This window comes from Marinomonas sp. IMCC 4694 (genome assembly GCF_008122525.1).
Classification (GTDB): Bacteria; Pseudomonadota; Gammaproteobacteria; order Pseudomonadales; family Marinomonadaceae; genus Marinomonas.
On sequence record NZ_VSRV01000001.1, the window covers coordinates 1,730,143 to 1,960,828 of the forward strand.

Annotated in this window: 195 protein-coding genes, 12 tRNA genes, 3 rRNA genes, 1 other RNA gene and 7 pseudogenes (2 of these 218 running past the window's edge); 82 read left to right on the forward strand and 136 right to left on the reverse strand. The window is 44.8% G+C overall.

From position 1 onward, the window contains the following. The 4 genes in view from FXV75_RS07815 to FXV75_RS07830 are tightly spaced (at most 27 nt apart) and all read left to right on the forward strand, a layout consistent with a single transcriptional unit that may run on beyond the window. On the forward strand, positions 1-2,190 hold the 3' portion of the coding sequence (locus FXV75_RS07815) for an SbcC/MukB-like Walker B domain-containing protein (protein ID WP_148832289.1). It extends 1,227 nt beyond the left edge of the window; the window shows 2,190 of its 3,417 coding nt (coding positions 1,228-3,417); the start codon falls outside the window, past its left edge; the stop codon is at positions 2,188-2,190. A 20-nt stretch (positions 2,191-2,210) separates the two neighbouring features. Beyond that, the gene (locus tag FXV75_RS07820) at positions 2,211-2,513 is read left to right on the forward strand and encodes a BolA/IbaG family iron-sulfur metabolism protein (protein WP_148832291.1); all 303 of its coding nucleotides are present in this window, start codon (positions 2,211-2,213) and stop codon (positions 2,511-2,513) included. Positions 2,514-2,540: 27 nt separating this feature from the next. Continuing rightward, positions 2,541-2,843 (forward strand): STAS domain-containing protein, encoded by a 303-nt coding sequence (locus FXV75_RS07825; RefSeq protein WP_148832293.1) that lies wholly within the window; start codon positions 2,541-2,543, stop codon positions 2,841-2,843. 10 nt (positions 2,844-2,853) lie between these two features. Next, on the forward strand, positions 2,854-4,005 hold the full coding sequence (locus FXV75_RS07830; RefSeq protein WP_148832294.1) for a SpoIIE family protein phosphatase: 1,152 nt from the start codon (positions 2,854-2,856) through the stop codon (positions 4,003-4,005). 27 nt (positions 4,006-4,032) lie between these two features. Here the strand turns inward: FXV75_RS07830 and FXV75_RS07835 are convergent, their stop codons facing one another. After that, on the reverse strand, positions 4,033-4,668 hold the full coding sequence (locus FXV75_RS07835; protein ID WP_148832296.1) for a YecA family protein: 636 nt from the start codon (positions 4,666-4,668) through the stop codon (positions 4,033-4,035). 95 nt (positions 4,669-4,763) lie between these two features. Here FXV75_RS07835 and FXV75_RS07840 point away from each other — a divergent pair, with 95 nt between their 5' ends. From FXV75_RS07840 to FXV75_RS07855, 4 genes are all read left to right on the forward strand, one after another. Then, a complete protein-coding gene (locus FXV75_RS07840) occupies positions 4,764-6,530 on the forward strand; it encodes a RecQ family ATP-dependent DNA helicase (protein WP_148832298.1) in 1,767 nt (588 codons plus the stop codon). After that, a complete protein-coding gene (locus FXV75_RS07845) occupies positions 6,530-7,054 on the forward strand; it encodes a SprT-like domain-containing protein (RefSeq protein WP_148832300.1) in 525 nt (174 codons plus the stop codon). Before FXV75_RS07840 ends, FXV75_RS07845 begins: the two co-directional genes overlap by 1 nt. Positions 7,055-7,159: 105 nt before the next feature. After that, positions 7,160-7,999, forward strand: a complete 840-nt coding sequence (ttcA, locus tag FXV75_RS07850; protein ID WP_148832302.1) for a tRNA 2-thiocytidine(32) synthetase TtcA — start codon at positions 7,160-7,162, stop codon at positions 7,997-7,999. Positions 8,000-8,009: 10 nt separating this feature from the next. Next, complete coding sequence (locus FXV75_RS07855) at positions 8,010-8,573, forward strand: YfaZ family outer membrane protein (protein ID WP_148832303.1); 564 nt, start codon at positions 8,010-8,012, stop codon at positions 8,571-8,573. Positions 8,574-8,643: 70 nt separating this feature from the next. Here FXV75_RS07855 and FXV75_RS07860 read toward each other — a convergent pair whose 3' ends face one another. Genes FXV75_RS07860 through hemN form a run of 3 tightly spaced genes read right to left on the reverse strand, consistent with a single transcriptional unit; the run spans position 8,644 to position 11,362 of the window. Then, a complete protein-coding gene (locus FXV75_RS07860) occupies positions 8,644-9,186 on the reverse strand; it encodes an adenine phosphoribosyltransferase (protein ID WP_148832305.1) in 543 nt (180 codons plus the stop codon). A 24-nt stretch (positions 9,187-9,210) separates the two neighbouring features. Then, positions 9,211-9,972: a fumarate/nitrate reduction transcriptional regulator Fnr gene (gene fnr, locus FXV75_RS07865; protein WP_148832307.1), complete on the reverse strand. Its 762-nt coding sequence runs from the start codon at positions 9,970-9,972 to the stop codon at positions 9,211-9,213. 19 nt (positions 9,973-9,991) lie between these two features. Continuing rightward, positions 9,992-11,362: an oxygen-independent coproporphyrinogen III oxidase gene (hemN, locus tag FXV75_RS07870; protein WP_148832309.1), complete on the reverse strand. Its 1,371-nt coding sequence runs from the start codon at positions 11,360-11,362 to the stop codon at positions 9,992-9,994. A gap of 189 nt (positions 11,363-11,551) precedes the next feature. On the opposite strand from hemN, the gene FXV75_RS07875 reads away from it, so the two are divergent. Next, entirely contained in the window at positions 11,552-12,178 is a 627-nt protein-coding gene (locus FXV75_RS07875) for an alpha/beta family hydrolase (protein WP_187424866.1), read from the forward strand. Positions 12,179-12,195: 17 nt separating this feature from the next. After that, positions 12,196-12,429: a sulfurtransferase TusA gene (gene tusA / locus FXV75_RS07880; RefSeq protein WP_148832311.1), complete on the forward strand. Its 234-nt coding sequence runs from the start codon at positions 12,196-12,198 to the stop codon at positions 12,427-12,429. A gap of 57 nt (positions 12,430-12,486) precedes the next feature. Here tusA and FXV75_RS07885 read toward each other — a convergent pair whose 3' ends face one another. Further along, a complete protein-coding gene (locus FXV75_RS07885) occupies positions 12,487-13,080 on the reverse strand; it encodes a CBS domain-containing protein (protein WP_148832313.1) in 594 nt (197 codons plus the stop codon). A 40-nt stretch (positions 13,081-13,120) separates the two neighbouring features. Continuing rightward, a complete protein-coding gene (locus FXV75_RS07890) occupies positions 13,121-13,426 on the reverse strand; it encodes a hypothetical protein (RefSeq protein WP_148832316.1) in 306 nt (101 codons plus the stop codon). Between the two features lie 211 nt (positions 13,427-13,637). Here FXV75_RS07890 and adhP point away from each other — a divergent pair, with 211 nt between their 5' ends. Beyond that, positions 13,638-14,648, forward strand: a complete 1,011-nt coding sequence (gene adhP / locus FXV75_RS07895; RefSeq protein WP_148832318.1) for an alcohol dehydrogenase AdhP — start codon at positions 13,638-13,640, stop codon at positions 14,646-14,648. A gap of 63 nt (positions 14,649-14,711) precedes the next feature. Here adhP and FXV75_RS07900 read toward each other — a convergent pair whose 3' ends face one another. Then, positions 14,712-15,134 carry a MaoC family dehydratase gene (locus tag FXV75_RS07900; RefSeq protein WP_148832320.1) on the reverse strand — a complete coding sequence of 141 codons (423 nt, stop codon included), beginning with the start codon at positions 15,132-15,134 and terminating at the stop codon, positions 14,712-14,714. A 195-nt stretch (positions 15,135-15,329) separates the two neighbouring features. Between FXV75_RS07900 and sppA the strand changes: the two genes are divergently transcribed. The 6 genes from sppA (at position 15,330) to yjjG (ending at position 20,712) form a co-directional block, all read left to right on the forward strand. After that, positions 15,330-16,349 (forward strand): signal peptide peptidase SppA, encoded by a 1,020-nt coding sequence (sppA, locus tag FXV75_RS07905; protein WP_148832322.1) that lies wholly within the window; start codon positions 15,330-15,332, stop codon positions 16,347-16,349. A 157-nt stretch (positions 16,350-16,506) separates the two neighbouring features. Beyond that, positions 16,507-17,280, forward strand: a complete 774-nt coding sequence (locus FXV75_RS07910) for a hypothetical protein (RefSeq protein WP_148832324.1) — start codon at positions 16,507-16,509, stop codon at positions 17,278-17,280. Positions 17,281-17,330: 50 nt separating this feature from the next. Further along, the gene (gene prmB, locus FXV75_RS07915) at positions 17,331-18,245 is read left to right on the forward strand and encodes a 50S ribosomal protein L3 N(5)-glutamine methyltransferase (RefSeq protein WP_148832326.1); all 915 of its coding nucleotides are present in this window, start codon (positions 17,331-17,333) and stop codon (positions 18,243-18,245) included. A gap of 3 nt (positions 18,246-18,248) precedes the next feature. Continuing rightward, positions 18,249-19,346 (forward strand): chorismate synthase, encoded by a 1,098-nt coding sequence (gene aroC, locus FXV75_RS07920; RefSeq protein ID WP_148832328.1) that lies wholly within the window; start codon positions 18,249-18,251, stop codon positions 19,344-19,346. A 90-nt stretch (positions 19,347-19,436) separates the two neighbouring features. Further along, on the forward strand, positions 19,437-19,997 hold the full coding sequence (gene yjjX / locus FXV75_RS07925; protein ID WP_148832330.1) for an inosine/xanthosine triphosphatase: 561 nt from the start codon (positions 19,437-19,439) through the stop codon (positions 19,995-19,997). A gap of 31 nt (positions 19,998-20,028) precedes the next feature. Beyond that, on the forward strand, positions 20,029-20,712 hold the full coding sequence (yjjG, locus tag FXV75_RS07930) for a pyrimidine 5'-nucleotidase (protein ID WP_148832331.1): 684 nt from the start codon (positions 20,029-20,031) through the stop codon (positions 20,710-20,712). 193 nt (positions 20,713-20,905) lie between these two features. Here the strand turns inward: yjjG and FXV75_RS07935 are convergent, their stop codons facing one another. The 26 genes from FXV75_RS07935 to FXV75_RS08065 form a co-directional block, all read right to left on the reverse strand. Then, entirely contained in the window at positions 20,906-22,063 is a 1,158-nt protein-coding gene (locus FXV75_RS07935) for an MFS transporter (protein WP_148832334.1), read from the reverse strand. 333 nt (positions 22,064-22,396) lie between these two features. Further along, complete coding sequence (locus FXV75_RS07940) at positions 22,397-24,994, reverse strand: heavy metal translocating P-type ATPase (RefSeq protein WP_148832336.1); 2,598 nt, start codon at positions 24,992-24,994, stop codon at positions 22,397-22,399. A gap of 30 nt (positions 24,995-25,024) precedes the next feature. Beyond that, complete coding sequence (locus tag FXV75_RS07945; RefSeq protein ID WP_148832338.1) at positions 25,025-25,435, reverse strand: MerR family transcriptional regulator; 411 nt, start codon at positions 25,433-25,435, stop codon at positions 25,025-25,027. Between the two features lie 178 nt (positions 25,436-25,613). Then, a complete protein-coding gene (locus FXV75_RS07950) occupies positions 25,614-26,903 on the reverse strand; it encodes an NAD(P)/FAD-dependent oxidoreductase (protein ID WP_148832340.1) in 1,290 nt (429 codons plus the stop codon). A 75-nt stretch (positions 26,904-26,978) separates the two neighbouring features. Further along, positions 26,979-27,428 (reverse strand): YaiI/YqxD family protein, encoded by a 450-nt coding sequence (locus FXV75_RS07955; protein ID WP_148832342.1) that lies wholly within the window; start codon positions 27,426-27,428, stop codon positions 26,979-26,981. 132 nt (positions 27,429-27,560) lie between these two features. Further along, the gene (locus FXV75_RS07960; RefSeq protein WP_148832344.1) at positions 27,561-29,210 is read right to left on the reverse strand and encodes an electron transfer flavoprotein-ubiquinone oxidoreductase; all 1,650 of its coding nucleotides are present in this window, start codon (positions 29,208-29,210) and stop codon (positions 27,561-27,563) included. 48 nt (positions 29,211-29,258) lie between these two features. Further along, complete coding sequence (locus FXV75_RS07965; RefSeq protein ID WP_148832346.1) at positions 29,259-31,028, reverse strand: acyl-CoA dehydrogenase; 1,770 nt, start codon at positions 31,026-31,028, stop codon at positions 29,259-29,261. A gap of 144 nt (positions 31,029-31,172) precedes the next feature. Beyond that, positions 31,173-32,234 (reverse strand): AraC family transcriptional regulator, encoded by a 1,062-nt coding sequence (locus tag FXV75_RS07970; protein WP_148832348.1) that lies wholly within the window; start codon positions 32,232-32,234, stop codon positions 31,173-31,175. Positions 32,235-32,357: 123 nt separating this feature from the next. Then, the gene (locus FXV75_RS07975) at positions 32,358-32,714 is read right to left on the reverse strand and encodes a hypothetical protein (RefSeq protein WP_148832350.1); all 357 of its coding nucleotides are present in this window, start codon (positions 32,712-32,714) and stop codon (positions 32,358-32,360) included. Between the two features lie 61 nt (positions 32,715-32,775). Continuing rightward, positions 32,776-33,213 (reverse strand): cytochrome b562, encoded by a 438-nt coding sequence (locus FXV75_RS07980; RefSeq protein ID WP_148832352.1) that lies wholly within the window; start codon positions 33,211-33,213, stop codon positions 32,776-32,778. Positions 33,214-33,835: 622 nt separating this feature from the next. After that, positions 33,836-36,271: a Lon protease family protein gene (locus FXV75_RS07990; protein ID WP_148832354.1), complete on the reverse strand. Its 2,436-nt coding sequence runs from the start codon at positions 36,269-36,271 to the stop codon at positions 33,836-33,838. Further along, positions 36,271-37,092, reverse strand: a complete 822-nt coding sequence (locus FXV75_RS07995; protein ID WP_148832356.1) for a TatD family hydrolase — start codon at positions 37,090-37,092, stop codon at positions 36,271-36,273. Before FXV75_RS07995 ends, FXV75_RS07990 begins: the two co-directional genes overlap by 1 nt. 7 nt (positions 37,093-37,099) lie before the next feature. Next, a complete protein-coding gene (holB, locus tag FXV75_RS08000; protein ID WP_148832358.1) occupies positions 37,100-38,038 on the reverse strand; it encodes a DNA polymerase III subunit delta' in 939 nt (312 codons plus the stop codon). After that, a complete protein-coding gene (gene tmk / locus FXV75_RS08005) occupies positions 38,039-38,677 on the reverse strand; it encodes a dTMP kinase (protein ID WP_148832359.1) in 639 nt (212 codons plus the stop codon). A 9-nt stretch (positions 38,678-38,686) separates the two neighbouring features. Continuing rightward, on the reverse strand, positions 38,687-39,721 hold the full coding sequence (gene mltG / locus FXV75_RS08010) for an endolytic transglycosylase MltG (RefSeq protein ID WP_148832361.1): 1,035 nt from the start codon (positions 39,719-39,721) through the stop codon (positions 38,687-38,689). Continuing rightward, on the reverse strand, positions 39,708-40,535 hold the full coding sequence (gene pabC, locus FXV75_RS08015) for an aminodeoxychorismate lyase (RefSeq protein ID WP_148832363.1): 828 nt from the start codon (positions 40,533-40,535) through the stop codon (positions 39,708-39,710). The genes mltG and pabC overlap by 14 nt, the downstream gene beginning before the upstream one ends. 49 nt (positions 40,536-40,584) lie before the next feature. Then, positions 40,585-40,660, reverse strand: a tRNA-Glu gene (locus FXV75_RS08020). A gap of 15 nt (positions 40,661-40,675) precedes the next feature. Continuing rightward, positions 40,676-40,750 (reverse strand) — tRNA-Gly (locus tag FXV75_RS08025). Between the two features lie 69 nt (positions 40,751-40,819). Then, positions 40,820-40,895, reverse strand: a tRNA-Glu gene (locus FXV75_RS08030). 78 nt (positions 40,896-40,973) lie between these two features. Beyond that, positions 40,974-41,049: transfer RNA gene (locus FXV75_RS08035), tRNA-Glu, on the reverse strand. 72 nt (positions 41,050-41,121) lie between these two features. Beyond that, positions 41,122-41,196 (reverse strand) — tRNA-Gly (locus FXV75_RS08040). 80 nt (positions 41,197-41,276) lie between these two features. Next, positions 41,277-41,352: transfer RNA gene (locus FXV75_RS08045), tRNA-Glu, on the reverse strand. 71 nt (positions 41,353-41,423) lie between these two features. Next, a tRNA-Gly gene (locus FXV75_RS08050) sits at positions 41,424-41,498 on the reverse strand. A gap of 80 nt (positions 41,499-41,578) precedes the next feature. Next, positions 41,579-41,654: transfer RNA gene (locus tag FXV75_RS08055), tRNA-Glu, on the reverse strand. Positions 41,655-41,725: 71 nt separating this feature from the next. Further along, positions 41,726-41,800 (reverse strand) — tRNA-Gly (locus FXV75_RS08060). A gap of 56 nt (positions 41,801-41,856) precedes the next feature. Then, positions 41,857-41,932, reverse strand: a tRNA-Glu gene (locus FXV75_RS08065). Positions 41,933-42,063: 131 nt separating this feature from the next. Between FXV75_RS08065 and FXV75_RS08070 the strand changes: the two genes are divergently transcribed. The 3 genes from FXV75_RS08070 to htpX all read left to right on the forward strand — a co-directional run bounded on the left by FXV75_RS08070 (position 42,064) and on the right by htpX (position 44,982). Further along, on the forward strand, positions 42,064-42,633 hold the full coding sequence (locus FXV75_RS08070; protein ID WP_148832364.1) for a YajG family lipoprotein: 570 nt from the start codon (positions 42,064-42,066) through the stop codon (positions 42,631-42,633). A 186-nt stretch (positions 42,634-42,819) separates the two neighbouring features. Further along, positions 42,820-44,037 carry a pyridoxal phosphate-dependent aminotransferase gene (locus tag FXV75_RS08075; protein WP_316247107.1) on the forward strand — a complete coding sequence of 406 codons (1,218 nt, stop codon included), beginning with the start codon at positions 42,820-42,822 and terminating at the stop codon, positions 44,035-44,037. A 66-nt stretch (positions 44,038-44,103) separates the two neighbouring features. After that, on the forward strand, positions 44,104-44,982 hold the full coding sequence (gene htpX, locus FXV75_RS08080) for a protease HtpX (RefSeq protein WP_148832366.1): 879 nt from the start codon (positions 44,104-44,106) through the stop codon (positions 44,980-44,982). A 94-nt stretch (positions 44,983-45,076) separates the two neighbouring features. On the opposite strand, the gene FXV75_RS08085 is transcribed toward htpX, so the two are convergent. From FXV75_RS08085 to gcvT, 4 genes are all read right to left on the reverse strand, one after another. Beyond that, positions 45,077-45,799 (reverse strand): flagellar brake protein, encoded by a 723-nt coding sequence (locus FXV75_RS08085; protein WP_148832368.1) that lies wholly within the window; start codon positions 45,797-45,799, stop codon positions 45,077-45,079. A gap of 4 nt (positions 45,800-45,803) precedes the next feature. Continuing rightward, entirely contained in the window at positions 45,804-46,991 is a 1,188-nt protein-coding gene (locus tag FXV75_RS08090; RefSeq protein ID WP_148832370.1) for a 4-phosphoerythronate dehydrogenase, read from the reverse strand. Beyond that, positions 46,972-47,511, reverse strand: coding sequence for an elongation factor P hydroxylase (locus FXV75_RS08095; protein ID WP_148832372.1), 540 nt, complete (start codon positions 47,509-47,511; stop codon positions 46,972-46,974). The genes FXV75_RS08090 and FXV75_RS08095 overlap by 20 nt, the downstream gene beginning before the upstream one ends. Positions 47,512-47,648: 137 nt before the next feature. After that, positions 47,649-48,749: a glycine cleavage system aminomethyltransferase GcvT gene (gene gcvT, locus FXV75_RS08100; protein WP_148832374.1), complete on the reverse strand. Its 1,101-nt coding sequence runs from the start codon at positions 48,747-48,749 to the stop codon at positions 47,649-47,651. A gap of 368 nt (positions 48,750-49,117) precedes the next feature. Here gcvT and glyA point away from each other — a divergent pair, with 368 nt between their 5' ends. The 3 genes from glyA to gcvP all read left to right on the forward strand — a co-directional run bounded on the left by glyA (position 49,118) and on the right by gcvP (position 53,776). Next, complete coding sequence (glyA, locus tag FXV75_RS08105) at positions 49,118-50,395, forward strand: serine hydroxymethyltransferase (protein ID WP_148832376.1); 1,278 nt, start codon at positions 49,118-49,120, stop codon at positions 50,393-50,395. A 57-nt stretch (positions 50,396-50,452) separates the two neighbouring features. Continuing rightward, the gene (gcvH, locus tag FXV75_RS08110) at positions 50,453-50,836 is read left to right on the forward strand and encodes a glycine cleavage system protein GcvH (protein ID WP_148832377.1); all 384 of its coding nucleotides are present in this window, start codon (positions 50,453-50,455) and stop codon (positions 50,834-50,836) included. Between the two features lie 75 nt (positions 50,837-50,911). Further along, complete coding sequence (gene gcvP / locus FXV75_RS08115) at positions 50,912-53,776, forward strand: aminomethyl-transferring glycine dehydrogenase (protein WP_148832379.1); 2,865 nt, start codon at positions 50,912-50,914, stop codon at positions 53,774-53,776. A gap of 132 nt (positions 53,777-53,908) precedes the next feature. Here gcvP and FXV75_RS08120 read toward each other — a convergent pair whose 3' ends face one another. From FXV75_RS08120 to rluC, 6 genes and pseudogenes are all read right to left on the reverse strand, one after another. Continuing rightward, positions 53,909-54,679: a CLCA_X family protein gene (locus FXV75_RS08120; RefSeq protein ID WP_148832381.1), complete on the reverse strand. Its 771-nt coding sequence runs from the start codon at positions 54,677-54,679 to the stop codon at positions 53,909-53,911. Positions 54,680-54,847: 168 nt separating this feature from the next. Beyond that, positions 54,848-56,280 (reverse strand): annotated as a pseudogene (locus FXV75_RS08125) (DASS family sodium-coupled anion symporter). 27 nt (positions 56,281-56,307) lie between these two features. After that, positions 56,308-57,927, reverse strand: a complete 1,620-nt coding sequence (gene tnpC, locus FXV75_RS08130; RefSeq protein ID WP_222863104.1) for an IS66 family transposase — start codon at positions 57,925-57,927, stop codon at positions 56,308-56,310. Positions 57,928-57,953: 26 nt separating this feature from the next. Next, entirely contained in the window at positions 57,954-58,298 is a 345-nt protein-coding gene (gene tnpB, locus FXV75_RS08135; protein ID WP_148831032.1) for an IS66 family insertion sequence element accessory protein TnpB, read from the reverse strand. Beyond that, positions 58,298-58,582 (reverse strand): IS66 family insertion sequence element accessory protein TnpA, encoded by a 285-nt coding sequence (gene tnpA, locus FXV75_RS08140; protein WP_148831031.1) that lies wholly within the window; start codon positions 58,580-58,582, stop codon positions 58,298-58,300. The genes tnpB (FXV75_RS08135) and tnpA (FXV75_RS08140) overlap by 1 nt, the downstream gene beginning before the upstream one ends. A gap of 361 nt (positions 58,583-58,943) precedes the next feature. Next, entirely contained in the window at positions 58,944-59,921 is a 978-nt protein-coding gene (gene rluC / locus FXV75_RS08145) for a 23S rRNA pseudouridine(955/2504/2580) synthase RluC (RefSeq protein WP_148832383.1), read from the reverse strand. A gap of 456 nt (positions 59,922-60,377) precedes the next feature. Here rluC and rne point away from each other — a divergent pair, with 456 nt between their 5' ends. Beyond that, the gene (gene rne, locus FXV75_RS08150; protein ID WP_148832384.1) at positions 60,378-63,554 is read left to right on the forward strand and encodes a ribonuclease E; all 3,177 of its coding nucleotides are present in this window, start codon (positions 60,378-60,380) and stop codon (positions 63,552-63,554) included. A gap of 124 nt (positions 63,555-63,678) precedes the next feature. Next, on the forward strand, positions 63,679-65,331 hold the full coding sequence (locus tag FXV75_RS08155) for a SulP family inorganic anion transporter (protein WP_187424867.1): 1,653 nt from the start codon (positions 63,679-63,681) through the stop codon (positions 65,329-65,331). Between the two features lie 111 nt (positions 65,332-65,442). Here FXV75_RS08155 and aceF read toward each other — a convergent pair whose 3' ends face one another. Together aceF and aceE are read right to left on the reverse strand one after the other, a co-directional pair. Continuing rightward, on the reverse strand, positions 65,443-67,362 hold the full coding sequence (aceF, locus tag FXV75_RS08160) for a dihydrolipoyllysine-residue acetyltransferase (RefSeq protein WP_148832386.1): 1,920 nt from the start codon (positions 67,360-67,362) through the stop codon (positions 65,443-65,445). Between the two features lie 97 nt (positions 67,363-67,459). After that, positions 67,460-70,126, reverse strand: a complete 2,667-nt coding sequence (gene aceE, locus FXV75_RS08165; protein ID WP_148832388.1) for a pyruvate dehydrogenase (acetyl-transferring), homodimeric type — start codon at positions 70,124-70,126, stop codon at positions 67,460-67,462. Positions 70,127-71,088: 962 nt separating this feature from the next. Here aceE and nadC point away from each other — a divergent pair. From nadC to tnpC (FXV75_RS08240), 15 genes and pseudogenes are all read left to right on the forward strand, one after another. Continuing rightward, on the forward strand, positions 71,089-71,943 hold the full coding sequence (gene nadC / locus FXV75_RS08170; RefSeq protein ID WP_148832390.1) for a carboxylating nicotinate-nucleotide diphosphorylase: 855 nt from the start codon (positions 71,089-71,091) through the stop codon (positions 71,941-71,943). Further along, a complete protein-coding gene (locus tag FXV75_RS08175; RefSeq protein ID WP_148832392.1) occupies positions 71,940-73,127 on the forward strand; it encodes an acetate/propionate family kinase in 1,188 nt (395 codons plus the stop codon). The genes nadC and FXV75_RS08175 overlap by 4 nt, the downstream gene beginning before the upstream one ends. A 50-nt stretch (positions 73,128-73,177) precedes the next feature. Continuing rightward, complete coding sequence (gene pta, locus FXV75_RS08180) at positions 73,178-75,277, forward strand: phosphate acetyltransferase (RefSeq protein WP_148832394.1); 2,100 nt, start codon at positions 73,178-73,180, stop codon at positions 75,275-75,277. A 137-nt stretch (positions 75,278-75,414) separates the two neighbouring features. Beyond that, entirely contained in the window at positions 75,415-75,789 is a 375-nt protein-coding gene (locus tag FXV75_RS08185; protein WP_148832396.1) for a hypothetical protein, read from the forward strand. Positions 75,790-75,859: 70 nt separating this feature from the next. Continuing rightward, complete coding sequence (locus tag FXV75_RS08190; RefSeq protein ID WP_148832398.1) at positions 75,860-76,312, forward strand: pilin; 453 nt, start codon at positions 75,860-75,862, stop codon at positions 76,310-76,312. Continuing rightward, positions 76,309-77,259: a GspE/PulE family protein gene (locus FXV75_RS08195; RefSeq protein WP_148832400.1), complete on the forward strand. Its 951-nt coding sequence runs from the start codon at positions 76,309-76,311 to the stop codon at positions 77,257-77,259. Before FXV75_RS08190 ends, FXV75_RS08195 begins: the two co-directional genes overlap by 4 nt. After that, a complete protein-coding gene (locus FXV75_RS08200) occupies positions 77,246-78,310 on the forward strand; it encodes a type II secretion system F family protein (protein WP_148832401.1) in 1,065 nt (354 codons plus the stop codon). The genes FXV75_RS08195 and FXV75_RS08200 overlap by 14 nt, the downstream gene beginning before the upstream one ends. 48 nt (positions 78,311-78,358) lie before the next feature. Continuing rightward, positions 78,359-79,105, forward strand: a complete 747-nt coding sequence (locus FXV75_RS08205; RefSeq protein ID WP_187424868.1) for a prepilin peptidase — start codon at positions 78,359-78,361, stop codon at positions 79,103-79,105. Continuing rightward, positions 79,102-79,713, forward strand: coding sequence for a dephospho-CoA kinase (gene coaE / locus FXV75_RS08210; protein ID WP_148832405.1), 612 nt, complete (start codon positions 79,102-79,104; stop codon positions 79,711-79,713). The genes FXV75_RS08205 and coaE overlap by 4 nt, the downstream gene beginning before the upstream one ends. A 10-nt stretch (positions 79,714-79,723) precedes the next feature. Further along, positions 79,724-79,945 carry a DNA gyrase inhibitor YacG gene (locus tag FXV75_RS08215; protein WP_148832407.1) on the forward strand — a complete coding sequence of 74 codons (222 nt, stop codon included), beginning with the start codon at positions 79,724-79,726 and terminating at the stop codon, positions 79,943-79,945. A gap of 29 nt (positions 79,946-79,974) precedes the next feature. Beyond that, the gene (locus FXV75_RS08220) at positions 79,975-81,195 is read left to right on the forward strand and encodes a response regulator (protein ID WP_148832409.1); all 1,221 of its coding nucleotides are present in this window, start codon (positions 79,975-79,977) and stop codon (positions 81,193-81,195) included. Then, positions 81,188-81,868 (forward strand): sensor histidine kinase, encoded by a 681-nt coding sequence (locus tag FXV75_RS08225; RefSeq protein WP_148832411.1) that lies wholly within the window; start codon positions 81,188-81,190, stop codon positions 81,866-81,868. The genes FXV75_RS08220 and FXV75_RS08225 overlap by 8 nt, the downstream gene beginning before the upstream one ends. 220 nt (positions 81,869-82,088) lie before the next feature. Next, positions 82,089-82,394, forward strand: coding sequence for an IS66 family insertion sequence element accessory protein TnpA (tnpA, locus tag FXV75_RS08230; protein ID WP_148832413.1), 306 nt, complete (start codon positions 82,089-82,091; stop codon positions 82,392-82,394). Beyond that, positions 82,391-83,760 (forward strand): annotated as a pseudogene (tnpC, locus tag FXV75_RS16530) (IS66 family transposase). Before tnpA (FXV75_RS08230) ends, tnpC (FXV75_RS16530) begins: the two are co-directional and overlap by 4 nt. 49 nt (positions 83,761-83,809) lie before the next feature. Beyond that, positions 83,810-84,826 (forward strand): annotated as a pseudogene (gene tnpC, locus FXV75_RS08240) (IS66 family transposase); the annotation flags it as partial. A gap of 275 nt (positions 84,827-85,101) precedes the next feature. Here the strand turns inward: tnpC (FXV75_RS08240) and FXV75_RS08245 are convergent. The 4 genes from FXV75_RS08245 to FXV75_RS16700 all read right to left on the reverse strand — a co-directional run bounded on the left by FXV75_RS08245 (position 85,102) and on the right by FXV75_RS16700 (position 88,331). Then, positions 85,102-85,731, reverse strand: a complete 630-nt coding sequence (locus FXV75_RS08245; protein WP_148832417.1) for a GntR family transcriptional regulator — start codon at positions 85,729-85,731, stop codon at positions 85,102-85,104. Positions 85,732-85,734: 3 nt separating this feature from the next. Next, the gene (locus FXV75_RS08250) at positions 85,735-86,916 is read right to left on the reverse strand and encodes a benzoate/H(+) symporter BenE family transporter (protein WP_262368492.1); all 1,182 of its coding nucleotides are present in this window, start codon (positions 86,914-86,916) and stop codon (positions 85,735-85,737) included. Between the two features lie 89 nt (positions 86,917-87,005). Beyond that, on the reverse strand, positions 87,006-87,716 hold the full coding sequence (locus FXV75_RS08255; protein WP_148832419.1) for a ZIP family metal transporter: 711 nt from the start codon (positions 87,714-87,716) through the stop codon (positions 87,006-87,008). Between the two features lie 402 nt (positions 87,717-88,118). Continuing rightward, a complete protein-coding gene (locus FXV75_RS16700; protein ID WP_222863109.1) occupies positions 88,119-88,331 on the reverse strand; it encodes an ATP-binding protein in 213 nt (70 codons plus the stop codon). Positions 88,332-88,340: 9 nt separating this feature from the next. On the opposite strand from FXV75_RS16700, the pseudogene FXV75_RS08260 reads away from it, so the two are divergent. Further along, positions 88,341-89,446, forward strand: a pseudogene (locus FXV75_RS08260) (transposase). A 210-nt stretch (positions 89,447-89,656) separates the two neighbouring features. On the opposite strand, the pseudogene FXV75_RS16540 reads toward FXV75_RS08260, so the two are convergent. Together FXV75_RS16540 and FXV75_RS08270 are read right to left on the reverse strand one after the other, a co-directional pair. Next, positions 89,657-89,767, reverse strand: a pseudogene (locus FXV75_RS16540) (ATP-binding protein); the annotation flags it as partial. A 50-nt stretch (positions 89,768-89,817) separates the two neighbouring features. Continuing rightward, a pseudogene (locus tag FXV75_RS08270) lies at positions 89,818-90,219 on the reverse strand (ATP-binding protein); the annotation flags it as partial. A gap of 96 nt (positions 90,220-90,315) precedes the next feature. Between FXV75_RS08270 and tnpA (FXV75_RS16705) the strand changes: the two are divergent. Next, positions 90,316-90,663, forward strand: a complete 348-nt coding sequence (tnpA, locus tag FXV75_RS16705) for an IS66 family insertion sequence element accessory protein TnpA (protein WP_148832423.1) — start codon at positions 90,316-90,318, stop codon at positions 90,661-90,663. On the opposite strand, the pseudogene FXV75_RS16545 reads toward tnpA (FXV75_RS16705), so the two are convergent. After that, positions 90,545-91,610: pseudogene (locus FXV75_RS16545) on the reverse strand (integrase core domain-containing protein); the annotation flags it as partial. The gene tnpA (FXV75_RS16705) and the pseudogene FXV75_RS16545 sit on opposite strands and share 119 nt — an antisense overlap. Before the next feature lie 99 nt (positions 91,611-91,709). On the opposite strand from FXV75_RS16545, the gene FXV75_RS08290 reads away from it, so the two are divergent. Then, positions 91,710-92,504: an IS30 family transposase gene (locus FXV75_RS08290; RefSeq protein WP_262368493.1), complete on the forward strand. Its 795-nt coding sequence runs from the start codon at positions 91,710-91,712 to the stop codon at positions 92,502-92,504. Positions 92,505-92,695: 191 nt separating this feature from the next. Here FXV75_RS08290 and FXV75_RS08295 read toward each other — a convergent pair whose 3' ends face one another. The 9 genes from FXV75_RS08295 to FXV75_RS08335 form a co-directional block, all read right to left on the reverse strand. Beyond that, positions 92,696-93,088 carry a transposase gene (locus FXV75_RS08295; protein ID WP_148832429.1) on the reverse strand — a complete coding sequence of 131 codons (393 nt, stop codon included), beginning with the start codon at positions 93,086-93,088 and terminating at the stop codon, positions 92,696-92,698. Between the two features lie 145 nt (positions 93,089-93,233). Beyond that, positions 93,234-93,348 (reverse strand): 5S ribosomal RNA (gene rrf, locus FXV75_RS08300). Positions 93,349-93,531: 183 nt separating this feature from the next. Continuing rightward, positions 93,532-96,442: ribosomal RNA gene (locus FXV75_RS08305) — 23S ribosomal RNA — on the reverse strand. 324 nt (positions 96,443-96,766) lie between these two features. After that, a tRNA-Ala gene (locus FXV75_RS08310) sits at positions 96,767-96,842 on the reverse strand. Positions 96,843-96,903: 61 nt separating this feature from the next. Further along, a tRNA-Ile gene (locus FXV75_RS08315) sits at positions 96,904-96,980 on the reverse strand. 75 nt (positions 96,981-97,055) lie between these two features. Continuing rightward, a 16S ribosomal RNA gene (locus FXV75_RS08320) occupies positions 97,056-98,595 on the reverse strand. Together the 16S, 23S and 5S rRNA genes with 2 tRNA genes alongside form the textbook arrangement of a ribosomal RNA operon. Positions 98,596-98,935: 340 nt before the next feature. After that, entirely contained in the window at positions 98,936-100,453 is a 1,518-nt protein-coding gene (locus FXV75_RS08325; RefSeq protein WP_148832431.1) for a fumarate hydratase, read from the reverse strand. A 153-nt stretch (positions 100,454-100,606) separates the two neighbouring features. Then, complete coding sequence (locus FXV75_RS08330; RefSeq protein WP_148832433.1) at positions 100,607-102,196, reverse strand: DUF2786 domain-containing protein; 1,590 nt, start codon at positions 102,194-102,196, stop codon at positions 100,607-100,609. Positions 102,197-102,255: 59 nt separating this feature from the next. Then, the gene (locus FXV75_RS08335; RefSeq protein ID WP_148835298.1) at positions 102,256-102,699 is read right to left on the reverse strand and encodes an HIT domain-containing protein; all 444 of its coding nucleotides are present in this window, start codon (positions 102,697-102,699) and stop codon (positions 102,256-102,258) included. An 80-nt stretch (positions 102,700-102,779) separates the two neighbouring features. On the opposite strand from FXV75_RS08335, the gene FXV75_RS08340 reads away from it, so the two are divergent. The 4 genes from FXV75_RS08340 to wrbA all read left to right on the forward strand — a co-directional run bounded on the left by FXV75_RS08340 (position 102,780) and on the right by wrbA (position 106,473). Continuing rightward, a complete protein-coding gene (locus FXV75_RS08340; protein WP_148832435.1) occupies positions 102,780-103,649 on the forward strand; it encodes an SMP-30/gluconolactonase/LRE family protein in 870 nt (289 codons plus the stop codon). A gap of 72 nt (positions 103,650-103,721) precedes the next feature. Continuing rightward, positions 103,722-105,446, forward strand: coding sequence for a proline--tRNA ligase (locus FXV75_RS08345; protein WP_148832437.1), 1,725 nt, complete (start codon positions 103,722-103,724; stop codon positions 105,444-105,446). A 70-nt stretch (positions 105,447-105,516) separates the two neighbouring features. After that, complete coding sequence (arsC, locus tag FXV75_RS08350; protein WP_148832439.1) at positions 105,517-105,861, forward strand: arsenate reductase (glutaredoxin); 345 nt, start codon at positions 105,517-105,519, stop codon at positions 105,859-105,861. A gap of 9 nt (positions 105,862-105,870) precedes the next feature. Beyond that, the gene (gene wrbA, locus FXV75_RS08355) at positions 105,871-106,473 is read left to right on the forward strand and encodes an NAD(P)H:quinone oxidoreductase (RefSeq protein ID WP_148832441.1); all 603 of its coding nucleotides are present in this window, start codon (positions 105,871-105,873) and stop codon (positions 106,471-106,473) included. A gap of 101 nt (positions 106,474-106,574) precedes the next feature. Here wrbA and cysB read toward each other — a convergent pair whose 3' ends face one another. Then, positions 106,575-107,549, reverse strand: a complete 975-nt coding sequence (gene cysB, locus FXV75_RS08360; RefSeq protein ID WP_148832443.1) for an HTH-type transcriptional regulator CysB — start codon at positions 107,547-107,549, stop codon at positions 106,575-106,577. 107 nt (positions 107,550-107,656) lie between these two features. Between cysB and FXV75_RS08365 the strand changes: the two genes are divergently transcribed. Beyond that, positions 107,657-108,418, forward strand: coding sequence for a sulfite exporter TauE/SafE family protein (locus FXV75_RS08365; protein ID WP_148832445.1), 762 nt, complete (start codon positions 107,657-107,659; stop codon positions 108,416-108,418). 96 nt (positions 108,419-108,514) lie between these two features. After that, complete coding sequence (locus tag FXV75_RS08370) at positions 108,515-109,591, forward strand: 3-deoxy-7-phosphoheptulonate synthase (RefSeq protein ID WP_148832447.1); 1,077 nt, start codon at positions 108,515-108,517, stop codon at positions 109,589-109,591. Positions 109,592-109,701: 110 nt separating this feature from the next. Here FXV75_RS08370 and FXV75_RS08375 read toward each other — a convergent pair whose 3' ends face one another. The 12 genes from FXV75_RS08375 to FXV75_RS08435 all read right to left on the reverse strand — a co-directional run bounded on the left by FXV75_RS08375 (position 109,702) and on the right by FXV75_RS08435 (position 122,648). Continuing rightward, on the reverse strand, positions 109,702-110,877 hold the full coding sequence (locus FXV75_RS08375; RefSeq protein WP_222863113.1) for an O-succinylhomoserine sulfhydrylase: 1,176 nt from the start codon (positions 110,875-110,877) through the stop codon (positions 109,702-109,704). Between the two features lie 146 nt (positions 110,878-111,023). Then, complete coding sequence (gene purF, locus FXV75_RS08380; protein WP_148832451.1) at positions 111,024-112,532, reverse strand: amidophosphoribosyltransferase; 1,509 nt, start codon at positions 112,530-112,532, stop codon at positions 111,024-111,026. Positions 112,533-112,606: 74 nt separating this feature from the next. Next, positions 112,607-113,122, reverse strand: a complete 516-nt coding sequence (locus tag FXV75_RS08385; protein ID WP_262368495.1) for a CvpA family protein — start codon at positions 113,120-113,122, stop codon at positions 112,607-112,609. A gap of 118 nt (positions 113,123-113,240) precedes the next feature. Next, positions 113,241-113,798: an SPOR domain-containing protein gene (locus FXV75_RS08390; RefSeq protein WP_262368496.1), complete on the reverse strand. Its 558-nt coding sequence runs from the start codon at positions 113,796-113,798 to the stop codon at positions 113,241-113,243. A gap of 3 nt (positions 113,799-113,801) precedes the next feature. After that, a complete protein-coding gene (gene folC / locus FXV75_RS08395; RefSeq protein ID WP_148832454.1) occupies positions 113,802-115,058 on the reverse strand; it encodes a bifunctional tetrahydrofolate synthase/dihydrofolate synthase in 1,257 nt (418 codons plus the stop codon). Positions 115,059-115,062: 4 nt separating this feature from the next. After that, positions 115,063-115,932, reverse strand: a complete 870-nt coding sequence (accD, locus tag FXV75_RS08400; RefSeq protein WP_148832456.1) for an acetyl-CoA carboxylase, carboxyltransferase subunit beta — start codon at positions 115,930-115,932, stop codon at positions 115,063-115,065. 293 nt (positions 115,933-116,225) lie between these two features. Beyond that, positions 116,226-116,849: a phosphoribosylanthranilate isomerase gene (locus tag FXV75_RS08410; protein WP_148832458.1), complete on the reverse strand. Its 624-nt coding sequence runs from the start codon at positions 116,847-116,849 to the stop codon at positions 116,226-116,228. Then, positions 116,833-117,657, reverse strand: coding sequence for a tRNA pseudouridine(38-40) synthase TruA (gene truA / locus FXV75_RS08415; protein WP_148832460.1), 825 nt, complete (start codon positions 117,655-117,657; stop codon positions 116,833-116,835). Before truA ends, FXV75_RS08410 begins: the two co-directional genes overlap by 17 nt. After that, complete coding sequence (locus tag FXV75_RS08420; protein WP_148832462.1) at positions 117,650-119,821, reverse strand: FimV/HubP family polar landmark protein; 2,172 nt, start codon at positions 119,819-119,821, stop codon at positions 117,650-117,652. Before FXV75_RS08420 ends, truA begins: the two co-directional genes overlap by 8 nt. A 227-nt stretch (positions 119,822-120,048) precedes the next feature. Beyond that, complete coding sequence (gene groL / locus FXV75_RS08425; protein ID WP_148832464.1) at positions 120,049-121,692, reverse strand: chaperonin GroEL; 1,644 nt, start codon at positions 121,690-121,692, stop codon at positions 120,049-120,051. A 58-nt stretch (positions 121,693-121,750) separates the two neighbouring features. After that, positions 121,751-122,041, reverse strand: coding sequence for a co-chaperone GroES (locus tag FXV75_RS08430; protein ID WP_148832466.1), 291 nt, complete (start codon positions 122,039-122,041; stop codon positions 121,751-121,753). A 136-nt stretch (positions 122,042-122,177) separates the two neighbouring features. Beyond that, on the reverse strand, positions 122,178-122,648 hold the full coding sequence (locus FXV75_RS08435; RefSeq protein WP_148832468.1) for an FxsA family protein: 471 nt from the start codon (positions 122,646-122,648) through the stop codon (positions 122,178-122,180). A gap of 57 nt (positions 122,649-122,705) precedes the next feature. On the opposite strand from FXV75_RS08435, the gene FXV75_RS08440 reads away from it, so the two are divergent. Further along, positions 122,706-123,020, forward strand: coding sequence for an MGMT family protein (locus FXV75_RS08440; RefSeq protein ID WP_148832470.1), 315 nt, complete (start codon positions 122,706-122,708; stop codon positions 123,018-123,020). 24 nt (positions 123,021-123,044) lie between these two features. Here the strand turns inward: FXV75_RS08440 and FXV75_RS08445 are convergent, their stop codons facing one another. Continuing rightward, a complete protein-coding gene (locus FXV75_RS08445; protein WP_148832472.1) occupies positions 123,045-123,530 on the reverse strand; it encodes a YajQ family cyclic di-GMP-binding protein in 486 nt (161 codons plus the stop codon). An 83-nt stretch (positions 123,531-123,613) separates the two neighbouring features. Between FXV75_RS08445 and FXV75_RS08450 the strand changes: the two genes are divergently transcribed. Next, a complete protein-coding gene (locus FXV75_RS08450; protein ID WP_148832475.1) occupies positions 123,614-124,561 on the forward strand; it encodes a ketopantoate reductase family protein in 948 nt (315 codons plus the stop codon). A 33-nt stretch (positions 124,562-124,594) separates the two neighbouring features. Here FXV75_RS08450 and FXV75_RS08455 read toward each other — a convergent pair whose 3' ends face one another. Further along, positions 124,595-125,428, reverse strand: coding sequence for a S1 RNA-binding domain-containing protein (locus FXV75_RS08455; protein ID WP_148832478.1), 834 nt, complete (start codon positions 125,426-125,428; stop codon positions 124,595-124,597). Between the two features lie 71 nt (positions 125,429-125,499). Further along, complete coding sequence (locus tag FXV75_RS08460; protein ID WP_148832480.1) at positions 125,500-126,066, reverse strand: DUF1415 domain-containing protein; 567 nt, start codon at positions 126,064-126,066, stop codon at positions 125,500-125,502. Between the two features lie 179 nt (positions 126,067-126,245). Between FXV75_RS08460 and FXV75_RS08465 the strand changes: the two genes are divergently transcribed. Beyond that, positions 126,246-127,496 (forward strand): DEAD/DEAH box helicase, encoded by a 1,251-nt coding sequence (locus FXV75_RS08465; protein WP_148832482.1) that lies wholly within the window; start codon positions 126,246-126,248, stop codon positions 127,494-127,496. Between the two features lie 91 nt (positions 127,497-127,587). On the opposite strand, the gene ribA is transcribed toward FXV75_RS08465, so the two are convergent. After that, a complete protein-coding gene (gene ribA / locus FXV75_RS08470; RefSeq protein WP_148832484.1) occupies positions 127,588-128,202 on the reverse strand; it encodes a GTP cyclohydrolase II in 615 nt (204 codons plus the stop codon). A 127-nt stretch (positions 128,203-128,329) separates the two neighbouring features. Beyond that, positions 128,330-128,803 (reverse strand): Lrp/AsnC family transcriptional regulator, encoded by a 474-nt coding sequence (locus tag FXV75_RS08475; RefSeq protein ID WP_148832486.1) that lies wholly within the window; start codon positions 128,801-128,803, stop codon positions 128,330-128,332. A 192-nt stretch (positions 128,804-128,995) separates the two neighbouring features. Here FXV75_RS08475 and leuA point away from each other — a divergent pair, with 192 nt between their 5' ends. Then, on the forward strand, positions 128,996-130,654 hold the full coding sequence (gene leuA / locus FXV75_RS08480; protein ID WP_148832488.1) for a 2-isopropylmalate synthase: 1,659 nt from the start codon (positions 128,996-128,998) through the stop codon (positions 130,652-130,654). Between the two features lie 156 nt (positions 130,655-130,810). Here the strand turns inward: leuA and FXV75_RS08485 are convergent, their stop codons facing one another. The 15 genes from FXV75_RS08485 to FXV75_RS08555 form a co-directional block, all read right to left on the reverse strand. Further along, on the reverse strand, positions 130,811-131,731 hold the full coding sequence (locus FXV75_RS08485; RefSeq protein WP_148832490.1) for a diguanylate cyclase: 921 nt from the start codon (positions 131,729-131,731) through the stop codon (positions 130,811-130,813). Continuing rightward, positions 131,728-132,351: an Hpt domain-containing protein gene (locus FXV75_RS08490; RefSeq protein WP_148832492.1), complete on the reverse strand. Its 624-nt coding sequence runs from the start codon at positions 132,349-132,351 to the stop codon at positions 131,728-131,730. Before FXV75_RS08490 ends, FXV75_RS08485 begins: the two co-directional genes overlap by 4 nt. A 239-nt stretch (positions 132,352-132,590) precedes the next feature. After that, complete coding sequence (locus FXV75_RS08495; protein ID WP_148832494.1) at positions 132,591-132,779, reverse strand: PAS domain S-box protein; 189 nt, start codon at positions 132,777-132,779, stop codon at positions 132,591-132,593. Then, positions 132,769-132,963, reverse strand: coding sequence for a hypothetical protein (locus FXV75_RS08500; protein ID WP_148832496.1), 195 nt, complete (start codon positions 132,961-132,963; stop codon positions 132,769-132,771). Before FXV75_RS08500 ends, FXV75_RS08495 begins: the two co-directional genes overlap by 11 nt. A 336-nt stretch (positions 132,964-133,299) precedes the next feature. After that, complete coding sequence (locus FXV75_RS08505; protein ID WP_148832498.1) at positions 133,300-133,551, reverse strand: hypothetical protein; 252 nt, start codon at positions 133,549-133,551, stop codon at positions 133,300-133,302. A 392-nt stretch (positions 133,552-133,943) separates the two neighbouring features. Next, complete coding sequence (locus FXV75_RS08510) at positions 133,944-135,167, reverse strand: ABC transporter substrate-binding protein (RefSeq protein ID WP_024022689.1); 1,224 nt, start codon at positions 135,165-135,167, stop codon at positions 133,944-133,946. A 111-nt stretch (positions 135,168-135,278) separates the two neighbouring features. Next, positions 135,279-137,249 carry a beta-galactosidase gene (locus FXV75_RS08515; RefSeq protein ID WP_148832500.1) on the reverse strand — a complete coding sequence of 657 codons (1,971 nt, stop codon included), beginning with the start codon at positions 137,247-137,249 and terminating at the stop codon, positions 135,279-135,281. A gap of 3 nt (positions 137,250-137,252) precedes the next feature. Continuing rightward, the gene (locus FXV75_RS08520; protein ID WP_148832502.1) at positions 137,253-138,122 is read right to left on the reverse strand and encodes an SMP-30/gluconolactonase/LRE family protein; all 870 of its coding nucleotides are present in this window, start codon (positions 138,120-138,122) and stop codon (positions 137,253-137,255) included. A 26-nt stretch (positions 138,123-138,148) separates the two neighbouring features. After that, complete coding sequence (locus FXV75_RS08525) at positions 138,149-138,796, reverse strand: 2-dehydro-3-deoxy-6-phosphogalactonate aldolase (RefSeq protein ID WP_148832505.1); 648 nt, start codon at positions 138,794-138,796, stop codon at positions 138,149-138,151. A gap of 2 nt (positions 138,797-138,798) precedes the next feature. Next, entirely contained in the window at positions 138,799-139,773 is a 975-nt protein-coding gene (locus tag FXV75_RS08530) for a 2-dehydro-3-deoxygalactonokinase (protein ID WP_148832507.1), read from the reverse strand. Further along, positions 139,773-140,546, reverse strand: coding sequence for an SDR family NAD(P)-dependent oxidoreductase (locus tag FXV75_RS08535; RefSeq protein WP_148832509.1), 774 nt, complete (start codon positions 140,544-140,546; stop codon positions 139,773-139,775). The genes FXV75_RS08530 and FXV75_RS08535 overlap by 1 nt, the downstream gene beginning before the upstream one ends. Next, entirely contained in the window at positions 140,546-142,282 is a 1,737-nt protein-coding gene (locus tag FXV75_RS08540; RefSeq protein WP_148832510.1) for an IlvD/Edd family dehydratase, read from the reverse strand. The genes FXV75_RS08535 and FXV75_RS08540 overlap by 1 nt, the downstream gene beginning before the upstream one ends. Further along, positions 142,283-144,430, reverse strand: a complete 2,148-nt coding sequence (locus FXV75_RS08545; RefSeq protein ID WP_262368498.1) for an alpha-galactosidase — start codon at positions 144,428-144,430, stop codon at positions 142,283-142,285. A gap of 2 nt (positions 144,431-144,432) precedes the next feature. Further along, positions 144,433-145,284, reverse strand: coding sequence for a carbohydrate ABC transporter permease (locus tag FXV75_RS08550; RefSeq protein WP_148832512.1), 852 nt, complete (start codon positions 145,282-145,284; stop codon positions 144,433-144,435). Further along, entirely contained in the window at positions 145,284-146,159 is an 876-nt protein-coding gene (locus FXV75_RS08555; RefSeq protein ID WP_148832515.1) for a carbohydrate ABC transporter permease, read from the reverse strand. Before FXV75_RS08555 ends, FXV75_RS08550 begins: the two co-directional genes overlap by 1 nt. 183 nt (positions 146,160-146,342) lie before the next feature. On the opposite strand from FXV75_RS08555, the gene FXV75_RS08560 reads away from it, so the two are divergent. The 3 genes from FXV75_RS08560 (at position 146,343) to FXV75_RS08570 (ending at position 148,816) form a co-directional block, all read left to right on the forward strand. Further along, on the forward strand, positions 146,343-147,125 hold the full coding sequence (locus FXV75_RS08560) for an IclR family transcriptional regulator (RefSeq protein WP_148832517.1): 783 nt from the start codon (positions 146,343-146,345) through the stop codon (positions 147,123-147,125). A 16-nt stretch (positions 147,126-147,141) separates the two neighbouring features. Then, entirely contained in the window at positions 147,142-148,245 is a 1,104-nt protein-coding gene (locus FXV75_RS08565; protein ID WP_148832519.1) for an ABC transporter ATP-binding protein, read from the forward strand. A gap of 202 nt (positions 148,246-148,447) precedes the next feature. Continuing rightward, complete coding sequence (locus FXV75_RS08570) at positions 148,448-148,816, forward strand: methionine-R-sulfoxide reductase (protein WP_148832521.1); 369 nt, start codon at positions 148,448-148,450, stop codon at positions 148,814-148,816. Positions 148,817-149,284: 468 nt separating this feature from the next. Here FXV75_RS08570 and FXV75_RS08575 read toward each other — a convergent pair whose 3' ends face one another. The 7 genes from FXV75_RS08575 to ffs form a co-directional block, all read right to left on the reverse strand. Continuing rightward, positions 149,285-150,178, reverse strand: a complete 894-nt coding sequence (locus FXV75_RS08575) for a copper resistance D family protein (protein ID WP_148832523.1) — start codon at positions 150,176-150,178, stop codon at positions 149,285-149,287. Between the two features lie 81 nt (positions 150,179-150,259). Beyond that, entirely contained in the window at positions 150,260-150,607 is a 348-nt protein-coding gene (locus FXV75_RS08580; RefSeq protein WP_067014165.1) for a copper resistance protein CopC, read from the reverse strand. 130 nt (positions 150,608-150,737) lie between these two features. Further along, positions 150,738-153,857, reverse strand: coding sequence for an efflux RND transporter permease subunit (locus FXV75_RS08585; RefSeq protein ID WP_148832525.1), 3,120 nt, complete (start codon positions 153,855-153,857; stop codon positions 150,738-150,740). 9 nt (positions 153,858-153,866) lie between these two features. Then, the gene (locus tag FXV75_RS08590) at positions 153,867-155,420 is read right to left on the reverse strand and encodes an efflux RND transporter periplasmic adaptor subunit (RefSeq protein WP_148832527.1); all 1,554 of its coding nucleotides are present in this window, start codon (positions 155,418-155,420) and stop codon (positions 153,867-153,869) included. Continuing rightward, positions 155,417-156,796, reverse strand: coding sequence for a TolC family protein (locus tag FXV75_RS08595; RefSeq protein WP_148832529.1), 1,380 nt, complete (start codon positions 156,794-156,796; stop codon positions 155,417-155,419). The genes FXV75_RS08590 and FXV75_RS08595 overlap by 4 nt, the downstream gene beginning before the upstream one ends. 70 nt (positions 156,797-156,866) lie before the next feature. Then, positions 156,867-157,130: a hypothetical protein gene (locus FXV75_RS16425; protein WP_222863114.1), complete on the reverse strand. Its 264-nt coding sequence runs from the start codon at positions 157,128-157,130 to the stop codon at positions 156,867-156,869. Positions 157,131-157,876: 746 nt separating this feature from the next. After that, positions 157,877-157,973: signal recognition particle sRNA small type (gene ffs / locus FXV75_RS08605), an RNA gene on the reverse strand. A 206-nt stretch (positions 157,974-158,179) separates the two neighbouring features. On the opposite strand from ffs, the gene hisI reads away from it, so the two are divergent. The 6 genes from hisI to FXV75_RS08635 all read left to right on the forward strand — a co-directional run bounded on the left by hisI (position 158,180) and on the right by FXV75_RS08635 (position 164,277). Next, positions 158,180-158,596: a phosphoribosyl-AMP cyclohydrolase gene (hisI, locus tag FXV75_RS08610; RefSeq protein ID WP_148832533.1), complete on the forward strand. Its 417-nt coding sequence runs from the start codon at positions 158,180-158,182 to the stop codon at positions 158,594-158,596. Between the two features lie 75 nt (positions 158,597-158,671). Next, entirely contained in the window at positions 158,672-159,439 is a 768-nt protein-coding gene (locus tag FXV75_RS08615; RefSeq protein ID WP_148832535.1) for a class II glutamine amidotransferase, read from the forward strand. Positions 159,440-159,468: 29 nt separating this feature from the next. Beyond that, positions 159,469-160,743 carry a hypothetical protein gene (locus FXV75_RS08620; RefSeq protein ID WP_148832537.1) on the forward strand — a complete coding sequence of 425 codons (1,275 nt, stop codon included), beginning with the start codon at positions 159,469-159,471 and terminating at the stop codon, positions 160,741-160,743. Between the two features lie 229 nt (positions 160,744-160,972). Next, positions 160,973-161,158: a CPXCG motif-containing cysteine-rich protein gene (locus FXV75_RS08625; RefSeq protein WP_262368499.1), complete on the forward strand. Its 186-nt coding sequence runs from the start codon at positions 160,973-160,975 to the stop codon at positions 161,156-161,158. 27 nt (positions 161,159-161,185) lie between these two features. Next, on the forward strand, positions 161,186-163,069 hold the full coding sequence (locus FXV75_RS08630) for a GGDEF domain-containing protein (protein ID WP_148832542.1): 1,884 nt from the start codon (positions 161,186-161,188) through the stop codon (positions 163,067-163,069). A gap of 347 nt (positions 163,070-163,416) precedes the next feature. Continuing rightward, positions 163,417-164,277 (forward strand): NAD(P)-dependent oxidoreductase, encoded by an 861-nt coding sequence (locus FXV75_RS08635; RefSeq protein ID WP_148832544.1) that lies wholly within the window; start codon positions 163,417-163,419, stop codon positions 164,275-164,277. A 354-nt stretch (positions 164,278-164,631) separates the two neighbouring features. On the opposite strand, the gene hpf is transcribed toward FXV75_RS08635, so the two are convergent. From hpf to leuC, 5 genes are all read right to left on the reverse strand, one after another. Continuing rightward, complete coding sequence (gene hpf / locus FXV75_RS08640; protein WP_148832546.1) at positions 164,632-165,024, reverse strand: ribosome hibernation-promoting factor, HPF/YfiA family; 393 nt, start codon at positions 165,022-165,024, stop codon at positions 164,632-164,634. A gap of 358 nt (positions 165,025-165,382) precedes the next feature. Continuing rightward, entirely contained in the window at positions 165,383-166,501 is a 1,119-nt protein-coding gene (gene asd, locus FXV75_RS08645; RefSeq protein WP_148832548.1) for an aspartate-semialdehyde dehydrogenase, read from the reverse strand. Between the two features lie 122 nt (positions 166,502-166,623). Further along, positions 166,624-167,703 (reverse strand): 3-isopropylmalate dehydrogenase, encoded by a 1,080-nt coding sequence (leuB, locus tag FXV75_RS08650; protein WP_148832550.1) that lies wholly within the window; start codon positions 167,701-167,703, stop codon positions 166,624-166,626. Positions 167,704-167,755: 52 nt separating this feature from the next. Continuing rightward, entirely contained in the window at positions 167,756-168,406 is a 651-nt protein-coding gene (gene leuD, locus FXV75_RS08655; RefSeq protein WP_148832552.1) for a 3-isopropylmalate dehydratase small subunit, read from the reverse strand. 16 nt (positions 168,407-168,422) lie between these two features. Then, on the reverse strand, positions 168,423-169,850 hold the full coding sequence (gene leuC / locus FXV75_RS08660) for a 3-isopropylmalate dehydratase large subunit (RefSeq protein ID WP_148832554.1): 1,428 nt from the start codon (positions 169,848-169,850) through the stop codon (positions 168,423-168,425). 93 nt (positions 169,851-169,943) lie between these two features. Between leuC and FXV75_RS08665 the strand changes: the two genes are divergently transcribed. Then, on the forward strand, positions 169,944-170,825 hold the full coding sequence (locus tag FXV75_RS08665; protein ID WP_148832556.1) for a LysR family transcriptional regulator: 882 nt from the start codon (positions 169,944-169,946) through the stop codon (positions 170,823-170,825). A gap of 5 nt (positions 170,826-170,830) precedes the next feature. Here FXV75_RS08665 and FXV75_RS08670 read toward each other — a convergent pair whose 3' ends face one another. Next, complete coding sequence (locus FXV75_RS08670; protein WP_148832558.1) at positions 170,831-171,982, reverse strand: MFS transporter; 1,152 nt, start codon at positions 171,980-171,982, stop codon at positions 170,831-170,833. 191 nt (positions 171,983-172,173) lie between these two features. Here FXV75_RS08670 and FXV75_RS08675 point away from each other — a divergent pair, with 191 nt between their 5' ends. Next, positions 172,174-173,802, forward strand: coding sequence for an alpha-amylase family glycosyl hydrolase (locus FXV75_RS08675; protein ID WP_148832560.1), 1,629 nt, complete (start codon positions 172,174-172,176; stop codon positions 173,800-173,802). 60 nt (positions 173,803-173,862) lie between these two features. Here the strand turns inward: FXV75_RS08675 and FXV75_RS08680 are convergent, their stop codons facing one another. After that, on the reverse strand, positions 173,863-174,924 hold the full coding sequence (locus FXV75_RS08680) for an AI-2E family transporter (RefSeq protein ID WP_148832562.1): 1,062 nt from the start codon (positions 174,922-174,924) through the stop codon (positions 173,863-173,865). Positions 174,925-174,936: 12 nt separating this feature from the next. Continuing rightward, positions 174,937-175,182, reverse strand: coding sequence for a sulfurtransferase TusA family protein (locus FXV75_RS08685; protein ID WP_148832563.1), 246 nt, complete (start codon positions 175,180-175,182; stop codon positions 174,937-174,939). A gap of 35 nt (positions 175,183-175,217) precedes the next feature. Here FXV75_RS08685 and FXV75_RS08690 point away from each other — a divergent pair, with 35 nt between their 5' ends. The 4 genes from FXV75_RS08690 to FXV75_RS08705 all read left to right on the forward strand — a co-directional run bounded on the left by FXV75_RS08690 (position 175,218) and on the right by FXV75_RS08705 (position 178,885). Further along, positions 175,218-176,363 carry a M48 family metallopeptidase gene (locus tag FXV75_RS08690; RefSeq protein ID WP_148832565.1) on the forward strand — a complete coding sequence of 382 codons (1,146 nt, stop codon included), beginning with the start codon at positions 175,218-175,220 and terminating at the stop codon, positions 176,361-176,363. 34 nt (positions 176,364-176,397) lie between these two features. Continuing rightward, the gene (gene tnpB, locus FXV75_RS08695) at positions 176,398-176,760 is read left to right on the forward strand and encodes an IS66 family insertion sequence element accessory protein TnpB (RefSeq protein WP_148830796.1); all 363 of its coding nucleotides are present in this window, start codon (positions 176,398-176,400) and stop codon (positions 176,758-176,760) included. Positions 176,761-176,786: 26 nt separating this feature from the next. Further along, positions 176,787-178,364: an IS66 family transposase gene (tnpC, locus tag FXV75_RS08700; RefSeq protein ID WP_148830795.1), complete on the forward strand. Its 1,578-nt coding sequence runs from the start codon at positions 176,787-176,789 to the stop codon at positions 178,362-178,364. A gap of 155 nt (positions 178,365-178,519) precedes the next feature. After that, positions 178,520-178,885: a hypothetical protein gene (locus FXV75_RS08705; protein ID WP_148832567.1), complete on the forward strand. Its 366-nt coding sequence runs from the start codon at positions 178,520-178,522 to the stop codon at positions 178,883-178,885. Between the two features lie 126 nt (positions 178,886-179,011). On the opposite strand, the gene FXV75_RS08710 is transcribed toward FXV75_RS08705, so the two are convergent. Beyond that, entirely contained in the window at positions 179,012-179,284 is a 273-nt protein-coding gene (locus FXV75_RS08710) for a hypothetical protein (RefSeq protein WP_148832568.1), read from the reverse strand. A 338-nt stretch (positions 179,285-179,622) separates the two neighbouring features. On the opposite strand from FXV75_RS08710, the gene FXV75_RS08715 reads away from it, so the two are divergent. Further along, on the forward strand, positions 179,623-180,870 hold the full coding sequence (locus FXV75_RS08715; RefSeq protein ID WP_148832569.1) for a tyrosine-type recombinase/integrase: 1,248 nt from the start codon (positions 179,623-179,625) through the stop codon (positions 180,868-180,870). Between the two features lie 22 nt (positions 180,871-180,892). On the opposite strand, the gene FXV75_RS08720 is transcribed toward FXV75_RS08715, so the two are convergent. The 3 genes from FXV75_RS08720 to moaC are packed head-to-tail and all read right to left on the reverse strand — an operon-like array spanning position 180,893 to position 182,075. Next, positions 180,893-181,345, reverse strand: a complete 453-nt coding sequence (locus tag FXV75_RS08720) for a molybdenum cofactor biosynthesis protein MoaE (protein ID WP_148832572.1) — start codon at positions 181,343-181,345, stop codon at positions 180,893-180,895. Then, the gene (locus tag FXV75_RS08725) at positions 181,346-181,600 is read right to left on the reverse strand and encodes a MoaD/ThiS family protein (RefSeq protein ID WP_148832574.1); all 255 of its coding nucleotides are present in this window, start codon (positions 181,598-181,600) and stop codon (positions 181,346-181,348) included. Further along, entirely contained in the window at positions 181,593-182,075 is a 483-nt protein-coding gene (gene moaC, locus FXV75_RS08730) for a cyclic pyranopterin monophosphate synthase MoaC (RefSeq protein WP_148832576.1), read from the reverse strand. The genes FXV75_RS08725 and moaC overlap by 8 nt, the downstream gene beginning before the upstream one ends. Positions 182,076-182,237: 162 nt before the next feature. Between moaC and FXV75_RS08735 the strand changes: the two genes are divergently transcribed. Both FXV75_RS08735 and trmJ read left to right on the forward strand, forming a co-directional pair. Then, positions 182,238-183,524 carry a J domain-containing protein gene (locus FXV75_RS08735; RefSeq protein ID WP_148832579.1) on the forward strand — a complete coding sequence of 429 codons (1,287 nt, stop codon included), beginning with the start codon at positions 182,238-182,240 and terminating at the stop codon, positions 183,522-183,524. A 40-nt stretch (positions 183,525-183,564) separates the two neighbouring features. Further along, positions 183,565-184,347, forward strand: a complete 783-nt coding sequence (trmJ, locus tag FXV75_RS08740; RefSeq protein ID WP_148832581.1) for a tRNA (cytosine(32)/uridine(32)-2'-O)-methyltransferase TrmJ — start codon at positions 183,565-183,567, stop codon at positions 184,345-184,347. A 188-nt stretch (positions 184,348-184,535) separates the two neighbouring features. On the opposite strand, the gene yeiP is transcribed toward trmJ, so the two are convergent. Further along, positions 184,536-185,108 carry an elongation factor P-like protein YeiP gene (gene yeiP / locus FXV75_RS08745; protein ID WP_148832583.1) on the reverse strand — a complete coding sequence of 191 codons (573 nt, stop codon included), beginning with the start codon at positions 185,106-185,108 and terminating at the stop codon, positions 184,536-184,538. Between the two features lie 188 nt (positions 185,109-185,296). Next, positions 185,297-186,451: a carboxypeptidase family protein gene (locus FXV75_RS08750; RefSeq protein WP_148832585.1), complete on the reverse strand. Its 1,155-nt coding sequence runs from the start codon at positions 186,449-186,451 to the stop codon at positions 185,297-185,299. 37 nt (positions 186,452-186,488) lie between these two features. Here FXV75_RS08750 and FXV75_RS08755 point away from each other — a divergent pair, with 37 nt between their 5' ends. Both FXV75_RS08755 and FXV75_RS08760 read left to right on the forward strand, forming a co-directional pair. Then, on the forward strand, positions 186,489-187,004 hold the full coding sequence (locus FXV75_RS08755) for a hypothetical protein (protein WP_148832587.1): 516 nt from the start codon (positions 186,489-186,491) through the stop codon (positions 187,002-187,004). Between the two features lie 119 nt (positions 187,005-187,123). After that, complete coding sequence (locus FXV75_RS08760; protein ID WP_148832589.1) at positions 187,124-187,996, forward strand: lipase family protein; 873 nt, start codon at positions 187,124-187,126, stop codon at positions 187,994-187,996. On the opposite strand, the gene FXV75_RS08765 is transcribed toward FXV75_RS08760, so the two are convergent. Genes FXV75_RS08765 through FXV75_RS08780 form a run of 4 tightly spaced genes read right to left on the reverse strand, consistent with a single transcriptional unit; the run spans position 187,993 to position 194,978 of the window. Then, positions 187,993-190,713, reverse strand: a complete 2,721-nt coding sequence (locus FXV75_RS08765) for a hsp70 family protein (RefSeq protein WP_148832591.1) — start codon at positions 190,711-190,713, stop codon at positions 187,993-187,995. The two genes, FXV75_RS08760 and FXV75_RS08765, sit on opposite strands and share 4 nt — an antisense overlap. Before the next feature lie 2 nt (positions 190,714-190,715). Continuing rightward, complete coding sequence (locus FXV75_RS08770) at positions 190,716-192,461, reverse strand: Hsp70 family protein (protein WP_148832592.1); 1,746 nt, start codon at positions 192,459-192,461, stop codon at positions 190,716-190,718. Between the two features lie 3 nt (positions 192,462-192,464). Then, positions 192,465-193,058, reverse strand: a complete 594-nt coding sequence (locus tag FXV75_RS08775; protein ID WP_148832594.1) for a DUF2760 domain-containing protein — start codon at positions 193,056-193,058, stop codon at positions 192,465-192,467. A gap of 3 nt (positions 193,059-193,061) precedes the next feature. Then, positions 193,062-194,978 (reverse strand): ATP-binding cassette domain-containing protein, encoded by a 1,917-nt coding sequence (locus FXV75_RS08780; RefSeq protein WP_148832596.1) that lies wholly within the window; start codon positions 194,976-194,978, stop codon positions 193,062-193,064. 260 nt (positions 194,979-195,238) lie between these two features. On the opposite strand from FXV75_RS08780, the gene FXV75_RS08785 reads away from it, so the two are divergent. Beyond that, the gene (locus tag FXV75_RS08785; RefSeq protein ID WP_148832598.1) at positions 195,239-196,372 is read left to right on the forward strand and encodes an efflux RND transporter periplasmic adaptor subunit; all 1,134 of its coding nucleotides are present in this window, start codon (positions 195,239-195,241) and stop codon (positions 196,370-196,372) included. 12 nt (positions 196,373-196,384) lie between these two features. Then, positions 196,385-199,588 carry an efflux RND transporter permease subunit gene (locus FXV75_RS08790; RefSeq protein WP_262368504.1) on the forward strand — a complete coding sequence of 1,068 codons (3,204 nt, stop codon included), beginning with the start codon at positions 196,385-196,387 and terminating at the stop codon, positions 199,586-199,588. 102 nt (positions 199,589-199,690) lie between these two features. Here FXV75_RS08790 and nfuA read toward each other — a convergent pair whose 3' ends face one another. Continuing rightward, positions 199,691-200,272 carry a Fe-S biogenesis protein NfuA gene (nfuA, locus tag FXV75_RS08795; protein WP_148832601.1) on the reverse strand — a complete coding sequence of 194 codons (582 nt, stop codon included), beginning with the start codon at positions 200,270-200,272 and terminating at the stop codon, positions 199,691-199,693. Between the two features lie 249 nt (positions 200,273-200,521). Between nfuA and FXV75_RS08800 the strand changes: the two genes are divergently transcribed. The 5 genes from FXV75_RS08800 to fusA all read left to right on the forward strand — a co-directional run bounded on the left by FXV75_RS08800 (position 200,522) and on the right by fusA (position 206,907). Further along, the gene (locus FXV75_RS08800; RefSeq protein WP_148835304.1) at positions 200,522-202,183 is read left to right on the forward strand and encodes a nitrite/sulfite reductase; all 1,662 of its coding nucleotides are present in this window, start codon (positions 200,522-200,524) and stop codon (positions 202,181-202,183) included. After that, positions 202,167-202,643 carry a DUF934 domain-containing protein gene (locus tag FXV75_RS08805; protein WP_148832603.1) on the forward strand — a complete coding sequence of 159 codons (477 nt, stop codon included), beginning with the start codon at positions 202,167-202,169 and terminating at the stop codon, positions 202,641-202,643. The genes FXV75_RS08800 and FXV75_RS08805 overlap by 17 nt, the downstream gene beginning before the upstream one ends. Before the next feature lie 124 nt (positions 202,644-202,767). Continuing rightward, a complete protein-coding gene (locus tag FXV75_RS08810) occupies positions 202,768-203,436 on the forward strand; it encodes a TIGR04211 family SH3 domain-containing protein (protein ID WP_148832605.1) in 669 nt (222 codons plus the stop codon). Positions 203,437-203,457: 21 nt separating this feature from the next. Then, on the forward strand, positions 203,458-204,627 hold the full coding sequence (locus FXV75_RS08815) for a cation:proton antiporter (RefSeq protein ID WP_148832607.1): 1,170 nt from the start codon (positions 203,458-203,460) through the stop codon (positions 204,625-204,627). A 183-nt stretch (positions 204,628-204,810) separates the two neighbouring features. Next, the gene (gene fusA / locus FXV75_RS08820; protein WP_148832609.1) at positions 204,811-206,907 is read left to right on the forward strand and encodes an elongation factor G; all 2,097 of its coding nucleotides are present in this window, start codon (positions 204,811-204,813) and stop codon (positions 206,905-206,907) included. Positions 206,908-207,070: 163 nt separating this feature from the next. Here the strand turns inward: fusA and FXV75_RS08825 are convergent, their stop codons facing one another. The 12 genes from FXV75_RS08825 to sbcB all read right to left on the reverse strand — a co-directional run bounded on the left by FXV75_RS08825 (position 207,071) and on the right by sbcB (position 223,400). Continuing rightward, positions 207,071-208,123, reverse strand: a complete 1,053-nt coding sequence (locus FXV75_RS08825; RefSeq protein WP_148832611.1) for an aldo/keto reductase — start codon at positions 208,121-208,123, stop codon at positions 207,071-207,073. A gap of 103 nt (positions 208,124-208,226) precedes the next feature. Next, a complete protein-coding gene (locus FXV75_RS08830; protein WP_148832613.1) occupies positions 208,227-209,411 on the reverse strand; it encodes a cytochrome-c peroxidase in 1,185 nt (394 codons plus the stop codon). 24 nt (positions 209,412-209,435) lie between these two features. Next, the gene (gene minE, locus FXV75_RS08835) at positions 209,436-209,693 is read right to left on the reverse strand and encodes a cell division topological specificity factor MinE (protein WP_148832615.1); all 258 of its coding nucleotides are present in this window, start codon (positions 209,691-209,693) and stop codon (positions 209,436-209,438) included. A gap of 1 nt (position 209,694) precedes the next feature. Then, a complete protein-coding gene (gene minD / locus FXV75_RS08840; RefSeq protein WP_148832616.1) occupies positions 209,695-210,504 on the reverse strand; it encodes a septum site-determining protein MinD in 810 nt (269 codons plus the stop codon). A 60-nt stretch (positions 210,505-210,564) separates the two neighbouring features. After that, positions 210,565-211,290, reverse strand: coding sequence for a septum site-determining protein MinC (gene minC, locus FXV75_RS08845; protein ID WP_148832618.1), 726 nt, complete (start codon positions 211,288-211,290; stop codon positions 210,565-210,567). A gap of 286 nt (positions 211,291-211,576) precedes the next feature. Beyond that, on the reverse strand, positions 211,577-215,305 hold the full coding sequence (locus FXV75_RS08850; RefSeq protein WP_148832620.1) for an AAA family ATPase: 3,729 nt from the start codon (positions 215,303-215,305) through the stop codon (positions 211,577-211,579). After that, positions 215,302-216,567 carry an exonuclease subunit SbcD gene (sbcD, locus tag FXV75_RS08855; protein ID WP_148832622.1) on the reverse strand — a complete coding sequence of 422 codons (1,266 nt, stop codon included), beginning with the start codon at positions 216,565-216,567 and terminating at the stop codon, positions 215,302-215,304. The genes FXV75_RS08850 and sbcD overlap by 4 nt, the downstream gene beginning before the upstream one ends. Before the next feature lie 51 nt (positions 216,568-216,618). After that, on the reverse strand, positions 216,619-217,476 hold the full coding sequence (locus FXV75_RS08860) for a 2Fe-2S iron-sulfur cluster-binding protein (RefSeq protein ID WP_148832624.1): 858 nt from the start codon (positions 217,474-217,476) through the stop codon (positions 216,619-216,621). Between the two features lie 134 nt (positions 217,477-217,610). Then, the gene (gene pyrC / locus FXV75_RS08865; RefSeq protein WP_148832626.1) at positions 217,611-218,642 is read right to left on the reverse strand and encodes a dihydroorotase; all 1,032 of its coding nucleotides are present in this window, start codon (positions 218,640-218,642) and stop codon (positions 217,611-217,613) included. A gap of 205 nt (positions 218,643-218,847) precedes the next feature. Continuing rightward, complete coding sequence (locus FXV75_RS08870) at positions 218,848-220,740, reverse strand: DEAD/DEAH box helicase (RefSeq protein ID WP_148832629.1); 1,893 nt, start codon at positions 220,738-220,740, stop codon at positions 218,848-218,850. Positions 220,741-220,898: 158 nt separating this feature from the next. Beyond that, positions 220,899-221,936 carry an AI-2E family transporter gene (locus tag FXV75_RS08875; RefSeq protein WP_148832631.1) on the reverse strand — a complete coding sequence of 346 codons (1,038 nt, stop codon included), beginning with the start codon at positions 221,934-221,936 and terminating at the stop codon, positions 220,899-220,901. A 9-nt stretch (positions 221,937-221,945) separates the two neighbouring features. After that, the gene (sbcB, locus tag FXV75_RS08880) at positions 221,946-223,400 is read right to left on the reverse strand and encodes an exodeoxyribonuclease I (protein WP_148832633.1); all 1,455 of its coding nucleotides are present in this window, start codon (positions 223,398-223,400) and stop codon (positions 221,946-221,948) included. Between the two features lie 94 nt (positions 223,401-223,494). Here sbcB and FXV75_RS08885 point away from each other — a divergent pair, with 94 nt between their 5' ends. Next, positions 223,495-223,995, forward strand: a complete 501-nt coding sequence (locus tag FXV75_RS08885; protein ID WP_148832635.1) for a YchJ family protein — start codon at positions 223,495-223,497, stop codon at positions 223,993-223,995. Here the strand turns inward: FXV75_RS08885 and FXV75_RS08890 are convergent. From FXV75_RS08890 to FXV75_RS08900, 3 genes are read right to left on the reverse strand one after another with little or no spacing between them, the layout of a single operon-like run. After that, positions 223,988-225,031 carry an HD domain-containing phosphohydrolase gene (locus FXV75_RS08890; protein WP_148832637.1) on the reverse strand — a complete coding sequence of 348 codons (1,044 nt, stop codon included), beginning with the start codon at positions 225,029-225,031 and terminating at the stop codon, positions 223,988-223,990. The genes FXV75_RS08885 and FXV75_RS08890 overlap by 8 nt on opposite strands. Beyond that, the gene (locus FXV75_RS08895; protein ID WP_222863115.1) at positions 225,032-227,434 is read right to left on the reverse strand and encodes an ATP-binding protein; all 2,403 of its coding nucleotides are present in this window, start codon (positions 227,432-227,434) and stop codon (positions 225,032-225,034) included. Between the two features lie 20 nt (positions 227,435-227,454). Further along, positions 227,455-227,964, reverse strand: a complete 510-nt coding sequence (locus tag FXV75_RS08900) for a molybdopterin-dependent oxidoreductase (protein ID WP_148832642.1) — start codon at positions 227,962-227,964, stop codon at positions 227,455-227,457. A 300-nt stretch (positions 227,965-228,264) separates the two neighbouring features. Between FXV75_RS08900 and aroA the strand changes: the two genes are divergently transcribed. Then, positions 228,265-229,542, forward strand: coding sequence for a 3-phosphoshikimate 1-carboxyvinyltransferase (gene aroA / locus FXV75_RS08905; RefSeq protein WP_148832644.1), 1,278 nt, complete (start codon positions 228,265-228,267; stop codon positions 229,540-229,542). A 16-nt stretch (positions 229,543-229,558) separates the two neighbouring features. Here aroA and thiH read toward each other — a convergent pair whose 3' ends face one another. Continuing rightward, positions 229,559-230,686, reverse strand: partial view of a 2-iminoacetate synthase ThiH gene (gene thiH, locus FXV75_RS08910; RefSeq protein ID WP_148832646.1) — the 3' portion only. The gene runs 36 nt beyond the window's last position; 1,128 of the gene's 1,164 nt are visible here — the last part of the coding sequence; its start codon lies off the right edge, out of view; the stop codon is at positions 229,559-229,561.

Below are 230,686 nucleotides of genomic sequence, written 5' to 3' on the forward strand. Positions count from 1 at the left end.
GACGGTTTAATCTCTGAAACTGGACAGGTAGAAGGCAATTTAAAACCGCTCACACAAAGACTAGTGGCATTAAATGCATTACTGGACAAAGAGAAAGCGCAGGTGTTTGCACAGCGATCCCTTTTAAACCGTAACATTTTAAACTTAAAAGACGAATGTAAGCAGTTAGAGTCTGATGTGTCTTCGTTAAAAGGTGGCGTTAGTCCCTTATCACAAAACACCAAACGTCTCATCGCCTTGCTAAACGAAGCAAACATCACAGCAACACCATTAAGCCATCTTTCTGAGGTAACAGATAGGAAGTGGCAGGATGCCATAGAAGGGTATTTAGGCGCTCAACGTGAAGCCCTAATTGTTGAACCTGACGATGCAGAGGCGGCGATTCGTATCTTTCGTGCGCACAGGCGACAACTTATGGGATGTCGTGTTATTGACACGACTCAAACCCGACTCTGGTTAAACCGTGGTGATCAAAACTCCGCCTTACGCTTTATTCGGTGTAACAACGATCATGCGCAAGCCTATCTCAACCGTCGCCTTGGCGGCATTAAACCTGTTGAAACCGAACGAGAACTGTTGCGAGAAGACAGTGCCATGACCGCAGATGGCATGTTGAAGTTAGCAGGCACCATTTCTACCATTCGATTTGTCTCTCATATGATGGTGGGTATTAATACTGATGGGATGCGTGAATCTCGTGAAAAGCAGCTTGCCAACCTTAGTGCGGAACTAATGGACTTTTTAAAGGCAGATCAACGTCTTGAGCAAGCCGATTCCCTATTGGGCCGTGTGATGGCTAATAATCAGTTTGACGTTGATGTGATAGGAAATGCCAGTCATACACTGACTCGATTGACACAGGAATTAGAGTCTGTCGAAGCAGAAATTTCTCAGTTGCAACAGCATGATGATACGGAATTACAAGAGCGCATCGAAGCGCTTAAGTTGCGAATTGCTAATGTTGAGCTGGAGCAGAAAAAATTAGACCGCGAGCGTCAGCAAATTGCGGAACAATTTGGCGCTTTGAACACACAAAAAAGCCAGTTAAGTTCGGCATTAGCGGCACTTGACGAAGAGAGAAGTCGCTTGACGTCTAATGCAAAGTATAATGCTGAATTTGCGAGTGAACGTTACGCGTTGCTCGAAGGCAGTATGGTAAGTGGGGCGGCGATTTACAAAGAAGCCATCAGTCGAGCCGATAAAGCCAATGAAAAAGCACGTGGGTTTGACCAAAAAGTCCGTAAAGAAGTTGCTGATCATTACGGCAAATATCATCACGCAAATGTAGACGACGACATTCAATTAGATTATTTAGAATCCAAGTTTGAAGAGTTTGAGCACTATGTTATTCATCAGATCGATGTCTTAAGTGAGACCGAACTCGCCAAATACGCAAAACGTGCTGAACTTGCACGTAAAGAAGCCGAAGAGACGTTCCGATCAGACTATGTATCCAAGTTAAAAGATTCTCTTGATCAGGTTGCACACATAATAAGAGAGCTGAACCATAGCCTTAAACGTCGTCCTTTTAACCAGGAAATCTATCAATTTCGTTGCTACCCTAATGGAGACATGAAAGATATTTTAGACTTAGTAGAGCGCTTTAGTGCGCAGGATCACGCCAACGTTGGCGGATTATTTGATCCACATTTAAGTAACGACCCTGATCACGTGCGCGCTATTGCGTCGATTCAGGCACTTATCTCTGATAATGAAAAACACCAAGATTTGGCCGATTACCGTAAGTTCTACAATTTTGAAGTTGACATTCTCGATGCTGAAGGTAACAAGAAAACCACATTAAGTCAGCGGATTCAAACAGGGTCTGGTGGTGAGCATCAAATACCTTTTTATCTTGCGATTGCCGCGGCGTTATCTACGACGTATCGTTTGCATGAAACCACCGACGGTGAAATCGTTGGTGGATTTTCATTAGCAATGTTTGACGAAGCCTTTAACAAGATAGATATGATTAAAACATCCACTTGCATGGGTTTTATGAAAGACATTGGGTTACAAGTCATTGCGGCCGCGCCAGATGACAAGCGTGCTGTTATGGCTGCCAATATGGACACTATTATTAGCGTTTGGCGTGAAGGGGGGGCGGTTTCAATTGATGTTGCCTACCCAAAAGAGAAAGGACAAGTGTTATTAAATGGTCAAAGTGATACCGTTCTTACATCGCCTTAATTCTTAGATACGAGAAAAAAATGATACAAGAAAAAATAGATCAATGTCTAAAAGACTCAATGGATGTGCATTTTATGACACTGGAAAATGAAAGCAGTATGCACAATGTACCTGCGGGAAGCGAATCACACTTTAAGTTGATTTTAGCCAGCGACGCCTTTAAAGGAAAGCGATTAGTGCAGCGGCACCAGCTTGTGTATTCCATTTTGTCAGAGGAAATGAAACAGATTCATGCCTTGGCAATGCACCTGTATACACAAAAGGAATGGACTGAGCGCAACGAAATGGCGCCTTCCTCGCCGCAATGTCATGGGGGAGAGTAAGGTAAATAGCCTTGACTCAATACGATAATGAGCATAACAGTCACTTTAAAAGAAGATCAAGATACGGCTGTCATCGCCGTTGTCGGTAGCTTTGATTTTTCATTATTTAATGACTTTAGAGTCGCTTACAGCGATCTTTTGAAGTCTTATAGGTATTATGTTGTCGACATGACGATGGTGGAATATTTAGACAGCGCGGCACTGGGAATGTTGTTAAGTATGCGGAATTTCATCGCCTCTGACAGCCATATTCAACTCCGCGGAGCCAATGCGTTCATTAAAAATATTCTGATGATTTCTCGTTTTGATAAGCGTTTTGACATTCAATAAGGTCAATGAAATGAAATTATTATGCGTAGACAGTGAGTTCGTTTATCGCGAAATTATTACATTATGCGCAGTGAAAGTTGGTGTAGAAGTCAACACTGTCGCCAATTACGACGAGGCGGTGTCGGCGTTCATCAAGGATAAACCTGATATCGTTACCCTAGATGTGATTGTTAACGGTGGTAGCGGTTTTGAGCTGGTAAAAAAGCTCAAGTCATTGTGTGGAAATCGTTTTGTACCGATGATCTTTTTAGCGTCGCATACCACGGATGCGGTTATGGATACCTGTTTTCAATACGGTGCAGATGACTTCATTCCAAAACCTTTTAACGAAGTATTATTCAATATTCGATTAAAAACACACATGCGTCATATTGAACTAATGAAGGAGATGTATCGTAAAAATAAAGCGCTAACCTATTATCAGGACATGATAGAGCGTGAGCATGAAATGGCTCATCATGTGCTAGACCATATTCAGACTCGGAGCGAAGCCAATTCTCAATACGTGGCGATTACACGTTTGTCAGCGGCCAGTTTTAATGGGGATTTGGCATTAGTGAAAACACGATCCGACGGTGCGCGCTTGGTATTTGTTGGGGATTTCACGGGACACGGACTTCCAGCCTCGATCGGCGCACTGCCTGTGATGCAGGCTTTTTTTGATGCGGTCGATGATTTGCTGGATATTGATGAATTGGCAGAAAAAATCAATCGAATATTGATCGGCATTTTGCCCGATTACATGTTCTGTGCAGGTTACCTTATTTTGATAGTGCCAGGTGGAAAGATTTTATACTGGGGTGGAGGGATGCCAAATGCTCTAATCCGACGAATAGATGGTCACATTGATTATTTAGTCTCTCATCATATGCCATTGGGTATTCTTGGTATTGAGGAGTTTGAGGCAGATTTACAAAGCAACCAATTACAACTTGGCGATACGCTGGTGATTGTTTCTGACGGGGTATTGGAACTGAAGAACAGCGAAGACGACATGCTGGGCGACAACAAAGTGAAAGTCATGATTTCTCAGGTATATGCCAATGATGACCTATTGGCTGCTCAGCAATCTATAGAGCGTAGACTGTACGACTACCGTGGAGATTCAGTGCAACTTGACGACATCACTCTCGTTGCACTAAGAAGTACCTGTTCCAAATAGCCTAACGTTACTCGTTTCTGAGAAGCGTTACTTTTTCTTATTCTTATTCTTACTGCTTTGTTTTTTCGGTTGAGCCTTTGGAAAAGGTCTCTTCTCTGGCTCAGAACGTAATACCAAGAATAAATCCGTGACGACTTCTGGTATTTGAGCAATACAAGACTGGGTCAGCTTTTCACTCGAGCGAATGTCAACCACTTCTTCATCATCGAACAAGTCTGACGCCACCATGATAGGCAATAATAATTCAGCGACGACTTCTTCTTTTTCTGACTCAAACCAATGGCTCTCGGTCATAAAAACCCCTTCCATGAAGCCTGTCGCCCATTCCTGTAATTCACTTAACTCGTCTGGAGACTGAGCCATTTCCAATTCACATGGCACCATAAAGCCGTCTTCAGACTCCAGCTCTTGTTGTATGTCGACATAGAGGCGAGATAAATACTGTAGGATCTGTTTTTCTTGCTTGCCATTAAGAAACTGTGGGGGCGCTTCAAAAATAACGGGTAACCATTGTTCTTCGGCTATTTGAACAGGACAAATAGACAATGCCGTCAGAAACCCATGCGCCATGACAAAGTTCTGACATTCCTCATGAACCTGATCCGACTCCAAAAAAATTTCTAACGTCTCTAACTCAAGATCATCAAGAGGTTGATGTGCCATGTAAATGTTTCCCTAATGCAAATTAAGGTTCGATTCTAGCGAAAAGACAGTAAAAAATCGATGCACAAAAGCCTACGTTAAGAGATAATTCTAAAATGAATAAAAAGCTGCACACTCTTGCCCGCTTGGGCTACTCAGAATTCCGACCCTTACAAGAAAAAGCGATTGATGCGCTATGTGCTGGTCAAGATGTACTGCTTGCTGCGCCTACCGGCGGAGGTAAATCATTGGTATATCAAGCCGCCGGCCTTATAAGACAAGGCGTGGCGGTGGTTGTTAGTCCTTTGCTTTCACTCATGACGCAACAAGTGAATGAACTAAATGCTAAAGGCGTGCGCGCGCAGTTTTTAAACTCTACATTAAACCCTGGTGAGCAGGATGATTTAGTGTGGGCATTGCGACATCAACACATCGACTTATTGTATTTATCTCCTGAAAAGTTGGTTCAGCCTTCTGTCATCGGTTTTCTACACAATATGGATATCGCCTTGTTTGCGATCGATGAAGCTCATTGTATTTCGCAGTGGGGGGGCTTTTTTCGGCCAGAATACAGTCAGCTTGGTCAGCTCAAAGAAGCCTTTCCAAGCGTTCCTATTATCGCATTGACGGGAACCGTTGATAAGAGAACGGTTGAAACGATTCAGCAATCGTTGCACCTTAGCCACTGTCAGGTTTTACGCAGTAGCTTCGATCGAACTAACATTAATATTCAAATTGCCCAAAAAAGAAAAGCAAAGCAGCAGATACTGTATTTTTTGCATCATGAAGTTCCAGGTAAAACCGGCATTATTTATTGTCGTTCTCGAAAAAAAACAGAAGAGTTAACTGCATGGTTGTCTGATTTACAACTTCCAAGTTTATGTTACCACGCTGCTTTGTCTGACGAAGAGAAACGCAGAAACCATACCCTTTTTGTTGAACGGCAAGGTGCCATTATGGTCGCCACGACCGCGTACGGTATGGGCATTGATATTGCGCACGTCGGTTTTGTTATTCATGTTGATCTACCCAACAGCCCAGAGGCTTACTTTCAAGAAGTGGGACGAGCAGGTCGTGATGGGCAACCAGCGCATTCACTTTTGTTGTACGGCTTACAAGACATGCTACAAGCTCAGAAGCTGGTGGCGTCGCAACCCTTAGCCGTAGAACAAGAAACGCGCCACTTGAATAGCTTTTTTCGTATCTTAGAAAGTCGCGGCTGCCGACGTAAAAATTTATTATCGCATTTCGATGAAGACATTGCCCCGTGCCAATTCTGTGACCGATGCCTCTTTAGGCAAGCTGAACAAAATATGACAACCGCGAGTCAAAAACTTTTGTCTCTTGTTTACCATACCAAGGGCATTCAGCCCTTCGCATTGTTGATTCAGATATTATTAGGAAAAAAAACAAAAGCAGTGAGGGGAATCAATGCCGAATCATTGCCATTATTCGGTCAAGGCAAGGAGCTAAGTGAGACCCAATGGAAATCGGTTATTCGGCATTTGATAGCGTTTGATTACCTTAAAGTTGGCACATTTAGTGCATTTACTGTTGAGTTAACGGAAAAATCACGCGGTGTATTGCAAGGTAAAGTGCAGATTATTATTGCTAGTGAGCGCTACTACCCAACACTCAAGGTTGATCAATTGATAGAAAATAATGCACATTGGCACAAGGTGCTGGCTTGGAACTACGCGTTTGGCAAGCTAAATTTAAGTGAAACCCAACTTAGGCGTATTTGCCTGCATAAGCCAAAAACAATCGCATCATTAAGTCGTTTAACTGGGTTATCTAAAGAGGACATGGTGGATTATGCAGAGCCTCTACTAAACCTTATTCATGATGTGGATACTAAGGCGTCGTTCGGGGCATGTCTTTAATGGCGCAGACAAAGATTAACGAAGCCGACAGTGACGCTTTGGCGTTAATTTATCAAAAAATGGAAGTATGCTTTCGTTGTGCGGACACCTTTTTCGGTCATAAGTTTGCTCTTGCTACTTGCAACTTCAAACTGAAAGGAAAAGCGGCTGGTATGGCGTACTTACAAAAAAATGAGCTTCGCTTTAATCGTTTTATGTATGAACAAACCCCAACTGTGTTTTTAAACACGGTTATACCGCATGAAGTCGCACACCTTGTTGTGTTTCAAATTTACGGTCTTTCTGTAAAACCCCATGGAAAAGAGTGGCAGGCAGTGATGCTAAAAGTCTATGGCCTTAAACCTGATAGAACGCATACTTTTGAAGTGCCACCTCAAAAAAATGTATTTGGTTACCGATGCTCATGCAAAGAGCACCTTTTTTCGAAACACCGTCACACTAAAGCCAAGAAAGGCGTTGAATACATGTGTAAAAATTGTCGCAGCAGTTTGCAATTTACAGGCTATACGCATTCAGAAAGATAGCGCCATAAAAAGTTTTTTTGTGCACTTTTTTATTAGTCGCGGCATTTTTAATGCGATTTCTTTGCCCTTATAGTACTATGTTGTCGTTTTATTTATAGCGTATATATGATGGATTTATCTAACAACCCCAAAGAAAAACTGGAGCTTAACAAGCTCCAAAAACGCCTGCGAAGATTGACAGGCCAAGCCATTGCCGACTTCAACATGATTGAAGAGGGCGATAAGGTGATGGTGTGTTTATCGGGCGGCAAAGACTCTTATACTATGCTTGAAATTTTACGGAATTTACAAGCCAGTGCACCGATTAGTTTTAGTATTGTTGCGGTGAACTTAGACCAGAAACAGCCCAGTTTTCCTGAGCATATTTTACCCGCTTATTTAAAACAAGCAGGGGTCGACTTCCATATTTTAGAACGCGACACTTACAGTATCGTGAAAGAGATCGTTCCTGAAGGTAAAACCACTTGCGGGTTATGTTCTCGTCTTCGACGAGGGTCTCTGTATGGCTTCGCTGAACAAATTGGCGCGACAAAAATTGCACTTGGCCATCATCGAGATGACATTTTAGAAACCTTGTTTTTGAATATGTTTTTTGGCGGTAAGTTGAAGTCAATGCCACCTAAATTATTAAGTGACGATGGTAAGCATATTGTGATTCGTCCGTTGGCATATTGCAAGGAACAAGACATTGAAGCTTTTGCTGTTATGAAAGACTACCCCATCATTCCATGTAATCTTTGTGGTTCTCAAGAAAACCTACAGCGACAAGTAGTAAAAGACATGCTGCAAAAATGGGAAAAAGACTTTCCAGGTCGAACTGAGACCATGTTTTCAGCGATACAAAATGTCGTTTCTTCTCATTTGGCAGATACAACATTGTTTGACTTTAAAGGGTTAAAGCAAACGAAAGACGCTTTAGACCGACTAAATATTATTTCATTATAGGATAATAGATATGGATTTTATGTGTAAATCACTGCTTCTTACTGCGGGTATTTTTGGTGCCTCTTTGGTTCACGCTTCTAATGCTGGGGTCAGTCTGACGAATGATACCGTGAAAGGTAACATCAACTTAAATATGGGTAGCTTTGGTATCAACGCGGGCTTCACTCGTGATGATGATGCCAGCACTTCCACAGCGCATGTTGGTGTAACGGTGGAAGATGCCGATACGAGCGGACCGTTGCAAGTGGGCATTGGTGTACGGCTGTACGCTATAGACGCCGATTTAGAAAATCAAGATGATCTTGCGTTTGCTGTCGGTCTGGGTGGGTGGTATCGATACACTATTCCAGAAGCAAACCGTGTAAGCATATTTGGTTCTTTGTACTATTCACCTGAGGTGTTGTCGTTCTCAAATCTAGATCACATGTATACCTACGATATTCGCCTCGAATATATGACCATGCGCAATGCTCGAGCTTACGTGAGTTACGGTAGAACAGTGACCGTATATGACGATAATAGTCGTCGAGAGATCGATAAAGGCATCTCCATTGGCGCCAATGTAGAATTCTAGTCATACCTTTTATCGTAAAAAAAAGTGGCCAATTGGCCACTTTTTTATAAATAAGCATATTTAGACTGGGTTAATCGCTGTCGAACGCACACAAACTGAACACTGGTATTTCACTGTCTCTTAATTTTTGACTTCCCCCTAAATCAGGTAAGTCAATGATAGCAGCGACCTCTTTAATATTGGCACCCTGTTTAGTCAGTAATTTAATGGCTGCAAACAATGTCCCGCCCGTAGCGATTAAATCATCAAATAACAATACTTCATCGCCTACCTTTACTGCTCCTTCTTGTATTTCTAATTCCGCCTCACCGTATTCAAGAGCGTATTTTTGTGAAATGGTTTTACCAGGGAGCTTACCTTTTTTTCGCACTAAGATTAGGGGCTTTTGCAACTCGTAAGCTAGCACAGCCGCGATTAAAAAACCGCGAGCGTCTATGCAAGCAATATGTGAAATATCAGACGTTATGTACCTGTGTACATAAGCATCGACGACCATTCTCATTCCCTTAGGGTCGCTGAAAATGGGCGTAATATCTCGAAAACTGATGCCATTTTTTGGCCAATCTTCAATGGTTTGAATGAGTGATTTAACGTAAAAATCATCGTAGAGCATGGTGTTAGGGCCTTATTGTTACCATTAAATATTAGAGATTTTACCACAGTCACTTGCTACACCGACAAGTTTCTGCATTTCCTGAAAATCAACAATTTCTATTTCTTTGCCATCAACATGTATTAGATTGTTTTTTTGAAAACGAGTGATTACGCGACTTACTGTTTCAACGGCCAAACCAAGGTAGTTGCCAATTTCCCCACGAGACATAGACAGACGAAACGAGCTAGCTGAATAACCACGTTTTTTAAAGCGATTCGATAGGTTTAGTAGGAAAGAAGCGACTTTTTCATCCGCGTTCTTTTTACCTAATAACACCATCATCTGCTGATCATCTGATATTTTTCTACTCATCACTTTGAATATTTGACGCTTTAGTGACGGGATATGAGAAGACAATTCCTCCAAATGACTAAAAGGAATTTCGCAAACCGTTGTGGTTTCTAGAGCTTTTGCAGAAACGGGGTACGTATTAGAATCTATGCCGCTGAGCCCAACTAATTCACTCGGACAGTAAAATCCTGTAATTTGCTCTTCACCTAAAGAGGTAATATTAAAGGTTTTTAAAGTACCAGAACGAACGGCAAAAACAGAATTAAAGGCTTCACCCTGACGAAATAAAAAATCGCCTTTTTTTAACGGTTTTTTACGTTCGATTATTTGATCCAGTTTATTAATGTCCTCGTCTGCCAAAGCGATTGGCAAACAGAGTGCACTTAAGCTACAGCTCTGACATTGAGATGTGAGTGTACTGTTGAATCTTGACGGTGTGTGTGCCATCGACATATTGATCTCCCTGATTTATCTATATTACTTTCGAGTAGGTTGTTGAGTTGTTTAGATATTTATCAAAAATCATACAAATACAACGTATTAGCAATCTGCCTCGCTCAGTAACCGTCATCGTGGTCTGCATTCCACTGCGGTCAATATTTACCATCTCATCTTCCTCCATAGCGATCAAATTATCTACTTCTTCAGAGAAATAATCAAAAAAACTAATATTATATTTTGCTTCTAATTCCGTAATATTTAATTCACATCGAGAAATCAGCGTCATAATGATCTGATATCGTATTCTGTCGTCAACATTGCTGATATAGCCCTTAGAAATGGCCAGCTGGCCTTTTTCAATGCTATGGCGGTAGTCTTGTATGTCAGTGTGATTCTGAATGTACACGCCTTGTAAATCGCTGATAGCAGAAACTCCAAACGCAACAAGATCGGCACCAGCATGAGTACTATATCCTTGAAAGTTACGTTGTAGTTGGCCTTGTCGTTGCGCCTTTGCTAGCGCATCGCTAGGCTTAGCAAAGTGGTCCATGCCAATATAGTCATAGCCTGCACTTATTAGAAACTCGATGCTCATTTTAAGTAAATTTAGTTTCGTGCTGGATTCAGGTAAGCTGTCATCCGTAATGCGTTTTTGTGCTTTAAATCGCTCTGGCAAATGAGCGTAATTAAAAAGTGAGATACGATCAGGTGACAAAGCTACGACTTGAGCTAAGGTTCGCTGAAAGCCCTGCATTGACTGATAGGGTAACCCATATATGAGATCGAAATTGATCGAAGTAATACCCAGTTTTCTCGAGTAGTCCACCAGATCGGCAACCAACTCGTAGGATTGAACACGATGAATGGCTTTTTGTACTTTGTGGTCAAAATCTTGGACCCCAATGCTGATACGATTGATTCCCTTATTTGTTAACAACTCTAATTTTGCGCGAGTGATTTCCCTCGGGTCAATTTCAATGCTGTAGTCCTGGGATCCATCATTAATCAGCGTAAAATGCTGACCGATGTGATCGAATAACGTTTTAATTAATTCCTCTGTTAAAAACGTCGGTGTTCCACCACCAAAATGCAGCTGGGTTACGCCTCTAGTATGATCTAGCATCAGGCTACGAAGCCTCATTTCTTCTCCGAGCAACTCGACGTATTCAATTCCTTTATCATACTGTTTTGTGACAATTTTATTGCAAGCACAGTAGTAGCAAAGGTGCGCGCAAAATGGAATATGGAAGTAAAGACTAAGAGGCTTATCTGACGTTTCGAGCATTTTGTCAATGAGGGCGATTTTGCTGATGGAGGTGCTAAAATGTGGCGCTGTTGGGTAGGACGTATAGCGCGGCCCTGATAAATTGTACTTACTGATTAACCTTGTATCCCAAATCATAACGTGTTCCTATTAAAAATTCTAATGAGAATTTTACTCTTTCATGGACGCCGGCTTGCTGATTCATATCAAGGTTTCCGTGTGCGTTACCCTCTGCTCGTTACGATCCTTTGTTATCAATGTGACTTTGTTTGTGGTGTTGTCTTGTGTGCGAATCTGCTTTAATAGCGGTTTTGATTTGGACACACTATGAGAACAACGCCTTTATATTTGGCCCATGGTGCTGGCTCGGGCCATCAACATGACTTTTTAAAGCTGTTGTCACAAGCAATAGAGCTTACACGGCAACAGCCTGTTCATCCCATCACCTTTGCCTACATGAAAGAACAAGAACGTTCAGGAAAAAAACGCCCGCCACCCAGGTTTGATACGCTTATTTCCGAATTTACTGATGGAATAAGACACGAAAAGGCCTGTTTTGTGGCAGGCAAATCAATGGGGGGGCGAGTTGCTACGCAGCTATCGTCTCTCCCTATGGTTAAAGGGATTATTTGTATTGGTTTTCCCTTTTATCCTGTGGGGAAACCTGAAAATCACCGCCTTGCTTTTTTGAATAATCTCACCGTGCCTTGCTTAATTGTTCAAGGTACAAGGGATCGTTTAGGTTCACTTGAATGGGTTTCTCAGCAGTCCCTGCCTGAACTTGTCGATATGATTTGGTTAGATGGGGCGGATCATGATTTCAAAACATTAAAAAACCACAAGAAAAATCAGGTCGATATTATAAAAGACATATCAAATAAGGTAGTTGCATGGATAGAGGCTCATGCACTTCAAATAGGTGTTGATACGCCTTCAAATTTAACCACGGATTAATCTCAACAAGGAAAATTATGCACCACAATGCTTTACTCGATGCCACCGATTTACTTTGCCCTGAGCCGGTGATGATGCTGCACGTTGAAATGCGTAAAATTGCGGCCAAAGACGTGTTGAAAGTCATCGCTACAGATCCGTCTACAACGCGCGACATTCCAAAGTTTTGCCAATTTTTAGGGCATACATTGCTCAAACAACAACAAGATGAGGATGTGTACTGCTATTGGATTGAAAAAAAACAAGTTTAAAGCAAAAAAAAGCCCCTTATCTTAACGGATAGGGGCTGATCAATTGTACTGATTAAGCTAGGCTACGTGACGATCTTTGCTTTGATTTTTAGGTGTCAAAATGGCACTTTGATAAATGTTGGCAAAGCTTGAAAATGCCACATCAATGTCAAGTCGCAGTTGGCGAGCCACGTCATTAGAAGACACCAAGCCGCGGATGGCCTTGGTATCTTCGTCTATAACGAGCAAATGTTGTAACTTGTTGTTTCTCTGGCTAAATAAGAGTGATTCAATGTCAGAGTGTTTGAGTGAATTAAAGGATAACGCCAGCAGAGCCTCTTTCGTTCTCATTAAATCGGCCACCATCAATTCAGAACGCTTATCCCCCTCAGCAATGCGCTTAATGAAAACATCTTCGGATAAATCTTCAAGGCTAATAATGCCCACAAAATGATTGTCACCATCGACCACTATTTTCATTCTAACGTGCTCTTTACGCATTAATTGAACCAGCTCATCAGCACGAATATTAGCTTCAATGACTCGAGGGCCTGCTTTTTGAAAGTCAGTAAAAACAGACAAAGCAGAAGAATATAGATTTATGTTTTCGACCGTTGCAGGCCAAATAAGTGCATTAACATCTTTTGTAGACACATAAGTAAGCGTTTTCATGATAGATCCCCAGTAAAATAATTAAGATAAAATGGATGAATCAGATCATGTAGAAGGGGGGGGCTCGTGGATTAACACTGTTGATATGAGAGGCTGTCGCACAAAATCCGTCAGAAAGCTCAGCGACAACGTCGAGCGAACAAACCAAACCAGAAGAGGAAATAAGAAACAACAGCCCTTTATCTAAACCATTATCTTGGTCAGGAATACCAACATCATTGTAGGTTTGTTCAACCGTCGGCTCTAACCAACGAAATGGACTTACTTCGTGGCCACTGGCACGTTGAGAGACCGTCATTAGAGACGATGCAATCATAACCATGATCATAAGTAGTTGAATTTTCATAGGTAAACCTACCCCGTGTTTAGTGAATTAAATATAGGCTTGCTTACAAATAAATCACAGCTTTTTTTACAAAATGACGCATTTCTCCATGATTTGTCGATTTGCAGCACAATACAGATCGAACTGACGTGAGGTTGATCTATGTCGTCTTTATATTTTTCAATGTCAGTTATTCTATTGGTAGGTTCATTGTTTAAACAGGAGACAAAACATGAAAGCTGCCATTGCTACTGAGTTTGGGTCAATTCTAAAAATAGAAGAGGTCGCACAGCCACAGATAAAACCACATCAAATATTAGTGAAAATACACGCCTGCGGTGTGTGTCATACGGATTTACACGCATGCCACGGTGACTGGCCCGTTAAACCGAGTTTACCATTGATTCCTGGGCACGAAGGTGTTGGAGAAGTTGTTGAGGTTGGTGCTGCCGTCAAACATATCAAACTGGGTGATCGTGTAGGTATCCCGTGGTTATTTAGTGCTTGCGGGCACTGTGAATATTGCCTGAGTGGTGATGAAAATCTTTGTTTGTCGCAACAAAATGCAGGGTACTCGGTGAATGGAAGTTATGCAGAATATTGCGCGGCAGACGCAGACTACGTTGTTAAAGTCCCTGAAGGTTTGAACTTCCTTGAAGCGGCACCGTTATTTTGTGCTGGAGTCACCACGTATAAAGCATTAAAAGTGTCTACGGCAAAACCGGGGAATTGGGTTGCCATATTTGGTATTGGTGGACTGGGTCATTTGGCAGTTCAGTACGCGGTAGCAATGGGGTTTCGTGTTGTCGCTGTTGATACAGGTGAAGCAAAGCGCCAATTGGCGATGTCACTCGGGGCTGAGTTTTTCTTTGATTTTAAAATGGATAATGTTGTTGACCTTATTTTAGAAGGAACCGGTGGTGTGCATGCTAGTGTTTGCACGGCGGTTAGCAAAGCGGGCTTTAGACAAAGCTATGATGTGGTTAGACGTGGCGGTAAATGTGTTTTAGTGGGGCTGCCACCAGAAGACTTGCCATTACCTATTTTCAATACCGTTCTTAACGGTGTTAGCGTGGTTGGCTCGATTGTTGGCACAAGAAAAGACCTTGAAGAGTGCCTTGAGTTTGCTGCTAGAGGCAAGGTAAAAGCCATCATCGAAGAAAAAAAGCTGGATGACATCAACACGATTTTCGCCGATATGGAAAAAGGCGAAATAACAGGGCGGATCGTAATGTCTATGTAAGCCGTTATCTAAAAAGCGGAGCCCAGTTTTGGGGTGCCGCTTTTTTGTGTCCCTAATATCAGGTTATACTGCGGCTGGCAGCATAATAGTGGCTTCGCCAGTCACCACGACTTTCCCTTCGCATTCACATACCGTTTTAAGTGTAGCTCGGCGGCGGCGCGTATTAATGTCAGTGACTTTCACTGTGGTAACCACTTCTTGCCCAATAAACACCGGTGCCCGAAATTTAAGAGTTTGCTCCAAATAAATACAGCCCGGTCCAGGTAGGCGAGTGCCTATGGCGGCAGAAATAAAACCAGCGGTCAACATGCCATGAGCAATAGGTTTACCGAATGAAGTCGCGGCAGCGTATTCTGCGTCAAGGTGAACAGGGTTATTATCCCCTGTAATGTCAGCAAAAGCGTGAACGTCGGCTTCTGTAACGTATTTACGATATTCAATACTTTGATCGATTGAAAGCTGCTCTAATGTGTAACTCGTTGTCATTGCCAATCCTTATCTTGTCATTTTCGAATATGGTACACTCTCGACGCATTATTCTTAAGAATTATCTGCCACACAAAGACAACCTTTATTCAACATGCTGTCTTTTTGAGTAATGTCTGCCGGTTTCGTTAAGCTTGCGCCTTGCCTGCTTAGCATTGTAACGCTACGTTTCACATACTATTAAGGTCATCAAAAATGAGTTGGACAGAAGACGAAGATAAACAGGCGGCTCTTAATGATCTGAAAGCCGCACCACTTGAGACAACAGCGCCGGAAAGTGAAAAAAAGAGTGACCCAAACACGGCTATTTGGACACTTCTCGAAAAAACACTAAATGACAACCTTATCGAAAAACGTCGCGCTCGACGCTGGAAAATCTTTTTTCGTCTCTTCACTTTTTCAATCTTACTGACCGTGCTTGCAATTTGGCTAGTTAGAGACAATCTTCAAAGTGTCCATTTGGAGTCGGACACCGTTGCTATGATTCCTATGCGTGGGGTTATTGGCGCCAATGCGGAAATAGAATCTTCAGTGTTTGTAAGGCTACTGGATGACGCTTATCAGAATCGTCGCTTACAAGGCGTTGTAATTGAAATGAACAGCCCAGGAGGCAGCCCTGTGCATTCGGGTATTATTTATGACGCTATTCGCCACAAACAACAGAGTTATCCAGCGATTCCCATTATCGTTGTGGTAGAAGACATGGCGGCATCGGGTGGGTATTATATTGCCTCTGCGGCAACGGAGATCTACGCAGATAAAGCCAGTTTAGTGGGCTCTATTGGCGTGATATCGTCGGGTTTTGATGCAAGTAACTTGTTGGAAAAAATTGGCGTTGAGCGTCGGACTTTTACCGCTGGTCGTAATAAAGCATTCTTGGACCCTTTTAGTCCAATGACAGACGAAGCTAAAGCGAAATGGCAAGCGGTTTTAGATGAGACTCATCAACAATTTATTGATGCCGTAAAAGAGGGTCGTGGAAGTAAGTTGATCCAAACAGATGATGTCTTTTCAGGCATGGTGTTTACTGGTTCGCAAGCGGTCAAGATAGGCTTGGTTGATGGCTTATCCAGTGTTAACGCTATCTTAGATTCTCGCTTTCCTTCCGCTGACGTGGTGTATTTTCAGCCGACTCAAAACTCTTGGAAAGAACTGGCAAAAGAGTTTGGTGTTGAAATAGCGACCAAGGCGATTAACCGCACTCAATTACAGTAACACGCTATTGTTTTAACAAGCTCCTTCGGGGGCTTTTTTAATGCCTGTTTTTTGTCTAGTCCTTTATTGTCAGGCTTTTTAAAGCACACTTTCACATATAAGATATTTTTGATAAAATAAATACATAATTTATTTTATCAAAAATATGGAGTGCCTTGTGGCCCGTAAAGCAAACATAGCAAAAGAAGAAATTTATCAAGCCTGTTGGGAACTAATCGAAGCCAAACAGTTCCCCAACATTCCCCGACTCACAGAGCACTTCTTACAGAAAGATGGTCGCCGCTGCTCAAATACCACCTTTATGAATGCGATTGCCGAATGGGAGGAGCACTTCAAAGACCAGCAGCAGCATGAACTCAAAGAACTGGATGGCGTTTTGCTGCCAATATTTCATCGTTTCTCAAGAGAGGTTACTCAGAATTTAGGGCAATTGCTCGATGAAAAAGCACTAGACATTGAAGGGGCTCACCAACAAAAACAACACGCAACCAATGGAAGCTATCTTTCGCTATCTAGTGCACTGGTTGAGCTTCAAATGGCCTATGACCTGCTTCAGGGAGAACACATAAAAACAAATGCACACAATGCCGCTTTAGAACAACATCTCGAGTTAGAGCAACAACGCGCTGTAATGAATGCACAAAAAAACCAAGATGCCCTTAGTCAGATCCATGTATTGAGCAGCCAATTAAAAGAAGAACAAAGAAACAGCACAGAACTGCGCCTTAACCTTTCACAGAAAGAGGTAGACCTTGCCAAACAAGACAACAAAATAGCGTTTCTACAAGAAGAGCTGGCGATGATCAAAAGTGCACAAGAGCAAAAAACACGAAATGACGCATCGACGTGGCAAGCAATGCATAAAACGTTAGAGCAATTGGCAGCCTCACTTCAGGACACACAACACAAAGATAGAGCCGAGAAACAATAACCGCTATAATGCGCCCCATATTTTAAAGTGACGAAGATTAAGAAGAGACAATGAGCAACCAACAAACCGCTGTTCGAGATTTATCGACCATCAAAGACTTCATTCGCTGGACATTCAGTCGCTTTCAGCATGCCGATTTATTTTATGGTCACGGTACAGATAATGCTTGGGACGAAGCCGTTCAGTTGGTAATGGGAGCCTTGAAGTTACCACTTGATTTTGACCGCGATATGCTAGATTGCGCGCTCACTCACAATGAAAAAAAACGCCTACTCAGACTCATCCATACACGAATCACAAAACGTGAACCTTTGCCTTACCTATTAGGCGAAGCGTGGTTCATGGGCTTACCCTTTAAAGTGACAAAAGACACGCTTATACCGCGCTCTCCCATTCTTTCATTATTAGAAAATGAATTTACGCCTTGGCTGACTCGTTATCCTTTGCACATTTTAGACATGTGTACGGGGTCAGGTTGCTTAGGAATCGCAGCAGCGATGGTATTTGAAGATGCGCAGGTCGATCTTTCTGACATAAGCGACGCGGCTCTGGCCGTAGCCGAGCACAATATTCAGCGCCATCAAGTCGAAGATCGAGTGCAAGCGATACATTCCGATATGTTTAAGGCGTTGGCAGGCAAGCAATATGACTTAATTATTTGCAACCCGCCTTATGTAGACGCTCAAGATTTTAAAAATGCTCCGCCTGAATTTCATAATGAGCCTGAGCTGGCTTTAACCTCAGGGGAAGATGGATTAGATTTCACCCACGATTTTTTATCCCAAGTCGCGCTTTATTTACAAGATGACGGTATATTGGTTTACGAAGTCGGAAACACAGAAACCGCGCTGCAAGCCGCTTATCCAGACGTTCCCTTTATGTGGATCGAATTAGAGCAGGGTGGTAATGGCGTGTTTATCCTAACGAAAGAACAACTTAGCGACCTATTACAAGAGCGGAATTAGCCTATGTCTGGTAATACATTTGGAATACTTTTTAAAGTCACCACCTTTGGTGAAAGTCATGGTCTTGCCCTTGGAGCCATCGTAGATGGCTGTCCTCCTGGCATTGAAATTTGCGAAGCAGACTTACAACGTGATCTGGATTTACGTAAACCGGGCACGTCAAAACACACGACCCAGCGCCGTGAAGCCGATGAAGTTAAAATATTGTCGGGCGTGTTTGAAGGCAAAACCACCGGCACACCAATTGGTCTACAGATAGAGAATACCGATCAGCGTTCAAAGGATTATGGCAATATTGCCGATACTTTTCGCCCAGCGCACGCAGATTATACCTACGATCAAAAATACGGCTTTCGTGATTATAGAGGCGGAGGTCGCTCTTCTGCTCGTGAAACGGCCATGCGTGTAGCGGCTGGCGCCATTGCCAAAAAGTACCTAAAACAGCAATTTGGTATCGAAATACACGGTTTTTTGTCTCAACTAGGCCCGATTAAACTCGAAGCAAAAGATTTAAGCCAAGTATATGAAAACAGTTTTTTCAGCCCCGATCCTGAAGCCATTCCAGCACTTGAAGCCTACATGACGGCCTTGCGTCGTGAAGAGGATTCTGTCGGTGCTAAAATCACCGTGATTGCCAAAAATTTAATGCCAGGATTGGGCGAGCCTGTTTTTGATCGTTTAGATGCAGATATCGCCAAAGCCATGATGAGCATTAACGCGGTTAAAGGGGTAGAAATTGGTGATGGCTTTGCAGTCGTCGAGCAAAAAGGCAGCGAACATCGTGACGAAATGTCACCAGAGGGTTTTTTAAGCAATCACGCCGGTGGCGTACTAGGCGGTATTTCATCAGGTCAAGATATAGTTGTTCACATTGCTCTCAAACCTACGTCGAGTATTACAACGCCTGGTAAAAGCATCGATCGTGCCGGTAACGCAATAGAGGTCGTCACAAAAGGTCGCCATGATCCGTGTGTCGGCATTCGCGCGACACCCATCGCAGAAGCGATGTTAGCCTTGACGATTATGGATCACTTGCTCAGACATCGTGGACAAAATGCCGATGTTGTGTGTCCGACCCCCATCATAAACGCTCAGGCTTAACACTATTGGTCGACGCTTTAATCGTCGTTACACTAAGCCGCCATGGAGGAATCCGTAGCGGCTTTTTTCTTTGAAAGTCGGAGTAAAGCCATGCCTATCAATAACCAACAGGACGAAATACATCTCTGCGTTGGATCGATGAATCCCGTTAAAATTGCCGCTGCAAAACACGCTTTCGCATTAATGTTCCCTAAACATTCTATCCAATGTACGGCAAAGAACGCTTTATCGGGCGTGCCGGATCAACCCATGAGTGAATCAGAAACACGCCTTGGCGCACAAAATCGCGTGCGATTTTGCTCTGAACAAACGACGACGACATACATAGATTACTTTGTCGCCATGGAAGGAGGCGTTGATGTGTTCGAGGAAGGCCCGTGTACGTTTGCGTACGTCGCCATATTGAGCCAAACAGGTACATTGTTAACAGGGCGTTCTGCCAATTTGCCTTTACCGAAGAGCGTATATCCACGCTTGCAAGCGCATGAAGAACTCGGCAGCGTCATGGATGACATGTTCAACACAGACAATATAAAACAGAAGGGCGGTGCGATTGGTTTATTAACCAATCACGTCGCCACACGAGAAAGCATTTACATTCAAGCATTGGTTTTGGCATTAGCGCCGGCTTTGCACCCAGAACTTTATTAATAACCGTCCTAATCTTGTAGGAAATCACTTTATGACGTACCAATGGGTTCTTTTTGATGCAGACGAAACCTTATTTCATTTCGACAATTTCTCTGGCCTAAAACACCTGTTTGCGCAGTATGACGTGGTATTTGGACAGACCGAATTTGATCAATACCAATCCCTAAATAAGCCGCTTTGGGTGGCTTATCAAGAAGGAAAAATCACTGCGGAGCAACTGCAAACACGTCGATTTGAATATTGGAGCAACCGCCTTAATGTTGACGCTAAACGGTTAAATGAACAGTTTTTGGATGCAATGGCACAAATTTGTACGACTTTACCGGGCGCCGTCGAATTGGTTCAGTTTTTACACGATAAACACATAAAAATGGGCATCATCACCAATGGTTTTGCTCGGCTGCAACAGGTCCGATTAGAGCGAACGGGGTTTTTACCGTATTTTAGCCCTGTCGTTATCTCAGAATTAGTTGGCGTAGCTAAACCACACCCAAAGATCTTTGAAAAAGCCCGTGAACAAATGGGATATCCAGACAAGAAAGACATACTCATGGTAGGCGATACATTAGAATCCGACATCCGAGGTGGCAACGAGGCTGGCTTAGATACGTGCTGGCTTAACCATCATCGCAATCAGCACCAAACCTTAGACATAAAGCCAACGTACGAAATTCATTCGCTGTTTGAACTGCAGCAATTATTAACCAACAAATGATTTACTTAAGAGTAAAAGAGTATGTGTTATTATCCTTACTATTTCCGATAAATGTTATTATCGGAAATAGTGTAACAAGCACTTGTGTCAGCGTTTAAGCACATTCTCAATCAGTGTTATTAACGACAATCATCAAAAATGCATTAAGCGCAATGGTTTGTTCATTGCACTTAATGCATGTCTCTTTGTTCTCTTAAGTTGAGCGTTTCGCCATACGACGATTCATCCATACCATCATCAAACCGATAAAGGATAACAAAGCCGCCGCGGTAGGAATCCATTCAAAACCAAACCCTAAGCTAATAACCAAGCCTCCCAAAGCAGCGCCCACGGCATTCCCTAGATTAAAAGCGCCGATATTAATAGACGAGGCTAACCCTGGAGCTTCATCGGCTATTTTCATGACTTGCATCTGCAATGGTGGTCCGCTGCCAAAAATCACAACGCCCCACAATAAGATGCTAATGCCTGCCCCTATAACGGAGGTAGATGTAAACTGAAATAACACTAAAACCACTACTTGTAAGCCAAGGAAAACAAACAAAGCCAAATCAGGTGATTTATCGGTGACTTTACCGCTAATGTAGTTGCCAAGCGTAAAGCCAATGCCTGTCAACGCCAGCATGGTGGCAATCGCGTTATCAGAGGCTTGAGCCAAGGTTTGCATAATGGGTGCAATGTAAGTGTATAAGGTAAACATAGACCCTGCACACATCACCGTGGTGGCAAAAGCACGCAAGGCAGCCGGTTGCTTAATGGCATTGAGCTCATGCTTAACATTGGGTCTGATGGAGGTTGGCATCGTGGGTAAATTGCGGCGGATACCCCAAAAAGCAATCACGCCTAACAACGCCGTAACAGCAAAGGACAGGCGCCAATCAAACGTTTGCCCTAGCCAAGTCGTAATAGGCACCCCCACGATATTTGCTATGGTTAGCCCCAAGAAGATCGACGCCACGGCTGAACCTTTTTTATGTAATGGCGCTAAATTCATCGCCACCATGGCGCCGATTCCAAAAAAAGCGCCATGGGATAAACTGGTCACAACACGCGACAGCAAAAAGGTTTCATAGTTAATAGCAAGCGCCGACAACACATTTCCTACAATGAATATGACCATTAAGGCCAGCAAAGCGGTTTTTTGACTGTATTTGCTCAAATAAAGAGTAATAAATGGTGCGCCAATCATCACGCCTATCGCATAGGCACTAATGAGTAAACCTGCAGCAGGAATCGAGGCATCAACGCCCTCTGCGATCACGGGTAATAAACCCATTGGCATAAACTCGGTTGTACCTAACCCAAAAGTACCAAGAGCAATGGCAAAAATGCCCCATTGGTAAGCAAGCATAAACGCTCCATAAAATAACTAAAATAATCAAAAATGATGTGAGTAAAAATAAAAGAAGCCAAGCGCAACAGCGTTTGGCTTCATTAGGTGACTTTTTAAAGGCGTTAATTTTAAGTAGCTACTTAAAATTAACTCCTAGGGTGAGTATTTTACACCAGATACTGAGCGAATGCTTTTCGAAACACCCTTAGCTACTCTTTATTTCAATTTGAGAATATTTATTTAAAAGGTAACGTTTAAGATGTCTTGGTCTTTCTTGGCCACCAGAACCAGTAAACGACAAAAATGATGAGCAGCAATCCGATTACATTAACGAGTCCATTAGTCAGTATATTAATGAGCATTTTTAGACACCTCATGCTGAGTTTTAGTACGAGAAATTCGTAATAATCGCAGTCTATTGGCGTTACTCACCACAGTAACCGACGATAATGACATCGCCGCACCAGCCACAACAGGGCTGAGTAACCAGCCAGTAAAAGGAAACAAAATTCCCGCCGCAATAGGAATCCCTAAGCCGTTATAAATAAAGGCACCCCATAAATTTTGTTTGATATTCTTTAAAGTGGCTCTGCTAATTTGAATCACATCCGCAACACTGTGCAGATCGTTACTTAGCAAGGTGATGTCCGCGCTCTCCATGGCGATATCCGTCCCTGCCCCCATGGCAAAACCAACATCCGCCTGCGCCAGAGCGGGCGCATCATTAATGCCATCACCAATCATGCCAACCACCTCACCCTGCGCTTGAAGCTGCTTTATCCAATCTAACTTATCGTTGGGCATCAGCTGTGCATGAAAGTCTTGAATACCAACCGCATTTGCAACGTGTGTCGCCGTAGCATGGTGATCACCCGTCAGCATAATGACCTTGAGCCCTTGAGCTTTAAAGTTTGAAATAGCCAATTCAACGCCCTGTTTAAGAGGGTCTTCAATCAAAAAAATCGCAAGTAATCTTGATTTGTCCGAAAGATAGACAGGTGTTGCAGTGCTGAACGTCAAACATGGTAGGGGTAAATCCAAAGGAATCCCCTTTTCTTTCATTAAACGCTCATTGCCTAAAAAATATTCCTGATTATTAACTTGCCCCGTAACGCCTAATCCAATGAGAGAATCAAACGCCACCACATCGACCGCTTGCACAGACCACTTAGCCTCGCAATGCTGCAATAACGCATCGGCTAAAGGATGATTAGCTCGACGCTCCAACGCCGCCACGATAGGCAGTAAGACTTCTTCTTGAGCGCGCTCACTGATTGCCTGACTCATGACTTGAGGTTTGCCCTGAGTAATAGTGCCTGTTTTATCCAACACCAAAACGGTCAACTCACTGGCTCGCTGTAACGCATCACCATTACGGATCAGACCACCATATTCAGCGGCTTTACCAATACCAATCATGGTTGAGATGGGCGTGGCTAACCCCAATGCACAAGGACAAGCAATAATTAACACTGAAATACTGGTAACAAGAATGTAGCCATACAAAGCCGAGTCTTGAGCAAAGTAAAAAGAGACGTTATACCAAACCAATGCCGTCAGGATCGCAATAATAATCACGCTAGGAACAAACACCGCTGACACTTTGTCGGCGAGTACACTAATAGGCGGCTTTGAGTTTTGCGCCTTACCCACCATAGAGATGATTTGTGCAAGCCGTGTATCAGCACCTATATGAGTAGCTTGAAATAGCAAACTGCCTTGGCCATTAACGGTGCCGGCTGACAACAGGCTGTCTTTGTTTTTTACAATAGGTGCGGCTTCACCGGTTAACATGGATTCATTAACGGTTGAGAGTCCCTCGAGTACCACGCCATCCACGGGGATTTTCTCACCTGATCGAACACGTAAAATGTCCCCTACCTGAATATCCGATACTGAAATCTGGTGTTCTTTCGTCCCTGCTACACGAGTGGCCATTTTAGGTCGCAAATCTAAAAGACGATGTAATGCTTGACTGGTGTTACGTCTGGCTCGCAGCTCCAATGCTTGCCCAAGATTGATTAAGCCGATGATCATCACAGATGCTTCAAAATACAAATGCTGAGTATTGAGTGGAAACCAGCCAGGTACAATGATAACCAACATGGAATAAAACCAAGCACTGGCGGTTCCTAAAGCAATCAACAAATCCATATTCGCTTGATGAACAGTAAAGGCCTTCCAGGCGCCACGAAAATAATGCGCCCCAGCACGCACCATAATCCACAAGGTCAATAGGCCAACAGCGAACCAAATCGACCTATTAGTGAGCGTACTCACTGTCATGCTTCCACCTAACACACCGTAAAGCATTAACGGTATGCCAAGCCCTAGACCCATCAGCGACGCTTTGGTTTTGTGTCGATACTCTAATAGCTCTCTCTGCACCCTGTCACTTTCCGCTGTTTTTGCATTCAAAATAAGGCTGGCTTGGTAGCCAGAGTTCTTAACCGCTTCAATCAGCGCATCCACCTCACCCGTTGATTCGACTTGTGCTGTGTGATTGGCGAAATTGACCTCCGCTGTAATGACACCTTCGGAATGACTCAATGCCTTTTTCACGCTGTTCACGCAACCTGCACAGGTCATCCCTGAAATAGAGAGTTCGTAGTGCTTAGAGGCTTGCGTGTATTGAGTCGAATTTGCACAGGTTGTTGGACGAGGTGAAACGCCTTCGCTAGCTTGGGGCTCCGTATTGATAACAGTGACGTTATGAGCGCGCTCACCATCGTGCTGTACACCCTTATAAACGAAACCGGCTTCTTCAACTATAACCTCTAATTCAGTCAAATTTAGGTGAGAAGTCACCATCAATTTGTTCTCTTTTGGCCACCCTTCAATCACAGCGTCAGGGCTTGTCGACTGAATAAATCGGCGAACTTTCGATACACAGCCTTGGCAGGACATGCCTGTCACCGTTAAAATAAAGGTGTTATTTGCTTGCTCCATTTTATGGTCTCCCAAAGAGGTGAATCGGATTTATTTTTTGTTGTCCCAAGCTTCAATTAAACAGCAAATGGAATGTCCATCTGGCTCTCCATTGGGCATAGTTTGCCAAGCGGCTAAAGCCGATTCCATTTTGAGTAGATGCGCTTGCAGTTGGGCAATTTTCAACTTGGTTTCTGGGACTTTACGCTCTAATAAATCTCTCACCATGGGGCAAGGTGAATCACCGCTATCAGATTGTTGAAAAATCTCTTCTATTTGCTTTAAGCTAAACCCAAGCTCACTGGCTTGACGAATAAAATACAGCCGTTGCAGTGCTATCGAGTCAAACATTTGGTAGCCATTACTGGGATTACGGTGCGCATGAATTAAACCAAGTCGAGCGTAATGGCGTACTGTCTCTGCGGTGACATTGGCTTTTTTTGCTAATTCACTGACTCGCATAACCACTCCTTTTACATCCTTAATAGACGAATAACGACAGTGTAAAACCTACAGGTTGCACACAGGTCAAGATGAGATACTAAACATCATGCAAAAAAAAAGCCGAGTCAAGCGACTCGGCTCTTACTTTAAGCCGTCTCAGTATTAACGAGTGCTATTTTAATGAGTCCCGTTTTAACTAATGCAGCTTCAATTTGGGTTTAACCACTTTACCAATTTTTTGCGCTGTCATAATGACGGTGGCTTTTACCCAACCGTGGATCGCAATAAGATGAAGCCTATACAAAGACACATACACAAATCGAGCAATGCGTCCTTCAATAAACATAGACCCGCCCATCATGTTCCCCATTAAGTTCCCTACGGTACTATAACGACTGAGGTTGACCAATGAGCCGTAATCCTTGTAAGTGTATTCCTTTAAAGGCTCACTTAAAAAAGACGCCTTGATATTAGCAAACACCAAAGCCGCCATTTGATGCGCAGACTGAGCTCTAGGAGGAACAAATGAACCATCGGCTTGTTCACAAGCACAGCAGTCACCAATAACATAAACATTGTCAAAATTGGCGGTTTGTAACGTCTTTTTCACCAAAATCTGATTATTACGTGTTGTCTCAAACCCTTCTATGTCTCTTACAAAGTCTGGCGCCTTCACACCCGCAGCCCAAATCATTAAATCCGCTTCAATGATGCCATTATCGGCGGTTTCAAAACCACCGTCGTAGGCTTTTGTTACTCTGGTTGCCTGACTCACGGTGACACCCAAACGGATTAATTCTTTGGTCGCCAGCGCAGCAATACGATCTGGTAATGCAGGTAAAATGCGTGGGCCGGCTTCGATTAGCTGAACATGCACTCGCTTACCTGACATATCCGGCATGCCATAGGCTTTTAGCATGTCTGCCACATGGAAAAGTTCAGCGGATAACTCCACACCGGTTGCTCCACCGCCGACAATAGCCAGCTGCAGCTTAGCGTCAGAACCTTCTTGGTACACTCGTAAAAACTGATTAAGTAAGGCTTGCTGGAATCGCTCGGCTTGCTTATGTGAATCCAGAAAATAACAATGCTCTGCTACGCCTGGGGTGCCAAAATCATTACTGACACTGCCCACTGCCATAATCAAAATATCATATGAAAACGTTCTTTTCGGCAAAACAATATGGCCCATATCATCTGACAGCGAATCCAATGTTAAGGTTTTTGCCTTAGGATCCACCGCCATTAACGTGCCAAGCTGAAATTGATAGTGATGTTTGGCTGCATGAGCACGATAGTTCAAACCGTCGTTGTTGATATCAAGGGATCCTGTGGCCACTTCGTGCAACAAAGGTTTCCAGATGTGTGTCTGACTTCTATCGATTAATACCACATCGGCTTGGCGTTTTTGACCAAAAGCATGACCCAGCTTGGTCACGAGCTCCAAACCTCCGGCTCCACCGCCAACCACAACAATTTTTTTCATATAAACTCACCTGTAAATATTGAATAATCTGGAAAATATTCCATAAACACTTTCCAGATACGTCAAAAATAACGCTTATTTGACTCTTTGAGCCAAAAGCTTATCCAAGGTGTTGGCGAAGGCCATTCTATCTTGCTGATTAAACACGGCTGGACCGCCCATTTGCACACCAGAGGAACGCATTTGCTCCATGAAATCTCGCATTCCCAAACGCTGCTTGATGTTTTCTTTGGTGTATAATTCTCCACGAGGATTCACCGCCAACGCACCTTTGTCGATGACTTCCGACGCCAACGGAATATCGGCCGTCACAACAAGATCACTCGGTTCAATATGCTCTACAATGTAATTATCCGCGACATCGAAGCCTGAGCCGACCACACGACGTTCAATCCATTTTGACGCTGGAATAGCAATCGCTTGATTGGCCACCAATATACAGGGGATTTGTACCCTTTCAGCAGCCCGAAACAGAATGGTTTTGATTACATTTGGACACGCGTCAGCATCAACCCACAAGCGCATTACATTCCCCTTTTGATTAAGGCGCATATTATCAAACAGGTGCCCAGTGAAATCCAGTCATAGACAAAAACAAACGGAGCACACAGTGGGCTCCGTTTTTACAGTTTTCCGGTTTATTAAGGCCTCATCACCTTACATGTTAGGGTAATTGGGCCCTCCAGCGCCCTCCGGCGTAACCCACGTGATATTTTGCGCAGGATCTTTAATGTCGCAGGTTTTACAGTGAATGCAGTTTTGTGAGTTGATCTTGAAAATCGATTCATTATTGGATTCAATCACTTCATACACACCGGCAGGACAATAACGCTGAGCAGGCTCAGCAAACTTTGGCAAGTTACTTTGAATCGGAATGCGAGCGTCTTTTAATGTGAGATGACAAGGCTGATCCTCTTCATGATTGGTATTGGATAAAAATACTGACGATAACTTGTCAAAACTTAATACGCCATCTGGTTTCTTGTAAACAGGAGCAACATGTTTGTCCGCCAACTCCATGCTGGCGTGATCTGGTGTCATATCGTTGAACGTGAATGGAAGTGCACCAGAAAAAACATTTTGATCTAACCAATTGTAGGCACCACCCCAGAACGTCCCCAACTTATGCATCACTGGCACAAAATTACGCGCTTCTTTGAGCTCCTTTCCTAGCCAAGAATCACGTATCACCGTATCAAAATGAGATAATTCTGCAGGCGCATTATCCTGCTGCAGAGCATCAAAAATCGTATCGGCGGCCAACATTCCACTTTTCATTGCAGTATGAGTGCCTTTAATTTTAGCGGGGTTTAACGTCCCTGCGTCACAACCAATCACCAAACCACCTGGAAAGCTCATCTTCGGTAACGACGACCATCCGCCTTTCGCAATGGCACGGGCACCATAAGACACTCTTTTCGCGCCTTTTAAATGTTCAGCAATGAGTGGGTGGTGTTTGTATTTCTGAAATTCATCGTAGGGGCTTAGGTAGGGATTTTTATAATTCAAATCGACGATGAGTCCTACAACGACTTGGTTGTTCTCTAAATGATATAAAAAGCCACCTCCGCCTGCCTCACTGCCTAATGGCCAACCCGCCGTGTGAATCACAGCACCAGGCTTACTTTGTCCGGCTGGCACATCCCACAGCTCCTTAATACCCAGTCCGTAATGCTGAGGTGCTTGGTGTTTATCCAGTTCAAACTGGGCGATTAACGCCTTACCAAGGTGACCTCGGCAACCTTCTGCAAAAAGGGTGTATTTGGCTTTTAGCAGCATGCCCGCCATAAAGCCGTCTTTTTCACTGCCGTTTGCCGATCGGCCCATATCACCGGTAACTATGCCTTCCACATTCCCTTGTGCATCAAAGGCAAGATGCGCCGCCGAAAACCCCGGAAACACCTCCACCCCCAGGGCTTCTGCTTGCTCCGCCAACCAACGGCTCAGATTGCCAAGGCTGATAACATAATTACCGTCATTATGAAGCGTTTTTGGCACCATCCAGTGGCTTAATGCTCTTGAAGTCTCCTCTGAACGTAACCAAAAAAGCTCGTCCGTCGTTACTTTAGTGTTTAAAGGTGCGCCTTTTTCTTGCCAGTCGGGAAATAATTCATCCAAAGCCAAAGAATCGATGACCGCACCAGATACAATGTGCGCACCAATTTCTGAACCTTTCTCAACCAAACATACAGTGATTTCTTTTTCTTCTGCCTGCGCTCTTTGCATAATGCGACATGCGGCTGACAACCCAGCAGGGCCCCCTCCAACAATCACCACATCAAATTCCATTACTTCTCTGTTTGACATATTGCCTCCATGATTCGGGCGTGTCATTTTATTGTAGTCGAATACGTATTAACGATTGAAAGCATTTTTGTTTAGTTTGTCAACAGTAGCCTTTCCAAACTTTATTGTGTGGGCATAGCTAAACGCTCTAGGAAGAATATGATCACAATAGAAATCAACTGAATATGACCAAGATGTCTTTTCGGACTCCGCCATATCGGAGGCCTGGCTGGATTCATTCTGCGCTCTCACTTGAAGCCAAGCGCCTATCACAAACCCCATTAGCATCATGTAATCAAACGCCAACCCTGTGCCTAAAACGGGATCTGACGCCATACTTTGCAAACAGACTTCTGTGGCTTCTTTTGCTTCTTCTAATGCAATTTGTACCTTTTGAATATTGGCGTTTGGTGCCATTAACGACATTGCCTGAAGTTCCGTTTCTATCTCAGTGAGCAGCAAACGCATTTCAGCACCCTTGTCTGAATGCAGTTTTCGACCAATTAAATCAATCGCCTGAATGCCGTTTGTGCCTTCGTAAATGGGTAAAATACGGGCATCACGAGCATGTTGAGCCACGCCAGTTTCTTCGATAAACCCCATACCACCATGAATTTGTATCGCCAATGAAGTAATTTCTTGAGCTTGCTCAGTGATCCAACCTTTGACGATTGGCGTGTACAACGCCGTTCTGGCGCGAGATTGCTGTTGTTGCTGTCCGCTGGACAAGTGCGATAAATCATTTTCTACTGCGGCAACGTAAATCAAGGATCGCATTGCATCGATTTGAGATTTCATTGTCATCAGCATGCGTAAAACATCGGGATGCTCAATGATAGCGACGCGTTCTGTGCGCTCTGCGTTCATGCCTTGTTTACGTTCTTTTGCATACTCCAACGCTTGTTGATAAGCGCGCTCAGCAATGGCCAAACCCTGTAAACCAACACCTTGTCTGGCGTTGTTCATCATAGTGAACATAGCCTTAATACCATCATTTTCTCGACCGATCAGATAGCCCACTGCACCTTTATTATCGCCAAAGCTCATGACACAAGTAGGTGACGCATGAATGCCCATTTTATGCTCCACTGAAATGGCATACACGTCGTTCCGCTCACCGGGTTCACCTTGCTCATTGAGTAAAAATTTCGGCACGATAAACAATGAGATGCCTTTCACGCCTTCTGGCGCTCCAGGAAGGCGTGCCAATACCAAATGAATGATGTTATCGCTCATTTGATGGTCGCCCCAAGTAATGTATATTTTTTGCCCCTTAATACGAAAGTCATTGCCGTCTGGGGTGGCTTTGCAGGCAATCGCGGCCAGGTCTGAGCCCGCTGCAGGCTCCGTAAGATTCATCGTCCCCGCCCATTCTCCCGACAACATTTTAGGCAAATACTGCTCTTTTAACGCATCGTTGGCGTGCAGGTGAATCGCCTCAATAGCACCGAGACTGAGTAATGGACACAGTGAAAAAGCAAGATTAGCAGCTTGTACCCCTTCGTTAACGGCGGTAGCTATGTAAGACGGCAAACCTTGACCACCGTATTTTGGGTCTCCTGATAAGCCAATCCAGCCACCACCGGAATAGGCTTTAAAAGCGTCTTTAAAACCGCTTGCCTCGATAACAGCACCGTTCTCGACTCGTGAACCTTCTTTGTCACCGCTGGCATTAATGGGGGCGATAATCTGTTCTGACAGTTTTCCTGCCTCTGCCAAGATAGCTTCCAATAAATCTTTATCAATAGGGTCATCAAGGTAAGGGGTTAGGCGGTCTATTTTGGCGATGTTGATGAGACTAAAGGTAATATCGTTTATTGGGTAATGGTATTCGCTCATTTTTTATTCTCCGGTTAAATTATCCGAGCGGATGTAATATCCCTATAGAATGTAAAAATGTGCTTAATCTCTCAATAACAATTCAGGCCTATATTTCTGACAAATACCGTCAACAAAGAATATTTCCGCCATCTAAAGCAATGACTACGTGCGTCTCATGGCTTTGCCGAATTTAAGATATTCCTCACTTTTTCGATATTCACCCGGTGTCATACCGGTCCATTTTTTGAAAGATCGAAAAAAAGCGCTGGGCTCATCAAACCCCATTAACGCCGCTATATCATTAATGCTCAGTTGTGGCGCATTCATATACGTGATGGCGGCCTCTTTTCGACAGTCATCTTTGATCAGCTGATAAGACGTTTTTTCCTCATTTAAGCGACGGCGCAAAGTCGATACACTCATATTGAGAGCACTGGCGACCTCTTCCGCGCTGGGCATTTCCCGGGAGAAATCTTTCCCTAACATCGCCATAACTTGTGATTTTAGACTGTTATCATTTTCCACCATGACTAATAGCTGATAAGGCGCTGTTTTTAAAAATCCACGCAAACTGTCTTCCGTTTGAACAATCGGCATATCAAGGTAACTGGCAGGAAACACCAAGGCGTTGGCATGTTGGTTGAATCTCACTTCCGATTGAAACAAGGTTTTGTAGTATTCGACATCATCGGGGCGTTCGCTGGTAAAATAGGCGGCTTTTAAACTCAGCCGCCGCCCAATCAGCCAGCAGATAAAGTGATGCCACATGGACAAGGTCGTTCTTAATTGCTCCTTTGATTCCGGAACGGCTAAGGCTTCTATATTGTCAGATGATGAGGCGAGCGGCGCAAATGTAACCATGGCAAACCGCCCTTTTTTAATCAACACGGGTTTAATGGTGGGTCCTCTACAAATTTCATAGAAATCACTGCATCGGTACAAAGCATGCGCCAAGCTGCGTGAATGAATGATGCACAAACACATCATACGAAATGTACCATTGGGGACTTTACCGCCACTTAACATACCAAAAGATTCATCTTGCATGAGCCACATGATTTTTTGATACAGCATGCCGTATCGATAGGCGGGGAACGTATCATGTTGAATGATTTCATCGTGAGTAATGTCAAGGCTAGACAAAACAGTTTGGCGATCCAAGCCTTGAGCCTCAGCCGCTTTTAACAGATACCGAACACTGGACATGGGAACGGACGCTTTCACTTAACCACCTTCAACTCGCCAATCATCTGAATGAATATTTTTATCTGAGGCATTTTTTACCATAAAAAAAGGCCGCAGATGCAGCCTTTTTTGTTTATTCATTGTTTGGTGACCGTAGATGCACTACTTTTGTTCTGTAAAAGCAGACAGTAACTCGTCCAATGAAAGATCTTCACTGTCAGATTCTGTGTGTGCGTTTTCCAACGCTTCCGCTTCTTCCATCGCTTTTTTTTCAGCCGCCGGCTTCACAAAAACGAAACGACGGGGGCGAACTACCGACGCGCCCGCTTCTTTTTCAGGAAGCAACCCTAATCTTTCTAGTTTCTTGTGCGCTTGTTCTTTGCGTTCCTTGGATTTCTTGGTCACAAAGCGACGTGTTGATGAAGATTTTCGAGCTTTATTTTGCTCCTTCATCATCTCTTTTGAACCAGTTTTTCCAAGTTTGCCACGCATACTGCGCGATTTTTTAACACGAGCCATAATATCCTCTCTTTATCGCGCGCATTGTAGCAGTGAATTTAGGCTAGGTCATCCAGCAAAATTAGCAATTTGATTTAAAAGAACCATGACCTTGGTTTCTTTGGTTACCTAAAGCACCAAGCCATTTCCCTACATCAGATGAATTGCCAGAAGACAGTGCCATGTCTAAATTTTTAAGGACATGAATAGTGTCATCTATGATTTTTTGATACTGCGACGTGTTGTTTGCTAACTGACTGCCCTTCAAGCCTTGTTCTTTAAACAAATACGGCATTTCATTACGTGACTTCTCAAAATACTGAATAATCGATTCAACATGATTCGACGCCGTCTCATTGTCACCCTCTTTCACCGCTGACGACATAGCACGCATTTCAGTTTTAATATCTACCATATAGCCGTGGAGTGGCGTTTGACCACATTCATGATGCTCATGAGCAAGCAGGGCAGATGAACAAGAAAGTGAAATAATGGTAGCGGCGAGAAAACCTTTTTTCATAGAAATACCTTTAACCTTAAAATACGTGTATCTTTAATGATTTATGAACAATAAATTGGTTTACTTAAAATACCATTCTTAGAAGAAATTACACCTACTATTTGGGACGCAACCATTAAAAAAAGCGCCCAACACAACCTTTAAAACAGACAGTATTTTTAAACATTTCGAATAGTGCATTCTTTAAGGATATGAACCTAAAAAACTTTGTTATTATAAAAATCATCTAAAAAAGACCATTTTGAAACAAGGAGTACCCTATTACCTTTTTAAAAGTGATCTTTATCACTGCCATCGTTGCGATTACTTGTAACGGCTTACTGTTTGCCGAGTGCAGGGATTTTGACGCAAAATTAGCAGCCGACAAGAAAGCGCAATCCTTGCTCTCTGGTAAAAAATTCAAACGAGCGTTGATAGTAAAAAAACACCTTCCCAGTGAACGTAAAGAGGTAGCTAGCTATGTCTTTGTTAAAAAAGACGATCTTTATTACACCGTGTACACTCTCGTCAATTCCGATTGCGTCGCCTATTTTATAAAACGAACAAACGGCAAACACTAGCAAACCCTTTGTTCGTTTTGAGACACTCATTGAACTCGGTTTAATATGAACAGTAACTCAACTTATTTTTTTGTATCTTCTGCACCTTCGGTGACTTCTTCTGCGCTTTCCTCATCTTCCTCTTCTTCACCTAACTTAGAAATTTCTTCTAAACGCTCGATAACCCGAGCAGATAAAGTACCTTCTGCGTATTCGCCCTCTTCGTTTACTTGACCTGGCTCAAGTCCCGTAAGCAAGTGCAAGGCTTCATCAGCGGTCGAAATGGCATAAACATGAAATTGGCCAGCTTTAACGGCTTCGATGATGTCATCGTTCAACATTAAATTCACGGCATTGGATTTAGGAATGATAACGCCTTGCGTACCGGTTAAACCACGCGCATTGCAAACATTAAAAAAGCCTTCGATCTTTTCATTCACGCCACCAATCGCTTGTATTTCGCCATACTGGTTTAACGAACCAGTAATGGCCAAATCTTGGCGCAAAGGCACTTGGATCAGAGCGGATAACAAACAGCATAACTCGGCGGTCGAAGCACTGTCGCCATCAATGTAACCGTAACTCTGTTCCATGGCGATGGACGCTGAAATATCTAATGGAAACCGTTGAGCATACTTATTGCCCAAGTAACCAGATAAAATCAACACACCCTTAGAATGAATGTTTTGACCTAGATTAGACTCGCGCTCAATGTCAATAATGCCTTTACCACCGGGGTAAACCGTTGTTGAAATGCGCGCCGGCGCACCAAAACTGCTGTCGCCAATTTGCATAACCGTTAAGCCATTGATCTTACCGACCGCATAGCCGTCGCTTTCTAATAAGACAGTACCTTCAATAATTTCTTCGATGATTTTTTCACTCACACGACCCGTGCGGTGCTTTTTCGCTTTTAATGCCCGCGCAATGTGATCCGCCGTGATGGTATCGTCTTTGGCCATTTGGCGAACAAAATCCGCTTCCCCCAACAATTCAAACACGTCGCCTATTTTTGCCGCCATCTCACGTTGGTGCTCGGCAAGCCGACTGCTGTATTCAATGAGTGCTGCGACGCCATCGCGAGTGACGTTTGCGTACTCCTCTTTATCAACGCGATCCTTCATCAAACGAGCAAACGATAATTCAGAGTCTTTAGAACGTTTTAATGTGTCGTCAAAATCGACCAAAACACGAAACATCTCTTGAAAGTCCGGATCAGCGTCTTGCAGTAAATAATAAATATCGCGTGCTCCAATCAGCACCACTTTCACTTGCAACGGCAAATCTTGTGGCGATAGGGTCATGGTATTCATTAAACCCATATCGGCATAAGGATGCTCTATTTTGATGGTTTTGCTCTTAAGTGCGCGTTTGAGTGCTTCCCAAAGATAGTGGTCGGTCAGCAGTTTTTCAGCGTCGAGTATCAAATACCCCCCATTGGCGGCATGCAAGCTACCAGAGCGGATCAAACGATAATTGGTTACCAGCATACCCTGATCACTGCTGTGCTCGACCTGACCAAAAAGATTACGGTACGTCGGATGAGGTTCATAGATAACCGGCTGCCCGCTATTGGCTTCATGGGTTGTGGCAATATTTGGCAAATAGAGTTCTTCATAAAACTGTCGACGACCTATTTCGTCACGATTTTCAGACGCTTTATCATCCGCCATTTGGTCAATAATGGTTTTATCAAGATCGTCTCTTAATGCCGTCAAATGGACGGTAATGTTTTCGTCCATTTGATACTTTTCAAACAAGCCTGACATCAGGGGATCAAGGGCTTCTTTAACGGTATCTAAGTTTAATTGGCGAATTTGCTCGTACGTTGCCCGTTTCCACTGTGGCAAACCTAACAATTCCTCGTTGAGCAACCCCTCCAACTTTGATACGCCTTCCTGGAACGCATCGCGCTCATCATCGGTTAACGCTGCGAACTCATTTTCCTCTAACGCTTTACCGTCTTTCATTGGTGCGAAACTCACCGAAGACGCATCACGAAACATCGCGACGCCAATCTTCCCAGACACACGCTCAACTTTGTTGATCGCCGCTTCGTATTGATCGTTAAAAGCACGGTCAATCACCGATTTTTGCTGCTGGTATGAAGGGTTTTCAAAAGCCGCTGGAAAGGTTGCCATTAAGCCATCGATCACTGTACGAATTTCTTTTTCGAATTCAGACGCTAACCCTGGGGCAAACTCAAGTGCTTTAGGACGGTGACTTTCCGTAAAATTATTGACGTAAGCCCACTCATTTGGTGCTGGACGTCGTTTCGCTTCGCTCTTTAAGTAACTTAATACGTAAGACGATCGCCCCGTGCCGGAATCCCCCATTGCAAAAATATTGTAACCTGGGCGTTGCATGGCGACGCCAAACTGTATGGCTTCAACAGCTCGCTCTTGCCCTAAAATACCACTCAATGGCTCAATGTCGCTTAGCGTAGCAAAGGCAAGATGGTCACTGGGAACTTTGGCCGCAAGGGCTTCATGAGGTAACGAGGTAACCAGGTTTGACATCAATGTGTTTCCTTTTGTGTAGCAAGCTGAAGTTGGTGTTGAGGGTTGGCTTGTGTAAATACTCGATGAAAGTTTTCAGCAGTGGCTTCTAATAAGGCTTCATAACGAATGCCTTTTAAGTCAGCGACATATTGCGCAACTTCTGATACATACTTGGGTTCGTTTTTCTTACCGCGATGCGGCACCGGCGCTAAATAAGGCGCATCGGTTTCAACAATTAAAGACGTTAACGGCAGCTTACGGACGGTTTCTTTTAAGTCAGCTGCGGTTTTAAACGTCACGATGCCCGAAATCGATATTAAATAATTTTCATCTAATGCCGCTTTCGCCATCGCATAATCTTCGGTGAAACAATGCAGAACTCCGGCTGTGTTGGGGTTCCCGTAGCGTTTTATCAGAGACATCGTATCGTCTTTTGCACTTCGAGTATGGACAATAACCGGTAAACCCAGTTGTCCAGCAGCCTGAAGGTGATGCATAAAACTGATTTTTTGCGCATCATGGGCTTCTTCTGAAGCTTCGTAAAAGTAATCTAAACCGGTCTCCCCGATCGCTATTACATTAGGATCTGCAGCGTATTGTCGCAATACGCTGTCATCGGTTATGAGCCCTGCACTTTGCAGCGGATGAACGCCACAGCTGGCATACACACCGGCTCTTTTTGTAAATTCTAAAATCGTGTCCATCTTGTTAAGGTCAACACTGATGCTCAACAACTGCCTTACACCTTGATGGTAAGCCGCATCTATAGCGGCGTTTAGGTCATTATTGTAGGGGGCTAAATCCAGCATATCAAGATGACAATGGGTATCGATTAACATAGTTGGTTTACCACTGATTCAATTCGTGTGTAAGTTGCATAATGGGGTTTAAATTTGTTTTTTGAAGGTCTGACTTCAATTTTTGTAAAGATTGATAGCGTAATAACAGATTTTGGATGCCGAGCCGAGTCATTAAGGTCCCATAGATGGGCAATAACGCTTCATCGAGCTTTGCCCCTGTAGAATGACAAATACTCTGATGTAAAATGGCCTCTAAACCATGGCAATAATCATCAATATTTTTACTGTCTAATCCCTTTAAGAGCTCATTGAGTGAGATAGAACCGTGAAGCATGGCGTTTAGCTTCCCTGGCAACTCTGCGTACAGCGCGACCTTTTGTTGCTGCTGTATTGCTAACAGCCGGTAAGGTTGAGTCGTTAACCAAAACAATGAGCTAAGTGCTTGTCCATCCGCTTGTTGATCCAGCCACTGAGCAACCTCAACCATCGTTGGCATAGGCACATTGATTAACAAGCAACGACTACGAATGGTGGGTAACAAGCTAGTTGATTGAGAACTGGTCAGCACGAAATACGTACCGTCTGCAGGCTCTTCCAAGGCCTTTAGTACCGCATTGGCCGCATTTAGGTTCATGGCTTGAGCGTGTGGAATAAACACCACTTTGTTCTGCCCGACTTGAGGTTTCTGGCTGATTTGTCTGGTCAGCAATCGTACTTGATCAACTTTGATCGTTCCCGCTTCGCCGTCTAACACACGAAAATCGGGATGAGAGTCGGCTTTCATTAGCTTGCATGAATGACACTCGCCACAAGCGGCCCCTTGATCGCTTTCACACATCAAATCGCAGACAATTTCACTCGCTAGAGATTCTTGACCAACACCATCGGCCCCCTTTATTAGCAAAGCATGAGACAGGCCACGATTGGCCTTGAGCGCCTGAACTTGTTGCAAACAAGGCGCCAACCATTGCGGAAAGGATGACATCTATTTTCCACCACACCAAGCTTGAAACAGGTGCTCAAGCTGATTTTCGATTTGGGATTTTACCGCCTCAATAGACACACTAGCGTCAATTATTGTTACACGATTTGGCTCAGAGTGAGCGCGCTCAAGAAAACCCTCTCTGACTTTTTGGTGAAAAACGAGGGACTCTTTATCCAATCTGTCTTGATACTGTCGCTGAACAATACGCTGTTGACCCACTTCGACAGGCACATCCAACAGCAAAGTCGCATCGGGGCGATGGTCCCCCACCACCCATTCAGACAACAGATCTAATTGCTGAGTATCTCCACCGCGTGCTTTGCCCTGATATACGTAACTGGAATCTAAAAAGCGATCACAGATAACCCAAGCACCGGCCTCTAACGCAGGTTGAATTTTTTCCGACAAATGCTGTGCCCTGGCGGCAAACATCAACAATAACTCGGCGGTGTCGTTGACTTTCTCATCACGTGGGTTGAGAACGAGCTGACGAATTTCTTCTGCCAGCGGAGTGCCTCCCGGTTCGCGTGTCATAATAAAGGGGACATTATGTGACTCAAGCCATGCCTGAATACAAAGGATAGCCGTACTTTTACCGCTGCCCTCACCGCCTTCAAGTGAAATAAACTTACCTTTCATAATGACTTCCTACTGTTTTACATTGTCAGGGGAGGAACGGTAATCTTCACGGCGTTTAAACTGATATTGACGAACCGCGTTATTATGCTGCTTTAAAGTATCAGAAAAAGTATGACTGCCGTCCCCCTTTGCGACAAAGTACAACGCGGAGGTCTCACCTGGATTCAGCGCCGCTTCGATCGCTTCACGGCCGACATTGGCAATTGGAGTGGGTGGCAATCCATAAATCTTATAGGTGTTGTAAGCAGAATCACTGCGTAAGTTTTTGCGTGTCAAATTACCATCAAACGATTCACCTAAGCCATAAATCACCGTAGGGTCCGTTTGCAATCGCATGTTCTTATTTAGACGACTGATAAACACTCTAGCAATCAAAGGTCGCTCTTCCGGCACGCCGGTTTCTTTTTCAATAATAGACGCCATAATCAGGGCATCATACGCAGATTGGTAAGGTAACTGGTCAGCTTTGCTATGCCACAGCGTGTCTAAGTTTTTAGTTAAGAGTTCATGGGCATGCTTTAAAATTTTCACGTCTGTATCGCCATCGTGGTAACGATAGGTATTAGCAAAAAAAGCGCCTTCTGGATGTTCGTAGTTAAGCCCCAGCTTTTGAACCACATCGTCATCTGAAAGCCCCGTCAGCGTCATGGCAATATTGCCCTTGGCGCGCATCGCAGTAAGATAGTCTTGCGTTGTTTTACCTTCCAATAGAGTGACAGAATAAAAAATAGAGTCGCCCGAATCAAACAATGCCATGACATCCAATAGATTCATGTCTGGTTTAAGCGCGTACTGGCCAACTTTAGGAACCCACTCAGGGTGTAACTTTGCGCTGATGCGAGTCAAAACAGGGTGTGGGATGATGCCTCTTTCACTAAGACTGGCACCTAAACTGTAAGATGTGTCTCCCGGGTGTACGACAAATACGGCTTCTTTCGTCAGGGGGATTGGCGATGTTATAACATGATAACAGTAGCCAGCTAAAAGCGCTGCCAGAGTAAAGACTAAGAATACAACGCTCAACAACCCTTTAAACAACGCCATGATGCCCCTTAGTGTGCATGATTTTTTGTAATGTTAAAGTATTCACGCCAATAGGGTAAAACCGATCCGCCACTTTAATGACGGGCACAATGCCCATCAAACTATTGGTAATAAACACTTCATCCGCCGATTCGAGTGTGTCGATTGAATAATCCCCAACTTGGACCAAAAAGTTAAGTGATGCCGAAACAAGGGCTTTTCGATAAGTTCCCTGTACGCCGCACGAATGTAATGCGGGGGTATATAAGGTATTTCCTTTGAACCAAAACAAATTACTTTGGATACATTCAATCATGTTTTTTTCCGAGTCCAGCATGATAGCCTCAAAGTCTGATCCCGATAAAAAACGTTTTGCCAAGACATTTTCAAGCCGGTTTAAATGCTTTATGCCGGCAAGAAAGCGGTTCGTACTGACGGGAACAGGAGAAACAGACAGACAAACGCCTTTATCACGCTGAATGCGATAGTCGGGAGCAGGGAGAAGACCGATAAAAACTGAATGCTTGCAATGTTGTGGAGGTAAATAGCCTCTACCGCCCTCTCCTCGAGTCACCATGATTTTAACCACGCTTTCTTGTTGCACCATGGGCAAAATACGTTCATCCAGAAACAAAGACAATTCGTGTTTTTGGTCGGCAGAAAAAGGCATTCCAAGAGAATAAAGGCCACGGTATAAACGTGAAAGATGATCGTCTAGTTGTAAAAAATACTGAGGAAAGCTAAGAACAGTTTCAAATACACCATCGCCGTAAGCTAAACCACGATCGGTAACTGAAACAGAATGATCTAGGTTGTAGTTGACAAACCAAGTCATGGCTAAAAACTCATTAAATAAGGTGAGCTATAATAGCGTAAAAAAAGAATGGCGTCCCGTAGGGGGTTTGAACCCCTGTTACCGCCGTGAAAGGGCGGTGTCCTAGACCACTAGACGAACGGGACTGACATAAAAAGATATGGAGCGGGAAACGAGGCTCGAACTCGCGACCCCAACCTTGGCAAGGTTGTGCTCTACCACTGAGCTATTCCCGCATTTTAGATATTGCCCTATCTCCAAAGCAATATTGCATTTTACATTTAGTAATTACTAGGAAAACTAAATGGCGTCCCGTAGGGGGTTTGAACCCCTGTTACCGCCGTGAAAGGGCGGTGTCCTAGACCACTAGACGAACGGGACGGACGCTTCACATGCACTTTCGTACACTTAACACTTACTTTACCAACACGACACTTTACACATTTCAATTCAAAAAAGTGGCGTCCCGTAGGGGGTTTGAACCCCTGTTACCGCCGTGAAAGGGCGGTGTCCTAGACCACTAGACGAACGGGACACATTCAGCTTTGAAAAAACTGCAAACATGACAATTACTTTTTCTGCATAGTGTTATCGCTAACAACTATGCTGGAGCGGGAAACGAGGCTCGAACTCGCGACCCCAACCTTGGCAAGGTTGTGCTCTACCACTGAGCTATTCCCGCTTTTGCGCATACCCTACTCTATTCAGGCCGACGACTTAACATTATTTAATGTGGTAAACCACAGCAACTAATGAAAATAGTGGCGTCCCGTAGGGGGTTTGAACCCCTGTTACCGCCGTGAAAGGGCGGTGTCCTAGACCACTAGACGAACGGGACACATTCAGCTTTGAAAAAACTGCAAACATGACAGTTACTTTTCTGCATAGTGTTATCGCTAACAACTATGCTGGAGCGGGAAACGAGGCTCGAACTCGCGACCCCAACCTTGGCAAGGTTGTGCTCTACCACTGAGCTATTCCCGCTTTTGCGCATACCCTACTCTATTCAGGCCGACGATTTAACATTATTTAATGTGGTAAACCACAGCAACTAATGAAAATAGTGGCGTCCCGTAGGGGGTTTGAACCCCTGTTACCGCCGTGAAAGGGCGGTGTCCTAGGCCACTAGACGAACGGGACACATTCAGTTTTAAAAAAACTGTAAACTTTACAAGTACAATCCTGCATAGTGTTATTACTAACAAACAGGCTGGAGCGGGAAACGAGGCTCGAACTCGCGACCCCAACCTTGGCAAGGTTGTGCTCTACCACTGAGCTATTCCCGCAAAACTTTATCAGCTGACACAAAAAAGTAGACTTTATCTTCACCCTTGTGAAAGGATGGCGTCCCGTAGGGGGTTTGAACCCCTGTTACCGCCGTGAAAGGGCGGTGTCCTAGACCACTAGACGAACGGGACAACGTTGCAAACTTGCTGTGTGAGCGGGTGCGTATATTACTGTTACTCAACTTAAAATCAACAGTTTTTTTTATTAATTTAAGCAACTTACAGAAATAGTTGCTTTAGAAATCAATCTGATCGGAGTTTCTATGTTAAACAAACCGCTTTTTTTATCCCTCTCCCTTTCTGTTGTTTTATTAGCAGGCTGCTCAACAACACACTACATAAGCATTACTCCGCAAGCCGATGTTAAAAACGCCAGCCTGACTAACGATAGAGTTATTCAGGTCTCCACCAGCTCAAATTTAACCAGTACAGTAGGCTCAATTAAAACAGGCATTAATGAGCGGGCCGACATATTTACCACTAATGACATTAAGCAAAGTGTGAAAAATAGTGTATTGGATGGCTTGAGAGTCCTTGGTTTCACACCCGATCAAGGCGTCATGCCAGCCGCCGACATGCAGATTGAAATTACTAAAATGAGCTACAAAACAAAAGTCGACGCGTTAAAAACGGTCGCCACACTGGATTTTGAGTTAAAAACTACCCTCATCGCAAAAGGCCAAACTTATAAATCCAACTACGGCTCTCAGAAAGTCAAAGAGTACGGCACCATGCCTTACCAAGAAGACATTGAAAAAGACATGAACGACCTAGCGAGCCAGACGGTCAATCGCCTGCTTAGTGACCCCAACATCCTTGTTTTACTAAAGTAACCTTAAGTCGCCTGCACAAGTTAATCTTTGTACAGGCGACACTATGTAAGGCATGCGTTTAATAAGACAGGAGTTTCATTGTTTTAAAGCATTAATTTCATCATTTTTCTCCCTGCTATCTTGATCAGCATCCACTAAAGTGTAAAGTTGTCACCCTACACAAACAGCGTCAGTAAGGATCTCGTGGTGCACATTCGCAAATCAAACAAACTCGCTAATATATGTTATGAAATTCGCGGCCCAGTTCTAAAAGAAGCCGTACGAATGGAAGATGAAGGCCAGCGCATCCTTAAGCTTAACATTGGAAACCCTGCCCCATTTGGGTTTGAAGCACCCGATGAGATTCTCGTCGATGTTATTCGCAACCTTCCCACCTCTCAAGGGTACTGTGAATCTAAGGGGTTATATTCTGCACGCAAAGCCGTCATGCAGAAATACCAAGCTATGGGCATCAAATCCGCCGACGTCAATTATGTGTGGATGGGGAACGGCGTCAGTGAACTTATTGTGATGGCCATGCAAGGCTTGCTCAATGATGGCGACGAGATTTTAATCCCCGCCCCTGATTACCCGCTTTGGACCGCTGCGGCTACGTTAGCAGGAGGTTATGTTAAACATTATCTTTGCGATGAGGGATCGGGGTGGCAACCTGATATCAACGACATTCGATCTAAAATCTCCAATAAAACAAAAGCCATCGTCCTAATCAACCCTAACAACCCAACCGGTGCGGTGTACAGCAGAGAAATACTAAAAGCCATCGTTGAATTGGCTGAGCAGTATGGCTTGCTTATCTTCTCCGATGAGATTTACGACAAAATTCTATACGACGATGCTCAGCACATCCCCACAGCAACGTTGACGGAAGGTCGAGCCCCCTGCATTACTTTTGGCGGCCTTTCAAAAGTGTATCGTACCGCTGGATTCCGATCTGGCTGGATGGTCATTACAGGGGACAGGAGCGGCATTCAAGACTACATAGATGGATTGGATATACTCAGCTCTATGCGCTTGTGTGCAAACGTCCCTGCCCAACATGCCGTTCAAACTGCCCTTGGTGGTTACCAGAGCATTAATGAACTTATCGTTCCTGGCGGGCGATTTTACGAACAACGAAAAGTGGCTTGGGAGGCACTGGATTCAATTCCGGGCGTTCACTGTCACAAACCGGAAGGAGCTCTGTATTTATTCCCCCGACTCGACCCCAAAATGTATAAAATCAAAAACGACATGGACCTTGTTTTGCAATTTTTACGAGAAGAAAAAGTACTTATTGTACAAGGCACAGGGTTCAACTGGCCAACACCCGACCATGTACGATTTGTGTTCCTACCTCACATTGAAGAATTAACCCCCGCCATGGAGCGGTTCGCCGCCTTCTTGGGTCGATTAAGAAAGCGTTAATCCTCTCTTGAAATACTCCAATAAAGCCCTACTATGCTCTTTAACAGTTTCTTAAGGAGCATAGCAATGCGCATTATTCTGTTTTTACTGACAAACTTGGCCGTCATGGTGGTGGCCGGTGTTGTGTTAAGTCTCTTGGGCGTCAATGGCTATATGACCAGCAATGGTTTGAACTTTACTTCTTTGCTCATCTTTTGTGGTGTCTTTGGCTTTACCGGTAGCCTCATTTCCCTTCTTCTCTCTAAATTTATGGCAAAACGTGGCTCTGGTGCTGTCGTTATTGAACAGCCTAAAAATCACAAAGAGGTGTGGCTACTTAACACCGTAAAAGAGCTTTCGCACAAAGCCGGCATCAAAATGCCAGAAGTGGCTATTTTTCCTGCTCATGAGGCCAATGCATTTGCAACAGGATGGAATAGAAATGCCGCCTTGGTGGCCGTATCGAGTGGCATGCTAGAACGCTTTTCGCCGGATGAAATCAAAGCGGTTTTAGGGCACGAAATTGGCCATGTTGCCAATGGCGATATGATCACCCTATCGTTAGTGCAAGGCGTGGTGAATACTTTTGTTATGTTTTTTGCGCGCATTGCCGCCTACGCCGTTGATCAATTTCTTCGCAAAGACGACAACGAAGGTTCAGTAGGCTGGGGCTATTACATTGCCACCTTCATTTTTGAAATTATCTTTGGCGTTTTAGCGTCGATGATTGTGATGTGGTTTTCTCGATACCGAGAATTCAGAGCAGATGAAGCAGGCGCGCGTCTAGCCGGCAAAGGAGCGATGATTGCAGCACTGGCAAGATTACAGCAAGAACATGAGGAAAGTCGGATGCCAGACTCGATGCTAGCGTTTGGCATCCGTCGAGGCAGAAAACCAACTATGGGGGAACTTTTTTCTAGCCACCCTCCTCTTGGCGAAAGAATCAAAGCATTGCAAGCGCTATAACACCGACTACAAAGACACTCTAAATAGAAACAACGCCAGCCCTCGTGGCGATGTTTCTGTTTTTATGTGTTTATTTCAGCAATGTGCCTCATCATCACATTGTATTGTTACGTTGTTTTTCTAAAATATACGCCAACAACGGAATACCAATCTCTTTGGCTTGATCAAAAAATCGCACACCGTATACGTAAAAATATTCACTGCCCATTTTAGTTAAAAAATCATTATCAACCAAACTCGCCTGAACCTGCTCAAGCATCTGAATTTCTTGCGAACGAATTTCACAGTCTAATTTTAAAATATGACTGTATACGCCAATTTTGACATTGCACACCAATCGCATTGTTTGATTGACCGCACCAAAGTCTTCTTTTGAAATCAATTTCGCCCCACCAACACTCAAGTCAATTACAACAGCGGTTGACGGGGCCACAATAGACATTTTAGAAACGACGACTTCTACTTTAGAGATTAAGCGCGTTTCGACACGAACCGCCTGACGTATCTCTGATACCTCCACATGTCGAGGGAATGCGATATGAAGATGAGCACTGGGCTCTAAATAACTTTTTGATATCTTGCTTGAAAAAGCACACACGTGCGTGCTCAACATCAATCGAACATTAACAACCTGACTCTCTCTAACCAGAATACTCTTATCGTGTATTCTGGGAGTGGATAAAATAAGTGACTTGCTAGGCATCCGACCCAATACTTTGACCATATATCGCCCTGGTGGGGATATAAATTCCAACTGCACATCTGTACCATTAGGCACGTGAATGTCTTCCAGTTTGACCTGCATTACTCCAGCCATGCACTTACCTTAATTCCTGTTCATTTAAACGAAAACCTGTTGCACTGAAAATGCGCCGCATGTCTGCACTGCTCACATCGACATCATTGGCACCACCTATGCCAACACAAGAAGTATTAAATTCATCCCTTTCGACATAATGTTTTCTAAGCCAATCAAAAATATTTTTTTCCTTATTTTCTCGGTACTTAAAGCGTAACCTTACGTCGTCTCTTGCAACATCATAAATCGCTTGAATAGCACGAGCCAGCTTTTCTTCTAAACACCCATTCGCAACTACTTTCATAGAGACCAGCCACCCGGGGCTAATCAACTTGTTTTTTGGCGTCAGCGAAGCGCTCACGCCCAAGTGCCGACTTAGTGCCTCGTACACCATCCAGGTCCCTTTTTCACGCCCTTGCTTGCTGTACCCTGCGATATGCGGAGTAGCAATATCCACTATGGACACAAGAGCTTGATTAATGGCAGGTTCACCTTGCCAAACATCAATTATTAGGTGAAGTTCGCCGTTTAATTGCCGGTGGCGTGCAATAAGAGCGTCCTCATCAATTACCCCCCCTCTACCCGCTGAAATAATCGCCGCACCAGGAGACAAAAAAGACAGTTCTTGGGCGCCAATCATCCCCTGCGTTGGGAAGGGCCCTGTGCGTGTTAGTGGCGCATGCAGGGTAATCACGTCACATTGTAAAACGTCTTCAAGCGAGACAAAATTCACGGATTTGTCATTCTTCTTGATCGTTGTTTGCTTCATGGGATCATACACACATACATCACAACCTAATTGATGAAAGCGCTCATAGACGGTACTGCCCACGTTACCAAAACCAATAATACCAACGCTCTTATTTAGCCAACGTAACCCTTTGGTCATATAGAGATGGCTCAGCCCACTGAAAACATAATCCGCCACTGCATCCGCATTGCAGCCAGGCGCACTACTAAAACCGATATTAGCCTCCTGCAAGTACGACAAATCAATATGATCGACCCCAATCGTGGCACTCCCAACAAAGCTAACGGAACTCCCTTGTAACAACGCTTTTGTTACCTTGGTAACAGAGCGAACCAACAATACATCTGCGTCTTTAACGTGATCATGGGACAGAGTGCGTCCGCCCACTAATTCTACAACACCCAAGTGCGAGAACAAGGCACGGGCGTTAGGCATATTTTCATCTGCAATAATTTTCATACTTTTTTTCTAAAAACTCTTTAAAATTAAGGTCACAGCCGCGATGAGCCAATAAGTGCACAGCAAAAACCCGTGCCCTCTGCGGAAAGCCGGACAAAACATAACAACCAACTTGAGACAAAACAGACTGCTCAAAACTCGAAGCATCATAATCAGGTAACGATAAATTATCCACACTCACGCGAAATGGCAGCCCAGCCGACCAATGTAAAATACATTCAATGGCCTGAGGCTTTACTTCCACCTGCTCAAACTTGGCTTGAGCCTGTTTATTACGACTGTCTGATTCATACCAATAACCATAATCTTCACATCGTCGCCTTGCCTCTCCCGCAACACACCAATGACTAATTTCATGCAAGGCACTTGATGCATAATCAGAACGAAAGTACAGTTTGGCAGGCTCGGAAGGGGTAGCAGGAGTATAAAGAGGCTCCTCTGCCCCTCCTATAAGGCAAGTGTTGTAAGAAGGCAAAAAACAGGTATTAAAAGCGCATATAAGCTGTGTTGTACTTAGCAAGCCAAGGCCTCAAAAGTAAATGATTATCACACAAGAAAAAAAAATGCGCTACGCAAAGTCTTATCTTCACGTAACGCATTAGTGTTCATCTCTGCTGACGAATTAAATGATCTTAATCGGCGCCAGCCAGAATCATCTCATCCACGGTAATAGCGTGATGGAACAAAAGGCATCGCGGTCAGTGTCAATGGGATCGATTTGCCGCGAACATTAGCAAAGAGAAGCTCCTCCAGATTCAGTGAATCTGTTGACACATAGGCCATCACAATGGGCTGACCCAGTGTCGGAGAAAAACCACCGCTTGTTACTTTGCCTTTCACTTCACCATTCGTATCCACAATATCAGCGCCTTCACGAACGGGCGCTCGACCATCAACCAGAAAACCAACACGCTTTCTGGAAGGTTTATGAGTAAACTGCGGCAAAATAATATTCGCACCCGGGAACCCTCCCGCACGCTCACCTTCTGCCCGACGCTCTTTTTGGATCGCCCAATTAAGTGACGCCTCTACTGGCGTAGTGGTCGTATCAATATCGTGACCGTACAAACACAACCCTGCCTCAAGTCGCAATGAATCGCGCGCACCAAGGCCAATCCATTCCACTTCGGAAAATGCCAGCAAGGTATTGGCAAATACTTCAGCTTGCGCATTGGGAACAGACACTTCATAGCCATCTTCACCGGTATAACCTGAACAACTTACCCAAATATCAACGCCCTGCCAATCAAACTTGACACTCTGCATAAACGTCATGGTCGCCACATCCGGCACCATACGCGCAAAAACCTCACGCGCCTTTGGCCCCTGAATGGCCAACAAGGCCCTATCGTCTATTACATCAACCTTGCAATCCGTCAAAGAAGCTTTTAAATAGGCAAAGTCTTGATCCTTACACCCTGCGTTCACCACCATGAAAACATCATCGCCCCAGTTAGCGAACATTAAATCATCGGTAATGCCAGCCGTTTGTGTAGTGAACATGCCGTAGCGCTGCATCCCTTCATTCAGCCCTTGCACATCAACCGGTAAAATAGTTTCGAGGGCGGCCTTGACCTCTTTGCCCCTTATAATAACCTGCCCCATATGCGAAACATCAAACAAACCCACGTTGTCACGCGTCCACAAGTGCTCTTTCATCACGCCAAGTGGGTATTGAACCGGCATGTCATAGCCCGCAAATTCCACCATTCTGGCGCCAGACAAGATATGTTGATCATACAAAGCAGTACGTTTCATAAAGTGAACCTTATTTAAACAGTAAAAACGGTTGTTTCCAATTGGAAACAGGGTATCGAAAATTAGCGGGGGCTGACAAGCCCTACAAAGGACTAAATCAAGCTTTTATCACAAAAAACCAAGGCAATAGGGAAACTATCCAACACAAAGAGCAAAAAAGAATGACGGTATACTTCATAATTCATACCTAAAGAGTGTTTCCAATTGGAAACTTTTTGATTATGATATGCTTAAATGACGCAAAACGAACCATGATTGACGCTCTTGGAAAGATGATCTTTTTTCATCATCTTAGACTGCCTTAGTGTTATTATACGCACGACTCATTGTCTTTTGGGCATACATGTTTATTTAAGAGGAAATTCCCCATGGCTAACACCGAATCCTTTTTCAGCCAAGCTTTAGCTGAGCGAGATCCAGAACTTTACGCGACCATTGTTGAAGAACAAGAACGTCAAGAAACCGGCATTGAATTGATTGCTTCTGAAAACATCACGTCAAAAGCGGTTTTAGAAGCTCAAGGCTCTGTTCTGACCAACAAATACGCTGAAGGTTATCCGAATCGTCGTTACTATGGTGGTTGTGAAGCGGTTGACGTGACCGAGCAATTGGCGATCGATCGCGCAAAGCAGTTGTTCAACTGTGAATTCGTAAACGTTCAGCCTCACTCTGGCGCCCAAGCCAACGGCGCAGTAATGTTAGCGCTGTTGCAACCCGGCGATACCATTTTGGGTATGTCATTGGACGCGGGCGGTCACTTGACCCATGGCGCACCACCAGCACAATCTGGCAAGTGGTTCAATGCCGTTCAATATCAAGTACACCCTGATACATTGCTGATCGACTACGATGCCATTGAAGCTCAAGCGATCGAATGTAAACCTAAAATGATCATCGCTGGCGGATCGGCTATTCCTCGTGTTATCGATTTCAAGCGTTTCCGTGAAATCGCGGATAAAGTTGGCGCGTATTTGTTCGTTGACATGGCTCACATTGCTGGATTGGTTGCCACTGGCGCGCATCCGTCACCCCTTCCACATGCCCACATTGTCACCACCACCACGCACAAAACACTTCGTGGCCCACGTGGTGGTATGATTCTTTCAAACGACCTAGATATTGGTAAAAAAATCAATTCTGCGGTTTTTCCTGGTTATCAAGGCGGCCCATTGATGCACGTTATTGCCGGTAAAGCGGTTGCATTTGGCGAAGCCCTTAAACCTGAATTCAAAGTCTACATCGATCAAGTAGTCGCCAACGCCAAAGCATTGGCTGCCGTCATGATCGAACGTGGGTGCGATATCGTCACCGGCGGAACGGACAACCACCTAATGTTGGTTGACCTTCGTCCTAAAGGCTTAAAAGGTAACGTGGTAGATAAAGCCCTTGAGCGCGCTGGTATCACTTGCAACAAAAACGGCATTCCGTTTGATACCGAAAAACCCATGATCACGTCCGGCATTCGTATCGGTACGCCGGCTGCCACGTCTCGTGGTTTTGGTATTGAAGAGTTTGAAAAAGTGGGACATCTCATCAGTGACGTACTGGATGGCTTAGTTTCTATGCCTGAAGGTAACCCTGAAGTAGAAGCTCGTGTGCTTGCACAGGTAAAAGAGCTCTGTAAGCGTTTCCCGCTGTACCGCTAATGCCCTGTACCCAAGAGCGTCTTGCTCTTGGGTATTTTTTTATGAGGAAAGAATAATATGAGCACCGTTTTAGAGAACTTAAAATACGCCGATTCACACGAATGGGTACTAGATAACGGAGACGGTACCGTTACTGTCGGTATTACTGACCACGCACAAGACCTGCTGGGTGATGTTGTGTATGTTGAATTGCCAGAAATCGGCTCTGAAGTCACGGCGACAGAACAATTCTCACTTGTTGAATCCGTAAAAGCGGCGTCTGATATTTATGCACCCGTTAATGGCGAAGTCATTGAAGTAAATGATGCACTCAACGATTCACCTGAACTTATAAACGAAGCCCCTTTTGAAGGTGCATGGATCGCTAAAATCAAACTTAGCGACGCCACCGATCTTGACAAGCTTCTTGATGCCAAAGGCTACTCAGCCATAATCGAATAGTTTCGACACAGGCTCTCTTTCGATTGTATTGAGAGCCTGGCTTCCCCAGATTTACTCTAAATAGGTGATTGAACCATGACCTCGTGCATTCGCGATTTGTTAAATAATGATGAATTTATTGCTCGCCACATTGGCCCTGATGCATCAGAGCAAGCCAAGATGCTGGCAACCATTGGCATAAACGATCTTTCAAAATTAATCGAAAAAACCGTTCCTGAAGCCATTCGTCAGGCAAATCTAGACCTTTCTGCTGACCCTGTCAGTGAAAGTGATGCCCTTGTTCAACTGAAAGCCATCGCCAACCAAAATACTGTGGTGCGTTCTTTTATTGGCATGGGTTATCACGACACACATGTGCCATCTCCTATATTACGTAATTTACTTGAAAATCCAGGTTGGTATACAGCTTATACTCCGTATCAACCCGAAATTTCTCAAGGTCGCTTGGAAGCCTTGTTAAACTTTCAGCAAGTCATCATAGACCTAACTGGTATGGAAATTTCTAATGCCTCTTTGCTGGATGAAGCGACAGCAGCAGCTGAAGCAATGACCTTGATGAAACGCTCTAATCGTAAGAAGAGCGACTCTCTTTTTGTTGCTAGCCACTGCCTACCTCAAACCATTGATGTGGTTAAAACCCGTGCGGAATTGCTAGAAATACAGGTCATCGTTGATGATATTGAAAACTTCGCCCAACACGATGTTTTTGGCGCCCTTTTTCAATACCCAGGCATTGATGGCACGGTGCAGGACCTAACAGAAGTCATCGCACAAGCGCACGAACAAGGCGCTTTAGTGACCATTGCTGTTGATTTATTATCTCTTGTGTTACTGAAATCACCTGGTGATATGGGAGCGGATATTGTTGTTGGATCAGCGCAACGATTTGGTGTCCCAATGGGATTTGGTGGGCCTCATGCCGCTTTCCTAGCAACAAAAGATGCGTTTAAACGCTCTATGCCGGGTCGCGTCATTGGCGTCTCTAAAGACAGCCACGGAAAACCTGCCCTACGAATGGCCATGCAAACTCGAGAACAACATATTCGACGCGAGAAAGCGACGTCTAATATCTGTACAGCACAAGCATTACTGGCAATGATGGCGGGGTTTTATGCTGTGTATCACGGCCCTGTTGGCCTGAAAAAAATAGCCGACCGCATCGCCTCGTTGTCACACTGCTTTGTAAACGCCGTTCAAAAAGCAGGCTTAACGACCAACGCCAGTTATTTTGATACCGTAGTTGTGAATACTGGCAAGCAAACTGATGCCATCATGGCAAACGGCGTTGCCAAATTGATGAATTTTTACAAAGTATCAGAGGGACAAATATCAGTTTCCCTAAACGAAACCATCACTCCGGCCGACCTAGTAGATTTAGCTGAGTGCTTTGGCGCTGAACTTACAGAAAAAGACATCACAGACGCTCAAACAGGATACGGGTTTGACGGCTCTTTGTTGCGCCAAGATGCCATTTTGACGCACCCAGTATTCAACAGTCACCACAGCGAAACAGAGTTGATGCGCTACATGCATCAGCTAGAAGTAAAAGACATTGCACTGAACCAAAGCATGATTCCGCTAGGCTCTTGCACGATGAAGTTGAACGCAGCTTCTGAAATGATCCCTGTCACATGGGCAGAGTTTGGGCGAATTCACCCATTTGCCCCAGAAAATCAAGTGTCTGGCTACCACGCCTTACTACAAGAATTGATTGACATGCTTTCCAAAGCAACGGGTTATGACACCGTGTCTTTACAGCCGAACTCAGGCGCTCAAGGCGAATACGCTGGACTGATTGCCATTGATAAATACCACAAATCCCGTGGCGACAATGAGCGTGATGTCTGCCTTATCCCCAGCTCGGCTCATGGCACCAACCCTGCCTCTGCCGCTCTTGCCGGCATGAAAGTTGTCATCGTAAAATGCGATGAAGACGGCAACATAGATTTGGTGGATCTGAAAGAAAAATCAGAAAAGCACGCCAACCAACTCAGCTGTATCATGGTAACGTACCCATCCACTCATGGTGTATTCGAAGAGCACATTCGTGAAGTGTGCGACATGGTGCATCATTATGGCGGCCAAGTGTACATCGATGGCGCCAACTTGAATGCCCTTGTCGGTGTTGCTCCTCCAGGGAGTTTCGGCGGTGACGTTTCTCACCTCAATCTACACAAAACATTCTGCATTCCGCATGGCGGCGGTGGTCCTGGCATGGGCCCTATCGGTGTGAAATCACACCTTGCACCTTTCTTAGCGGGCCATTCTGTTACACCCGTGATGGGCATGGCTGAGCAACATGGAGCGGTTTCTGCAGCACCTTATGGCAGTGCTAGCATTCTTGTTATCACTTGGATGTACATCAAAATGATGGGGGACAAGGGTTTACGCGATGCAACGTACAATGCGATTTTAAACGCTAACTACATCGCCACGCGCTTAGCTGATCACTACCCTGTTCTGTATACTGGCAAAAACAACACAGTGGCTCACGAATGCATCATTGACATTCGCCCCTTAAAAGCAAGCTCCGGCATCAGCGAAGAAGACATTGCAAAACGCTTAATGGACTTTGGGTTCCATGCGCCGACCATGTCTTTCCCTGTAGCTGGCACTTTAATGATTGAGCCAACAGAGTCAGAAAACATTGATGAACTGAATCGTTTTTGCGACGCCATGATTCAAATTCGTAACGAAATAAGCAAGGTGCAAGATGGCGAATGGCCGTTAGAAGACAATCCACTTGTGAACGCACCCCATACCGCTGATTGCTTACTCGACAGCGAATGGAACCATGCGTATTCTCGCAAAGAAGCGGCCTACCCACTTCCCTGGATTAAAGCCCGCAAATATTGGCCTCCCGTTGGTCGAATTGATAACGTGTATGGCGATCGCAACTTATACTGCGAATGCCCTCCTATCGAAAGCTATCAAGACTAATTATCACCAAGCTTAATTAACTAAGCCCAAAAAAGAGCGCGTCCGTGATGACCCGCTCTTTTTTTGTCTCTAACGCACTGTGGATCAATGAAAGCATCTCATTGAGTAAATAAAATAATAATACGAAGTTATTTATCTATTGGTGCTTTCTTCCCTATACAATGCACTCCCCAGTAAAGAGAAGTATCGCTGAAAGGCATCGTTTATTCGTATTCTTTGATCATTTTTAGGATATAAGCCCGCGCTTGCTTCTTTAGAGTGGCGAGTGCCACTGACCAAAAAAGAGCTTGAAGGATTGCTGTCTTCAACATATGCCTCAAAAGCCCTTGCACACAACTCTACTGGCTTAGCGTAATAGATAATCTTAAGATTTTCGTCTGCTTCACGGGACGCTGTAAATAAATCACTTGGAGCGTCGCCTTTTTCATTAAGCAAAATTGCATGAAAACAGCGCGCCAACAACTGATTAAGTGGATGTGGCAAACCCTGTTTACCACGCTTAATAGAAGCCTCATTTAACCAACTTTCTGAAGCAAATTGAGAGACAGACTGGCGCTCAAACATTTTGTCACCCATAAAATGATCAAAAGCATGAAACCATTCGTGAGCGAGCGCCCCAGAACCAGCGTTTTTGGCCAATGACAACTGCCGCGTGGCAGGCATGTAATGTGCCGCAACGCCAGGACGACCACCTTTTCCGTATTGCAAGCCAAGCGTTCCACGCAGTGAAATAAGCGGCTCAGGCCCTTGTAGAATCAACATAAGATCGACAAGTGCCCGATGAAAGTTAACCGCCGCTCGGTCCCTTTCCGCTGACGTCACCCAGCGCCCCACCTCAATACCGCGGAAATCAAATTGGCGACGAATATCGACAAAATTAGAATGTGTAAAAGAATCAACCAAAAGGTACCACCATCAACTCAATACTCAGTGTCTCACTTTATTCATTTTTAAACGTAAAATTAAAAATACCATTGAATAGTAAGCAGACCAACCGGTAAGAACAATGCATTGAAGCAGAACACACCATAAAACCTTATCTTTTCCTATTTGTCATCAAGTGAAAAATGGCTACCAGTAACCTAATGCCTTCCACCAAAGACCACCAACAACCCCCCAAACAGTTAAATTAACAACACTCATAATGAAACCCATAACCCACCAATTTTCCATGGAAACATAACCAGAGCCAAAAATAATAGGCGATGTTCCTGTTGCGTAGTGTGTTAATGACATCATCAATGAAGAGGCGCCCGCCAACAACAAACCAAGATATAAAGGTGGCGCACCAAGCGCCAACCCTGCCACGTAAAAAGCCGCAAACATAGCGGTAATATGGGCCGTAGTGCTGGCAAAGAAGTAATGCACATAAAAATAAATAGCGACGAGAATGACAACAGAAACACCCCAATCAAACCCAAGATGCGCAATATTATTTTCCACTACAGTAGAGAACCAATGCACTAAGCCCAATTTATTGAGAAATGTCGCCATCATGACCAAGGCAGAAAACCAAACGACCGTATCCCAAGCCGATTTTTCTTTCAGAACATCATCCCAACTAAGCACCCCAGTTACCAACAACACCGACAAACCTAAAAATGCAACCGCCGTCGTATTAACTGCAAATGCTGGTCCAAATAACGCCGCCGGCACACCCGCCCAAAGAATAAGAAGTAGAGCAAAAACGGCTATCATTATTTTTTCACCATAAGACATAGCGCCCATTTCAAGCAACTTAGACTGAGCATAAGTCCGAGCGTCTGGCGTACTTTTGATTTCAGGTGGGTAAATCGCGTAAACAATCAGTGGCACCAAAGCAATACACACTAACCCAGGCAACAAAGCCGCTAACGCCCATGTCCCCCATGTTATACTGATATCTGCACCAGTAGCGTCTGCAATTAACTTCACTATTAATGGGTTAGGAGCCGTCGCAGTAATAAACATAGCCGATGTAATTGGGTTTATATGATAATTCACCAACGCAAGATAATGACCAATCTTACGAGACGTTCCCTCTTCTGGCGAAGAACCAAAACTGCTCGCAATTGACTTCATAATCGGGTGAATAATACCACCACCTCGTGCTGCATTGCTTGGTGTAACGGGGGCGATAACAAGCTCGGAAAGTGCTAACGCATAACCAATACCAATGGTTTTTTTCCAAACAAAGAAATGAAGTAATACCCAATACGATTTCCCAGTCCTGTTTTGGCAAGTCCACGGGAAATAATGATCGCAATGCCAATTAACCAAATGAGAGAATTAGAAAAGCCACTTAATGCGTCTTGTATCGCACCAGACGGAGAATCGTTCGCAACCCCAGTCAGAGCCACCAAGGTGATTGCCAACATGGCAATGGCGCCTATCGGCATGGCTTTACCGATAATGGCGACAACAATACCGACAAACAGTGCCAACAAATGCCAAGCATTCGCCGTAACGCCCTCAGGCACTGGCACCACAAACCAAATAATGAGCGTTACTAAGTAAGCGTTCATTCTAGGGAGTCATTGACAGCCACTGACTCAGAGCAATGGCGATTTTAACGGGTTGTCTGCAAACAGCGGCTTCCATCGCCTTGGGATTAAGTCAGCGGTGTCTTTTGCTGGGTGTTGGCTGACTCGTTGCAAGACATCCGTCAGGTAGACGTTAGGGTCGATGTCGTGCAGCTTGCAGGTGCTGATGAGGCTTTGGATGATGCCAACGTGTTCGGCGCCCAGTTCTGTCCAACAGAAAAGCCAGTTTTTCTTACCCATCGGGATGGGTCTTATCTCTCGCTCTAGGTGGTTAGTGTCCATGGCAACATCGGGATTTTCTAAGAAGACCATCAGTTGGCGTTTGCGCTTTAAGGTGTAGTTCAACGCTTTCATCCAGCTATCGTCTGGCAGCAGGTCGGCCCGTTGATTTTGCTCTTCGCAGAAGGCAAAAAATTGATCCACTAAAGGCTTGCTGTGTTGCGCTCGGTAGTCTTGTTTTTTCTCACCCGTCCAGCCTTTTTGTTGGATATGGCTTTCCTGTTTATATAAGGCCGCAATCAGGTTCAGCGCGTGCGTGACGGCGTCGGTTTCTTCCCTTTCAGCTTTTAGCAGCTGACGACGCATGTGCACCCAGCACTGGGCATGGGTGATGTCTGGCGATTTGGCTTCGTAGCGGCTATACGCCGCATAGCCATCGGTCAGCAAGGTGCCTTGCCAAACATGATCCAACAAGTCTTGGATGTGTTTCATGCCGCGACTTTGGGAGAAGGTAAACACCACTTCGTCTTTGTCACCATACACTGGCCAAAAATAGGCTTGTTTCATTTTGCCGGGTTTATTGCCTACCCCAGGCTGTCGGGTGACTTTGATAGGCGTTTCGTCCATGGCGAGTGTGTTGCTGTCCAGTACGCTGATGAGCTGTTCTATGACAATCGGTCGTAGCAGTTCGATCCCGCGTTTGGTGAGGTTCGTCAGCGTCGCACGGCTGAGGGTGATGCCAGCGGCACTCAGTTGTTGGTGTTGACGATAAAGCGGTAAATGATACAGGAACTTGTTGATCAGTAAGCCAACGATAAAGCTGACATCCGCGACAGAGCTGTCAAAAATCCTATCCGGCTGTGGCGCGGTAATAAGCTGTTTGCTGGCTTTGTGTTTGACCACTTGGCGCTTGGTAATCACGATTTCGTAAGCACTGGTTTTTTGTACGATGCAGCTGACTTCTTTGAAGCCCACGGCTTCGTATTCGTGCGCATTGGGGCCTTGCAGTTCGTCCGCTAGAATCACCTTTTCACGAACGGGGATGGTTTCGTCAAAACGCAGTCCGGTGAGGTTGATTTCATTGCCGTTACGAGACTTGGGGGCTTTGCCCCGAACACTGACCGACTCAGGCTTGTCCTTCTCAACGGTGGACGCGTCTTCTAAGCGGGTTAGCTCAGCTGGCATCGGACCCACGATATCGGCGAGGGCTTGTTGGTCTGGCGTGAGTAAGCCTCGACGTTCACTTTTCGGTCCGAACAACTCGCGTTTTAGTGCCCACACTTCGGCTTCGTATTGACGGATTCTAAAAGACATCGCCTCAACTTCAGCGCGCAGCTTTTCGACCTCATTCGTGTGAAGCAAATCGGTGTTTTTAAAGGGTAAAATAGGTCGATAAGTGGCGTCGTTCATGGGGTTGGATTATACCATCCAACCCTTTAAGATGCGCGTTTGTAGCGCTTAAATTGACGATATTTTTCGACTTTTATGCCCGCCAACAGATGCTGTAATTCCAGTGTGCTGAGAGCGTGTTTATCGTTTTCTGATGGCGCATAGTTGAACTGCCCCTGAGACAGTCGTTTGCACCAGATGCAGTAACCCGAGGCTTCAAAATAAAGGATTTTCATCTGCGTTTTACGGCGGTTAATGAACACAAAATACCCGATGAGTGGGCTTTCCTTGAGGTGCTGTTTGATCAGCCCTAACAAACCACAATAAGACTTACGCATATCGGTAGGTTTAGCGTAGAGCCAAATTTTAGCATTGGGATCGGGCAGGAACATCAGTCACGACTCAATCGGAGTTCAATACCATCACCTAAGCACAAGGTAATATTCCAACGTCCAGTACCTGAGAGAGCAGGCATCTGACTGAGATCGATAAAGTCTGATTGACTAGAATCTGGCGAGGTTTTCGTTCCCGAAAAATGCTGACGCCATTTGCTAAAACTGGCGTAACGCACTTGATGTTGTTTGCAGTATTGAGGGGCGGACAAGCCAGACTCGGCTTGATCATCAATGATTTGTTGCCATTCAGAAGAAGAACGACGGGTATAAGGCTTGGTCATGAGCAGGACTCCGTTATCGGTTATGAGATGAAAACGGAGCCCAGTTTAGAGTGAGAAAAGATGAGATGAAATAACGGCGTGGAATGAACGCTTACGTTACTAAAACAGAGACTAACCTGGGGACAGTTCGAACACTAGTGGTCTTCATTAGACAATTCTCCATTATCAAAAAACACCCATCAACACCTCGAAGAGCGATTAATCAATAATAATGGATTGAAGACGATGGAAAGGTGATGCAAATCACATTAACAAGAATGCATACAACCTACTTACAAAAAAGCTTACCGAAGCAAGCTTTTTTGGTTTCTCTTTTGGTTTTCTGAACACCCAGTAAAACACTACCTCACCAAACACGTCGTTAAGGGAACACAGCGGTTAACTTATCATTCATAAGCTGCTGCCACTCTTTGTCAAGAGGGGCTTCAAATAACATACGCTCACCGTTCAAAATAATGTCCAATCGAGTCGCGTGCAGACACAAACGCTTAAAACCAAGCTCTTTTGTTTCTTTTAGCGATTCATCGGGTGCGTACTTGTCATCCCCCACAATTGGGTAACCCGCATACTGCGCATGCACACGAATTTGATGGGTACGTCCGGTTACTGGCTCACACTCAACCAAACTATACCCATCAAACTGTCTGGCTAATTTAAATCGCGTTAAACTTTCTTTTCCATCCATGTGCACCTTAACTACGCGCTCACCGGATTTAAGCTCATTTTTTAATAAGGGCGCATTGACTTGCAGTTTACGCTTTGGCCAACTGCCGTACACCAAAGCCAAATACGTTTTTTGCACCCCTTCTTTTTCACGTAACGCGGTATGCAACTCTTTTAAAACCGCACGTTTTTTCGCCACCATGATAAGACCTGAAGTATCACGATCTAATCGATGAACAAGTTCAATGAATTTTTCTAGTGGTCGCATTTGACGGATAACTTCCACCAGACCAAAACTCAAGCCACTACCACCATGAACCGCCAAACCAGAAGGTTTATTAATCACAATTAAGCCTTTGTCTTCATAGACAATGCGTGATTCTATCTCGTTTTTTAGACGATCAGACAACACTGGCTTATCCGATTCTGGTGCGATAACAATCGGCGCAATTCGCACGACATCGTCATTTACTAGACGATAATCTGGTTTTGTGCGCTTCTTGTTAACGCGAATTTCACCTTTTCTTAACAAGTTGTAAATTTTTCCTTTTGGCACGCCTTTGAGGAAAGTGACCAAAAAATTATCGATTCGCTGCCCCGTGTTATTCTCGTCAATTGTGACGTAACGAACGGCTGGACGCTCTGCTGAATTTTGTTCTGTGTCAGACTTAAGCAAAGATTGGTTTCCTTTATAATTGAAGCACTTAGTTTTTACTGTTATATTCACATTCACAGAGGATAAGAGACAACAAAACACCTCGAAGATAAGATGCAAACATTGATGACAATTACCAAAGCGACACTTTGGCCCTTATCTTACCTCTGTAACAGTTAATCTTAAATAATAAACCGCATGATTCGGAAAAATTCGCTTCAGTGGAAGGAACTCTCATTATATTGCTTGATCACGCGTTCGCGTTGTTTCGTAAAAAAAGCAAGAACGAGACCGGTTAAAGAGACAATTTGGTATTAATCTAGGCAGCGGCCACATAAAAGCGTTTAAAAAACGAAACGTGTTCACTTCTCGCCCGAAAAACTGAATGACTTACTCTAATTCTGAGTCAGATTTATTAATGGTTACCCTATCACCGCAGTGACTCTTTCGTTTCAGCCAACAGAGTTCACACATACAATGATTAGAATGCTTATTAATGCAACTCAACAAGAAGAGTTGCGCGTCGCCCTAGTAGATGGACAGCGCCTATATGATCTTGACATCGAATCCGGTTCACGCGAACAAAAGAAATCCAATATTTACAAAGGCCGCATCACTCGTATTGAACCGAGTTTAGAAGCGGCATTTGTTGATTTTGGCGCCGATCGCCACGGTTTCCTCCCTCTCAAAGAAATCTCTAAAACGTACTTTTCAAAAAAATCCAACCATGACGGCCGAATTAACATCAAAGATGTGTTAAGCGAAGGCCAAGAAGTCATAGTACAAGTGGATAAAGAAGAGCGCGGCAACAAAGGAGCTGCATTAACGACCTTCGTCAGCTTAGCTGGGCGTTATTTGGTATTGATGCCAAACAACCCCCGCGCTGGTGGTATTTCTCGTCGTATTGACGGTGACGACCGCTCGCACTTAAAAGAAGCGATGTCCGGCTTAAACACACCAGAAAACGGCGGTCTTATTGTCCGTACCGCAGGCGTAGGCCGTTCCACAGAAGAACTTCAGTGGGACCTAGATTACCTCGACACTCTTTGGAACTCGATTACCAAAGCTGCCTCTGAAAAACCCGCGCCGTTCTTGATTTACCAAGAAAGTAACATTGTTATACGTGCAATACGCGACTACCTTCGTGAAGACATCGGCGAAGTTCTAATAGATGAAAAAAGTGCCTACCAAGACGCCATTAATTTCGTCATGCAAGTCATGCCTCACTTCAAATCTCGTATCAAAATGTATACGGATGCCACGCCATTGTTTAACCGCTTTCAAATTGAAACTCAAATTGAAACGGCTTTTCAACGTGAAGTTCGACTCCCTTCTGGTGGTTCTATTGTTATCGACCCAACAGAAGCGCTTGTCTCCATTGATATTAACTCGGCCCGTGCAACAAAGGGCGGCGATATCGAAGAGACAGCATTGCAAACTAACTTAGAAGCGGCCGATGAAATTGCTCGACAGTTACGACTTCGAGATATTGGTGGTTTGGTTGTCATCGACTTCATTGATATGACACCTGCACGCAATCAAAAAGAAGTGGAAAATCGCATGAAAAATGCGCTTGAAGCCGACAGAGCCCGCGTGCAAATTGGCCGAATTTCACGCTTCGGCTTGCTGGAAATGTCCCGTCAACGCCTACGCCCTTCTTTAGGTGAAACCAGCGGTATCGTTTGCCCTCGTTGTAATGGGCAAGGATTTATTCGCGACGTTGAATCGTTAGCACTGTCTGTTCTTAGATTGATAGAGGAAGAATGCTCCAAAGAACGGACTTCACAAATACGTGCTGTGCTGCCGGTTTCAGTTGCCACTTTCTTGCTAAACGAAAAACGTACGAATATTGCAAAAATTGAAAAACGCAACAATGTTCATATCATTCTTGTGCCAAACCCACACATGGAAACACCACATTTTGAAGTGGAGCGTATTCGTGATGACAGCACAGTCGTGATGCAAAATGAAAACAGCTATTCCTTGATTAATACACCAGAACAGCCTCCTTACGAGCCACGTAAAGCCAGCGAAAATGTTCGCCCACAAGCCGCAGTAACGAGCATTGCTCCAAAAGCACCCGCTCCAGAAGCGGCTACCGTTTCCGCTGTCGAACCTAAAATGATTGAAACGGTGAATACCAAACCGAGCTTATTTAAGCGCATTATGACAGCACTATTTGGTGAAGATCAGCCTAAAGCTGCACCAAAAACACCTAGTAAAGTAAGTACAGCGTCAAACAAAGCACCAGATAATGACACGGAGAACAAAACACCACCTCGCACTAACCGCAACAAGCGACATGTTAAACATCAGCACGCTGATCGTGACAATTCAACAACGGAGAAACAACGCTCCACACGTCAATCTCGTCGTGAACAAGCCGAGGAAGTTACAAACACAACGGGCAACACTAACAGCCGTCGTCACAATAATCGAGGCAATCGCTCTGATTCCTCTGAAGCAAGACCTGAGAAGCAAGAAGCTGCGGTGAAGGCAGCGCCTCGACAGCCTCAGAAAGACGTTCCTGAGGTGAAAGAACGTAAACGAGAGCGCAATGATAATCGTCGTCGTAATGGCAAATTGAAAGATGAAGCGCAAGAAGCAGTTAAAGTTCAAGAGCAGGAAGACATTGCAGCTTTGGAGACGGCTAAAAACACAGCCGATTCTGAATCAAGCAATCACTCAGATGAACCACAACGTCGTTCTCGTCGTTCAAGGCGCTCTCGTCGTCCGCAAAAAGATGAGGTAAGCGAACAACAAGAGAACATCGAGGCTAGCGTTCCTGAAGAAATAGTCAGTGCCTCATCTGCTGATGCAACAGCTGATGCCAAAGATCCTACCCCTGCGGTAACGGAAAAAAGTAGCGAAGCCGTTGCGGCGACTCCATCAGACCTCAAGTCAGATGTTGAAATAGATACGCAAAAGAATAAAACCACTACACACGATGACGTGGTAAAACGAGAAGAAGATAAAGTGGTTGAAAAAGAATCAACTCAAGCGGCACCAGAGGTTGAAAAGACACAAGTTGTCATTGTGGAATCGATCGCAGCTGAACCTGTAAGTCAGATTGAACCACTGAAAGAGCAACCATTGTCCGAGCAACCAGTCAAAGAGGATTCTACTGGGTCTGTAGAAGATGATGTGTCAACAACTAATGAGATAATTGAAAACTCCGTTGTTGAACCAGAAATCTTGCCCTCTTCACAAGACAGTAATGAAAGCACGGCCGGCGTATCTGTAATACAATCTGCACCAGAGACAACTGCAGAAGATGTTGCTCAAGATAAAAGCGCAGAAGTCATAACAGACTCAGCAGACCTTGGCGCATTAGATTCTACTGTTTTACCGATCGAATCAGAGCAACAAACTGTCGTTAGCGAGGTAACGTCTGATGAAACAAGCAGCACAGAACGCCCTTCTAGAGCACCTCGTCGTGGGCGTGGAAAGCCCGCCATTAAGTCTGCAGCTGAAGCAAAAACCGCTGTCGATTTGCCCCCCGCCATTTTAGCCCAGCAAGAAAAGCTTCGACTTGAACAAGAAGAAAAGCGTAACGCGGCGTCCACTCGACGACGGGCATCTAGTGGACGGGTAAAGAATGACCCTCGACTAGACCGTACTGCTGATTCCTCCCTAGGCAGCGATGCAGAGTAATTTAGCCTTGAGATAAAAACGATAAACAAAGAGCCCGCCTTATGCGGGCTCTTTTGCAAACAAATGAGATCCATACTGCCTTAGCCAATTTATACGAACATAGATAACGAATAGGTAAATCATAATGATCATCGATTTTTCACGCTTTAAAGATTGGTCCCTCGTTGGCGATTTATTTGGCGGAGCGACCACAGCCATTGTGTCATTGCCTCTCGCTCTAGCCTTTGGTGTAGCCTCAGGTGCGGGGGCTGAAGCTGGGTTATGGGGCGCTATTCTGGTCGGTTTTTTTGCAGCTGTATTTGGCGGCTCAACGAGTTTAATCTCGGAGCCAACGGGCCCCATGACGGTCATTATGACCGCTGTTCTGACGAGCATGATGGCAAACAACCCAGAAAGTGGAGTCGCCATGGCGTTTACCGTGGTCATGATTGCAGGCTTATTTCAGATCACCCTAGGGTATTTAAAACTCGGTAAATACATCACCTTAATGCCTTACAGTGTGATTTCTGGCTTTATGTCTGGAATAGGTGTAATACTTATTATCCTACAGTTAGCGCCTTTTTTAGGTCAAGCCTCCCCTCCAGGCGGAGTACTTGGAACACTTTCTGCACTGCCCGAATTAATTGATGATTTGAAATTCTCTGAGCTGTTATTAGGTACTCTAACGCTTGCTGTACTATTCTATTTACCTAAAAAATGGCGACGTTACGTACCACCACAACTAGTAGCGCTTGTTTCTATTAGCCTAGTATCCATCGTTTTGTTTAATGACTCTGACATTCGTCGTATTGGATTCATACCATCAGGTTTGCCCTCTATCCATTGGCCCCATTTCGAAAGTACCGTTTTTATCGAGATGATCATAGATGGGTTGGTGCTTGGAACGCTTGGCTGTATTGACACCTTGTTAACCGCTGTTATTGCCGATAGCTTAACGCGCAAAGAACATGACTCGAATCGTGAATTAATTGGTCAAGGGACGGCAAATTTTTTCTCTGGTTTGCTAGGTGGACTGCCAGGAGCGGGGGCGACAATGGGAACCGTAGTAAACATCCAATCGGGAGGCAAATCACCACTCGCTGCCATTACAAGAGCTGTTATTTTACTTATTGTGGTACTAGGCGCATCGACCTTGATTAGCCCTATTCCTATGGCTGTCTTGGCGGGTATTGCGCTCTATGTTGGTATCAATATTCTCGATTGGAGTTTTTTAAAGCGCGCTCATAAAATTGCACTTGTACCCACCATCATCATGTATGGCGTAATGGCGTTAACCGTCTTTGTCGATCTAATGGTAGCCGTGGGGATTGGTGTGTTTATTGCCAATATTATCACTATCGAAAAGCTCAGCCGCTTGCAATCTGGCAACGTTAAAGCCATTAGCGACGCCGACGACGATATACCACTTACCGATGACGAAAAAGCATTACTAGACCAAGCCGATGGAAAAGTATTACTGTTCTATCTGTCAGGACCAATGATTTTTGGCGCCAGTAAAGCCATCGCCAAACATCACAATCGCATTCGCAACTATAAAGCGGTGGTATTAGATTTAAGCGCTGTTCCTATGATGGATTTAACCATTAGCCTCGCGCTTGAAAACGCTATAAAAGACGCAATAGAAGCAAATTGTGCTGTTTATATCTTCAGCCCAAATGGACAAACAACGGAACGACTGGAAAAGCTAGGAGTTCTTACTCGCCTACCCCACAATGCGTTTTGTGATTCACGAAAGTCAGCGCTAATGGAAGCCGTTAATAACCTACCTAATGATTAAGCGCGGCGCATTTTATTCACGGAATTTTGATCATAAAAAAAGCCGCTTCAAAAGCGGCTTTTTAGTTATCTAACTTATTTTCTTAACTCATTTAATGAGTATAGCAAGTCATTAAAGAGATAAGCGGCGCACATCACTCAACAGTGAATTTAAGAAGGTCATGAATCTGCCCGCATCACCACCATTCACCGCTCTGTGATCGTAAGACAAACACAGAGGCAACATAGTCCGAGGTTCAAACTCTTTGCCATTCCAGCGTGGCTCAACATCGGCTTTAGAGACGCCAAGAATACCCACCTCGGGGCAGTTAACGATAGGGGTGAAACCCGTTCCGCCAATCGCACCCAAACTTGAAATAGTAAAACAACCACCTTGCATATCAGCTGGTTTAAGCTGCTTGTCCATCGCTTTTTTAATCAAGACATTGATTTCTTGAGCAATTTGCACAATGGATTTTTTGTCAGCATCACGCAAAACAGGCACAACTAGACCTACAGGCGAATCGACAGCAACACCAATGTGAACATATCCTTTTTGAACGTAGCTTTCGCCATCTGCCATTAAAGACACATTAAAGCTTGGGTTAGCAACCATCGCTTGAGCAACCGCTTTTATTAGGAATGGCAAAGGCGTTAGCTTCACACCTTGCTTCTCCATTTCCGCTTTCAAGCCTTTACGGAAATCTTCTAGGTCCGTAATGTCTGCTTTATCAAACTGAGTAACTTGTGGAACAACCAAGGCATTACGAACCATGTTCTGGGCCGTCATACGTTGGATTTTACTCATTTTTACGATATCAATAGAGCCAAACTTACTAAAGTCTTGATCAGGAACGGTTGGTAAGCCAGTACCACTGATGCCAGAAAAAACTGGAGCAGACTCTGCCTTTTGCACAGCCGCTTTTACATAAGCATGCAAATCTTGTTTTGTGATCCGACCACGAGGGCCTGTTGCACGAACTAGAGGTAAAGCAACACCCAATTCACGAGCAAGCATACGAACAGCCGGTCCAGCATGCACTTTCGTCGATGGTCTTGATAAAACCGCAGACTGATCTGCTGGAGCCTCAGTTTTAGCCGCTTCCACTTTAGGTGCTTGGGACACTGGAGTCGCTGATTTCTCGGCAACCGCAGGCGCCACTACCAGTGCAGCTTGACCCTCTACTTCCAACTCAAGAACAGCATGACCTTCCGAGACCTTGTCACCCACTTTAATCGAAACAGATTTGACGGTTCCTGATTTCGGCGCAGGGATTTCCATAGAAGCCTTGTCTGTTTCCAGAACAATAATAGAATCGCCTTCTGAAACTTTATCGCCGACCGAAACCGCTACCTCGATAACTTCAACGCCTTCTGCGCCGCCGATATCAGGGACATTAACCGTTTCAACACCACCAGCAATTGGTGCTGCAACAACTGCAGGAGTCTCTTTTTGTTTCGGCACGTCTGTCACTCTCGCAACAGGCGCACTAGACTCGGAAACAATTACTAAAATGTCAGCACCTTCGGAGACGGTGTCACCAATTTTAATAGATATCTTTCCAACCTTACCCGTAAAGGGTGAAGGAATATCCATGGAAGCTTTATCTGTTTCTAATACAATTATAGAGTCGCCCTCTTTAACTGTATCGCCTTCAGACACGCAAATTTCAATGACTTCAACGTCCGTTGCGCCACCAATATCTGGCACAGAAACTTTGTTTTCAGTGGGCTCTGCTGTAATGCTAGGCGCAACAGTGACATCTGCTGGTGCCGTTGTCTCTGTAGTGACGTCTGCCACAGGTGATTCAGCACTCTCAACTTCAATGACAAGAACTTCGTCACCTTCAGATACTTTATCGCCTAATTTTATAGAGATACTTTTTACCGTACCCGCCATAGAAGATGGCACATCCATGGACGCTTTATCAGTTTCTAAAACAATAATAGATTGGTCAACTTCAATCACATCACCAACCTTAATACTGATCTCGATAATCTCGACATCAGTCGCACCACCAATATCAGGTACTCGAATGATTTCAGTACTCACAGAAATCTCCTTTATCTTGTTAGACGCATCAGACTTTAAAACGTATCTAGTTTAGCCTTAAAAACAGACTAAACCAGACACCTAGCTTGTCAGGTAATTAGCAAGTGACGGGGTTTGGTTTTTCAGGATCTAAACCAAACTTAGTAATTGCTCCGCTAACAACAGAGGCGTCAATCACACCGTCTTGCGCTAGTGCGCTTAAAGCAGAAACCACCACCCAATAACGGTTTACTTCGAAGAAGTGACGTAGTTGAGCACGAGTATCACTGCGGCCAAAACCATCCGTACCGAGTACATTGTATGTACCTTTAATAAATGGACGAATCTGATCGGCGAATAATTTGATATGATCCGTAGAGGCAATCACTGGACCTTTGCCATCCAAGCAAGATTCTACATAAGATTGACGAGGCTTATCTTCTGGATGAAGCATTGACCAACGACTTGCATCAAGACCTTCACGACGCAACTCATTAAACGATGTCACACTCCAAATGTCAGAGTTCACACCGAAATCATTAAATAGAATTTCTGCAGCCGCTTCTACTTCACGAAGAATAACGCCAGAACCAAGTAATTGTACTTGTTTCTTATTGGCTTTCTTCTCATGAGACTTAAGCTTGTACATTCCTTTAATGATGCCGTCTTCAACACCTTCAGGCATATCTTCGTGAGTGTAGTTTTCATTCATTACGGTTAGGTAATAGAAAACACTCTCTTTATCCTGATACATACGGCGCAAACCATCTTGAACAATGACAGCCACTTCGTATGAGTAAGTCGGATCATAAGATATGCAGTTAGGGATAAGACCCGCTTGAATATGGGAATGGCCATCTTCATGTTGCAAGCCTTCACCATTAAGCGTAGTGCGGCCTGCAGTTGCACCAATTAAGAATCCACGAGCCTGTGAATCACCAGCGGCCCAAGCCAAGTCACCAATACGTTGGAAACCAAACATAGAGTAATAGATGTAAACAGGAATCATTGGAAGAGCGCTGTTTGCATAAGAGGTAGCCAATGCTAACCATGCAGAAAACGCACCCGGCTCATTGATACCTTCCTGAAGGATCTGTCCGTCAGAAGACTCTTTGTAATACATGATCTGAGTATGGTCATGAGGCGTGTAACGCTGACCTTCAGATGAGTAAATACCCAACTGACGGAACATACCTTCCATACCAAACGTGCGTGCTTCATCAGCAACGATTGGAACGACACGTTTACCAATTTCTTTATCCTTAACCATAACATTCAGTGCACGCACAAACGCCATAGTTGTAGAAATCTCGCGCCCTTTTGTTCCCGCAATTTGAGCTTTGAAGGCTTCCAAAGAAGGCACTTCAAGGGCTTCACAATCGTGATTACGAATCGGGAAAGCACCGTGTAATTCTTTACGACGAGACCTCATGTATTGCATTTCTGGGCTGTCTTCAGCCGGTTTGTAATACGGTAAGTCTTTTAGCTCTTCATCACTAATAGGAATACCGAATTTATCACGGAACTGAGCAAGTGACTCTTCATCTAACTTCTTAGTTTGATGCGCCGTGTTTTGCGCTTCAGCCGCTTTAAACATGCCGTAACCTTTAACGGTTTGCGCCAAGATAACAGTCGGTTGACCTTTATGAGAAGTTGCTTCGGAATACGCTGCGTAAACTTTGTAAGGGTCATGTCCACCGCGATTAAGATTCATAATCTCATCGTCGGTCATGTCTTTGACCATTTCTAGTAACTCTGGGTATTTCCCGAAGAAATGTTCACGAGTATAGGCACCACCATTTGCTTTGTAGTTCTGAAGTTCACCATCGCAAACCTCGTTCATACGTTTAACAAGCAAACCGTTGTGATCTTTCGCAAATAGAGGATCCCAATGACGGCCCCATAAGCACTTAACGACATTCCAGCCAGCGCCACGGAATACACCTTCAAGTTCCTGAACAATTTTACTGTTACCACGAACAGGGCCATCAAGGCGCTGCAGGTTACAGTTGATCACGAAAATAAGGTTGTCTAGATTTTCACGCCCCGCAAGGGCGATAGCACCCAAAGATTCTGGCTCATCACACTCACCATCGCCAAGGAACGCCCATACTTTACGGTCACCTTGATCAATAAGACCACGGCTATGCTGGTACTTCATTACGTGTGCTTGGTAAATGGCCTGTAATGGCCCAAGACCCATAGAAACCGTTGGAAACTGCCAATAATCAGGCATTAACCAAGGGTGAGGGTAAGAAGAGATACCTTTACCATCAACTTCACGACGGAAGTTATCCAGCTGTTCATCAGTCAAACGACCTTCAATGTATGAACGAGCGTAAATACCTGGAGAGATGTGGCCTTGGAAAAAAACCATATCCGCTTGCTGTTTACCGTCATTACCACGGAAAAAGTGGTTAAAACCGATATCATAAAGCGTTGCTGCAGAAGAGAAGCTTGTAATGTGGCCACCAAGTGTTGAATCAACACGGTTTGCCTTCATTACCATCGCCAATGCGTTCCAACGAATTATAGAGCGTATACGACGCTCCATAAACACATCACCCGGCAACGGCTTCTCATTTTCAGGAGCAATTGTATTCCGGTACGCCGTCGTGATAGACGATGGCAGTGATGTGCCAGCTTTCGTAGCTTCATTCGATAAACGATTTAAAATATATTGCGCGCGATCAGGACCTTCTTCGCGAAGGACAGACTCAAGCGCATCGATCCACTCTTTCGTTTCAATTGGATCGATGTCTTCGAGAATATGCTGCTCAGTCATCGTGTTAATAACTCCCGCTATTAGAACAGATAGTTAACCTATCAAGGACATTGTGTGTAATTAAGCCTTGAAGGCTACTTAAACAAACCATAGAAACATGTATGCATTATTATCATACGCTCCAGCCGACAGCAGATGATCACAGAAGCTTACCTTCATTTACTATTAAGGATTCTGGATCACTGATTTAATGGACGTTATTATTATTCTGATGTTCGTTCCACTGTATCGACCACTAGGGTACCTAGTTGGTTCGCTTCCAATTTGGGTTTGGTTCAACAAACCCAACATCAAGTTTTTATGTGCTACTAGCTTTACTAAAAGCACATAAAAATTCAAATACATTCAAACACGTAAAACATACGCATTGTTAATCATTTAAGATCTGACTCAGTGACATTTTGCAGTCACAGCGTTTGTCATTTTTGATCTTATGCTATTCAATTTAGGCAGTAGATTAACACCTAATCAAGTGATCGACTAGCCACTCCCCTCAAGATTGAAGGCATAACACAGCGCTTCAAATGGTAAATATCTCTAAATTCGCCAGAAAAACAACATTAAACGCTATGACACATCACAAAATCAGGCTAAAAATACACTAAAACCATAAAATGATGAGTTTGTGTAGCGTATACAAATGCCATTGATTTTCACAAAAAAACACACGCTGGTGCCAATACGACCACTACACTCTTTTATGTTTGACTAAATTACATACAAATCTCGACGGGAATTGACAACATACGGCGTACTTTTACCCTCAACCTCACCACATTATGTCATAGTGAAGGTAGCACTTGTCCCGCAATATGAGAGCAACTAGTTTTTTTTGATGTTGCTTAGGCTTACCTATAAAAGTCAGTTAACGTAAATTTACAAATGTCATAAAACAGCGCTGACGCACTACTAATATAGAGTTACAATATTCCTCTAAATTTAATGGAACATTAGGACACTTCATGATTCCTCTGAACGCTCTTTTGCTCGAGCACATCCAATCACAAGTCACTTTCGCTTTAAAGGAAGATGTTGGAGCTGAAGACATAACCGCTCAACTTATACCAGACAACCATCTAATCAAAGCGACCGTTATTAGCCGAGAAAGTGCCATTTTGTGCGGGCAGGCTTGGGTAAACGAAGTGTTTGCTCAACTTGGCGATAAAGTTACCCTTACGTGGCATGATCAAGATGGCGACTTACTTGAAATAAACCGCCCTTTTTTAACCCTCGAAGGGCACGCTAGAAGCATCTTAACCGGCGAAAGAACCGCGCTTAATTTTTTACAAACCTTGTCTTATACCGCCACCATTACAAAACAATACAGCGATATGGTGTCGCAGACTCAACTTACAATTCTCGATACGAGAAAGACGCTTCCAGGCCTACGACAAGCACAAAAGTATGCCGTAACGGTTGGCGGTGGTAAAAATCACCGAATGGGATTATTTGATGCCTTTTTAATCAAAGAAAACCACATTATGGCCGCAGGCTCGATTGAAAATGCGGTTCAAATGGCTCAACACATTGCCCCAGGCAAGATCATTGAAGTGGAAACCGAAAACCTCAACGAAGTCGCTGCTGCCGTCGCCGCGGGGGCCGATATTATTATGCTTGATAACTTTTCTTATGAAGACATGACAAAAGCCGTATCTGACTTTAAAGGCAAAGCCAAGTTTGAAGCCTCTGGCAATATGGATAAACACAGGTTATTAAAAGTCGCTGAATCGGGCGTTGATTTCGTATCAATTGGTGCACTGACCAAACATATCAAAGCCATAGACTTGTCTTTGCGCGTCGTCAAGGAAGCTTTATGAAACAAAGTATATTAGTGATTAATTGTGGTAGCTCATCTTTGAAGTTTGCCGTACTAAGCGACGAAGGAACAGTCACTTTAGTCGAAGGCATGGCAGACAGGTTAAACACAAATCAAAGTACTATTACTTTTAAACATCAGGGACAAAAAACACAAACCACACTTGATGAAGGTAGCCACAAAAGCGTGGTCACTCACATAAAACAGTGGTTAGACCAGCATAATGATATTAAGCGGACATTAGTAGGGGTTGGTCATCGTGTGGTTCATGGGGGGGAAACCTTCAGTCGATCAGTTCTCATTAACCAGGAAGTAATCGATGGCATTAACGAATGCGCTAAATTCGCACCACTCCATAATCCTGCCCACGCTAAGGGCATCGAGGTTGCATTTGAACTTTTCCCAGGCTTGCCTCAAATCGCCGTGTTTGATACGGCGTTTCATCAAACGTTATTGCCTGAACACTACCTTTACCCTATTCCGATGAGATTCTATCGTGATCATCATTTTCGTAAATACGGCTTTCATGGCACCAGCTACCGATACATTAGTCATTTCTTTTCCAGCATAGTACCTAACAGTCACCGACAAGGCGTGCTGATTGCGCACTTAGGCAACGGCGCTAGTGTTTGTGCTGTAAACAACGGCCAATCCTCTGATACGAGTATGGGCATCACTCCATTAGAAGGTCTTATGATGGGGACACGATCCGGTAGCGTCGATCCAAGTTTAGTGGCTTTTATTGGCCAAGCTGATAACATCAATTCAGAGAAAGCCTTAAGTTTATTAAACAAAAAAAGTGGCTTGCTGGGCATTTCTGAATTATCCAACGATTGCCGAACTCTCGAAGAAGCGATGCTCTTGGGTGACTCGAAAGCCAAGCTTGCATTAGACATGTTTGCTGTGCGCACTGCGAAACATTTAGCCAGTTCAGCAACAACACTTGATAAGGTCGATCATGTAATTTTCACTGGGGGAATTGGTGAAAACTCACCCTATTTACGAGACCTTATTTGCTCGCATTTGCGTGTTTTTAATATCTGCATCGATTCCCAATTAAACCAAAACGCTCCTCGCGGTGACGTTTCAAACATAAGCGCTTCGGACAGTCACCCACAGACTTGGATCATACCAACAAACGAAGAGCTTATGATCGCGCTGGACGCACTACAATTAATTCGATAATAAACGACCTTAAAGCCATCAATAATGGACTCAATTAGGATTCATCTGATATGTCAATAAATGTACTTATGACCGTTCCCACCGGCCCCGGTGTCGGTCTAACCTCAGTTTCAGTGGGTTTGGTTCGAGCGTTGGAACAACAAGGACTAAAAGCCAGTTTTTTTAAGCCAATCGCGCAGCCACAACCTGGTGACAAAGGACCGGATAAATCAACGGCTATGGTAGCGCAGGGATCAATGCTGACACCCGTTGAACCGATCCCATTACACGAGGCAGAACGCTATTTGTACAATGACAACATTGATGAACTCATGGAAGAAATTGTCGGGCGTTTTCAAGCTAGCGTTGAACCCGATTCCACCGTCATCGTTGAGGGTCTTGCACAAATTGCAGGACACCCGTACGCCACAAGATTAAACAAAGCCATTGCTCGAACACTAGACGCAGGCTTGGTCTTAGTCACAGCTCCCAACGATATGCGGGTAAACGAGCTTGAACATCACGTAGAAATTGCCGCTGGGTCTTATGGTGGAATTAAAGCCAGTGATGTCATTGGCTGCATTCTTAATAAAACCTCCCCAGGATCGTTGGGCGTTAAATCGTACGGCGATCTGTTTGCACAAAGAAGCATATTTAAACGTAATTTCAGCTTACTGGGTCAGATACCCAAAGCCGATGAGCTCACTCATCCACGGGTAAAAGATGTCGCTGACTTTCTTGGTGCTCGCATTATTAATGCGGGTGAAATCGAATCTCGTCGCGTCCAATCCTATACTCTTTGTGCTCGAGGCGTTGAAAACATGCTTGAGGCCCTTCGTCCTGGGGTCTTAGTTTTCACACCTGGAGACAGAACTGACATTATTATGGCGACTGCCATTGCAGCCCTAAATGACATTAAAATTGCCGCCTTGGTCGTCACTGGTGGTTACCAGCCCAGCGAGGCGCTGTTGGCACTTTGCGGTAAAGCCATGGCAAAAGGTTTGCCTATCCTTTCTGTTGAGTCAAACAGCTGGGAAACCGTTATCAATATGCAATCGTTTAACCAAGAAATCCCTCTTGACGACAAAGAGCGTGTGCTCATGGTAAAAGAACACATCGCTCGATGCATTGATCACGATTGGATTAATTCGTTTGCCCTAAATCAAGAAGAAAGAAAACTATCCCCTCCCGCCTTTCGTTTTCGCTTAATCGAGCTTGCTCGCTCATTGAATAAACGCATCATTCTTCCTGAAGGCGAGGAAATCCGTACTATTCAAGCGGCGTCTATTTGCGCTGAACGTGGTATTGCCCGCTGCACATTGCTTGGCAATGAGACGGAAATTCTAAGAATTGCTCAAAATAATGGCATTGAATTAAGCCATGGCGTTGAAATACTCGATCCTAGCAGCATTCGAGAGCGCTATGTGACCCCCATGGTAGAACTAAGAAAAAGTCGTGGCCTAACCGACATCGTTGCTCGTGAGCAACTCGATGACAATGTTGTATTGGGTACAATGATGCTTCAAGTAGGCGACGTCGATGGGTTAGTTTCTGGCGCAAACCACACGACCGCCAATACCATTCGACCCGCCCTGCAATTAATTAAAACATCTGCCAACGCAAGCCTAGTGTCTTCCGTATTCTTTATGTGTTTACCAGATCAAGTATTAGTGTATGGTGATTGCGCAATCAATCCAGACCCTACTGCTGAGCAGCTTGCTGAAATTGCGATCCAAAGTGCCGACTCTGCAGCAGCTTTTGGCATTACCCCCAAAGTCGCCATGATTAGCTATAGTACGGGGGGTTCTGGGACCGGTAACGATGTGGATAAAGTGAGAGACGCCACCGCCATAGCTCAAAAACGTCGTCCTGACCTCTTGATTGATGGACCTTTGCAATACGACGCCGCCATCATGGAAAAGGTTGCCAAACAAAAAGCACCCAACAGCAAAGTAGCGGGCAAAGCGACCGTGTTTATTTTCCCTGACCTAAATACAGGTAATACCACCTACAAAGCGGTGCAACGGAGTGCTGATGTTGTGAGCATCGGTCCAATGCTGCAAGGTATACGTAAACCGGTTAACGATTTGTCTCGTGGTGCCTTGGTTGATGACATTGTTTATACCATCGCAATTACCGCCATCCAAGCCGGCAAACTCAGCCAACCTTAGTGCAAAATTTTGTTTCATTAGACAACCATAGGTCGGCCTTAACCAATGAAATGAGTACCTGATTCATTGGTTAAGGCATTGGACATATCAAAGATTGCCTATTAATATCAATTAACAATCTTAAGATAGGTGGCCATATGTCTGGTAGTCTTCCTCACTCTATTGCCCTTTCAAATCTGACTTTGACAAACACAACGACGCCTGGTTACACTACTTATGATGTTCGTTCGGACGAAGACACTGGTATTGCGGCTCTTAATGCCCGCAATGCAAAGGCTTCCAGTGACTTAGTAGTGACGCTGTCTGAAGAAGGACAAGCGCTATCTCAGCATAAAAAACCGCCTGCTGAGACTTCAGAGTTCGATGAAAATCAGACATCATTGAAAACGTCTGAAGAGCGCGTTCTCGATAATGAATCCAATGAAATAATACTAGAGCCTCGTAAAGACAGTATGACAACGAGTTACCATGATAAAATACCAACAGGAGACTTTTTAAACCAAATCGTTTAATCTTTAAATACTCAGTTACAACGAGCATCTAGCATGACGCTATTTTCCAATTTTCTTCAAGGAGTGAAGAATGAAAGACTTAAAACACGACCTGCGCGGTTTCACACTATTAGAGCTTATGGTTGTTATTGCCATTATCTCAATACTTGCGGGCTTGTCAGCCCCAACATTTACACGTCAAATAGCCAAAGCTAATCTTCTTGAAGCGCAAAATATTGCCACGGAACACCAGTCGTTGGTTGAAGAATACATTTTGCTTAACGGCTCCTTCCCTAATGCCACTGAATTCACAAACATTAAAAGCACGTTAACCACAGATTCTATCGCCAAATCTATCTCCATTGAGAACCCCAGTAACACAACGGGCACCGTTGTGATCGCACTCAAAAACAGCACAGGGGTTACTGAAGACCAATACTTGAAATACGCTCGTGACGCCAATCGTAACTGGCAATGCACCTCCGATTTAGACAGTAAAATTCTCCCTTTAAAATGCCAAGCGGTTGTGGGAGAAGATAAATGACACTAGAAGAAATGCTTTTTAACGCGATTAGCCATCAGGCTACCGACATACACATCGAGTATTCTGATTCTGGAGCGCAAGTATACCAGCGCTGTTTTGGTCAACTGCACAAGATCTTAACTCTGCCAGTAGACTCTAGTCTATTAAACCGCATAAAAATGCGTGCCAATTTAGATCTATCAGAAACACGTAGAACACAGGAGGGTCAGTTTGTATTTAAAGAAAGAAATCGCAGTACCTTTATTCGAGTGAGCATCATAGCGACCGTAAAAGGTGAAAAAGTAGCCTTAAGATTATTGCCCGAAAAAAACCGCCAAGCACTTGATTCCATCGGCATACAAGCTGATTTACTGAGATTACTAACCTATACGCTTAAACAATCTCATGGCCTTATTCTTGTATGCGGTGCAACTGGGGCGGGAAAAAGTACCACATTGTATTCATGCCTTGATGTCCTAAATGATGGACAAAAAACCATCTTCACCATTGAAGACCCTGTTGAATACGATACACCAGGCTTGTTTCAATGTGAGCCTAACCCTGCAATTGGATTAGATTCAGCTGCGTTACTAAAGTCGTTTTTGAGACAAGACCCGGATGTGATAATGGTGGGGGAGGTAAGAGATGCCATCACTGCCAACCTAGCCGTGAACGCTGCACTCACAGGCCATTTGGTTCTGGCGACCTTACACACCAACTCTGCACTGGACGCTATTCACCGTTGTCATGCCTGGCAGGTTGATTTTTTTTCATTGGCCAGTTCGCTTACACTGATCATTCACCAGTCCATGCTATACAAGAGTGCTTCTCAACAACCGTCTTTTAATGGCTTACAGCCATTATGGAAAGCGTCTTTACCAAAAGATTACCAAACACTGATTTCATCACCTGATTTATGGCAAGCCTATATTCACCCAAAGTATGAGGAACATCATGGCTTGGTATAAAATTAAGCACAACGATGGCAAAATTGACTTTCGATATAGTTTATCTGAAGACGAGATATTTTTTGATTACCTTCGACTAGGGCAGTGGCATTTTACTATTTCTGAGTGGAACCCCAAGAAGCTTGGTTATAAATCACTGCAAACTTTCTTTGAAGAGGTACAAAGCGCACTAACATCAGGACTTCAACTCAATCAGGCATTATCACACCTATCTGCCTCTTCGACCCATAAGACTCTATCAGATACCAGCAAAGCCATCGTAAGCGAACTGAATAAAGGCATACCTCTTAATGATATTTTGATCAGGTTAACCCATCCATACGCCGCGCCCTACTGCCAGCTTTTAAATTCTCATGGCACCAGAGAGGACTGCGAAAAAAGCCTTAACCTTTCAATAAATCAACTTACCTCTCTTATTGATTGGTCTCAACGATTATTAAAATCTTTGATCTATCCATTTTGCATCATGCAAATTGCATTAATCATCTTAATGGGCAATCGGGCCATTCAAACTCAATCCCTACAAGATGAGCCTTTTGATTTTTTCGTCTATCTTGGTATTTACATTTTTTTCACTCTCTCTCAACTGATCATTATTCGTAATCTTTATCAAGGCCAGGCGTGCCACTGGCTTGAAAGCTACAGCACTAACTTTCGCTTAACAAAATTATTTTCCTTGTTAAGTACGACACGTCAGACAGGGGTAACGCTGCAAGATGCGATCAAAATGATGCCTAATTATTTCCAGCACCCATCTACTAAACAAGAAATTCTAGCGGTGTACTACATGCTTCGACTTGGGAAAAATTATGCATCCAGCTTTCCTAAACACTGGTTTCCAGCCGAGTCTGCTATTGCATTGCATTCAGCTGAACAAGATGGGGATTTAGAACGCGCCTTGGTGCTTGCGACACAAACCCACGAAAAACGTTGGCGAAAAAACATTTTACTGCTTGAAAAACTTATTCCTGCTCTGTGTTTAATTGTAGCGGGCGGCATAGTTGCATCAGCCCTGCTTACTCTTTATTCACCATTAATAAATTTACCTTAAAGGACAAACACCGAGATGCTATTGTGGCTACTCTATGGCTTACTGATTTTGACTGTTGGCAGCTTTTCAGCCGCCTATACTGTGCGCTGGCCAGCAAAGTTCGATTATCTATGCTCAAAGGAAGCCCATGAATACCTATCAATACACTTTGAAAAGCCGCCTCCTCATTACCTGAGCCAAACAAGATCTCACTGCCCCTGCTGTAACCATCGTTTGTTGTGGATAGATCTTTTGCCCGTTATCAGCTTCACTTTTTTAAAAGGCATGTGTCGTTATTGCAAACAACACATTTCATATCGCTACCCATTGATAGAGTGTCTTCATTTGGCATGCTGCTTTCCTCTGATATGGCTCTATGATGACCCTTATCAGCTCGCTTTACTGACGATGCTAGTCAGCTCACTCATTACCGCCGCCATCATTGATGGTGAGCATGGGCTAATACCCGACGAATGCACAGTAATCGTCTTAATGTGCGCATTGCTCTTACACCTGTATGTTGGCACATTAAATATCAGTGTAATGGGTATGTTGTCTGGCTACGGGGTCATTATTATGTTGCGGTGGATGTATTTTAAATACAGAAAAATAGAAGGTATCGGATTAGGAGATGCTAAGCTTGTCGCTGCTTTAGGTGCGTGGTTAGGGCTAACAAAATTAGCGCCTTTGTTACTTTGTGCAAGCTTAGGTGGAATGCTATACACTCTACTACTAGGCAAAAATAACCCAAAGCAATTAGCATTTGGGCCATTTTTAATTGTATCCGCCCTACTGGTATATATTTTTTTATTATGACAAGACGCTCTCCCCCTATTATTGGTTTAACAGGTGGCATTGGCTCCGGGAAAAGCACCGTTGCAAAATGCTTTTTTGAACTCGGAATTCAAAATGTAGACGCCGACGATATCGCCAGACTGGTGGTTTTGCCTGGTTCAGAGTGTTTACACAAGATACATCAACGTCATGGTGATGCCATCTTGCTAAACGATGGGACTTTGAACCGTCGCGGCCTACGCGACATTATTTTTAATCAACCAGAAGAAAGAGCTTGGCTTGAAGCCCTCACACACCCCGCCATACGCAAAGGACTACTGATACAGCTGGACAAAGCCACATCAAAGTATGTTCTGCTTGTTCACCCATTATTATTTGAAACAAAGCAGAATGAGATCTGCAAACAGGTTATTGCAATAGATGTTCCTGCAGAAATCCAACTTCAACGAGTCATGCTCCGAGACAACATAAGTGAAGAAAACGCACAAAAAATCCTATCTACGCAACTGTCTAATAAAGACCGTATTAGAAACGCAGACCTCAGTTTGAAAAACTCTGGTAATACGGACGAACTGAATGATAAAGTCTTTAAATTAAACGAAGAAATTTTAGCGCTAACATCATTTTAGAGTTGTCATTATGCTTAAAAATACCTCCGTAAGTTTGGTTGCTTGCCCTACTTGTCAAAAAAAAACACCATGGACTAAAGAAAATCCAGATCGTCCTTTCTGCACCTCTCGATGTAAATTAATCGATTTAGGTGCTTGGGCTAGTGAATCCTATTCTATCCCACAACGCTCCTCAGAAGAGGATGAAATATTTTCTGAAAATTTAAACGGCAATAACAATAAGTCTTTCTAATAATGGCTTAACATGGAACGTATTGATTTATGGCAAAACAAGACTTTTCAAAGAAAAAAGCCCTGCTCATAGAAGATATGGCGGAAGCTAGGATCATGCAAAAAAAGATGTTAAGCGATTTTGGCTTTGAATCTATACACATCGCTATGAAAGCCGAATCTGCCATTGAGCTTATGAAAAGTCATTCTTTTGACCTTATTCTGTCAGACTATAACCTTGGTAACGGCAAAGATGGACAGCAACTTTTAGAAGAAGTTAGACATACTAAACTCATTCCCCATACCGCCACTTATTTAATGGTTACGGCAGAAACATCCATTGAAATGGTAATGGGAGCCATTGAATATCAGCCAGATGGGTACATTACAAAGCCTTTCTCTCAGGCATTATTACAAAGGCGCTTAAGCAAATTATTAGACACAAAAGAAAGGCTGTACGATGTCAATATCGCCCTTGATAAAATGGATTACGAAGGTGCCATCAGTGCCGCAAAATTGGTTATCGAGAAGTACCCTTCCCTTATTGGTCGTTGTGAACGAATCATAGGTGAAAGTTTTTTGGAGATGGAAGCCTACGATAAAGCACTTTTATTATTCAATAACACATTAAAAAATCGTAAGATGCCTTGGGCTTTATTTGGCAAAGCTAAATCCTATTTTTTAATGGACCAACTAGACAAAGCGGAGCAATGCTTCCGACAGCTTATGTTTGATAATCGTTTTTTTGTTAGTGCTTACGATTGGTTGGCTAAAATACAGAGGCTTCAAGGGAACGCAACTGAAGCACAAGCTACCTTGCTAGAGGCCATTGGAAGATCCCCAAAAAATATATTAAGACAGGTAGAACTCGGTAATGTTAGTTTTTCTTTGCACGATTTCATTACCGCAGAAATGGCTTTCAGAAGGGCCGTTTTTTTAGCAAAACACTCTTGCTACAATACACCAGAAATTTACCTTAAACATTTAGAATCACTGGCTAGAATATCCGATAGTGGTCCTTTACTATCACGATATAAAGACAACTTTAGAAGCACCCTGAAAAAAATCCATGCGCTTTTTTCTGATAACCCGAGCAACACTGGCAAAATATTTAGTTACGAGATTGATCTATACTTAGCCGATCAAGATACCGCTAGCGCCCATAAAACACTAGAAATCTGGTTAAATCAAGTCGATACTGGAAACGCCTTTCCACCGACGGAACAGCAAAGCGTCATTTACGCAAAAGCGTTTGGAGAATCAGTTGAATAAAATTAACATCAGCACCATATTAGCCAGCGCCATTCACGAAAGTAAAAATCAAGTTGGAACTCTTCTGTATCAGTTACAGAACCTAAAGGAATCAATCAATGTAAAAGACACCAATCAGCAAAAAGTTGTTGTAATTGAAGAGTCTCTAAAAAAGTTGAACGATGAATGGGTGGAATATCTCTACTTATATCGACTTGCCTCTGATGGTTATGACCTTCACGTGGATACCTTTCTTCTTGATGAATTTTTAGATGATCAAGTGTTTGCTCTACAGCCTTCTGCTAATGCTAAAAACTTAGAGCTATCGTACCTGTGTGACTCGTCATTAAATGGCACGTTTGACGAACGATTAATGACGGCGGTTGTCAGTACCGCTGTTTACAATGCTCTTCGATACGCACGCACAAAAATATTGATTAGTGCCAGAAATGAAAATGATTTCATTGTGATATCCATTGAGGATGACGGAGCAGGCTTCAAGCAGACACATGATCAACCTGAAGAATTCTTAGAGGGCAACACAGGGCTTGGTCTCTATTTCGCCGAATTGTCTGCAGCGGCTCACTCTCTCAATGAACAAAAAGGGTTTATTAAAAAAGAGACGTCTTCGATACTGGGTGGCGCCTGTTTGAGTGTACATTTACCACAGACTAAAAGTGATGGTTATCCTTAAGCGTTCAGGGCGTGTAAGCGTTCATTCCACGCCGTTATTTCATCTCATCTTTTCTCACTCTAAACTGGGCTCCGTTTTCATCTCATAACCGATAACGGAGTCCAACCCATGACTAAGCCTTATACCCGTCGTTCGTAAGCGTCACTGTATCAGCCTCTAGTTTTCACATTTAACTCCAACCACACTGTGTTTCGTCCCAATCAACGACGGAGCAAATAACATGAACACAAACACAGCATTAAACCAAACTTGGGCAGCACATATCGAAAAATGGCGGTTATCTGGGTTATCGGCCAAAGTCTTCTGTGAACAAGAAGGGCTGGTGTATCACCAGTTTGGCTATTGGCGGCAGAAATTGGCTTCTGCAAATGATGCACCACACGAATCAAAATTGGTGTCGGTAGCCCTGGTGACGCCTTCTCACCAGACTAATGAGCTGGAAATCCTACTCCCCAATGGCATGGTGATCCGTGGTATTGATGGGAGTAATCTCGCCTTGGTGACCAGCCTAGTGGCCGCTTTATGAAGCCGCGCTATCTGCGACCGGCTTTAAATTTGCCACAGATCTTTTTGTATCGAGACCCGGTGGATTTTAGAAAGCAGGCTCATGGGCTCGCCGTGATCATTGAACAAGAGCTAGGGCACAATCCGTTTTCGGGCGCCTTGTATGCTTTTACCAATCGGCATCGTAATAAAATCAAGTGCGTGATGTGGGAAGACAATGGCTTCGTGCTCTACTACAAAGGCCTTGCTGAGGAAAAGTTTAAATGGCCCAAAGCCTCAGACGAGTTTGAAATCTGGCAAGAAAAGGCGGTGTTTGAATTACCTTATGGTGATCAAGTGGTCGCCGCAAATCGGCCAACGCACCCGTTGGGTAAATGTGTTGCCACCACGTCATTGCTGGCGTACATCATCACCTCAAAATACGCAGACGGGTTACCTCTCTATCGTTTAGACGGCATGTTAGCGCGTCTTGGTCATGAGGTTGGCCGTAATAATATGGCCAACTGGATCAACCGACTGGATGAGGTCTTTAAACCGCTGATAAACCTAATGCGGGAGCAGCAAAACCAAAGCCATTACATCCAAGCGGATGAAACTCGTATCCAAGTTTTGAAAGAAACGGGCAAAACCGCCCAAAGTGATAAATGGATGTGGGTGACACGGGGCGGCCCACCGGACAAACCTTCCGTGCTGTTTGAGTATGATCCGACCCGAGCGGGTCACGTACCCACACGTCTATTGAAAGGGTTTAGGGGCGTATTGCAAGTGGACGGCTACAGTGGCTATGGCCAAGTTTGCCGTGATCTTGGTATCGCCCGAATCGGGTGCTGGGATCATGCGCGTCGCAAGTTTGTTGACGCCGCACGCGGTGCCGCGCCTCAAAAAGGGAAAAGCCACAAAGCCAAGCCGTCAAAAGCGGATGTGGCCATCAGTAAAATCCGTGCTCTCTATGCCATCGAAAGTAAAATAGGCAAATTGAGCGAAAAGGAAAAATACACCGTTCTGTGCTGCAGGACCTCAAAACGTGGTTAGAAACCAACCATCCGAAGGTTCCCAAAGACTCACTGACCTTTAAAGCGATCCAATACACCCTAAACCAGTGGGAATCCTTGATCGGTTACTGTGATCATGGCTTCATCCACATCAGTAACGCCTTAGCGGAAAACGCCATCCGCCCATTCGCTGTCGGCCGACGCAACGGGCTGTTTGCTGATTCAACGCGTGGCGCAAACGCCAGTGCCACCTGCTACTCACTGATAGAAACCGCCAAAGCCAATGGCCTTGAACCCTCAAGCTACCTCCAATACCTACTCGACCACATCGCCGACGCTAATACCCTAGACAAACTCGAAGCTCTCTTGCCATGGAATAGACCGAAAGCGGATTAGGTTAACAGAGCGGATTGTGTTGTTTTAGGGGTGGATATAGTGACGCTTACTACTGGTCAACAAGTTCCTGTATCATTTACCGCTTTATCGTCAACACCAACAACTGAGTGCCGCTGGCATCACCCTCAGTCGTGCGACGCTGACAAACCTCACTAAACGCGGGATCGAACTGCTGCGACCCATCGTGATAGAACAACTGATCAGTGTGCTGGACAGCAATACACTGGCGATGGATGAAACGCCTATCAAAGTCACCCGACAGCCTGGGGTAGGCAATAAACCCGGCAAAATGAAACAAGCCTATTTTTGGCCAGTGTATGGTGACAAAGACGAAGTGGTGTTTACCTTCTCCCAAAGTCGCGGCATGAAACACATCCAAGACTTGTTGGATCATGTTTGGCAAGGCACCTTGCTGACCGATGGCTATGCGGCGTATAGCCGCTACGAAGCCAAATCGCCAGACATCACCCATGCCCAGTGCTGGGTGCACATGCGTCGTCAGCTGCTAAAAGCTGAAAGGGAAGAAACCGACGCCGTCACGCACGCGCTGAACCTGATTGCGGCCTTATATAAACAGGAAAGCCATATCCAACAAAAAGGCTGGACGGGTGAGAAAAAACAAGACTACCGAGCGCAACACAGCAAGCCTTTAGTGGATCAATTTTTTGCCTTCTGCGAAGAGCAAAATCAACGGGCCGACCTGCTGCCAGACGATAGCTGGATGAAAGCGTTGAACTACACCTTAAAGCGCAAACGCCAACTGATGGTCTTCTTAGAAAATCCCGATGTTGCCATGGACACTAACCACCTAGAGCGAGAGATAAGACCCATCCCGATGGGTAAGAAAAACTGGCTTTTCTGTTGGACAGAACTGGGCGCCGAACACGTTGGCATCATCCAAAGCCTCATCAGCACCTGCAAGCTGCACGACATCGACCCTAACGTCTACCTGACGGATGTCTTGCAACGAGTCAGCCAACACCCAGCAAAAGACACCGCTGACTTAATCCCAAGGCGATGGAAGCCGCTGTTCGCAGACAACCCGTTAAAATCGCCATTGCTGTGAGAGTCAATGACTCCCTAGAATGAACGCTTACTTCAGGGCTACCGGCATCAATTTCGAGCCGGTTGGCCTGTCATTAGCCGATATAAAATTCTTCCGCCAATAGCCCAGAGAAGAAGCGAAGTGTGAGATGTTTAATTTTATTGATATGTTCTACAATCCAATAAAACGTCATTCTCATGCAGACGGCATGTCACCTACAAAGTTTGAAGAAAATTACTTTTTAGAAACGACTACTGTCTAGTACATGCTGGGAAGTCCAGCTCTCCCATCAATTATTAGCCCGATGAATCTGTGCGCTTTAAATACGAAACCAATAATGTACCCGCATTCACTATATGCTCTCTAAGATAATCAGTAGCTTCTTTTTTAAGCTTTGACTCAATCAATAAAAGCATTGCTTCATGTTCAGCCTGGCTTTTTTGAAAGTAACCCAAAGGTCCATATTGGAACCCTAAATAACGAACAGCTTGCTTATTTAAACCCTCTACAACGCGATGCAATGCTGGTCTATTAGCCGGAAAATACAATACTTGATGGAAGCGCCAGTTAAGCTCACCACGCACAACTAATGACAGTGGTGACCCATCTAATTCAGGTAGAATACGCTTGGCCTCTAAGAGGTCAGTAGATTGAATCTTCTCAAACGCCATATCAAATAATAGACATTCCAGCTTAGCACGCATCAAAAAAAGGTCTTCTGCTTCTTTCCAATTTAAATTCGGAGCCATTACACCCGCTTTACCGTGATCAACAAGCCAACCTTCTGCCTTTAAGGATAAAATGGCATCCCTGATGGGTATTCGGCTTACACCATACCGATTAGACAAAACTACTTGCCTTAAAGGCCTCCCTCTTGGCAGAAGATTATTTAAAATGTCCTCTTTTATTTTTTGAAGAACATCCATGTCTTAACACAACACTTTGAGCTTCATAGTGGATAGCAATAAACACACAGCCCCAAATAAGATTCCCCAAAAAGCCGACGCAATTCCAAAAAATGACACACCTGACACCGTCACCAAAAAAGTTACTAGGGCAGCCTCACGATTCAGATCATCCGCCATGGCACTTTTTAAATTCACGCCAATAGTGCCCAGTAAAGCAATGCCAGCTAATGACGCGATCATAGTAGAAGGAAAAATAGAAAAGAGTGCTACAACAGAGGTTCCCGCTAACCCAGCAGCGGCATAAAAAACACCCGCTGATAACCCCGCTATATATCGTCGCGAAGGGTCTTTGTGACATTCATCACCAGAGCAGATCGCTGCAGTGATCGCCGCCAAATTGAACGCAAAACCTCCCAGTGGCGCTAAAACTATAGAGGCAAAACCAGTCCAACTAATCAAAGGCGACACAGGTGTCTGATAACCACTACTACGCATTACGGCCACACCAGGAATATTTTGTGATGTCATGGTCACTATGTATAAGGGCACACCAATACCAATGAGCGCGCTAACTTTCCATTCAGGCCATACCCACACTAAGGCACCTAGTTGCAAGGGTATTTGCGTTATTAATGATTCATCCGATCGCGTTAACACGACAACAACTCCCGCTACTAATACAAACAGAACGGCATAACGGGGTAAAAAACATTTGCTAATCAAATACACCAGCAACATGGTTCCTACTAAAAAAACATCACTCATCATTGAATCAAAAATTGAAAGGCCAAACTTAAACAACACGCCCGCTAACATCGCGCACGCCAAAGGCAAAGGCACCAACCGCATGATACGATCAAATAATCCAGAAACTCCGGTTAGCAAGGTCAGCACTCCTGTAAACACAAAAACTCCAATGGTCTCAGAATAACTTATAGAGCCTAAGCTGGTTGCTAATAACGCGGCACCAGGTGTAGACCATGCGGTAATTACAGGAGCGCGGTACCATAAGGAAAGAAAAAAGCAAGTACTACCCATACCAAACCCTAACGCCATGATCCAAGAGACAATAATCATAGAGTCTGCACCTGCCGACTGCGCAGCTTGAAATACAATCGCAACAGAGCTAGCAAAACCAATGAGCACAGCAACAAATCCCGCAACTACAGCACTCAAACTCATGTCTTTTGCAATATTACGCACAGGTATTTCTCCGTTATAAGAATCCTTTAAATATCAACTATAATGGAATTAATGCATTTTTGTATACATTTTTCGATATAGCAGCCTAATCAGCTAACCATATAACCAATTAACCCTAAAACAAACCCCATTACAGCGCCCATTGGCGGCGCCCAGTGCTTTTCTAACACTACTTGGGGGGCAATGTCTTGAAACACAGCGTATAAAATCCCACCCGATGCAAATAACATAATGCCAGAAACCAATGCGGGCAAATCTGCTAACCACAAATGTGCAATCGCACCAGCCAGAGGACCACACAAAGCCAGTAAAAAGAAACAAAGTATAATATTCTTTGAACGATAACCAGAAGACACCTTGAGCTCCCGAAACGCATTAAAACCTTCCGGTAAATTTTGCAGAGCAATCAAAAAAGCCAACAATACGCCATTAATAGACCCAAGCGCGAAAGCCGCCCCTAAAGCGATTGATTCTGGAATAAAATCTGACAGCATGGCGATCAATTGACTCATGGCGGTTTTATTTTTTGATAATGTAATGTCTAGCCACATAAATGCAAATCCGCCAAGTAAGAAAAGCAATGCTGCTGACCAAGCCTCAAAGTGTTTGACTCCCTCTGGTACTAATACCAACGCGATAGCTGACAACAATGCCCCACCACCAAACGCTGTAACACCATGCATTAACTCTGTTTCTAACCAGACTGGCCGAATACGCTCGAAATGAGCAATCAACGCGCCAAGAGGCATTGCTAAACCCGCTAACAAAGTTAATAAAATTACGCTATACAATGGAGTCATAAGCTTATCGCTCTATAAAGTCAGCCACCATTATCTACATTAATACTGTCATTTGTCACGCCTATAAAAGAACCAAAACCCTACCTTTCAGCTTCAATTATAGTATGTATCAACATTAGGGTTGGCCAAAATAAGCGATCAAAAAAGTTTTTGTACTGGCTTTTTTAGACTTAGCAAAATAGGCTCAGGCTCTCCTTCTTTTACAGTGGCGTCATTATCAAAAAAACATACACGGTCACTGAACTAATGAGCAAAATACGCAGATTCAACCTCGGAGTCTTCCAAAGTAGTTATCATCTAAAATATTGTTTATTTGCTCACGCTACCTCTTTGTTCTCTGAATTAAAATTAACTTCATCAATCGTCTATAAGGTGTCAACTACCTTGTCCGGTTCCCGTCAATTAACTTGGCCGATTCTGAGCGTTAGATTTTAGAGCGTGTTTCTTTCGGTAACTTTCCCCTTCTATTTGATAAATATCGGCATGGTGGACTAATCTATCGAGGTAATTGCAAAACTGTCGATATAAGCCATATCTATTCGTGGAATAACGAAAAAAGAGAAGACGTGGGCTGCCGTTTCCGGCGACGATAGAGTTCTCACACAACATCGACATACCCACTCTATGAATGCTACGACGCCCCAACAAATAATGCAACGCTGGCAAATCGTTCAAGGCCAATTGATTCCTGCTTTACACCAAGAAATAGGCTTGTTGACCCCAAAACTTGAAAAACTGATTCATATCTTGGAATGGTCTCGCATCGAAGAGTTTGTGACACGTTTTTCGTATCGGACGGGGCGTCCTCCCCATGAACTCGCTTGGTTAGCCAACGCGTTTGTTGCCAAGGTAGTGCTTGGGCTTACCACCACGGTGCATCTAATAGAACGCCTAAACATGGACAAAGCATTACAGCGAATCTGTGGATTTCCGCTTCATAAGAAACTGCCCTCAGCCTCGACTTTTTCTCGTGCGTTCGAGACGTTTGCCAAAGATAAGTTGGCCGAACGTGCCCACGAGGTGCTGATCAAAATGCACTTTGGAGATCGTCTCATTGGGCATATCAGCCGAGACGGGACGGCGATTAAGGTGAGTGAGAACGTCCACAAAAGATCGACAAAGTGGACACGGATAAACCTAAGCTTAAAGGGCGGCCCCGCAAGGACAAAGATGAAAAACGCCCGATCAAATTCAATGTGGCACGGCAACGTACCCAATGCCTAGAAGAGATGCTTAAAGAGATCCCGGTTGATTGCCGTCGTGGCACAAAATGCAATGCTCAAGGCTATAAAAACAGCTGGAATGGCTACAAACTGCATCTAGACATTGCAGACTGTGGCGTCCCCATCTCCGCTTTGCTGTCCTCAGCCTCCATGCATGACAGCCGTGCCGCCATCCCTCTGTCTCACATCAGTGCGGCGAGGGTGACCAACCTTTATGATCTGATGGACGCCGCCTACTGCAGTATTGACCTGCATGAGCACAGTAGAGAGTTAGGGCATGTGCCCCTGATAGATCACAACCCCAGAGGGGGCGAGAAAGAAGGATTTGAACCCGCCGATACGGTGCGTTATCGGGAACGTTCGGGCGCAGAACGAGCCAATGGCCGACTCAAGGATGAGTTCGGAGGTCGACACATCTGGGTACGTGGTGAGGTAAAAGTCATGAGTCACCTGATGTTTGGCATTTTAGTACTGAGTGTCGATCAACTGCTTCGACTGCGGCAATAAATCGCAGAAAGATAAGTCATGTATCGAGGATATTGTGCTTCTGGGGTGGTCACAGAACGAGCCGCTATGATCAAAAAAGAGAGAAAAGCGATGACGACCTAGTCAAAATAGAAAATGCATAGAAACACATGCTTAACTGAGTAAAAAAACAGCCTCTAAAGGGGCGATAAGTTATCCACAAATGGGTTGGCTATTAGTTTTGCAAGATGCTCTATCAATTGCTGCGACCGTCATCATGCTATCCCCGAAGATGCTGTCCCACTCACTAATCGCCTGATTTGTCGTAATCAATTGCGTATTCCGGTGATTGCGATCGCCCATTTCGGTTTAATCCGGCCATCTGATCTTGCCTTTTTTCTCTCGTCTTATTTTTACTCTAAGTGGCCGGATTGCGCCAGTTTTCTCATTGATTCACCTCCCAGTTCTATCCGATGACTATTGTGTACCAATCTATCCATTAAGGCGTCTGCCACTGTGGCGTTGCCAATCATGTTGTACCACTCCTTCACGGGAAGTTGGCTGATGACGATGGTGCTGCTGTTTTGATAACGATCTTCAAGCACTTCTAATAGGTGTCCTGCATGCTCTTGGCTCAGTTTTTCCATACCCCAGTCATCCAGGATCAATAAGGTTTTCTTAGCCAGCGACTGAAGTTGTTTTTGATAGGTACCATCCAATCGACCTGCACTCAGGTCGTCGAGAAGGCGGGTTAACCGATAGTATCTGACAGCGTGTTGTTGATCACAGGCGCTGGTCGCCAGTGCACAACCAAGAGTAAGCGTTCATTCCACGCCGTTATTTCATCTCATCTTTTCTCACTCTAAACTGGGCTCCGTTTTCATCTCATAACCGATAACGGAGTCCAACCCATGACTAAGCCTTATACCCGTCGTTCTTCTTCTGAATGGCAACAAATCATTGATGATCAAGCCGAGTCTGGTTTATCAGCCCCTCAATACTGTAAACGGCATCAAGTGAGTTACGCCAGTTTTAGTAAATGGCGTCAGTATTTTTCTGGGGGTAAAACTTCGCCTGAGGCTAGTCACTCAAACTTCATTAACGGAGTTTTTCAAGGTAGTTGTCGCCTAAAGTTTTATTTTATGCCGCCCGCATTGCTTCTTTTTTCACCGGATTTAAATTCACTTCGTCAATCATTGACCAATCTCTTGATTGACCTGACCAACGACTTGGATTTTGTTGTTTCGCCGCATCATTAACTTGGTGACGCTTGGCTAATATCTTTTTGTCTAAACCTAGGTGGCGTTGTGTCGGTGTGACGAATTTAATACCACTGTGTAAATGCTCATCATTGTACCAACTCACAAACCCAGCTACCCATTCTCTTACGGACGCTATACCCATAAACGCCTTTTCTGGATACTCAGGACGATATTTTAACGTTTTAAATAATGATTCTGAATACGGATTGTCATTACTGACCGACGGTCGACTAAAAGATGGGACAATACCTAATTCTTGTAGCGTCGCTAATAATGTTGCGCCTTTCATTGGACTGCCAGCCAACGACTTTTCGGCTGTAAACATCCATCACCAAATAGAGGTATAAAAACTGACCTTTGATCCTAGTCGGTAAGTACGTTATGTCCCATGTATAAATTTCATTCGGCTTCGTGGCGGTCAGTGATTTTGGCCTTTTGACATTCCTTGTCGGCTTAGCTTTTTCCCTGTGCACGAGTAAGTTATGCGCTTTCATCACGCGATAAAACGAGCTTTCAGACGCGAGCCAAATACCCTTATCCAGCAGTGTTGGGACGATTTTACTCGGCGGTAAATGACCGTATTCAGCGGAATTGACGAGGCGAATGATACGTTGCCGTTCTAGCTTTGTTAGCTTGTTTACTGGCTGTTTTAACGCATCGATTCGCTTATCTTTCATCTCATCAGCGCTCATCCATCGCTGGAGTGTTTTGGCACTTAATCCCAGTAACTCACAGGCTTTCGCCTGTCTTGCCCCTGCCAATTGGGCCTCAGTGATAAGCGCTATTATCTGCTGTCGTTCTTTGACCGACGTTAATTGTCCTCGCCGGAACCCCAAATGGCATCCGCTTTTTTTAAGAACCAGCAGAGCGGCAGTTTCGGCTAACGCTTTGTCTTTACGATTCAGCTCTTTTTGAAGTTGCTTTATTTCTTGTTTTAATTGCTCTTGGATTCAGATAGTAAGTGCATAACCTGAATGGGTAGAAAAGGATGGTCAGTTAACTATATGATGCTGTTCACTTTTTCTCCGGCAAGAGAAGCAAAAATGACATCCTATAATCAACTGACCTATGGCGTAAGATGCCAGATTTACGCCTTAAAGAAAACAGGTATGAGTCAAAATAAGATAGCTCGACAACGGCGAGTCAACCAATCGACCATTAGTCGGGAGCTATTGCGTAACTCAGGACAACGAGGATATCGTTATAAACAAGCCCATGACATGGCGATAGCGCGTCGCTTAAATGCCCCCAAAGCCTTAAAAATGACGGGCAGCACCAAGCATCTTATTGAAGAAAAGATTCGAGAGGATTGGAGCCCAGAACAGATATCTGGATGGCTTACTCGTGAAAAGAAACTTCAGGTGAGTCATCAGACTATTTACGAGCCTATATGGGCAGACAAGCGCTGTGGCGGACTATTATTCCAGCATTTACGTAGGAAAGGGAAAGCGTACACGCCTCGCAATAAAGATAAACAAGCAGGCAGAGGGTGTATCAAAAACCGCGTGAGCATTGATGAGCGACCCTCTACCGTTGATGAAAAGACTCAAATAGGTGATTGGGAAATTGACCTTGTTATTGGCGCAAAACACAGCGGTGCACTGTTAACGATTGTTGAGCGAAAGCTAAGCTTCACGGTATCAAAACAGATTAATGACAAGTCGGCCAAAACCGTGACGGCCGCCACGATTGAACTACTGACACCTTATAAAGACGTGGTATTCACAATCACCGCAGACAACGGAAAGGAGTTTGCCTATCATGAGCAGGTCTCTCAAGCGTTGAAATGCGGTTATTATTGTGCGGATCCTTACTGTTTTCTTGGCAAAGAGGATTAAATGAAAATACAAATGGTCTGTTAAGGCAGTATTGGCCAAAAGGCACAGATTTTAAACACGTCACTCAACAAGAAGTTAGTGACGTTCTGTTAAAGCTGAACAATAGACCTCGAAAAAAGTTAACGTATGAAATGCCAGCCACATTAATGGCTGAACACATGGCAGCTCTGGCTGCTTAAGTGTTATGCACTTCAAGATTGAATCTGCCGCTTACTTTCCGATGGCACAGGTTTGACAGACGCCCCTTTTGCAAAGTCTTGTTTCCATTGCTGAATATGATGCGGATAGAGCCCTTTCAAACGGCAGTATCGATTTAAGTCAGTGCCATCTAAGCCCGCACACTCAATAATGGCATTCAGTCTGTCTTCTAAGTTCCAGTCTTGAGGTCGTTTCTCGGTTGTCATAGAGTGGTCACCGTTGGTTAGTTCAAGTTCGTGTTTTTTGGCTTGGGCTATCCATCGCTGTAAAGTTGAATAACCCACACCTAAATTATCTGCAATGCCTTTTAGACTAACATTCCTGTCCTCAGAGAGCGCTTTTTCTACGGCTTGCACTTTAAATTCTTGTGTGAATTTACGGCTCATTTGATTCACCTCTTGTTAAACATTAGAGGCGACAACTACTCTGACACAGGGGGTGTTTAAAGCTTGAGACGATCTGTCTCTCACATGCTTATCTGCATAAAAAAACCCTGACAGCGTTAGCTATCAGGGCTTCTTAGTGTTTAAAGCTTGACGACGACCTACTCTCACATGGGATCTCCCACACTACCATCGGCGATGGCGCTTTTCACTTCTGAGTTCGGGATGGGATCAGGTGGTTCAACGCCTCTATGATCGTCAAGCAATTCTGTTTGCGTTTTCACGCGAATAGGATGCTTGATCTTCAACAATTCTTGTTTTGAAATAACGTAATCAAGGTTAAACCGATGTTCATCATGGTTGATGCTTTATCGTAATTCTATGTGTCTCATTCTGATGATTTGAGTTTTTTTTCTCTTCTCATCTAAAAACCACTTTGGTGTTATATGGTCAAGCCTCACGAGCAATTAGTATTGGTTAGCTCAATGCCTCACAGCACTTACACACCCAACCTATCAACGTCCTAGTCTCGAACGGCTCTTTAGGGGACTTAGGTCCCAGTGAGATCTTATCTTAAGGGAGGCTTCCCGCTTAGATGCTTTCAGCGGTTATCCCGTCCGAACATAGCTACCCGGCAATGCCACTGGCGTGACAACCGGAACACCAGAGGTTCGTCCACTCCGGTCCTCTCGTACTAGGAGCAGCTCCTCTCAAATCTCAAACGTCCACGGCAGATAGGGACCGAACTGTCTCACGACGTTCTAAACCCAGCTCGCGTACCACTTTAAATGGCGAACAGCCATACCCTTGGGACCGGCTTCAGCCCCAGGATGTGATGAGCCGACATCGAGGTGCCAAACACCGCCGTCGATGTGAACTCTTGGGCGGTATCAGCCTGTTATCCCCGGAGTACCTTTTATCCGTTGAGCGATGGCCCTTCCATACAGAACCACCGGATCACTAAGACCTACTTTCGTACCTGCTCGACGTGTCTGTCTCGCAGTTAAGCGTGCTTTTGCCTTTACACTCTATGCATGATTTCCGACCATGCTGAGCACACCTTCGTGCTCCTCCGTTACTCTTTGGGAGGAGACCGCCCCAGTCAAACTACCCACCACACAGTGTCCTCGATCCCGATAAGGGACCTGAGTTAGAACCTCAAACATACCAGGGTGGTATTTCAAGAGTGGCTCCACGGTAACTGGCGTCACCGCTTCAAAGCCTCCCACCTATCCTACACAAGTAGGTTCAAAGTTCACTGTGAAGCTATAGTAAAGGTTCACGGGGTCTTTCCGTCTAGCCGCGGATACACAGCATCTTCACTGCGATTTCAATTTCACTGAGTCTCGGGTGGAGACAGTGTGGCCATCGTTACGCCATTCGTGCAGGTCGGAACTTACCCGACAAGGAATTTCGCTACCTTAGGACCGTTATAGTTACGGCCGCCGTTTACTTGGGCTTCGATCAAGAGCTTCGCTTGCGCTAACCCCATCAATTAACCTTCAAGCACCGGGCAGGCGTCACACCCTATACGTCCACTTTCGTGTTTGCAGAGTGCTGTGTTTTTAATAAACAGTCGCAGCCACCTGGTATCTTCGACCGATCAATGCTTACGGAGCAAGTCCTTCACACTAACCGGCGTACCTTCTCCCGAAGTTACGGTACCATTTTGCCTAGTTCCTTCACCCGAGTTCTCTCAAGCGCCTTGGTATTCTCTACCTGACCACCTGTGTCGGTTTGGGGTACGGTTCCTGCATATCTGAAGCTTAGAAGTTTTTCCTGGAAGCATGGCATCAACCACTTCACCCAAAAGAGGGCTCGTCGTCAGTTCTCGGTCTTCCCACTAAAGGGGGGTGCCCGGATTTGCCTAAGCACCCAACCTACCGCCTTAAACACAGACAACCATCGCTGTGCTGGCCTAGCCTTCTCCGTCTCTCCATCGCAATATGCACGAGTACAGGAATATTAACCTGTTTCCCATCGACTACGCATTTCTGCCTCGCCTTAGGGGCCGACTCACCCTGCCCTGATTAACATGGGACAGGAAACCTTGGTCTTCCGGCGGGGGAGTTTTTCACTCCCCTTATCGTTACTCATGTCAACATTCGCACTTCTGATACCTCCAGCCTGCCTTACAGCTTGACCTTCAACGGCTTACAGAACGCTCCTCTACCATGCCCATTACTGTAAACAGCAATTAAGCATCCGTAGCTTCGGTGTACAGTTTTAGCCCCGTTATATCTTCCGCGCAGGCCGACTCGACTAGTGAGCTATTACGCTTTCTTTAAAGGATGGCTGCTTCTAAGCCAACCTCCTAGCTGTCTAAGCCTTCCCACATCGTTTCCCACTTAACTGTAACTTTGGGACCTTAGCTGACGGTCTGGGTTGTTTCCCTTTCCACAACGGACGTTAGCACCCGCTGTGTGTCTCCCGTAATTGCACTCATTGGTATTCGGAGTTTGCATGGGGTTGGTAAGTCGGGATGACCCCCTAGCCCAAACAGTGCTCTACCCCCAATGGTGAGATACGAGGCGCTACCTAAATAGCTTTCGAGGAGAACCAGCTATCTCCGAGCTTGATTAGCCTTTCACTCCTATCCACAAGTCATCCCCAGCCTTTTCAACGGATGTGGGTTCGGTCCTCCAGTTAGTGTTACCCAACCTTCAACCTGCTCATGGATAGATCGCCCGGTTTCGGGTCTATTCCCAGCAACTAAACGCCCTATTAAGACTCGGTTTCCCTACGGCTCCACTACATGCTTAACCTTGCTACTGAAAATAAGTCGTTGACCCATTATACAAAAGGTACGCAGTCACGGAACAAGTCCGCTCCCACTGCTTGTACGTACACGGTTTCAGGATCTATTTCACTCCCCTCACAGGGGTTCTTTTCGCCTTTCCCTCACGGTACTGGTTCACTATCGGTCAGTCAGGAGTATTTAGCCTTGGAGGATGGTCCCCCCATATTCAGACAGGATAACACGTGTCCCGTCCTACTCGTTTTCATGATTAAGGTGTTTTCGTATACGGGGCTATCACCCTCTACGGCGACTCTTTCCAGAGCCTTCTACTAACACCAAAACCACTTAAGGGCTAATCCCCTTTCGCTCGCCGCTACTTAGGGAATCTCGGTTGATTTCTTTTCCTCCGGGTACTTAGATGTTTCAGTTCCCCGGGTTCGCCTCCACACAGCTATGTATTCACTGTGGGATACTCTACAAGTAGAGTGGGTTTCCCCATTCGGACATCTTGGGATCACAGTCTGTTTATCGACTCCCCCAAGCTTTTCGCAGATTACCACGTCCTTCATCGCCTCTGACTGCCAAGGCATCCACCGTGCACGCTTGGTCACTTGACCATATAACCCAAAATAGTTTTCATAAAATCAAACAAGGTTTGTTCTTATGTATTTTAGAATCACATACCAAAGGGCTTTTGTACCCCTCTGGATTTACGATAATAGAAGTCACTAGGTTAAAGTGAGCTTCCACCGGTTTAACGCTTGATTTATCGTTATTTCAAAATTCGAATTGTTAAAGAGCAAGTTTAGTGCAAAGCACTAAGTCAGAGACTAAAAACCAGAAACACATTAAGAACGTTATGATCTTAATTTGCTTTCTTTTTTGTTAGTGTCTTGCTTAGGACTCTAGCTAAATCTTTTCACACAGAATAAAGTAAGTAATGGTGGAGCTATGCGGGATCGAACCGCAGACCTCCTGCGTGCAAAGCAGGCGCTCTCCCAGCTGAGCTATAGCCCCATGTATTTACTTGACCGTATTTGGCATTCAAGAACACAACGTAGACAATACATTGTGAAATTGGTGGGTCTGGGCCGATTTGAACGGCCGACCTCACCCTTATCAGGGGTGCGCTCTAACCAACTGAGCTACAGACCCAAATACTTTTCTGTGCTTCTCATAAATTAGACATCAGATAATTTGTGTGAACGCTCACCAGAGGTTTCTATCGTTTAAGGAGGTGATCCAGCCCCAGGTTCCCCTAGGGCTACCTTGTTACGACTTCACCCCAGTCATTGACCACTCCGTGGTAACCGCCATCCCCGAAGGGTTAAGCTAGCTACTTCTGGAGCAATCAACTCCCATGGTGTGACGGGCGGTGTGTACAAGGCCCGGGAACGTATTCACCGTGGCATTCTGATCCACGATTACTAGCGATTCCGACTTCATGGAGTCGAGTTGCAGACTCCAATCCGGACTACGACGTACTTTCTGGGATTCGCTCACTATCGCTAGCTCGCCGCCCTCTGTATACGCCATTGTAGCACGTGTGTAGCCCTACTCGTAAGGGCCATGATGACTTGACGTCGTCCCCACCTTCCTCCGGTTTGTCACCGGCAGTCTCCTTAAAGTTCCCACCCGAAGTGCTGGCAAATAAGGATAAGGGTTGCGCTCGTTACGGGACTTAACCCAACATTTCACAACACGAGCTGACGACAGCCATGCAGCACCTGTCTCACAGTTCCCGAAGGCACACCAAAATCTCTTTCGGCTTCTGTGGATGTCAAGAGTAGGTAAGGTTCTTCGCGTTGCGTCGAATTAAACCACATGCTCCACCGCTTGTGCGGGCCCCCGTCAATTCATTTGAGTTTTAACCTTGCGGCCGTACTCCCCAGGCGGTCTACTTATTGCGTTAGCTGCGCCACTAAGTCATTACAACCCAACGGCTAGTAGACATCGTTTACGGCGTGGACTACCAGGGTATCTAATCCTGTTTGCTCCCCACGCTTTCGCACCTCAGTGTCAGTATTAGTCCAGGGTGTCGCCTTCGCCACTGATGTTCCTTCCTATATCTACGCATTTCACCGCTACACAGGAAATTCCACACCCCTCTACCATACTCTAGCTAGCCAGTATCCGGTGCCATTCCAAGGTTGAGCCCTGGGATTTCACATCAGACTTAACAAACCACCTACGCGCGCTTTACGCCCAGTAATTCCGATTAACGCTTGCACCCTCTGTATTACCGCGGCTGCTGGCACAGAGTTAGCCGGTGCTTCTTCTGGGGCTAACGTCAAGATAAGTCGATATTAGCGACTCACCCTTCCTCACCCCTGAAAGTGCTTTACAACCCTAAGGCCTTCTTCACACACGCGGCATGGCTGGATCAGGCTTGCGCCCATTGTCCAATATTCCCCACTGCTGCCTCCCGTAGGAGTCTGGGCCGTGTCTCAGTCCCAGTGTGACTGGTCATCCTCTCAGACCAGTTAGAGATCGTCGCCTTGGTAGGCCTTTACCCTACCAACTAGCTAATCTCACGCAGGCTCATCTAATAGCGGAAGGTCACAAGTGATCCCCTCCTTTCCCCCTCAGGGCGTATGCGGTATTAGCATGCGTTTCCACATGTTGTCCCCCTCTACTAGGCAGATTCCTACGCGTTACTCACCCGTCCGCCGCTCGTCAGCAGGAGCAAGCTCCCCTGTTACCGCTCGACTTGCATGTGTTAAGCCTGCCGCCAGCGTTCAATCTGAGCCATGATCAAACTCTTCAGTTAAAAGTTTGCTCACTCAAATCTTTACACTAACAATTTAACTTAATCAGTCCATCATCCTAAGACAACAAACCAACATAAAGCGATTGCTTGTAGACTCTCGTAAGACTTCAATTTTTTTGATCGCTCACAACCACTTAGTAAACTAAGCAACCATGTCAATCTTCTGAAGCCTCCAGCGAGCGCCCACACAAATTATCTGATTATCTATTTTAAAGAGCGGTGCCAAACAAGCTGCTTGGCTGAGGTCGTGTATAATATAGAAAGTTATCGATTACGCAACTATTATTTCAAAAAAAATCACCGCGAAATTCTTGCAGTGATTTTGATTGAGGGATGACAACTATTTTATTTCGAGTGTTTGCGCTTCAATTTTAGCTTTCCATTCCGCTGGGCCAGTAATATGAACAGATGTGCCCGACGAATCAACAGCCACTGTAACCGGCATATCAACAACATCAAACTCGTAAATAGCCTCCATTCCCAACTCAGGAAACGCAATAACATCGGCTTTTTTGATCGCTTTTGATACGAGGTAAGCCGCACCACCCACCGCCATAAGATAAACAGCACCAAACTCTTTAATTGCTTCAATGGCAACAGGCCCGCGCTCTGATTTACCGATCATTCCAAGCAACCCTGTTTTATCAAGAATAGTACGGGTAAATTTATCCATCCGCGTCGCCGTTGTTGGCCCTGCAGGACCTACAGCTTCATCACGAACGGGATCAACAGGTCCAACGTAGTAGATAAAGCGGCCTTTTAAATCAACTGGGAGCTCCTCACCGCTTGCAATCATTTCGATCATTTTTTTATGAGCCGCATCCCGACCCGTTAACATTTTACCATTGAGTAAAACGGTTTCACCTGGCAGCCAATCTTTCACTTGATCTGGTGTGATCGTATTAAGGTCAACACGACGAACACTCTCACCAACTTCCCAAGTAATTTTTGGCCAATCATCCAATGATGGCGGTACAAGATCAGCCGGACCAGAGCCATCAAGCACAAAATGCGCATGACGAGTTGCCGCACAGTTTGGAATCATAGCAACAGGTAAAGAAGCCGCATGCGTCGGGTAATCCATTATTTTAACGTCTAACACGGTTGTTAAGCCGCCAAGACCTTGCGCACCGATACCCAAATCATTTACCGCATTGAAAATCTCAAGGCGAAGCTCTTCAATGCGTGTTTGTGGTCCTCGCACCTTTAACTCATGGATATCAATCGGCTCCATCAGAGACTCTTTCGCCATCACCATGGCTTTCTCAGCCGTTCCACCAATACCAATACCAAGCATGCCAGGAGGACACCAACCCGCCCCCATAGTCGGTACCGTTTTTTTCACCCATTCAACAATATCATCAGACGGGTTTAACATAGCCAATTTAGACTTGTTTTCAGAACCACCGCCTTTCGCCGCAACATGTACTTCTAAGGTATCACCTGGAACAACTTCCATGTGAATGACCGCCGGAGTATTGTCTTTGGTGTTTTTGCGAGCACCAGCAGGATCCGCAAGAATAGAAGCACGCAACACATTATCTGGATTCAAATAAGCGCGACGAACACCTTCGTTCACCATATCCTCGACACTTTTAGTTCCTTCCCATTGGACATTCATTCCGATTTTAAGAAAAACCGTTACGATACCCGTATCTTGACAAATAGGACGCTTACCTTCAGCACACATACGAGAGTTAATAAGAATTTGCGCCATGGAATCTTTAGCAGCCTTACTCTCCTCTCTTTCGTAAGCTTCATGTACTGCTTTAACAAAATCGAGTGGGTGATAATAGGAAATAAACTGCAATGCGTCGGCAACGCTATCGATCAGATCATCTTCTTTGATAATGCTCATGCTTCTCTCCTGCTGAGGATTACAATTAATTCGAAAACGAAATGGTAAAAGATGATGGCACGCAAAGAAAGCGTTAAGGTGGGTTTTAAAAAAATATACCCCTCATTATCCAGATAAATGAGGGGTATGCTGTATGTTTACATTGAAAAAAGACTAACGGTTCACTTTTTGCTCTCTTTCACTGCCGGCTGTTTGAACGGACTGCTGGATGTATTCCTCAAGGATACTAGCTGTAAATTTCTCACGAGCAGGCAATGACGCAATTCGCTCAGCTTCCCAGTTGATCAGACGGATAAATACAGAATATTTTTTGATAAATCTGTATCCAATATCTCTGACGCCAATACCATTTTTGTCCATCAGATAGATCGCTTGATCAAGGCTTTTTTGCGTTTCAAACTGCCCACCCTCACTCGCAGCCACTAGCAGACGCTGAACGTGCTGTATAGGTGTCTCTGAAGAACGTGTATTATGCTTTGAAAAATTCGATGTAAGAAACTTATCAAGCATTTCTTCTGTAAATATTTCACGTTGCTGCACATCTTCAATCAAGGCCGACTCACGCTCAAGCAACCGAATAAACAAGCTCTTATTTTTAATATCTGAGAATTCAAGGTCTTTGAGCGAGAGACCATTTCCTTGCATTATATTAATAACTTCGTCATAGGAAAATAGAGCATCTTCACCAACTGAAACAGCCAATGCCAGATGACGTCGTAATTCATGCATTATTTTGGCTGCACTGTAATCCTCTTTTCGCTTCAAGTGTTGCCGATATGACTCTTTATTTTCCAATAATAAACGGCTGATTTCATCGTAACCTTGAACCGCTTCTTGCTCGTCTCTTAGCCGCACCATACGAATTTTAGCGCAGCTGTTTTCCCATATTTCATGTGACTTCGCTCTTGCCTGAAATGCACGCTCTATGGCCTCCTCAAAACTTTGCTCTATTCGAGCACGTTCTGCACGCTCCTGCACTTCTTCCTGTTCCTGATGATGCCGCTTTTGCTTTTTAGATTGCAAGTTTTCTTGGGCCAACAGAAGCTGCTTATCCAAGCATTCTATTTGTTCATGCACTTTTGCTTCGTCAAAACCGGCTAATGAAGCCTCGATTTTAGCCCAGTAGCCATTTTCAGCAAAAGGCACACAAGGGTCACTTGCCGCATAGTGCGTTTTTAACGCCTCTGCAAAACCTTGATGATGAGGGCGAAACGCCTTAGCGGCATTTATTACGTTGTCATTAGACGTATAGGCAGTCTGTATTTCTTCTTTGTTATCGGATAAAGGCGAATCGGTATGAAGAACATCTGGCTCATTATCAGCATCACATCGAGCGTCTTGAGCCTGTGTAGACGACAACGCATCAGCAGGATCCGTTGTAGCATCAGACGCTTCAAAAGCGCTTGCGTCCATATCATCGAGGATCGTTTTGGCTGATTCATAAGCACGACTAGGATCTTGACTTTTTTCACTAAAACGGCGCTGATAAACTGAATCACCTACGGTAGGCTTAGCAGTTTCTTCTTTAACGTATTTCGGCACACCACTCCAACTTACTCGGTAAAGCATAGATCGATCACACAATTGTAGAATGGGAAGTTCTTTTTGAGCCACTTGGTATTGCCTAATAAGTGACTCAGCATGACGCAAGGCCACAACAGATTCACTTGAATTAGTCGAGGTTGCTAAGTTTAATAACTTAACAATTTTCTGAATGGCCTTTTTCCTTTTCGTTATGCTCATAAACCTGCTTTCCAAGTGGGTTGTTATTCACTTAATAAAGAATGCGGCCGGAAGACTCATCAAAAACATCGCTCAGCCCCATCGCTCGGTAACGTCAAAACGTCACTCAATCGTAATTGAATCTTTTGCAATATCTTAGCCAAGTTTTCATCGGTGTAAGGAATGGCGTCAAGTCTCCCCCAAACAGGGGCCGGCCAGCACGCATCCGACGCATAACGCACAATGTGATGGACATGCAATTGCGGCACGTGATTGCCAATAGCGGCAATATTTAGTTTAGTGGCCGAGAAAGCATCATTAAGCACTTCCGCTAATAGACAACTTTCTGAGAGAAGCTTTAAGCGATCTTCATTAGATAGTTGATAAATTTCAGTCACATTATTTCTTTGAGGTACTAAAACAAACCAAGGAAATTGAGCATCGTTTATTAACCTAAGCTGGCATAACGAGAAGTACCCGACTAGAACAGAATCACGACTTAACACAGGATTTAACACAAACATCATTCTCTCCCTATTTACAAAAAAGGCTTTCATAAGCACTATAGCATCTTCTTTTTTAATTTTAGAGACTTGGAGTCAGCATGACTGATATGCACTGTGCTATTGATGCACAAGCCAAATTAGCCGAATGCCCTCGCTGGGATGATCGCACTCAAACGCTCTACTTTGTCGATATTGATTCCTTTATTTTATACGCCTTCGACGCACAATCAAAAGCATTGCAAAAACGTGAGTTTGATGAAGAAATTGGCTGCTTCTCACTAGATGAAAATGGTGGGTTTATCGCTGCATTTCGCACTGGTGTTTACACATTTGATCACTTCCATGGCGATCTTGTCCCATATTGGCTTGCCACATACGACCAAAAAACCACACGATTTAATGATGGCCGTTGCGATGCTAAAGGTCGATTCCTAGCAGGCACTATGTACTCACCCAAAGACGCTTTTAACGGTGCATTACACCAGTTCAGTAACGGCAAAGAGTCATTAATAGATCAGTCAGCGTGGACCTCTAACGGGCTAGCCTTTTCGCCTGACAATACCATCATGTACTATTCAGATACGCCAAATCATGTGGTCTATCAGTTTGATTATGATATCAGTACCGGCAACGCAAGTAATAAACGCATATTTATTGAGTTTCCTCGTGGTAATGGTCGCCCTGATGGTGCCGCCGTTGATACGCAAGGTAACTATTGGACAGCGCTTTATCAAGGGCAACGTGTGGTCAAGATCAGTCCAAACGGAGTGATTTTAGAGGAATTTCCTGTTCCTGCTACCTACCCCACAATGGTCGCATTTGGCGGACCTACAATGTCGACTCTTTTTGTGAGCACCTGTCGTGCTGCACAAACTGAAGATGAATTGAAGACATTCCCTCACGCGGGCGGTATATTTTCAATCGAAACGGACGTAAAAGGTCAAGTTGAGCCTCGCTTTGCTGGCTAACCATGTCATGACAACGTCACGTTAACCATAAAATACGCTTTTTCTTTTTAACTTATAACCACAGACACTACTATGCGCGCAAGTAATTATTTATTCTCGACTCTTCGTGACACACCAACCGACGCCGTTGTAACAAGCCATCAACTGATGATTCGTGCTGGCATGATTCGCCAAGTATCCAAAGGCTTATACACATGGTTACCAACCGGGCTAAAGGTTTTCCGTAAAGTAGAAAGCATTGTACGAGACGAAATGGAGAAAGCAGGCTCTCTTGAGGTCATGATGCCAGGCGTTCAGCCTGCTGAACTGTGGCAAGAAACAGGGCGCTGGCAAAAATATGGACCAGAATTACTACGACTACAAGACCGCCACGGCCGTGATTACTGCCTTGGCCCAACTCATGAAGAAGTGATTACTGAATTAGCACGCAACGAGCTTACCAGCTACAAGCAATTGCCAATGAACTTCTTTCAAATACAAACCAAATTTCGTGATGAAGTACGCCCACGCTTTGGTGTAATGCGTTCACGTGAATTCTGCATGAAAGACGCTTACTCCTTTCATGTTGGCGCAGAGTCATTACAAGAAACCTACGACGTTATGCATCAAGCTTATTGCAATGTATTCGATCGTATTGGCTTAGATTACCGCCCGGTACGCGCTGATACTGGCAGTATCGGGGGCGCTTATTCCCATGAATTTCATGTTTTAGCCGATTCCGGTGAAGACGATATTGCCTTTAGCGATTCTTCAGATTTTGCAGCCAATATTGAGCTAGCCGAAGCCGTTTGCTTGAAAGAAGCCGCTGACACGCCAACACAAGAACTTAGCGAGATACTAACGCCTGACTGCAAAACCATCACTAAAGTGGCAGAATTTCTGTCATTAGACGTAACCAGTACCGTGAAAACCATGTTGATCAAAGCATTAGACGCACAAGGAGAGCCTACCATCGCAGCATTGGTTCTTCGTGGCGATCACAATATCAACGAAATTAAGGTTGAGAAGTTAGCGGGTGTCATCGTTCCGTTTGAGTTTGCTGAAGAAGCGGACATCGTTGCGAAAATTGGCTGTGCGCCAGGTTCAATTGGTCCGAAAGGACTCGAAGAAAAAGGCATTCGCGTGATTGCTGACCGTTCAGCGGCCGTAATGTCAGATTTCTGCGCTGGTGCCAATAAAGACGATTACCACTATGTTGGCCTTAACTGGGCACGCGATTGCGGTGCATTTGAAATAGCCGATATCCGCAATGTAGTAGAAGGTGACCCTTCACCAGATGGCCAAGGTACAATAGTCATCAAACGTGGCATTGAGGTGGGACATATTTTCCAGCTTGGCCAACAGTATGCCGAAGCTCTAAAAGCAACTGTTCTCGATGAAAACGGCAAAGCACAAATCATGCATATGGGCTGTTATGGCATTGGCGTTTCTCGCATAGTCGCCGCCGCTATCGAACAAAATTTTGATGACAAGGGCATACTCTGGCCAGAAAGCATCGCACCGTTTGATATCGCTATTGTGGCAATGAATTACGACAAATCTGAAGCTGTTCGAACTGAATGCGATCGCCTTTACGCTGCATTGAAAGCCAAGGGCTTAGATGTCCTGCTCGATGATAGAAAAGAACGTCCTGGCGTAAAATTTGCTGATTGTGAACTGCTTGGTATTCCACACCGCTTAGTCGTTGGCGACAAAGGGCTTGAAAAGGGCACGTTAGAATACCGATACCGCAAAGCCAGTGAAAATGAAGACATCACTATGGCCGAGGCTATCGATTTTATCGTAAGCAAAAAGTAACACCTTTAAGCCTGATGCGGCCAATCAGTTGCATCAGGCTTTTATGTTCACGTTATAAAAAGGCACCAACATGACCACTATTTATCACAATCCTCGTTGTTCAAAATCCCGCCAAACGTTACAGCTTCTTCAAGACAATAACATTCAACCTGAGATTCGTTTGTATTTACAAGACGCTCCTAGCATAGAAGAAATACAAACTTTATTAAAGCAACTCGACATATCGCCACAGACACTCATGCGTACCAAAGAAAATCTTTATAAAACTCTGGGGTTAAAGAAAGACACGACAGACGAAGTACGACTTCAAGCTATGCATGACAACCCAAGCCTTATAGAGCGCCCTATTGTCATTCATCACAATAGAGCCAAAATTGGACGCCCGCCAGAAGCTGTTTTAAGCCTTTTTGAATAGGAGACAACCATGTCACCGGCGCCTTATGTATTAATTTTGTTTTACAGCCGTCATGGATCGGTTGCAAACATGGCCAAACACATTGCACGAGGGGCCAATACCGTCAACGGCATTGATGTAAAAATTCGACAAGTTCCCGACGTTGCAGACACCACAACACTCACCTCACCTGCACTGCCTGATGCTGGCGCGCCCTATTGCACTTTAGAAGAATTAGCGGAATGTTCGGGACTTGCACTGGGCTCACCGTCGTATTTTGGTAGCATGGCGGCACCACTGAAACACTTTATTGATCAAACGTCGACACTCTGGCTCACCGGTCGACTCATTGATAAGCCAGCCTGTGGCTTTACTAGCGCCAGCACCATGCATGGCGGGCAAGAACAATGCTTGCACAGTATGATGACCCCTCTTTTGCATCACGGCATGGTCTGGATGGGATTGCCCTACAAAAACAAAGCTCTCATCAGCACACTATCTGGTGGAACACCTTACGGAGCCAGTCATTTAGCAAATAGCACCAACGATACAGGGTTAACTGACGAGGAAAAAACACTTTGCGAAGCGCAAGGTGCACGTCTAGCTCAAATGGCGATCAAACTGCAAAAATGATACAACCTGTTTATTGACCTTTGAATAAAAGCCTAAAAAGCCGCCCTATGATTTACAGAGGCGGCTTTACTCGTTAGTCATTATTACATTGAAAACAAGAGTTAATGCCGAGGTAATTCAATGTCTTTGAACAGCAATTCAACGTCTTGACGGTTACCCGCTACCATCGCGGCCATCACCACCTCTTTGGTCAAGTGAGGCGCAAAAGACTCGATAAATTTATACATATAACCACGAATAAACGTGTTACTTCGAATGCCAATTTTCGTACAGCTGTCCGCAAAAAGGTGCGATGCGTCTAACGCGACCAAATCGTCATCTTGCTTGCTGTCATGGGCCATCGACGCCACAATACCGACACCAAGACCGAGGCGAACATAGGTTTTAATGACATCCGAATCTGCGGCTGTAAATACAACATTCGGAGTCAATTCAGCGTCTTGAAACGCTTGATCTAGCTGAGAGCGACCCGTAAAGCCAAACACATAGGTGACAATCGGAAACTCAGCCAAGGCTTGCAACGTCAGCTTCTTTACTTTTGCCAAAGGGTGATCTTTTGGAACAACGACAGAGCGGTTCCATATATAGCAAGGCAGCATAACCAAGTTACCGAATAACTCTAAGGCCTCCGTGGCAATGGCAAAATCAACGACGCCATCATTCGCCATCTCCGCTATTTGCATCGGTGTTCCTTGGTGCATGTGTAACGTTACTTCAGGGTAACCTTCAATAAACTGATTGATAACATTGGGCAACGCATAGCGAGCTTGAGTATGCGTTGTCGCGATGTCTAATGATCCCTTACGCTCGTCGCTAAACTCCTTTGCCACTCGCTTGATATTTTGCGTCTGACTTAATACTTCACCCGCCAAAGCAATGATTTTTTCGCCCGCTGGGGTTACATGAGTTAAATGCTTACCACTGCGCGCAAATACCTCTACACCCAACTCATCTTCCAAAAGACGAATTTGCTTACTCACACCAGGCTGCGACGTATACAAGCTTTGCGCCGTCGCCGAAACATTCAGATCATGACGCGCCACTTCCCAGATATACCTAAGCTGTTGTAACTTCATCGTTGGCCTTATTCGAAAAAGAGTTAAAAACATAAGAAAATATTACTTTATAGAATAGTAAAAAACCTCTAGTGTTGCCAGCTTAAATAACTGCATTATGGCTTTCTATGGATTTTCTTTGGTACATTTTCGCTGGCGCGGCCGTTGGCTTAGCGGTTGGCATTACTGGCGTAGGTGGCGGCTCATTAATGACCCCTCTTTTACTGATATTTGGTTTTCCACCTCATATCGCCATCGGCACAGACCTCATGTACGCCGGCATTGCCAAAAGTACAGGCGTTATAATGCATGCCAAACGTGGTAACGTGAATTGGAATATTGTATTCGCTATGGCCGCTGGAAGTATACCGGCCTCTTTTTTAACAGTGTGGGCGTTATCGCAATTCGAAAAACCCGACCACTATCAAGAGACATTAACCGTAACACTGGGTTTAATGCTGGTCTTAACCGCGATGGTTATTTTGTTCAGAGATACCATTACCAAAAGCGTAAACATCTCACTACCGGAAAGCAAAAGTACAAAGGTGATCTTTGTCTGTGGTTTCGTTTTAGGAGTATTGGTGACACTCACTTCGGTTGGCGCTGGAGCATTAGGCACCGCTATCCTGATGATATTGTTTCCTGTCATGAAAGCAAAAAACATAGTGGGTACCGACTTAGCGCACGCCGTCCCACTGACTTTAGTGGCTGGTAGTGGGCACCTGCTGCTGGGCAACGTAGATTACTCATTGCTAACCGCCCTATTAATGGGTTCGATTCCAACCATTTATCTTGGCACACGTATTGCGAATTTTGTCCCAAATCGTATATTGCAGCCCGTGCTTGCTACGGCTCTTATGACATTTGGTATGAAGTATCTTTTCTTTTAAAATGACAAAAAATGCCCATATACCGGTTCATTCAGGAAGAAAAACACGATATTGTAAGGCGCTATAATTAAAAGTAAAAAAGTAGGAAACCCCGCAATGAGTAACAAACGCCTTGAAGACCTTAATATTGCCTCTTTTACCTCTTTGGTAACACCGAGCCAATTAAAAAAAGAGTTACCTGTCAGTGAACAAGTTAGCCGTCATGTAGCTGAATCACGTGAAGTTATTAAAAACATTATGGAAGGCAAAGACCATCGCCTCGCTATTGTGATTGGGCCTTGCTCTATCCACGATACAAAAGCCGCTCTCGATTACGCCAAGCGCCTGAAAACACTGGCTGAAAAAGTAGACGATACTTTGTATATTATTATGCGTGCTTACTTTGAGAAGCCCCGTACCACTGTCGGGTGGAAAGGCTTAATAAACGACCCCAATCTTGATGGTACATTCGACATTAATAAAGGCATTCGTGTAGGCCGAAAGTTACTCATTGATTTAGCCGAACTTAGCCTGCCGCTCGCGACTGAAGCACTGGATCCTATTTCACCTCAGTATATTCAAGACCTCATCAGCTGGTCGGCTATTGGTGCACGTACTACCGAATCACAAACACACCGTGAAATGGCGTCAGGTTTGTCAGGTCCTGTTGGTTTTAAAAATGGTACAGATGGCGGCTTAACCGTAGCCGTTAATGCGATGCAATCTGTCTCACACCCTCACTCATTTCTGGGTATTAATGAAAACGGTGAAGTGAGTATTGTTAATACCAAAGGTAACGGCTACGGTCACCTTGTTCTTCGTGGTGGTAATGGTTTACCCAATTATGATGCGGCCAATATAGCACTCAGTGAAACGGCATTAACTGCGGCTAACTTACAGCACAACATCATGGTTGACTGTTCGCATGAGAATTCGAATAAAAAGCCTGAACGTCAAGTCGTTGTTGCACAAGATACAACACAGCAAATCCTCGATGGTAATCAGTCGATTATGGGCTTAATGATCGAAAGTAATATTGGCTGGGGAAATCAAAAAATGCCCGCTAATCTAAGTGACCTTGAATACGGTGTTTCCATTACCGATGCTTGTATCGATTGGGAGACGACCGAAAAATCCTTGCTAGAAATGGCCGACGCGCTGCGAAATGTCCTTCCTACTCGCCAGCGTAATTAAACAAATTCGAAAAAACATCACTATGTTGTAAACTAAAAAACCACCTTAGGAAAACCTAAGGTGGTTTTTTTATCACAATAAAAAGTGGTCTACTATGTAAGCAGATTATTTCAGTTAAGCTGTGCCAGCGCATTATTAACATCAGCAATAATGTCTTCTATATCTTCTAGGCCGACTGACACACGAATCAAACCTTCCGTGATACCTGCTTTACGCTTCTCTTCGTCGGTTAAGCGGCCGTGCGTCGTGGTCGCAGGGTGCGTCACCAGCGTTTTGGTATCGCCCAAATTGCCCGTTATAGACATTAACTTGGCGCCATTAATCACAGCCCATGCGGCTTGACGGCCACCCTCTACTTCAAAGGACAATAAGCCCCCAAAATCTTTTTGCTGTTGTTTAGCGAGCTCATGATACTTATGACTGGCTAGGCCGCCATAGTTGACTTTTTTCACTTTAGAGTGCGTCTCTAAAAACTCAGCTAACTTCATTGCATTAGCCGAATGCGCTGTCATACGTAGCGACAAGGTTTCTAGACCGTTTAACAGCACCCATGCATTAAATGGACTCATACAAGGCCCGGCACTACGCATAAAAGCAGTAAACACATCAACAAGCGCTTGGCTGGCGATCAAAGCACCACCTAAACATCGACCTTGTCCATCAATAAACTTAGTCGCTGATTGCATGACAATGTCCGCTCCCTGCGTCAATGGGTTTTGCAGAGCGGGCGTAGCCAATACAGTATCCACACATAAAAGCGCACCTTTGGCATGCGCTAACTCAGCAACGCGTACGACATCTACGACCTCATAAAGTGGGTTAGAGGGCGTTTCAAAATAACAAAATCGAGTATTCTCGTTGATCGCCTCGTCCCAAGCCACATAATCTGTCGCGTCCACATAAAGCACTTCTACGCCAAACTTCACGGTATAGGCGTTGAAAAACTTCACGGTAGAACCAAAAATATTACGCGAACAAACAACACGATCACCTGCGCTTAACAAACTGTAAGCCAATGTCATCAGTGCCGCCATTCCAGAACTGGTTGCTATCGCTGCTTCCCCTTTTTCCAGCGCGGCCAAACGCTTTTCAAACAACTCAACCGTTGGGTTGGTAAAGCGAGAGTAGACGTTCCCTTCTTCCTCACCCGAAAACTTACCCGCGGCTTCCTCAGCACTACGGTAAGCAAAGCTTGAAGTCATAAATATGGCTTCGCTGTTTTCTTGCTCTTGCGTTTGACGAATACCCGCACGAATCGCATTCGTTGCGTCTTTATAATCGGCCATTACTTCGCTCCAAGTCATTGCGGATAAAATTACATTTAAGGTTTATGAAATTTAAGGTTGATGAAATTTCAGTGAACATTATATTTAAAACAACTAAGCCAGGCGTGACCTGGCTTAGTGTAATCTGTCACAAAGTACCGTCATAATTACATAGGATGCATCATGTCATTACTTTGCATGTCTTCAACCGCCAGTTTATTCATATCATTTCGGCTTCCCTCGATACTGGCAAGATAGGCTTCATCAATGTTGCCGGTGATGTAGGTTGCATCAAACACCGACGTATCAAACTCACGTACATCAGAATGTTTTTCATCGATGCAGGCTTCAATAAGATCTTGAAGATCTTGAAAAATCAATTTATCAGCCCCGATGATTTGACAAATCTCATCCACATTTCGATTATGAGCAATCAATTCAACAGCAGCAGGCATATCAATGCCATACACATTGGGGTAACGAACTTCTGGCGCAGCGGAGGCGATATACACTTTTTTTGCTCCAGCCTCACGAGCCATTTCAATAATTTCTTTACTGGTTGTGCCACGTACAATCGAATCGTCTACCAGCAAAACAGTTTTATCTTTAAACTCAAAAGGTACTGGGTTCAATTTTTGACGAACCGATTTACGACGAATTTCTTGACCCGGCATGATAAAAGTACGACCAATATAGCGGTTCTTGACCAAGCCCTCGCGAAAAGGAATATTCAGCGCCTGAGCAATCTGCAACGCCGCGGTACGACTTGTATCTGGAATAGGAATAACCACATCGATATCGTGATCTAACCACTCGCGTTGGATCTTTGCCGCGAGACGATCACCCATGTTAATTCGCGCTTTGTAGACTGAAATATTGTCAATCACCGTATCAGGTCGAGCAAAATACACGTATTCAAACAAGCAAGGTCGTGCTACTTTTTTCGGCGTACATTGGCGAACGTGCACTTTATGATTAAGGTCAAAAAAGATCGCTTCTCCAGGCTGAATATCACGCTCAACCTTAAAACCTGCCGCATCAAGCGCCACACTTTCAGAGGCCACCATGTATTCTACACCTGTGTCAGTCTGTCTTGAACCATAGATCAAGGGTCGAATACCGTCCGGGTCACGAAACGCTAAGATACCATAACCAGTGATCAAGGTAACAACAGCATACCCACCTTCAATACGCTTGTAGACACGCTCTAAGGCATTGAATATATCTTCTGGAGTAGGCACTAACTTGCCTTCTTCATGCAGTTCATGAGCCAGTACGTTCACCAACACTTCAGAGTCGGAAGTGGTGTTAATATGACGTAAGTCCGCTTCAAACACTTCTTGCTTTAACTTTGCTGTATTCGTTAAATTACCATTGTGAGCAAGTGAAATACCATAAGGAGAGTTAACATAAAAAGGTTGTGCTTCAGCAGAACTCGATGTCCCCGCGGTAGGGTAACGAACATGCCCTATGCCTATATTACCGTGTAGCTTTTTCATATGACGAGTGCGAAAAACCTCACTCACCGGTCCATTGTCTTTTCGCAAGCACAATCGTCCATTATGGCTAGTCACCATGCCCGCTGCATCTTGCCCACGGTGCTGAAGAAGGGTTAACGCATCAAATATTGCTTGATTAACCACCGACGTGCCTACGACACCAACGATACCACACATGTTCTAGATCCTCGTGTTGGGGAATTGCGAACTCGTCGCAAAGTTTTTTATCTGTTCAGCTGCTTTGTAAACAGCTAATTACCAAGGACACGGTCTATGAGAGTTGAATCAATAAGATCCGAACTCTTGCCTAACACATCACGTGTCCAATTGTTCAATTGGCCCAGTTGCGGAATCAATTGAGACGTCTTCCAAAATTCTGTTTTCTCGATGGCTGGACTTAAGCTTAACAAAGAGACAAAAGCCACCACAACCAAGCTACCACGAGCAAAACCAAACAACATACCTAGCACTCTATCTGTGCTGGATAATCCTGTGACCTGAATCAAAGAGCCTAATAAATAACTCACCAGCGCCCCGACCACCAAAGTCGCAATAAAAAGAGAAACAAACGACACAATGTAACGTATTTGGTCGCTTTGAACCTGATCAAGTAACAGCGCCTGCATCTGGTCAGAAAACTTGACCGACACCACAAAAGCGACTACCCAAGTTAAAAGCGACAGAACTTCTTTGACAAAACCTCTTTTGAGACTCAACAAAGTAGAAAGAACCACTACTGCAATAATCAACCAATCAACCGTCGACATTGAACCTGCCTGCCCCATGTATACCTCTAAAATACAGCGCTAAAATACAACTCAAAAAATCGCTGCGCAGTTTAACAGATGACTTACATTTTCCAAATACTGAGTGTAAATGTGCGCGTTAATTCACGGAATATTTAATCACAATACCATTGAGACTGAACTTTTTCTTAATGTCCTCACGCATTTCCTCTAATGACTCGCGCTTAAATTCGGGGCCAACATACACCTTATAGAGTGAATTTGTTGTCAAGCTGTACGCATCGTAATTTGCTTTTTTTAACTTCTCAACCAAGCGCTGTGTATTCTCTTTGCTTTTAAATGTCGCTATCTGCAACGTCCAGCGATCAGCTGCCAGCTCAACTGCCGATTTTGACAAAGATTTCGAAGACTCAGCAGAAGCATTACTTTGGACATCGTTGGCCGATTTCGGCACAGGAATAAGCGTGATATCATCGTGGCTTTGGTCATTAGTGCTGGCCAAATCAGACGCCAAACTGTCTACAGGTTGAACGGTTGCGATGTCAATGGTAGGAAAATCAGGTGGATTCGAGATATCCACTCGCACATCTAATTCAGGCGGGCGCTCACCATCCAAAATTAACGGCAATACAACGGCGGCTGAAGCCACCATGATACCGGCACCTATCAGTCTGTATATAAGAGTTTTGTCTATCATGCATTACTCATTGTGAAGGGTCTGTTCAAGGTAGTTACAGACCGTCACAAATGACCCAAATACGACCACAGAACGTTGCTCCTCCTTTGCCCTTAATATGGCAGCATCAAAAGCATCAGTAACACAAGAATAGCCATGTACTTTGTTAAAATTTTGCTCAGAGTGGTTGGAAATAGACCGAATTAACTGGGAAGCGCTAGCGCCTCTTACCCCCTCTAAATCGGCACAAAACCATTCAGAAAAATGGCCGCTAAGATGTGCCATAACCTGGTCAATGTCTTTGTCTTTCAACATACCACACACTGCAATAGGCAAAGTGGCTAAACGATCGACACGATTGGCCAGCTCAAGGGCCGCTTCTGGGTTATGCGCCACATCAATATAAACATCGGGAGACACTTCAACCTGTTGAAACCGACCTGTTAACTGCACTGTTTGAAATAAAGTTTTTAAGCTATGTTGCTTGGGAGACAGACCCATATACACCAGTACAGCCACAACGGTCGCCGCATTTTGCAGCGGTAATGAGGGAATTGGCAACGCATCGAAACTCACTCCAGCGCCTTGCCAAGACCAGGCTGTTTCATCTGCATTAAACGTAAAGTCACGACCTTTCTGGCGAAGTAGCGCGCCGACTTGCTGTGCAGTAGTCGCGATCGTTTGAGGTGGATTTACCACGCCACTGATCAACAACTTATCTTTTCTTGCAATCCCCGCTTTTTCTTGGGCGATAACCTCAATATTATCACCCAACCAATCGGTATGATCCAAGGCAATTGAGGTCACTACTGCCACATCAGTATCAATCATATTTACCGAGTCTAGACGCCCTCCGAGACCGACTTCAAGTACCCAATAATCTAAATCAGAGCGGTCAAAAATCCATAAAGCGGCCAACGTACTAAATTCAAAATACGTCAGGGCAACACCATCACGGACAGTTTCTATGGCCTCGAACGCCTGACACAAAAGCTCGTCATTACAAGGTGAATCATTCAGAGCGATACGCTCGTTAAAACGAAGGAAATGAGGCGAGGTGTAGGTGCCAACAGAATCGCCTTGTGAACAAAGATATTGAGTCAACATAGCACAAGTTGATCCTTTGCCATTGGTACCCGCCACAGTAATTACTTGCTTATTGGGCCTAGACAAATTTAACCTAGCCAACACAGTTCTACCGCGAGCAAGGCCTAATTCTATTTCTGCAGGATGTTGGCTCTCAATGTAAGAAAGCCAACTCGCTAATGACGTGTGCGTCATCTAATCATGCCACCTTGTGATGAGTAAGCAGAGAAAGAATATTAAACAGACGATCACGCATTTCTTCACGCTTGATAATCATATCCAAAGCGCCCTTATCCAGTAAAAACTCGCTTCGCTGGAAACCTTCAGGCAATTTTTCACGAACGGTTTGCTCAATGACACGCGGGCCAGCAAAGCCGATTAATGCGTTAGGCTCAGCCACATTTAAATCGCCCAGCATCGCCAAAGAAGCTGACACTCCACCAAAAACAGGATCTGTCATAACGGATATATAAGGAATGCCTTCTTGCTTCATTCGCTCAAGACCTGCACTTGTTTTCGCCATTTGCATTAAGGAGATCAACGCTTCTTGCATACGAGCACCGCCGCTGGCAGAAAAGCACACAAGAGGGATACGTTTTTCTAAACAGACATTGACCGCCTGAATGAAACGTTCACCCACTATGGCCCCCATTGAACCGCCTAGAAAGCTAAATTCAAACGCCACTGCCACGACAGGCATTCCATTTAATGCACCTTGCATTGCGATAAGGGCATCTTTTTCGCCCGTGGCTTTTTGCGCATCGGCAAGACGATCCTTATAGCGTTTTGAGTCTTTAAATTTCAATTTATCCTCGGGCTCTAAGTGTGCACCGATCTCAATACGATCTTCTTTATCTAAGAAAATATCCAAACGACGACGAGCGCCTACTCTTAAATGGTGATTACATTTAGGACAAACATCTAAATTTTTCTCTAACTCTGGACGATAAAGAACGTTTTCACATTTAGGGCATTTCTTCCAAAGCCCTTCTGGCACTGAACCAGAGGCGTTACGCTTAGATTCACTGCGGACTAGGGATGGGACAAATTTATCTAACCAGCTACTCATTTTTTTCTCCAAATGTCTTTTTGACTCCACTTAAAGCATTCATTTCATTGCGCATGGAGCAAGAAAAACGTCGCCTTAAGCGTCAGCTATACGGTCTTTTTATGCGTGAACATTCACCCACGCCAAGTTTGTTGTCGTTGATAACAAGTAAATAAGATCCATCTCGTTATTTTGGGAGCATTCTACTACATTTGTCGCCTTTTCTGGAGACAGATCAACTAATAATTTGTTAACCACTTACACCGCCGCAGGAAGCATAGTGATCATAAAAACCCACTAAACCCACATAAATATCACCGCGACTCACACTTTGCCCCCTTTATAAAATCTCGTATTTTTTGCTCACACTTGACGCCCTTGGACAGTTCAACCCCCCCACTGACATCGACCGCATAAGGGGCAACTTGGTGAATGGCTTGCTTAACATTACTCGCCGTCAACCCCCCTGCCAAAACAATGAGCTTGGATAATTCGTTCGGAACCAATGACCAATCAAAAACGTCACCCGTACCGCCAGGAACACCCGCTTTATAAGCATCTAACAATATTGCGCATGCACTGGGATATTGATCAACCAACGCCACTATATCGTCACCTTTCTGAACTCTTAACGCCTTCATGTAAGGTCGATTAAAAACAATGCATTGCCCCTCTGACTCCTCGCCATGAAACTGAATCATCCAACGAGCACTTCCACTTATTACCGAAAAAATGCAGTCCTCAGAAGCGTCCACAAACAAAGCAACCGGCGTCACAAAAGGAGGCAACTTTGCAACAATGGCATTCGCTGTCTCTGGAGAAACATATCTTGGGCTTTTTTCATAAAAAACAAAACCCAACGCATCCGCACCATGGCGACAAGCCATTAATGCGTCATCAATATTGGTAATGCCACATACTTTAACTTTGCAACTCATGGAATGGCTCTTCAACGTAAGGTAAAAAATGAGGTCCTAAGCGACGCACGGGGACATTAAATGATTCGGGATACTGAGCATCAACAAAATAGAGACCCGTTGGCGGTGCCGTTATGCCACCTTTTGTCCTATCTTTTGCTTCTAACACGGCTTTAGCCCAGCTGACAGGCTCTTCGCCCGCCCCAATACTCATTAAAACACCGGCAAAATTACGTATCATATGATGCAAAAAAGCATTCGCTCTAACATCTAAAACGATATATTGACCCAACTGCTGCACATCAAAATGTAAAACAGTTCGAATGGGGGTGTTAGCCTGACACCCAACAGCACGAAATGATGAAAAATCATGTTTTCCAACAAAACATTTAGCGGCAGCTTTCATGAGCTCAACATCTAAGAGCTTGTAAATCCAAGTAACACCACTTGCCAAGATAGCAGGGCGCAAAGGAGAGGAATAAATCACATATCGATATCGGCGACTTATTGCACTGAAACGAGCATGGAAGTCATCTGCAACATAACTTGCCGCTAATACACTAATATCAGCAGGCAAATAAGTATTAACACCTAACGTCCACGCTCTTTCGTGACGCATTACATCAGTTTCAAAGTGCACCACTTGAGCACTGGCATGGACCCCGGAATCGGTACGACCAGCGCAAATCACCTTAACAGGATGATCTGCAATCACTTCTAATGCTTTTTCTAAATTTTCTTGAACACTAGGGACGCCATATTTTTGAGACTGCCAACCTTTGTACTCAGAACCGTTATACTCAACAATTAATACTACTTTACTAGTCACTTGGGAACATGCGCTCCATCATACTTTTCGCTTCAGCGATTTGCTGCTCATTACCAGACCCTACAACGTCGTCAAGAATAACTCTCGCGCCTTCCTCGTCCCCCATGTCCATGTAAGCTCTGGCTAAATCAAGCTTAGTTGCGACCTCATCACCGCTAGCATCAAAGAAATCAAACTCTTCTTCTTCATCACTTTCTACTTCATCTTGTGCCGCCTCAGCCTCACCAAAAGCCGGCGTTTCTAATAGGTCCTCTTGTTGTGCTTCTGCTAACGACTCTTCTATAGAATTTGCAAGAGAGTCTGATGGCGAGCCTTTAAAAACGGATGACTCATCAACATCGTCTTGTTCAACATCATTTAATAAACTTGAAACAAAAGACGCTTCTTCACTGTCTGCATCGTCACCGACCGCTAAATCATCGGCAAGATATGTATCGGGGGCCATAGTTGGAATGTCCTCCTCGACGAAAGCCTCAAGCTCATCCTCTTCGCCTAGCTCAACATCTAACTCATCACCATCATCTTCCGCCTCTGCATCGCTAAATGAAGCAAAAATATCTTCAACATCGTCATCTACAGTACTGTCAATGCCATTCAAAGCATCTGAGGACAAGGCTTCTGCTTTTACCGACTCTTCCGACGAAGAAACATCCTCATCAAGAGAACCAAAAGCATCAAAATCGCCATTTTCAGGGGCATCAAAATCAAACGCAAATGGGTCCTCTTCCTGATTTTGCTCTTCCGATTCGGCGGACAAAGCATCAGTTGCCGCTAAAGCCGCGATAGGAGCCGCCGCTGAAAGATCAAATTCATCCTTTTTTGGCGAATCTTGTGCCTCTTGTTTTTTACCACCACGACGCATCACTAAACCGATTAAAAAGCCCAGCATTAAAATAATAACCGCGCCAATTGACACAATAATTGGGTTACCAAATATTTGATTAGTTAATGAATCTGCTTCGGCCTGTTCTTTTTCACGACGAATCTGGTCAGCTTCAAGTAACTGATCAACGGTATTCTTTTGCTCTTGAAGTGACTGCTGAGCACTAGTGAACTGCTGCTGCAGCTCCGCCATCTGCTTATCTTTTAAACTAATGAGTTGCTCTAATGTTTCCAGCTGCTTATTAAGCTCACCCAATTGACTAGACAACTCATTTTTTTCACGCTGCTCCTTGTCTAACATTTCTTTTGATGCAGACAATTCACTTTGCAGTGCGCTCATCGACCCTTCACTTTCTCCAACATTGGAACTGGCCGAATCTTCAGGCAACAGACTCTGCCCTGAAGCCAGGGTCAGCTTATCGCCATTATCATTTGGCGTATTAGAAGCAGACTTGGACTTAGCTTGAGTATTTAATTGCGCCTGATCAACACCCGCCCCTTGCCGGCTACTTTTTAGCGCCATCCATGCATCATGCTGACGTTGAAATTCTGCTTTGGAGATGGCCTCATTAAACAATGACACCTGCTCCTGCGTAGGCAAACGTAAAACAGCCCCTTCTTTCAATAAATTAATATTATCTGAGTAAAAAGCCTCTCTGTTTAAGGCTTGAATCGCCATCATCGTTTGGTAAATAGTTAATTGATTAGCCGGTTTATTTTGCCCAGCCACAGACCACAACGTATTACCCTTGACGACACTTTGTCGCCCTTTAATTGGCATACCCTGTGCTGACATCCTAGATTGAGCAAAAACAGATTCATTGATAGCTGTAGACTGAGTGGGCGCCAAAGACGAAGATTGAACTACTTCACTTTGAGATTTGGAGACTAAAGCGGACTGATTTAATGGGGCTTTATACTCACGCACAACCTGACCACTTGGCCAACGCGCCGCTAAAATGAAACGCAGTTCATCCACTAACAGAGGCTGATCTGAAGCGATGGCCACAATAAGCGAGGTATTTTCACGAACCACATCAAACTTTAATTGAGACAACACTCTTGTCGGCATAAAACCTGCCTGGCGAAACTCACTTTCACTGCCAAGTCGTATCAAAATATCATTACTGGTTAATACTCCAACATCAGATAATTCTATCTTTCCACGATAGGGCTCATTCAAATTTGATTGGGAAGTCAGCTCACCCAACTCCAAGGCGTAACTGCTGGACACATACAATGCAGTTGACACAGCAATACTGACGAGGGTTTTTCTGAGCATAAGCTTCCCTTTTGATTCTTAATAATAAATTCAACAATGAAAACAAGTATCTTACACAGATGAGCATTTATCAACAGCTTTAGAATCAATGGTTTGCCGTTACAATAAAAACATAGCTTTAATGGCTTTAACCTGTCTGTCAAAAATATGCTTCAAGCATCAGTCCAGTCAAAAAAAAGCCCCACTAAATAGCGGGGCTCTTTTAAAAACAAGAAGTTACAGGGGGATTACATCATTCCGCCCATACCACCCATTCCGCCCATACCACCCATATCTGGCATACCAGCGTCGTCTTTAGGCATATCAGCAATCATCGCTTCTGTGGTGATCATAAGACCCGCTACAGAGGCCGCTGCCTGAAGTGCAGAACGAGTCACTTTTGCTGGATCTAGGATACCCATTTCCAACATATCACCGTATTCGCCAGTCGCTGCGTTGTAACCAAAGTTACCTTCACCTTGCTTAACTTTATCGACCACAACAGAAGCTTCATCTCCAGCATTTGTTACGATCTGACGCATAGGGGCTTCCATCGCACGAAGAGCCAATGCGATACCAACGTTTTGATCTTCATTATCACCCTCAAGATCAACTACTTTGGTCAAAGCGCGAACCAAGGCAACACCGCCACCAGCGACCACACCCTCTTCTACAGCAGCACGTGTCGCATGCAGCGCATCGTCCACACGAGCTTTTTTCTCTTTCATTGCTACTTCAGTCGCGGCACCGATTTTGATCACAGCAACGCCGCCAGCCAATTTAGCAACGCGCTCTTGCAGCTTCTCTTTATCGTAGTCGGATGAAGAATTGGCAATTTCAGCTCGAATCTGTTCTACACGACCCGTAATGTTTGCAGCAATACCCGCACCATCAACGATCGTCGTACTTTCTTTTGTTAAAGTAACGCGTTTAGCCGTACCTAACTGCTCTAAAGTAGCTGTTTCTAGACTCAAGCCTACTTCTTCAGAAATAACCGTAGCACCAGAAAGAACCGCAATATCTTCCAACATCGCTTTACGACGGTCACCAAAGCCTGGCGCTTTAGCCGCAGCAACTTTAACAATACCGCGCATGCTGTTTACTACTAAAGTCGCTAGCGCTTCACCTTCTACATCTTCTGCAATGATCAACAAAGGACGTGACGCTTTAGCAACACCTTCCAAAACTGGGAGCAATTCGCGAATATTAGTAATCTTTTTATCAACCAAAAGAATGAACGGGTTTTCAAGCTCTGCACTCATGGTTTCTTGGTTATTGATAAAGTAAGGAGATAAGTAACCACGATCGAATTGCATGCCTTCTACGACAGCAAGCTCATCATCAAAACCAGAGCCTTCTTCTACTGTGATAACACCTTCTTTACCTACACGTTCCATCGCTTCTGCGATAATACGACCAACAGAAGCATCAGAGTTTGCAGAAATAGTACCCACTTGCTCAACAGCACGTGTGTCGGCACAAGGCGTTGAAAGCAAAGCTAACTCTTTCACAACCGCCGCCGCCGCTTTATCGATACCACGTTTTAGATCCATCGGATTACGACCAGCAGCGACAGACTTCAAACCTTCTGTAATCAAGGCTTGAGCCAAAACAGTCGCGGTTGTTGTACCGTCACCTGCTACATCGTTAGCTTGTGACGCCACTTCTTTCACCATTTGAGCGCCCATGTTTTCGAATTTATTCTCTAATTCGATTTCTTTGGCAACGGTAACACCATCTTTCGTAATAAGAGGAGAACCAAAAGACTTCTCAATAACAACGTTACGGCCTTTTGGCCCCAAAGTCACTTTTACTGCATCTGCAAGAACATTAACACCACGTAGCATTTGCTGACGTGCGCTGTCTCCAAATTTAACTTCTTTCGCTGACATTCTAATATACCTTTGACTGTTTTAAGTGTTACAAATCGGTTTCGAATTGCAAAAGAAACTAGGCTTCAACAACACCGTAGATTTCTTCTTCTTTCATAATAAGCAATTCTTCACCGTTGATTTTAACGGTCTGGCCAGAGTATTGACCAAACAAAACCTTGTCACCAACGTTAACGGCCAATGCTTGTACATCACCGTTAGACTGAATACGACCCGTACCCACCGCTAGAACTTCACCTTGTGTAGGCTTTTCAGTAGCAGATCCAGGCAGTACGATACCAGAAGCGGTCGTTGTCTCTTCTTCTTTACGGCGAACAACGACACGATCGTGCAGAGGACGAATATTCATCAATCATTTTCTCCAATTAAAACAATACCAGGACACCTGGCGGGATGTTACCTCGCTTACCGCGAGAATCTATATTGGCCTTATATACGGCTTCTAAACCGTAATTCAACCCAATTCAGCAATTATTTTTTATTCATTACTTTTTATCAATTAGGTCATTATCGTCATTGACATACTCGCCTTCGATAACATCACCCTCTTGTCTCGATGAATGATGAGTGCGACCACGCCACTGCGTACCACGGGACATCATGGCGCTAACAAACTTCACAATCAGGCCGGCTGCAAATAACTTTCTTAATGGCGGAACCAGTAGCAACGCCCCAAGAGCATCCGTCACAAAGCCAGGAATTAACAAGCACAATCCCGCAAAAATCAACATAATCCCTTCGGCCACTTCTGATGCAGGCAGCTCACCACGACGCATTTTTTCTTGCGCTTTAAGTGAGGTTTCCAAGCCTTGCTTGCGGATCAGCGTAACACCAACAATAGCGGTTAAAAAAACCAATCCAATCGTGGTTAGGCTGCCTATTTTACTGCCAACTTGTATCAGTACCGTCAGCTCAATAATCGGCACTAAAATAAATAATAAAAGAGCAAACCTCATGAGTACCTTCTTTGTTAAACTACTATTTGTTGTTATTGACTATCTATGGGCATACCAATGACTAATCAAGCAATGACACAGTTTAAATCTCAAGTCCTGCTTATTTTGTATGAATTACCCGCTGAACAATGTATTACCTATGGTGAGTTAGCTAAACAGTCAGGCTTTCCGGGTTACGCAAGACAAGTTGGGCAATTAATGAAGTCTCTGCCAAAAGAAACAACGCTACCTTGGCATCGTGTTGTGAACGCGCAACGTAAGATTAGCTTTGCAGAAAATACGGAGGCGTACATAAGACAAAAAAACGCATTAGAAGAGGAAGGCTGGCTCATCATAGGCAACAAACTAGTCACCTGCAATGAGCTCAGTTAACAGATCAAGTAACGTGAAGTCTAGTTAATCCCTAAAGTTCGTAAACTGTACTGGCTGAGCTAAATCAGCCCCGCGCAACAGAGCCATCACTTGTTGCAAATCATCGCGCTTTTTACCCGTAACACGCAACTGGTCGCCTTGTATTTGAGCTTGCACTTTGGCTTTGCTGTCTTTGATCATTTTGACAATTTTCTTTGCTTCGTCCGTTTCTAGGCCTTCTTTCATTTTTACTGCTTGCGATGCACGCATGTTGCCTTTAATCACATCTTCTTTTTGCAAACTTTTCAGATCGATACCGCGAGCAACCAGCTTTTGATTCAAAATATCAGACATCTGCACCAGTTGTGGTTCCGCTTCCGCCTCCATCACCACGTTGGTTTTGTCTTTGATTTCATAGTGCGCTTTTACGCCTTTAAAATCATAGCGGGTGGTGATTTCTCGGTTGGCTTGATCCACAGCATTACTGACTTCATGCCAGTCTAGCTCAGATACTACGTCAAATGATGGCATTTTCTGCTCCTTTGCATTTTCAAATAGGTATTTTGAGGCGATAATAACAGGGATTGAAATAAAATACCTTATGGAAACCTATTATGAAGAACACGCCTTGGTTAATTATCGGCGCTGGCGCTATCGGTCTTTTTTGGGCCTGTAAGCTTGAAAAGCTCGGAAATAAAGTCCACCTAGTGTATCGATCTGAAAATCCAGGCAACAAACTCACACTAGAATCACTCACCGACGACGAGGGCCAACAGCAAATCCGTGTCTCAAAGCACAAAGTTAAAAGCCTTACGGCCAACAATATCAACCAACAATACGACAAAGTCTTGCTGTGCACAAAATCCTTCGACCTAAAGCATGCTTTTGAACAAGTAGCCAACCATATTACGACGGAGGCCAATATAGCGTGTTTGTGTAACGGCATCGGCGCACAAGCTGAGTTACAAAGCGTTCTACTGGATACCCAAACACTTTGGGCGGGAACCACCAGTGAAGGGGTAATAAAAATTGAAGCCAATCACATAAAACACACAGGGCTTGGTGATACCTATTTTGGCCCATGGCGCTCGACAGATACGCCACTGTCTTTTCCAATAGAAGACATGACAGTGAGCAACATACATCAAAGGATGATCGAAAAGCTGGCCGTCAACGCCGTCATCAACCCCATTACCGCTATTTTCAATATCCACAATGGCGACATTTTAAATGATGAATTTAAACCTCTAGTTCAAGCAACCCTATCAGAATTAGCCAGCGTATTTACGCACCCAAAATTCAGTCTTTCCCAACAAAGCCAACACTTAAGCGTCGATAATCTGAAGAATCGAGTGCATACCATAGCGCAACTGACACGCCTTAACCGCTCCTCAATGCACGAAGACATTCGATTACACCGCCAAACAGAAAACAGCTTCATCTCTGGCTTTTTACTCGACAACAGCCCAATAGACTTGCCGATTCAGCGGTTACTGTATGAAGGGATTGCATTCGCAGAACAACGAGAAGAAATCAAAAAAAAGCTGCTAAGCGTTACTTAGCAGCTTTCTATCAAAAAAGAAGGCGATTTAATTTTATAGCTTACTGATTTTCTCTTTTGTAAGTGAGATTTTCTTTTCTTTATAAAGAGCGCCCAATGCCTTTTTGTACGTCGCCTTACTCACTTTAAACACCGCGTAAATGGCTTCCGGAGACGCCTTGTCTGTCAAAGGAGACTCGCCGCCCTTTTCATCTAAGTACTGCAAAATATCATCTAATATGTTGCGCACTTTTTTATAGCCGACTTCTTGCAAGCTCAGGTCGATTTTACCGTCTTCACGCATTTGCTTGATGAAACCAACGGTTTTTTCGCCTTTACGAAGCTGCCTAAACGCATCTTCAAAAAACAACACACCCCAAAAGCGATCATCAATGACGCATTTAAAACCAATATTGGTCTTATCACCAATAATAATGGACACTTTATCGCCCACTCGGTACGGTGCTTCTTCACGATTCAACAACGCATCAATACGTGTAGTAGCCACAATCCTATTGGTGATATTGTCTAAATAAATAAACAGAAGATGCGTCTCACCCTCTTCAACTCGGTTCTTTTGTTGACTAAAAGGCACCAATAAATCTTTCGGCAATCCCCAATCAAAAAAAGCACCGACCTGATTAACCTCTATGGCCGTCAAACCGGCAAACTCACCAACTTGCGCTTTAGGAAAGTCGGTGGTTGCGATCAGCTTATCGTCTGAATCCAAGTAAACAAATACTTCAACGTCTTGATCCACGACCAAGCCCTTCGGCACGTAACGTTTCGGCAATAGAATTTCGCCTAAATCACCTGCATCCAAGTACACGCCAAAATCTTTTTCTTTAACGACTCTTAATGTATTTAAGCGTCCAATTTGAGTAGCCATGAATTCTCCAATAGCAATTTTTTGCGCACTATACGCACTTCATTGATAAGCGCAATACAGCGAAGTTTATATCATGCCCCGCCAACGTCTATTTTCATACAATGGGCAAAAATAGCATCCAGTTTAGCGCGCCCAAGAGCGTCCATCTTATCAACATTCTGCTCAGGAATCGTAGTGGTATCACCATAAAACTCAACGGCCTTATCCACACTGGCTTCCCTTAGAAGATGCAACATTGGATAGGGCGATCGATTGGTGTAATTCGATACCTCATCTGACTCGGCGCCTGAAAAACAATAGTCAGGATGAAAAGTCGCGAGTTGATACACGCCTTCACACTCTTGCTCAAACATCATCTCTTCCGCCATGTCTACAAAGTCTAAATACCGGTGAAAGTCTTTAAACAACGTAGGAAAAATCAGCAAAGTGGTTTCGGTTTCTGGATGCTCATCCAACCACTGCACTTCTACCATCAATTCCTCAAGTGCGACTTCGATCTTTTTCGAACGCAACACCACACAACGCACGCTGTCTTTTTCCACTTCACGCTTGGCAAAAGGGCACACATTTAACGCAACTATAAACTCATTTACCCACTTCATCGTTTGGGCAGCAACCAATTCATCCGATAACAACATAGCGCATCTTCTTATCAATATTTCGCTTTATTTTAGAACAAAGCCATGCAGGGGTCTAACTTATCCAAGCTTCTGCCTAGGTTTCAATGTCGAAATAGGAGAAAACAAGGTATTATGAGAAACATTAAGGGGACAGACTCATTGCGCTGTGCCATTTTATCCCGTTACAGAGAGTTTACATGTCATTTGCCGACCTAGATTTGGATCCAACCATTGAACAAGCCATTCACGATCTTGGCTTCGAAACCGCAACAGAAATACAAGAAAAAGCCATCCCCATTGCTTTAGACGGTTCAGACCTTCTCGCTACCGCCCCTACTGGCACAGGTAAAACCATCGCTTTTTGTGCGCCCGCGATTCAACACATTTTAGACCGCGACGAGCAATCAACCACGGCCCCAAAAGTGTTAATTTTGGCCCCTAGCCGAGAGCTTGCTAGACAAATTTACAACGTGGTTGAGCAACTAACCAAACACACGCGCATTCTTTCTCACCTTATTATTGGCGGCATACCCTATGGCATGCAGCAGCAGCAACTGAGCGAAAACTGCGACATTTTAGTGGCGACACCAGGACGTTTGGTCGAGTTGGACGAAAAACAATGGCTAGACTTAACCGACGTGTCTTACTTCGTTATCGACGAAGCGGATCGCATGTTAGACATGGGTTTTGTGAGCGCCATTAACCACATTGCAAAAGAACTGCCATCAGAACACCAAACCCTGATGTTTTCTGCCACACTAGAAGGCGAAAAAATGGGCCGCTTTGCCAGCGCCTTATTGAACAGCGAAACACAGCAAATTCGTTTGGGTGAATCGTCTCGTACTGTGCCAAGTCAAATTCGTCAAATCGCCTACCGCGTCGACAGCGAAGAACACAAAGAAGCGGTGCTCAAGCATTTGTTAACGCAAGACCGCGTTCAACAGGCGGTTCTGTTCGTATCAAACCGTGAGCATGTCGATGTTTGGGTGCAACGCATTCGTAACATGGGCTTAATGTGCGATGGCTTACATGGCGAAATGAAACAAGGCGACCGCAGCGAACACATGAAACAAATGAAACGTGGTCGCTTGCAAGTACTGGTCGCCACCGACGTGGCATCTCGCGGTATCGACCTTCCAGAAATCAACACCGTGATCAACCTGCGCTTACCTCGCAAAGCGGACTCCTACATCCACCGTGCCGGACGCGCTTCCCGTGAAGGCGCACCAGGCGACTGCGTATCTTTGATCGACATTAATGACTTACCGATGATCGAAAAAATTCAGCGTTTCATGCAAGCCAACATCAAATTCGGTCGTATCGAAGGGCTAGAAGCCAAAACCAAAGCCCGCTCGCCAAACGCCAAGAAAAACAAAAAGAAAAAACCAACGGACAAAAAAGCCATCGCAGCGGCCGTAAAAGCCAAAAAATCCGCAGCCAAAAAATAGCCGTTCTTCACCTTAGTTATGGCCATTAAAAAAGCGCTTTGCAGTTTGCAAAGCGCTTTTTTGTTTCCAAATAACTGAACGAATCGACGATTTAAATCGGGTCAAATTTCAAGGTGTGAAATTTGCGTTTTGCTTTGGTTTCCAGGTAAAGGCGGTTGTGCTGATTAACATGCACTTTCGTCGGCACAAGTTCGACAACGTCAATGCTGTTGTCTGTGAGTTGCTGCGCTTTATCAGGGTTGTTGGTAAGTAGACGCACTCTCGTCACGTCTAGTGCTGTGAGCATATCCGCTGCGACGCCAAAGTCTCGGCCATCGTCGGGCAGGTGGAGCATTTCGTTTGCTTGATACGTGTCGTACCCTTGGTCTTGCAACGCATAAGCTTCTAGTTTGGCGTACAAGCCAATGCCGCGACCCTCTTGTCGCAAATACAAAATATAACCGCCCTCTTCGTTAATAAGGTCTATGGCTTCGTCTAGCTGTTCACCACAATCGCAACGGCCAGAGCCAAATACATCGCCGGTTAAACACTCTGAGTGTAAGCGCACTAAAGGAATGTAATCGTCGGTTTTCTCTTTTTTACCTTCAAAATAAATGCCGATGTGTTCTTTACCGGTATCGTCGCCGTCAAAGGAAATAAACTCAGCCATCACATCACCCGCCCTGACGGGGATCATCACTCGACGCTTTATTGCTAAATTGCTCATACTTTGTCTCTTTCTAGGGAATGCTTTTTCTGGAGATGGTCTGTTTCAACACTATGGCTCAATAATTAGGCCATTATTGTAAAATTCAACACCCTGTTACTGTGTAACATTACTTTTAGTATTATTTTTAGAGTAAGTGCTTCAATGGCATAGCGGTACTCTCTTTTACACTGCGCAGCAAAAAGCTCGACTGAACACCCGTTACGCCAGGAATGCGCGTTAGCTTGCCCAATAAAAAATCATGGTATTTCTCCATGTCTTCCACCACTACTTCGAGCAAATAATCGCAGTTTTGACCGGTAACCAGATTACAACGAGTTACTTCTGAAAAATCAGCGACCTGCTCTTCAAAAACACTAAATCGATCGGGTGTATGGCGATCCATGCTGATTTGGATAAATGCGGTGAGCTTTAAACCCAAAAAAGAACGTTTTAAGATCGTGACCTTGCGATCGATCACCCCGGATTCTTCTAGTGCCTTAACACGTCGCAAACATGGCGATGCCGATAAGCCCACCCGATCGGCCAACTCTTGATTCGTTAAGCTAGAATCTTGCTGCAATTCCTGCAAAATCCTCAGATCAATCTTATCAAATCCCATATAAACCTGCTTATACTGCTAAATAATAGACACTATACGCAATATAATGCCATTTAGATTGATATTTACCTAGAAAAACGCAATCTTTTACTCCACAAAGTTCGCTATGATAGAAACATGGAAATCACTTAACCAAGTGAGCGTAATACTAATTTGAGCTACCCGCTCTTTCAGAACAGTAAAGGAAAGCAGATGACTTCTTTTGACCATACAAAATACCGCCCTTTTAAACCTGTTGCGTTAGCAAATCGAACCTGGCCTGATAACACCATTACGACGGCCCCTATTTGGTCTAGTGTTGATCTTCGCGATGGCAACCAAGCCCTTGTAGAACCTATGACGGTTGAACAAAAGAAGCAGTTTTTTGCCTTACTGGTTGACGTTGGCTTTAAGGAAATCGAAGTAGGTTTTCCGGCCGCCTCTCAATTGGATTTTGATTTCGTCCGTTGGTTAATTGAAGAAGAGCAAGTGCCAGACGACGTGTATATCCAAGTCTTAACCCAAGCGCGCCCTGAACTTATTGCTCGCACTTACGAGTCATTAAAAGGCGCTAAAAAAGCCATCGTACACGTTTACAACTCCACCTCGACCACTCAGCGCGAGCAAGTGTTTCGCTTGGACATGGCCGGCATCAAAAAAATTGCGGTCGATGGGGCCATATGCGTCAAAGAACACGCTGAAAAACACCCTGAAACAGAATGGATTTTCCAGTATTCACCAGAAAGTTTTACCGGCACAGAAATTGATTTCGCGATAGAAGTCGTCGATGCTGTCACTGACGTATGGCAGCCAACGCCAGACAACAAGGTGATTATTAACTTACCCGCCACGGTGGAAGTGTCTACCCCAAATCGTTACGCCGACCAAATCGAATACTTCTGTCGCAACGTGCAAAAGCGCGACAGTATGTTTGTCAGCTTGCACACTCATAACGATCGCGGCTGTGGCGTCGCGGCTGCGGAGCTTGGCATCATGGCCGGTGCAGATCGTATCGAAGGCACCTTACTTGGCAATGGCGAACGCACCGGAAACATGGACGTGGTCACCATGGCCATGAACATGTACAGCCAAGGCATTGATCCAAAATTAAGCTTAGGTGACATGGACCGCATCATCAGCGTGGTGCAAGCCTGTACCTTATTGCAAGTTCACCCACGTCATCCTTACGCAGGTGAACTGGTTTTCACGGCTTTTTCTGGCTCTCACCAAGACGCCATTAAGAAATGCTTGGCAAACCAGACAGACGACAAACCATGGGACGTGGCGTATTTGCCAATCGACCCACGTGATGTAGGTCGCAGCTACCAAGAAGTGATTCGTGTTAACAGCCAGTCCGGCAAAGGCGGCATTGCTTACACGCTTGAGCAAGAATACGGCTTGGCTTTGCCTCGCTGGTTACAAGTTGAGTTTAGCCCGATTGTGCAGCAGTTCGCTGAAAAAGACGGCGGCGTCGTAGATGCTAAATCCATGAGAGATTTGTTTGAAACTCACTTCATGACCGGAACCTTACCTTTTAAGTTGGGCAAATATGACCTAACAAAAGACGACGTAGACACAGTAAATGCTCAGTTAGTCAACGCAGAAGGTACTGTCAAAATTACGGGTAATGGCAATGGCGCTTTATCGGCATTCAGTGAAGCTTTAGGAGAGTATTTTGGTATGCGCGTTGATATTATTCAATATCAAGAACATGCATTGACGGTTGGTAGCGACTCTCAGGCTATTGCTTATGTTCAAGCTAACATTAATGGCGATCGCTATAACGGTGTTGCCATTAACAACGATATTGTATCGGCCTCTATGCAAGCACTGCTTGCAACCGTAAACCAAAAAGTATCAGAACAGCATTAAACGATTCGATACTAAAATACACTTACATACTTAAAAACCAACTTACTGTCGCGAACCACGTGATAGTAAGTGATTTTATAAACCCGAGCCCCTTTTCGTGTTCGGGTTTTTTATGCATTTTATGTCCCATTTTAATACTCCGCTTAAACCATCCTATTAGGGATGAAAAACGACCCTGTTCCGCCCAGCGTCTTTTGCTTCGTATAACAATTGGTCTGATCGTTTTAGCAAAGACGAAGGAGTATGCTCGCTAGAATCGGCGAATAGCACAGCGCCGATGCTGGCCGTCATCGGGATCTCGATATCGTTGTATTTAATAGGCTTTTCTGCAATGCAAAGGCGATAACGATCAAACGCGGCTACGACATTTCCTTCATCAATGTTGGTTAATATGAGGCCAAACTCCTCACCACCCAAGCGGCCAATAAAGTCACCTTCTCGAAGATAAGACTTTAGCCTACTGACTATCTCAACCAAAACAGCGTCACCGGCATCGTGACCAAACACATCATTCACATCTTTGAACTTGTCTAAATCAAACATGCCACACGCCAACGATCGCCCATGACGCTGTGTATAGATCATTTCATACTTCAAGGCATTTTCAAAAGCCCGACGATTCGCCACGCCTGTTAAGTAGTCGGTCGACGCTAATTTCTCGAGCACAGCATTTGTTTCTACCAGACGGCGTCTCATGTCAGCAATTCGCTTCATCGCTAACATTTTAACCGCCAATACTCTTTGATTAATGGGTTTGATTAAATAGTCATCGCCACCTGCGAGAATGCCATCGACAATGTCGTCATCTTCCGTGCTGGCACTCAAAAAAATAACGGGGAGCCATTCCTGCTTTTGCTGCTGCTGAATGTTGCGAATGGATTTTACCGTATCAAATCCATTTAAATTTGGCATCTGCACGTCCATCAAAATGAGGTCTAAATCATGACAATGCTCGACAAACTTCACAATACCTTCTTGGCCGCTGCTTGCCTCTATGATCTTGTAGCCAAGCTTTGACAAATGGAACTTAAGCAACAGTCGGTCTGTTTTGATGTCGTCCACTATCAATACATTCATAAGCTTGCTACCACACGCTGAAGTTCATTTTTCGTATTTTGATACGTCATGGATATTTCGTGTAATTTTTCTGTCAATTCAGGCACCGCTTTTTGACGGCTTTCTTGCTCAAGTTGCCCCACCATTGATGACAAACGCATGGCACCCATACTCTGGCTAACCGACTTAAGACTGTGTGAAAGCTGAAACAGCGCGGTATAATCCAACGCCACTTCATGGCTTAGAATTTTATAAAATGACTCCGTAATTCGGTCGGCGTCTTCAAAAAACGCGTCCACCAGCAATAAGAAATCTTCCGCTAACACAGTTTTTAACTCTAAAATCACGGCCTCATCAATGAGCACACCAGATGGTAAATTAAAAAAAGACGCTCCAGATAACTCATCCTCGCTTACCAGACTCTGACCTTTCTGATCCTCACTCGGCAACCACTTATCTAACATCTTAATCAGCTCCTTTTGTTTAAAAGGTTTTGGTATTAACCCATCGCCACCAGCTCGAAACACGTCTGTCCGTGTTTGTGGTCTAACGTCTGCAGTCAATCCCAAGATGGGAACGCGCTTTAAACAATCCTTTCTTTCCACTTGTCGAATACGACGAGTGGCGGTAAAGCCATCCATGCCCGACCATGCCTAACACACCATTCAACGGCGTTCTTATTTCATGGCTGATGTCGCTAAGAAGGTGCCATGACTTTAACGCTATCAAATACCCTATCAAGACGCGCTTTATCTTCACGATGAACACACGCAGCCAATATTAACACCGGGTTAGTGTGTATGTTTTACTAAACCAAATAAACGATACATCCAATCATCACAGAGCAATGTATTTTCTTGTAAATCCGACTACCTCACCCCTAAGGGGGTCGCATCGGCGCAATCGATAAACGTACCTTGGTATCAAGCCTTTTCCGCTCAAGTTCTAATCGCTCACTCACATCGCGAATGTGTGCGATGTACCCTCCCAGACGGTTGTCTGGATTACGAATCATGCTACCAATCGTTTCAGCATGAAACACCCTACCTTGCTTATTTTTAGCGGCGATTCAACACCTCGCCAACCGTGACGTCGTAGGTCTTACCCTGGCGAATACAATCACTGTTATTGCCAGAAACTTTATCAGCTTCCATTACTACGTCAGACTTCAACAAGGTCGTCAGTAATTCGACCAAAGTACCAATATCCACTTCTAACACCAGAGCAACTGTCAGACATGGCTTATCACTCAAAAAAGCAAACTCGCCCCACTAGGCAAAGGTTCAACAATTACGATGGAAGGGCCGTGAAATTGAGAAAAAACGAAGGAAATGGGGTGATTTTTTTGATATCAAGGTGTCGAGTGGCATTCAACAACTGAGGACAATCGATCTGCCCATTCAAGGACGCCCTCATGACCAGAATACAAAACCTAACCCTCTTGAAAAATAATGCCTGCACAAGGCATTCTCATCAGAAACTTTGCAACGCTTTTTGCAACCCTTAAAGAAGCCTCTAGTTCATCCATGCAGCATCTCCTGCCAATCAAAACAGAGGATTCGGATTCTGTTATAAAAATTAGTAATGATTTACGGCAACAGTTTGTCTATTAACACGCAATCTTTGGTGTCATTACGGCTGGCCTTCACTTTATCCAGAATTTTTTGAGCGACGTCTTTTTGACGCTGTGAAATGTATTTAGAATCCACCGTTTTTTCGACGTTTTCAAGGTAGGTGTTTAATTTAGGCGTGCAGTAATCATCAAAAGCAAAAGAATGACCGGAGGTAAAAATAGCGGTCGCACTAACCAACACAATTGAGAGTGATGTTTTGATCAACATGGTTTTTCCTAATATAGGGATTAATTAAGAAAAAATTAGACCATAAGGTGAGGAAAATTTAAACCTAAAGCGCCATTTGCATGACACCCTTTACAAAGTTAAACCAGAAATCCCCTGATAAAAACAAAAGTACCGCCAACATTAAATTAAGTACCGCTATCAGAAGCGTATTTAATTTAATGCCAATGACACTTGCAATAAAACAGCCTTCACCAGCTACAAAATAACCATTATGAATGGCAATGATTTGTAAACGCTTTTGATGAAAACGACGTTTCGAGCCACCCCAAAAAATGACGGCATAAAAAATGACGACTTCAAAAAATTGAAGTCGGCTTTAGATTTATTTTCAGGATGACGTTATCCGCTATGGTGCCGGAAACGAGAATCCATTATTTGAAAACACGTTTTCTCACGCTTTCTAAGCGCTTCAAAATTGCGTCCATACGTTCTGGTTTTACCATGAATTCTTGGAAACCTTTCATGCCTTCTTGCGCCATGCTCGGATCCGTATCACGGTCATAAAATTGAGCCGTACCAGACGCATTGTTTAGCATGTCCACGCCCTTGTTCAAAAAGTAATTATCAGGCGCATGGGCTTTTTTATGCGGTGGAATTTGCAATAACGCCGCATTCACCAAGGTCTGATTATCAGCACGCGCCATAAACTCTAAGAATTTACGTGCGTCTTTTTTATTGGCTGCTTTAGCAGGAATATGAATGGTATCCATTGGTGCGTCTTCTGCCATGCCAATCGCCGGATCAATTTGTGGGAATTGGAAGAAGCCCATTTTCCCATCAAGTTCTTTCGGGAAGTTTGGCGCAATAAAGTTACCAATTAAATACATCGCCGCTTTGCCGTTGTACATAAATGGTTGCGCTTCTTGCCAAGAATAAGACGCATGATTTTCTAGGAAATAGCCGTTATCCACCAATACCTTCCAGTGTTCAAACGTTTTACGAACACGAGGATCCGTGTAAGGAATTTTTCCATCCATTAAATCAATATGAAAATCCAAACCATTGGTTCGCATGTTTAAATAATCGAACCAACCCGCAGCGGTCCACAAATACTTAGTACCAATTGCGATTGGTGCAATGTCATTGGCTTTTAGCTTGGCATTAACCGCAAGGAATTCATCCCATGTTTTCGGTTCAGAAAGGCCTAACTTGTCAAAAATGTCTTTTCGGTAATAAATGCCCCATTGATAATAAGTGTAAGGAACTCCCCACTGTTTATCATTAATCGTCATCGCCGGTGTGGCAGAAGGCATGTTGGCTTTTAAATCTTCTTTTTTCCAAACATCACTCACGTCTTCAAACAAACCGCGATCAACAAACGCCTTCATGCGATTGCCCGCATACCAGAAAACAACGTCTGGTGGACTGGTCGACAACCAATTACGAATAGCGGTCTTATAACCTTCTTTGTCATACAAGTTGTATTTGACAGTAATATCCGGGTTTTCCCCTTCAAATTTTTGCACGATTTCAGCAAACGCTTTTTTCGGTGCCGGGTCGGCCTGATCTGAGTTGATCACCAAGGTGCCTGCGTTGGCAATGGAAACGGCCGTCAATGCCATGGCACCGACTAATAACGATTGAATTTTTTTCATTTAACTAAGCCCTCTTTTTATTTTATTAATTGGAACTGGGTTTCATTATTGACCAGCCCTAACACATAATCAATAAAAGAAACCAAGTTCCACTTTATTTATTGCGCTTTTCTAACGTTTTTTCCAAATCGACACACCCGCCGCCGCTAAATGGCGGTCACCAATGACCAACTCCGCCTCTTCTGGTTCAAAAAACACCTCGTGAGACGCGTAATTAAAGGCAAAAATGACGTTGCCACGCTCACGAACACGCACCCCTTTCGGCAAGTAAACGCTCGACAACCCTGCGGCTTCGGCCAACTTGGCCAAACTCGCTTTTAGTAAGCCATTGTCGATGCAAGAACCAAGATAAAAATGACGCCCTTCTCCCATCAACACAGGGTTGCCACCATCGTCCTTTAGCAAACACGGCAGTGTCGTTTTAATTTGTTCATGCCAATGCATTAGATTTCCCGTGCCCCAACGGCCAGATACTGCTGGCTGAGTGTGATTAGGCAACGCATCAACACGTTCTACCGTCAGCGGCAATAAGCTCGCCAATGGCCCAGGCGCAAGGTTGTCAGGAATTTGATACGTATCGGTTTTGCTGCCCGTTCTAGGCCCCGCTAGCAACACACCGTTAAACGCAGTCAGCCTTGTTTGTAACGCAGGCGAGATATGCGCCTGCGCCGGTAAAACCAGCAATTCGTACGTATCCAAGGACGCACCACTGGAAATGATATCGACAGACAAGCCCAGCTCACGTAGGGCTTCATACAGGCGATAACACCAGAATACATAACGATAAGCGCGTGATTGAGGTTGAATATCCAACGACCAACAGGCGTTGTAATCAAACATCAATGCGACTTTTCCTGCGCTCGGCAAGGACATCAACGCTTCCGCGTCCAACCCAAGCGATTCGGCCAAGGCTTTCACTTCTCCGGCAACCACAGCGGCTTCTTGTGCGGCTTCGGCTTCTTGTGCATCCGGTCGCAATAAACCCGCGTGCATTTGTTCTTGTCCGAAAGGCGCCTGACGCCAACGGAAATACGAGACGAGTTCCGCGCCATGAGAAAAGGCTTCCCACGTCCATAAACGCACTGCGCCATTTGCCGGCGTTGGGTTATGTGGTGCCCAATTCACTGGCCCCGGTTGTTGCTCCATAATCCACAAACGACCTTTACCGCAACCACGATACAAATCATGATGAAACGCACCAAAATCAGGATGACCAACGCGTAAATACGTGTGTTTTTCTTCTTCGGTATAAATGGTTTCTTGATCCAAAAAGCCCAGTGGGTAGGTATCCCAACTCGCCACATCCAAATCTTGACCGACTTTGTGATGGTCAAATGCCGTAAAAAAGCCCATGTAGTTATGGACTAAATCACGGCCCGCAGAATATTCTCGCAGAATAGCCACTTGCAACTTATTAAAGGCAACCACTTGGTCTGAACAACAACGCTGAAAGTCCAAACGATGGGATGGATTGGCTTCGGTCACGGTCAAATTGGGCAATTCAATTTCATCGAACGAACGATAATCCATGCTCCAAAAGACATTGCCCCACGCTTTATTTAACGCCGCAATCGTGCCGTATTTCTCTGTCAACCAAATGCGAAACGCGACCAAATCCGTTTCGGCGTAACTCAAAATGGTGTTGTGACAGCCGTATTCATTATCGGTCTGCCAAGACGCTACGGCAGGATGCTGACCATAGCGCTCCGCCATCAACGTCACTATTCGACGGCACTCTTCTCGATATTCAAGACTGGCAAACGTGTAATGACGACGAGAGCCAAAGCCTCGCACTCGCCCCTGCTCGTCTTTTGCCAACATAGAAGGATGACGATCCACCAGCCACTTTGGCGGTGTTGCGGTGGGCGTGCCTAAAATCACTTTCAAGCCATGAGCGTGGAGAATGTCCAACGACTCATCCAGCCATTGCCAATGTAACTCATTGGGCTCTGGTTCAATCGTGCTCCAGCTAAACTCACCAATACGAACGTATTCGATGCCAATGCGCCGCATGTGTTGTGCATCTTCCACCCATCGGCTTTTTGGCCAATGTTCAGGGTAATAACAAACGCCTAATTTCATTCTCTATGCTCCTGCAAAAGGCTGGCTTGGCGCACCGGCAATGTTCATCTTGGTTAAATCAATCGCCACCACATGACCCGCCAACGGTTGATTCGCCAGCGTTTCATCACTCGTTGCCACACTGGCCGACGTGATAAATAAGGTCATGCCATTCTCGCCGCCAAACACACAACACGTTGGTTTAGAAAAAGGCAATTCAATCGTTTGTAGTACTTCGCCATCAGGGCTATAGCGCACCACGCGAGCGCCGTCCCAATTGGCATTCCACAAACAATCGTCGGAATCGAGACAAGAACCGTCCGCACCAATGCCCTCTTCTACTTCGAAATATGGCTTTTGTTTACGCACGTCATAAAACTCAGGATACGGAAAAGCGTGCACCTTTCTCGTCATGGAATCGCCAAAATAAAAGCGCCCGCGTGATTCGTCCCACGCCAGTGTATTGGCAATGCCAATGCCTTCTAACATGAGCGTTTTTTTGCCTTCTGGTGTGATTTTCCACAGTCGACCCGACGCGACCTTTTCGGCGTCGTCCATCGTGCCAACCCAAAGCACGCCATTCGGGTCGCACTTAGCGTCGTTACTTCGATTGCCAACAATGTCGGTGTCTAAATCGCACAGGTGTTCTAACTCGCCAGTCACTTTGTCTAAATACGCAACTTCATCCGACAGAGCGACTAACAGACGATCGCTCTGTGTGGTAAACACCGCAGAGACTTTTTTCGGCAACGTCCAATGTTGCGTTTCATTCGACGCTTGGTGCCAACGCCACACTTGGCAAGCGGGAATGTCGACCCAATATAAGGCTTGCTCGGCTTGGCTCCAAAATGGCCCTTCTGCTAATTGATGGCGCTGAGTACTGATTTGCTTCATTATTTTTATTCTCCTCTTGCCTTTTTTTAGTCTAAAGCACTTACTTGGAAAGCCTTCCAAGCCGCCGCAAAAGCCTGCGCATTGGCTTTCGTCGCTTCCACGGATTGCCCTTTTTTGTATAAGGCCGAACCCAAACCAAAGCCACGTGCGCCCACATTCAAATAGTCGGCCATATTGTCTGGCGTGACACCACCTACCGGACACAACCAAGTGTCGGCTGGAATTACCGCCCCTAAGGCTTTCACCACATTGATCGTTGGCAAGGCTTCTGCCGGAAATAATTTCACCGCATCTGCGCCCGCGTGCAACGCCGCAAACGCTTCACTTGCGGTAAAGAACCCCGGCATGGCGAACAACCCCGCCACTTTCGCGGCTTTAATCAGTTCTGGATCCGTGTGCGGACACACCATTAATTTTGCGCCCGTGGCAACCAATTCGGTCAATTGCCCCATGGTCAATACGGTACCCGCGCCAATCACGGCCTGATCGCCAAAGGTCTCTTGCAACAAGCGAATACTGACAAACGGTTCTGGCGAATTCAGCGGCACTTCGATCAAACGAAAGCCCGCGTCAATCAGAACGCGGGTATGCTCAACCACTTCGTCTTTTCGAATGCCTCGTAAAATGGCCACCATGGGGAACGCTTGCATCAGTGCATCAAAAGAATGTGTCATGTTCATTTCGCTCCTTTTTTCGCCAAACGTTTTAAGCCGCGAATACTCGCCTCGCTGGCGTCTAAAAACTCAGATTTAAGCTGACGAGAAGCCAGCGCCAACGCATAACGCGCGCTCAATGCTTTGCTTCCGACAATAACAACCGGGCTTTCTGGCGTGCTCAGTGATGCCGCCTCGAACGCCAGCAAAGTGTCATTCACATCATGACCAATCACCACGCCCGACAAATAATCTCTCACTTCATCAGCGGCCAATTCACCGCACACAAACCGACTGCGAGCGCTAAACAAATGATGCAAAATGCCTCCGCCTTGTTGGCTGGCCAATACACCTTGATTAAACGCGCCTTCGTTTAACACGTCGGACTTAGGCAACCCTTTGACCAAACTGGATTCATCGTTGAGACGCGCAAACAACTCGCCCGTAATCGAAGTCGAAAATTGCGTCACGTGACCGTTTTGGATTTGCACCCATTTGCAGTGTGTTCCGGGCAAACAAAAAACAGGGGCTTCCTCGGTGCGACCTTGCGCTTCCAACCAATCCATTGCGCCTAATAATTGCGTCTCTTCACCACGCATCACATCGTGATACCCCGCGACACCTTCACCTTGCAAACCGGGAACAATCGCAATGGGATTAGGCAAAGCGGTTTTTAACCAATGTAGGTGTTCGGATAAATCACTGAGTTTTATCGGACAATGCTGATATGGCACTTCTTGCCAACCGCCACGACTGCCCACCATGCCCGCCATGTAAATCGGCAAATCAGTGGTTAGCCAGTCGTCCAATAAATCCGCTAATACGGCCTCGAATTCCGACGCGCCCAGCTTCAACATGCCTTGATCACTGTCCCGTTGCGCCTGAATATCACCATGCTGATTCATCAGAAAGGCGCGTAAATTGGTGGTTCCCCAATCCACCGCGATAAAGCTCGCGTTGCCGCTTAAAGAGTGAGAAACAGAATTTGATGACGTCATTACAAGCGCCCTCCATCAACCACCAGACTTTGTCCAGAAATCATCCGGCTGTCCTCTGCGCCTAAGAACAGCACCAAATCTGCTACGTCTTCTGGCTCAATTTTTTCTTTCAATGACTGCTGCGTCATTAATTCTGCTTCGGCGTCTGGGGTTAGCCACAAGCGTTTTTGCTTTTCGGTCATCACCCAACCGGGCAACACCGTATTGACACGAATTTTTTGCGCGCCCAACTCACGAGCCAAACCTTTTGTTAAACCAGAGATACCCGCTTTGGCGGTGACATACCCCGGATAACCCGCCAGCCCAAGCATCCACGAATTGGAACTCATGTTGATAATGCTGCCGCCTCCCGCGTCTGCCATGGCGGGCGCTACCGCTTGCGCCGCAAAAAAATGATGCTTCAAATTCACCGACATACATTGATCAAATTGTTCCGATGTCAGCTCTTGTAGCGTATGACGATGATCATTCGCGGCGTTATTCACCAGAATTCGAATCGCTCCCCACGCCGCCATTCGACCATGAATGGTGTCTTTCAGCGTTTCAATTTGCGTCAAATCAACCCGATCAAAATGCACCTGGTAACCTTGTGCTTTCAACGCTTTTGCCAACGCATCGCCTGCCGCTTGGTCGATATCAAAAAAACTCACTAAACAACCTTGTTGCGCCAACGCTCGCACCAGCGCTTCGCCAATGCCGGACGCTCCTCCACTTACCAGCGCATGTCGACCGGCCAAGCTGGGATACATCGTCTTGTTTTTATTATTTATCATTAATGAGACTCCCGACTCACTTTCGAGCCACTGCTGCCGACGAGGAAATCCAAATCGGCTCCTTGATCAGCTTGCATTACGTGATCGATGTACAATTTTGCGTAACCGCGATGGTAATCACTTTTTTCTGGTTGCCATGCGGCTTTACGGCGTGCCATTTCTTCGTCCGTGATGTGCAAATGCAAACCACGTCCTTCTACATCAAGGGTAATTTCATCACCGTGTTGTACCAACGCCAATGGCCCACCCATGGTGGATTCTGGCGCCACATGCAGCACGACAGTACCAAATGCGGTGCCGCTCATGCGTGCATCACTAATGCGAACCATGTCCGTAATACCTTGTTCCAATAACTTACTTGGCAGAGCCATGTTGCCCACTTCTGGCATGCCCGGATAACCTTTTGGGCCACAGCCTTTTAAAACCAAAATAGAGTCTTTATCCACGTCCAATTCCGGCGTATCGATGCGCGCTTTGTAGTCTTCGATGTTTTCAAACACCACAGCCTTGCCGGTGTGTTGCAGCAATTCTGGTGTCGCCGCGCTTGGTTTAATAATCGCCCCTTGTGGTGACAAGTTGCCGCGCAATACCGCAATGCCAGCATTGGCCCGCAACGGTTTATCAAGCGGACGAATCACTTCTTCGTTGAAACATTCTGCGCCTTCGGTGATTTCGCCCAAGCTCGCGTTGCAAACGGTATTGGCCGACATATCAAACAGATGGCTCAAGCGCTGGATCAAGGCGGGGAAACCACCCGCGTAATGGAAATCTTCCATGAGGAATCGACCCGATGGCATCAAATCCACCAAACATGGAATGTCCGCCCCGATTCGATCCCAATCGTCTAGGGTCAAATCCACCCCAACTCGACCAGCAATCGCCAGTAAATGCACCACCGCATTGGTGGAACCACCGATTGCTGCATTGGCGCGAATGGCGTTTTCAAAGGCGGATTTAGTCAGTATGTCTGACGGTTTAAGGTCTTCTTTGACCATCTCGACAATCCGCCCCCCCGTCATGTGTGCCAACGCCTGACGCCGTGCGTCCACCGCTGGCAAGGTGCCATTTTCAGGTAACGACATGCCTAAAGCTTCCACTAGGCACGCAATGGTCGATGCGGTGCCCATGGTCATACAGGTTCCACGCGAGCGAGACATGCCCGATTCGGCGCGCATAAATTCGTCTAGGCTCATTTTGCCGCCGCGTACGGCTTCACTGAATTTCCAAACATCTGTGCCTGAACCAATGTCTTTGCCACGATATTTACCGTTCAACATAGGGCCAGACGACACAACGATGGTTGGCAAATCGACCGAACACGCGCCCATTAATTGTGCCGGTGTGGTTTTGTCACAACCGCCTAGTAACACAACGCCGTCCATGCCGTAAGCGCGCATGGATTCTTCGACGTCCATACTCATCAAGTTACGAAACAACATGGCGGTTGGCTTCATTTGGGTTTCCCCCAAGGACATCACAGGAAATTCAAGCGGCACACCGCCTGCTTCCCATACACCGCGTTTGACGTATTCTGCTAATTCACGAAGATGCGCATTACACGGCGTCAATTCACTCCATGAATTGCAAATACCAATGATTGGTCGACCGTCAAAGCTGTGATCCGGTAAGCCTTGGTTTTTCATCCAACTGCGATGAATAAAGCCGTCTTTGTCTAGTTTTCCGTACCATTGCTGACTGCGCAGTGGTTTTTTGTCTTTATTATTTGTGTCGCTCATTCAGATATTCTCCGCCAAAGGCACAGCTTGGATGCTTAATAAAATAAGGGATTCAGGGTCTAAAATGGGCAACTGGAGACCCGCATGACTCAAGCTCGCACCGTTCAAAATAAGGTCCTTTTTCCACCATGCCGGTAAGGCTTTCATAAGGTGGCCTGGCAATGGACTGTGTTCCAACACCACCACTCGATAATGCTGTTCAGGCAATAAATTGGGAAAACGCACCGGCAACGTTTGCGCTTGTTTTGGCATGGCAAGCTGACTGTAAACCGCCAAACCTTGCCTGCCATCTTGACTTAATGCCCACTGGGTTTGTGCTCGGCCATCGGCGCTCGGTAAACGCCAATTATTGCCTTTATGCAAAATGTCACGATGCTGTTTGTAATGAGACAACCAATTCGCAATCGTCGCTTTTTGCTCTGCATTGGCGTCTAACAAGTTCCATTCGATGCCTAAATGCCCAAGCATGGCGGTGCCCACTCGAAATGCCACATCGTGAATTCGGCTGGTGGTATGGCTTTTATCTGGGCCAATGTGCGACCCCATAACGTCGGGTGGAAAGAAATAACTAAACCCACGCTGAATGCTCTGGCGCTCTAATGCGTCGTTGCAATCGGATGCCCAAAAACGCTTGGTGTAATTCAAAATACCAAAGTCCACCCGTGCTCCGCCGGACGAACAGCTTTCGATTTCCATGTCTGGAAACGCTTGGTTTATCTCAGCAAGTAACCGATACAAAGCCCCTACTTGAGCATGCGCTTGCGGGGCGATATCACCACTCGGTTGAGTGTAATCTCGATTCATATCCCATTTCACATAATCAATCGGATACTCTGTGAACAGCGTAAATAAACGTTCACGAATGTATTGATAAGCGTCTGGTTTGGCGAGATTCAATACCAGCTGATTGCGCGCCAACGCGGCGTTGTATTGAGGCAATTGCAACGCCCAATCGGGGTGAGCACGAAAGAGATCGGAATCTGGATTGACCATTTCAGGCTCAAACCACAAACCAAACTCCATACCGAGATCGTCTTTAACGTAACGGATCAGCGGCATCAAACCGTCTGGGTATTTTGTTTCATCCACAAACCAATCGCCCAACGCCGCTTTGTCATGATCACGACCATGGAACCAACCATCATCGAGGATATAACGCTCCACGCCCACGTCTGCCGCGGCTTTTGCCAAGGCTTTCAGTTGGGTCATATCATGATCAAAATAGAATGCTTCCCAAGTATTGAGATGCACAGGACGTGGTTTCGTAAGCTGCAAACGCTGACGCGCTTCTTGATGGAATTGTTGGCTCATGGTGTTCAAACCAGAAGCGCTGTGGCTGGATAAAAGTTCTGGTGTAGAAAGGGTTTCATTCGTCGCCAAAACGATCTCGCCCGGCAAATACAAGGCTTCCGCTTGCAAATAACGATGACCTTCTACTGTGTAATCGGCTTTTAATCTGTGATTGCCGCTCCACCCTAAATGCGCGCCGATCAGCTCGCCTTGCTGTTCGCCAAAACCTTGTTCGCCGACAATTACCGCAGGAAAGTTCGCGTGAGAATTACGGCCGTTACGATTTTCTTGCAACCAAGTCGATTGCCAATCGCTGCGCTCTTGCTGAAATTCTTGGCACCAACGACCATAAAAACCCATGCGTTCAACATAATGACTCGCCACCGGCAAAGTGCACGCCAAGCGCTGAACCGTCACCTCGCCCCGACCTTGATTGGTCAAGGTTAATTGTTGTCGCAACACACCCGATGACAACAACCCAATAGCCAGTGTGAGTGCAAGCTGAGCCACATTGTCTTCTAAGCGAATTGACCATCCCGCTTGGGTTTCATTTACGTCAATTAATGTCCAACACGCCGACCACACAGGGCGATCTTCTGCGCTGGTTTCCACCGCGGGCGATTGCAACCAGCCTCGGCCCGCTTCGGGAATCAAAGACATAGGCGCGGGCTTGTCCAACATGGCTTGTGGAATGGCCATTTGTTTCGACAAATACAGACTCGCCAAATCGGTTGTCGCAGGCAATGCATCACCAAAAAAAACCAACTCCGGTGCACCCTGTTGTGGACAAGCAATGACCAAGGTTTTGCCCTGCTGATCTTGGCGGTAAAAGTTCATGTCTACATTATTTTCCATCATGATTACCCTTTTGTCGCACCCAATGTTAAGCCTGCAATAAAGTGTCGTTGCATGGCGAAAAACAAGATAACCGGAGGCAATGCCGCGACAATAGAGCCCGCTGCAATCAACTGCCAAGACGCTATCCACTGACCTTTTAATGCACTAATGCCGGCGGTGATAGGACGTACTTCATCGCTCTGTACTAGCACCAATGCCCAAAAGTAATCATTCCAGATAAAAGTAAAAATCAGCACCGACAACGCCGCCAAAGCGGGACGCACCAACGGCAAGACAACATGCCAGAAAATCTGCCATTCGCTCACGCCTTCAACGCGCGCCGCTTCGATCAATTCATCCGGCAAGCCCACAATAAAGTTGCGCATAAACAAGGTACAAAACCCTGTTTGAAACGCGACATGGAAAAGGATCAAACCCGTCGCCGTGTCGTATAACCCCATGCCAATGGTTAAATCACGCACCGGAATCATCAGGATTTGAAATGGCACAAAATTTCCCGCGATAAACGCCGCGAATAAAGCCACATTACCCCGAAACTTGAACTTGGCCAGCGCATAGCCCGCCAAGGTAGACAAGGCCACCGCACCAATGACTGCCGGTACCGTGATCAAAATAGAGTTCAATAAATAGCGCAACATTGGCGTTTCGGTGAACACCATGGTGTAGTTTTCAAACAGCATCCATTCAGAGGGAATGCCCCAGTAATTACCGGCGTTAATGTCGCCGGTTGACCGTGCTGAGGTTAGCAAAACCGCCAACAATGGCAGCAACCACAGGAACAGCGAAATCCATACGGCAACGCGATAACTTAAATTAAAAGGTAAGGATCTTTTTTCGATAGGTGTTGGAAACATTAGGCTTTCTCACTCTTCAGCATGCGCCACAAAAAGTAGGCAATATAAATATCCATAATCAGGAACAACACCGTTGCTATTGCCGCACCGTAACCGGCTCGATAATTAAAAATGGACTGCTCATACATGAAGTAAGCCAGCACACTGGACGAGCCAAACGGCCCACCACTGGTCATGGTCGCCACAAGGTCAAAGCTACGCAGCGCGCCAATCACCGTCACCACAATAGCAATGAATGTGGCGGGTTTTAGCTGAGGAAGAATCACATGGCGCAACATTTTCCAGCCATGCGCGCCATCCAAACGTGCCGCTTCGATTTGGTCAGGATTGAGATTATTTAACCCTGTGAGGTACAAGATCATGCAATAGGCAATTTGCGGCCAAAGTCCCGCGACTATGATGCCGAATGTCACCCAATTTTCATCGGACAAAACGGCCACTGGCTCCATACCAAATAAGCCAAGTGCTTTATTGAAAAGACCAAAAGAAGGATCGTAAAACCACGAAAACACTAAGCCAACAACCACTTGTGAAATAACAAAAGGAAAGAAAAACATGGATTTAACAAGACGTATACCCATCATTTTTTGATTCAGAAACAAAGCAATTCCCAAACCAATTGGCGGCGCCAACATAAAAAACACCATCCAATACAGGTTGTTTTTTAAGGCTACCCAGAACTGATAATCATCAAACAGCTCAAAATAGTTACTCAGTCCAACAAAGGTTTTTTCACCAATGCCATCCCATTCGTAAAAACTCAGCCAGATACTCTGGAGAATAGGAAAGATCACGTAGACCACAAACATAATGACGGCTGGCGCTAAAAACACAACCGGCATCCATTGTTGTTGTCTGCTATGCAGTTTCTGCATGGCGCACACACCTCTTATTTTTTATTGGTTAATTTATTGCCCTACTGGTTACCTGAACACTGCCAAATAATTCGCTTAATAAAATAATGGAATAAAGTTCCGTTTTTTGCAATACTCATTTGAGAACATTTTTTCAGACAGGTCAATTCGATAAAATTGCCCTTTAAAACATCAGGACAACGTATGACAGAGACAAACACGAAGAGCGGAGGCTCATCACTGGATAAAGCCCTTAGTCTTTTACAAGAAGTTTGCAAAACTCCCTACCCACTTCGATTTGCGGAGCTAGTGGACAAAACAGACCTACCCAAAGCCACCGCGCATCGCACATTAACGTCTCTTACCGAAAAAGGTTTGATTCGATTTGACGACACCACACAACTGTATCATCCAGGTTACGGGTTATTAGAACTGGCCCACCAGGCTTGGTCAAAAATCGATGTGCGTGATATTGCCGCGGATCAAATGAAACATCTGTGGAGCGAAACTGGCGAAACCATTCACCTTGCGGTTCTGGATCGTGGGGAAGTAATCTACATCGACAAAATGGAAAGCCAAAAAAGCTTGCGGCTGTTTTCGGCTGTTGGCAAAAAAGGCCCTGCTTACTGTACCGGTGTCGGCAAAGCCATGTTAGCGTTTCTCAGTGAAGAGCAGCTTACCAAAGCCATTCAAGAACAAAGCTTCACTCAACACACCGCCACCACCTTAGTAAATGAAACCATGCTTCGCAACGAGCTAATTAAGATTCGTGAAAGCAAAATATCCTTGGATTTAGAAGAGCACGAAGAAGGCATTCAGTGTGCCGCTTCCGTTATCCTGAACCACAGAAATGAACCTATTGCAGCGCTGAGTATTACAGCACCCAAATTTCGCGTAGACGACGCACGCTTCCAACACTTTCAAGCACTGGTCAAAGACGCCTGCCAGATAGTATCCATCCGAATGGGGGCCATGGCCTCTAACTAGCATAGGAAAGTCCATTATGGCGACGATAAAACTAACAAACGTCATCAAACGATTTAACGACATTGAAACCATTCATGGCGTCGATCTGGATCTAAAAGACGGAGAATTTGTGGTCTTTGTGGGTCCATCAGGTTGCGGTAAGTCCACACTACTGCGTTTAATCGCAGGGCTTGAAGACATTACTGACGGAAAACTAGAGATCAATGACGTAAACATGAATAACGTTGCACCCGCCGATCGCGGTGTGGCCATGGTATTCCAATCGTATGCGCTCTACCCTCATATGACCGTCGAAGAAAACATGAGCTTCGGTTTGCGCATGAACGGCGTCGCTCCTGAAAAAATCAAGGAACAAGTGTCCAATGCGGCCAATATTTTACAACTCAACGAACTGCTCGACCGTAAACCAAAACAACTGTCTGGCGGCCAGCGTCAGCGCGTTGCCATTGGTCGGGCCATTGTTCGTCAACCAGAAGTTTTCTTGTTTGACGAACCGCTGTCGAACCTAGACGCTGAGCTGCGTGTCGACATGCGGATTCAAATCGCTCAGCTGCACAATAAACTCAAAGCCACCATGGTTTACGTGACGCACGACCAAGTTGAAGCCATGACCTTAGCCGATAAAATCGTCGTATTGCGCGCCGGTAACGTTGAGCAAGTGGGATCGCCACTCGAGCTTTACCACAACCCAGCCAATGAATTTGTGGCGGGCTTTATTGGCTCACCAAAAATGAATTTTCTCGATGGTAAAGTCATTAGCATAGATCGCCAAGACATGGCGATTATAGAGATTGCTGGTCAAACGTTAATCATCAAAGTGGATGGTTCTAAAATATCGGTGAATGAAACCATCAAGCTAGGCATACGGCCTGAACACGTTAAAGAAATCACCCAAGACGCAGATGTAACCTTGCTCATCGATATTGATGTGGCCGAACACCTTGGTGGGCTTACTTACCTTTACGGGCAATTTAAAGGGCATAAATTAACCATTGAAGTCAGCGGCGCCAACCTCACTCGAAACGGTGAAACCATCACCGTCGGCATCAAAAAAGAAGACTGTTACCTCTTTAACCAAAACGGCCAAGCGCTCGTTACCCGCCCAGTACCAGCGCGATAAACCACAGCACTCGACACAAAGCTCTTTGTGCCGAGTGCTCTCTTTGCATGTTTATAATCGCCTTCAAAACAACACTGCATTAAAACGCTCGTTTAACACCGGAACATTAAACCTGTTATATTGTCTTAGTGTTGCACGTTAAGGCATGCCATAATTTATGTTAACTGTGTCCTATCATAGAGATATAAGAGAGATCATTAATATGAATAAAACCTATAACAAGCTAAGCTCAATCGAAGCTCACGTTATTATTGATAAAGGCACAGAACGTCCTTTTACCGGTGAATACACAGACACGATGGAAGGTGGCGTTTACCTATGCAAACAATGTGATACCCCCCTCTACACATCGGAACATAAGTTCTTATCGCACTGCGGCTGGCCAAGTTTTGATGATGAAATCGAAGGTGCAGTAAAGCGCGTTCCAGATGCAGATGGCCGTCGTGTCGAGATCGTTTGCGCGAACTGCGAAGGCCATCTTGGCCATGTGTTTGAAGGAGAAAGACTAACGGAAAACAATATCCGCCACTGTGTTAACTCCATATCCATGATGTTCAAAAGCAACAACTAATCCTACGCTCAGAACATAGATGCCTATTATTGCTGATATGTTCTGAGGGTCACATACTCACCCACCTTATGCCAGCCATAGCGACAACAACCCCTGGCAAACATTAGAGTCTTCAAAACACAAAAAAAGGACATCAGAAAAAGCAGTGGCTTGTGGTAACAAGTCGCATGTAAGAAATGAAATAAGAGAGAGAAATAAAAATGATACGTGGTTACTATGTTGATTGAAGCATAAAATGACAAATTGGCTAGCAAAACATCAATGAGTTACGCAGCTTTTTGAAGCATAAGTTGACAAATTATTGAGCCATAAGGTGACAATTATTTATAATTCCAAATTCTATTATATTTTCCATGTGGTAATTTTATTACATTGCATCATTCAGCTTCAACTAAGATTTTATTATCGGAATACTGCAATTTTTAATCCTGAAGTGTAAATGTCCGTACCTTAATAATAGAAATTCAATCAATGCATTGGAGGGCCAACAAACGTTGTAAATATCGCTGTGACCACCAAGATTGAAGAAGCGATCATTTTTTCCATTAAAATAGATTTTTGTATAAGCGTTGTATTGCCGCGCTCTAATATTAACGGTACAAGATGCAACTTGTGATAGGCCGCCATCACTAGAATTGCCACGACCAGAGCAAGCTTCACCAGTAACCAAAAGCCATAATCTGTCGAAAACAAGCCCTGCCACCCTGTTAATATGAAACTCATCCATGCACCACACACAATCAAAACCAACACCGCGTAGGCAGCAAGTTTACCGAAATGCTCCAACACCTTGTTTGACTCTTCTGCCGTTGCACTTCGTATGACTAACCACAAAGGAAACAAAAGCCCTAACCACCAAGCAGCGATTAAAATATGAGCAAAGAATATAATTTGATAATACCAAGCTTGCTCTGTCGCATGACCCGTGAATGAAAACGAATAAATCAAACTGGCTATGCCCAAGGAAGCGACCATTAATGCAAGGCGTGAAAATGGCCACAGACTGAAGGCACGATCCGACCCAAGGGTAAATGACGCTATGATCACCAAGCAATAACCAATCACATTAGCGATTAAGGTACTGCCCGCAGGCGAATCCCAATAGATAGAGACCATCATAGGGTCAAACATGAGCGATAGACCCTCTTCCATCGCCCCACCAACGAGGATAAAAAAATAAGCTATTGTCGCCGCTAAACCAATCAACGCACCTCCTCGTACGTACCTTTTTATACTACTCAATAAAGCAGACTGATGACGCAACAAACAAAATGCAAATAGCCCACCTACAACGCTTGATATACCAAAATACAATAACCAACGTGTCAATAATTGCGCGATTTCCCAGTTCGTTAACATCATACAGCCCCTTTTTTATAAAATGAAAAGCCTAAAAGATATAATCTAATTAGCCAGTTGAACTAAACAGTTTAAATGTTCAAATTAATGCTGCATAAAACCATAAGAGCCTTTCATCATGTGTCCATCTTCGCCCATTGCTTTCCAATGAACTGTATAACTGTCCGGCGCCAACATTGGTAACATAGTTTGAAAATTTTTCGTTGTTGCACCGTCACGATTAAACCGAACCGACACGGGCTTACCTTTAGATCCTACTACCTTGAGACTTACAACTTTCATAGGGTTCTGGAAATTTAGCTCTACTCGTTCTGCTTGAGCCATTAGCATGGCACCGTCTTTGGGGTATGTCATGGTCATCATGCCGTGTGCATATACGTTTACAGCAGCTGTCATTGCGAATACAGAAAGCGCTAATTTGATTTTGTTCATACTATGATCCTTTAAAGTTTAATTGCTTTGAGCTTAATATTGGTTTGCACTGGCACAAAGAGGAGCCCACCTGTACCAGCATTTTGTGCGGCTCTGAAAAACCGCGTTTTACATCGATTGAAACAAACACTCATTTCAATGAAGATTTTTTCCATAGAAAATACACCGCAGGCAACACTAATAACGTCAGTACGACCGCGCTCACCATACCGCCAACCATAGGTGCAGCGATTCGACTCATCACCTCCGATCCCGTTCCAGTACCATATAAAATTGGCAACAAGCCGATAATGATGGATACCGCCGTCATCATCACCGGACGAACTCGCATACCAGAGCCATGAAGCACCGCATGGTAAAGCGTGTCCGCGCGAGGTAAGACGCCTTTTTCAGCGCATTTTTTTTGTGTCTCTACCCAAGCTTGATTCAAATACATCAGCATAATGACGCCGATTTCCACGGCCACGCCAGCCAGCGCAATGAAGCCAACCCCCACAGCAACCGAGAAATTGAAGCCAGACAAATACATCAGCCAGATACTACCCACCATAGCAAATGGCAAGGTGCCCATAATGATCGCCACCTCGTAGAAATTACGGAAGTTGATATACAAGAGGACAATAATGATGGCCAATGTAAGCGGCACTACATAAGTCAGCTTTTCTTTTGCCCGTTGCATATACTCATATTGACCAGACCAATTTAACGAATAACCTGCTGGTAATTGCACTTGATCTGCTACGATTTTTTGTGCGTTTTCGACATAACGACCAATATCTACACCTTCAATGTCCACAAAGGTCCAACCGTTTAAACGCGCGTTTTCACTTTTTAATCCTGGCGGACCTTCTTCCACATACACATCAGCAATATCCCCCAAAGCAATTTGTAAACCATTCGGAGTCACGATTGGCAAAAGGGCTAGTTGCTCTGGTGAATCACGATATTCTTGTGGATAGCGAACATTAATGGGATAGCGCTCAAGACCCTCAATAGTATTAGTGACATTCATGCCACCCACCGCCGAAGAGATAAGCTCTTGAACATCTTGAATGTTCAGCCCATAACGCGATGCCTTCGCGCGATTAATGTCTATATTGACGTAACGACCACCGGCCACACGCTCAGAATACACCGATGCCGTGCCTTCAACTGGTTTCAAGATTTTCTCTAGCTGCAAACCAATATCTTGAATCACTTTTAGATCAGGACCTGCAACCTTTATACCCACAGGGGTTTTGATGCCCGTTGCCAGCATATCGATTCGTGTTTTGATCGGCATTACCCAAGCGTTAGTAATGCCAGGGATCTTGACCAGCTGATCCAGCTCTTGCTTGATCTTGTCGCTGGTCATACCGTCTCGCCATTCAGAATGAGGCTTGAGTTGAATAAAGGTTTCGATCATCGTCAAAGGTGCTGGGTCTGTCGCGGTTTCCGCGCGGCCAACCTTCCCAAAGACAGTTTTCACTTCTGGCAAGGTCGCAATTAATTTATTCGTTTGCTGCAATACCTGACGTGCTTGTCCGATGGAGATCCCCGGATAGGCAGTTGGCATGTACATCAAATCACCTTCGTCTAGGTTAGGAATAAACTCACTGCCCAACTTATTTAACGGCCACATACCAATGGCAAATATAGCAATCGCCACCAAAATGGTGGTTTTCGGAAAACTCAACACGGCTTTCAGCGCTGGCATATACACCGCGATCAAAGCCCGATTAACGGGGTTTTTATGCTCAGGCAAGACTTTACCTCGCACAAAGTACCCCATCAAAACAGGTACCAGAGTGATGGCTAATGCCGCCGATGCGGCCATGGCATAGGTTTTGGTATAGGCCAACGGGCCAAACATCCGTCCTTCTTGGGATTCCAAGGTAAACACAGGCACGAAACTGACGGTGATAATAAGCAGACTAAAGAATAACGCGGGGCCGACTTCGGTAGCCGCGGCGGTCACTACCTGCCAACGGTTCTCCTTGGTCATTTCGACTTTTTCCATATGCTTATGGAGATTTTCTATCATCACGATTGCACCATCAATCATGGCGCCAATGGCAATCGCAATACCGCCAAGCGACATGATATTGGCATTAATACCCTGCAAATGCATGACGATGAAGGCGGTCAAAATACCGACAGGCAGACTGATGATGGCCACCAAAGAGGAACGCACATGAAAAAGAAACACCATACAAACCAACGCAACCACAAGGAACTCTTCCAGCAGTTTGGTCCATAAATTCTCCACGGCACGATCAATCAAACCAGAACGATCATAAACCGTCACCACCTCAACGCCTTTTGGCAAGCTGGATTTCAAGGTTTCCAATTTCGCTTTTACGCCTTCGATGGTTTTCTGTGCGTTTTCACCAAAACGCATCACCACCACGCCGCCGACAGTTTCGCCTTCACCATTGAGATCTGCTAACCCTCGACGCATTTGTGGGCCAATACCAACGTCTGCCACATCTTTGATCGTCAACGGTGTGCCACTTTCACTGACGCCAAGCGGAATCATTTCAATATCTTCGACGCTCTGTATATAACCAGACGCTCGAACCATGTATTCAGCTTCAGCCATTTCAATGACCGACGCGCCGACTTCCTGATTGCCGCGTTTTATAGCATTTTGAATGTGGCTCAATGGCATGTTTAACGCGCGCAATTTATCTGGATTCACACTTACTTGATATTGCTTCACCATGCCGCCAATGGGCGCCACTTCCGATACACCAGGCACGGTTTGTAATTCATACTTCAAGAACCAGTCTTGCAGTGAACGCAATTGACTCAAGTCGTTTTGGCCGGTTTTATCGACCAAGGCGTACAAATATACCCAGCCGACCCCCGTTGCGTCTGGCCCCAATTGCGCTCTTGCGTTACTGGGCAGGGATGGCGCAACCTGACTTAAATACTCCAATACTCGGCTTCTCGCCCAGTACATATCGGTATCTTCATCAAAAATCACGTAGACATACGAATCCCCAAAGAACGAATAACCGCGCACAGTTTGAGCACCGGGCACAGACAACATCGCCGTGGTCAACGGGTACGTAACTTGATCTTCCACAACTTGTGGCGCTTGTCCTGGATAGCTGGTTTTAATGATAACTTGTACATCAGACAAATCAGGAATGGCATCAACAGGCGTATTTTTTAACGAATACAAGCCAGCGCCCACTAAAATAAAAGTAGCCAATAACACCATGAATCGGTTGTTTATGGACCAACGAATGATCGCTTCAATCATGATATTCCCCTACTCCGTGTCAGCGTCAAAATAGTCAGTGACCATGAATTTCACACTGCTTTCCCGCGTAATCTCAAGCTGAATATCTCTACCAATTGGCAATTCATCCAGCGTCAACCAATCAGCTAACTCAAAGTCCATCGTCATCTTTGGCCATTTCCAATCAGTAATAGCATCATGATTCACATTCACCATCCGCGTTGTCGCATCAATACGATTAATGCGTGCGGCTACCCAAACATTGTTAGCAGGTTCTGCTACTGACATTTCATTGCCAGACATTGACGTGTTAGTCATTTCAGTGCCACTGGCAGGCATTGACGTCTGCTCACTGTCTATATTCATGCGTTTGAAATCCGAGCTTTTGCTGGATTCAGAGTCCAACAAAAACTGCGCCGATGTCACGACCTCATCACCCAACACCAAGCCATCTAAAATTTCCACGTAGTCATCGCCGAACGCGCCGGTTTCAACTGCAATCGATTTATAACGCCCTTCACCCAATGCCAGTACCACGCGATTTTGCTTGCCGCCGCGAATTAGAGCTTCTTTTGCAATCAATCGTTTTTTACCTGGGTCCGTGGTTTCAATACGAATATGGGCAAACATATCTGGCTTCAGGAGTTGCTCAGGGTTGTCTAAACGAATGCGAACACGCAAAGTGCGGTTTTTGGCATTTAGAGTCGGATAAATAAAATCCACGTTACTGGCAAAGGTTTTCCCCGGTAGGAAATCCATAACAGCCTCAACCGGTTGACCCACCGCGACAAGATGCGCTTGGCGTTCAAACACTTCGGCATCCAACCACACCTCACTCAGATCCGCGATCGACATCAAGGTTGTGCCTGGCTTAATGTAGAAACCATCTTGAATTCCAAGGTTGTCAATCACACCGCTTTGTGGCGCAAAAAATCGCACTGTTTGAGACACTTTGCGCTTTGTCTTTAACGATTGGATAAAACTGCTCGACACTTGCAGAGCTTTTAGTCTTTCTTCACCCGCGTTGATCATGCGCTGGTCTTTGCGCGCTAACGCAAAGACAAATTCTTCCTGCGCATTCACCAAGGTTGGTGAATACAGATCGAACAAAGGCTGACCTTTTTCAACTGAATCACCATTGAATTTAATAAAGCTCTTTTCAATCCAACCTTCGACACGAGGGTGAATATGAACAATCTTGTCTTCGTTGTAGGCCAAATAGCCCACTGTACGAATGTCTGGTTTCAGTACGCCTTCAAACACTTTTCCGGTTCGCACGCCAAGGTTATTAACGACTTCAGGCGAGATACTCACAGTACCAGCACCCTGATTATTGGAACCTTGATCATCACCATAAAAAGGAATCAAATCCATTCCCATAGGAGATTGACCCGGCTTGTCACGACGGTAATTTGGGTCCATTGGCGCCACCCAATATAAAGGCGCTTTTTCACCTTTCGTGACTGATGCACCAGCATTCATTTCCCCGTTCATGGCATTAAATGCTTGAAGACCAAAGTGATAACCCGTAGCCGAAAGAACGCCACCTAGTACAAATACACCGATATACCCGATTACTTTCATTTGAGTTTCACCTCTTCATCTTGTGCCATCACATAATTCAATTCTGCCAAGCGCTTAAAACGCTCAATGCGAATATTCAACAATTCAATATGCGCATTCAATGTCGCGATACGCGCCTGAACCACATCCGAAAAAACACCATCATTGCTGGTATAAGCATTCAACATGGCTTGTGCGCTTTCTCTGTAACTAGGAAGTAACTTTGTTTGATAAAGACGGATTCGTTGATCTAGCAGAGTAATATCAGATGTCAGAACACGGTATTTCGCCATGAGTTCATTCAGCACCAGCTGCTTTTCAGAAAGAAAAGACTCAACTTGTAAGGATGCGGCTTTCACCTGAGCATCCTGTCGACTAGATGAAAAGATTGGCACGCTGACACTCACCGCAATCGACGCCAGATCGGCTCGATCTTTACCACTTAGGTCATCACCGCGATAACCGTAACCCAACGTAACGCCCCATTCTGGTTTGTACTTTTGCTCGGCAATCGCTTTATCTATCTGCGCGGTATTGGATTGAACATCGACAATGCGAACCAAAGGATGCAGGCTCAGGCGAGCCGCCAATGCCAATGAATTCGATGAAAGGATATTAGACGGGGTTACCATAATGGGTTCACCCGTTGTTTTCAGGGTGATATCTTGATCAGCTGTGTTCTGATCAGCCATTGTCGGAAGAATATATTGGGATAATTTTTTCAGTGCATTTTCTTTCGCTTGGCTAAGCTGCGTAAGGCGATGATCTAACTTAATCAACTCCAGTTCAGAGCGCACTAAATCTTGCTGTTTGGCTCGCCCGTACGCCGAGCTATAACTACTTTCCACTACCTCATGAAGTTGTTCGAACAAGGTTCTATTTTGCTTAACGAGTTTGATACTTTCTTCGTAGCTGTAGGCCGTTAGCCAAAGATTTGACACTTCCATCGCCAGCATTGCGCGACGATTATCTCGCATCAAGGGCATTTGATCGCCTTGCGCGGCGTACTTTTCCCCTGTTAAACGTAAGGTATCGCCAGCTGGAAACATCTGCGATACCGACACGTTAAATTGTGTCATCGCTTCTTGGTTAAAATCAAAACTGTCAGTTGGCATATTCAATAAACCAACATTGATTTTTGGATCCGGCGACGCCGTCATGCCTTGGCTTAAGGCGCGAATGGCATTCTCTTTCTGCTGGCTGGAAATCAACCAGTCATCTTGGGAGACGGCTTTTTCCACCGCTTGTTGCAGGCTTAACACTTCTGCGCTCGCAACAAGTGGCAGCAACGACAATAAGAAAACGGAGGCAATACGATTCGTTTTACCGATTAAAAATCGACGGCAATAGACACTCTGTAATACATGACAGAATGCCAAAAATTTGTTTTTGGCCATTGGCTCGACTACTCATTTTTAAATTCATAAAATCTCAACGCACATTAAAGCGATGAGTGAAACTGCGAATTTAAGAAATGACTATAGGGGGGAAATAAGGCGTATTTGGGTGGGTAGAAACGTAGAATTCAGACGACAGAGTCGTGTGAACAGAAGAAATATTGTCGGAATCAGAATGATAGCTGACCAGTAAGCCTGAAAAGCTACTGCAATGATTGTCCATACAATTTTGGTGATTATGCTCTGATGTCAGACTGGAACATTCATCCGCTGAGGTTGAGGCACAAGAGGAAACTTCTTCAGAAGGCATATGATGAACTGATAAATCAGACATGGTATGCGCTCCCATAGACATCATATTCAAGGAAGATGACATCATACTGTTCGTAGCCATTGCCATCGAAAATAACGATAGCACAAACAGCAACAAACACACGAAACCGTGTTTACTCGCTGATATACTGATGTTATTTAAAACAAATGAAGGCATTTATAAAGCTCTCTGCTACTCAATAACAAATCATATGTGAGTAAAAAGCGTAAAGCAACTCAAACTTAAATTTTGATGATCCTCATTTTAGGGAAGGCTTGAAGTGGGGAATCATTTTTTGTAGCTATTTAGGCGGAATGAAATATGGACCTTCTAAGCTTTACTAGGGAAACTGCGATTAAGAATTCTCATTGTGGCCATTATCTCAATAAATTCGATTTCACCTGTATTTTTAACGATTTTGAAATCAGGTGTATATCGACAAACCTTATTGTCAGCTTGATACTCAATACAGGTAGGTTGCGACTCAAAGGAAACAATAGTGGGGAAAATTCAAGATGGAAACAGGCATCAAATTCTAAACCGCTCTCGCACATTACTGTAGAACGATTCTTCCTACTTACAAATTTGTAAATATTTTTATTTGGACTGGGTTTGCGGAGATTACGATTGTACATAACCTATTTGTAAGTTGTAATTAAATCACAACTTACAAATAGGTTATGTCAGCAAATATTGCAAATTTGACAATTTATGGTTCAAATTTGTCAGCTTATGCTTCAATTTACATACTAAAATAAAGGTGGCATCTCTACCAGCCGCACCTCGGCACACGAGTCGACCGCTGTGGCTGCTTCCTTCCGGATCTGACCAGATTAACGGTTTATCGTTGCGAGGGGACCAGCAGAGACACCATAAAGGAGGCTTGTTGACCTTGGGGCACAATTATACGCAGCCAAGTTGAAATATCAACCGCCTTTCCTGCGTATTTTTAAATACTCAAAAAATAGTGTGCTTCTTTTGATTTTCCACTCCTTAAAGCGCTTTTGATGGCTATATCAGTAAATCCATTTGGGATAAGATAATGCGTCATTAAAAAATGGGGCAAAAGTGTGAGCTTGAAACAGTACGAACATCTGGCCCAAGGCCAAGCATTATCACTCGATACGGTGATTAACCATTTAAAAGCAGACGACCATGGTTTGATCGCAGCGATTGCTCAACAGCACGACACCGGTGAAGTGCTGATGTTGGCTTATATGAATGAAAAATCAATTCGCGAAACTTTAGCGACGGGACAAGTCTGTTATTGGTCTCGCTCTCGCCAAACCTATTGGCGCAAAGGGGAAAGTTCAGGACATCGACAAAGCTTGGTGTCTATGTCATTTGACTGTGATGGCGATGCCATTTTAATGCAAGTCGATCAAAAAGGCCCCGCTTGCCATACGAACCGCCGCGATTGCTTTTTCTTTACCGTAGAAAACGACCAAGTTGTTGTTCGCTCTGCCCCTATCGATGACACAATATAACCATCAATAATGGTGACGTGATTACCAGGCATCGCGTCACTATAAAGCAAAATTAGATTTTATTAGGAGAAAACCATGTGTCGTTGGATGGCGTATCAAGGGGATCCAGTTTACCTTGAGTCTTTGTTGTTTGAACAAGAGCATTCATTAATACATCAAAGTTTAAGCGCTAGAAAGTCAGAAGTGACCGTAAACGCAGATGGTTTTGGTCTAGGCTGGTACGATGAACGAGAAGAGCCTGGCCTGTATCATGAAATCTTACCCGCATGGAGTGACAGCAACTTAAAGAGCCTCGCCAGACACATCAAAAGCGGGTTGTTTTTCGCTCATGTCCGAGCGTCTACTGGCACAGAAACAAGCCGGTCTAATTGCCACCCTTTTAGTTATAAAAATTGGCTGTTCATGCACAACGGTCAAATTGGCGGCTATGATGCCCTTCGTTGGCAATTAGATCGATTAATACCAGAGCATTTATACAGTGAGCGCCACGGCGCAACCGATTCTGAACTGATCTTTTTATTGATGATTGCGAACGGATTAGAAACCGACCCGGAGGGAGCCATTGCCAACACATTAGCTCAAATTCTTGCCATTATGAAACACAAAAAAATCATAGAGCCATTTCGATTTACTTCTGTTTTTTCGGACGGTGAAGAAATTATCGCAGTGCGCTTTTCCAGTGACGCCCAAGCCCCTAGTTTGTATTACAAAGAGTTCGATTCGCACATTGTTATTGGCTCAGAACCATTAGACCATTGCAGTGACAGCTGGACCTTGGTGCCAGCAGGACATATGGCCAAAATCAAACACCACACTCACACGATCCAACCTTTATTCTGCTAAATTTTCATGGCGTAAGGATCATTAAGCCAATGAATACCATCAAAAAATACACCGGCTGGCTGGTGCTTGGCACCCTGCTTTTTTACCTCGCCTCCGTGGCTCAGGTTATGTCTGTCTTGCTTCCGACATTGTTTGCATGGATAGCCAACATCGCTATGTGGCATACACTTGCTCCTAGCGCGAAACGTCAAGTTACTTGGTTAATGGGAATCGGTTTGTTGGCGCTGTTATTTGGAATGTTAAAAGGCGTGTGGATGTCGTGGCAACAAGTATTCGCGGTAAATCTTCCTATGCTGGCGATGTTTGTTGCCGTGTCTTTTTTGGATTTAACCAATTCAACAGATGAAAAACGCCCACTTCCAAAAGGGCTCAGTGCTATTTTCAACACAGCCATTGGCGTTCAAGTGCTAGGCGCAGTGATCAATCTGTCTGTTATCATGGTGTTTGCAGATCGCATGAAAGGCTCACGGCCATTAACCTCAACACAGCAATTTATTCTGACGCGCAACTTCGCAGCGGCCGCTTGGTGGTCACCGTTTTTTGTTGCTACCGGAATAGCACTGATTTATGCGCCCGGCATGCAATGGCAAAAAACACTGATCCCTGGTCTTGCCATGGGGGTCGTTGCTATTATTTTTTCGACAATCGATGCGTATAGACATACCAATAAGCGAGCTGAAAACGAATTCAAGGGCTACCCTATTCGTCGGGAAAGTCTTTTTATTCCCTTATTTCTGGCTTTATCCGTGATCCTTTTTCACTTTATCTGGCCAGAAGTCAGTATTTTAATACTTATTTGCGTGCTAGCGCCTTGTGCCACAATATTGCTCATGCGCACACCGTCACGGCTAACCAGCTTACGACATTTCGTTGATCATAAGCTGCCACAAATCGGCAGCCAATTTGCTTTGTTTTTGGCCGCCGGTATTTTTTCAAACGGCGTCAGTGCGCTTATTCTCAGTTACCCTGAGTGGTTTAATTTAAACAATTTCACTTTTAACCCTGCGCTATTCTCTATCACACTCGCCACTATGATCTTATTGGGCCTTGTTGGGGTGCATCCTGTGGTTAGCGTGGCCATAGCCAGCCCCATGTTGCTCCCCCTTGACCCTGACCCTACCCAGCTCGGCTTCCTGTTTCTTAGCGCTTGGGCCATTTCCGCCGGCAGTAGCGGGCTTACTGGTCTGGGATTACTAATGACCAGTCGCTATCAGATACCCACCAAAACCATCGTTTCAAACAGCGCGTCTTATGCTGTATTTATGTGGCTGCTTTGCTCTTTAGTGAATGGTTTCTATTGGTAAGAATGCACAGACTATGATTTTGTATTGAAATACGTACACTCAAAGCCACTTACCTCAGCACGGAGCGACATGGCTTTCTTGGACGAGGCCCTCTTTACATCACGAATGAAATGAATAATAAGGCCAAAAACACTAAAACGCCTGAACATACAAACAAAAATCGTATAACATTCGACATTAAAGCAAGGACTAACCAGTCATAATAAAGAGGTGTTTAATGAGTCAACTCATGGAAAAAGATATTTCTTGTCCGTATTGTGGCGAAAGTATAGAAGTTATCATAGAAATGCTCGAAGATAGCCAAGAATACATAGAAGATTGCCAAGTCTGCTGTCGGCCTATTGTATTTACCATTGATGTTGCCTTTGACGGCTCGCAGACTGTTTATGTACGGTCAGAAAATGAAACCTATTAATTGGTGGCCTCGCTACAGGCAACCAATTTGAGCATTCACCCATTAGGCGATCCCATGCACCCAGCTCAAAAACAGAATACCATCCACCCCATTTATTACGGTGTTATTCTGTGCCTTTTAAATATGGTGTTAGTGTCTGTTGTCTACGCTGAAGAGAGTCAGGCTTCGTTCGAGCGCTTAACCACAGCAGCCGAATCAAACGATGATCGCCTTGTGAATGAGCTCTTACCCGTTGTCATTTCAAATTCAGACACCTTATCAGAGCCGAATTACACCGACGTAAGCGCAAAAACCAGCGTATTATTACGCACCAATAAACAGCACGAGGCCGTCACTATAGCGGCAAACTACCTCAATAGCGATGCCGCTCAAATGATACAACAGGCGGTGCGTTATCGATGGATGATGATCATGAGTTATGACTTGATGTTCTTTACTGAATTCGCTGCTGCTCGCGATATGATCGAGCAAGAATTGGATTCCATCAAGGCATGGACCCCCATAACAAAAGACAGCAAAGTCACTCAAGCGAATCTATATCATATTTACGGACAGCTTTTAGTGCGCCAAAAACGTGTCGCCGAAGCGTTGCCTTACTTTTATCAGGCAGAACACTGGTTCAAAGACATAGACAAAAATCACCCTTCAATTTTTGTTATTAATATTCTTTTAGGGGAAGCTTTTTTGCACGCCCGCAGTTATGAACAAGCCGAAGAATTTGCCCGCAAAGCCCTTAAAACCATTCCTGCAGGACGAGTCGATGCCATTAGCTATTTATATGCGATTCTGGCGGCGGCAGTGGATCGCCAAAAAAGACCACAAGACGCGATGCAGATCATTTCGACCTATTTAGCGAATCCTGTGGACCCTAGACGCGACTATTTTTTGTATTTTTCTCTGGTTCATATTGATGTTTTGCGTCATTTAGAACAATTTGAGCCGGCGTTAGCGCTGGCCAAAGAAACCTATCTGCTCGCTCAGCAAGTCGGTAATAAAGACTATTTAAAAGACGCTAAACGACAACTGGGCTTTTTACAGGCCTATTTTAACAACATGACAGAGGCAGAGAACTTACTGCAAGAGGCGATTAATTCCCCTTCTGGTATCCGCCAAGCCAACCCACCTCAAGCCTATTTAGACTATGTGGAAGTGCTTGAGCAACTGGGCAACAATAAGAGCGCTTTGGACTATTATCGTCGTTACCATAACGCTTATGTTGAAGAGTTTAAGCGCATCAACCAAATCGCCATTGCCAATTTAGAATATCAACAAGAGAATCAGCGCCTTGAGCAACAACAGGCACTGTCTGTCGCTCAGCTTGCATTGGCAAAAGCCAATGAGAATAGAGCGCTCCTACAGACTCGGGCGTTGATGTGGGCAGCTTTAATTCTTACGCTCATCGCGACAGCTGTTTTTGTTATGTGGCTGCAATTACGCAGTAAAAGCCGCCAACTGCATATCATGGCGGTAGAAGATCAGCTCACCAAATTAGGCAACCGACACGCCTTTCTTCAGGCGCTAGACAAACCTGATTATACGGTATTGGTTATTGCCGATATCGATGGCTTAAAATATTACAATGACCGTTACGGACACCAGAAAGGTGACGAGTTGATAAAGCAGTACGCTCAACAATTAAAACAGCGGTTAGAGTCTGTTGACGCAGGCGTATTCAGAATTGGCGGAGATGAATTTGCCATTCTGATGGCGCACAGCATATCAACAGCTCAGATCGACGAGTGGATGAAAAAAACCGTAGTACAAACACAACGGGCAGGCTTTCCATCGATAGACGCAAGCTACGGTATTGCGAAACGCAGCGAAGCCACTAAAGATCATGACTGGATTTCACTGGCAGACCAACGCATGTACGCCATGAAAGAAATGAACAAGCAAACCGCCAGCACCTAAAATCAAAATTATTCACAATTCGCCCCTATTACTGAGGGCGAATTCCTGCAGGGTCGCCACCACCAGGCGCCAATGCATGACGCATAATCAGCCGCGCTCATCCTTCACGCCATGCTTTCCAAGCGGAATCATTCGCATTACTGGCGAACGACAATCCACAACACAAAACGCCAATACACCATTTCATTTATAATGTGATTCTTAACGATTCCCACAACGATTCTGTATGAATGAATGGTACGCAGCCTATAGTCAACAGGTTCAAAAATACGCACAATATTGGCATCGATCCATTTTGAGGTCGAATCCTGTACACTGTTAAAAACAATCTTAATAAGAGAATTTTTATGATCAGCATTGGTTTTTTAGGCTTGGGAATAATGGGTAGTGCGATGGCAAAAAATCTGCTTCAGGCAGGTTTCGATGTTACGGTTTGGAATCGTACTCCAGAGAAATGCGCCGCATTCGTCGCTATTGGCGCACATCACGGCGCTTCACCAAAAGCGGTGGCAGCTCATTGTGACATCACCTTTGCCATTGTGTCCGACCCAGCGGCGGCACTGGCATTGTGTCAAGGCGAAGAAGGCGTAGTCGCGGGTATCGGTGAAGGTCGAGGGTATGTTGATATGTCCACCGTGGATGACACAACGTCTAAAACCATTGCCCAGGCTATTACTCAAGCGGGAGGACGTTTTTTAGAAGCGCCAGTCTCTGGAACCAAAAAGCCTGCAGAAGATGGCACCTTAATTATCTTGGCAGCGGGCGACAAATCGCTCTACGACGAAGCGTCTCACGCCTTTGGTGCTATGGGAAAAATGTCACCGTATCTAGGTGACATTGGACAAGGTGCGAACATGAAATTGGTCGTAAATATGATGATGGGGGGTATGCTCAATATTTTTAGTGAAGGTATGTCACTGGGGCAAAAAGCCGGCCTAGATGGTAATCAAATCCTAGCGATTATTGCCGCTGGCGCTATGGCCAACCCTATGTTCAAAGGTAAGGGGGCTATGTTATTAAATGACGACTACACCACCAGCTTTCCACTTAAGCACATGCAAAAAGACATGCGCCTAGCGATTGCTCTGGGTGACCAGCTTCAACAACCGCTCCCTAACGCCGCCGCCGCAAATGAGACCTTTAAGCTCGCCATTAAACAAGGCTTTGCAGATGAAGACATCGCCGCTGTTCATAAAGTGATCCGATAACGTTTCAGCGGTCACCGTCACATCACGGCGGTTTTGGCTATTGGCTATAAATTGCCTTCGTCAAAACCGCCTACATTTTCATCGTCATTTTTTCGTAAACTTCTGATTATTTCAGACGGCAATACGTGCTTTTGGTAATCGTTTTTCAATTCGTAACGATAAACCACGCAGACTCAGCAACACCAAGATAAGAGATACACACAAGACACAGAAAAGCTCAAACTTAGGCTCCGTTCCTACTTCGTTTTACTGAAAAGAAACAGTCGACCATGCTTACTTACCCCCTTTTAATGCAAAATTTTGGCATAAAAAAGCCCCGCTGTGCGAGGCCTCTCCTAGGAATACATAAACAAACTAGATCACTTCTCGCTCTACAAGCTCATCAAATTCAGCTTGCATCTGACGCTCAACCGGGCTTTCTACGTCCTTAGCGTTAAGATGGTGTTGACGACCTGAGTGTTTTGCTTTGTGTTTGATTAGCTGCTTTTCTAATTTCCCTACTAACAGATCAAGGGCTGGTTTAAGTTGTTTGTCTGTGTTCACTGTTGCAAAAAGATCATGACCAGGAATATGAACACTGGCTTCAACAATTAATTCATGAATCTCATGCTTCTCTGTATTGAGTACTACGTTAATGGTGGTGATCGTATTGTTAATACGTGACAAGTGATCCATTTTTTCTTTAACGAGTTCTTGTACTTCTTCACCAGATTGGACGTGGTGACCACTAATATTCAATGTATACATAGAGAATTTCCTTCTGTTTTTGTCAGATGTTTAATAACTTACTTTCCGTTCCTCCTCTGCTAGCCTTACTTATAATCTATGGTTGATTTACACCAATTTCAATCCCTATCGCGTAATTCTTTTTATGCAAATAAAAAATCTATAAAATTTTGTAATTCTCAAATTAATAGGCTTTTTAAATTACTTACATATCAATGTCATACCATTGAAAATCAGTATAAATTTCCATTTCCTTCACCTTAAAAATAGGCACTTTTTGCACCTATAGCAAGCATTAATTTGAATATAATGAATTATTAAAAACAAAAAAAAGCATCAGCCGATGACCGATGCTTTTAGTAGACCCAATACGGACCGCTTAATCGTTCAATAAAATGCGCAGCATGCGACGTAATGGCTCAGCCGCACCCCACAACAACTGATCGCCCACAGAGAAGGCACTGATGTATTCAGGCCCCATGTTCAGCTTACGAATACGGCCAACAGGAATGTTCAATGTGCCAGTTGCCGCCGTCGGTGTTAGTCGCTCCATAGTGGCTTGTTTGTCGTTAGGCACGACGCTGACCCAATCGTTGTGCTCAGCCAACATACCTTCGATGTCCGCCACTGGAATGTCTTTGTTCAATTTAATAGTGAACGCTTGGCTGTGACAACGCATGGCACCGATTCGAACACATAAACCATCTACAGGTACAATCAGATCCGTGTTACCTAAGATCTTATTGGCTTCGGCTTGCGCTTTCCACTCTTCACGACTCTGGCCATTATCCAGCTGAGAATCGATATAAGGGATCAAACTGCCCGCTAATGGCACACCGAACTGATCCACTGGCATGGTGTTAGAGCGCATTTGCTCTGCCACTTTGCGATCAATGTCCAAAATAGCACTGGCTGGATCTGCCAACTCCGACGCTACGCTGCTTTGCAACATGCCCATCTGGTTGATCAGCTCTCGCATGTGACGTGCACCGCCGCCAGAGGCGGCTTGGTATGTCATGGACGTCATCCACTCAATATGGCCTTTTTCAAACAGACCGCCCAATGCCAACAACATCAAGCTCACGGTGCAATTACCGCCAACAAAAGTTTTGACACCGTTACTTAGGCCGTCTTTGATAACGTTTAAATTAACTGGATCAAGGACGATGATGGCGTCTTTCTCCATACGCAATGACGATGCCGCGTCAATCCAATAACCGTTCCAACCTGCCTTACGCAACTGTGGGTAAATAGCCTTGGTATAATCTCCGCCTTGGCAGGTGATTATAATGTCCATTTTTTTCAAAGATTCAATGTCGTTTGCGTCTTGAAGTAACGGAATATCTTTACCAATTTCTGGACCTTTCTGCCCGGTTTGCGAGGTAGTAAAAAAGACGGGATCAATATGATCAAAGTCATTTTCTTCTCGCATACGTTGCATCAATACGGAACCGACCATTCCGCGCCATCCGACTAAACCTACAGTGTGTTTTGACATGGTTAACTTTACCTTTTTTTGTGGGACCACTCATACCAAGAGCAGTATCCCGAGTGAAATCCTAACGACCTTATGCCGTTAGGTTATGACATTATTTTTGCATAGCATTTGGGTTTACAATATTAATTTCTTAGTGCTGCTATAACAGCATCGCCCATTGCGGCTGTACTCACTGTATCGCAACCTTTAGAGGCGATGTCTGCGGTTCTTAAACCCAAATCAAGAACGTTACTAACAGCGGCCTCAATGGCATCCGCGGCCTCTTTGGCATCCAAAGAATAGCGCAACATCATAGCAACAGACAAAATGGTCGCCAAGGGGTTAGCAATGCCTTTACCGGCAATATCTGGCGCTGAACCGTGACAAGGCTCATACATGCCACGACCTTCTGCGTTTAAAGAAGCAGACGGTAACATGCCGATAGAGCCGGTTAACATAGCCGCAGCGTCCGATAGAATATCACCAAACATGTTGCCCGTAACCATGACATCAAACTGTTTTGGTGCACGAACCAGCTGCATAGCCGCATTATCGACCAACATATGAGTCAATTCGACATCTGGGTACTCTTTCGCGACTTCTTCCATGACTTCTTTCCACAGCACTGTCACTTCCAGTACATTGGATTTATCAATAGAACAAACACGCTTGCCGCGCTGACGTGCCGCTTCGAAAGCAGATCGACCGATGCGACGAATTTCAGATTCGCTGTAAACATAGGTGTTGTAACCTTGGCGCTCGCCGTTTTCCAGGGTGCGAATACCACGTGGCTGACCGAAATAAATACCGCCAGTCAATTCACGTACGATCAGAATATCCAAACCTGCCACAATTTCTGGCTTCAAACTGGACGCATCCGCTAACTGTGGGTACAAAATGGCAGGACGAAGGTTTGAAAATAATTCAAGGTTAGAGCGTAAACCCAGTAAGCCTTTTTCAGGGCGTACTGACATGTCTAATTTATCCCATTTCGGCCCACCAACGGCACCAAGCAAAATTGCATCCGCGGCTTTGGCTTTTTCTAAGGTCGCATCGGGTAATGGCGAACCGGTTTCATCGTAAGCGGAACCGCCCACCAAAGCACTTTCATGCTGAATGTTTAAAGAGAACTGCGCGTTTACCGCGTCTAATACGCGAACCGCTTGCGCTACAATTTCTGGACCTATGCCATCGCCGGGCAAAATCAATACATTTTTCGTCATGGTAATTCCTTAATATTCTGAGTCTTTGTGTCTGTTTTAGTCTGTTTAGCGCTTACTGCTCACGAGACAAGAAAAGCCAAGGCGCGTCTTGCATGCGTTTTTCTTCAAATCGATGGATCGCGGCATCTTGCTGTAACGTCAGACCTATGTCGTCCAAACCGTTTAATAAACAATGCTTACGGAAATTGTCGACGACAAACTCAAACTGCGCACCTGAAGGTGACGTCACTGTTTGATTCTCAAGATCAACAACCATTTCGGCGCCTTCGCGTAACGCCACTTCAGCAAACAACTGATCCACTTCATCTGGGTGCAACACAATCGGTAACAAACCATTTTTGAAGCAGTTATTGTAGAAAATATCCGCAAAACTCGGCGCAATAACGGAACGAAAGCCATAATCATCCAATGCCCAAGGGGCGTGTTCACGGCTCGAACCACAACCAAAATTCTGACGAGCCAATAATACACTTGCGCCTTGGTATCGGGCTTGGTTTAAGACAAATTCTTCGCGCAATGGGCGACCATCGCACTCTTGATCCGGCTGCCCTTCGTCTTCGTAGCGCAGCTCGTCAAATAAATTTTTACCAAAGCCTGTGCGCTTGATGGATTTCAAGAACTGCTTTGGAATAATCATATCCGTATCAACGTTGGCCAAATCCAAAGGAGCGGCTAACCCTGTGTGTTTAGTAAAGGGACGCATAAAACTCTCCTTTTGATTAGTGTTTAACAAATTCATTAACATCAACAAAATGACCGGCAATCGCAGCCGCGGCGGCCATCGCAGGACTGACTAGGTGCGTACGGCCACCAAAACCTTGACGACCTTCGAAATTACGATTCGATGTAGACGCACAATGTTCTCCGGCGCCCAATTTATCGGCATTCATCGCCAAACACATAGAGCAACCCGGCTCACGCCATTCCAAACCAGCGGCTTCAAAAATAGTGTGCAATCCTTCTCTTTCGGCTTGCGCTTTTACCAAACCAGAGCCAGGCACAACAATCGCTTGTTTCAAAGTTGATGCCACGGTACGGCCTTTAACGACTTGCGCGGCAATGCGCAAATCTTCAATACGGGAGTTAGTGCATGAACCAATAAACACGCGATCTAAGATAATATCCGACAACATCGTTTTACCTTCCAGACCCATGTATTTCCATGCGCGGGCGTAACCTTCTTTTTTGACAGGATCTTTTTGATCTTCGGCACGAGGTAGGGGCTCATCAATGGCAATGACCATTTCTGGCGACGTGCCCCAAGTGACTTGAGGCTTGATGTCTTCGGCTTTGATAACGACGACTTCTTCAAACTGAGCGTCTTTATCTGACACCAAGCCTTTCCACGCCGCCACGGCCATGTCCCAATGTTCGCCTTTTGGTGCATAAGGACGACCTTTCACATACGCTATCGTGGTGTCATCAACCGCAATCAAACCCACGCGAGCGCCCGCTTCAATCGCCATGTTACAGACCGTCATGCGGCCTTCCATTGACAATGACTGAATGCCTGAGCCGCCAAACTCAATGGCAAAACCGGTTCCGCCAGCGGTTCCGATCGCACCGATGATCGCCAACACCACGTCTTTCGCGGAAACCCAAGGCGACAATTCACCATCGACACGAACCAGCATGTTGCGGCTTTTCTTCTGCACAAGGCATTGAGTCGCTAACACGTGCTCAACTTCAGACGTACCAATACCGTGTGCTAGGGCACCAAACGCCCCATGTGTTGATGTGTGAGAATCGCCACACACTACCGTCATGCCCGGTAAAGTCGCGCCCTGTTCTGGCCCTACAACGTGGACAATGCCTTGGCGGATGTCTTTCATGTTGAATTCAGTAATACCGAATTCGTTGCAGTTATCATCTAGAGTAGTAACTTGAATTTTTGATACCGGATCTTCAATACCATCTACGCCAGAAAGACGCTCCTTTTGGGTCGTTGGTACGTTGTGATCCGGCGTAGCCAAACTTGACGATACACGCCATGGCTTGCGTCCCGCTAAGCGTAAACCTTCAAAGGCTTGCGGTGAGGTTACTTCATGCAATAATTGTAAATCGATATAAATCAACGCACTGCCGTCGTCACGTTGTTGAACAAGGTGGCTATCCCACAACTTGTCATAAAGGGTTTTAGCTGACATACATTCTCTCCTCAGAAATCTATTGCGCTATCCTAAAACTTTGGCTTAAATAACTCCAATTCATATTTTTCATATTTTGGATAATTTTTTGGAATGATAGACATCGCAGAGCTGCTCACTTTTATCAAGGTGGCAGAAACCGCTTCTTTTTCTCAAGCCGCTACGCAGCTGTTTGTCACGCAGCCAGCCATTAGCAAACGCATTTCGGCGCTAGAAAGTAAATTAGGTGTGCGTTTATTTGATCGAATTGGCCGGCAGGTTCAACTCACCGAAGCCGGGTTACGACTGTTACCCAAAGCACGAAAAATGGCCGAGGACTTGCTAGACATTCAACGCAGTATGTCTCTGCAAATGCTCGATGTGAGCGGCGAACTGAAATTATCCACCAGTCATCACGTAGGATTGCATCGTTTACCCAAATCACTGAAGTGTTTTCAACAAAACTTTCCCAGCGCACAGTTGGAAATCGAGTTTTCACAATCAGAAGAAGCTTATCAAGATGTTCTAAAAGGGCGAGCGGAGCTGGGCATTATAACTTTGTCACATAAAGACAACCCACTGATTGAGTCGTTACCGATCTGGTCTGATCCCTTGACCTGTGTTGTCAGCAACGATCATCCACTGGCGCGGTCAACGAACCTGACCTTGCTTGAACTGGCACAACACGCCTGTGTCTTACCCAACAAAAACACCTTTACCCGACAAATCGCCGAGCAGGCTTTTGGTAAGCAAGGCCTAAAGCCCAAGGTGAGAATGAATACAAATAACCTAGAAACCCTTGCCATGCTGGTGGGTATTGGTTGGGGCTGGTCGCTTTTACCTTCAACATTGGTAGACGATAAATTGGTCGTATTAAACATTGATGATTTAAACGTTGAACGGAAATTGGGCGTCATTCACCACAAACAACGCACATTGAGCCGAGCGGCCATGGCCTTTATAGAGATTTTGAAAAGCGACCGCACGGGCCACTAGAGCCATCACCGACGCTGGCTGATCAATAGTATGAGTAATGCCAATGCACTTACGCATGCTGCAGCGGTAAATACCCAAGCGCCTCCTAACCATTCCCATAAATATCCTGTGATGACCATACCAATGCCCCCCCCTAAACCGATCGCAAACGCGCTATACATAGCTTGGCCTTGGCTGGCATATTGCTCAGGGAATAATCGCCGTATTTGCTCAATAGACACCATGTGAAACAACGCAAACGTAATACTGTGAAGCAATTGCGTAAAAATCAGTACCCATACCAGCGAAGCAAACCATCCCACTAAAAACCAACGCACAACACCACAAAGGAAACACAGTGCAATGACATGGACTACATCGAAACGCTTGATACTATTGCCAAAGAATAGAAACAAGACAATTTCAATGACCACGCCTAACGCCATCAGCAAACCAATGTATTGTCCGCTGTAACCCAGATTGGATAAATGCACAGCAAAAAATACATTAAAAGGCGCATGGGACATGAAGGCCAAAAATGCCAGCACAAAAAACAACAAAGACTCAGGCGTTTTGACTAAAGAAAGAAACGATGCGGTTTCTTTTTCGTTACTCACTTCATACGCTTGTTCTTTAAGAAAAAACGACGTCACCACCGCTAACGCAAGAAACACGCACATAGTGGGGATCACAATGCCAACACCAAATTGACCAATTAAAAAACCGGCACCTGTTACAGCAAAAACATAGCCCATCGATCCGCCTACACGAAGCCGAGTATAAGGCACATCCAGGTAGCGAATGCTGCGAACAGCCAGTGAATCAGTGAGAGGAATCAGTGCCGAATAAAACAAAGCCATAGTGCAGGTTAGCAGCCAGAGTGTCTCAAATTGCTTACTCCAGTTAAAAGGGATTACGGCAACAAAACACCCCAAAATAGCAACCTGAAGAATGCGTTTAGGCAAGCCTACTTTTGCGGTTAACCAGCCCCAAAAATGCGGAACCAAAATGCCGGATAAGGTAAACGTTGACATCAATCGACCTATTTCTGATGCTGTTAAACCAATCGACTTGTAATACATCGATATATACGGCATCAAAACACCAATTAAAGCACAAAAGAAAAAGTAGAAAAAAAACAAAGGCCAAGCCACAGGGCGAGCGTGATCTGAAAACATGTTGGCTCCAACAGTCGTGCAATATTTGTCGCCACAAAAACAACAAAAATCATGCAATCATTATAATGATTGAGTATGCTGGAAATGGTCACAAAAAGCACGACAGATAAAGGGATCTTCCCACACAAATCTAATACATTCTGTGCACGCTTAAGTCCATTATTATCCCTACCCTTATAGCGAGAAAAATCATGACAGATCATCAAGAATGGTGGCGTGGCGCCGTTATTTACCAAGTCTATCCAAGGAGCTTTTTCGATTCTAATAACGATGGAATTGGGGATTTGCCAGGTGTTACGGCAAAAATGAACTACATCGCTGCTTTGGGAGTGGATGCGATTTGGTTGTCGCCTTTTTTCACCTCACCAATGAAAGACTTTGGGTATGATGTTTCCGATTATTGCAATGTCGATCCTATTTTTGGATCGTTAGAAGATTTTGATCAGTTAATTCAATCGGCTCACGAACACGGGCTAAAAGTAATGATTGATCAAGTACTAAATCACAGCTCTGATCAACACCCATGGTTTGTCGAATCACGCCGTAGTCACGACAACGACAAAGCCGATTGGTACGTTTGGGCAGACGCCAACCCTGATGGTACCGTACCAAACAATTGGTTGTCTGTATTTGGAGGGCCAGCTTGGCATTGGGACAGCCGACGCCGCCAATACTATTTGCATAACTTCTTAGACAGTCAGCCAGATCTAAACTTCCACAACCCCTTGGTCGTCGACGCGCTGCTAGAAACGGTAGAGTTTTGGCTTAAACGGGGTGTCGATGGTTTCCGCTTAGATACCGCGAACTACTACTACCATGACCTTGAGCTGACAAACAATCCGCCCAAAGAAGACGTTATTGAAGGCAGCATTGGGGTTCGTCTTGATAACCCTTATGCCTATCAGCTGCATATTTATGACAAATCTCGTCCAGAAAACATCGGTTTTTTACAACGTTTGCGTCATCTACTCGACCAGTACCCAAATACGACGACGGTAGGTGAAGTGGGTTGTGATTTCGCTTTGAACACCATGGCCGCCTACACTCAAGGCCAAGATAAATTGCACATGTGTTATTCATTTGATTTGCTGACTCATGACTCATCAATGACTCATATTAGAAGCACAATGGAAACCATCGAAGCGGGGTTGGGTGATGGTTGGCCTTGCTGGTCAATTGGCAATCATGATGTCGAGCGCGTCGCCACTCGATGGGGGCAAAACCACGACGCCATTGCAAAAAGCAAAGTCTATATGACCATGCTTCTCAGTTTGCGTGGCAGTGTCTGTTTGTATCAAGGTGAAGAACTGGGCTTGCCAGAGGCGGAGCTGAATTTTGATCAACTCGTTGACCCTTTTGGTATCGCTTTTTGGCCAGAATTTAAAGGGCGAGACGGTTGCCGAACACCACTCCCATGGGAAAATAATGCGTTAGGCGGCTTTACTCAGTCGATACAACCTTGGTTACCCATTGATGACAAACAGCGCCCTCTTGCTGTTAGCGTCCAAGGAGAACAGCCGGACTCTATCCTTAATGCCTACCGTGACTTTCTGCACTTTAGGCGACAGTACCCAGTGTTGCAACGAGGTGGCATCGAATTCATACATCACGACGATACAACACTTACCTTCGTACGCAGTGGTGAGGACATGCGTCTTTTTGTCGCAATCAATACGTCTGAAATGGAGAAACGTTTGCCGCTTGAATTATCATTAACGGTGTTAGCACTGCCAAAAGCGCTTAAGAGTGGTTATATAGATGCTGATTCTGTGGTGCTTCCAGCCTACAGTGTTTTGATCGCCACTATTAACCTTTCATAGTTTTTACTACTAACGGCACACTTTTTTTCACACACTTTCTTTACACACACAAAGGCTGAGTTATGACACAAGTTGTTCATGACTCGGCCACGCATTAATAATGGCTTTCACTAATGTTGCCAACGGAATCGCAAAAAACACACCCCAAAAGCCCCAAATCCCGCCAAAAAACAACACAGCAACAATGATCGCTAAAGGGTGCAAATTAACCGCTTCAGAAAATAGCAAAGGGACCAGCACATTACCATCTAAAGCCTGGACAATCAGATACGCTACTACTACATAAATAAATTCACTCTGCGTGCCATACTGATAAAAAGCCACTAACACCACAGGAATAGTAACCGCCGCTGCGCCGATATAGGGAATCAGTACCGATAAACCCACCAGCAAAGCCAACAACTCAGCGTACTTCAACCCAAAAACTAAAAAGACCACGTAGGTCACCACACCCACTACAACCATTTCAATGAATTTACCGCGGATGTAATTGGCAATTTGCTCATTCATTTCATGGGCAATGTTACGCATCATTTTGCGCTCTTTGGGCAGCCATGACGTCAGATATTTTGATATTTTTTCTTGGTCTTTTAACAAGAAGAACATCACCAAAGGCACCAGCACGACGTAAATAACCACCGAAAATAAAGAAGGGATGCTCGATAAAGAAAACGATACCAGCCACTGACCCAAATTTGTCGATTCATTGGCAAGTGAATTAATCAACTCGTCTATGGCCGATTGGCTAACAATTTCGCTGTGCCCCTCTGCAAATGCCAGCACTTCGTCACGAAGAACCGTAAACATTCTGGGCACATCTTGAACAAAACGAACAGATTGACGCCAAATGATGGGCACCATCACACTGACAAAAACGCCACACGCCATCATAAAAGTAGAAAAAACAAGAAATACCGAACTAACGTGACCCAAGCCAAGCAATTGAATACGATCAACTAAGCCTTGCAGAAGAAACGCAAGCACAATCGCAATGAGTATAGGGGCCAAAATCCCGCCCCAAAAAGCCAAAACACTGACCAATCCTACTAACAAAAGAAGGAACACGACCACTTCTTCATTGGAAAAATAGCGCTTAATCAGCGTATCTACAATTTTAAACATAGGGAGTCCGTATCAATTTTTTTGAATTTCAAAGGTGTAAAGAGTATTGTCTTCATTGACTGACAATAAAGAAAACCCGACCAATGCAAGGTATTGAGGAATGTCTTTCAACGACCCAGCGTCACATGTTGTAACACACAAGCGTCCCCCCACGGCCATCTTACTTAACGCCATTTTGGTTTTTAACAAGGGCATGGGACAGCGATCTTCTCTTGCATCTAAGAGTACGTCATACTGTTTCTCTGAGTTGACCGTCATTTTATAATTTACCCAATAGATGAATGGCCTATATTATGAGACTATTTTTAAACGTTACAACAGGCTTGTTCATCTTAGCGGTTGTTTTTATCGGTACGGTAACCCATGCCAGATTGCCAGATTTTGAAGCCAATCAAGACGAAAGAGCGCTGTCAAACCCCTCTTATGTATTAGGTCAATACTGGTTTCGAAAGCTCAATGGCAGCCAAGCCCTTATCGACTTCCCGCCCGCCTATGATTATCTCAAAGAGGCCATCTCCTATATCTTGCCCCAAACAAGCTTATATAACACCACGGTTGAAATGACGCTGCTGAACAGCGCCAAAAGTAATGCCTTTGTCATGCCTGGCAATCACCTGTATCTGTATTCTGACATCATGGAAATGATTACCAGTGAAGACATGTTAATGGGGTTATTAGCCCATGAAATTGCTCACTTAGATCTTCGCCATTATGAACGTCAATCGCAGCACTCAGGAGAAGAGCGGCAAAAAACATTCATTATGCTGGGAGCCGGGATCGCCGCGGCACTTGCAGGGGCAGACGCGGACGCCACCACCGCGTTATGGCTCGGTGGCATCGCCAACCAAGCCGAAAACACGCTAACATACAGCCGAAATCAGGAACAAGAAGCCGACAGACGCGGTCGAGACTATTTAATAGATGCCCAAATCGCACCACAAGGTATGAGCCAACTGTTTCAAGCTTTTTTTAAACAGGCATTAGGGCGGCCTAAAGTCGAATTTTTGTCCACACACCCTTCCCCAGAATCCAGAATGACGGACACTTTTCGTATCGATTCAAAAGACACCATACTCAGCCGAACAGAACAAAGTGATTTTCACTATTTTAGAGCCAGTGTGCTGGCCTACCGAGCCGGCATTGAAGAATCCCCCTTTACTTACTTAGATCAACACATTCAAGATATCGATGCAAAATGGTTTGCAAAAGCGCTGCTGTCATACCTCAATCAATCACCGGAGCGTTCACTGGCATTTTTAACGAAAATAAAAACGCACAATCCCTTCATCGATTACATACAGGCACTCAGTTATCTCGCGGTCGATCAAAAAAACAATAGCTCAACGATCGTGCAGAAACGCTTAGACATCGACCCAAACAATTTTTTGTTTGTAAGCGTCCGGCAAACCACACATTTTAATCCCTTTACAACTCCTTAAAGTCTGTTGTCTTTTAAATAGGAGCAACAGACTCATGTTTACCGCGTCATCTCAACTCAACGTCACCCTTATTTGTGGCCCTACCGATATGCGAAAAGCCATTGATGGACTCTGTAATATTGTCGCCTACAATCTTGAAAAAGAGCCTTGTAGCGAACAATTGTTTGTCTTCTGTGGACGAGCACGTGACAAGATCAAAATCCTGCAATGGTCAAACAATGGTTTTTGGTTACATTACAAACGATTGGAAAAAGGCCACTTCCAATGGCCGGGGATTGATGATGAACTCTTGTCCCTTCAGGTTTCCTCCAGACAACTCAATTGGTTGCTGGACGGCCTACCGATTCATTCTTCACAAGCTCATCCGCATTTAACCTACCGATATCATGACGAATAGCCCATTTGGTTGGTATAATCCAACCCATGAAAATACGCTCAGAAGACTTACCCAATGACATTGACTCGCTTAAGGCCAAATTGCTTGAGCAAGCTTTGCTATTGGATGAAAAAGACAGTCTTCTGGGTAAAAAGGATATTCTGCTTGCCCAATGGCAATCCAAGTATCAGCTTATTTTGGAACAGTGGCGTTTGGCGCAGCAAAAGCAGTTTGGCAAAAGCTCGGAAGTCTCGCCCGGCCAAGGAGAGTTGTTTGATGAAAGTGCGATTGAGGCAGCAGAGGCATTAACCGATGCCGAGCCTGAAACGCAAACCATCTCTTACACTCGTGCCAAGCCTAAGCGCAAACCCTTGCCCAAAGACCTGCCGCGCGAAATCGTTGTGCTGGACGCTGCCGAGTCTGATAAAGTCTGTTCCTGCTGCCAAGGGGCGCTTCATTGTATTGGTGAAGACCGTTCTGAAAAGTTAGAGTTTATCCCAGCCCAACTCAAGGTCATCGAAACAGTCCGCCCTAAATACGCGTGCCGTGAGTGTGAAAAGACAGGCACGCAGAACGCCATCAAACAAGCGGCTATGCCACCGAGTATTATCCCAAAAGGCATCGCCACACCGAGTTTGCTGAGTCAGATTATCACCGGTAAATTCCAATACAGCTTACCGCTCTATCGACAAGAAACCTTATTTAAACAATACGGTATTGAGTTAAGCCGACGAACCATGTCAGATTGGATGAAAAAATGTGCTGATGCCTTAGAGCCGCTTTATGAACGGCTACATCAAGAATTACTGAAACAGTCCGTCATCCAAGCCGATGAAACCACGCTTAATGTGATTAAAGAAGCTCGTTCAAAATGCTACATGTGGGTGTATTGCACTGGCAATGATGCCCCAGACAAACACAACCCGATCCCGAATATTGTCTTATACGATTACCAACCGACTCGAAGTGGGCAATGCGCCGTTGATTTTTTACAAGGCTTCGATGGCTATCTCAATGTGGATGGTTATCAAGCGTACGAATCGACCCAAGCCACGCTGGCAGGCTGCTGGGCACACGCACGTCGAAAATTCATTGAAGCCGAAAAAGGCATGCCAAAGGGCAAATCAGGAAAAGCGACCATCGCCATCAGCTACATCAAAAAACTGTACGCCATCGAAACGCTGGCCCAACAGGCCGACAATGCAGAAGCCGCATTTAAAATCCGTCAGGAACAAGTCCCCGAAGTCTTAGCGAACTACAAAGCATGGCTTGAAAAATCGGCTCAACAGGTGCCACCTAAATCCTTATTAGGCAAAGCCATCCAATACAATCTCAATCAATGGGACAAACTCAGTGTTTACTTGACTGATTGGCGCATCAACATCGACAACAATCGTGCTGAACGCGCCATTAAACCCTTCGTTATTGGACGTAAAAATTGGTTGTTTGCTAACACAGGAAGTGGCGCAAAATCCAGTGCCATGCTTTACAGCATCATCGAAACAGCGAAAGCCAATGGGCTTATCCCGTATGATTACTTAGTCAGATTGTTTGAAGAACTGCCGAGAAGAAAGGAAAATGATGACATGGACGATTTATTGCCGTGGAATATCAGGCTAACTTAAGTTTGAGAATAAAGAGAAAAACCTTCCCGCTGCATCCATGCAGCCTTGAATCTTCCTGAAAAGAGACAGAACCTCCATCCTGGAGGCGTGGGCAAATCCGTTCGCCCTCTGTCTAATAATTAATTTACCGATATAATCCCTTCCATGCAAGCCTGATGATAAAGAAACTCTTTTTCAAGGTGGTGATTACCGGACGCTTACTTTTGTTTTCTACATTAAAAGCGGGCATCGATCAGACACTCCCTCCAATAGAGAGCTCGCCCTATTTATATGAACAACGCTTAAGTTGGCGAACCCATATCCAATATTATAAAACACTAAATAATATGCCAATGGCCTTGTACTATCATGCTCTATTGGATTTTAATCAGGGAAAGAATGAAATCGCACAAAGTCTGCTTAACAGAGCGTTAAAAGATGCGAAACAAAATGAATTAATTATAATGAATAAAACAAAAAAACAGTTTGATATCATCATAGAAGCCGAAGAAATTGAACATCTCATTAGTGAAAATTTATAATTATACATTAAAAAAGGGTTACCTATACAGGCAACCCTTTTTATTCTGCAATAAGAAAATTATTATAATAACTCTTTAATCTCTATTAAAGATTGGTAATATCATTTAAAAAAATAGAAAATAATATTATTTAGCTGATTGAGCATGCAGTTCATTAAACTGAGCTTGAAGTTCAGCGTGCTTTTTAATGTAAACCGCTTCTCTTTGATCAAAGGTGTAAGCGCCATTCAAGTTGATGCTGGTGTCAACAGAAGCACCCATGTTTTTTAGGGTTACGCCTAATGCCTCCACACTGCCTTTTGCACTTTGTACACGTTGATCACCCGTTTCTGCAAAAGAAGCCGTCGTTGCAGCCGATAAAATCAATGCAGTAAATACTGTTTTAGTAAACATTTTCATGAATGTTACCTTTTAAAAATAATAATGAATGGGATTTGCGTTTCGATGGATTTATAATAACGTGTTTTTAAAAACAAAAAAGGCGCCGAGCAATGCTTCCATCATTTTTCCAAATACGAATCAATTCACATCATATTCATTTAAATCCCACACAATTGATAGAAAACTAAAAAAATGAGACGAGATCACCATAAAATGAGACTAAAAAAAGACAAAATCGGTATCCACAATCAACTTACATTGCATTTTAAATAGCATTCAGAACAAACACGCTATAAAAAGTCGTTCCGCCATGCAAAATTTGCTAATCTAGTGCCTCCAATAAGATACGATTCATTATGACGCCGTTAGCTTTAATCGATAATTTAGAACACCTACCCAATCCTTTTACTCAATTCGAAGGCATTGCGGCTCATTTAGAGAAAAGTACACCGCTTCTTCGAGAGCCAGAGTATCGTCGTGACCTGCAATTGGCCTTGTGCTTCATTTACAGCTATAACGGCTCGCAAGCGACCTTTAACTCTTATCGACGAGAAGTCGAGCGCTTGCTGCTTTGGTCATGGTATTTTGCCGCTTGTCCCACCACTCAGCTTCGCCGTGATCAAATTGAAGAATTTATACATTTTTGTATGACTCCGCCTGAAAGTTGGATTGGCACTAAAAACGTTGCGCGCTTTAAACTGCATATGAGCGAAAGAGTCGCTAATAAAGACTGGCGTCCCTTTGTCGCACACGTCAGCAAACTGAATTTTAGAAATGGTGAGGTTCCGGAAATTAAACAACACTCCTTATCCCAAGCAGCGATTCGAGCGACCTTCTCGATTTTGTCGTCTTATTATGGCTTTTTGATGCAAGAAGACGCCGCGGGACAAAATCCGGTCGCCCTGATTCGTCAAAAAAGCAAATTCGTCAAAAAAGAAGTGACCCGTAAACAAGTGAGGCGCATTTCTAATTTGCAATGGGACTATGTGATCGAAACGGCCGAGATGCTGGCCGAAGAAGATCCAGTGAATCACGAAAGAACGCTGTTTATTATGAATGCGCTGCTGGGCATGTACTTACGTATTTCAGAGCTGGTTGCGGATGAACGCTCTGCGCCGGTGATGGGAGATTTTATCAAAGATACGGACGGACATTGGTGGTTTAAAGTCCTGTCAAAAGGCAACAAAGAGCGTCTTGTGGCCTTATCCGATGATATGCTGAACGCATTAATGCGCTATCGCCGTTTCCGTGATTTGCCTCTGCTACCAACCATTGCCGAAAATACGCCGGTGGTGCCGAAAAACAGAGGCAAAGGGGCGATGACGAGCTCACGACAAGTGCGTAACATTGTGCAATTTTGTTTTGATAGAGCCTATGAACGCATGTGCGAAGATGGCATGAAAGCCGATGCAGACGACCTAAGGGTGGCGACCGTTCACTGGTTGCGTCATACGGGCATATCAGAGGATGTGAAAACACGCCCAAAAGAGCACGTTCGAGAAGATGCCGGTCACGCCAGCATGGCCACCACGGATAAATACATCGATACCGAATATCGTGAACGCCATGCCAGTGGACGCAAGAAAACGCTTAGGCCTCATTAATTCAGATTTCACTGCGATTAATCTATGTTTCGCTCCAGCGAGCTAAGCGGCTTTCATCTTTAATATTCGCTTCAACCCAGTGGCTTTTTTCGCCTTGGGTTTCTTTTTTCCAAAAAGCCGCGCGGCTTTTCAAATAATCCATCATAAAATCACACGCCTGAAACGCTTCCGCACGATGAGACGCACTGACGCCGACAAACACAATTTGATCGTTCACCGACAATCGCCCGACTCGGTGCACAACGCACACATCAAGCAAAGCCCATCGCGCGTTCGCCTCCTCAACAATGGCTTGCAAGTTATGTTCTGTCATTCCCGGATAGTGTTCTAATTCAAAAGAACAGGCGTCTTCTGGCAAATCAGCAAACTGTCTGACGAGACCGACGAACATCGCCACAGCGCCCGTTTTGTTTCTTTTTAATAATGTTTCATACAAGCTTTGTACGTGAAAATCTTCATGTTGTACGGAAATCATTTATCCTCCTGTGACCGGTGGAAAAAATGCCACTTCACGTGCTGTGTGTAAAATGGTGTCTTTGTCTCGGCTAAATTCAAAATCAATCGATGACTGGACACCAGAGCCTAATAACGCCTGCCCATGCTGTAATTCTTTCGCTAACCGCTGCTTCAACGCCCCAATAGTAAGCGGTGCACTCAGCTCAATGGCGTGCTCACTTAACCCTATCGATTCCTTTAGGGAGGCAAAAAATACCACGTTAATTCTAAACATCCAATTTACTCCAGTCCCCACTCTTACCGCCTTTTTTTTCTAGCAAGGCAATCGTTTGAATCACAATCCCTTTATCGACGGCCTTACACATGTCGTATAATGTCAGCGCAGCAATACTGGCACCGGTTAAGGCTTCCATTTCAACCCCCGTTTTGCCGGTTAACGAGCAGGTACAAAGTACTTCAAGTTCACAGTCGCTGATCACATTAATGTCGACGGTCACTTTTGTCAGCATCAAAGGGTGACATAAAGGGATCAACTCCGGCGTTTTTTTAGCGCCTTGAATCCCTGCAATACGTGCCGTCGCTAACACATCGCCTTTTGGTAAACCGCCTTCAATCACTTTAATCAGAGTGCTTGGCTGCATCAAAAGAACCGCCCGAGCCGTCGCCGTGCGCTTTGTTGACGCTTTGTCGGAAACATCGACCATGTGAGCATGGCCTTCATTATCAAGATGGGTTAGCTGATCACTCATAAAAATCCTAAGAACGTGTTTGACTTAAAATGACCGCTATATTTTAAGAAAGCGTCCACAATTGCAAGTAAATGCGCCTTTGTCAGCGTGAATAAATCGTGCATAATGCGGGCAACGTTATTTTCACCCACCCTGACAATTATGGTAAACAGTCAAGATCGTATGAGCTTACTAGACGATTATCAATTGCTGGAAATCCCCACCACGGCCAACGAGCAAGAGGCTAAAACTGCGTTTAGACGCCTCGCACGCCGTTATCATCCTGATAAAAACCCAGACACCGACACCACGGCGATTTTTCAACAACTGCAAGCGGCGTACGAAAACGTTCAAGGGGCGATCCGACTCGGTGAACAGGTTGTGGATTGGCAACCTTTTAGTTTTACTAAAGAGACCGCTCACAGTTCCGGCGCCAAAAACCGTTACGCTCATACCTCAAGCGCGACCGATAAAGAACAGGAAGCTTTTATCAAAGAGCGGCAACGCGCTTATAACGATATGAAGCGCAATAACGCGTACCAAGAAAAAACCCGCGCAGAAGCCATAAAAGCCGCACGTAATACGCTCAATGAAAAGCGCATCAGAGCCTTGTATGAGGAAGCCTTTAAGTCCTCTAAGAATTTTACGACGCAAGGCTATCAATACACAGATACTGACGTTCAAAACTCGACTGACATTCCACCCTATCACTCTTTTGTTGATGACGAGCAAACCGAAATACCAACACCGCCGGTAAATTACTCTATTCAATTCAATGCCGCAAAAGCCATATTTAAAGTAACCACGTATCTAGCCTGCTTTGCCGCGGGCATTTATGCCACCTTATATTGGCAATCTGACCAATCCGCTCAACGAGATTCTATGACAAACAGTCACTACGTCAGCGGCTTATACCCACAGTATAGAATAGGAAACGGTTACACTATAAACACGACAATTCTATATGCGGAGCCAGACACCAACAGCGCTCCCATACAGACCATCACACCCATGAGTGAAATGCAGACCATTAAAATACTGGGCGATTGGCTAACCGTTCGATACCAAGGAAATAATGGTTGGGTACAAGCAAAAAACATCGGCTATGGAAGTGCCCTTAACGCCCAAAAAACCGGCTGCCTTGGTCAACCCGGTCTAGCGCCAGAGCATGGCCAATTGATGGGGCAGGCTAATAGCTCTAGTCGGTTGCGAATTCTCAATCAACTGCCAGAACACAGCCTGTTAACGTTTGAATCCTATGATGGCCGAGCGCCCTTTTCTATATACCTTTACAACAAACAGGCTTATGCCGCTAATTACATCCCTAAGGGCAACTACCGATTGGTGTTGGAAACCGGTTCCCTGTATCATCATGAATGCAATAAATTCCTCTTTAACGACACAACCCAAGTCATTCTAGACAACGTCGATTTTGCCAGCACTGAGCAATCGCTCACGCTCACGCCTTAATCTCTCTAGCTGACACCTGACTTCGAGTACATCGCGACCCATGTTAAGTAATATCCGAATTGTATTAATCAACACCTTTCACCCTGGCAACGTCGGCGCGATTGCACGCGCGATGAAAAACATGGGCTTAACCAACCTGTATTTGGTCGATCCAAATGATTATCCGTCTGACGAAGCCACCAGCCGTGCCGCGGGTGCCGTGGATGTATTGGAAAACGCTACGATTGTATCGACGTTAGAAGCCGCCATTGCCGATTGTAGCCTCGTTATCGGTACCAGCGCACGTCATCGCACTTTTCAATTGCCTATAATGAACGCTCGAGAATGCGCAGAAAGTGTGGTTCCAGAAGCCGTGGAGCATAATATCGCGATTGTGTTTGGCCGCGAGACGACAGGTTTACTTAACGAAGAAATTGCTCAGTGCCATCGTCAAGTCTACATTGATGCCAACGATGACTACCCCGTATTAAACATTTCACAAGCGGTACAAATCGTGGCATATGAAATTTGGATGGCCAATCAACAAGCGAAATCAAACGAAAACGCGAGCACCAAGAACCTCCCCGAGTATCCGCACAAAAAAGACATGGATTTGTTCTACGAGCATTTAGAAGACACCCTATATGGCATTAACTTCATTGTTCGAAATCATCCAGGCAAGATAGTCGATAAGCTGCACCGCTTTTTTAATCGCTCGCGACCTGAAAAACAAGAACTGGGTATTTTGCGTGGCATACTCGCAGCGGTACAACGCGAAGCCGGTTTAACCGATGCAAATAATCACGCAGATAAAAAAGACACTAAGAAAAACGAACAGAGATAACCCGTTTCAATTTGTAAGTAGCAAAGGCAAAAGTGGTACCTATAAAAGTGATACCTACAAAAGGGGCACTGACAAAAAAAGGTATTTATATAAATTGATACTTGTAAAAATGAAATTCATAAAAAAATGCAGCCACTAGGCTGCATTATTGTTTGTCGCTCTTTTTATGCCACTATCGAGTCGAAATATTACTTCTCAGCGCGCCCCGCGAATTTGCGTTCTTCCACGTTTACTTTGATGCGGTCGCCGGTGGAGATATGTTCTGGCACTTGAATAATCGCACCTGTCGATAATTTAGCCGGTTTGTTACGAGACGTAGCCGATGCGCCTTTAATAGAAGGGTCTGTTTCAACCACTTCTAGCTCAACGTTAGTCGGCAGTTCAATCACGACAGGCACATCGTTTACTAAAACCACTTGAATGCCTACCGTGTCTTCGTTTACAAATAGAATTTCTTCTTCAACGGCACTCTTGTTCAAGCTGTATGGCGTGTAGTCTTCGTTGTCCATGAAAACGTATTCGTCTCCATCAGAGTATGAAAACATGACCTGACGGCGAATCAAGTCGGCAAGATCGATCATGTCGGAATCTTTAAACGTCTCATCCAATTTGCGACCACTTACCACATCGTACATGCGCATACGATACAAACTGCCACCGGCTCGACCTTGCGGTACAGAACGCTCAATGTCTTTCACTATGTAGGTTTTATTATCATAGCTAATCGCGATATTTTTTTTGATCTCACTGGCCTTAGGCATTTTTTTGCGTCCTAAAATTACGTTCTATAAAGATAAACAGGGTCATTAAATTCATTGCAATTTTGAAAGGCTGATCCTAATCCAGTTTGACAAAGTTCGCTAGCCAATACACAAAGATTTCATCGACAAATCGTGAAAATACACACTTTGTCGATGATTTATCGTTATCGATCACGGAACTACGAGGCTTAGTCTGTCGCCTTCATATGTGGACTCATAATCACGTGATAGATGGGATACAGCACATCAGCACCTAAGATCTTAGAACGCTCAGGAGACCAGCCAACCACGTCATCCGGTAAATTCTGATTATCTTTAAAAGGCATCTCTAAAGTGAAAGACAAGCACTTGTAAGTTTCACCCACCCATTTGGTCGCAACGGTCAAATTGGCTTCGCCAAATTGATCTGGCGTGTAGCCAATCTCCGTTTGAAAATCGGGGCTGACCGACACAAACATGTCTTTAAACAAGGCCTCCATGGCTTTCATGCGGCCATCGAAAGACGGTACACCTTGGCAGCCATCCACAAAATTTACGGGCAGGGCCTCATCGCCATGAATGTCTAAAAATAGGTCTACACCGGTTTCGGCCATTTTTTTCTGCACGGCCAACACTTCTGGGCTGAACTCTGGAGTGGGGTTTTTCCACTCACGGTTTAAATTCACGCCTTTAGAATTTACGCGTAGATTGCCATGTACAGCGCCATCTGGGTTCATGTTCGGAACCACGTAAAAACGACATTGATTCAACAAGGCTCGAGCGACCGGATGAGACTCGTCGAATAAACGCTCTAATAAACCCTCGATAAACCATTCCGCCATGGTTTCACCTGGGTGTTGACGCGCAATAATCCAAATATTTTTCGCCAGCCCTTGGGTTTTGCTGATTTCCAACAAAGTGATGTCGCGCCCTTCTGCGGTTTCACCTAGATGATCCGTAATACAATCTTCGTGACTGGCAGCCCATGCAATCATGTCTAAATGACGCTCGTAACTGTATGGCGCAAAATACGCGTAGTACACGCTGTCTTGTTCGGGCTGATGGGTAATCACTAGCTTGCCATCGACGTATTCTGTTGGTACGCGAAACCAATCTTCACGATCGTAAGACGCTACCGCTTGATAATCTACCCAACCGCCTGGGTAAGCTGCGTCGCTGGCGTTCTCGAATTGAATGACGCATTGTTCGCCCATGCCGCCTTGTAAGCGAAAATAAAACCACTGTAAAAATTTAGAGTTTGTATCATTAGGGATCTTTACTCTAATATTGTGCGGCTCCGCAGCATCAATAACGGAGATATTACCGCCATCAAACGCACTACTGATCTTGATTCGGCTGGTCATTCATTCTTCCTTAACAATCAAACATTGGTTCTAAATTATGGCAAGTTTACCTATATTCATCACGGCTGTCGCCAACTCTTCCGATGATCCCGCGTTCCCTTTGATGTTCACTTGGTCTACCCACGAAGCGCAGGTCAAAGAAGTGCTGGTTATTCCCGATGACGAGTGGCTGGAGTCACACAGCATAGAGCCAAACGTGCACGACCTAGACGAGCAGCAACTCTACGAATTTGGTTTTGAAGCCAGTGACATTTTAGCAGAATGGATAAACGAGTTTGATACCGATGTCATTTATGGACTGGACCCAGAATTAATAAGCCAACTCGTGGAAGCCACTTACGACGTTAAAGGGTTAGAACCCAGTTTCGAAGTTCAAGGTATTCATGCATGGTTTGAAGAGCGCGACGTCAATCTAAATGACGCTATTACCGAACAAGGCAACCACACCCCGTTGCATTTGATGGCGCCAGACGAATTAATCATTCAATTATTGAACATTGCCGTCGAACATGAGCTCATTAACCCAAGCGACATTCCAGCGGTCGAACAGTAAGCTGACGGTAGAGTCTTACTGTGCAGAGACTAGCGGCATCGAACCCCGCTATGAAAATCCTGTTCGACATCGTTATTTTTTAGTACCCTGCGCTTCTTTCACGCAGGGTGCCTAGCTTAATGACGTCAAAAATATCGAGTCTTATTTTGTGTTTGCTGATGATGTTGCCATGGTCGTTGACTTATGCCTCGTTGGATTTTTCTCTTGTTCAGCGCTTCGCAGTATTATCAGACGACACCTACCTTGACTCAGCCGAATTAGCACAACGCCTTGACGCACAAGATCAACGACTCATTCATCAATCACTCATCACACAGTCTCAGGTCAGTTATTTTTTAAGTGACGAAGGCGGCACACAAACTATTGCTATTCGAGGTACTGCGAACCTTGAAAACGCCATGCTGGATTTAAATATTGCTCTCAACCCCAACGCCACCTTGGGAATTAAGTTACATCAAGGTTTTGATGCCGGAGCCAAAGCGGTTTATGACGACATTAAGCCTTTCTTAGACAGACACTCACCCATTCATCTCACAGGGCACAGCTTAGGTGGTGCGATAGCGGTGATTTTGGCGCTTTACCTCCAGCAAGATGGCTATGACGTGACGCAGGTAGTGACTTTTGGTCAACCCAAAGTCACTAATGTTACGGGCGCGAACCGATACAAGGCATTGCCTTTGCTTCGAGTGGTCACATTAGAAGACATTGTGCCTCTTGTACCACCCATTAGTCCTTTACAAATTAAAGAGTTAGATATTTTCTGGCACATAGGAGAAGAGATTATCTTGATGGACAAACAAACGTATTCTCAAACCAATGGCGTAAAAGCCATGTTACGAGCAACAAAATTTACCACATCGATACCAAGTGATAAAAACCTGAATGCGCATCGCATGAGCACTTATCTGACACTATTAGAATCCCTTCAAACGACACCTAAAAAAGTGCCGTACAAAACGAACATTAATGTCTTTGGCTTCTCATTCGATTAGTTGCTCAGCCGTAAACCAATAGGCAGCGTTTCGCCAACAAGTGCATTCAACTCATCGCTGTTGATTTCAACGTGACTTTCCAAGCGCTCCAGCCATTGTGCTGGGCATTTGTCTTTTTTGAGTTTATTAGCGATTTTTTTGCGATAACCACCGAGCGCTTGTGATTCGCCAACACTCACCTGACTCATCAATACGGCAGCAAGACCTGCTTGCTTGCGCTTCTTCCAGTCTTCTTTTAGTACCAAATCCAATATACCAAATAGCGGATCTTCACTGATACGATGACCTTGATCATCCAACAACAAATGACGTGACGCAATGCGCCCAATTGTCCACCATGCCGTATCCGGCTCAGAGGTTTTGCTCAAACGTTTGAGCAACCAGTCTATTGTCATGGCTTTATCGTCGGCAGAAATTTTTTCTAATGCACCGACCAAGCGAATAAGATCGTCGCTGGATTTAGTGGTCAGTGCCTTCATTTTATCTCGTGAACGCTGACCTGTCGGTGAATAATATTGGCTGAATTGTTTAAAACAGTCTTGTTGTTGCTTTGTCGTCAAGCCACCCGCAATACGCCGAAATAAGGTCCAGTATTGCCCCCAGACAGGCGCACTATCGAATTGAGTGCCTGCCTTGGTGCTGTTTACAACCTGTTGAACCCGTGTCATATCTTCAGCCGCGCCAAAACCAGGGCGCAGGCAATACCCTATAAGCTGAAGCCACTGGCGCTCATGTTGGGCACTTTTCGTGCGTCCTGATTTAACGCTCAGCAATTTATCCACCAAACGACGTGACGTAGCTAAGTTCCAGTCATCACGATTGCCCAGTAGCTGATCTAAGTCTTGTTTCAGCGATTTCACTAAGTCCGGATATTGCTTTTGGCCCGCATTGGAAAAACATTTTGCGAGGTGCTCTTCCGCTTGCCCCATGTGAGCATGCAGTAAGCCAGACGATAACTGATTGGCGTCTTGGTCATTATCAGCCGACACCATGGCAGACTGGGTAGAAAAGTCCAACCGCCATTCATCCCGTTGATTCTGGGCGTTTAACATTACTTGCAGTACCCCCACTTCCGTCATTTGAACCGAAAGCGTCACAGAGACTTCTGCCGTATCGACCGACGCGTCTAATTCTGTCATTAAGGTGGAAATATAATGCAGTCCTTCTGGGCCACGCACCGCTCCGATGGCACATTCAAAGTGGTCATCCGAACGATATAAGGGAAACTGAACATGCTGGCCCAATGTGACAGTGAAGGTTTCATCCAAAGTGATCACATCGCCTTTTAAGGTATCTTTTGGCAAAATACCGACGAATTGATCGTCGCCCACTTTGAGGTACAAACTGTGTGCCACGCCACTTTCAATTCGAACCGCCGCTCCAGCTAAGGAATGCAAATACGCCACCGCGCCCTTTGCAACGGCGTCATTTGGCTCATCGGCCACACACGCTAATAAAGACTGTGTTGACCATTCATGTAACTGCTCCAATAATCGTTTTTTTAATATTGGACTGTTAAATAAACCGCCATTAAATAACACGGCATCAGGCATCATTGAACCGGTTGCCGCAAAAATAGCTTCTTTGTGTTGAGATAGAAACGTGGCTAAATGACGCGTAAAAGCAGGGTCTGATTCATATGGCAAACCCAAGGTATGCATGGCGTAATCGCTTTTTTGCACCGGCTCATCGAGTGACACTAAGGGAAAAAAACCAGCTTGAACTTGCTCGTACAATGCGCCTTTATCCACGGAGAATTTTTGCGAACCGCCAATTAAACGACTACCACCACCCAATACGGTGATGGTGAGGGAATCTGGTGCATCGTCACTTAATAGAGTTTCTTTGGCCTGTCGTGTTTGCTGAACTAACGCCGCCAAGCGCGTTGCCGATAACGCAGAAATTTGTTTTGGATCAAGCTGAAACGCCAAGGCTTGATCCAAATTATCACCACCCAACAATAGATGCTCACCCACCGCGATGCGTTTCAGCGACACTGAAGACGAACCAGGCCGAATGGCCACTAAACTAAAGTCGCTGGTACCACCACCAATATCGACGACTAAGAGCATTTTTCTATCGACTAGCGCCGCCAACGTCTCATCATTATTGATGTAGTGATAGCACGCGGCCTGCGGCTCTTCGAGTAAATATAATTGAGTGAGGCCAGCCAATTGTGCCGCTTCCAGCGTTAAAGCACGGGCCTCTTCATCAAATGATGCGGGTAAGGTTAACGCGATCGACTGAGACTCTAATGGCGCATCGGCGAAGCGATGATTCCAGCATTGTTTGATGTGGGTTAACACTATTTGACTGGCTTGTAAGGGACTGAGTTTTTTCGTAAATTCACTGCCCCAAGGCAAAATCGCCGAACGACGGTCAACTTGACGATGACTCAACCAACTTTTCGCACTTTGTATTAACTGCCCAGCTCGGCGCTGCCCTAAGGCCAGCGCCCCCACCCCCACCACTCGCTCTGTATCATGATGACGCCACGGCAAAACGGGGATTATCTTTCCCGCTTCATCACTCGCCAACACATAAATAGCGCTTGGAAGATGGTTAAACTCTTGCACGGAACCATCTGCCATAACTTGTGGTATAGGCAATAGTTGAGGTGATTCGCTGTTAGCTTCCTTGGCATCGATAGCACAATAAGCAACGACGCAATTGGTCGTTCCTAAATCGATGCCGACACGATAAGTTGGTTGTACCATGGTTACGCCTCCCTAACTTGAAACTCAATGGTCCAACTTAGGTCGGATTGGGTATCGTGAGCTTGCAGTAATAAGAGACCTAATTCCGTCACGCGGGCGGTTAGATACACTCGCACCATGTCGCCAGCTTGATAATGCCCTGCGTCCAACAAAATAGAGAACGGGCTAAGCTCATTTAATTGCCCTATTGAAAAAGACGCGATAGCTCGGCCGACTGAGTCAATATCGCTGTTATTTGATTGGAAAAAGCGGAACATCACACTTTCACCCACCACCAGCGAAAACTCATTCGGTAGCCTTTGCTCATCCGAGCCTTCTTCTAAACCAAAAGGGGCCACACAAATGGCATCAACCGGCGGCGCCATACCCGGAATTGCTGGCATTGGGCTCGCTACGCCAACGTAATAATTCGCCGCCAAACCACTTTTTACCTTAACCCCGCCTTCGGCCTGCACTTGGGCGTAATAAGTGGCGCCTTTTGCGACCGCATGATCTAAATGCGAGGGCGTCAGCATAGTCAGATTTTCTTGCCCCAACATGTGTACCAGACGCGCTTCTAACGTACTGCGAATCACAGCCGCGTTAAACACACCGCCATTCAATAAAATTTTCGTCGGCTTAACATCATGTTGAGCAAGAAATTCAGTGATATGACGGGTGATGGCAGGGTCGCCTTCGTAGTCTAAATTGATCGCACTAAAACCACTGCGGGCGGTTTTTTGAGCTTGCTCACCAAACTGAACCACAGGGAAAAAGCCATCAATTAAGAGTCGTTGGACATCTTGCTGGCTCAAGCGGGTTTTAATGCTGTTGTTAAACACACTGCGACCACGGCTTGGCACCACCACACTGACCTCTGCAAGATCCACATTCGATAAGAGGCGCTCTTTGGCTTCACGACACGCCTGAGTTAAGCCACTGATCTGCCAAGGCTCAAGATGAGTGCCTTCTTGAGCCAGCTGGGCGGCAAGATGGTAAGTTAAAGTGAGATCCATATTATCGCCGCCAAGCAAAATATGCCGGCCTACGGCTACTCGCTCAAGACCCAAAGCCCCGTCATTATCGACAGCCTGAATCAGCGATAAATCTGTGGTGCCACCGCCCACATCGACAACAAGAAGATGCTCGTTGACATCTAGGCTGTCGCTCCACTTTGGTTGATCGGACAGCCAAGCGTAAAACGCCGCCAGTGGCTCTTCGATGAGACGCGCTCGCAACCCAACCCGTTCTGCGCTTTGCTCGGTAATCGCTCGTGCCGCCGGATCAAACGAAGCTGGCACCGTAATAACCACGTCTTGCTCGCTAATGGGTGCATTCGGAAATTGCTGCGCCCACGCATTGACAAGATACGCCAGCAAATCTTGAGTGACCTGAGCAGGCGAAACTTTTTCCACTTCGGCCAAAGCATCGACAGGCAAAATGGGGTCATTCGCATTGACGCGAGAGTGGCACAGCCAACTTTTTGCGCTTTGAACTAGACGCCCGGCAGACTTAGCCCCTAATTCACGTGCTAACTGACCAACAACTGAAGGTGCTTTACCCCAAGGGAGTTGCAAGTCACTCTCTAAAAATTCAGTTTGATGCGGAAAATAGACAAACGAAGGTAATGAAGGCCGAGCATCCACTTGACCCGCTGCGATGAATTGAGGAATCAAGAGTTGTTGAATGTGACCAGTGTGTCCCGACGAGGCATAAAAGACAGCAGAATGCGTGGTACCTAGGTCAATACCGATAAAATACTTATCCATGGTTTATACCTCGATTTCAGCAGGCGCCAGAATGTTTAAGCTGTCTGTGTTGGTGACTTTTGGCAAACGCGTCTCAGTGATTTTCCAACCGGGATGAATCAAGGTACCAGAATAAGGCCCCTTGCCTTCTACCCGTCCTTCCAACTTGATTTGCTTGGCGTCGTAATCCGCTGAGACCTCTACGCGACTGTTTTCAGCCGCGCTGTTAACCACATCGATAGTGAAATGTTGATTTAACACTTTGGCGCAACCAGCATGAATTTGACGAGACGCTGCACCGACATCCGCATCGCTGTAGTTGTCGATACTTTCTTGCACGAAATCAATGAAACGTGCTTCTTGTTGCAGCAATTGCAGTAATTGATGCGCACCGTCGGCGTTTACCGTGTCCAACACTGGCGCTGCCACTTCAATTTCACGAATCACTTCAACCGTTTCCGTGATGACTTTTGGCTCAGATTCAAAGGCAAACAATTGGCCTTGGCTTGCTGTTTGACAGCGAGCGGCATAATCGCCGCTCCCCATGTACTTGAAAAACTGGCCAAACGCGCCGAAGAAGCGCGGTAAAAAAGCAACTGGTTTAATTTTGTTTGTCATAATTTATCCGTTTTGCATGTCTTCAAGCTCAAGCCAACGCTCCATGGTGCCCTCTAATTCTTCTTCTTTGTGGGCCAATTTGGCTAAGGTTTTTTGTACGTTTTCAGCGTCGTCAGCGTAAAAATCGTTGCGGCTTGTGATCACATGAAGCGCAGCGATTTCCTCTTCTAATTTGGCAATTTTAGCGGGCATGTCATCAAATTCGCGTTGAATTTTATAACTTAATTTTGCTTTTGGCTTGCTCGTCTCTTTTGTGTCAGTGGCTGTCTCTACTGCCGCTGCACCCTTCGTTTTGACTTTAGGCGTGTCTGTTTGGGATGTGGATTCTGTTGGGAATTTACCGCCTTGGCGAATCCAATCTTTATAGCCACCCACATACTCTTTAACATGACCTTCGCCTTCAAACGCAATCACGCTGGTGACCACGTTATCTAGGAACGCACGGTCATGGCTGACTAACAGCAAGGTACCGTCGTAGTTCATCAGGAGTTCTTCTAACAACTCCAATGTTTCCACATCGAGGTCGTTGGTCGGCTCATCCATAATCAATAGGTTAGCAGGACGCGTGAACAACTTCGCTAATAACACACGGTTACGCTCACCACCTGACAAGGCTTTAACAGGGGTACGAGCACGCTCAGGCGGGAACAAGAAATCGCCCAAGTAGCCAATCACGTGCTTATTTTGACCGTTGATTTCAATAACGTCTTTGCCTTCACCCACGTTTTCCGCCACGGTTTGCTCGGGGTCAAGCTGCTCTCGCAATTGATCAAAATACGCCACATTGAGTTTCGTACCTTGACGAACCGTGCCCGACACAGGCGCTAAATCGCCCAATAGGATTTTTAAGAAGGTACTTTTACCGCAACCATTAGGGCCAATCAAACCAATACGATCACCGCGGTTAACAATAAAGTCCATCGGCTGCAGAATGACTTTATCTTCAAAAGAATGGCTAACTTGGGTGAATTCTGCCACCAATTTACCCGATTTTTCTTTGGTCTCGATCGCCATCCTTGCATTGCCTTGGCGACCAATACGTTCTGAACGCTCTACTCGCAATGCTTCTAAAGCTCGGACTCGGCCCTCATTACGGGTCCGACGCGCTTTAATACCTTGGCGAATCCATACCTCTTCTTCAGCTAAACGCTTATCGAACAAGGCATTGGCACGCTCTTCTTCTTCAAGCAGCTTTTCTTTAAAAGTAAGAAAGGCATTGATATTGCCACTAAAAGAAATCAGGTTGCCACGATCCAATTCGATAATACGGTTGGCTAATTTTTCTAAAAAACGACGGTCATGGGTAATAAACAAGATCAAACCGCGGAATTGTTGCAGCTGTTGCTCCATCCATTCGATGGTCGGCACATCCAAATGGTTAGTCGGTTCGTCCAGCAACAAAACGTCTGGATTGGCAATAAGTGCTTGCGCCAAAATAACTCGACGACGCCAGCCACCTGACAATTCAGACATTAACTTATCGGCTGGTAGCGCTAAACGCTGCACCATATGATTAACGCGTTGCTCTAAATCCCAGCCTTGGATGCGATCCAGTTCGGTTTGAATGTCGCTTAGCTCATCGGCGTGATCGTTTTCGAAATCTTCCAGTAGTTTAAAATAACGCGTCATCAATTCATGGGCTTGCCCGGCTCCTTGACTGACCACTTCACGAACGGTTTTTTCGTTCGCATCGGGCAATTCTTGAGGTAACTGACTGATCGTCATACCGCCTTCAAGGCGAACCATGCCTTCGTCAGGCACTTGTTCCCCTGATATGACTTTTAATAAGGTGGATTTACCCGCGCCATTACGACCGATGATCGCAACACGCTCACCGGCTTCGGCAGAAAAACTGATTTTTGACAGCAGTGGATTATGCCCAAAAGCAACACTGATCTGTTCTAACGACAATAGACTCATATCTATCCATATTAAGTAAAAATTTTGTGGCAATATAGTAGCATTCTTCTTTATGAAGGTTCAGCAAATAGACACGACAAGGCCGTAAAAAAGCGCTGTTGGGACAGGTTATGCGCCTTTTCGCTTCATTTTCTAACAAAAAATCCTACAAGAAACGCGGTTAATTAAACGTTCAAAATAAAAACGGCTTTATTCCTGTTTATTTGTGAATATACTGGACCCCATTAAATGATCATTTTTCAATTGTCATGGAGTACTTAATGGAGTTCAAAAGTAAAATAGGACCTATCACGGCGGTTGTTGTCACCTCGGCCGTGGTGGCTTGGATGTTTTTAGGAGGAAATGGCATTACCGTCAGTCCACATCAAAACAGTACGCAAGAAGTCACTTCGTCAACTTCAACTTCAACTTCAACTTCAACTTCAACTTCAACTTCAACTTCAACAGAGAGCAAAGCCGCTTACCCGGTTCAAGCGCAAACACTAACCGCACGAACCATTGAAATGCATTTACCACTCAGTGGAAGCACATTAGTTAATGACACGCTAACATTAACTAACAGCTATCAAGGTCGCATTACTCGGTTATTTGTAGAAAAAGGGGGAATGGTGAAAAAGGGAGAGGCGATATTAACAATCGATACGCGCACACTGACCTTACAGATCCGCCAAGCCACTCTTCTAATTAAGCAAAAGCAGCTTGAACTAGACGGGATCAAGAAATTAAATGCTAACAACTTAACGTCTAAAGTGAATTTGGCGCAGGCTGAAACGGATTTAGCGTCAGCCCAAGCGACGGCGCGCGCTCTGCAAGTCGATTTAGAAAATGCCACGTTAACCGCGCCTTTTTCAGGGATTCTAAACACTCTGGACGTTCAAGAAGGTCAAGTGCTATCGGTTGGGGCTTCAGTCGGCGTATTGGTCTCAATTAATCCGATAAAAATAAGCGTCAACGTGCCTCAAAATAAAATCCAACACATCACTTTGGGCACTCAAGGTAACATTCGCCTGGAGTCAGGCAAAAAAGCAGAAGGCTTTGTGTCCTATATCAGCGCCACCGCAAACCCAACCAGCAGAACCATTCGTGTCGAAATGCTGGTGGACAACCCAGACAATACAATACTGGCGGGACTCACGGCCGCGGTGGACTTTTTACTTGATGAACAACGTGCCCACGCTTTTTCTCCCGCTTTACTCACGCTGGATGACGCAGGCAATACCGCCATTAAAATCCTAGACTTGGACAACAAAGTCGTCGTAACGCCGGTTGACATCATTAAATCTGAACGCGAGCAAGTTTGGGCGCGGGGCTTACCAGATAATGTAAACATCATTACGGTAGGGCAAGGCTTTGTTACAGCTGGTGACAAAGTTGACGCCCACTATCAACATTAAGGAGGCTTTATAATGCAAACATTAATTGAGGCTGCCTTAGCTCGCTCACGAACGGTAATGATGTTTTTTGTACTTATTTTAATCATGGGCACTGTGTCCTACATTGAAATTGCCAAAGAAAATGACCCTGACATTACGATCCCCATGGCGTATGTCTCGGTTTCGTTAGAAGGCATCTCACCTGAAGACGCCGACAGCTTACTTGTTCACCCATTGGAAAAAGAACTTAAAGGCCTTGACGGTTTAAAAGAACTTAAATCAACAGCATCCGAAGGCCATGCTTCTATAATGCTCGAGTTTCTATCTGGGATAGACATTGATCAAGCCATCAGCGACACCAAAGACAAGGTCGATAGAGCAAAAGGTGAACTGCCTTCTGATGCGGATGAACCAACGGTCACAGAAATCAATTTATCGACGTTTCCAGTGTTGCGTGTCAATTTGTCAGGCAACGTTGATTTTGCGACACTCAGCCGCACAGCCAAAAACCTTCAAGACGACATTGAAGCTGTTGACGGCGTTTTAGAAGCCAAAATAAGCGGCGATCGTGATCAACAAGCACAGATCATCATTCGTCCGGAACAGCTTGAGTCTTACAACTTATCCCTGGCTGATGTGGCCAATTTTGTGTCGGGTAATAACCGCCTAGTGGCAGCGGGAAATCTTGATACTGGTGCTGGACGCTTTTCCCTCAAGGTACCGGGTCTGCTAAAAACCAAGGAAGACATTCTGAATCTTCCAGTAAAAGCGGATGGTGACCAAGTCGTATTACTCAAAGACATCGCTACCGGCGAACTTACCTTTGAAGACGCCAACAGCTACGCCCGCGTTGAAGGCAAACGCAGCATTACCTTAGCGGTATCAAAACGGGTGGGGGCTAACATCATCAATACCATTCAAGCCGTAAAAGTCGTCGTCGAAAACGAAAGTCAACAGTGGCAAGGTGGCGTCGAATACAATTTGACGGGAGACAAATCCACAGACATAGAGACCTCCCTTAATGATCTTTTTAACAATGTGTTAACGGCAACCTTGTTAGTCATGATTGTAATTGTTTGGGCGTTAGGCATTCGCAGCGCATTTTTAGTTGGACTGGCCATTCCTGGGGCGTTTTTAGCGGGCATCTTAATTCTCGACTTGCAAGGTTACACCATTAACATGGTGGTACTGTTTGCGCTGATCTTAAGTGTCGGCATGCTGGTAGACGGCGCCATAGTGGTGACGGAATACGCAGACCGAAGATTGGCCGAAGGCGCTTCAAAAACACAAGCGTACAGTGAAGCGGCGAAACGCATGGCGTGGCCAATCACAGCATCCACCGCAACAACATTGGCCGTATTCATGCCTTTGTTGTTTTGGCCAGATATTGTCGGTGAATTTATGCAATTCATGCCCATCACCATTATAGCAACACTGTCTTCTTCCCTAGTCATGGCACTCATTGTACTGCCAACGATTGGTTCCATTATTGGCAAAAAAGGTGCCTACAGCAACAAGACCATGCACGCGTTACGTCTCTCCGAAACAGGGAATTTGCACGAGCTCACTGGCTTAACAGGCCTTTACGGCAAAGCGCTGACTCGACTGGTAGAAAGCCCCATTTGGGTGTTACTTTTCACAATTGCTTTATTGATTAGCGTTTTTGTTGGCTATGGAAAATTTGGCAAAGGCGTTGAATTCTTTCCCAATATTGAACCCGAGTCAGCAAATTTGGATATTCGTGCCCGAGGAGACCTATCTCTGGCCGAAAAAGATGCTCTCGTTAGGCAAGTTGAACAGCAACTTCTTGGCACAAGAGAGCTTAAGAGTGTGGTAGCTACGTCTTACGCGGCACCCGGAAACAATGCCGCACCAGACAGCATTGGCTCCATCAGTATGGAATTTATTGATTGGTATCAACGCGACACGGCGAGCGTCATTTTAGATCGCATTCGTGATAAGACCAAACAAATTCCTGGCATTGAAGTCAGTGCCGAAAAAGAACAAGGAGGACCTCAATCCGGTGCCGATATTCAGTTGCAGCTTAGTTCAAGCTATTCTCAAGCCCTGAACATCGCTGCGGATGAAATCAGCAAGCAACTGCTATTAAGAGAAGAGATCATTACGGTCAGCGACGACAGATCCCTTGCTGGCATTGAATGGCGTATCGACATCAATCGTGAGGAAGCCAGCCGCTATGGCGTTGATGTTAATAGCTTGGGTAATGCCATCAAGCTCGTGACAACCGGTATCACATTAAGTGATTTTTTACCTGAAGGAGCCGATGATAAAATCGATATCGTTTTGCGCTATCCGGTAAATCAACGCAACTTGGATCAACTTGATCAGTTACAGATTCCGACCAATCAGGGCAGCATTCCTGCGAGTAACTTTATTAATCGCTATGCAGCACCGAAACAAGGAGTCATCAATCGCACCGACGGTAAAAAAACCATCAAAATCGAAGCTGATGTAAAAGATGGCCTCGTTGTGGACGAAGTAATTAAGGCCATTAAAGTCAAACTTGATGCCGCCGGCATTGATAAAACCGTTAGCTATGAGTTCAGAGGCAACACGGAAGAGCAGCAAAAATCCATGATGTTTCTAATGAAAGCGTTTGGTGTGGCGTTTTTCATCATGGCGATTATTTTGGTTACTCAATTTAATAACTTCTTCCAATGCCTATTAATCTTAAGCGCGGTTATTTTCTCTACCATGGGCGTACTGATTGGGTTGATGGCTAAGGGTCAGCCATTCGGTATTGTTATGAGTGGTGTTGGGGTGATTGCGTTAGCGGGCATTGTGGTGAACAACAACATTGTTCTAATCGATACGTTTAACGGCTTACGCCAGCAAGGTATGTTAGTTCGCGAAGCGGCGATACGGACCGGAGTACAAAGATTGAGACCTGTAATGCTCACCACAATCACGACGATTCTCGGCTTGGTGCCCATGGTATTTCAATTTAACATTGATATCATCCATCAGACCTTCAGTATCGGTGCCCCTTCTGCACAATGGTGGACGCAACTGTCTACCGCCATTGCCGGTGGATTGACCTTTGCCACACCGCTCACTCTTATTTTAACACCCTGCCTATTAGTCCTAGGGCATCGAAAAAAGGAACGTAACCAACAAGCCCTAGAAGAAGCTGCCAACTTGGATGCAAACACCAAATTACATTCTGAGAATCATTTAAATTCAGATACCAATTTGAGTATTGAAAACGCCCATTAAAAAGTGCGTTAATGCCTGATCATTAATTTATACGGAAAGAGACCAGACAAAAAAAAGGGAGCCGATGCGAAAACAGCTCCCTTTTTTGTCTTTTATTTATATTTACATAAATGCGTTATCAGTTACGGTATGGTCCGTTGAGTCTTTCACGGCTGTGAGGCCCGGCACCTTCTCCATTAGCGTCTTTTCAACGCCCTCTTTAAGCGTCAAATCCACAGCGCTGCAACCTTGACACCCCCCGCCAAATTTCAACACAGCTACTTGACCATCAATCACTTCGAGCAAACTTACTTCACCGCCATGAGCCGCCAATCCTGGGTTAATATCAGAATAGAGCACATAATTGATCTGATCTTCTATCGGGCTGTCAGAAGTAACCTTAGGCATTTTAGCGTTAGGCGCCTTAATCGTTAACTGCCCTCCCATTTTCTCTGTCGCATAATCCACAAATGCTTCATCAAGAAAATTGATCGAATTCTTTTCGATATAGACTTTTAATTTAGGCAGATTCAAAATCTCATCTGCTTCATTTACTTCATCAGGTCGGCAATACGCCAGACATGTTTCTGCGTGCGGCGTTCCTGGCTGCTGAATAAAAATTCGTACTGCAATTCCCTCAACATCTTGTTTTTCAAGCAAAGAAGAAAGGTATTCTTGGGCACTATCCGTAATTGTAATGTTCATAACAACCCTTTTCTCAATCTATATAACGGTCAATAACGCCATATTACCGCAGAAAAACAGCAAAGCCAAAGACCAAGTAAAAAAGTAGGGTATTTTTCCTTTATCTTTTTGTGAGGGTGTATAAAGCAGAATTTTAAATAAGCCTTATTAGAAAAAACGCTAAAGATATAGATAAATATTCATTTTTAGAATAAAGGATTTTTGATATCATTAAAAAACTTAACTTTATCAACCACGGTTTATTCCACTATGTATCAATACGACGCCATTGACCAACAGCTTGTTGAAGAGCGTGTAGCACAATTTCGCGATCAAACACGCCGCTACCTTAACAAAGAGTTAAGCGAGCAAGAGTTCTTACCATTGCGTTTACAAAATGGCCTTTATGTCCAACGCTATGCACCAATGCTTCGTATCGCTATTCCTTACGGCATGCTCACAAGCACCCAACTTCGCACCCTAGCGGATATCAGTTGCCGCTATGACAAAGCTTATGGGCATTTTAGTACACGCCAAAACTTGCAACTCAACTGGCCCAAACTTGAAGACGTTCCTGATATTTTAGCCGAATTGGCAACAGTACAAATGCACGCTGTACAAACGAGCGGTAACTGCATTCGTAACACAACAACCGATCAGTACGCCGGCGTTATCGCAGACGAAGTCGTTGATCCTCGCCCCTACTGCGAGCTTATTCGCCAATGGTCAACCTTTCACCCAGAATTCGCTTTCTTGCCACGCAAATTTAAAATTGCCGTCAATGCTACCGATTCGGCTGATCGTGCTGCGACGCAAGTTCACGATATTGGCCTACACATCAAAAAAGACGCTGACGGCGAGATTGGCTTTAAGGTAATTGTCGGTGGCGGTCTTGGTCGCACACCAATGGTCGGTGTAACTATTAGCGAATTTGTTCCTCGCGCTGACCTACTCACTTATTTAGACGCCATTATTCGTGTTTACAACCAACATGGACGTCGTGACAACAAATACAAAGCACGCATCAAGATACTCGTGAAAGCGCTTGGCATTGAAGAGTTTCGTCTTCGTGTTGATGCGGAGTGGGCGCACTTACGCGGGAATGAAAGCACCGTTCCGATGAGTGAATTTGATCGTCTAGTCCATTTTTTCCATGACCCATCCTACGATACCTTGACCAACCAACCAGAAGCCTTAACGACTAAACTTGCTCAAAGTGCAGGGTTCGCGCGCTGGTACGAGCGCAATACTTTTGTACATAAAAAAGCAGGCTACCGCATTGTTACGCTGACGCTGAAAAAAGCAGGCCAAGCGCCTGGCGATGCGACCGCGGAACAAATGCAAAAAGCCGCCGATCTTGCGGATACTTACAGCTTTGGTGAACTGCGTGTTAGTCATGAGCAAAACCTGGTTTTGGCTGATGTACGTCAAGATAAACTTGCCGAATTATGGGACGCCGCTAAAGAAGCGGGCTTTGCCACTCCTACACTTGGCTTGCTAACGGACATGATTTGCTGCCCCGGTGGCGACTTCTGCGCACTCGCCAATGCTAAGTCCATCCCGATCGCAGCACAAATTCAAGACACCTTCAGCGATTTAGATTATTTGTATGACCTTGGGAATATTGATCTCAATATCTCTGGCTGCATGAATGCTTGTGGTCACCACCATGTTGGTAACATTGGCATACTAGGTGTTGATAAAAAAGGCGAAGAGTTCTACCAAATATCAATTGGTGGTGCATCTGGCCATGATGCCAGTATTGGCAAGATCCTTGGCCCCTCCTTTGCACAAGAGGAGATTAGCCAAGTCATCCAGAAACTTATGACTGTTTATGTTGAGAATCGCGCTGAAGAAGAGCGCTTTATTGATACTTATCGCCGCGTTGGCATCACACCATTTAAAGAGGCCGCTTATGCCAAAGCTAATTAAGAACGGTGAAATAATCGACAATACTTTTACTTGGCATCAGGATGCTGAACAAGCTGTCACAAAAAATGCCATTATTTCTGCAAAACAATGGCTCAGTGAAGAATACGCTTCGAATAGTGTTGCTGGAATTTGGCTAGATGCTGGAGACGGCGTTGAATGCCTTGATAGCGTGGATTTAAACCAGTTTGACGTTATTGGCATACACTTCCCAGCTTTCGCTGATGGTCGTGGCTTTAGCTATGCAAGACTATTAAGGGAAAGACGTCAATATGATGGTGAAATCAGAGCTCTAGGGCATTTCATTCCCGACCAGCTTGGTTATTTATTACGTGTTGGCTTTACGAGCTTCCAGTTCAATGACAATGTCAATTTGGAAAAGGCGCTTGAGCTTCACAAACCCTTTTCGATTGCTTACCAAGGCGATGTTTCTGATCCTAGACCAATTTTTTTGCGAAGATAGAAAGATCATCTGACCCAAAACTTTATAAAAGGCCATTCGTATGGCCTTTTTCTATTGCGTATTGAACGCCTCATGATTATCGTATTAAACAGAATAAAGTGATCTATTGCTGAAGGAATCAAAGGTGTCTAAAAAACGTATCATTAGCCTAATTGTTGGCACACTACTTTGCACGACGGCGCATTCTGCGACCGTATACATATCAGACATCCAGTTTGTTGCCATTCGAGAAGGACAAGACAACAGCACAAGAGCAGTCGAACGAGGCCTCAAAAGCGGCACCCCATTACAATTAATAGAACAAAGTGATGGCTACACCAAAGTAAGAACACCCAGTGGCAATGAAGGCTGGGTCGCCGATTATTTTTTAAGTGAAGACATGGTCAGCAGAGACCAAATTCTAAACTTACAGAGCCGGTTAGAGCAAAGCGTTGAAGACAGAGACAGTATCGCTGACGTGTTAACGACAACACAACAAACTGTGCAAGAACTAAATAATACAAACGCCTCGATGTCAGAGGAAAATGACGCACTAAAACAACAACTTGAAGAAGCCAGCGAGCTAACAAAACGCGCTCAAATAATTGTTTCTCAGAACAGTGATGTCTCTTATCAGATTGAAAGCCTCAAACAGCAAGCTATGAATGCGACGGCACAACTAAACGCACTCCAAAACACCACAGAACAAAAATGGTTTATGATTGGCGTAGCAACATTATTGGGTGGGCTTTTTCTTGGTATATCTCTGCCCTTGATGCGTCGAAAGAAAAATAACACTGGATCTTGGTCTTAACAAAAAAAAGGAAAAAATGACATGGAAGCATCAATAGTACACTCCTTCTTTCTTATTTTTGCAGGAGCCGCTGTTGTTGCGTCCATCGCTCTTTATACCAAACAGCCCATGATTATCGCCTATATTGCATTAGGCGTTTTGTTTGGCCCATCGGTGCTGTCGCTCATAGACGAACCAAAGCTCATGGACGAAATGAGCCATATTGGCATCATTTTCTTGTTGTTTTTACTTGGCCTAGACATGCAGCCAAGCCATCTTATCAACATGTTAAAAAAAGCGTCATGGATCGCCCTACTCAGCTCTGTGATTTTTGCTTTTCTGGGCTACACGATTGCTATTGCTTGCGGCTACACCAACACTGAAAGCTTCATCATTGGCATTGCCATGATGTTTTCCAGCACCATTGTGTGTATAAAACTGCTACCTACAACGGCACTTCATCACAAGCATACCGGTGAACTAGTTGTCGGGCTGTTACTGCTGCAAGACATCATCGCGATCGCCGTACTCCTAGTGCTTTACAGCCTTTCAGGAACAAGTAGTAACGGCGTCATGCAGTTTATAAAGCCACTTATTAGCCTTCCGCTATTAATATTTGGCGCTTTTATTTTTGTAAAATACGTTTTATTAAAATTAATTACTCGATTTGATCGCTTTCACGAATACATCTTTCTTGTTTCGATTGGCTGGTGTTTGTCAATGGCCGTTTTTGCAGAAACCGCTGGGCTGTCTGCTGAGATGGGCGCTTTCATTGCAGGCATCACTTTAGCCACAAGCCCAATATCGCAGTACATTGCAACTAACTTAAAGCCATTAAGAGACTTTTTTCTGATTTTATTTTTCTTCACAATAGGTGCAAGCTTTGATTTATCCTTGCTTGGATTAGTTATTGCCCCTGCTCTTATATTGGCAATCAGTTCTATTTTGATTAAACCCGTGGTATTCCGGTATTTACTTAAAGGAATCAAGGAGGACGCCAGCACTTCATGGGAAGTCGGTTTTCGTTTAGGTCAAGTCAGCGAATTTTCCCTGTTAATTGCCTATTTGGCGGCCAATATAGGCCTAATAGGCACAGAAGCGTCCCACGTCATTCAAGCAACTGCTATTTTAACTTTTGCTTTATCCACTTACATTGTGATTTTAAACTTTCCTAACCCCATCGCCATTTCTGATAAATTGCGTCGAGACTGACAGTCAACGCTGTTTTTATGAAACATAAAAGAAAGAGGAAGTGCATTTACAAAATGCTTTTCTCTTTCCCCTTTCTTTGAACCCATAAAATATAATAGAATAGCGCGAAATACTTGGCTATAAACGTAAAAAGTCTTGTATACTAACGCGCAAATTTCGTCCTAACTTATTTAGAGTAATGTAATGGCTGACTTATCAAAATACAGAAACATCGGTATTTTTGCTCACGTTGACGCGGGCAAAACCACCACCACAGAACGTATTCTTAAACTTACCGGTATGATCCACAAAATCGGTGAAGTACATGAGGGTGAATCAACGACTGACTTCATGGAACAAGAAGCGGAGCGCGGAATTACCATCCAATCTGCGGCTGTAAGTTGTTTTTGGAAAGATCACCGTTTTAACGTTATCGACACACCTGGACACGTTGACTTCACTGTAGAAGTATACCGTTCACTAAAAGTTCTTGATGGCGGTATCGGTGTATTCTGTGGATCTGGTGGTGTTGAACCACAATCAGAAACCAACTGGCGCTACGCAAACGATTCTGAAGTTTCACGCTTGATCTTCGTAAATAAATTGGATCGTTTAGGTGCGAGTTTCTACCGTGTTACTGAGCAAGTTCAAAAAGTACTGGGTGCCACACCACTTATCATGGTACTTCCAATCGGTACTGAAGATGAATTCTGCGGTGTTGTAGATCTGCTAAGTCGTAAAGCTTACATCTGGGATGATTCTGGCCAACCAGAAAATTACAGTGTTGAAGATGTTCCAGCTGACATGGTTGATCAAGTAGAAGAATACCGTGAAAAGCTTCTTGAGTTAGCGGTTGAGCAAGACGACGACGTGATGATGGCTTATATGGATGGCGAAGAGCCTTCTATGGAAGACATCAAACGCTGTATCCGTACTGGTACTCGTGATCTTGCATTCTTCCCGACTTACTGTGGTTCTGCCTTCAAAAACAAAGGCATGCAATTACTTCTTGATGCTGTTATTGATTACCTACCCAACCCAACGGATGTTGTACCTCAAGATCTTACTGATGAAGAAGGTAATCCTAACGGTCAAAAAGCCATCGTTTCTGCTGATGAACCTTTCCGAGCTCTAGCGTTCAAAATCATGGATGACCGTTTCGGTGCCTTAACTTTCGTACGCGTTTACTCGGGTAAACTGAACAAAGGTGACACCATTCTAAACAGCTTCACGGGCAAAACTGAACGTGTAGGCCGCATGGTAGAAATGCAAGCAAACGATCGTAATGAGATCAGCTCTGCACAAGCGGGTGATATCATTGCCATTGTCGGCATGAAAAACGTACAGACTGGACACACTCTTTGTGATCCTAAACATGAATGTACGCTTGAAGCCATGGTGTTCCCTGAGCCAGTAATCTCTATTTCTGTTACACCAAAAGATAAAGGTGGTAACGAGAAAATGGGTATTGCGATCGGCAAAATGGTGGCAGAAGATCCAACGTTCCGAGTTGAAACAGACATTGATTCCGGCGAAACTATCCTTCGCGGAATGGGTGAACTTCACCTTGACATCAAAGTTGATATCCTAAAACGTACTTATGGTGTTGATCTAGTTGTTGGTCAACCACAGGTTGCTTACCGTGAGACCATTACTAAAGCGATTGAAGATACCTACACACACAAGAAACAGTCTGGTGGTTCTGGTCAGTTCGGTAAAATCGACTACCGTATTAAACCTGCTGAGGTAGGTACTGGCTTTAAGTTCACTTCCTCTGTTGTAGGTGGTAACGTACCAAAAGAGTTCTTCCCAGCGGTTGAAAAAGGCTTTAAGTCTATGATGAACGAAGGCGTTCTAGCTGGCTTCCCAGTACTAGACGTTGAAGTTGAATTGTATGATGGTGGCTTCCACGCGGTTGACTCCTCTGCGATTGCTTTCGAGATCGCGGCGAAAGGCGCTTTCCGTCAATCCGTTCCTAAAGCAGGCCCTCAGCTAATTGAACCTATCATGAAAGTGGATGTGTTCACGCCTGATGATCATGTGGGTGATGTTATCGGTGATCTTAACCGTCGTCGCGGCATGATCAAAGACCAAGAGAAAGGCTTAACTGGTGTTCGCATCAAAGCTGACGTACCGCTTTCTGAAATGTTTGGTTACATCAGTACTCTTCGTACGATGACTTCAGGTCGTGGTCAGTTCTCTATGGAGTTCTCTCACTACCTACCATGCCCTTCAAACGTAGCTGAAACTGTGATCGCTGCTGTTAAAGAGAAAAAAGAACGTGAGCGTAAAGATAAATAATTAATCGCTTACTTTTGTTCTAAAAAACCCGATACACATTGTGTATCGGGTTTTTTATTAACCGAGGTAAACGAAACGCTTACCTTGCCTCACCCTTTAGCTTGCAGACACAAAAAAAGCGCCGTAGCACTTTTTAAGTTCATAGGCAATAAAGAGGCTAACGCTAAAATGGCACAGGATAGTCTTTAAAAACTCCCATCACATCAACTAGAGCCGCCTCAGATAAAGTCATGTCAAACGCTGCTATATCCTCTTTCAACTGATCCAAAGAGGTGGCACCAATGATTGTAGAGCTAACACCATCTACCTGATTACACCATGCCAACGCTAACTGTGCCGGAGTCATACCATACTTATTAGCAACCTCCAGGTATCGCTTCACAGCCTTATCAACAAGTGGTGTATCACGAAAAATGCCATTGCGCTGAGAATACGTCCAACGGCTTCCTTCTGGGCGTGCGCCATCTAAATACTTTCCTGTTAACGCACCCGCTGCTAATGCTGACCACGGTAGATAAGCAATGTCTTCATGCACGCAATTTTCAATCAAATAAGGCCAATCTTTTGCATGCAGTAAGCTAAACTCATTTTGAATGGACGCAACTCGAGGCAAATTGTGCTGATCGCTAAGTCGAAGAAACTCATTGATCCCCCATGTTGTGTCATCAGATAAACCAAAATGACGTATCTTACCGGCTTTAATACAAGCGTCTAAACCTTTCAGAATATCCAACATCTGATCGGACTGATCTTTGCGATCTAATGACGTAAAGCGAATAGCACCAGGAAAATGCTTAGCAAAGTGCGGTGTCGAGCGATTAGGCCAGTGAAGCTGATAAAGGTCGATGTAGTCTGTTTTTAAGCGCTTTAGAGAGGCATCAACCGCATCAACAACTGTCTTCCCAGAAATATTACTTCCACCGCGGACATACTTTAGACCAGGACCCGCTATCTTTGTCGCAAGAATAAACTCTTCGCGCCGCTCAGGATGACGAGACAGCCAATCACCAATGATGGTTTCTGTTTTACCGTAAGATTCGGCATTCGGTGGAATAGAATACATTTCTGCGGTATCAATAAAATTAATGCCATGCTCTAAAGCATATTCAATTTGAGCATCCGCATCCGCTTGAGTATTTTGAGTTCCCCATGTCATTGTGCCTAAGCACACGCGAGAAACGTCTAGACCCGTTCGACCCAGTGGTACATATTTCATTTTTTATCCTCAAAATAAACGGCTGCATAGAAACAGATAAAGCAGTGCATCATAGACACAACCGAAAACATTCATACTTGCTATTTTTACCGATACTGAAGCACTATTCTGCTAACAACAGGAATTCGTAGCGCTTATCAGTGAGAGTCTTTAAGAACGCAACAATGGCATCTACTCTTCGTTCTGTTAGAGCAGGCCCTATTTGTAGCGTTGTTAAATCAATATTATCAGCCACTTCAGGAACATTCCAAATGTTGCCAGTCTCTGGGTTTGTCGTGCGCTTGGGATTGTTGTATTTATCATAAAAAAGCACAACCGTACGCAAATCTTGGAACACACCATTGTGCATATACGGGCCTGTCACCGCCACATTGCGCAAAGAAGGCACTTTGAACTTACCCGCTTGCTTTCGATCATCAACCAAAGGGTTTTCAAACAAACCAAGGTCTGTTTTATGACCATTCAATGCAATTAAATTCGGATTTCCAGGCACACCAATATTGCGATATTCGTAATTAGTAAAGGTTTCTTGGCTATTTAACGGTGAAGAGCTTACTTGGTGGCACGCATTACAGTTCGTAAATTGTTGAGAGAAAAACAAGGTTTTACCCAACTCTTCTTCGGGCGATAGCTTCACTTCCCCACGAAGGGAACGATCGTACTTAGAGTCAAACGGCATAAACAGGGCGGTTTTTTCAAAAGTGCCGATCGCATCAGCAATCGCGGTATAGCCCTTGTCTGCTTGGCTTAAAACCCCTTCACCGTAAAGTGAGTTGAAAACCTCTTGATATCGGGCGTTTTCTTTCACTCTTTCAACCACTGACGCACCGCTTGGTAGCGCCATTTCAACAGCATTAATAAAAGGCCCTTTCGCCTGCTCAGTCAAACTCGTAGCACGTCCATCTAAAAACTGACCACCACGATATTCGCCATTTGGCATTTGATGAAAAGCAGGAGAAAAAGCCGCATAAGCTGCGGACGGTGTATTCCGGTTTCCCATTGAACGCATGTCGCTGCCTAATGAAACAGCGCCAAACATCGTTCCCTCACGCTTATCAACGAATCCATTGGCAATATCATGACACGTACCACAAGACTGATTGCGTTCTTTTGATAAATTGACATCAAAAAACAATTGCGCCCCCAGAAGAGCCTTAGGGTCATTAAAAGCAACCGGGAGCTCAGCTGATACATCAGCCGCCTTGATTTGCTTAACCGTTTGCTTAGGTTCACTACAGGCCACCAGCAACAAACAAATAGCAGAACAAAAAACAGAAGCACGCATCATTTTGACTTTAACCATTCAAAAATATTAATTCTGCTCTGGCAATGTTACATTTAACTCAAGCACTGAGCAGTCATCGGTATTGTCGAGCTGTATATGAACATCTTCACTGCCAATATTGACGTACTTACGAATCACATCAATAATTTCTTGCTGCATTTGCGGTAAGTAATCAGGTTGGTGACGCTTAGTGCGTTCATGGGCTACGATTATTTGCAATCTATCCTTCGCTACAGAGGCGGAACTGGGTACATTTTTAGTCTTAAAATAATCAAAAATTCCCACTTTAACCTCCTAACAAACGTTTAATAAAACTTTTTTTCTGAACGTCTAAAAAGCGTAAAGGACGCTCCTCACCCATCAAACGATCAACCGCATCCATATAAGCCATGCCAGCCTCAGAAGCCGTATCAAGAATCACCGGCGTCCCTTGATTAGACGCTTTTAGAACCGCTTCTGATTCAGGAATCACACCGATAAGCGGAATAGCTAAAATATCTTCAACATCCGATACGCTCAACATTTCACCCAACGCCACGCGTCCAGGGTGATAACGGGTCAGCAAAAGATGCTCTTCAATGGGCTCTCGCCCTTCTTCAGCACGCTTAGATTTACTTTGAAGAATCCCTAAAATACGGTCAGAGTCACGCACAGAAGAAACTTCTGGGTTGGTCACAACGATCGCCGCGTCAGCGAAATACAAGGCCATTTGAGCGCCTTTTTCAATCCCAGCTGGCGAATCACAAATAATGTAATCAAAGTCTTCTGCCAAATCGTTCAGAACTTGCTGAACCCCCTCAACACTTAACGCATCTTTGTCGCGAGTTTGAGAAGCTGGCAATATAAACAAACCTGGCGTACGTTTGTCTTTGATCAACGCCTGCGACAAGGTTGCTTCTTTATTAATGACATTAACAAAATCGTAGACGACTCGTCGCTCACAACCCATGATCAAATCAAGGTTACGCAAACCCACATCAAAATCGATAATAACCGTTTTATGACCCTTCAGTGCGATACCTGTTCCTATGGCTGCACTGGAGGTTGTCTTGCCGACGCCGCCCTTGCCTGAGGTGACTACTATAATTTTAGCCAATTCTAACTCCCCCGATACACTCTGATAGAGTTTATCCAATTATAAAATGAAAAATGTACGTTAAATCGGTGCAATTTCTAAGCTGTCTTCAGCCAAAAACACTTGCGCGCCTTCTTTCCAAACCACTTTTTGAAGTGCATCCATTAGCATAAAATTACCGGCAATTGACACTAACTCCGCCTCCAGACTGCGACAAAAAATACGTGCCTCCGTATTCCCTTTCACGCCTGCAAGGGCTCGCCCTCTGAGGGCGCCGTACACATGGATATTACCGTCAGCTAACACTTCAGCTCCCGCACTTACTTGAGCAAGAATAATTAAATCCCCCTCTGCATAGACCTGCTGACCCGATCGAATCGGCTTAGTGATCACTTTGGTGACTTGTGGCACAAGGCGCTCTTCAACAACCGTTTTAACCACTACATCAGGGCTAATCTCTGCCTTCACATTAGCCGATGGTGCGATGGCCCTCGCTTTACTCGCTGGCAACAAAGGGAGTAAAGCAGAGGCTTTCCATGCAGGGAAGTTATCAGGATCGCAACGCCAACCAATAACCCCCAACCCCAACTCACTGACCGAGCGGACAAGGGTTTCAAATTGCTCAAGAGTAATGCCACGCTTCATTTTTGAAAGATCAATAATGATCGGCGCCTGGTTAAAAAAATACGGCACTTGCTCAATCTTCAATTTTAAATGATACACAATATCCTCTAAAGAAAAGGACTGAATCTCGAGTAAAATGGTTGTAACAACGCTTCCTTTAAGCTGGAAGCCTGAGTCTGTCATGCAAACTGTCCTTTATTTGACCTTTAATGATTCTAAATAGAATCCAACTATGGTGAATTTACGACCTTCACTTCAATATTGCTAAATGACATCAACACACAGGCACATAGATAAAACGACCCCGCCAATGTCATGAAATTTATTTATAAACACAAGGCACTAAGAATAACGTAAAACATCCAATAATGAACGAAAGAATACGTGGCATTATACTTAAACCCTTGCAATATGATGGAGTTAACGCCATTTCTCTCAACACCTTACTAACTTTCTATCTGCCTAGCGCTTAATTTAATGACACCAAGAACTCAGCACCAAGACGACTCACACCCAAACCACTTTGCTTGGTTAACTTTATCTGCACCGGAATACGCTCTTTCAGCGCACTAATATGACTGATAATCCCGATGGTTTTACCGGAAGAATGCAAATTATCCAACGCGTCCAGCGCGGATTCCAGCGTTTCGCTGTCTAACGTACCAAAGCCTTCGTCTAAAAATAGAGAATCAATGCTGGTTTTATGAGACACCAAGTCTGACAACGCCAACGCCAACGCCAAACTAACAAGGAAAGATTCACCGCCTGAGAGGGTTTTCGTATCTCGTGATACATCCGCCTGCCAAGTGTCTACTACCAACAACGACAACACTTCTTCATTGCGCATTAACTGATAACGACGATGCAAAATACCCAAATGCTGGTTGGCTAAATACACCAAATGATCCAGCGTGAGACTTTGTGCAAAACGACGGAACTTCGCACCGTCTGCCGACCCAATCAAATGATTCAAACGACCTAAATGAATCAGTTCATCTCGTATTCTATTCAATTCCTCTACTGACGCTTTGGCTTGCTCTCGCCGTTGATGTTCTTCCCGTATTTTCTGTGAAACCTCGCCCAGCTGTCGATTTAACTGCTGTCGTTGAACCTCAAACGTCTCGACCAAAGCCACCAGCTCATCGAGCGAATCACTCCCCAACAAACCAATGCCAATCAACTCGTTCGTCGGTTTTTGGTTTCTATGGTCAAGCAAAGCGTCTTCCGCCTGCATTAGCAGAGCCGCTTGTCGAGTCATCGTGTCCTTCAAGGCGACAGACATCTCTTTCAGAGTAGCCAGATCAGTGTCTGTCAAACACGTCCGTTGCCAGGCGCTTTCGTCACTAAAACCTTTTTCTTTCAGCACAACTTGCCAAGCAGAGTCCGCCGACTCCCACTCTTTACGCAACGCCGCTAAGGATTTTTCAAGAGCTTTTAACGTCGCTGATAACGTCGTCAATGCTTCCTGTATGCGCTCTCGTTCTTTCAACGCCGTTTCATAATCTATTCGTTTTCCTGCCAATGCGGCTTGCGCATCGGATCGTACGTCCGACAAGGATTTTCCAGCCAGTTTATCAAACAATGCCGCGTCAATTTTATCCCATTCATCACGTAACGTATTTGCCTTTAGCGTGACTTCATTCACTTGAGCCTCGCCTTCTTTCAACCACTCTTCTAGCACCGAAATTTCATAACCAAGCTGTTCAATTTGCTTCACATGCGCATCATGATTCACTTTCGCGTCTCGCCATAATTGCAAGGACATTTGCAATGCAGACAAGGACTCCGTCAGCGGTGACGCCAGATAACGCTCAGGCACACCAGACGCGCTCATAGAAGCCATCAGCGCCTGCTCAATACGGTCTTTCTCAATGGTTATTTTTTGATATTCCGACTGCTTTGATGCCAGCGTTTGACGAAGTGAGCGCCCCTGAAACTCCAGTTGCTGAAGTTCTTGCACCATCTGCTGCATTTGCGTGTTGGCGCTGGTGAATTCTTGCTCCAACGCAGTTCGCTGCTGGTGCTTTTCCAACACCGCTTGATTGAGTTCAAGCACGCCCTGCCACGCTTGCTGAATGTCGGACACACAAGAAGACATTCTAGCCGCGTCAAACACTTTCAGCGGTTCGCTTCCACTCACATTTGTTAAAGACATCAAATCATTTAACATCGACAACAATTCGCTCTCTGTGGTCGAGCATTCTTTTATCAACGCGTCTCGCTGATCGTGGCGCATTTCCTGTTCGCGTTCGACAACCTTTTGATCGGCTTTGAGTGCTTGCCCGGCTTGCACCAATGCATCCAGTTCAGATTGCAATTGCTGCAACCGCGTTTGATTTTCGACATTCACCGCTTGATGCAACGCTTGGTCAAGGTCGTGTTCATGGGAGCCACACAAAGGACAAGCATCATGCTCGCCCAATGATTGCCGTAATTCGTTCAACGACACAATATGTCGCTCAGCGTCCACCAACTTGGCCAGATCCATGCAATGCGCATGTTTCTCTTTGTAGGTTTGTCTTTGCTGTATTAACTGCTCGCCTTGCTTACTAAGCTGAGCCACTAATGCCTGAATGGCATCATCAATCTGCTGAACTTGTTGGTGTTTACCTTGATACGACTCATAGCGCTGTACTAGCTCAGCGGCTTTTTGCTGCCTGCCTTCCAAGCCCCGAAAATGATCTTGCCATTCATTCAAATCGCGCCCAGACGACAGGGAATGAAACGCGTCAACAACCAATTTCACTTGTTGCTCAAGCGCCGCTGCATGACGAGTTTGCGCTTCTAATGCCACTTTGCTCGCCGCAAAGGTATTCAGCGCAGAATCAAGCGCCACTTGCGCAGACGACACCTCCGTGGCGATGCGAGTCAACGCTTGATCTTGAGTCTGAATAGACGATTGTTGATATTGCCAATTCGACAGCTGTGCTTCTATTTGCTCTGGCGCTTGCCACTCAGCCAAACGCGGCTGATTGTTTTCGCAAGCCAATGTGCTTTCGTGGTGTTTTTGCTTCTGCTGAGCTAACGCATTCACACTTTCGAGGTGCTTTTGCTCAATCGTACTACGTCGATGATTGATCTCTGTAAGTTGCTCATTGACGCTCTCTCGACGAGAAACCAACGGCTGAATACTGTTCGCAATGTCTTCGTTAAGCGCGTCCCATAGTTGGGTTTGCGTTTCAAATGCCTGCTTGACGTTCTCGGTATGAAGATCAAGCTGTTGAATCACCTTACTTTGCTCAAGCTGTTCCTGTGAGGCGCCTGACTGTTCACGCTCAAGGTCTGACTTTCGGCGCTGAATGTCTTTCAAACTTTCATACTGAGGACGAAGCGTATTCGCAACACCCGCCTTTTCTAATGCGTCTTGCTTTGGTTTGAAATCCGCCAACGCCGCGATCGCATTCTCATTGTGTTGCTGGCTTGTCACTAACTGCTTAACAAGGTTCGATTCTGTCTGTCGCCACTCAAGATTTGTCTTATGTTGCTTTAGATTGTCAGATAGGGTTTTGTCTTCTGCCGCTAAGCTGGTTTCTTGTTCAATAAGCGCTTGCAGTGCATCTTCGCTCATCAGTTGACGTTGTGCATTAACCGCTTCCAACTGCGCAATTTTTTGGCGTTCTGTTTTGTGCTTTTCAAACACCCATTTAGACACTTGTCCGTAAATTTCTGTGCCCGTTAACTCTTCCAGTAATTCCGCTCGGTCATTGGCGGAAGCATTCAAAAAAGCCGAAAAACCCCCTTGAGCGAGCAACATGGACTTGGTAAAGCGTGAAAAATCCAACCCGGTAATTTCAGCAATTTTATCGATTTTTTCGTTAATTTTAGTGGTGATAATAGTGCCGTCTAGCTCACACAACTCGCACGTCATTGGTTGCAATTTACCATCACTGTTTCCACGCGCACGACGTTGCCCCCAAAACGCTCGATAGCCTTTGCCTTTTATTTCGAACTCAACCTCCGCCAAGCACTCTGCTGTATGGCGTGTCATTAACTCATTCTGACTCGGCGAGACTTTGAGCCTTGGTGTTTCGTGGTACAGAGCCAAACAGATCGCATCCAATAACGTGGATTTACCCGCGCCCGTTGGACCGACAATGGCAAAGACACCTGCATCGTCAAACGGCGCTTTGGTGAAATCAATTTCCCATTCACCTTTTAAGGAATTGATGTTTTTCAGTCGAAGCTTACAAATTTTCATACTTGCTTCTCCTGGCTGTCTTCCATCTCGATCAAACAGTGATTAAATAAATTGGTTAAGATCACGCTTTCTTCTTCGTCAATGTCTGCGTTGCCTTGTAAGCTTTTTTCAAACACCTCTTTCACGGTCAATTCAGACAAGGTTTGACGCGATTCAAACGCCGCCTTTTTTGTGTCCACGGCGCTTTTTCGCATGACTCGAAGCAACTCGATAGACTTGCCTTCTATAGCTTCGACCAATCGTTTATGGACGTCACTTAAGTATTCGTCCGCAATCACCGTGACTTCTAACCAAAGCATCGTGCCGTCAATAATTGCTAATTTGTCTATCTGCTTCAATACGTCTTTAAGGTTGCCTTTTAGACTTTGCATAGGTTGAAAAGTTGGAATCGTATGAAGCTGAATCGGCTCTTGTTTCTCGTCAAAAAGATCCATCGCGGGCCCTTGTTCAGCAAACGCTTCCGTATCAATAACAACCAAGGATTTCTCTCGACCCAACTCATCAAAACTCAATGGAATCGGTGAACCGCTGTAGCGAAAATGACCATCTTTGGTAATCGCCTGCGCACGGTGAATGTGCCCAAGTGCAAGGTAATCAAATTTAGGGAAAACCGACGTTGGCAAGGCTTCAAGCGTACCAACATAAAGATCACGCACCGACTCGCTCACTTGCCCGCCCATTGCGGTTAAATGACCGGTTCCAATAATCGGCACAGGTTGTTTGAGGCTTTTATTGTTCTCGCAGGCAAGTTCATACACCTGCTGATAAAAAACGCCAATGTGCTGCAATAACCCCAGCTTTTTATCTTGCTCAGACTGACCAGAAATGCTTTTCATAACGTCTTTTGGTCGTAAATACGGCACCGCACAAACCCAAGCCGCTACTTCACCACTTTTATCTTTTAGCGCAATCACGTGAGACGCTAAGTCTTCAAGGTTTGCCTGACTCGACACTTGCGTATCTAGGTAAGAAAGCAGGCTCTTTGATTCATTCAGCATGCTCACTGAATCATGATTACCCGCCACAATGACCAACTGACATTGACGCGCTTTCATGTCTAATACCAACTGATGGTACATTTCACGCGCATAACTTGGCGGTGATCCTGTATCAAACATATCACCCGCAATAATCACCGCATCAATCGATTCGCTGTCCACCAGCGCCAACAACCAATCAATCAATGCCTTATGTTCATCTCGGCGGGATTTTCCCATAAAGTGTTGACCGAGATGCCAATCAGAAGTGTGAAGAATTTTCATTAATAAAATCCAATAAATACAAAGCACAAAGCCAAAAAAGGTCTAATAAAATTAACGAACAAAATGCAACTGATTCATTCGAATCCTCAAAGGACGAAGCGATTGTTCCCAATCTTTCGCTGAGATTTTTTGACCATGATAAATAATCTGTAAAACACCACTTCCTGCATTGGCAAGCGCGTCACTGAGAAACGCAATAAAAGCGTCATCGGTCAAACTAACACTCGGTTTGGGTTGGTTTGGCTTATCATTCGACAGCAAAGAAAAACACCCCAAATACTGAACCGAACAATCCACCAAGGCATCACGCCAATACGATTCAAACACGCCATTACTAGAGGAAGAAATCACCACAACGGGCGACTCTGCAACGTCCATTTCGAACAGCAAACGCCCTTTTCGAACCCCAGATGACAAGGTCACATTGATCGAAGCATTCTCCGTCAGCAACAACACCTGCTGCCATGCAAGGGCAGACAGCACCGCTTTTTGAATCAACACGACTAGAGGCGAACCCGCTTGATTCAGCGCCATACAATCGGTAAAGACAGACTCGTCTTCAACAGAAAAAGACACCGACACGCGGTCACCAAAAGACTCATCACTTGGCCCCAGCAATGTTAGCTCAACCACAGAATCACTCAGTGTACGCTTGGATAAAACAGTAAAGACAGAAGACGCAGACGGCGTCTGAGTCGTTAACGACATGTCCGACATAACCGATGTTTGACAAGACAAAATAGAGTCACAATTCTGTTGATCATAAAGGCGACACGCACCGCACACACCCGCTCGACAGCCATGACGAACAAACGCACCTTGATTTAGCAAAGACTCAAGCAAATTTTCGCCATACGGCAGCTCGAAACACGTGCTATTCATTTCTACTGTTACAACGTCAGAACCCATCACTTCATCCTTGTTATGTTACTCTACTAAAGAGCGCTGGCCATAAAAAAACCGAATCCATCTTGAACTCGGTTTTATCGTTAACACGCCAGAATTAACTATCTATGATAATCGATCTGACGGCTAACACCTTTTCACTTCAATTTCCAAGCAACTGGCTTACCCGCAAAGAAAGGCACAATAGGCTCGCCATTTGGTAAGGTAATACTTAAAGGCACTTCCCACGATTCACGCACTAACGTGACCGTTTCTGTGTTGCGTGGCAAACCATAAAAGTCCGCGCCATAAAAACTCGCGAAGCCTTCTAATTTGTCTAGTGCATCAAGTTCGTCAAATACCTGCGTGTACAACTCAAGAGCGGACCAGGCGCTATAACACCCAGCGCAACCACAATCAGACTCTTTTCGGTGCTTCGTATGAGGTGCTGAATCTGTTCCTAAGAAAAACTTTGACGATCCAGACTGAACCACAGCACGAAGTGCCTCTTGATGGGTGCTGCGCTTAAGCACTGGTAAACAATAATTATGAGGACGCATACCGCCATCCAGCATGTCGTTACGATTCAACATCAAATGTTGTGGTGTTATCGTTGCGGCGACACCATCACGGGCGGCCAACACAAAATCAACCGCGTCTTTGGTCGTGATATGCTCAAATACCACCTTTAAATGGGGAACACGCTCCACGATATTGACCATGTGCTGATCAATGAACTCTTTTTCTCGATCAAATATATCAATGTGTTTTTGAGTTACTTCACCGTGAATCAACAACAGCATGTCGTTGTCAGCCAAGGCCTCAAATACAGGATACAAAGACTCGAGGGAATTTACGCCGGAGTCTGAATTGGTTGTCGCACCAGCCGGGTACATTTTAGCCGCCAGCACACCAGCCGCTTTCGCATCTTGAATGTCCTGCACACTGGTCTTATCAGTGAGATAAATAGTCATTACTGGTGTAAAGGTACTGTGCGCAGGACGCACCGCTAAAATACGCTCACGATACGCTAACGCCAATGCTGCTGTCGTGACAGGTGGCACCAAATTAGGCATGACAACCGCACGCTCAAAACAACGCGCTGTAGCAGGAACCGTTTCAAGTAACATGTCTTGATCACGAAAATGCAAATGCCAGTCATCCGGCTTAGTGATAGTAATTTCGTTCATTACTGACCTTTATAGTTGAGTGTTTCAATGGTTAAATAATTAAAATATGACCGTTAAATAATTAAAACATAGTACCAGAATACAGCAAGCTGGTCATAGCAACCCAACAAAAGCATTCCGACAAAGCCCCTTTTTTTTAAGTACAAAAAAGCCGAACCTGTAAAGGGTTCGGCTTTTTTAAATCATCACATCGGGTTAACCAAACTTAGCTGTCTTTGCGTGGCGCTCTTGGACGACGATCACCGCGATTGTTATCACTGCGACCTCCATCACGACCACCCGGAGAACGCTTACGGTCACCAAAATTAGATGGACGACGATCACCGCCTGCTGGACGCTTACGAGTAGACGGTGCCGCGGCACGCTTATTCAACTCATCGGCATTGTCCAGCTTAGCAATGTCCGTACGCTGACCGCAAATACGTGTTTTACCCAATTTACCTAACGCTTCACCGCTTAGGTTAGAAGGCAAATCTACGGTTGCAAAGTCCTCATAGATTTCAATGTGACCAATGTAGCGACTTTCAATGTCTGCTTCATTGGCGATCGCGCCTACAATGTTGCCAGGCTTGACGCCATCGCTGTAGCCAACTTGAACAACATAACGCGTCATGGACGTATCTGGATCGTCTTTTAACGGCATCGCTTCTGCGGTAACAGGACGAACTTTACGTTCGCGAGGCGCTCGATCACCACGGTCTCCGCGATCGCCGCGATCACCACGAGAACCATCACGATCATCGCGACGCTCTCTGCGCTCTTGGCGAACTTCCATTTCAGACAACAACAAAGGTGTTTTGCCCTGAGCCATGTGCGCTAACGCAGCGGCCATTTTCAACGGATCCACTTCGTTATCTTTCTGGTAGCTCTGAACAAGCTCTAGGAAGAAATCAAGGTTTTCATTGTCCATAGCATCAGTAATACGCTGTTTGAAGCGTTCAACTCGATGTGCATTGATGTCAGACGCCGTTGGCAATGTCATGCTTTCGATAGGCTGACGCGTTGCACGCTCAATCGCTTGCAACATACGACGCTCACGATGTGCAACAAATAGAATCGCAGTACCAGAACGACCCGCACGACCGGTACGGCCAATACGGTGAACGTAAGACTCAGTATCGTATGGAATATCATAGTTGACAACGTGACTGACACGCTCAACATCCAAACCACGGGCTACAACATCGGTGGCGACCAAGATGTCAATTTGACCTTTCTTGATGCGATCAACCGTACGCTCACGCAAATTCTGGCTAATATCGCCATTCAATGCTTCACAAGCATGGCCACGAGCGGTGAGCTTTTCAGCCAATTCAACCGTTGCCGCTTTAGTACGCACGAAAATGATCATACCGTCGTGTTCGTTCATCTCAAGAATACGCGTCAAAGCATCAAGCTTATGCAAGCCACTTACTGGCCAGTATTTTTGAGTAATCGTCATCGCAGTAGACGTTTTGGTAACGATTTTTACTTCTTTCGGATTGTTCAAATGGCGGTTAGCCACTTGGCGAATCACGGCTGGCATGGTGGCCGAGAACAACGCGATTTGACGAGTAGGAGGTGTTTGTTCCAGAACCCATTCAACGTCATCAATGAAGCCCATGCGCAACATTTCGTCGGCTTCATCAAGAACCAGCGCTTTCAAGCCATCCAGTTTTAATGTTTTACGACGAATGTGATCCATTACACGACCAGGTGTACCGACAACCACTTGAACACCGCGTTTTAGCTGACGAAGTTGAGTGTCGTATGACATGCCGCCATAAATAGGCAACACGTGAAAATCTGGAAGGTGGCGAGCGTACGTTTGAAATGCTTCAGAAACCTGAATAGCCAGTTCACGAGTAGGAGCCAGAACAAGTAATTGCGTTGTTTTATCTGTAACATCTATGCGAGACAACAACGGAAGCGCGAACGCCGCTGTCTTACCAGTACCCGTCTGCGCTTGCCCCAAAAGGTCTCGACCTTCTAATAGATATGGAATACTTTGCGCTTGGATAGCAGATGGTTGCTCGTAACCTAGTTCAGCAACCGCTTTAAGAACAGGGGCGATTAGGCCCAACGAATCAAATGTAGGCTGAGTATCAGCGTCAGACATGTAAATTAGTACCTTTTTTTGATGAGGATAAGGCCTGTAACCATTTACATGCCTTAATGAGATTCTCAGAGAAAAACTGATGGAGAAGTATATACAAAAAAAGAAAAATACGCTAGCAGTATGACAAAATAGATTGTTGCATCCTATTTAATCACTTTTCAATCGAGCTCTGAAATCTCTCTTTCTGACCCAATCATAATCGCCAACCAATGCAAACGTGGATTAGCTTCAAATGCCAGCTTAACAATAATGGTCAGCGGGATTGACAGCAACATTCCTACCGGCCCAAACACCCACCCCCACAAGAGCAAAGACAAGAAAACCACTAAAGTGGAAAGCCCCAAACCTTTACCCATGTATCTGGGTTCAATGATATTTCCCACCACTAAGTTGACCGCCAAAAAAGCCCCTGCCGTCAATCCTGCTGACAGCCCGCCCAACTGAACAAAGGCAAGCAACACCGCAGGCACCGCCGCAATAATCGAGCCGATGTTTGGCACGAAGTTTAACAACATGGCACACACGCCCCATAAGATTGGAAAATCCACTCCCAACAGCCACATCGCTGTGGTAATCAATAGGCCTGTCAACATACTCACCAAGGTTTTTATCACCAAATAGCGATTTACTGACTGAATAAAAGACGTCACTTTATCCATAGACTTAGACGCATCCGTTAATGCTAAAGACAGTTTTTTCGGCAGCTCGACCGCTTCAAAAAGTATAAAAATCACTATCATTACCACCAATACAAGATTGGTTAATGCACTGCCTAACCCTCTTAATGCGTTTGCCACCATCTGCATGAGCGCAGAGGGATCAATGTAGCTTCTTATCTGATCATAAGATATGTGCAGACCAAAGCCATTAATAATAGCAACAACCCCCGCCATTTCTTCACCGAAACGCACTCGATAATTGGGCAACTGACTAGAAAAGTTATCTAAGGAGGCGCCAACCAACACTGCCAAACACCCCAAACTCACAAGAATCAATAAAACGACTAGTAAAATTGACAACCAAGTAGGAAAACCCCGCTTGCGCAATGCCGCCATCGCTGGGGCGCAAATAATGGCGATAAACACCGACAACATAAATGGCACAACAATTTGCGAAGCGGCTTTTAAGCCGGCAATTATGATAATAAAGGCGGCAAAACCCACTAACCAATGTGTACCCTTGTGCTGCTCATTCATGCTTATTCCTTATAAAGGTATTGGATAAATACTTTGGGCGTAGTCGGACAAATCCTGCAGCATAATAAGCTTTGCTTGCGACAAATCCGGTGTTTGAGCAATGTCATTTAAGCGCACAAAATACTCTTCCATCGTGATAGAACCTCCGCCGTCTTTGTCGAGTAAACGAAGTTGGCGATACTCTTCCCATTCAACGCCTTGTTGCTCAGTCAACTGATCTGGATAATTGCGTGCAATGTATCGCATTAACATTTCAGGTAAACGACGATCATCAAACGACAAAGCCAATTCGGATAAACAATCCACTGGAGTTGAGCGAATCGTATCCATTCTCGCCTTATCTTCACGGGAAAAGAAACCACCGGAATACAACATGACATCTGGATCTTTGTGAATCACACGATCTTCTTGAACAAAAACATCGCTTAATTTAGCCGCTAAATTGGCATGCCCTTTAATTAACGCTAAGTTTTTACGACACACCTCACCGTCTAACGCAAGACGCTTAACAATTTCTGCATCCTTTAAAAAAGTGGCAGGTGCCACAGCAGGCGATTTATTATAGTGAATTACCTTCAGCGGCAACCTATCAACTCCCCCTAACTCATCTTGTCGAGTAAACACTCGATGACGGATTTCATCCACACTTAAGTCAAGTAATGGCTGCGGATCGGACATAAGGTCAAACACAATCACACCGTTTTTATTTGTCGGATGCGGGGCAATAGGCACAACAAAGGCCGAAAAGTACTTAGCTTGACCAAACATGCCTGAAACGTGCAAAAAAGGCTTCAACTTCACAATATCAATAAATTTTTGAAGCTCTTGTTTTTGTCGCATTTTAAAATAGTACTGAAATAATTTGGGTTGCTTAGCGCGAATAAGCTTGGCAATTTCTATCGTGCCATACACATCAGACAAAGCATCGTGTGCTTGCTCATGAGCGATACTGTTTGCCTTGGTCAGTGCTTCCAGTTTCATTGACACCTGCCCGTCTTCGTTTTTAGGCCACACAATACCTTCTGGCCTCATGGCATACGTCATACGCACCAAGTCTATAATATCCCAGCGAGAACAGTTGTTTTGCCACTCCCGAGCGTAGGGATCAATGAAATTACGATAAAAGCCATAGCGTACTACCTCGTCATCGAAGCGGATCGAGTTATATCCCAATGCACAGGTCCCTGGTAAAGACAGCTCCGCCTCGACCGCTTGCATAAACTCAGCTTCACACAACCCTTCTCGATTCGCATCTTGCGGACTAATACCCGTTAACAAACATGCTTCGGGTTGCGGCAAAATATCTTCCGCTAAACGACAATAAAACATCACTGGCTCGCCAATAGGGTTGAACTCAAGATCGGTTCTGATACCAGCAAACTGCATGGGACGATCTCGCGCTGGATCCGTTCCCGTTGTTTCAAAATCAAACCAAAAAAAAGAGGTTGGGCCCAATGAGGTCACAAATAATTCCTGTTAGACATAAAATAAGATGAGTATTATACGCACACTTAAAGTGTATTTGTTAACGTGTCATTCGTGTTGGATGGAGTTGTTTATGTCAGTGTCAATTAATTGCCCGTGTGGAACGCAAACGCCTTACGAAATGTGTTGTGGCATGTATCACAGCAATCCAGGCACAGCGCCAACCGCAGAGCGTTTAATGCGCTCTCGCTATACCGCCTTTGCTATAGGGAACTTTGACTACATTGGTTTAACTCAACGGTTACAAGATTTGCAAGAATTGGACGCCAAGGACAGCAATGGCCATACTCGATGGATCAAGCTTGAAATCAACGGTACAGAAGGTGGGCTCGAAAATGACGACACTGGCTTTGTCACTTTTTCAGCTGACTTTAAAGAGGGAAAACACAGTGGACGCTTAAAAGAGCGGTCCAAGTTTAGAAAAGTGAATCAACAATGGTTTTACGTTTCAGGTGAGCATGTAATTGAAAAAAATACACCTTTGATTAATTCAGCAACCATGAATCTAGGTAGAAATGATCCTTGCCTGTGCGGTTCAGGTAGAAAATTCAAAAAGTGTTGCGCTGTTAGCTAACAGCGTCCCACTGGGTTTTGATGGCACGCAGATCCTCTTCTATTGATAAGAAACACTCAACTAGGTCAGGATCAAAATGCGAACCAGCGCCTTTTTTTATGTGCTCAAAAGACTCTTCAATCGTCCAACTTCTTTTATATGAACGCTCCATCGTCAGTGCATCAAATACATCGGCTAACGCCACAATTCTTGCCGATAAGGGAATATCTTCGCCCGAGAGACCGAGTGGGTAACCAGAACCATCCCATCGTTCATGATGACCTAACGCAACCTCAGCGGCCAACTTAAAAAGAGGTGCATCACTTTTAATGAGTATTTGATAGCCAATAACCGTATGTTGACGCATTATTTCCCACTCATCTTCCGTTAATTTATTCGGAGACTTCAGAATGCTGTCAGGAATACCAACTTTACCTGTGTCATGTAAAGGTGCTGCTAATTTCAGCAGTGCCACCTGAGACGCTTCCCAACCAATTTTTTTAGCCAGCGCAGCACCATAATCTGCCATACGCCACATGTGAACTCCGGTGTCGGTGTCGTTAAACTGCCCAACCTCACCTAACATACCAATCGCCGAATGCAGCGCATCATCCAGTTCTCGAGTTCTATCTTCAATAGTGCGTTTATTTGCGAGGTTATCCTCGGCCAATTTAAGATGCGTAGCCACCCTAGACAGGGTCGTTAAAGGCGTAATCGGCTTAGTTATAAAGTCAACACAACCCAAGTTAAAACCACGCTGCTCGTGCTGTGAATCTGTCATCGCCGTCAGAAAAATAACCGGAATATCAGCGGTTTTAGGATGGGCTTTTAACCTTTCACACACCTCAAAACCGTTCATATCAGGCATCATGATATCCAGCAAGATAATGTCTGGCAGAGCGCGCTCGATAATATCCAAGGCCACTTTTCCACTTTTAGCAATTTGCACCTGATATTTTTCTATCAAAATCCCTTTGAGTAAATCTATATTTCTCGGCACATCATCGACAATGAGCACACGTTTATTTTTAGATGATTGTGCATGTATATCAGCCAATTAATTAACCTCGATATGGTCCAGATGTAACTGTTCTCTAAAAGAAATCACTTTTAACATCGCATCATGATAGTCGTAAGCCGCAATGTCTTCCACTGCACTAAAAAGAACATCAGCACCACTGTAATCACCGCATTGCTGAATCAATGCCCCAATCAGGCTTTCTGCCTCTAAATTACCTTCTAGCAACAAGGCTTCAAGCTCCGCTAATTTAGGGTAAAAGGCAGACACATTGTCTACTTGATTTTTTGTATTTTCATTAACTAAAAGTTCCGTTTGACCCCCATGAACCCAAGTACAGAGTTTTTCAATGAGCAATTTCGGATCAAGCGGTTTAAGTAACACTTCATCAATGCCGATATCAGAAAAATTCTTTTCATTAACGTTAAAAATATCCGCGGTCAATATAAGAATCGGCGGCTTATTAACACCCAGCATATTGGTTATCTCTTCACTTGCTTGAAAACCGTCCATGACGGGCATTCTAATATCTAAAATAATCACATCAAATGTACGCTGCCGAGCCATATCGCACGCCAAACGACCATTTTCAACCCACACCACCGTGGCACCCACTTTTTCTACGATAGCCTTAACAATGGCCGCGTTTATTTTGTTGTCTTCAGCCAAAAGTATCACTTTCTCTTTAAACAAAAGCTTGTTATTCATATCAAGGTCGGGGACCCCTTTCATGGGCCTTAGCTCTATGTCGTCAAGTGTAGCTATCTTAGTGTTGATATTGTGAGGCGTAATAAGGCCAACATGAACAAAGTCATTGACTGTTTTATCTATTTTTCCACCCAAAAGCAGTGCTTTTCTTTTTAAAACACGCCGTTGCGAATCAAAAAAAGGGGCTTCTTTGGCCAGCCAGTCATAGCTTATCAACCAGGGACTGTCTAGGGTTAACGAACTCAGAATAGGCGCTTTTTCAACCACATCAACGTGCAAAGAAGCCAGCAAAGCATTCAACGACTCATCGTTGTTAAACGAGGCAATGGGGCTTAAAGGTAAGGTTTGGTATAATGAATCGGGTTGATAGGGAAGCGTGACGGTGAAAAGAGTACCTTCGCCACACACACTCACAAACTCAACACTGCCACCTAGTAAAGAAACAAGCTTTTGAGTGATACTGAGCCCTAGACCCGTTCCACCATACAGCCTCGTTGTGCTGCTGTCCGCCTGCTTAAAGACATCGAACACATCAACCCCTTCCGCAATACCAATACCCGTATCTTTGACTTCAATAATAAATTCTTTATCAGATGCGGCACGCACCATGACATGCACAGAACCAGACTGAGTAAACTTAATCGCATTACCCACAATATTGATTAAAATTTGCTGGAGCTTCCCCTTATCTCCCATGACCAAATCACACATGGAAAAATCACGACACACCAAGAAATCCAAACCTTTAGACGCAGCAGTCACCTCATTGCTTTGATAAACATACTCAAGTACGTCGTCCAGACTGATATTCTGTAATTCCAGCTCTACTTTTCCGGCCTCTATTTTAGAGAAGTCTAATATCCCGTTTATAATGGCAAGCAAGCTGTCTGCAGACTTTTGTATTTTAATCACTTTTTCACGGTGTTTTTTATCTCGCATGTCATCAAGTAATAAGTAGCTAAAACCAATAATAACATTCATAGGGGTACGAATTTCGTGGCTCATGGTAGCAAGAAATTCTGATTTTATGTGTAAAGCTTGCTCCGCTGAATACACTGCCACTTCTAGTTCGGCGGCTAATTGTTTGGATTTTCGATAAGATTCTTTTGTGATTTTTAATTGTTTGAACAACATGACGATGATGAAAACAACGGTTACCGTCAGTAATGCTATTAATGATCCTAAGTAGAAAAACAACCCCAGCGTGTTATTTCTCTCTTCAACTTTGCCTTTAGACCTCAATGCGAGACTTTCGAGAACCACCATTTCTGTTTTCTTCTGCATCAGCTCACTTTCTTTTAAGATAAGACCGATGTTCGCAATCGCATTGTCTGTAAATAACAAACCGTCCATTTTTTCCATTTTTACTTGCATGAAATCTAACATTTCACCCGACCCGGGCAATCTATCAAACAACACTCTTAACTGCCCTGTTTCAAAAACGTGCAAACGACTGTATAGAATATCAAATCGTATCATGGCGTCATCAAGACGCTCTTGTGTAAATCCGTCTTCCAAGAGTTTCAACGAGTTTCTTAGCTTTAACGTCTCTCTATCTAATTGGTAAGAAGCCCATAGGGCATCCTCTTCGACAGCAGACAGGATCATCTTTTGCCGATCAACCAATTCAAAAAACATTAACGCCGACGCCCCCATAAAAATACAGGCCGCTATAACCAACAAAATCAAAGGAGATATTCTTCTACGACCGGTTGCTTTTACTAAAGCGCTCACGGGAGCATCCATGCTAGCTCTTACTCAACAGTAATGGATTTAATTTGCCAAACAGAACGATTATGGATGACCTCATTATTTAATGAAGGGTCCTCATCAAATGGATAGAGCAAAAAGAGTGGCCCCTTTTTTCTCACCGTCATGGGTTCGCCATTCATATCCATAGCAAGAATAAGGTTGTACTTACTCCCATCTTCTGAAGGTACGGAGGCACTGTAATCATTCAGCGCAGTAACCGATAACGTTCCCTCAGAAGCACCGACAGCAGCCAACAACGAACGCAATAACGGACCACGGTAGACATCCACACCTTCACTCCAAGGCGTATTAGTTGTTACCTGAACCACCTCTAAATCCATCAACATATCACGGTCAAACTGCGCTGTTTTTTCAGCCGTATTGGTATTTTTTATGCTGCCCATTACCGTCAAAATCACCTTACCTTTAGGCGTTGGTAACGTCTGAGCTTGCACGCTCGTAAAGGCAAACATCCCTAAAACGATCAGCCCAAATACTTTAATTTTTTTCATCTAGCGTTCCTCTATAATAAATTTTCACCAGTATAATGAATATCTTAACGTTTGCCTTCACCACCTTACGAAACAATACATATTTCACAGGCAAAAAAATACCCACAATGAAGTCTACGCAACACTGACATGATCTGCTATCAAATGTATACTAATTCGTATTCAAGACCGAGCCCTTTTGTCGAGGGTGACGCGACCACTTTTACCGGACACAATTTTGGGCAATTCCGGCCCCATGACCTAAATTCGCAGCGCTACGCTACTACAGAATAAACACAACACACTGTGATGGACTTAATTATGAATGCACTAACACTTGGCCCCCTTTCAAAGGCCAACGGCGAAATACAAATCCCAGGTTCCAAAAGCTTATCGAATCGTATTTTATTACTGGCGACCCTAGCCAAAGGCACAACAAGAATCACCAATTTACTCGACAGTGATGACATTCGCCGTATGCTCGAAAGTCTGACCCAGCTTGGCGTGAACTACACCTTAGAAGACAACGGCACCACCTGTATTGTAGAAGGGTTAGGCGGCCCTATTCAGGCGAATTTTGGTGATCTATTTTTAGGCAACGCTGGCACCGCCATGCGTCCGTTGACCGCTGCACTTTGCCTCGGCCAAGGTGAATTCCACTTGCACGGTGAACCCCGCATGCACGAACGCCCTATTGGTGATTTAGTCGATGCACTCTCCTCACTGGGTGTTGATATAACTTACGAAGGCGAAAAAAACTACCCGCCGCTGCGCATTAATGCCAACGGTTTATCTGGCGGCAATGTGTCTATTAAAGGCCATATTTCCAGCCAGTTTTTAACCGCCATTTTAATGAGTGCCCCAATGGCACAAGGTGACCTCACAATTAATGTTGACGGTGAGTTAGTCTCCAAGCCTTATATCGACATCACACTGCACGTGATGAAACAGTTTGGAGTAAACGTTGAAAACCAAGATTACCAAGCCTTTGTTGTAAAAGGTCAGCAAACTTACCAAAGCCCAGGGAACATCATGGTAGAAGGCGATGCCTCTTCGGCGTCGTATTTTCTAGCCGCAGCAGCCATTGCGGGTGGCAAAATCAAAGTGCACGGTGTTGGCACCGACAGCGTGCAAGGTGACGTGAAATTCGCCGACGTCTTAGCGCAAATGGGCGCGAAAATCACCTATGGCCCAACATGGATTCAAGCCGAGCGCCATGAACTCAACGGCGTCGACTTAGACATGAACCACATTCCAGATGCAGCCATGACAATCGCAACCACCGCTTTGTTTGCCAAAGGTCCAACTACGATTCGCAACATTTATAACTGGCGTGTTAAAGAAACAGACCGCCTGTTTGCGATGGCAACTGAACTGAAAAAACTGGGTGCTGAAGTTATTGAAGGAGAAGATTTCATTAAAGTCACCCCCGTGACTCACTTGAAGCATGCGGCGATCGATACGTACAACGATCATCGCATTGCCATGTGTTTTTCTTTAGTCGCTTTCTCAAAGACACCGGTGACTATTAACGACCCAGGTTGCACCTCAAAAACCTTCCCAACCTATTTCGACTTGTTTAACGCTATCGCAAGCTGAGTCATCACACTAGCCGTTAAGACAGCGCGGGGTCCCAGTCTTTCCAGACAACCTCGCGTCCCTGCGACCGAATCATGGTGGCAATGTCCGCCACCGATCGGTCATCACTGATTTCGAATTGCTCAAGCGCTTCTTCCGCCCCCTCCGCATAACCACCAGGTTGAGTTTTCGACTCGGCGCTCATCGTTGTAAAGCCCATTCTGACCCCATGATGCCGAAACTCTGGGGATTCGCGAGTAGACAGGCTCATTTCTAAATCTCGGTCAAACAATCGCCACGCCGCAATCAGCTGAACCAATTGGCGGTCTGATATCAGCGACTTTGGCACAATGCCACCTTCACACGGTCGAATTCTCGGAAACGCGACACTGAAACGACTGCGCCAATAGCGTTTTTGTAAATGCCTAAGATGCTGTGCCATCATCATAGAATCCGTCCGCCAGTCTTCTAACCCGAGCAATACACCTAAACCAATTTTATGAATGCCCGCCTGGCCGATACGATCTGGGGCATCAAGACGAAAATTGAAGTTGGACTTATTGCCGCGTAAGTGATGCTCAAGATAGGTTTTACGTCGATAGGTCTCTTGATACACCAGCACACCGTCTAACCCAATGCTTTTTAGTCGTTGATATTCATCGGTTTCTAATGGCTGGACCTCCATAGAAAGCTGACTAAAATGCGCTTTAATTTTTGGCAACATTTGTTCAAAATATGGCATAGAGACCTTATTGGTTTCTCCCGTAACCAATAATATATGATCAAACCCTTTTCTCTTAATAGCCGCCACTTCTTGCTGAATTTGAGTGTCATTGAGCGTCAACCGCCTAATGGCATTGCTCATTGAAAACCCGCAATAAGTGCATTCGTTCGCACAGGTATTTGACAAGTACAAGGGTGCAAACAAACTCACGATATTACCGAAACGCTGCAACGTCAGCTGCTCGCTTTTAGCAACCATATCCAATAAGTACGGCTCGGCGGCTGGAGAAATCAATGCGGCAAAATCTTCAACCGATAAAGTGTCTTTTCCCAAAGCGCGCAATACATCCCGTGTGGTTTTACCTTGATGGCATTCTGTCACCGCTTGCCAATCGGCTTTGTCTATCCACTCGCTAAACTGACCAACGACTGCTGGACTTTG

Coding starts and splice junctions, on each gene's coding strand:
- tnpB (WP_148830796.1), top strand. CDS start 176,398: ATGTTTACCGCGTCATCTCAACTCAACGTCACCCTTATTTGTGGCCCT.
- FXV75_RS07935 (WP_148832334.1), bottom strand. CDS start 22,063: ATGCTTGCTTACCAATGGGGCATTTTTGCCATTGCTCTTGGTACTTTT.
- FXV75_RS08690 (WP_148832565.1), top strand. CDS start 175,218: ATGAGACTATTTTTAAACGTTACAACAGGCTTGTTCATCTTAGCGGTT.
- wrbA (WP_148832441.1), top strand. CDS start 105,871: ATGTCACCGGCGCCTTATGTATTAATTTTGTTTTACAGCCGTCATGGA.
- FXV75_RS08465 (WP_148832482.1), top strand. CDS start 126,246: ATGTCATTTGCCGACCTAGATTTGGATCCAACCATTGAACAAGCCATT.
- tnpC (WP_148830795.1), top strand. CDS start 176,787: ATGAAAATACGCTCAGAAGACTTACCCAATGACATTGACTCGCTTAAG.
- FXV75_RS07845 (WP_148832300.1), top strand. CDS start 6,530: ATGGCGCAGACAAAGATTAACGAAGCCGACAGTGACGCTTTGGCGTTA.
- cysB (WP_148832443.1), bottom strand. CDS start 107,549: ATGAAGTTACAACAGCTTAGGTATATCTGGGAAGTGGCGCGTCATGAT.
- FXV75_RS08220 (WP_148832409.1), top strand. CDS start 79,975: ATGGCAAAACAAGACTTTTCAAAGAAAAAAGCCCTGCTCATAGAAGAT.
- FXV75_RS07830 (WP_148832294.1), top strand. CDS start 2,854: ATGAAATTATTATGCGTAGACAGTGAGTTCGTTTATCGCGAAATTATT.
- FXV75_RS08325 (WP_148832431.1), bottom strand. CDS start 100,453: ATGAGCATTATCAAAGAAGATGATCTGATCGATAGCGTTGCCGACGCA.
- FXV75_RS08670 (WP_148832558.1), bottom strand. CDS start 171,982: ATGTTTTCAGATCACGCTCGCCCTGTGGCTTGGCCTTTGTTTTTTTTC.
- FXV75_RS07960 (WP_148832344.1), bottom strand. CDS start 29,210: ATGTCAAACAGAGAAGTAATGGAATTTGATGTGGTGATTGTTGGAGGG.
- groL (WP_148832464.1), bottom strand. CDS start 121,692: ATGTCAGCGAAAGAAGTTAAATTTGGAGACAGCGCACGTCAGCAAATG.
- FXV75_RS08440 (WP_148832470.1), top strand. CDS start 122,706: ATGACTAATCAAGCAATGACACAGTTTAAATCTCAAGTCCTGCTTATT.
- FXV75_RS08445 (WP_148832472.1), bottom strand. CDS start 123,530: ATGCCATCATTTGACGTAGTATCTGAGCTAGACTGGCATGAAGTCAGT.
- arsC (WP_148832439.1), top strand. CDS start 105,517: ATGACCACTATTTATCACAATCCTCGTTGTTCAAAATCCCGCCAAACG.
- tnpA (WP_148832423.1), top strand. CDS start 90,316: ATGACTAAGCCTTATACCCGTCGTTCTTCTTCTGAATGGCAACAAATC.
- pta (WP_148832394.1), top strand. CDS start 73,178: ATGTCAATAAATGTACTTATGACCGTTCCCACCGGCCCCGGTGTCGGT.
- FXV75_RS08410 (WP_148832458.1), bottom strand. CDS start 116,849: ATGAGTTGCAAAGTTAAAGTATGTGGCATTACCAATATTGATGACGCA.
- FXV75_RS08070 (WP_148832364.1), top strand. CDS start 42,064: ATGTTAAACAAACCGCTTTTTTTATCCCTCTCCCTTTCTGTTGTTTTA.
- FXV75_RS07855 (WP_148832303.1), top strand. CDS start 8,010: ATGGATTTTATGTGTAAATCACTGCTTCTTACTGCGGGTATTTTTGGT.
- FXV75_RS08540 (WP_148832510.1), bottom strand. CDS start 142,282: ATGAGCGACACAAATAATAAAGACAAAAAACCACTGCGCAGTCAGCAA.
- FXV75_RS08710 (WP_148832568.1), bottom strand. CDS start 179,284: ATGAAAATGTTTACTAAAACAGTATTTACTGCATTGATTTTATCGGCT.
- yjjX (WP_148832330.1), top strand. CDS start 19,437: ATGCCTATCAATAACCAACAGGACGAAATACATCTCTGCGTTGGATCG.
- FXV75_RS08800 (WP_148835304.1), top strand. CDS start 200,522: ATGTATCAATACGACGCCATTGACCAACAGCTTGTTGAAGAGCGTGTA.
- FXV75_RS08860 (WP_148832624.1), bottom strand. CDS start 217,476: ATGGGTTCTGACGTTGTAACAGTAGAAATGAATAGCACGTGTTTCGAG.
- rne (WP_148832384.1), top strand. CDS start 60,378: ATGATTAGAATGCTTATTAATGCAACTCAACAAGAAGAGTTGCGCGTC.
- FXV75_RS08545 (WP_262368498.1), bottom strand. CDS start 144,430: ATGATGGAAAATAATGTAGACATGAACTTTTACCGCCAAGATCAGCAG.
- hemN (WP_148832309.1), bottom strand. CDS start 11,362: ATGATTTGGGATACAAGGTTAATCAGTAAGTACAATTTATCAGGGCCG.
- FXV75_RS08565 (WP_148832519.1), top strand. CDS start 147,142: ATGGCGACGATAAAACTAACAAACGTCATCAAACGATTTAACGACATT.
- FXV75_RS08375 (WP_222863113.1), bottom strand. CDS start 110,877: ATGGCCGATTATAAAGACGCAACGAATGCGATTCGTGCGGGTATTCGT.
- FXV75_RS08195 (WP_148832400.1), top strand. CDS start 76,309: ATGACACTAGAAGAAATGCTTTTTAACGCGATTAGCCATCAGGCTACC.
- FXV75_RS08295 (WP_148832429.1), bottom strand. CDS start 93,088: ATGAGCCGTAAATTCACACAAGAATTTAAAGTGCAAGCCGTAGAAAAA.
- FXV75_RS07890 (WP_148832316.1), bottom strand. CDS start 13,426: ATGAAAATTCAACTACTTATGATCATGGTTATGATTGCATCGTCTCTA.
- FXV75_RS08825 (WP_148832611.1), bottom strand. CDS start 208,123: ATGAAATATGTACCACTGGGTCGAACGGGTCTAGACGTTTCTCGCGTG.
- FXV75_RS08780 (WP_148832596.1), bottom strand. CDS start 194,978: ATGAGTCTATTGTCGTTAGAACAGATCAGTGTTGCTTTTGGGCATAAT.
- FXV75_RS08535 (WP_148832509.1), bottom strand. CDS start 140,546: ATGATAAATAATAAAAACAAGACGATGTATCCCAGCTTGGCCGGTCGA.
- FXV75_RS07900 (WP_148832320.1), bottom strand. CDS start 15,134: ATGACAACGAGTTACACATTAGAGCAGCTTTCAATCGATCAAAGTATT.
- trmJ (WP_148832581.1), top strand. CDS start 183,565: ATGTTAAGTAATATCCGAATTGTATTAATCAACACCTTTCACCCTGGC.
- folC (WP_148832454.1), bottom strand. CDS start 115,058: ATGACGCACACGTCATTAGCGAGTTGGCTTTCTTACATTGAGAGCCAA.
- holB (WP_148832358.1), bottom strand. CDS start 38,038: ATGTCATCCTTTCCGCAATGGTTGGCGCCTTGTTTGCAACAAGTTCAG.
- fnr (WP_148832307.1), bottom strand. CDS start 9,972: ATGTCGATGGCACACACACCGTCAAGATTCAACAGTACACTCACATCT.
- FXV75_RS07875 (WP_187424866.1), top strand. CDS start 11,552: ATGAGAACAACGCCTTTATATTTGGCCCATGGTGCTGGCTCGGGCCAT.
- FXV75_RS08475 (WP_148832486.1), bottom strand. CDS start 128,803: ATGGGATTTGATAAGATTGATCTGAGGATTTTGCAGGAATTGCAGCAA.
- FXV75_RS08450 (WP_148832475.1), top strand. CDS start 123,614: ATGAAGAACACGCCTTGGTTAATTATCGGCGCTGGCGCTATCGGTCTT.
- FXV75_RS08510 (WP_024022689.1), bottom strand. CDS start 135,167: ATGAAAAAAATTCAATCGTTATTAGTCGGTGCCATGGCATTGACGGCC.
- leuB (WP_148832550.1), bottom strand. CDS start 167,703: ATGACGAAAAATGTATTGATTTTGCCCGGCGATGGCATAGGTCCAGAA.
- purF (WP_148832451.1), bottom strand. CDS start 112,532: ATGTGTGGTATCGTTGGTGTCGTAGGCACGTCGGTGGTTAATCAAGCA.
- FXV75_RS08765 (WP_148832591.1), bottom strand. CDS start 190,713: ATGGTACAACCAACTTATCGTGTCGGCATCGATTTAGGAACGACCAAT.
- FXV75_RS08255 (WP_148832419.1), bottom strand. CDS start 87,716: ATGACTCCATTGTATAGCGTAATTTTATTAACTTTGTTAGCGGGTTTA.
- FXV75_RS08365 (WP_148832445.1), top strand. CDS start 107,657: ATGGATTTTCTTTGGTACATTTTCGCTGGCGCGGCCGTTGGCTTAGCG.
- FXV75_RS08875 (WP_148832631.1), bottom strand. CDS start 221,936: ATGAATGAGCAGCACAAGGGTACACATTGGTTAGTGGGTTTTGCCGCC.
- FXV75_RS07825 (WP_148832293.1), top strand. CDS start 2,541: ATGAGCATAACAGTCACTTTAAAAGAAGATCAAGATACGGCTGTCATC.
- FXV75_RS07885 (WP_148832313.1), bottom strand. CDS start 13,080: ATGAAAACGCTTACTTATGTGTCTACAAAAGATGTTAATGCACTTATT.
- FXV75_RS08585 (WP_148832525.1), bottom strand. CDS start 153,857: ATGATTGAAGCGATCATTCGTTGGTCCATAAACAACCGATTCATGGTG.
- FXV75_RS08720 (WP_148832572.1), bottom strand. CDS start 181,345: ATGATTTCCGTACAACATGAAGATTTTCACGTACAAAGCTTGTATGAA.
- FXV75_RS08590 (WP_148832527.1), bottom strand. CDS start 155,420: ATGAAAGTAATCGGGTATATCGGTGTATTTGTACTAGGTGGCGTTCTT.
- FXV75_RS08520 (WP_148832502.1), bottom strand. CDS start 138,122: ATGAAGCAAATCAGTACTCAGCGCCATCAATTAGCAGAAGGGCCATTT.
- FXV75_RS08770 (WP_148832592.1), bottom strand. CDS start 192,461: ATGGATAAGTATTTTATCGGTATTGACCTAGGTACCACGCATTCTGCT.
- FXV75_RS08560 (WP_148832517.1), top strand. CDS start 146,343: ATGACAGAGACAAACACGAAGAGCGGAGGCTCATCACTGGATAAAGCC.
- FXV75_RS08175 (WP_148832392.1), top strand. CDS start 71,940: ATGAAACAAAGTATATTAGTGATTAATTGTGGTAGCTCATCTTTGAAG.
- FXV75_RS07950 (WP_148832340.1), bottom strand. CDS start 26,903: ATGAAAAAAATTGTTGTGGTTGGCGGTGGAGCCGGAGGTTTGGAGCTC.
- FXV75_RS08155 (WP_187424867.1), top strand. CDS start 63,679: ATGATCATCGATTTTTCACGCTTTAAAGATTGGTCCCTCGTTGGCGAT.
- FXV75_RS08595 (WP_148832529.1), bottom strand. CDS start 156,796: ATGGCCAAAAACAAATTTTTGGCATTCTGTCATGTATTACAGAGTGTC.
- glyA (WP_148832376.1), top strand. CDS start 49,118: ATGGCTAACACCGAATCCTTTTTCAGCCAAGCTTTAGCTGAGCGAGAT.
- FXV75_RS08775 (WP_148832594.1), bottom strand. CDS start 193,058: ATGACAAACAAAATTAAACCAGTTGCTTTTTTACCGCGCTTCTTCGGC.
- FXV75_RS08190 (WP_148832398.1), top strand. CDS start 75,860: ATGAAAGACTTAAAACACGACCTGCGCGGTTTCACACTATTAGAGCTT.
- FXV75_RS08635 (WP_148832544.1), top strand. CDS start 163,417: ATGATCAGCATTGGTTTTTTAGGCTTGGGAATAATGGGTAGTGCGATG.
- FXV75_RS08675 (WP_148832560.1), top strand. CDS start 172,174: ATGACAGATCATCAAGAATGGTGGCGTGGCGCCGTTATTTACCAAGTC.
- FXV75_RS07990 (WP_148832354.1), bottom strand. CDS start 36,271: ATGTCAAACCTGGTTACCTCGTTACCTCATGAAGCCCTTGCGGCCAAA.
- FXV75_RS08390 (WP_262368496.1), bottom strand. CDS start 113,798: ATGATAGACAAAACTCTTATATACAGACTGATAGGTGCCGGTATCATG.
- FXV75_RS08885 (WP_148832635.1), top strand. CDS start 223,495: ATGTCAGTGTCAATTAATTGCCCGTGTGGAACGCAAACGCCTTACGAA.
- FXV75_RS08625 (WP_262368499.1), top strand. CDS start 160,973: ATGGAAAAAGATATTTCTTGTCCGTATTGTGGCGAAAGTATAGAAGTT.
- gcvH (WP_148832377.1), top strand. CDS start 50,453: ATGAGCACCGTTTTAGAGAACTTAAAATACGCCGATTCACACGAATGG.
- FXV75_RS07965 (WP_148832346.1), bottom strand. CDS start 31,028: ATGAGCGAATACCATTACCCAATAAACGATATTACCTTTAGTCTCATC.
- FXV75_RS08485 (WP_148832490.1), bottom strand. CDS start 131,731: ATGAATGTATTGATAGTGGACGACATCAAAACAGACCGACTGTTGCTT.
- minC (WP_148832618.1), bottom strand. CDS start 211,290: ATGACAGACTCAGGCTTCCAGCTTAAAGGAAGCGTTGTTACAACCATT.
- mltG (WP_148832361.1), bottom strand. CDS start 39,721: ATGGCGTTGTTTAAAGGGTTGTTGAGCGTTGTATTCTTAGTCTTTACT.
- tnpA (WP_148831031.1), bottom strand. CDS start 58,582: ATGACCAAGCCTTATACCCGTCGTTCTTCTTCTGAATGGCAACAAATC.
- tmk (WP_148832359.1), bottom strand. CDS start 38,677: ATGAAAGGTAAGTTTATTTCACTTGAAGGCGGTGAGGGCAGCGGTAAA.
- FXV75_RS07955 (WP_148832342.1), bottom strand. CDS start 27,428: ATGCGCTTGTGGGTTGATGCTGACGCGTGTCCAAATGTAATCAAAACC.
- FXV75_RS08665 (WP_148832556.1), top strand. CDS start 169,944: ATGATAGACATCGCAGAGCTGCTCACTTTTATCAAGGTGGCAGAAACC.
- FXV75_RS08870 (WP_148832629.1), bottom strand. CDS start 220,740: ATGTCTGACGCTGATACTCAGCCTACATTTGATTCGTTGGGCCTAATC.
- FXV75_RS08215 (WP_148832407.1), top strand. CDS start 79,724: ATGCTTAAAAATACCTCCGTAAGTTTGGTTGCTTGCCCTACTTGTCAA.
- FXV75_RS08735 (WP_148832579.1), top strand. CDS start 182,238: ATGAGCTTACTAGACGATTATCAATTGCTGGAAATCCCCACCACGGCC.
- FXV75_RS08455 (WP_148832478.1), bottom strand. CDS start 125,428: ATGGCTACTCAAATTGGACGCTTAAATACATTAAGAGTCGTTAAAGAA.
- FXV75_RS08805 (WP_148832603.1), top strand. CDS start 202,167: ATGCCAAAGCTAATTAAGAACGGTGAAATAATCGACAATACTTTTACT.
- FXV75_RS07945 (WP_148832338.1), bottom strand. CDS start 25,435: ATGCGAGTCAGTGAATTAGCAAAAAAAGCCAATGTCACCGCAGAGACA.
- FXV75_RS08620 (WP_148832537.1), top strand. CDS start 159,469: ATGAATACCATCAAAAAATACACCGGCTGGCTGGTGCTTGGCACCCTG.
- leuD (WP_148832552.1), bottom strand. CDS start 168,406: ATGCGTCCCTTTACTAAACACACAGGGTTAGCCGCTCCTTTGGATTTG.
- FXV75_RS16700 (WP_222863109.1), bottom strand. CDS start 88,331: ATGTCGATGTTGTGTGAGAACTCTATCGTCGCCGGAAACGGCAGCCCA.
- FXV75_RS07975 (WP_148832350.1), bottom strand. CDS start 32,714: ATGGCTCGTGTTAAAAAATCGCGCAGTATGCGTGGCAAACTTGGAAAA.
- FXV75_RS08245 (WP_148832417.1), bottom strand. CDS start 85,731: ATGGATGTTCTTCAAAAAATAAAAGAGGACATTTTAAATAATCTTCTG.
- FXV75_RS08430 (WP_148832466.1), bottom strand. CDS start 122,041: ATGAATATTCGTCCTCTGCACGATCGTGTCGTTGTTCGCCGTAAAGAA.
- gcvP (WP_148832379.1), top strand. CDS start 50,912: ATGACCTCGTGCATTCGCGATTTGTTAAATAATGATGAATTTATTGCT.
- yeiP (WP_148832583.1), bottom strand. CDS start 185,108: ATGCCTAAGGCCAGTGAGATCAAAAAAAATATCGCGATTAGCTATGAT.
- FXV75_RS08185 (WP_148832396.1), top strand. CDS start 75,415: ATGTCTGGTAGTCTTCCTCACTCTATTGCCCTTTCAAATCTGACTTTG.
- aceE (WP_148832388.1), bottom strand. CDS start 70,126: ATGACTGAGCAGCATATTCTCGAAGACATCGATCCAATTGAAACGAAA.
- FXV75_RS07940 (WP_148832336.1), bottom strand. CDS start 24,994: ATGGAGCAAGCAAATAACACCTTTATTTTAACGGTGACAGGCATGTCC.
- FXV75_RS16425 (WP_222863114.1), bottom strand. CDS start 157,130: ATGTCTGATTTATCAGTTCATCATATGCCTTCTGAAGAAGTTTCCTCT.
- accD (WP_148832456.1), bottom strand. CDS start 115,932: ATGAGTAGCTGGTTAGATAAATTTGTCCCATCCCTAGTCCGCAGTGAA.
- FXV75_RS08850 (WP_148832620.1), bottom strand. CDS start 215,305: ATGAAAATTTGTAAGCTTCGACTGAAAAACATCAATTCCTTAAAAGGT.
- FXV75_RS08515 (WP_148832500.1), bottom strand. CDS start 137,249: ATGAAATTAGGCGTTTGTTATTACCCTGAACATTGGCCAAAAAGCCGA.
- nadC (WP_148832390.1), top strand. CDS start 71,089: ATGATTCCTCTGAACGCTCTTTTGCTCGAGCACATCCAATCACAAGTC.
- FXV75_RS08680 (WP_148832562.1), bottom strand. CDS start 174,924: ATGTTTAAAATTGTAGATACGCTGATTAAGCGCTATTTTTCCAATGAA.
- FXV75_RS07820 (WP_148832291.1), top strand. CDS start 2,211: ATGATACAAGAAAAAATAGATCAATGTCTAAAAGACTCAATGGATGTG.
- FXV75_RS08420 (WP_148832462.1), bottom strand. CDS start 119,821: ATGCTCAGAAAAACCCTCGTCAGTATTGCTGTGTCAACTGCATTGTAT.
- FXV75_RS08330 (WP_148832433.1), bottom strand. CDS start 102,196: ATGAGCATAACGAAAAGGAAAAAGGCCATTCAGAAAATTGTTAAGTTA.
- FXV75_RS08830 (WP_148832613.1), bottom strand. CDS start 209,411: ATGATGCGTGCTTCTGTTTTTTGTTCTGCTATTTGTTTGTTGCTGGTG.
- FXV75_RS08790 (WP_262368504.1), top strand. CDS start 196,385: ATGCAAACATTAATTGAGGCTGCCTTAGCTCGCTCACGAACGGTAATG.
- FXV75_RS07840 (WP_148832298.1), top strand. CDS start 4,764: ATGAATAAAAAGCTGCACACTCTTGCCCGCTTGGGCTACTCAGAATTC.
- FXV75_RS08525 (WP_148832505.1), bottom strand. CDS start 138,796: ATGACACATTCTTTTGATGCACTGATGCAAGCGTTCCCCATGGTGGCC.
- FXV75_RS08085 (WP_148832368.1), bottom strand. CDS start 45,799: ATGGCTGGAGTAATGCAGGTCAAACTGGAAGACATTCACGTGCCTAAT.
- FXV75_RS08505 (WP_148832498.1), bottom strand. CDS start 133,551: ATGTTGATCAAAACATCACTCTCAATTGTGTTGGTTAGTGCGACCGCT.
- FXV75_RS08530 (WP_148832507.1), bottom strand. CDS start 139,773: ATGACGTCATCAAATTCTGTTTCTCACTCTTTAAGCGGCAACGCGAGC.
- aroC (WP_148832328.1), top strand. CDS start 18,249: ATGTCTGGTAATACATTTGGAATACTTTTTAAAGTCACCACCTTTGGT.
- FXV75_RS08090 (WP_148832370.1), bottom strand. CDS start 46,991: ATGAAAATTATTGCAGATGAAAATATGCCTAACGCCCGTGCCTTGTTC.
- FXV75_RS08435 (WP_148832468.1), bottom strand. CDS start 122,648: ATGAGGTTTGCTCTTTTATTATTTATTTTAGTGCCGATTATTGAGCTG.
- moaC (WP_148832576.1), bottom strand. CDS start 182,075: ATGAGTGATCAGCTAACCCATCTTGATAATGAAGGCCATGCTCACATG.
- tnpC (WP_222863104.1), bottom strand. CDS start 57,927: ATGAACGACGCCACTTATCGACCTATTTTACCCTTTAAAAACACCGAT.
- FXV75_RS08715 (WP_148832569.1), top strand. CDS start 179,623: ATGACGCCGTTAGCTTTAATCGATAATTTAGAACACCTACCCAATCCT.
- tnpB (WP_148831032.1), bottom strand. CDS start 58,298: ATGTTCCTGCCCGATCCCAATGCTAAAATTTGGCTCTACGCTAAACCT.
- FXV75_RS08575 (WP_148832523.1), bottom strand. CDS start 150,178: ATGATGTTAACGAACTGGGAAATCGCGCAATTATTGACACGTTGGTTA.
- FXV75_RS07835 (WP_148832296.1), bottom strand. CDS start 4,668: ATGGCACATCAACCTCTTGATGATCTTGAGTTAGAGACGTTAGAAATT.
- FXV75_RS08460 (WP_148832480.1), bottom strand. CDS start 126,066: ATGTTGTTATCGGATGAATTGGTTGCTGCCCAAACGATGAAGTGGGTA.
- FXV75_RS08755 (WP_148832587.1), top strand. CDS start 186,489: ATGGCAAGTTTACCTATATTCATCACGGCTGTCGCCAACTCTTCCGAT.
- sbcD (WP_148832622.1), bottom strand. CDS start 216,567: ATGAAAATTCTTCACACTTCTGATTGGCATCTCGGTCAACACTTTATG.
- FXV75_RS08385 (WP_262368495.1), bottom strand. CDS start 113,122: ATGTCGACGGTTGATTGGTTGATTATTGCAGTAGTGGTTCTTTCTACT.
- FXV75_RS08900 (WP_148832642.1), bottom strand. CDS start 227,964: ATGAAAAAAATTAAAGTATTTGGGCTGATCGTTTTAGGGATGTTTGCC.
- ribA (WP_148832484.1), bottom strand. CDS start 128,202: ATGAGCAATTTAGCAATAAAGCGTCGAGTGATGATCCCCGTCAGGGCG.
- leuC (WP_148832554.1), bottom strand. CDS start 169,850: ATGTCAGCTAAAACCCTTTATGACAAGTTGTGGGATAGCCACCTTGTT.
- FXV75_RS08815 (WP_148832607.1), top strand. CDS start 203,458: ATGGAAGCATCAATAGTACACTCCTTCTTTCTTATTTTTGCAGGAGCC.
- FXV75_RS08335 (WP_148835298.1), bottom strand. CDS start 102,699: ATGTTTGTGTTAAATCCTGTGTTAAGTCGTGATTCTGTTCTAGTCGGG.
- FXV75_RS08785 (WP_148832598.1), top strand. CDS start 195,239: ATGGAGTTCAAAAGTAAAATAGGACCTATCACGGCGGTTGTTGTCACC.
- htpX (WP_148832366.1), top strand. CDS start 44,104: ATGCGCATTATTCTGTTTTTACTGACAAACTTGGCCGTCATGGTGGTG.
- nfuA (WP_148832601.1), bottom strand. CDS start 200,272: ATGAACATTACAATTACGGATAGTGCCCAAGAATACCTTTCTTCTTTG.
- FXV75_RS08750 (WP_148832585.1), bottom strand. CDS start 186,451: ATGACCAGCCGAATCAAGATCAGTAGTGCGTTTGATGGCGGTAATATC.
- leuA (WP_148832488.1), top strand. CDS start 128,996: ATGACTTCTTTTGACCATACAAAATACCGCCCTTTTAAACCTGTTGCG.
- FXV75_RS08580 (WP_067014165.1), bottom strand. CDS start 150,607: ATGAACAAAATCAAATTAGCGCTTTCTGTATTCGCAATGACAGCTGCT.
- pyrC (WP_148832626.1), bottom strand. CDS start 218,642: ATGAACGAAATTACTATCACTAAGCCGGATGACTGGCATTTGCATTTT.
- sppA (WP_148832322.1), top strand. CDS start 15,330: ATGAGTTGGACAGAAGACGAAGATAAACAGGCGGCTCTTAATGATCTG.
- ttcA (WP_148832302.1), top strand. CDS start 7,160: ATGATGGATTTATCTAACAACCCCAAAGAAAAACTGGAGCTTAACAAG.
- tnpA (WP_148832413.1), top strand. CDS start 82,089: ATGAACACAAACACAGCATTAAACCAAACTTGGGCAGCACATATCGAA.
- FXV75_RS08570 (WP_148832521.1), top strand. CDS start 148,448: ATGAATAAAACCTATAACAAGCTAAGCTCAATCGAAGCTCACGTTATT.
- FXV75_RS08200 (WP_148832401.1), top strand. CDS start 77,246: ATGGCTTGGTATAAAATTAAGCACAACGATGGCAAAATTGACTTTCGA.
- FXV75_RS08725 (WP_148832574.1), bottom strand. CDS start 181,600: ATGTTTAGAATTAACGTGGTATTTTTTGCCTCCCTAAAGGAATCGATA.
- FXV75_RS08685 (WP_148832563.1), bottom strand. CDS start 175,182: ATGACGGTCAACTCAGAGAAACAGTATGACGTACTCTTAGATGCAAGA.
- FXV75_RS08340 (WP_148832435.1), top strand. CDS start 102,780: ATGACTGATATGCACTGTGCTATTGATGCACAAGCCAAATTAGCCGAA.
- FXV75_RS08555 (WP_148832515.1), bottom strand. CDS start 146,159: ATGCAGAAACTGCATAGCAGACAACAACAATGGATGCCGGTTGTGTTT.
- FXV75_RS08760 (WP_148832589.1), top strand. CDS start 187,124: ATGACGTCAAAAATATCGAGTCTTATTTTGTGTTTGCTGATGATGTTG.
- FXV75_RS08345 (WP_148832437.1), top strand. CDS start 103,722: ATGCGCGCAAGTAATTATTTATTCTCGACTCTTCGTGACACACCAACC.
- pabC (WP_148832363.1), bottom strand. CDS start 40,535: ATGACTTGGTTTGTCAACTACAACCTAGATCATTCTGTTTCAGTTACC.
- gcvT (WP_148832374.1), bottom strand. CDS start 48,749: ATGAAACGTACTGCTTTGTATGATCAACATATCTTGTCTGGCGCCAGA.
- aroA (WP_148832644.1), top strand. CDS start 228,265: ATGAATGCACTAACACTTGGCCCCCTTTCAAAGGCCAACGGCGAAATA.
- FXV75_RS08705 (WP_148832567.1), top strand. CDS start 178,520: ATGATAAAGAAACTCTTTTTCAAGGTGGTGATTACCGGACGCTTACTT.
- hpf (WP_148832546.1), bottom strand. CDS start 165,024: ATGTATACATTGAATATTAGTGGTCACCACGTCCAATCTGGTGAAGAA.
- FXV75_RS08490 (WP_148832492.1), bottom strand. CDS start 132,351: ATGGATGGCTTTACCGCCACTCGTCGTATTCGACAAGTGGAAAGAAAG.
- FXV75_RS08370 (WP_148832447.1), top strand. CDS start 108,515: ATGAGTAACAAACGCCTTGAAGACCTTAATATTGCCTCTTTTACCTCT.
- FXV75_RS07995 (WP_148832356.1), bottom strand. CDS start 37,092: ATGTTAATCGATACCCATTGTCATCTTGATATGCTGGATTTAGCCCCC.
- FXV75_RS08550 (WP_148832512.1), bottom strand. CDS start 145,284: ATGTTTCCAACACCTATCGAAAAAAGATCCTTACCTTTTAATTTAAGT.
- tusA (WP_148832311.1), top strand. CDS start 12,196: ATGCACCACAATGCTTTACTCGATGCCACCGATTTACTTTGCCCTGAG.
- asd (WP_148832548.1), bottom strand. CDS start 166,501: ATGTCAAAACACACTGTAGGTTTAGTCGGATGGCGCGGAATGGTCGGT.
- FXV75_RS08290 (WP_262368493.1), top strand. CDS start 91,710: ATGACATCCTATAATCAACTGACCTATGGCGTAAGATGCCAGATTTAC.
- yjjG (WP_148832331.1), top strand. CDS start 20,029: ATGACGTACCAATGGGTTCTTTTTGATGCAGACGAAACCTTATTTCAT.
- adhP (WP_148832318.1), top strand. CDS start 13,638: ATGAAAGCTGCCATTGCTACTGAGTTTGGGTCAATTCTAAAAATAGAA.
- FXV75_RS07860 (WP_148832305.1), bottom strand. CDS start 9,186: ATGCTCTACGATGATTTTTACGTTAAATCACTCATTCAAACCATTGAA.
- FXV75_RS08615 (WP_148832535.1), top strand. CDS start 158,672: ATGTGTCGTTGGATGGCGTATCAAGGGGATCCAGTTTACCTTGAGTCT.
- prmB (WP_148832326.1), top strand. CDS start 17,331: ATGAGCAACCAACAAACCGCTGTTCGAGATTTATCGACCATCAAAGAC.
- coaE (WP_148832405.1), top strand. CDS start 79,102: ATGACAAGACGCTCTCCCCCTATTATTGGTTTAACAGGTGGCATTGGC.
- FXV75_RS07980 (WP_148832352.1), bottom strand. CDS start 33,213: ATGAAAAAAGGTTTTCTCGCCGCTACCATTATTTCACTTTCTTGTTCA.
- fusA (WP_148832609.1), top strand. CDS start 204,811: ATGGCTGACTTATCAAAATACAGAAACATCGGTATTTTTGCTCACGTT.